The following is a 229796-nucleotide window of genomic DNA, read 5'->3' on the forward strand; positions in this document are numbered from 1 at the left end:
CTTGCTATTTAACTTGCCGTTGGCAAAAGCTTCTTAAGCTGGAGCCTGTGAATTTTTGCGCTGCTGAGCAAGCCAGTAAAGCGCAAGACCAGTAATCGCTACGGGAATCAGTGATCCCCAATTCAGAATGCTCCACCCATGAGAGGTGACGAGGGCGCCTGAACCAAAAGAGGTAAAAGCCATGGTGCCAAAGACAAAGAAGTTAATGGCTGCTTGAGCTTTGTCTCGTTCGTTAGGTTGATAGGCAGTCATTGCCAAAGAAGTGGCGCCAGTAAATAAAAAGTTCCAGCCAATACCTAGTAAAAATAAAGCAATAAAGAATTGATGCAGGTTAGTGCCGGTAAGCGCAATGGCGATACAGATGAAGTTCAGTAGCACGCCGACGCCCATAATTTTTAATGTCCCAAATCTTTGAATGAGGGATCCCGTAAAAAATCCAGGAGCAAACATGCCGATCACATGCCACTCCAAAACTAAAGCGGTGTCCGAGAATGGCAGGCCGCAGATTTGCATTGCTAAGGGCGTGGCCGCCATCAATAGATTCATCACCCCATAACCTAAAGCTGCACCAATGATGGCAACCACAAATACAGGCTGACGGAGAATCGCACTTAAGGGACGCCCATCAGAGAGTGAGTGTTGAGTCTTTGACTCTTGGGGGAAGTGAATGAACTGCATCACAAAGATGCCAATGAAGCCTGCGATGGAGAGGGTCAGGTAGGCGCCCAGAAAAGCAGTATCGAAGAGGTCTCGTGTCCATGAGGCAAGGTTAGGTCCGATAACAGCGCCAAGGATGCCACCGGCAAGCACCCAAGAAACGGCTTTGTCACGCTGCTTTAGGTCTGTCAGTTCTGCTGCAGCAAAGCGATAAAGTTGACCATTGGCGCTGTAGTAGCCGGCAATAAAGGTACCCATGACCAAAAGCCAAAAGTTTTTACTCACAGCAGCATAGGCGCATAAAAGTGCGGACAGCATTGCCACCAGCAGGCCCAGCTGAAAGGAAATCTTACGCCCAAAGTAGTTCTGAGATTTGGCTACGATGGAGGTGGAAAAGGCGCCCCCAACTACATAACCCATAACCGGCAGAGTAGCCATCCAGCTTACTGGGGCGAGACCAAGACCTACTAGCCCATTAATGGCAATAAAAGTGACGTTATTGGTTAGAAATAGCCCCTGACAAATGATCAGCAGTACCAGGTTTCTGTTGAGTAAGGGATGTTTGCTGGTCATGGCTTGCAGTTTACGGTGAATTTGCCTTAACAGTTGGCTCGGTGGATTCCCTTAAATTGGCCTTTATCGAGCATTTTCAGGGTCAAAACCACCATTTTTGCCAAGTCCAATGATTTAAAATGGAGGACTCGCTTCATTGGCAATAAGTGCGCTAAAAGCGACTTGCAAAATGGGGATTTGAGGGCGACAGGGTAAAAACCTGACTCTGTAATTTTTTCAAAATTGAGGAAACATTCATGGCTTCAGAGAAATCAAAGATTATTTATACGCTGACAGACGAGGCGCCACTTTTGGCGACTTGCGCATTTCTGCCAATTATTCGTACTTTTACGGCACCTGCTGGCGTAGAGATTGTGACGAGCGACATTTCTGTTGCTGCTCGTATCTTGGCTGAGTTTTCTGATTGCCTGACTCCTGAGCAACAAGTTCCTGATAACTTGGCCGCGCTCGGCAAAATGACTTTATTGCCTGACACGAACATCATTAAGTTGCCAAACATTAGTGCTTCAGTTCCTCAGTTGCTCGCAGCTATTAAAGAGTTGCAAGCAAAAGGCTACAAGATCCCTAATTTTCCTGAAGATCCAAAAACGGATGAAGAAAAATCTATCCGTACTCGCTATTCCAAATGTTTAGGTAGCTCAGTTAACCCAGTATTGCGCGAAGGTAACTCAGACCGCCGTGCGCCACCCGCAGTAAAACGCTACGCACGTAAAAACCCACATTCTATGGGTGAGTGGAGCCAAGCTTCCCGTACGCACGTCTCTCATATGCATGGCGGCGACTTCTACTCTAGCGAGAAGTCAATGACCATGACTAAAGCTTGCGATGTGAAGATGGACTTGGTGACCAAGAGCGGTAAGACAATCGTCCTCAAGCCAAAGGTCTCATTATTAGCTGGCGAAATCATCGACAGCATGTACATGAGCAAAAAAGCGCTATGTGAGTTCTACGAGAAAGAAATCGAAGACGCTTACAAGACCGGCATGATGTTGTCCTTGCACGTTAAGGCCACGATGATGAAGGTTTCACACCCGATCGTATTCGGTCACGCTGTGAAGATTTTCTACAAAGACGCCTTTACTAAACACGCTAAGTTGTTTGAAGAGTTGGGCGTGAATGCCAATAACGGCATGAGCAGCTTGTACGAAAAGATTAAAACTTTGCCAGAATCTAAGCGCGAAGAAATTATTCAAGACTTACACGCTTGCCACGAACATCGCCCAGCATTGGCGATGGTTGATTCTGCTAAAGGCATTACCAACTTGCATTCCCCAAGCGATGTGATCGTGGATGCTTCTATGCCTGCCATGATTCGTGTTGGCGGCAAGATGTGGGGCGCGGATGGTCGTTTGCATGACACCAAAGCGGTTATCCCAGAAAGTACCTTTGCCCGCATCTATCAAGAAATGATTAATTTCTGTAAGACACACGGTAACTTTGATCCAACTACCATGGGTACTGTTCCAAACGTGGGCTTGATGGCTCAACAAGCCGAAGAGTACGGTTCACATGACAAGACCTTTGAAATTCCAGAGGCTGGTATAGCTCGTATCGTTGCTGATGATGGCACTGTATTACTCGAGCAAACTGTAGAAGAGGGTGATATCTGGCGTATGTGTCAGGTTAAAGATGCCCCAATTCGTGACTGGGTCAAGTTGGCTGTTAATCGTGCACGTCTTTCTAATACTCCAGCAGTATTCTGGCTTGATGAGTACCGCCCACATGAAGCTGAGTTGATCAAGAAGGTAAATACTTACCTTAAAGATTACGATCTCACAGGCGTTGATATTCAGATCATGTCCCAGACTCGTGCAATGCGTTACACCTTAGAGCGTGTGATTCGTGGCAAGGACACTATTTCTGTGACAGGTAATATTTTGCGTGACTACCTCACGGACTTGTTCCCGATTATGGAATTGGGTACCAGCGCAAAGATGTTGTCTATCGTTCCTTTGATGGCCGGTGGCGGCTTGTTCGAAACTGGTGCAGGTGGTTCTGCTCCAAAGCACGTTCAACAGTTGGTAGAAGAAAATCATTTGCGTTGGGATTCACTTGGTGAGTTCTTGGCTCTAGCGGTATCTCTTGAAGATATCGGCGATAAGACAGGTAACAACAAAGTGAAAATTCTGGCACGTACATTAGATGAAGCCACTGGCAAATTGTTGGACAACAACAAGTCACCTTCACCACGTACTGGTGAGTTGGATAACCGTGGCAGTCAGTTCTACTTGGCAATGTACTGGGCTGAGGCTTTGGCCGCTCAAACTGAAGACAAAGAATTGCAAGCTTTCTTTGCGCCTCTGGCTAAATCATTGATTGAGAACGAGCAAAAGATTGCAGATGAGCTCAAGGCTGTTCAAGGCAAGCCAGTAGATATCGGTGGTTACTTTGTGGCGGATTCCGAGAAGTGCAAGGCTGTAATGCGCCCAAGTCCAACTTTCAATGCAGCCCTCAAGGCAGCAAGAGGTTAATAGGTAGAAGCGCTAAGTATCTATTTTTTCTCATTAGTTTTAATATTTAAAGGCAAACCTTCGGGTTTGCCTTTTTTATTTATAAATCCCCCATTTACTATTGTTGAGCGATGCCAAGACCAAAAGACCTGGTTGAATTGAGTTATCAGAGCGAAGCAGTCTCGGATATGTCTTTTCTTGGCTTAATGCGTTTGCTAGAGTCAGCTCGCGCTTTTAATCAGACAAATGGTATTTCTGGGATTCTCTTATATGACAACCAGCAGTTTGGTCAAATTATTGAAGGTGAGCGCGCAAGCGTGATGAAGGCCTGGAAGCGCATTCAGGAAGACAAGCGTCATCATCGGATTGAGCTTTTAGAAATTCGTGAAATTTCAGAGCGCAGTTACCCGGATTGGTTACTCCGCTTCTATGGTGGTGAAACGCTCACTCGAGACTATCCAGCTCTTGCTGAGATGGTCGGCGGCATGGATAAACACAGCCTTGCCTTAATGAATAAAATGCGCACCAGCCAGACTTAAGCAAGAAAAACCTATCGGTAGCAAAATAGGAGCATTACATTCCCAAGGGGTGCGTTATGCGTTTTATCGATAAGACTATTCTTGCGAGTGACATTACTCCACAGGCTGTTTTTGAAAACCGCAGAAATCTCATTAAGACAGCAGCCGCAGGCGGATTTGGAGTGGCCTTGGCTCCTTGGTTTTCAAGGCAGGCACTTGCAGCATCCCCAGATAAGTTAGCGGCAACACTGAACCCAGCGTTTGCTGAGAAAGAAGGTCTCACGCCATATAAGTTTGTCACTGGCTATAACAACTTTTATGAATTTGGTACGGACAAAGAAGATCCTGCAGCCCATGCTGGAAGTTTGCAAACTCGTCCTTGGACAGTATCAATTGAAGGCTTGGTAAAAAAGCCAATGACGCTCGATATTGATGCGCTGCTCAAGTTGGCGCCAATCGAAGAGCGTATTTATCGGATGCGCTGTGTCGAGGGTTGGTCTATGGTCATTCCTTGGGATGGTTATTCACTCTCTAAGTTGATCAATAAAGTGGAGCCCCTAGGGTCTGCAAAGTATGTGGAGTTTGTTTCTTTGGCTGATCGCAAGCAAATGCCGGGAGTTAAAAGCAACATTATTGAATGGCCTTACCGTGAAGGCTTGCGTATGGATGAGGCTATGAATCCCCTCACGCTTCTCACCTTGGGTTTATATGGTGAGGTTCTGCCAAAGCAAAACGGTGCTCCAGTCCGCATTGTGGTGCCCTGGAAGTACGGCTTTAAAAGCGCCAAGTCAATTGTCAAGATTCGTTTTACTGAAGAGATGCCCAAGACTAGCTGGAGTCAGTTTGATGCTAGAGAATACGGCTTCTACTCCAACGTCAATCCTCAAGTGGATCACCCACGCTGGAGCCAGGCAATGGAGCGTCGTATTGGCGATCCTAAGGGAATGTTTGCACCCAAGATTAAAACCCAAATGTTTAATGGCTATGGCGATCAGGTAGCCAGCATGTATACCGGTATGGATCTGAAGAAGTACTATTAGTAATGAACAAAATATATTCAGCATTATTTGGCGCTTGTATTTTCTTAACTAGCTTCTCTGCTTATAGTCAGACGTCTGATGTAGCGGTAAAGACAATTCCCTCTCTGGATGTCCCGCGTTATTTGGGTACTTGGTATGAGATTGCTAAATACCCTAATTGGTTTCAGAAGAAATGCGCCAGCAATACCAAAGCGGTTTATTCCGCTAGGGGCGACGGCACTATTAAAGTCTTGAATAGCTGCAAAACTGCTGAAGGTGATATGTCTGAGGCAGAAGGTACCGCTCGCCAAATAGGGTCAAAAGACTCACCTAAGTTGGAGGTGCGCTTTGCACCTGCTTGGTTGGCTTTTATACCTTTGGTGTGGGGTGATTATTGGGTAATTGATCTAGATCCTCAATATCAAGTGGCAGTAGTGAGTGATCCACGCCGTGAATACCTCTGGATTCTGTCGAGGACGCCGCAATTGGATAAAAAAGTCTATGACGAAACGTTGCAGCGCATACGGGATCAGCAGTTTGATGTACGTAAGCTAGAGCTTACAGTCCAAGCCACTCCTTTAAAGAATTAGAGTATGACAGCGCATTTATTGCCACCTGGTATTGAAGTTTTTGAAAGAGGGTGGCTCTCCGCGAATAATATTTTTCACTACGGCAAGGATGATGTCTCCTTGGTGGACTCGGGGTATTGCGCTCACCAAAAAATGACTTTGGATTTAGTGAGTGGTGCTCTTAAAAAACATGGCTTAAGCGCATTAAATAAGTTGGTGAATACGCATCTTCACTCTGACCATTGTGGTGGCAATGCTGCTTTAGCAGAAGTATTTCATTGCGAGGTTTATATTCCAGCGGCTGAAGAGGCGGCAGTCAAAAATTGGGATAGCGCTTTATTAAGTTATGACAACTTAGGGCAAGAATGCCCACAATTTTCTCATCATCATGTTTTGGTTCCTGGCGAGGAAATTGTATTGGGGAGATATCTCTGGAAGGTATTAGCTGCGCCAGGTCATGACCCCCATTCCATCATGCTTTATCAAGCAGATCATCGGATATTGATTTCAGCTGACGCTCTATGGGAAGAGGGCTTCGGGGTGATTTTCCCTGAGCTCTGGGGGGAGTCTGGATTTGAGGAAGTGGCGCAAACTTTAGACCTCATTGAGGCCCTACCGATTGATTTGGTAATTCCAGGTCATGGCGCGCCATTTTCCGATGTTGCTAAGTCTCTTGCTACAGCACGATCAAGATTAGATTATTTAGCATCTGACCCAGATCGTAATGCCCGTCACGGCGCTAAAGTCTTACTGAAATATCGTCTATTAGAGTGGCGTAGTCGTGAGATGCAGCAAGTGAATGATTGGATTGCTAATACGCCAGCGCTGATCAGCGCTGCAAAACTACTCAATATGAGTATGGATGAATTTACCCAATGGCTACCCAGGTCTTTGGTTAAATCGGGCGCGGCAAAATTAGAAGGTGAAACTTTGGTTGATCTTGCTTGATTGGTTTATTTAAAAAGTAAGAGAGACTTTTCCGTACACTGTCCAGTTGTAGAGCTGGTAGGTTTGAACCACTTGCTTTGCGCCGCCAATAGCAAATAAAAGATTTTTATTGATTCGTTGAGTGACCATGGCATCAATTGGCACAAACCAACCGCCACCCGCTGCGTTATAGACGGCGCCGTTTTCATCCCAAAAGCGAATTTGAGTGCTAGGCCCTAAGTTCACGCCAACCGTTGGATATAGTTCAAGACGGCTTGCTAAAGGCGGCGGGGAAAAGCCTGAGGGCGCCTTTGCATTAAATCCGATCATGTAGCGCGCTAATGGCGAGATATCTGCCAGAAGACTTTTGCTGCTGCCAGCAGGTGTGAACGAAGTGCTTACTTGAGGGCCAGCTAGCCATTGACCTACATCACTGAGCGGCGCCACTACTCGTGCCCCTACATTGCCAAACCAGCCTGCCTTGCCGCCCCATATCGTGACCATTGCATTGTTTGCAGAATACGTGCCAGTAGATTGCGCCGGCAATAGAGGGCCATAAGCAGCTGTATAAGCAGTATCAAGTCTCAGCGTGCCATGCCAATCGCCGATATTGAGAGGGTTGTAGTAACGTAACTTCAGTGTGTCGGCATAGTTTTGTAAGCCGTCGTATTCATGGTAGCCCCAGAATTCTAGGATACGGTTTTCAGATCTATCCTGAGACGCATTAACAAGACCCAGAATGGGCGTAGAAGTTTGCTCTGCTGCACACGCTAAAGCACTAGAAATACATAGCAACAAAAAAGTCAGTGTGCGCAGAAATATCATAAGGGTTTGCTTAAGGTCTAAGGCTTCCAGCGATAAAATTTGGGAAAGACGCGCATCACCACTGGGCCATTAAAGTCCCAGGATTTACAGGTACCCAAGTAGAGTGGCGGTTTTTCTCCGGTGGGATCGAAAAATGCTCCTGGTATAGATTGATAGGCTGCGGTGGCAAGACTGGTGAGTAGTTCTCGTAAATGGGTGCAGCCCTTAATGCCACCAAGATGTGTATCTATTGTCTTGCGCCAACCTTTACCTATCTGAGTACCAATGAGTGAGTCCATTGGTGGAATGACAGCAGTGCACTCTGCGTGTGGATGACCATCCATGACTACTTCAATATCTTGAATCACAAATTCTTTATTAAGTGTGACGCGTACCCACATGTCATGAAACGCCTCGCCAGGCTGCCAGACTTTTGCGCTGGTTTGAAAGGGATTGGTTTTGAAATCCTTAAGATGCCCTTCAATATCCCACAGCCCATCCTCTCGTGCATACCCCTGAAATGTGATTTCTCGGGTGTGTAATAAGGAGCGAGGTTTTGGGGTGGATAACATGAGTAATTGCCTTAGGTAATGGCGTGAATACCTAATGATAATGAATTGGCGAATGAATCGACGGACCCAATGCAGTCTTGCTCTGTAGTATCCTTTGCAGCATATGGCAAAACCTATTTCTCTCGAAAAGATTCTCTTTAGCCAAGGCTTTGGTACTCGTCGCTACTGTAGTGATTTGGTATATGCCGAGCTGGTGAAGGTGAATGGCGTATTGGCTGAAGACCCAGAAGAAAGAATTGCTACCGAGAATCTCATTCTCAATGTTGAGGGTAAGGATTGGGAGTATCACGAGAAGGCTTACTTAGCATTCAATAAGCCAGCTAATTATGAGTGTTCGCATAAAACGACCCATCATCCTAGTGTCTACAGCTTATTGCCTAGCCCCTTTGTTGAAAGAGGTTTGCAATGTGTGGGGCGCTTGGACTATGACACTACTGGCCTGCTCTTAATCTCCGATGATGGTCAATTTATCCACAAGATGACTACTCCGAAGAAAAATATTGGCAAGGTATATCAGATCACTACGCCAGAGCCCATTACACAGAAGCAAATCGATCACTTGTTAAATGGTGTTGTATTAGATGATGATCCAAAGCCCTGCTTTGCGACTGCTTGCAAACAAATCACAGAACATGTTTTAGCAATGACGATTGTTGAAGGACGCTACCACCAGGTGAAGCGCATGATGGCCGCGGTCGGCAATCACGTTGCTAAATTGCATCGCACTGAAATTGGCGCCTATCAAATGCCTGCTGATCTGGCGGAGGGTGAATGGCGTTGGCTATACCCGGAAGATTTAAAGCAGCTTTCACAAAGTGTTGCCAGTTAAAGGAGTCTACCTTGATCGTTGACGGCTTAAATATAGAAAACGAAATTCCTCTTTGGGTTCTAGAGGGCAAGACAATTCAGCGTGAGTTTGTCTTTAAAAATTTTAAGCAAGCGTTTGAATTTATGACTCTGTGTGCCGGGTACGCAGAAGAGATTGATCATCATCCTGATTGGTCAAATTCTTGGAATAAGGTATCGGTATCTCTATCAACTCATTCGGCTGGCGCACTGACCAAGTTAGATATTCAGTTGGCAAAAGCAATGGATGCTTTTGCCTCCCAAGTGAGTCCTAATTAATTAGTGCTCGTCGCCTTCATGCTCTTCCTCATTCATGCTCATGAGGATGGTTGCGAGTAAGCCATAGACCACTTCGGTGGAGATCATGCCATCTTCATCAAGCTCATCAATTAAGTCGTTTAGGCGATCCTCAGTGGGCTCGTTGAGCAAGGTCATTGCGCACTCGCACCCATAGTCAAAGTCTTCATCGTTCTGGGTTTGGTTCTCTTCGGTCATATTTATCCTTAATTGAACGCTCAGGATAGCAAATTACAGCCTAAATCGATAGACCTAAATAGTTTGTCATTATTCCATCCGTCATTGTTTCGCCTTCATGGCAAAAAGCATCTATCAGTTCTTCGCTTAGCTTGGTTTAAAGTGCTGTTTATGAAGTTATTAAAACCAGCCATTTTCATTTTCTGCTTGGTGCCGCTGGCCCGCCTGGTTTGGCTTGGTGTTTATGGCGATCTAGGCGCCAATCCCATTGAATTCATTACCCGCTCAACCGGTACCTGGGCGCTTGTATTTCTTTGTATTACGTTAGCAATGACACCCTTGCGCCTAATAACAGGCTGGACCATCTGGATTAAGCTGCGTCGGATGTTGGGATTATTTTGTTTCTTTTATGCCTGTATCCATTTTTCCATTTGGTTTTGGTTAGATCAGAATCTAGATATTCAATCGATGTGGAGCGATGTTGTAAAGCGTCCTTTTATTATGATGGGCTTTCTGACATTGGTATTACTAACTCCCTTAGCCATTACATCTAACCGGTGGTCGGTACGTCAGCTAGGAAAGCGCTGGTCTGCATTGCATAAGCTGGTCTACATCATTGCATGTACTGCAATTGCCCACTATTGGTGGCATAAGGCTGGTAAAAATGATTTGGATACTGTCTCAATCTACGGAGCAGTCATTTTGGCATTGCTTGCTTGTCGCTTGCCAATCGTAAAGAGCTTTCTGCAAAGGCTCAGAAATTAAGTGATCTGAGAGCTTAAAACTCAGTCGTATAGCGTATGGCAAGGCGCCGTGTTTCTACAAAACCATTTTTGATTTCTGTATCACGTCCATATTGCAGGCTAATTCTGCCAAAGGGGTAGTAAGCTAATGCGCTAAGCAAAAACCTCTGAGTGTTAACGACATTATTTTGGTAGGTATTGCCAATAGTCGTTGCGCCACCAGCTACATAGAAATAGGAGGCACCCAGTGTATAAGTTTGATTGAACTTGTAAATTGGGCCCAACTGAGTGGTGGTTAAAGGTTTCTGATTTAAGGAGGTGTTGCTTGCAGATAAACAGGCTGCAGCACATTGGCTATTGCCTCCAAACCACATGGTATCGACGGCAACCATCCCGTCTAAATTCCCAATAATAGGCTGCTGATAGCCCATCTGAATATCTGACCGATAACGGTTCTCACCAAGATTAAAAGCTTGTTGACTGTTATAGCTGCCGGTTGGCGCTGTTAGATATCCAGCAACGCCAAAGTACCTTCTTTTCTCCCTATCGGCATACGGCCAAATCGCTGTTGCAAATGTGAGGTCGCCAATGCCGGTGCTAGCAGGAGATGATGCCAGTGATCCAGCAGGCTTAATGGTGCCGTATGGTAGTTGTAGATAAGAGATGGCGGGTAAATTGGTAATGGAGTAGCTAGTACTTAGACGAGCAATCGCTGTTTGAATACCAATATCAGGGCTACCAAATGGTCTGCTTGAAACGGCTGAGCCATTTCTGTAGTAAGTGCCACTCTCTGAATTAACGTAGCTGATCATCGCATGACTTTTGCCTGGTAGTGGGGCAACAATATCGTTCGGCTGCAAATCAATCGCTAAGCAAATTGATGGCAGCATCAATATGGCTGTTGCGATGATGCGGTGTAAATTCATCGAGGTATTGTAATTAATATAAAAACAAGATGCATGTAGTTACCATACAATGGGCTGTATGAATATATACGCCCTTCGGCTAGTGCCTTGCATGATATTGATGAGTATTGTGGCCTGTACTCAAGCGCCTCCTCTGCCGCCTGGATCCACAACGAAATCCCCGTATACCCCACAGCAGATTAAAGAGTTTAATAGTCAGACACTTTCTCCGGTGGAGGGGCCTTTTGGTCCGGTAGATCCAAGAGCAGAAGATCTTCGCTTATCTAAAGAGCGTGCATTGGATTCAAAATTCTATAACCAGCCTCAGGGCGAACAGGAGGCTGAGGCTTTAGAAATGCAATCGGCTGACCCCTACCAGGCGACCAAACCCGTTTTAACTTTCTAGGCAATTACAAGCTCTGGGATTGACTCCAACTGAAGTAATGCTTGCGCTTCTTCTGGTGTGGCATTGAGCCATGCATTAAAAAGCACGGGACGTAACGGAACTACCGTACGTTTTTCATCTTCAGGCTTGTGCATGCGATTCATCACTGGATGATTATTAGCTTCAATCGTGAGCATGGAAAATGAGACTATGAGCTCTCCTGTTTCTGGCTCAGTCCAGGTATCCCAGATTGAGGCAATCGCCATCGGCTCATTATTTGCTTGTTTAATCGCGGTGCGCACCGCTTTGCCAGATTCATAGCAAGGCTCATAAAAAGCATCTGCTAAAGCTAATGCGTAATGCCGTTTTGTCCACGCATTCTTATAAGATGGTTTCTCAGCTACAGTTTCAGCCCGGGCGTTGTATGTCTTTCTTCCAAAGGTTTCCTCTTTGGCCCAGGATGGCAATAAGCCAAAGCGAGCTAAGCCAGTTGCAGTGCGTCCAGTGTTGTGACTTTTGAGGACGATGGCTCCTGGATAAGTTGGGAATACATCATGCGCTGGAGACACCGGTAAATCCAGGCCAAAGTGGGTTTTAACCCAATCTGTATTGACCGTAGTGAGGTATTGAACACACATGCCACTATTTTACTGTGGCTTATTGAGATTGAGCTCATGCCAGCTGGTAGTATTGAGGCTAAATTTTAGAAAGATCTCCCCCTTATGAACCCTTTTTCCTCTGCATTTAATCCAATAGTAGTGCGCTTTATTGCTGCCGGTATCTTAGCTAGTGCTTTTGTTGGTAGCGCGTTTGCGCAGCAGAGTGGTTTGCCAATTAATGTTGCAGCCTCTGTTAATGGCGCCCTAATTACTAATGATATGGTTGAGCAAGGAATCAGGGCCGCTATATCTCAGGGTCAAAAAGAATCACCCCAATTGCGTAGCGCTGTGATTGAGAAGTTTGTTGAGGTATTGCTGCTTTCTCAACAAGCTGAAAAAGATGGTTTAGCCAATTCAGAAAAGGCCAATACACAGCTAGCGATGATTCGCCAAAATTATTTAGCTGATCTTGAGCTATCTACTTATATGGCTCAAAACCCAATTACCGATGCGGATGTTCAGGCTGAATACAACCGTGAAATTGCATCCTTAGGCCCTCAAGGGATGATTGTGGAATATAAAGTCAGTGATATCGCTGTGGCGACTGAAGCTGATGCACAAGCTGCTTTGGCGCGTATCAAAAAGGGCGAGTCATTTGATAAGGTTGCCAAGAGTGTTTCCTTGGCTCCAAACAAAGTTCAAGGCGGAGCGGTAGGTTGGATCCAGCCTGGTCAGGTTGCTCCTCAGTTGGCATCTGTGCTTGTCACGCTCGCTAAAGGGCAAGTATCCCCTGTACCAATCCAGATGCAGCAAGGTTGGTACTTGATCAAATTGGAAGATAAAAAGTCGAGCAAGCCGCCTTCATTTGAACAAGCAAAGCCAGCTATTCGTGCTGGTATGACGCAAAGAAAGCAGTTTGAGTTTTTAAGTCAGCTCGCAAAAGATGCAAAGATTATTGTTCAGCAATAAGAATTTACGCTGAAATAAAAAGGACCCCACGGGGTCCTTTTTATTTGCGCTCCAAGGTAATGAAGCTAAAGGTGATATCACCTTCGGATCCAGGAGTTCGCTCTACCTCTTTCCAGTCGGATACATTAGGTACCTCAAAGAATGTGTCTCCACCTTCAATATCTAAGTCAATTTCAGTGATGTAAAGACGATCGGCCATATCAAATGCTTGGGTAAAAAGTTGTTCGCCGCCAATAACAAAGAGTCGGGGAAATTCGCTTAGACTCTTCAAGGCTTCATCCAGGGATCCAACTAATTCACCACCGGTTATTGGGTAGTTTGCATTGCGGCTCACTACGATATTGCGACGGCCAGGAAGCGGGCGACCAATGGACTCCCAGGTCTTGCGGCCCATGATGACAGGGTGACCCATCGTGACACGTTTGAAGAATTGCAAATCAGCAGAGATCTTCCAGGGCATTTGATTGTCGCGTCCAATCACGTGATTACGTGAGCGCGCAACAATCATAGAGATGGCGGGTTGAGTCATATACTTAATTCTTAAATAGCTACAGGAGCTTTAATGTGAGGGTGAGATTCATATCCTACGATTTCAAAGTCTTCGAACTCGTAATCAAAAATAGAATCAGGCTTGCGCAAAATATTGAGCTTAGGCAATGGGAAGAAATCTCTAGATAACTGAAGCTCTACCTGCTCTAAGTGGTTGCTGTATAGATGGCAATCACCACCAGTCCAAATAAAGTCACCCACCTCTAGATTGCATTGTTGCGCCATCATGTGGGTGAGCAAGGCGTAGCTGGCGATATTAAATGGCACACCCAAGAAAATATCCGCGCTGCGTTGGTAGAGTTGGCATGACAGCTTGCCATCTGCTACATAAAACTGAAAGAAGGCATGACAGGGCGCTAAAGCCATACGGGGAATATCAGCAACGTTCCATGCGGAAACAATAATGCGACGTGAGTCTGGATTCTTTTTGATGGTCTCCACTACTTCAGAGATTTGATCGATGTGCTGACCATTTGGTGCGGGCCATGAACGCCACTGATAACCATAGATTGGACCGAGATCACCATCGGGAGCTGCCCATTCATTCCAAATGGAAACGCCACGCTCCTTAAGCCAATTATTGTTTGTGCTTCCTTTGAGGAACCAGAGTAATTCATAAATAATGGATTTGAGATGCAGCTTCTTAGTGGTGACCATCGGAAAGCCATCTGCCAAATTAAAGCGCATTTGGTGTCCAAATACAGAGACTGTGCCAGTTCCGGTTCTATCGGACTTTTGAACCCCCTTGGCGAGGACTTCTTTCATGAGATCGTGATATTGGCGCATATGTATCAGCTAAATGTAGTTATATGTAGACGGATTAGGGATAGCTTACTCGAATGTGGGCGACTTCACTCCCAGGGCCTTATGTAGCTTAGGCGAAGTGGTCGTGTATTGGAGTGGAATCTGTTTTTCTGGGTTTAGGTACTCTGCGGCTGCAAAGGCAGCCAGAGCTGCTTCATGAAATCCAGACAAAATGAGTTTTTTCTTGCCCGGATAGACATTGATGTCGCCGACCGCATAAATGCCAGGGATACTGGTTTGGAATTTCTGGGTATCTACGCAAATTTGTTTGCGATCGATATTGAGACCCCAATCAGCGATGGGTCCTAATTTAGGGGAGAGGCCAAAAAATACCAAAAGATCGTCGAGTGGGATCTGCTTATTCTCGCCGTCAATATTGGTGAAGGTAATTTCTGCAAGTCGATCATCTTGTGCTTCGTAAGCGGTCACTTGTCCGATAAGCAATTGCATTTGGTTGCTCGCACAAAGTTCACGTATCTTTGCAATGGATTTGGGGGCCGCCTTAAAATCATCACGGCGATGAATTAATGTCACGCTGGCAGCAATTTCAGAAAAATGAATTGCCCAATCTAGTGCGGCATCACCACCTCCGCAAATCACAATTCTTTTGTTTGCAAACTGCTCAGGACTTTTAACGTGATAAAAAAGTTGCTTGCCTATAAAGCGATCTATGCCCTCTAGGTTCAAAGTACGGGGCTGGAAGGCGCCAACACCGGCAGCAATGAATACGGTCTTGCTGAGGAAGTGTTTGTCTTGCGAGGTGCTAATTAGAAAGCGACCATCAGTCTGCTGCTCTAGCTTGCTTACTTCTTGACCAAGATGAAACTGTGCATCAAATGGCTTAATTTGTTTGAGCAAATTATTCGTAAGCTCGCGTCCAGTACAAACTGGAATAGCGGGAATATCGTAGATGGGTTTGTCAGGGTAAAGCTCGATGCATTGACCGCCAACTTCTGGCAGCGAATCAATTACATGGGCTTTGATTTCTAGTAGGCCTAACTCAAAGACCTGAAAGAGACCCACAGGACCGGCGCCAATGATGACAGCATCGGTTTGTGTGGGTGAGTTTGACACGAATACTTTTGCTAGAAAATTACTTTACTAGCTGGTCGAGTTTGTTCTTAACGTCTTTCCACTCTTCAGCATCTGGAAGAGCAGCTTTGGACTTAGTGATGGATGTCCAAGAAGGGGAGAGTTCAGCATTGAGTTTGATGAATGCTTGTTGATCGCCAGGCACATCATCTTCAGCATAAATAGCGTTTACTGGGCACTCTGGAACACAAACCGCGCAATCGATGCACTCATCAGGATCAATCACTAAAAAATTAGGACCCTCGCGAAAGCAGTCAACTGGGCAAACATCAACGCAGTCGGTGTATTTGCAGCGGATACAGGATTCGGTAACAACGTAAGTCATGGCAGTTTTGTTTCGTGAGCCCCCAAAAGCCGGGTGCTAGGTTATAAAACCTCAATTTTAGCCGAAATAGCCTATTTTTCAGGCTAAAGGGTTAATTTACTTGAGGTAAAGTTCCCCTATGAATAAACAGCCCAATACCCAAGTAAACATGCAAAAACCCAAAATTTTGGTGGCAAGAGCCATTTTTCCTGAGGCTTTGGCCAAACTGGAAGAATCATTTGATGTGCGGTCCAACCAAGAGGATCGCATTTTTAGTCCAGAAGAGTTGCAAAAAGAACTCTCGGGAGTTGTAGGGGCTTTAGTAGCGGGCAGCGAAAGAATTGATGCAAATGCACTAGCGCATGCCAAAGATTTAAAGATCGTAGCTAACATTTCAGTGGGATATAACAATTTTGATGTTCCAGCAATTACTGCAGCAGGAGTGATGGCCACCAACACTCCCGATGTATTAACAGATACCACTGCTGACTTTGGGTTTGCATTGCTGATGGCAACTGCAAGACGCATTACTGAATCAGAGCGCTGGGTGCGTGCGGGGCATTGGGATAAGTGGTCGATTGTGAATAACCCCCTTGGCATGGATTTGCATCACAGCACCGTTGGCATTATTGGTATGGGTCGTATCGGTCAAGGTATTGCAAAGCGTGCGTTAGGTTTTGGAATGAATGTGATCTATCACAACCGCAGCCATCTATCCGATGCTAGTGAAAAAGCCTGCGGCGCTAAGTATGTTTCTAAGGAGGAATTGCTGCGCACTGCAGATCATGTTGTCTTGGTATTGCCCTATAGCGCCGAAAGTCACCACACAATTGGTGCCAAAGAAATCGCTCTCATGAAGCCGACTGCAACCTTGATAAACATTGCCCGCGGCGGTATTGTGGATGACGCAGCTCTTGCTCAAGCCCTCAAAGAAAAGCGCATTTTTGCAGCTGGTCTAGATGTGTTTGAGGGCGAGCCTAAAGTGCATCCGGAGTTACTCAAGTTGAGCAATGTTGTGTTGGCTCCGCACATTGCAAGTGCAACAGAAAAAACACGCAGAGCGATGGTTGATCTAGCGGTAGATAACTTGCGTGCCGCGCTTGATGGTAAAAAACCACCCAGCTTGATTAATGCGGAAGTTTATAAAATTTAGTTAAATTAGATTAACTAAGTAGTAAAACTAAGTAGTAAAAAATAAAGCCGAGTGAGAACTAGGCTTTATTGCTTGGAGTGTAAATCCGGATACTGACTCTTTTATTCTGCTTCGATTTCTTCTGGTAGCTCGCGCATTGCTAATTCAATACCACCGAACTTACCTGCAACCCAGTTGTAGACTTTGCATGCGATCCATAGCAAACCAAATCCCAATAAAGCATTGAGAATCAGCGCTGACAGCACAGTAAATCCAGGGATGGCGCCATCACGAATGAAGGCAACAAACAATGCCAATAAAACGATTGGAACGGAGAAGCAGAGGTAAACCAAAACTAAGGTTTTGGCGGTATGCATTGGGTCGAGGAAGACTAGTTCTTTTTTGGTGAGTTTCATGATGACGCAATCTTAAAGCAGTCCATCAAAAAGTGCTATATCTACCCAGTCTCCAGCGGCAACATTTCCCTGTTCGTGACCTAGGATGACAAAGCAATTTGCTTCACTCATGGAGCGTAAGATCCCCGCACCTTGGCTGCCAGTTAATCTGACTGTTGGCTTGCCATCAGCACTACGTCCCAAGATGGCGCGCTGAAACTCAGTGCGACCAGGCTTTTTCCGAATAGGGGCCTCGGCCATTGCCTGAGTCAATGGCGGCTGTGTTTGATTGGCGCCGTTGAGTTGCATGAGGGCAGCACGAACAAATTGATAAAAGGTCACCATGACTGCCACTGGGTTTCCGGGCAAGCCAAAGAAGAGTGTTTTGCGAGCGGGTGATTTTCCAGCAACTGGCTTGAGTACGCCAAATGCCATTGGTCGTCCTGGGCGCATGGCGATTTTCCAGAAGCCAACATCACCTAACTCTTGCATGATTTGTTTTGTGAAATCAGCTTCGCCAACTGAAACGCCACCAGAAGAAATTAAGACATCTGCTTTATTAGAAGCCTCAATAAATGCTTGTTTCAAAGAGGCGGGATCATCACGCACAATGCCGCAGTCAATGATTTCTAGATTTAATCGATTTAGTAAACCTGTGAGGCTATAGCGATTGCTGTCGTAAATGCTGCCAGCATCCAATGCCTGACCTAAAGATCGCAGCTCGTCTCCGGAAGATAGAATGGCAACCTTCAGTTTTCGTTTTACTTGGAGAGTTGGAATACCCAAAGAAGCTGCGAGACCTAAGTCAGATGGGCGGAGCAAGCGGCCCGTAGCAATAGCGGGTTTGCCTTTTTGCAGATCTTCGCCGCGTAAGCGTCTGTTCTCGCCAAGCTTTAATTGATCTTGCTTAAATTCAATGGTGAACTCATCTTTTGCAGTAGTGAACTCTTGTGGAATTACTGTATCGCAGCCGGCAGGCATCACCGCGCCAGTCATGATCTTGAGGCATTCGCCAGATCCAATTATGCCGTCATAAGGTTTGCCTGCAAAGGCAGTGCCCACAATCCGCAATGAAATTGTTGGGCTAGTTGTATCAAGGCACTTTCCATCAAATGCAAAGCCATCCATCGCTGAGTTATCTGCAGCAGGGACATCAATTGGCGAGAGTAGGTCGACTGCTAGGATGCGGTCAATGGCTTTGTCTAGAGCTACTGTTTCAATATCAGCAGGATCATTAATTGCTCTGGACTCTTGAATGAGGTCATCTACCAACGCCGCTATTGCTTTGCGAGCGTCATCAACATGCAGTGATGAAGTCAAAAGAATAGGTTGATTTGGGGAGTGACTCATGCAGACACTTCTTCAAGTTTTTTAAGTTCGTCAGGAGTATTGACGTTAGCAAATACTAGAGGGTCATCAAAAACCACCGTACTACTGCGCAACTCTTTAAACCAACGATCAATTTTGAGATCGCCTTTTTGTAGAAATTGGTCCAAGGAATCTTGTAAGTTGCTGCGCATCAAACAGAAAACGGGTTGTGCCCAGACTTTACCATCTGCCTCTTTGCTGGAGGCGTAAACCAATTGAAAGTCACCACGCCCCATCTCGACAGCTAATAGCTCAGCGAGATTATTGGGGAGTAACGGTGAGTCGCATGGTGATGTCAGTAGGTAAGGCGTCCTGCAGGCCTTCAAGCCTACTGAGAATCCAGCTAGGGGTCCTGAAAAATCAGGAGTCTCATCCATGACGACTGGGTAGCCATAAGTCGCGTACTTTGTGATGCTGCGGTTGGCATTAATCACAATGGTTTGTACCTGCGGCTTGAGCTTTGCGATAGCTGACTCGATCAGTGGTTTTCCATGAAATGGAATTAGACCTTTATCGATGCCACCCATGCGTTGTGCGCGACCGCCAGCAAGTATGAGTCCAGTAATATCTTTAGTTGAAATCATTAACCACCAATATAAGACATTTCAACCTTGCGATTGCCTGAGGCTAGTTTTGCGGTATTGGAACCTCTAATCTCAGAATAGTGGTCTTCACGTGCCGCCCAGGTATTCATGACAGCGTTGGCAATTTCTAAATCGGATTTGCCTGAGCGCAATAATGTTTTGAAATCAAAACCTTCATTAGCGAAGAGGCACAGATACATTTGTCCATCAGTGGAGATGCGCGCTCTAGAGCATTCATGACAGAAGGTCTGCGTGACGCTAGAGATCACTCCGATCTCGCCTGAGCCATCGACATAACGCCAGCGTTGTGCAACTTCGCCAGCATAGTTAGCCTCAATAGGCTCAAGTGGAAAGACTTCATTGATTCGGGCAATGACTTCTTTAGAGGGGAGTACTTGCTCCATATTCCAGCCATTAGAGCTACCCACATCCATAAATTCAATAAAGCGCAGAATGACGCCGCTGCCCTTGAAGTGTTTGGCCATCGCAACGATCTCATGATCATTGGTTCCTTTTTTAACCACCATGTTGACTTTGATGTTCTTAAAGCCAACCTCTTGGGCTGCGGCAATTCCATCGAGCACATCAGCCACTGGAAAATCGACATCATTCATTTTCTTGAAGATGGCGTCATCCAAGCCATCAAGGCTGACAGTTAATCTGTGCAGACCAGCTGCTTTTAAAGCTGCAGCTTTTTTCCGCAAGATACTGCCGTTAGTAGTGAGGGTAAGGTCTAGCGGCTTGCCATCGGAGGTCGGAATTTTTGCCAGCATCTCGATGAGCACTTCTAAGTTTTTACGAAGCAAAGGCTCGCCACCAGTAAGTCGAATTTTTTCAACACCTAATGTGGAAAAGATGGAAGTGAGTCTAGCGATTTCTTCGAAGCTCAGTAATTCTTTGTGAGCAAGATATGGATAGTTTTGATCAAAGACTTCCTTAGGCATGCAATAGGTGCAGCGGAAGTTACAACGATCGGTAACAGATATGCGTAGATCTCTTAAGGTGCGCCCACGAGTATCTTTGGTATGGCCATGAGGCGTGACAAGCTGTGCGCCAATAAATGGCGTCAGGCCTTTGCCTTCGTCAAGTCGGATGGGGATTACTTTTTCAACCATGTTCGCAATTATGGCTGTGAAACGGGGTTTCTGCCAAACCGCCAAATATCCTTTTGGGATAAATGGCGGTCTGGAGAAAAAGCTTTAGATGGCTTAAACCGTTTTTTCTTGGCCGCCGGTTTCAACTAAAACCATTGGGCCGTCAGGAAGCTGGGCAGCAGGCTTAGGCGCTCTGCCTAAGTTATGTACCACAGGCTCAGCCTGAATCTGATTTTGAGCTTCAGCGTGCTTTGATGAGTCTGTAGCAACCCAGATCATGCCGGCAGATTGCACAACGCTATGCAACGGAGTTTCCTCAAGAGGCTGGAAGGCAACCTTAGGAAGTGTTGGAGCAGGCTTGCTAATGACTTCTACAGCAGCGGCTGCTACTACCGCAACAGGCGCTGCTGCTTGGGTAGTAGGAGCTGAGGCAGGCGCAGTATTTTGTGCAGGGCGATTAGATTGACGTGGAGCACGTGGTGCGCGCTCTTGTCTTTCTTGTTTCTCCGCAGCAGGCTTTGCATTTCCAAAGCTATTAGCAAGGTTCTGAATCGGCATGCTTGCAGATGCGCCAGCCATTCCTGCTGGAGGGCCCGCAAAAGGACTTGCTGAAGTAGCTGTTGCTGGTGCAGCAACATCGTTAGCACCTTCAGTGCGTTCGCCACGTTCACGCTGACCACGACCACGACCACGACGATTACGACCACGACCACGACGCTCTTCACCATCTGCACCTGTAGTAGCTTCACTACCCGGAGCTGCTTCTGTTGCAGGTGTTACTGCTGCAGCATTGGCTTGATTGCGATTACCTTCTTGACGTTCTGGCTTAGGGCCGTTTTGATTGCGATTGCCGTTACGGTTGTTGCGTCCGCGATTGTTGTTACCACCTTCTGTTGGAGCACCCTCAGCTGCAGTCGCTGCTGGACGCTCAGTGCGTTCACCGCGACGGTTGCGACCGCGATTACGATCACCGCCATTGCTATTACGGCCTTGGTTGCGACCACGGTTATTGATTGGCGCAGGCTTTTCTTCAACCGCTGGAGATGAGCCAAAGAGACTCTTAATAAATCCAAAGAAACCACCAGAGCTTTCGGCTTTTACTGTTTCAGTACGAGCAGGGCGTGGTTGGCTAATTGGCGCTGGTTGTGTTGGTGTAATGCCTTTAACTGCAGCCTCAGGACGCACTTTGATATCAGCATCTTTCTTGCTAACGGTTGTGTCTGTCTCGAGTTCACGCGCAGCTTCTTCAGCCATGACATAACTTGCTTTTTGATCGTCAAGACGTGGATCGTCATGACGTAAACGCTCTAGTTTGTAATGCGGTGTTTCCAAATGCTTATTAGGAACCATCAAGACGTTCACTTTGAAGCGAGTCTCAATCTTGATCACTTCAGCACGTTTTTCATTCAAGAGGAATGCAGCCACTTCGACTGGTACCTGAGTATGAATCGCTGCTGTGTTTTCCTTCATTGCTTCTTCTTGGATGATGCGCAGAACTTGCAGTGCAGAAGATTCAGTGTCACGAATGTGGCCAGTGCCATTACAACGTGGGCAAGTTACATGGCTACCTTCAGATAGGGCTGGACGTAAGCGCTGACGTGACATTTCCATCAAGCCAAACTTGGAGATCTTGCCCATTTGAACGCGGGCACGGTCATGACGTAGAGCGTCGCGTAGGCGATTCTCTACATCCTTCTGAGCCTTGCTTGATTCCATATCAATGAAGTCAATGACGATTAAGCCACCCAAGTCACGTAAACGTGCTTGACGGGCGATTTCATCAGCAGCTTCTAAGTTGGTGCGGGTTGCAGTCTCTTCGATATCAGAGCCGCGAGTTGCACGTGCTGAGTTCACGTCCACTGAAACCAAAGCTTCAGTGTGGTCGATCACGATTGCGCCGCCTGATGGCAATGGCACAGTGCGTGAGTACGCAGTTTCAATTTGATGCTCAATTTGGAAACGCGAGAACAAAGGCACATCATCTTGATAGCGCTTTACGCGTGGCAAGTTGTCTGGCATTACAACAGACATAAATGCAGCAGCTTGTTCGTAGATGTCATCGGTATCGATGAGGATCTCGCCGATATCTGGTTGGAAGTAATCGCGAATTGCGCGAATCACCAAGCTAGATTCGAGGTAGATCAATAATGGTGCTGAGTTGCCTTTAGCGGCTTCATCAATCGCTTTCCACAACTGCATCAGGTAACTTAAGTCCCACTGCAATTCAGTAGCATCGCGACCAATACCTGCGGTACGAGCAATGATGCTCATGCCATCAGCTACCTCTAATTGAGACATGGCTTCACGGAGTTCTTGACGGTCTTCACCCTCAATACGGCGGGATACGCCACCTCCACGTGGGTTATTTGGCATCAAGACCAAATAACGGCCTGCCAAGGAGATGAAGGAAGTGAGGGCAGCGCCTTTTTGGCCGCGCTCTTCTTTTTCTACTTGAACAATGATTTCTTGACCTTCACGCAAGGCATCCTTAATGGAAGCATTGCGGACGTCGATACCCTCTTTAAAGTAACTACGGGCAACTTCCTTGAATGGCAAGAAGCCATGACGTTCTTCGCCGTAATTGACAAAGCAGGCCTCAAGGGAAGGTTCAATACGGGTAATGACACCTTTGTAGATATTGCCTTTGCGTTGTTCGCGGCCGGCAGCTTCGATATCGATATCAATGAGTTTTTGACCATCAACGATGGCAACTCGCAACTCTTCTTGTTGAGTTGCATTAAACAACATGCGTTTCATAACACTCTCCTATGGGGGAGGGTGACCTTGCGCGCTGCGTTAGGGGACAAGTTAAATACCACTTAGGACTGAGCCTAAGGCGGTTTATGAGTGTGGATCATGCAAATCTAAGCACTTTTTGCTTAGTTCACCCAGTTAACGGTTGGTTAAATCGGTGCCACACTTGACGATCGCCGCAGAGACCTCCTTTAGGTCATCAATGCAGGCGCGCGCCTGAAAACTGTCTTCTAATCGCGGGTCGCGGCATACGGCACACCAACCCTGCGCCTCATTACAACGGGGGAGGGGCAACCCCGGGAGTCTTTTAAAGGGCGACTCCAAGCTCCACGATTCAAACCTGACTTCAGGTTGGTCTCGGGCCAATAAATTGGCTAGAGCGTTGATTATACGGCACAAGTTGCGTGACAATGGGGTATTGTTGAGTCCCTTGTCGTCCCTCGCCGGGGTCACAAGAGAGATAAATCATGAAATCTGAACCCATTTCCATGCCTTCCAAGGTAAAAACCTCCGCTCCCGCAGCAGTTCATCTCCAGACTATTGGTCCGGAAGAGGCTGGCCAGCGCTTGGATAACTATTTGCTGCGTTGGGCTAAAGGGGTGCCAAAAAGCCACGTTTACCGAATTATTCGATCTGGCGAAGTCCGAGTTAATAAAAAGCGGGCTGAACCAACAACCCGACTGGTTGAGGGTGATGTGGTGCGCCTCCCCCCGGTTCGCATTGCCGAACCAGCCCAAATGGCCGCTGTTAACTCTGCCCAAACCAAGTCTCGGGCGCATGGCTATTCAGACAAAATGCCGATTCTGTTTGAGGATGAAGCACTCTTAATAGTGAACAAGCCAGCCGGTTTGGCTGTGCATGGAGGTTCAGGCATTGCTCTGGGTGTCATCGAAACCCTTCGTATTACTCGCCCCGAACTCAAATTTTTGGAATTAGTACATCGCTTAGACCGAGATACCTCAGGCGTTTTGCTTTTGGCTAAAAAGCGTAGTGCATTAGTTGAGCTGCATCGCCAAATTCGCGAAGGTCAAACGGATAAGCGCTATTACTTGCTTGCACATGGTGAAATTGTTCAGGGCGCGCAAACCATGCAGCTCAAGTATCCATTGCACAAATACCTACTCCCGAATGGCGAACGCCGTGTGAAAGTTGACCCAGATGGCTTGCCAAGTCACACCGCTTTGCGAGTAACCAAAGTTCTCAAGCGTGAAGGAGCAGATATTACGCTTGCAGAGGCTCAGCTCAAAACGGGACGCACTCACCAGATTCGTGTTCACTTGCAAAAATTAGGACATGCAATTTTGGGTGATGATAAGTATGGTTTTGAGGATTTAGATAAGCTGATTAAATCTAAGCGCCTTTATCTACATGCCCATCTAGCTGGATTTACACATCCCCGCACTGGTGAAAAGATGCGTATTGAATCACCATTGCCTCCAGAATTTACCGCCATGATGAATACCTTTGAGCAGTAAAAATAAAAATGCCTCAAACAAATAAATTGAATAGACCATATGACCTGATTGTTTGGGATTGGGATGGAACTATTATGGACTCCACTCCAACAATCGTGCATTGCATCCAGCAAGCTTGTCGTGATTTGGGCTTTAAGGAGCCAGATGACACCTTAGCTAGTTCAGTGATTGGCTTGGGAATTCAGGACTCATTGAGAAGAGCGGTTCCTTGGATTGAGCCGATTCATTTTCCAAAGTTAACTGAACGTTTTCGATATCACTATTTAGCAAAAGATCACGAGCTCGATTTATTTGTGGGCATTCGTGAGCTCTTGGAGGAGCTGCATGCTCAGCAATATTTATTGGGCGTAGCTACTGGCAAATCTCGCGTAGGTTTAGATCGCTCACTCAAGCATCATCAGATTGGTCATCTCTTTCATGAGACCCGTACAGCTGATGAGTCATTCTCTAAGCCCCACCCGGGAATGTTGCTGGAGTTGTCGGATGTAACCCAGGTACCCACGCGCCGCATGCTCATGATTGGCGATACCACGCATGACTTGGACATGGCTGCTAATGCTGGTGTAGATGCGGTAGCAGTGACTTATGGCGCCCATCCACCAAGTACTCTGAAAGAATCACCATCATTGGTTCATGTTGATGATGTTGCGCAACTTTCGCTTTGGCTTAAAAATAATCTGCAACACTAAGGAAGTAAAAAGATGGAAAACAATCCAAACCCAAATTGGGAGCGTCAGGCTCTCGAGCATCTCTTGTTGGAGAATTTAAAAGAGACTCGTAAAGCGCGTCGTTGGAAGGCCGTATTGCGAGTACTGACTTTGTTGGTGATCGTGGGCGTCTTGTTATCGATATTTGATTTTCATCTTCCGGGCAAAGGGATGGGGGTTGAAAAACATACCGCACTAGTAACTCTTGAAGGAGAAATCTCCTCTAGTTCAATGGCCAATGCAATGGATGTCAATTCATCTTTATTGGCGGCGTTTGAGAATGAAAGCAGTGCCGGTGTTGTATTGCGTATTAATAGCCCTGGCGGATCGCCGGTGCAGGCCGGCATGATTAATGACGAGATTCATCGTCTGCGTAAGCTTTACCCCAAAAAACCTTTTTATGTAGTTGTAGAAGATATTTGCGCATCTGGTGGTTACTACGTTGCCGTAGCAGCAGATCAAATCTTGGTAGATAAAGCGAGCTTGGTAGGTTCCATTGGCGTGATCATGGAAGGCTTTGGTTTTACAGGTTTAATGGATAAGTTGGGTGTGACTCGCCGCATGATTACCTCGGGCTCCAATAAAGGCATGCTGGATCCATTTAGCAAAGAGGATCCAAAGCAAGTAGAAATGGTTAGAACCATGATTGATGAAATTCATCAACAATTTATTGCGGTAGTTAAAGAGGGACGAGGCGATCGCTTAAAAGAGGTTCCGGATTTATTTTCTGGACGTATTTGGAATGGCGAGCAAGCAGTCAAGATTGGTTTAGTTGACGGTTATGGCACGGTTGATACCGTTGCGCGCGATGTCTTTAAGGCGCCCGATATTCTGGACTACACCATGAAAGAGAATTTTGCTGAACGTGTTGCTAAACGCTTTGGTGCAGAAGCTGGAGCCGCTGCTGGCAAAGCGTTGGTTAAGGCGCCTGATTTGAAATAAAAAAAGCAAAAACAAAAAGCAAAAACAAAACTAAAGCATTAAAGACTTAGGCCAATAGTAGAAATACTGTTGGCCGATTTTGTAATGAAGCACATGCAGCTTCATTCGGATAGCGTTTACGCCAGTCTGTAATTGATAGAGTGGTAATCATTTCTGATGGAAGACTCAGGTCTACACCAAGACACAACAAACTTTGCGGCGCTAGTGAACTGATACATGCCATCAACATCGCAGTATTGCGATAGGGTGTTTCAATCCAAATTTGGGTTTGTTGCAATTTGCGGGATTCAACTTCTAGCTGCTTCAGTTTTGCTGAACGCTCATGAGTGTCATGAGGCAAGTAACCCTGAAATGCAAAGCGCTGGCCATTGAGTCCACTAGCCATTAGTCCTAGCAAAATTGAGCTTGGTCCAACCAATGGCTTTACTTGTGCGCCTAACTTATGTGCTGCTAGAACTAATTCAGCGCCTGGATCGGCCACACCAGGCACTCCCGCTTCTGACATGAGGCCCATATCATTTCCAGCAAGCAGGGGCTTTAGTAGGTCGGCAGGTTTTACTGAATCACCATACTTTGCATTACGCGCTGCACCTCGCCATTCGCTCATCTGCATTTCTTGAATAGTGCAGATTAAGGGTGAAACAGAATCAATTGCTTTTAATAGGGCGCGTGCTGTTTTAGCGTCTTCCACAATCCAATGTTTGAGCTTGGCTGATTTCGCAATCGTTTCCGCAGGAAGCACCCTAGGTAGTTGATCAACGCGGCCGTCATCGCCCAAGGTGTTTGGAACCAAATACAGAGTGCCGAGTTTGCTCATAAATAACTTCTTTTATTTTTATTACTTAGTTTTTTTGATGGAATTACAAAGCCTGCATCGCGCAGTAGGCCTGTTAATGCAATAAGAGGTAGGCCAATGAGTGCAGTAGGATCATCACTCTTAATGGATTCCAGCAGACTAATACCAAGGCCTTCAGACTTGGCGCTACCAGCGCAATCATACGGTTCTTCCGCCAGCAGGTAGGCCTCTAAGACGTTATCTGGAAGTTTGCGAAAGGTGACTTCGGTAGGAACGCATAAAGTAGTTTGGGTATCGCCCTTCATTAGGCATAGAGCGGTTTGGAAAATGACTGTTTGACCGCGCATGAGTTGCAATTGCGCTAACGCTCGTTCGAAATTACCCGGCTTACCAATTGCTGCGCCACAAAGATCTGCAACTTGATCAGATCCAATCACCCAAGCATTAGGATGTTCTTTGGCAACTGCAGCCGCTTTTGCACGTGCGAGACGCATTGCTAAATCGAGAGTGCTCTCACCAGTGAGAGGTGTTTCATCTACCTTTGGTGAAATGACTTCAAAAGGAATCCGCAGACGCTCTAAAAGTTCGCGGCGATATTTGGAGGTAGACCCCAGAATCAAGGGTGGGTTTTGGAAACTGCTCATCGTATTCTGTGCTTTCTAGTGCTGCTTCATTTAGACTGATGCTATGAATCGTAATCAAGTTTTACCTCAAGTCGAACTATCTTCTGAGCCTAGCGCCTTAAAGAGGCTAGATTTTTGTGCCCCTCAATCTTATAAGGGTGCTGGTTTCTTAAGCATCCCAGATCTGCCAAGAGTGGCTGAGGAGGCTTCAACCATCAATCCGGGCGACGGGTTTGACTGGTCGGTCCAAACGCATTTTGAAGATTCACCCGGTAGTGAGCCGCATCAAATCCTCGAATTAGGCCTAAAAGGCCGTCTGCACCTAGTCTGCCAGCGCTGTTTGCAGGATTGTGCGGTGGATATGGAAGAAAAGCGGCGTTTTGTCCTTGTGGCCACTGACGAAGAGGCTGACGCCTATCCCTTGGAGGATGAAGAACAAGAGCCTTTGGTGGTAAATCAGCATTTCAACCTCTTGGAAACCATTGAGGATGAGGTTTTGCTGTCTTTGCCCCTGATTCCCAAGCATCCAGAAGGCTTTTGCGAGCCTCATGCCTCTACTTTCGGGGATGAGGGTGATGAAGAGACGTCAAATGAGCGTGAAAATCCCTTTAACATATTGAAAAATATGAAGAAAAACTGAAATCAGTAACTTTATTTCAGTTGTTGTTTTGAGTATGTTTTGTCAATGAATCAAGCATTTAGGTGCTTTTCCATGCTAGAATGTCGCCTTGCTTAGGAGTTCAATATGGCCGTTCAACAAAACAAAAAATCACCTTCCAAACGTGGCATGCATCGTGCGCACGACTTTTTGACCGCACCTGCTACGGCTGTTGAAGCCACAACTGGTGAGGCTCATTTGCGCCACCACATTTCACCTAACGGCTACTATCGTGGTCGTAAAGTTGTTAAAACTAAAAACGACTAATTTTTTAGTCTAAACAGATAGAAGCGGCTCCAGTAAAAGCCGCTTTTTTCTTGGATAAATCACTTGCAGCAATCAATGAGTTTATGAGCGTTACTCTTGCTATTGATGCCATGGGCGGAGATCATGGAGTCGTCGTGACGGTTCCAGCTGCCTGCGATTTTCTAGAAAAACATGCAGATGTGAAGATTGCCTTGGTAGGCGATCCCGATTTAATCAAGCAAGTCTTGAGTAAATCTCCTAAAGCTCCAATGGAGCGAATTCAAATTATTCCCGCTAGTGAAGTTGTCTTGATGGATGACCCCATTGAGGTTGCCTTGCGTCGCAAAAAAGATTCTTCAATGCGTGTTGCTATTGAGCAGGTTAAAGAGGGTGCTGCTGATGCAGTCATCTCTTCCGGTAATACGGGCGCGCTCATGGCGATTTCTCGTTACATCTTAAAAACTCTTGAGGGCGTTGATCGTCCTGCAATTGCTACTGCCATTCCTAATGAATTGGGGCGTGGCACGACCATGCTGGATTTGGGCGCGAATGCTGACTGTGAGCCAATGCACTTGGTTCAGTTCGCCCAAATGGCCAACGTGATGGTGCAAGTGGTCGATGGCAAACAAAACCCTTCGATTGGCCTTCTTAATATTGGTGAAGAAGTAATTAAGGGTAATGAAGTGGTTAAGCAAACCAGCGAGCTACTGCGTCAAACTTCCTTAAACTTTTATGGCAACGTAGAAGGCAATGACATCTTTAAGGGCACCACTGATATTGTGGTGTGCGATGGCTTTGTGGGTAACGTTGTATTAAAGGCTAGCGAAGGCTTGGCTAAGATGATGAGCGGAATGATTCGTGAAGAATTTAATCGTTCATTGTTGACTAAGTTAATGGCAATTTGTGCAATGGTTCCTTTGCTCAGAGTGCGTAAGCGCGTTGATCATCGTCGTTATAACGGTGCGGTATTGTTAGGGTTACGCGGCTGCGTGATTAAGAGTCATGGTTCCGCAGACAGTTATGCATTTGGCTTTGCCTTAGATCGCGCTTATGAAGCAGCAAAGAATCGCATGGTAGAGCGCATTGCCGCAGCCTTTGTGGTGGAGACAAAAGTATGAGTATCTTTGCAAGAGTAGCTGGCACTGGAAGCTATCTTCCTGAACTGCGTCTAACTAATCAGGACTTGGTAGAGCGCCTCGCCAAAACTGGCCTGGAGACAAGCGATGAATGGATTAAGACGCGTAGCGGAATTTCTGCGCGTCACTTTGCTGCTGAGAATGAGCTCACAAGTGATTTAGCGGTAAAGGCTGCAGAGGCCGCTCTCAGTAGCGCTGGGATTACCTCTGAAGATTTAGATCTCATTATTTTGGCTACTTCTACACCTGATCATTTGGGTGGCTTTCCAAGTACTGCTTGTGTAGTTCAAGATAAATTAGGTGCACATACTTCATGTGCAGCATTCGATGTGCAGGCGGTTTGTGCCGGCTTTACTTATGCGCTTGCAATTGCAGATGCTTTTATTCGTTCTGGTTCATGCAAAAAAGTTTTGGTGATTGGTGCTGAAACCTTCTCGCGTATTCTGAATTTCCAAGATCGCGGCACTTGTGTCTTGTTTGGCGATGGCGCTGGAGCGGTTGTGCTTGAGGCCTCCAAAGAGGCTGGCATTCTTTCTACGGCATTGCATGCTGATGGTAGTCAGCGCGATATCTTGTGTGTTCCTGGTCGCGCTGGTAATGGCGAAGTGCACGGTTCACCGTTTATGACGATGGATGGTCAAGCAGTATTCAAATTGGCTGTGAAAGTTTTAGAGCAAGTCGCTCATGAGGCGCTTGATAAAGCCAACCTCAAGCCTGAGCAAATTGACTGGCTAGTTCCGCATCAGGCAAATATTCGCATCATGGAAGGCACTGCCAAGAAGATGGGCATGTCTATGGATAAGGTGATTGTGACTGTGCATGAGCATGGCAATACTTCCGCCGCATCGATTCCGTTGGCATTAGATTCTGGTGTGCGTTCCGGACAAATTAAGCGTGGCCAACATCTTTTATTAGAAGGCGTTGGTGGTGGCTTTGCTTGGGGCGCGGTAGCTATTAAGTACTAAGAACAATTCACTTTTATTTATCTATATCTTTAATTTCTTTCATTAGCGAATTAATCACATGACATTTGCATTTGTATTCCCCGGTCAAGGTTCTCAATCTGTTGGCATGCTCAACTCCATTGCGAAGCGTCCAGAAGTACGTACAACATTGCAAGAGGCATCTGATGCCTTGAGTGAGGATGTCACAAAGCTTATTGCTGAAGGTCCTGCTGAAGCATTGTCTTTGACAACCAATACGCAGCCTGTGATGCTGACTGCTGGCGTTGCCTTTTATCGCGCCTGGTTAGCTTCCGGTGGCGCTGCCCCTAAGGTTATGGCGGGTCATAGTCTTGGTGAGTATTCTGCTTTGGTTGCGGCTGGCGTAATCGCATTTAAAGATGCTGTGCCTTTAGTGCGTTTTCGTGCTGAAGCTATGCAAAGCGCCGTTCCAGTCGGTACCGGTGGTATGGCTGCTATTTTGGGTTTAGATGATGCGACCGTGATTAAGGTTTGTGCTGAGGCCAGCGCCGCTTCTGGTGGCGTAGTTGAGGCAGTGAATTTTAATGCGCCTGGACAAGTCGTGATTGCTGGTGCAAGCGACGCTGTTACCAAAGCATGTGAGCTATTAAAAGCTGCTGGTGCTAAGCGCGCCTTACCGTTGCCGGTATCCGCACCATTCCACTCTTCTTTATTGCAGCCTGCCTCGGAAAAGCTCCAGGGCTACTTAGCGAATATCGAATTTAAAGCGCCAAGCATTCCTGTTATCAATAACGTGGATGTTGAAATCTTGAATGATCCGGTTGCCATTAAAGATGCTTTGGTGCGTCAAGCAGCTAAGCCTGTGCGTTGGCAAGAAACGATTCAGGCGATTGCTGGTCAAGGCATCACTCAGGTGGTCGAATGCGGTCCTGGCAAAGTATTGGCTGGCCTGACAAAGCGTATTAATGAACAAGTTACTGGCGTGCCAGTGTTTGATGAAGCTAGCTTGACTGAAGTTCTCGCAAGCCTTAAATAAAATCCAGATTACAGAAATAAGACAGCGGAAGACAAATATGAATCTCGACTTAAGCGGACAAATTGCATTAGTAACTGGTGCCTCACGCGGTATTGGTCAAGCAATTGCGGATGAGTTAGTAAAGTGCGGCGCCAAAGTCATTGGCACGGCTACTTCGGAAAGTGGTGCCAAAGCCATTGATGAGCGTCTGAAAGCTTCTGGTGGTGCGGGTAAGGTATTGAATGTCACCGCACCAAATGCTTGTGAAGAAATTATTGATTTGATCGTGAAAGAATATGGCGGCATCAATATCTTGGTAAACAACGCTGGCATTACGCGCGATAACTTGGCGATGCGCATGAAGTCCGATGAGTGGACCGATGTGATTGATACCAATTTAAGTTCTGTCTTCCGCCTTTCTCAAGCGGTGATGCGTCCGATGATGAAGGCTCGTGGAGGTCGCATTATCAACATCACTTCTATTGTTGGCCATATGGGAAATCCTGGTCAGGCAAATTACGCAGCTGCAAAAGCAGGTGTTTCTGGTATGACTCGTGCCCTAGCTCGCGAAATCGGTAGCCGTAACATCACCGTGAATTGCGTGGCTCCTGGATTTATTGATACCGATATGACCCGCGCTTTGAGCGAAGAACAGCAAAATGCCCTAAAAGTGAACATTCCTTTGGCTAGATTGGGTAGCCCTGAGGATGTAGCCCAGGCAGTGGCATTTTTGGCCTCTCCGGCGGCTGGTTACATTACGGGTAATACCCTACACGTCAATGGCGGACTATATTTAGCCTAACGGCAAAGCTAGGATTTGATCATTTTTAGGCGAATTTGCTAATTCGGCCCGCCGAACTGATAAAATCCTTTTCATCGTTTTTACAACCCCTGGGGAAATTAATGGACAACATCGAACAACGCGTTAAGAAAATCGTCGCTGAGCAATTAGGCGTCGCAGAAGGAGACATCAAGAATGAATCTTCTTTCGTGAACGACTTGGGCGCTGACTCTCTTGACACTGTTGAGCTGGTTATGGCTTTGGAAGATGAATTCGGCATCGAAATTCCTGATGAGGAAGCTGAGAAGATCACCACAGTTCAGCTCGCGATCGACTTCGCTAAATCAAAAGCTCAGGGTTAATTCCCTAGCCTAGGTATTACTGTGTCAGCATCAAATGGCCGACGCCGGGTAGTAGTCACCGGCCTTGGTCTCATCTCACCTGTTGGTAATTCAGTTGATGTAGCTTGGTCTAATTTGCTTGCGGGCAAATCAGGCATTGCTACCATCACCAAGTTTGACCACACTCCGCTTAGCGTTCATTTCGCTGGAGAGGTGAAAGATTTCAACGTTGAAGAATATGTTTCTGCCAAAGAGGCGCGCCATATGGATACCTTTATCCATTACGGTATCGCTGCTGGTACGCAAGCTCTTCGCGACAGTGGTTTAGAGATCACAGAACAAAACGCCGAGCGCGTAGGTGTGATGGTTGGCTCCGGTATCGGTGGCCTGCCAATGATTGAGGAAACAGGCGCTGAGCTTTTGGCTCGTGGCCCTCGTCGTATTTCACCTTTCTTTGTTCCAGGCTCAATCATCAATATGATTTCTGGGCATCTTAGTATTTTGTTTGGTCTTAAAGGCCCAAACGTTGCTGCAGTGACTGCCTGTACAACGGGTTTGCATAGCATTGGTTTGGCCGCACGTTTAATCCAGTACGGCGATGCTGATGTCATGGTGGCTGGTGGCGCTGAATCTACTATTTCTGCTTTGGGTGTTGGTGGTTTTGCTTCTGCAAGAGCGCTCTCGACACGCAATGATGATCCTGCAACCGCATCACGTCCTTGGGATAAAGACCGCGATGGTTTTGTTCTCGGCGAAGGCGCTGGCGTTGTGGTGCTCGAAGAATATGAACATGCTAAGGCACGTGGCGCAAAAATCTATTGCGAACTATTAGGCTTTGGCATGAGTGGTGATGCGTATCACATGACTGCTCCAAATATGGATGGCCCACGTCGTTGCATGGTCAATGCAATGCGCGATGCCAAGCTCAATCCAGATCAAATTCAATACTTAAATGCTCATGGAACTTCTACACCGCTAGGTGATAAGAATGAAACAGAGGCTATTAAGGCAGCTTTAGGCGATCATGCCAAAAAGGCTTTAATTAATTCCACTAAGTCGATGACTGGCCACCTTTTAGGCGGTGCTGGCGGCTTAGAGTCTGTATTTACGATCTTGGCCCTCCATAACCAGAAGTCGCCACCTACTATCAATATTTTTAATCAAGACCCTGAATGTGATTTGGACTACTGCGCCAATACAGCCAGGGATGTGAAGATAGACCATGCAGTCAAAAACAATTTTGGCTTTGGGGGTACTAACGGTACCTTGATTTTTGGCAAACTGACCTAATATTCTTAGTATCTCCACTGTTGGTCTTTACCAAGTAGGTCTATAGCATTATGAAAAAGTACTTAATTACGCTCATGACTATTTTTAGTCTTGGGCAGTTTGCATTTATTCAACCTGTCTCTGCACAAAATCCTCGGGTAACGATTCCTGATTTTGCTGATTTGGTTGAGCGTGCTAGTCCAGCGGTCGTGAATATTCGTACCACTGAAAAAGTGGTGGTTCAGCAAGCTCAAGGTGGCATACCTGGAATGTCTGAAGATCAAGCGGAATTCTTCCGCCGCTTCTTTGGTGTACCTATTCCTGGATTGCCGAATGGACCAAAACAAGCGCAACCAAATCCCGGTAAGCCGCAAGAAGCAGATCGTGGTGTGGGCTCTGGTTTCATTATTGAATCCAATGGATTAATTTTGACAAACGCGCACGTGGTTGAGGGTGCTACAACTATCTATGTGACCTTGACTGATAAGCGCGAGTTCAAAGCAAAGTTACTCGGCATGGATAAACGTACTGATGTTGCTGTTGTCAAAATTGATGCTCGTGATTTGCCTAAGTTGCCTTTGGGCGATTCCTCAAGAGTGCGTGTGGGTGAATGGGTTCTAGCGATTGGCTCCCCATTTGGTCTTGAGAATACGGTCACCGCAGGAATTGTGTCTGCTAAGAGTCGTGATACTGGCGACTACTTACCATTCATCCAGACGGACGTGGCGGTTAACCCAGGTAACTCTGGTGGCCCTTTATTAAATACCGCCGGTCAGGTAATTGGTATCAACTCACAAATCTTTAGTCGCTCTGGTGGCTACATGGGAATTTCATTTGCTATTCCGATTGATGAGGCGATGCGTGTTGCCGATCAATTGCGTACCAATGGCAAGATGACCCGCGGTCGTATTGGTGTTGCTTTGGGCGAGATGACCAAAGATGTTGCTGAGAGTTTAGGTTTGGGTAAGCCGCGTGGCGCATACGTTCGTAACGTTGAGCCAGGTGGACCAGCTGCTGCAGGTGGAATTGAATCTGGTGATGTGATTCTGAGTTTCAATGGGCGCGATATTGCTAAATCAACTGACTTACCAAGAGTGGTTGGTGAAACTAAGCCAGGTACTTCAGTGCCAGTGCAAGTTTGGCGAAAGGGCGGTACTCGTGATTTAACCGTGACCGTAACTGATGCCGAATCTACTCAGGCGGCAAATAAGAAGTCGGATGCTCCAGCTCCAAATAGCAATAGCGCAAATGCCCTTGGGGTTGCTGTAAGTGAGCTATCCGATAGCAAAAAGAAGGATTTGAATATCAAGGGTGGTGTTGAGGTTACCGGTTTGGGGGAGGGTCCCTTGGCCAGGGCTGGAATTCGACCTGGAGATGTCATTATTCGGGTTGCAGATGCCGATATTACGGGCGTTAAGCAGTTTGAGGCTCTAGTTAAGGGCCTGGATGCTAACAAGGCCGTCCCGGTCTTTATACGCCGTGCTGATAGCACTTTGGTAGTCCCCGTAAGACCTAAATAACCCTATTTTGGGCTTAGAAATGGGGTTTGGCGTCTTTTAGGCGCCACCCATTACAATCACTTTAAGACGACTTTTTGCAGCGCATCATTGTGGTGCGTTCTGACAAGGCGTTTTTTGAATGACCTATTAAGACGCTATGGATTTAATCCGCAATTTTTCTATCATCGCCCATATCGATCACGGCAAATCGACGCTTGCTGATCGCATTATTCAACTCTGTGGCGGTCTTTCTGATCGCGAAATGGAAGCCCAGGTTCTCGACTCAATGGATATTGAGCGTGAGCGTGGCATCACGATTAAGGCGCAAACCGCTGCTTTAAATTACAAAGCCAAAGATGGCAAGATTTACAACATTAACCTGATTGATACCCCAGGTCACGTCGACTTCTCCTATGAGGTTAGCCGCTCTTTATCTGCCTGTGAAGGTGCTTTATTAGTAGTTGATGCTAGCCAGGGTGTTGAAGCGCAAACAGTTGCTAACTGTTACATGGCTCTTGAGTTGGGCGTTGAGGTTGTTCCAGTTCTCAATAAGATTGATTTGCCGCAGGCTGATCCTGAGCGCGCTAAAAAAGAAATTGAAGATGTGATTGGTATAGATGCTTCAGAGGCTGTAACCTGTTCAGCCAAGACAGGTCTGGGTGTTCAGGATGTAATCGAAGAAATGATTGCTAGAGTGCCTCCGCCAAAAGGTAATGCAACAGATCCATTACAAGCCTTGATTATTGACTCTTGGTTTGATAACTATGTTGGTGTTGTCATGCTGGTGCGCGTTGTTAACGGCACTTTAAAGCCAAAAGAAAAAATTACTTTAATGGCTAACGGTTCAAGCCATTTAGTTGAGCACGTAGGCGTGTTTAGTCCGAAGTCTGTAGATCGTCCAGAGTTGTCTGCTGGTCAAGTAGGCTTTGTGATTGCTGGTATTAAAGAATTAAAGGCTGCTAAGGTTGGTGACACTGTCACGCATTCCCCTGGACAACAAGGTCGCGTTCCTGCGTCTGAGCCATTACCTGGATTTAAAGAAGTTAAACCCCAAGTGTTCGCGGGCTTATATCCTGTTGAATCGAGTGAATACGATCAGCTACGCGAGTCTTTAGAAAAGCTACAACTCAACGATGCTTCGCTCTTGTATGAGCCAGAGGTATCACAAGCGCTTGGATTTGGTTTCCGCTGCGGTTTCTTAGGTTTGTTGCACATGGAGATTGTGCAAGAACGTTTAGAGCGTCAGTACGGTATGAATCTCATCACCACCGCTCCAACGGTGGTCTACCAGGTAGAGCAGTCGGACGGTTCAATTATTTCTGTAGATAATCCATCGAAGATGCCTGAGGCTAGCAAGATCAATACGATTCTTGAGCCTATCGTGACAGTTAATTTATATATGCCCCAAGAGTACGTGGGTTCCATTATTACTTTGTGCGTTGGTAAGCGCGGTATACAGATGGATATGAATTACCTAGGCCGCCAGGTCAAGCTCACTTATGAACTACCAATGGCAGAGATTGTTTTAGACTTCTTTGATAAAATGAAGTCGATCTCACGTGGCTATGCCTCGATGGATTATGAGTTCAAAGAATATCGTCCAGCTGACGTAGTGAAAGTCGACATCTTGATTAATAGCGAACGCGTTGATGCTCTTTCTGTGATCGTTCACCGTAGTAATAGCCAACATCGCGGTCGTGAAGTTGTAGCGAAGATGCGAGGCATCATTCCCCGTCAAATGTTTGATGTGGCTATTCAGGCGGCGATCGGCAGCAATATTGTTGCTCGTGAAAACGTCAAAGCATTACGTAAGAACGTTCTGGCTAAGTGCTATGGCGGTGATATCTCCCGTAAGCGCAAGTTATTAGAGAAGCAAAAAGAAGGTAAGAAGCGTATGAAGCAGGTGGGTAATGTGGAGATTCCACAAGAGGCCTTCTTAGCTATTTTGCAGGTGGAAGATTAATGAACTTTGCTCTAGTCCTTTTTATCCTGGTGATTATTTCTGGTATCGCCTGGGTTGCTGATAAATTGCACTTTGCTCCGCAAAGACGCTTGGCAGGCAACGACCGCATGCCTTTATGGCTTGAATACACTGCAGGCTTCTTTCCGGTTATATGTGCGGTGTTTGTATTGCGTTCTTTCATTGCTGAGCCGTTCAAGATTCCATCCGGATCAATGATTCCGACTTTACAAATTGGCGATTTCATTTTGGTGAATAAATTTACCTATGGAATTCGTCTACCTGTGCTCAATCAAAAGGTAGTCGACCTAGGCACACCTAAGCGTGGTGATGTTGTTGTGTTTCGCTACCCACGCGATGAGTCAGTAGATTACATTAAGCGTGTAGTGGCCCTTCCGGGCGATGAAATCACTTATGAAAATAAACGCCTGACCATCAATGGCCAACCATTGCAATATAGTGGTGGCGAGCCTTATCTTGATCCAGAGAATATGCGCTATGCCAAACGTTTCACGGAAACTTTTCCTGCGGACTTAGGCGGCAATCGCCATGAGATCCTGAATGACCCAGATCGTCCGGCTGCTGTATTCCCCACTGAACGTTTTCCCGGTTCTGAATTCTGCCAATATCAACAATCAGGCATGACTTGTAAAGTACCGGCAGGTCATTACTTTGCGATGGGTGATAACCGCGATAACAGTGCAGACTCTCGTTATTGGGGCTTTGTGCCAGATAAAAACATTGTGGGTAAAGCCTTCTTTGTTTGGCTTAATCTCGGCAATCTTGGTCGCATAGGCGGATTCGAGTAAATATCATGAATGCGCGCGCCGTTATCGAAACTGGACCGCTGCAAGAGCGCCTTGGCTACACCTTCAAGAAGCCTGAGTTACTGAACCAAGCTTTAACTCATCGCAGTCATAGCAAGAAAAACAACGAGCGTTTAGAGTTTCTGGGCGACTCTATTCTCAATTGCGTAGTAGCAGAGATGCTATATGAACGTTATTCCGATTTAGATGAAGGTGATTTGTCTCGCGTGCGTGCTAATTTAGTAAAGCAGCAGGCCTTATATGAAATTGCTCAAACCCTATCTTTGTCAGATTACTTGCGTTTGGGTGAGGGCGAATTGAAGAGCGGCGGATTTCGTCGCCCATCAATCTTGGCTGATACCCTAGAGGCAGTTACTGGCGCCATCTTTATGGATGGTGGATTTGAAGCGGCCAAGGCAAGCTTGCGCAAGCTCTACTCCATCATCTTGGAGCATGTTGATCCAAAAACCTTGGGCAAAGACGACAAAACACTTTTGCAAGAATGTTTACAGAGCTATCAGCTGCCTTTGCCGGCTTATAACGTTACTGGCACTACTGGAGCTGCTCATAACCAGCAATTTGAGGTGGAGTGTCTAATCCCCAGTCATAAGGTGGCAGTCAAAGGTGAGGGTGCTTCACGTCGCGCTGCTGAGCAGGCTGCGGCTAAGTTGGCTTTGATTGCGATGTTAAAAGCTTTGCCGCAAGAGTCTCGTAAACCCAAGAAAACTCGGTCAGCGAAAAAGAAAGCAGCAAAAAAAGAAGTGACCGAAGAGCAGTTCAATCTTAAGCTGAAGGGCTAATCGTGTTTAGATGCGGCACTATCGCCATTGTTGGGCGTCCTAATATGGGTAAATCAACCTTGCTCAACGCCTTGGTTGGTCAAAAGATCAGCATTACTTCACGCAAGGCTCAAACTACGCGCCATCGTATTTTGGGAATCCAGAATCGCGAAGAGGCACAGTTCATATTTATTGATACGCCAGGTTTTCAGACGCGTTTGATGAATACCTTAAACAAAGCGCTTAATCGCACAGTAACCACTGCATTGCAGGATGTGAATGTGGCTTGCTTTGTGGTTGAGGCTGGCTACTTTGGTGAGGATGACAAAAAAGTTTTGAAATTGCTCCCGGATGATTTACCGGTGGTGCTGGTACTCAATAAATTGGATTTGTTTAATAGCCGTTTTCAGACGCCATCAGAGCGCGATCAGGCCTTGTTGAACTTCATTAAAGATATGGCTCGCCCTTGGTGTGAATTAGGTGGTCACGAAGACCAAAAATGCGAGTTTGCTGAAATTATTCCGATGAGTGCAAAGAGTCCAGGGGATATTGAGAGATTGTTAGACGTGCTTGAGGGCTATCTGCCCGAGGCTCCAGCCGTGTACGATGGCGATACCATCACCGATCGCAGTGAGCGATTCTTGGCTGCTGAGATTTTGCGTGAAAAAGTATTCCGCTTTACTGGCGAGGAGTTGCCATACACCAGCACGGTAGTGATCGACCAGTTCAAGATGGACGGTAAGATGCGCCGTATTGCAGCAACTATCCTGGTAGATCGCGATAGTCATAAGGCTATGATCATTGGTCAAAAAGGCGAGCGTCTGAAAAAGATTTCTACTGATGCCCGTATCGACATGGAAAAGCTCTTTGATGGAAAAGTTTTCCTAGAGACCTGGGTGAAAGTCAAACGTGGCTGGGCTGATGATCGCGCCGAATTGCGGGCGCAAGGGCTGGAATAAATTCAATGGCCTCGATTCGAGTTGCTGACGAACCTGCTTTTGTATTACACAGCATCCCTTATAAAGAGACGAGCTTAATTCTGGATGTATTTACACGGCAATATGGCCGTATGGCCTTAATTGCTAAAGGTGCTAAACGTCCGCATTCAACACTAAGACCTGTATTGCAGCGTTTTCAGCCATTGCTGGTTTCTTGGAGTGGTAAATCCGAGCTGCGTACCTTAACGAAGTCAGAGTGGGTAGGTGGCATGCCCTCTTTAGTTGGAGATGCCTTGCTTTGCGGCTTCTACTTGAACGAGTTGCTTGTGAAGTTTTTAGCGCGTGAAGATGATTACGAAAAGCTTTATGACCGCTATGCAGAAACGATTAATGCCTTATCAAATTTAGAGTTTGAGTCCAAGGGCTTAGAAGAAATCCTACGTCCTTTTGAGTTATCACTCTTGCAGGAGACTGGTTATGCCGCAGCATTAGATCGCTGCGTTGAAACTAATGAGGCACCTTTGGCTCATGAGCAGTATGTTTACCAGCCTGAGCGTGGTGTTCGTCCCGTCCAGGTCGATGATCCGGGGCACTGGCCAGTCCTGACTGGAAAATCCTTATTGGCGATTGCTGTTGGTGATTTTTCCGATTCAGAGACTCTCTCTGAAAGTAAGCAGTTAATGCGTTTTCTGTTGGGCTTACATTTGCAGGATCAAGTGCTCACTACGCGTCAAATTTTGATTGATCTGAAGAAAATCTAGTAATCTACAGAAATGAGCAGCCATCCAAGCCTTGAACTAGGCATCAATATTGATCACGTCGCCACCTTGCGTAATGCGCGTGGCACGATCTATCCTGATCCATTAAGGGCGGCTGCTTTGGCTGAAGAAGCAGGCGCAGATCTCATTACCCTTCATTTGCGTGAAGATCGTCGTCATATTAAGGATGCTGATTTACTGGCCTTACGACCACTGATTAAAACCCGCATGAATTTAGAGTGCGCAGTCACTCCTGAGATGATTGACATCGCCTGCCAAGTAAAGCCGCATGATGTCTGCTTGGTCCCGGAAAAGCGTGAAGAAGTGACAACTGAAGGCGGATTGGATGTCTTGGGTCATTTCGATGCAGTAAAAGTAGCCACAAAGAAATTGGTCGATGCCGGCATTCGGGTGTCATTATTTATTGATCCCGAAGAGAAGCAAATTCAGGCAGCTAAAGATGTGGGCGCGACTGTGGTTGAGTTGCATACTGGTCGTTACGCCGATTTATCGGGCGCCGATCAGGCGAAAGAATTGGAGCGTATTCGTAAGGCTGCAGTCTTTGGAAAAAGTATTGGCATGAGAGTCAATGCTGGTCATGGTTTGCATGAGGGCAATGTAAAGCCTATCGCAGCAATTGCGGAATTATCCGAGCTCAATATTGGCCACGCTATTGTTGCTGAGGCCCTGTTCAAAGGCTGGCAAAAGGCAATCATCGATATGAAAACCTTGATGGCTCAGGGTAGAGCGCTCGCTTAAGAATAATCAATAGCTACAAAATAAAAAAATGATCATCGGTATCGGTACAGACATTCTGCAGATTGAGCGCTTACAAGCGGCTTACGATCGCACGAATGGCCGCTTAGCTGAAAAAATTCTGGGTCCAGAAGAGATGCTGGTATTTCAGCATCGCCTCGCTAGAAATCATAAGCGTGGAATTGCCTTTTTAGCTACGCGTTTTGCGGCGAAAGAAGCCTTTTCAAAAGCAATCGGGCTTGGCATGAGAATGCCGATGACTTGGCGCTCGCTTCAAACTTTGAACGAGTCAAGTGGCAAGCCGGTAACGAGCTATTTAGGTGTGCTGGCGCAATTCATGCAAGAAAAAAATTGGGAAGCTCACGTAACGGTAAGTGATGAACAAGATATGGCAATTGCGCATGTAATTGTTACTCAAAAATAAGAGGAAAAGATGAGTAAGTCAAAGATGGCCCCAGGCCCAATCACTTTAGATGTAGTTGGTTTGGAACTAAATGCTGAAGATCGTCGACGCATTTTGCATCCACTGACTGGGGGCGTCATATTGTTTGGTCGTAACTTTGCCAATCGTCAGCAGCTCACAAAACTTACCGCCGCTATTAAAAAACTTCGTCCTGATGTCTTGATTTCGATTGATCATGAGGGCGGCAGAGTGCAGCGCGCTAGGACTGATGGCTTTACCCATCTTCCAGCAATGCGCAAATTGGGTGAATTATGGAGTGCTAAAAATAAATCGTCTCATGCTGCGGAGTCAGCTGCCATTGCGATGGCTGCAGCCACTGCCTGTGGTTATGTGTTGGCATCTGAATTACGGGCCTGTGGTGTAGATTTCAGTTTTACGCCGGTTTTGGATTTGGATTTTGGTAGAAGCGGTGTGATCGGTGATCGGTCTTTTAGTCGTGATCCACAAATTGTTTTTGCTCTAGCGAAAAGTTTGAATGAAGGTTTGCGCCTTGCTGGTATGGCTAACTGTGGCAAACACTTTCCAGGCCATGGTTGGGCTGAAGCTGATTCACATGTGGCAATTCCAGTGGATGAGCGCAGCTTGAAAGAGATCTTGAACGATGATGCCAAGCCTTATGAGTGGCTTGATCTCAGCTTGGCTTCAGTGATGCCGGCGCATGTGATTTATCCAAAGGTCGATAAGAACCCAGCTGGCTTCTCTAAAGTTTGGCTCCACTCTATCTTGCGCCAAGAATTGGGTTTTGAAGGAGTGATCTTTAGCGATGACCTTTCGATGGAAGGCGCGAGTGTTGCCGGGTCAGTAGTTAAGGGTGCGGAACTGGCGCTAGATGCTGGTTGTGATGCAGTGCTGATCTGTAATCGCCCGGATCTTGCTGATCAGTTATTAAGTAAGCTAAAGGTTTCAAAAGCCAAGCTGGAAGAGTCAAGAGGGCGATTGAATAAACTCATGCCAACAGCTCTTGCCCTAAATTGGCAGGAACTCCAAAGTGAGCCCCAGTATGAACATGCCAAGGGGTTGCTGGAACAGCTTAATTTAATTTAAGCGGACTTCTGGGTGCGTTTCCATTCTGAGACAACATAGCTTTTGACACTGTCTCCTTGCGGTCTTGCGCAAACAATTTCATCAACGTTAACCGTTTGATTAATTTTTTGCAGGCGCACTACATCGCCTTTACTTGAGTAGTTTGGCATCCAAGATCCCCAGAAAAAACCGCGCTTTTCTAGGTCTTCGAAAGCCCTAGACGCAGCCTCTTGCTGGATGGGTAGGTCTAGGTAAATAGAGGCAAGATTTAAATACTGAATACTCTTTAATTGGTTCTCTACCGCTTGAAGGAAATCGTTGCCTATCAGTTCTACAGAAATATTGGCAGTTTGAATACCGGAGTTAACAACTGTATTGATGATGGTTTGGCCTTTGCCGGCCTGATTTGAAACTAAGACCTTGCGATCTAGATTTAAGTCCTGCGCGAGCTCTTGAGTATGTGCCGTATGGTTGCTTGGGAGGTAGATGGTATGTGGCCGATCCTCAATAGATAGGTAAAAAGCGAGCAATGACATTCTGGTATCGGGGTGATTCTCCAATCCCTTCATGGCAATGGTCGATGGCATATCGCCAATAAAGAGACCGGTTTCTTTTGCATTAAATGCAATCATTTCGTGCTGGCTGTAGGGGTGATTGGTTACGCACTCAGTCCAAAACCCCGGAAGCGCTAGCGTGCGTGCAATTTCAATTCGTTTTTGAGCCATTTTTTCGGCAACTTGATGACCTCGGTAATTCGGGTCAACCATCATCTTCCCAGCTTCTGGCGAAGTATTTTGGGGGCCATCAAAGGTAAGGGCGCAGTGGCCAATGATTTCGCCGTTGGGGAGTTTTGCGATAACCGAATGCATCAATTTTGTATCAATTGCTTCCTTGAGCTTCGATGGGTCATACATCACTGGGTTAGGATAACTTTCCCCGTAGCACCGCCTTACGCAGTCAATTAGCGGCGTTATATCTGTCGGCCCTAAGGAAGCGATATCAAAGTTGATCTCATTGGTCATAGTCTGAGCATTATGACTTGTACTCGGAAAATAAAAAAGCCCGGCAAGCCGGGCTTTTAACATCGTAGCTAACTAGTTAAAAATTAGTTAGCGCGGCTACGGTATTCGCCTGTACGAGTATCGATTTCAATCTTGTCGCCAGTGTTGCAGAACAATGGAACTTGCAATTCATAGCCAGTTGCTAATTTTGCAGTCTTCAATACTTTGCCAGAGCTGGTATCGCCTTTAACTGCTGGCTCAGTGTAAATGATTTCACGAACCAATGAGTTTGGCATTGCTACTGAAAGAGCTTTACCTTCGTAGAACACCACTTCACATGGCATGCTTTCTTCGAGGTAATTCAATGCGTCACCCATGAACTCAGCTTCAACTTCGTATTGGTTGTAGTCGCCATCCATAAATACATACATTGGATCTGCGAAGTAAGAATATGTGCACTCTTTTTTGTCGAGAATCACAACATCAAATTTGTCATCAGCTTTGTAAACGCCTTCGTTCGGCGCGCCAGTTAACAAGTTTTTAAATTTCATTTTCACAACAGAGGAGTTACGGCCAGAGCGGCTATATTCGGCTTTTAAAACGACCTGGGCATCAGTGCCGATCATTACTACGTTACCAACGCGGAGTTCTTGTGCTGTTTTCATCTTGCTATTCCTGGGGGCAGAGCTATTTTTCTGCGGTTTTTATCAAAAACAAGATTGTAACCGCCCGCAAGCCTTTATTGCTTGGGATTAGGCGACAAAGCGGATTAAACGTGCTGGCAAGCCGCCATCCGCTTGTTTTTCGAGTAAATGGGTGCGCCAGTGCTTTGCATGCGTATCCCAGACTCCAAGCTTGCCAAACCATTCACTTGGCATTCCCCAGGTCATTGCGGCAATAGTGGTCAGCCTTAATTCTTGGCTAGCTTCCTCAAGATAGAGATCCAAAAAAGCAGCTAATTTCACTTCATGAGCGCGATCTTCCTGGGGATAGATGTGCCAAATAAATGGTTTCCCTGCCAGTTGTGTACGTACAAAAGAATCTTCTCCACGCACAATGTTGAAATCACACTGTGAAAGCACCCAGTCGTATTCATCCTGAGAAACGAACGGCATGGAGAGTAGTTGTAGGTTTTTTGGTAGCGATATAGGTTGTTCGCCATATAAGTTGAGCTGCTCCGCATGACCATGAGCTAGCAAGATATCAATCTCTTCACCAAGACCACCTAAGTTCTCTAGCCATTTTTTTAGCGGCGCCCCTGGGTAGCAAAAAACACTGATTCGCTTTGCTCCAGGCCGTAAGTTAGACCAGACAGTTTTGAGATCATTCGGAATATTGTTGTCGGTGAGATGACCTTCTGCTGGAATAGGATCTAGTAATAGCCCGCCAACTTCCTTTTGGAATCCAGGAAAGAAAAAATACTTGGGAATGCCGTGAGACTGGGGTGATGCTTTGCCGTGGAATTCTGTTATCCAGGGTTCAGCGCTGAGGTATTCCAGGTTAATGATGATGGGCTTGATGGAGGCTATAAACAGGCCGGCAAGATAGCGCTCAGGTAGTTCGCAGCCAAATGCTTCAATCACCACATCGGGCGTCTGTACTGGGTGTCTGGCATTGTTATGGCTGACATCCCATGGCTGCATATCAATTTTTTTCTTTATGGCGGGGTCCACACCCGAAGCGAGTAAATTAAGGGTTGGCAGATCATCGCAAAAAATACGCACCTCTTGCCCATGAATGCTTGCTAAGCTTCGGGCTAGACGCCAGCAAATACCGGCATCACCATAGTTATCGACGATTTGACAGAAAATATCCCAACGCATGAGCAATTCGCTTTTTGAAACCCTTCAGCAGGATGTTAAACGGCTACCCGGATTGCCGGGGGTATATCGCTTCTTTGATGAAGCGGGGCATATTCTGTATGTAGGCAAAGCTCGCAACCTTAAAAAGCGTGTCTCAAGTTATTTTCAGCGTACACAGTTATCACCACGTATTGAGCTGATGGTGGGCAAAATTGCCCGTTACGAGACAACGGTAACACGGACCGAAACTGAAGCTCTCATTCTAGAGAACAATCTCATTAAAGAGTTGGCACCTCCATTCAACATCTTGTTTCGTGATGATAAGTCCTACCCATATGTGATGCTAACGGGCCATCAGTTCCCAAGGTTAGCTTCATATCGCGGAAAAGTGGACAAGCGCAATCATTACTTTGGGCCATTTCCGAATAGTTGGGCAGTACGTAATAGCGTGCAGATTCTACAGAAGGTATTTCGCTTGAGGACTTGTGAGGATTCAGTATTTAAGAATCGTAGTCGCCCTTGTTTATTGCATCAGATTCATCGATGTAGCGCTCCGTGTGTGGGTCGGCTCAGTGTTGAGCAATACGGCCAAGATGTTGCTCAAGCAAGCCGTTTTTTAGAGGGCGATCACAGTCGTGTTTTATCTGAGCTTGAAAAAGAAATGCACAAGCATAGCGAGGCGATGGAATTTGAAATGGCTGCCGTCTTGCGTGATCGCATTTCAGATTTATCCAGTGTTTTGCAGCAACAATCTATGGATGTGGTGGCGGAGGGCGAAGGTGATGTAGACATCATCGCTGTTGCGCAAATGGAAGGTATGGTTTGTGTGAACCTTGCCATGGTTCGTGGTGGTCGTCATCTTGGTGACAGAGCATATTTCCCGAAGGGCCTGCGCACTACTTCTGGTGAGTTGCCGTCTCCCGCAGAGATATTGGAAGCCTTTATTACACAGCATTATTTAGAAGAGAATTCGAGCGAGACAACTAGCAATTTAATACCGCCGGTATTGGTTTTAAATCATGCTTTGCAATCAAAGGGGGATGACCTTGGTGAGTTAAATGAATCTCCACCCGAAGATTTACATGAGTTGCTCAATGCACAGGCAGGAAGAAAAATTACCTTCCTGCATCAACCTCAAGGTCAAAGACGTCATTGGCTTGCTATGGCTGAAGGCAATGCCAAGATCGCACTAACAAAACGTTTGGTTGAGACGGGTGGGCAGCTGGCAAGGGCACGTGCCTTGGCAGATATTCTCGGTCTTGAATTAGAAAGCCTTGAGCATTTACGTATCGAGTGTTTTGATATTAGCCACACATCAGGTGAAGCAACGCAAGCATCGTGCGTTGTCTATGCCAAGAATGCAATGCAGTCTAGTGAATACCGACGCTTCAATATCAATGACATTACGCCGGGCGATGATTACGCAGCAATGCGTCAAGTTCTGCAAAGACGCTATGCTAATTTTCAGGAGTTACCAGTAGAAAAAATTCCGCAAGTGATTTTGATTGATGGCGGCAAGGGGCAGGTAGAGATGGCGCGCCAAGTCTTGTCTGAGTTTGGTATGGACGTAGGTTTGATTGTCGGTGTCGCTAAGGGTGAGGGACGCAAGGTAGGACTTGAGGCGCTTATTTTTGCTGATGGACGTGAGCCTCTTGAGTTGGGTATTGATAGTGCAGCATTGTTATTGGTGGCGCAGATACGGGATGAGGCTCACCGCTTTGCTATTACTGGTATGCGTGCTAAGCGCGCAAAGGCTAGAACGATTTCTCGTCTTGAGGAGATCGAGGGTATTGGTGCCAAGCGCCGTCAAAAGCTGCTGGCACGTTTTGGTGGCCTTAAAGGGGTTGCTAATGCCAGTATTGAGGAGATAGCCAGCGTAGAGGGTGTTTCTATGACATTGGCCGAACAAATATATCGCCAGCTTCACTAGGGGCAACATCACTTGGTTTATGCTTAACAAATGCCCTTCAATTTACCAATAGCCCTAACCTGGTTGCGTGTTGCAGCAATCCCGCTGTTGGTGGCAATCTTTTACCTCCCCAATTCTTGGCTCACCCCATTTGAAAAGAATTTAATAGCGGCAATTATCTTTATCTCTGCTGCTATTACCGATTGGTTGGATGGTTTTTTAGCGCGTCGCTTAAAACAAGAATCTGCATTTGGGCAGTTTTTAGATCCAGTGGCAGATAAGTTAATTGTTGCTGCTGCACTATTGGTTCTGCTTAATATGGATCGCGTGCAAGTTTGGGTGGCCCTCATCATTATTGGCAGAGAAATCACAATTTCTGCGCTGAGAGAGTGGATGGCTTTGTTAGGCGCTGGAAAAAGTGTGGCAGTTCACATGGTTGGAAAGCTCAAAACGACCGCTCAACTCGTAGCTATTCCATTTTTATTGCTCAACGACACCTTATTTGGATGGCTCAATTGCGCACAATTGGGTACCTGGTTGATTTGGATTGCATCCTTTTTAACGCTTTGGTCGATGTTCTATTACATGAAAAAGGCGTTGCCTCAGTTGGTCGGAAAAATTGACTAATTCTTCAAAAGCCCAGCCAGTTAGGGCTTTGAAGGTAGTTTCAATCCTCTATTTTTTAGGCTTTACGAGGAATAATGCTTTCTTCGCGATTGTTTGTTAAACTATCGCCCTGTTATGCGGGAATAGCTCAGCTGGTAGAGCGATACCTTGCCAAGGTATAGGTCGGGAGTTCGAACCTCCTTTCCCGCTCCAAGTTCGATGGGAAGCCCTAAAAAGCTTCCCATTTTTGATTCAAGTGTTTGGCGCGTTGGCCGAGTGGTTAGGCAGGAGCCTGCAAAGCTTCGTACGGGGGTTCGATTCCCTCACGCGCCTCCAGTAATTTATCTTGACGTATTAGGTGCATCACCTAAAATACTTTTAACTAATGTAAGTAAAAAAGCGTCAACCACCTTAATCAAATAAAACACATGATCAAAATTCAAACTCTTAAAGTTAGCGCTCTAGCACTATTTTTAGCTGCGCTCTTAGGTGCCTGTGCAAGCTCTGGAGATTCTCCAACTGGTTCGGCAGAAGAGATTCAAGAAATTCAGAGTCAGCTTTTAGGTGATATGCCTTTGCCTCAGGGTGCACGTCTATCTGGTGGCGACTCTATCATTATCGGTCGCGGCAATGAGTGGGTTGGTAGAGCGGTAGTGAATGCACTACAAGGTGCAACTGATGTTTACGCTTTCTTCCAGTCAGAGTATCCAAAAGGTGGTTGGACAACTGTTACTGCTGTGAAAGCAAAAACCAGCATTTTGGTTTTCACTAAAGGCGATAGAACTGCTACTGTTGAAATCGTTGATGGATCCCTTGGTGGTCCTAAGTCGGTCATCATCGTGACCTCTTCACCGAAGAATGCTAACGTGGTTGCTCCAACACGAAAGTAACTTCAGCAAACAATTTGATTGCTTAATCGAATTCAATAAAAAAGGCCTCTAACAAGAGGCCTTTTGCTTTAAGGGGTTTAGCTTACAGCCCTTCAGCCCTAATCAAGCCAACGGCCTGACCTTCAACTGCAAAGTTAGGTTGACGATCGTCTACTAAAATGTTTTTGAAGTCAGGATTTTCTGCTTGAAGTTCAATCACCATGCCATTGGCAGTTTTCTTTTGTTGCCAACGTTTTACCGTCACTTCATCATCAAGTCGAGCAACTACGATATCGCCATTGCGTACTTCAGTTGTTTTTCTAACGGCTAAATAATCGCCATCTAAAATTCCAGCATCGCGCATGCTCATGCCTTTTACTTTTAACAAGTAATCAGCACCCTTACTGAACAAACTTGGATCAATCGGAACATGTTTCTCAATATGCTCAACAGCCATGATTGGTGATCCAGCAGCAACTCGTCCAATTAATGGCAATGTAAGTTGCTGTAATGCACCTGATGGTAAAGAGAGCTGGCGATATTTATTGCTATTGTGTGTTTGATTAAATCGCTGTGGAATACGAATGCCACGTGAAGTCCCCGGCGTTAATTCGATATAACCTTTTTTGGCTAGTGCACGAAGATGTTCTTCCGCCGCATTGGCAGAAGCAAATCCCAGTTGCGTAGCAATCTCTGCGCGAGTCGGCGGAAGACCGCTTTCATCGATTGCCTTAGTAATTAACTCCAAAATCTCATTCTGACGTGGAGTGAGCTTGGGGAGGGCAGTCAGCTCCTCGGGAAAATCGACTGTGTTTATGTCCATACTGGGATTGTATACAGCAGTTTTTGATAGATCAAGCGATTTAGAGGGGATAATGGGGGTATGAGCACAATTGAAAATCATTCAGAAAATTCATCTCACATCCTAGTTTTGGGTATGGGCGGCACAATTGCTGGTTTGGCGTCCAATCCTGCCGATAAGCCCCTGCAATATGAGGCGGGCCAAGTGGAGGTAGCTTCTTTGCTGGCTCATGTTCGATCTGCTATCCCCGAAGGCATTAGCCTGGTTTCAAAGCAGGTTGCCAATATTAATAGCCGTAACCTCACAGAGTCTTTATTGACGCTTTTGGGTGAGGCTGTGAGAGAGGCCCTTGCTAATTCCTTGGTTCAAGGCGTAGTAGTCACTCACGGAACAGACACAATTGAAGAAACAGGCGTCTTTTTACAGATGACTTGTGGCAAATATGCTCAAAATTTAGGCAAAAGAGTTATCCTGACTGGCGCTATGCTGCCGTCAAATGCGCCCAAGGCTGATGGCCCATCAAACCTTTTGGATGCGATTCGTTGGGCTTCCACCCCAATTGATAACTGCCCAGGCGGGATTTATGCCGTAATGGATGGCAGGGGCTGTTTGGCTATGGATTTGGCTAAGCGGCATGGTAGCGCCATCAATGCACCCATTCAGACCTCCCCTAGTAGCTCGGTTGGACTCATCAATCCCTCTTGGCTTTCAGGCGTAAAGGCGGTTCAAGAGCTCTGGACTGAGGATTTGCCGATTCCTAAGGAGAATGAATGGCCTTGGGTGGAGATATTGACTAGTCATGCAGGAGCGCGCTCAGAAACAATTACCCATTGGCTGAACTCCAAAGTGAAGGGTTTAGTCCTTGCCGGCACTGGTATGGGTGGATTTCATGATGCTTGGCGCGATTCCTTGGTGGCTGCGGTAAAACATGGCATTGCCTTGGTTAGAACCACTAGAACAGGGGCTGGGGAAACCTTGACCGATCTTCCTGAAAAGGACATTAGCGGATGCTTGGCCTCAGGGAGTCTTTCTGCGCCTAGGGCCAGAATTGCTCTTCAGTTGTCCCTAAATGCCGAGAAACAAGCTCAGGCAGCTGGTAAATCCCTGACTTGGCAGGATTTTTTTGCTAGAATAGCAGTCTTGCCTGTAATTCGGTAAGCGCTGAAAAGCGGCTGTAAAAGTGTTGTAAGCAGTACCTACAATTTGTTACTACCTTGTCACACTGGCGCTGAGTTCACAACCATCAGAACTTAGCAAGACGCCCAGGTGACTTAATCCTTAAGGAGTGTTTGATGCGTCATTATGAAATCGTCTTTATCGTCCATCCGGACCAAAGCGAGCAAGTGCCAGCGATGATCGATCGTTACAAAGCTACATTAGCAGCTGCGGGCGGCAAAATTCATCGTATGGAAGACTGGGGTCGTCGTCAGATGGCTTACATGATCGACAAGCTTGCTAAAGCCCATTACGTTTGCATGAACATTGAGTGCGACCAGAAAACTCTGGAAGAGCTCGAGCATGCGTTCAAATTTAACGATGCAGTTTTGCGTCACCTCATCATCAAGACTAAGAAAGCTGAAACAGAGCCTTCAATCATGATGAAAGAAGTGCAGCGTGAAGAGGCGCGTAAATCTGCTCAATCTGACGCTCCTGTAGCGGCAGCCTAAGTTAGAAATTTGAAGAGGAATACACAGACTAGAAAACGTATCAGAGAAGCGGAGCGGCGTTGAATCATTTCATCCTCACTGCGATCTTGGTATCTAAAGACGCGATTCGATTTACACCTGCAGGAATACCGGTGATGCATTGCCAGCTAGAACATAGTGGCCAAGCTAACGAGGTAGGAGTGGCAAGGAAAATTCAGATGAACGTTGAAGCCATCACAATCGGTCCGATACAAAAGGATCTAGAGCGAATGGATTTAGGAGCCGAGGCAGTGTTTGAAGGATTCTTAGCACCCAAGACTCTACGTAATCAAAGACTTGTTTTCCATATTACCCATATTCAATTGAAAAATTAAAGAGGAAATCATCATGGCGTTTGGAAAGAAACCCGATTTCAAAAAGAAACCAGCTCAGAACCCATTGTTCAAGCGTAAGCGTTATTGCCGTTTCACTGTTGCTGGCGTAGAACAGATTGACTACAAAGATGTAGATACATTGAAGGACTTTATTGGCGAAAACGCCAAGATTACTCCTGCTCGTTTGACAGGCACAAAAGCTAAATATCAGCGTCAGTTAGACACTGCTATCAAGCGTGCTCGTTACTTGGCTTTATTGCCATTCTCTGATCAACATAAGAAATAATTGGGAGCCCTCAATGCAAATCATTCTTTTAGAAAAAGTAACAAACCTGGGCAACCTCGGCGACATCGTTCGCGTTAAAGACGGTTTTGCTCGTAACTTCTTAATCCCGCAGCGTAAAGCTCGTCGTGCAACTGAAGCAGCGATTGCTGACTTTGCAGTTCGTCGTGCTGAGTTGGAAAAATTAGCTGCTGAGAAATTGGCTGCTGCTGAAGCTGTTGGCATCAAGCTTAAGGACATGGTTCTCGAAATCGGTCAAAAAGCGGGTGTTGACGGTCGTTTGTTTGGTTCTGTAACCAATCACGACATCGCTGATGCTTTGAAAGCTAAAGGTTTCACTATTGAGAAGTCTTCGGTTCGCATGCCTACTGGCCCATTGAAAATGGTTGGTGATCACCCTGTAGCGGTTGCTGTTCATACCGACGTAGTTGCAGAAATCACTATTCGTGTAGTTGGCGAGCAAGCTTAAGTTTTAACTCTGTAAACTAGCCTCATGGCTGAATCCCGTTCACGTTCCGTTACGCTGAATCCCGGCATGATGGGTTCTGGGGATGCAGTCGTGCAGGCTTTAAAAGTCCCGCCGCATTCAGTAGAAGCCGAGCAATCACTGCTCGGCGGTCTACTTATCGATAACTCCTCTTGGGATAACCTTGGTGGAGTATTAAACGATAAAGATTTCTATCGCCCTGAACACGCTTTGATCTACAAAGTCATTGCACGTTTGGTTGGTGACAATCATCCTGCTGACGTGATCACTGTCTATGATGCAGTGAAGTCTGAACAGGGTGGTGACCTAGTCAGCATTGACTATCTCAATTCATTAGCGCAAAACACACCAAGTGCAGCGAACATTAAAGGCTACGCCGATATTGTTCGTGACCGCAGTATTCTGCGTCGCTTGATTGAAGTCTCAGACAGCATTGTGAATTCCGCATTTGTTCCAGAGGGGCGTACTGTTAGAACGCTTTTGGATGAAGCAGAATCACGCATTTTGCAAATTGGCGAAGAGGGTAGCCGCAAAGCGGATTACCTCGAGATTGAGCCTTTACTCAAGGCTGTTGTAGCCCGCATTGATGAGCTTTATAACCGCCAAGGCGGTAGTGATATTACTGGCATTGCAACTGGCTTCTTAGATTTAGATAAGCAAACTAGTGGCCTACAAAAAGGCGACTTAGTTATTGTTGCCGGCAGACCCTCGATGGGAAAAACCGCGTTCGCATTGAATATTGCTGAGAATGTTGCTCTTGCTGAAGGATTGCCAGTTGTCGTGTTCTCAATGGAGATGTCAGGTGAGCAGTTAGCAGCACGTTTACTTGGATCAGTTGGGCGCGTTGACCAAGGTCGTATGCGTACTGGCAAGTTGCAAGACGATGAGTGGCCACGCGTTACTGATGCAATTGCGCGTTTAAGTAACACCCAAATTTTGATTGATGAAACTGGTTCTTTATCAAGTCTAGAGTTGCGCGCACGTGCACGTCGTATCGCCAGAAACTTTGGTGGCACTCTTGGATTGGTGGTGATCGACTACTTGCAGTTGATGAGTGGTTCTGGATCGGAAAACCGTGCAACTGAAATATCTGAAATTTCTCGCTCACTCAAATCTCTTGCAAAAGAATTGCAGTGCCCAGTAGTGGCGCTCTCCCAATTAAATCGTGGCCTTGAGCAGCGTCCTAACAAGCGTCCGATCATGTCTGATTTGCGTGAGTCAGGCGCTATTGAGCAGGATGCCGACTTAATTATGTTCATCTATCGTGATGAGGTTTATCACCCAGATACTACGACAGATAAAGGTATTGCAGAGATCATTATTGGTAAGCAACGTAACGGCCCAATCGGTACAGTGCGCTTAAGCTGGCAAGGTCCGTATACCAAGTTTGACAATTTGGCGATGGGCTCTATCGGTTACTCTTCTGGTGGTTACGAGCCGTTCTAGGTAAAGAAAAAATAAACTGAAACATAAACAGATAAAAAAAGCCTCACAGTGTGAGGCTTTTTTAATGGATCAAAAATTAGATCGTAATAGGTAATCTTATTTACCACCCATGCATTTCTTAATAGAGGCATCTTTAGCTGCGCCATACAGTGGCTTACCATCTTTGCTTACTGCCTTAGCTTCGCAATCATTCGGCTTGGCATCACCCATGCATTTCTTAATAGAGGCATCTTTAGCTGCGCCATACAGTGGCTTGCCATCTTTACTTACGGCCTTAGCTTCGCAAGCGGCTTGATCTGCAAATGCATAAGTAGGGATTGCAAAACTCAGTGCAATACTTAAAGCGACGATGATATTTTTCATGACATCTCCTGTGAGGGTATTCAGTTAATGGATTGCTCGATAAATTACTGTAATCAAAATTAAGAATTTAGGAAATATAGGGAAAGCGCTATTAACCCTTAAGAATCTCGCTATCAGGGTGTTATACGACGGGCTTCAGTAAACTTCGCCGCCCAATACGGCGAGGTAATGTAATCGAGGCGTACGGTTCCACCTGCGCTTGGGGCATGAACAAACCTTCCTTGTCCCACGTAGATGCCTGCATGGGAATATTTTTCACCAGTGGTGTTAAAGAAAACTAGATCACCTGGAGCAGGTGGTTGACCTTCAATACTCCTTCCTTTGGTACTCATCAGCTGAATCGTGCGAGGCAATTTGATTCCCGCTGCTTTGTTATAGACATAAACAATCAGGCCGCTGCAATCAAAACCACCTTTTGGCGTATTGCCGCCATAACGGTAAGGTATATCCACTAAGCCTACTGCTGCAATCGAGATATCTTCAGTGCCAACACTAGTGTCTTGCTTGAATTGAGCAACCTTGGAGGATGAGCTAGATTTGCCGCTAAATGTGCTGCACCCACTTAGGATGAGTAAGCTACAAATAAAAATGCCGCACCCAATTAGAGTGCGGCATGAGAAGGCTTGATTAGAGTGCGTCAGCAGCATGATCCGCAAGACGGGAGCGCTCACCGCGGGCTAAAGTCACATGACCGCCGTGACGCCAACCCTTGAAGCGATCAACTACATAGGTTAAGCCAGAGGAGCCCTCAGTTAAGTATGGAGTGTCGATCTGAGCGATATTGCCAAGGCAAACAATTTTGGTTCCTGGTCCCGCGCGCGTAACCAGGGTTTTCATTTGCTTTGGTGTGAGGTTTTGAGCTTCATCAATGATGACGAACTTGCTGACAAATGTCCTGCCGCGCATAAAGTTCATGCTCTTTACTTTGATGCGTGAACGAATCAATTCCTGAGTGGCAGCACGACCCCACTCACCAGCACCATCATCATTACGTTGCAAGACTTCGAGGTTGTCATCAAATGCGCCCATCCAGGGTTGCATCTTTTCTTCTTCGGTACCTGGGAGGAAGCCAATATCTTCGCCAACTGGTACTGTGGCGCGTGTGATGATGATCTCGTTGTAACGCTTACTATCAAGAACCTGTTCAAGACCAGCAGCCAATGCTAGCAAGGTCTTGCCGGTTCCTGCTTGGCCTAGCAAAGTCACAAAGTCCACATCTGGGTTCATGAGCAAGTTCATGGCAAAGTTTTGCTCACGATTACGTGCTGTCACACTCCACACATTATTTTTCTGGTGAGAGAAGTCTCTCAATGTCTGAAGGAGGGCAGTCTTGCCATTAATTTCTTTAACTTGAGCATAGAACGGTGTTGAGCCATCTGGATTTTCTTGATACACAAATTGGTTTACCAGCATGCTATTAACAGAGGGGCCCGTCACTCTGTAGAACATCGTGCCAGATTTGGAGTCTGCCCAGCTCTCCATGTCTTTGCCATGCTTAGGCCAAAAATCTGCTGGCAATGTCATCACGCCGGCATACATCAAGTCGCGATCTTCTAAAACCTGGTCATTGAAATAATCTTCAGCAGGCAATCCCAATGCGCGGGCTTTGATGCGCATATTGATATCTTTGGATACCAACACTACTTCTTGACCCTTGCGTGTCTTTTGCAGTTCGCTAACTACCGCCAAAATTAAGTTATCACCCTTGCCTTCAGGAAGCCCCTCTGGCAATGCTTGTGTTGTTAATTTGGTTTGAAAGAATAGACGGCCTGTGACATCTTGATTCCCAAGTTTATTGAGAGGGATGCCATCATCCAAGGTACCACTCGTACCGGCAATAAGCTGATCCAGGGATCTGCTGACGGTACGCGCATTGCGTGCTACCTCGGTCATTCCCTTCTTGTGGTTATCCAGCTCTTCTAGAGTGGTCATTGGCAGATACAGATCATGCTCTGAGAAGCGGAATAGGGAGCTTGGATCGTGCATTAAGACGTTGGTATCTAAAACAAACAAACTTGGAGGTCCAGTACGTATTACGCGTTTTGGTTTTGCAGGCGTAGGCGCTTTAGTTTCGCTGCGAACTGGGCTGCGATCTAATTTAATTTTCTCGAGGGCTACTTCAGCCTCAGTTAAATCTTCTTCTACATCATTGGTCCAATCAACCGCTTCTACTACCACTGGTTTTGCTGGAGCAGGGCGCTTCTTTAAGTCGGGAGTATCTTTGCGACTGAGCTTCACTTGATCAGCAATTTGAGTGGGGATTGGGGGCAGTGGCATGGACTCTCCTAAAAGAAAAAACCGCCAAGCGGAGTGCATTGACGGTTTATTACGAAACTGATTGCATTGAGACTTAAAAAACGGCGGGGGTTGCTCTCCAAACCTGATCTGAGATATTCAGGTTTCTGATTCAAACGGATTGTCAGACTTTCCCGTCGTTTACGGTGCATATGAATCACTTTACCCCAAATTTTGGGGTTTGCAAGCACCCTAGAACAAATTGTTGTAAAAATTATTTGGTGGCTTGGGCTGCTTGTAACACCTCTGTCACATGGCCTGGAACCTTAAGGCCGCGCCACTCTTTAACCAGGTTTCCGGAGGAGTCAAATAAGAAGGTGCTGCGCTCTACGCCACGGACTTGTTTGCCGTACATATTCTTCATCTTCATGACGCCAAAGATCTGGCAAAGCTTTTCTTCGGTATCGGCAACCAGCTCAAAAGGAAGCTCCAGTTTACTGCGGAAGTTATCGTGAGATTTGAGGCTATCTCGGGAAACCCCTACCACCAGAGTATTAGCCTTAGTGAATGCTTCAATGTTGTCTCTAAATTCACCGGACTCAGCTGTGCAGCCAGGAGTCATGTCTTTAGGGTAAAAATAAAGAACCAGTTTTTTGCCTTTTGCGGATGCAGGTGAGAATGTCAATCCAGAGGTTGCTGGAATTGCGCACTGCGGCATAGGTTTACCGATAGCTACTGTCATGATGATCCTTCGTTAGTTGTCTCTACTGCTTATTGAATTATTAGTTATTTTGAATGATTAATTCACCACTGCGATTAGGTATTTCACCCCAGGTCAGCGGCAATACAGCTATTTTATCGAGTTGTTTAGTGGCTTCCCAGGATTTATGAAGCTCGCCCATTGTCACAAGATCGTGACCTTGATTTAGCCATCCAGCCAATAGCTGCTCAAATGCAGGTAACAGCTTTTGCCCCTCTAGCTCTGCGTGTAGCGTGAAGACTTGATCATTAGGGTTGCTTTGAGTGATCTCTAAAAGCTTTTTGACTGCACCAAACTCATCGGCACCATCGATGCCAATCAGTTCGTCAAATGTTGGGAGTGTTGTTGGATATTGAACATGCTTAGCTTTACCAGAAGGTAGTTCAAGGCGATAGGGTATGAGGTTAGGTTCGGCCCTACCATCAGATGAGTAATTAATCCCCCATTGATCGAGCTGTTCAAAAGCTGCTGAATTCATTTGCCATCCAGCAGCGCCATAAGTAACTGGCGCATGACCAAATATCTCAACAAATCTATCCCAGCTCTTTTGCATCATGGACTTTGTCCATTGCGCATCTTGAGTACGTACTGCATCTTGCCAGGCAACGTGATCCCAGGTGTGAATGCCAGTCTCATGACCTGCTTGATCGATAGCGCGCATTTCTGCTGCAGCCTTCTTGCCAATGTCTGGTCCTGGGAGCAGAACACCGTAGAGCAATGTCTTAATGCCGTAGTGCTCTACAACGGAAGTGCGACTCACTTTTTTCAGAAAGCCTGGTCGAAAAACGCGCTTTAAAGCCCAGCCGGTGTGATCCGGTCCAAGGCTAAAGAGAAAGGTCGCCTTAAGTCCAAAGCGCTCAAGCGTGCGAGCTAAATTAGGTACGCCTTCTTTGGTGCCGCGTAAGGTATCAACATCAACCTTGAGAGCAATCTTAGCCATGAACCTTTGGGTTTGCTTTCTTTTATTCTTTGTCGACCAAGGTGCGTGCTTTTTCTACATCTTCGCGATAGGCTTCAAAAATATTCTTGAGCGCATCGGACATCGTAGTGGTTGGCTTCCAACCTAGTTCGCTCATTGTGTTATCAATTGCTGGCACACGATTTTGAACGTCTTGATAACCTTCACCGTAGTAAGCGCCAGAAGTAGTTTCTACAATCTTCACTTCATTAGCAGTCTTCGCATATTCAGGAATGCTGCGAGCAATTTCTAGCATCTGATTTGCGAGTTCACGAATAGAGTGATTATTTTTTGGATTGCCGATGTTGTAGATCTTGCCGTTAGCAACACCATCTTTGTTGTCGATGATGCGCATTAAGGCATCGATACCATCGTCAACATAAGTAAAGGCGCGCTTCTGGGCCCCACCATCAACAACGTTAATAGATTCGCCACGAACAATATGACCCAAGAACTGAGTCACAACGCGGGAAGAGCCTTCTTTTGGTGTGTAGATGCTGTCTAAGCCTGGGCCAATCCAGTTAAATGGGCGGAAGAGGGTAAAGCGTAAGCCTTCCATGCCGTAACCCCAAATCACACGATCCATCAGCTGTTTAGAGCAAGCATAGATCCAGCGTGGCTTATTGATTGGACCGTAAACCATATTGGACTTAGCGGGATCGAACTCACTATCCTCACACATTCCATATACTTCAGATGTGGATGGGAATACCAAATGCTTTTTGTATTTCACTGCAGAGCGCACGATTGGTAGATTGGCTTCGAAATCGAGCTCAAACACTTTGAGTGGCTGCTGAACATAAGTTGCTGGTGTGGCAATAGCAACCAAAGGCAAGATGACATCGCACTTACGGATGTGATACTCAACCCATTCTTTATTGATGGTGATGTCACCTTCAAAGAAGTGCATGCGCGGATGATTTACTAAGTCACCAAGACGATCGTTTTGCATATCCATGCCATAGACATGCCAATCGGTTGTCTCAAGAATGCGCTTGGAAAGGTGGTGACCAATAAAACCGTTAACACCAAGAATGAGTACTTTTTTCATCTTTACTGCCTCGTTTTAATCTAATTTATTTGCTTGCTGGAAACCATTCCAAGATTTCTACTACTTGGCGGTCGCCGCAAATGCCGAATACCCGATTATCAACCACTTGGATGCCGCAAACCCCAAGATCGAGATTGGCTGGAAATGGCCCATTTAGGCTAGTGCGGCCAACAATCATGGTCTTACCGTCATAGTCTGCAAAGGCGCCTGGATAGGGCGGTGCAACGGCTCTGACAAGGTCATGAACCTGTTTGGCAGTCTGATTCCAATGAATTTGGCCATCCGCGGGCTTTCGACCCCCAAAATAGCTCCCTTTTTCGAGCTCATTAGGCTTACGGGGAATATTTCCTTGAATCAAGCTAGGCAAGACCTGCTTAATGACGGTCACAGCGGCCTGGCTTACTTTGCCAAATACATCGGTAGCGGTTTCATTTGGGCCAATACTGACGGCTGCTTGCCCAACAATATCTCCTGCATCCGGCTTTGCTTCCATGACATGCAAGGTAGCACCGGTTTCTGTTTCGCCATGCAGGATGGCCCAATTCACTGGCGCACGTCCGCGATATTTTGGTAGAAGTGAGCCATGCATATTGAGAGCAGCAATTTTTGCGCACTTCAGTATCTGCTCCGGAATCATGAAGCGATAGTAGAAGGAAAAGATGTAATCCGGCGCAAGCGCTTGAAGCTTCGGAATGAGGTCTACCAATTCATTTGCATTAGGTGTGATGTACGGAATATTTTTCTCAGCACACAGTTTGGCCACACTCCCAAACCAAACATTTTCATTGGGATCATCTTGATGGGTGACCACGAGATCAATTTGTATGCCAGCGCTGAGAAGTGCCTTCAGGCAATTAACACCTACATCGTGATAAGCAAAGACGACTGCGTGCAATTATTTTTTCTCTAAAACAGTTTGCACAACATAACGAGGACGTTTGCGAATTTGCTGATAGATACGACCAATATATTCACCTAAAAGACCAAGCCCAAAGAGCATGACACCAATCAGGAAGAAGGTCAGCGCGAAGAGTGTAAATACTCCCTCAACCTCAGCACCTAGAACGAAGCGACGCACTAGTAGGTAGGCGAAAAGGCTGCCAGCAGCAAGGGATAAGAGCATGCCGAGAATCGAAAAGATCTGCAGTGGCATGATTGAAAACCCGGTAACCAAGTCAAAGTTCAAGCGAATGAGTTGATATAGGGTGTATTTAGATTCACCAGCAAATCGCTCCTCATGCTTAACTGAGATCTCAACTGGGTTAGCGGAGAAGGTGTAAGCCAGCGCTGGAATAAAAGTGTTGCTCTCATCGCATTGGCGAACAAGGTCAATAATGCGACGGCTATAGCCACGTAACATACAACCTTGATCAGTCATCGTGATGCGTGTAATGTTTTCACGCAAACGATTCATGGCGCGTGAAGCGAATTTTCTAAAGAAGCTATCTTGACGGTCTGCGCGAATGGTGCCGACATAGTCGTGACCTTTTAGAAGTTGCTCGGTAAGCGCATCAATCTCTTCTGGTGGATTTTGTAAGTCCGCATCCAGGGTAATAATGTATTCGCCCTTGGCGTATTCAAAGCCAGCCATGATCGCCATATGTTGACCAAAGTTGCTATGAAATAAAACAGCGCGAGTGACGTCAGGGCGTAATTCCACCTGCTTAGAAAGAATGCCGGCGGAGCGATCTTTGCTACCGTCGTTGACGAAAACGATTTCGTAAGTAATTTTGCGTTTAGCGGCAAGCGTATCAAGCGCCGGGTAGAGGCGATCAAAGAGAGCTTGGAGACCATCTTCCTCGTTATAGACGGGAATAACAATACTGAGTGTTGGGTTGGCAACTAAATTGGCAGTCATGCAGCAATTTTGCCTGATTCTCAGGGCTCAACCCCAATAACGCTAGTTTTTGCGGTATTTCTGCAAAATTCCGATCAATCCCTTGGCTATACGGCCAATATCCTCATCTGCCATTGCGGGGAATAGAGGAAGTGTGAGGATGGATTTACCGATTCGTTCTGCAATCGGTGTGTCGGAGCTTTTATAGCCTTCGTTTTTATACAGCGTAAAGCCTGTAATAGCGGGGTAATGAACGCCAGTGCCAATACCCAAATCTTTTAACTCAGTCATGACTTGGGCGCGATCTGTATTTAACTGATCAAGCGGTAAAACCACTTGGAACATGTGCCAGTTACTTTCAGTAAAGTTTTCAACTGGAAGTTCTAACTTCAAATTCTCTAATGCAGCAGCTTTTAATTCAGCGCGAATGACATCAAAGTATTGGCGCGCTAAAGCAGCGCGACGTGCTTGATATGCAGGCAGCTGTTTGAGTTGTTCAAGACCAATTGCCGCATTCACATCGGTCAAATTATCTTTGCCACCCAATACATCGACGTCCATACCGTCCATGCCTTGACGGGTTAATCCCTGCAGGCGGAATTTCTCAGCAAGCTTTGCTTCATCTGCGTTGTTGAGCACAAGGCAACCACCTTCAATGGTGGTGAGATTCTTGTTTGCTTGAAAACTAAAGCTGACTAAGTCACCAAAGCTACCAATCCTCTTGCCTTTCCATTGGGATCCAAAAGCTTGTGCTGCATCCTCAATGACACGAAGATTGTGTTGCTTTGCCAATGCATAGAGTTGATCCATATCAACAGGTAGGCCGGCCAAATAGACCGGCATGATTGCTCGCGTCTTTGGCGTGATTGCAGCAGATATTTTATTGAGGTCAATATTGCGCGTGACCGAATCGATATCTACAAACACCGGTTTAGCACCTACACTCAAAATGACATTCGATGTTGCCACCCAAGAGATTGGAGTAGTAATCACTTCGTCACCAGCACCAATACCTGCAACTTGTAAGGCAATCTTCATCGTTGCAGTGCCGTTAGCAAAACAGCGGACGGTGCGACCGCCAAAGTAAGTGCTTAAGCTCGCTTCAAACTCTGCCAGCTTTGGACCTGATGTTACCCAACCAGAACGCAATACTTCCGAAACGGCGTCAATCGTTTCTTGATTGAAGCTAGGACGTGTGAAGGGAATGAATGGTTGGCTGGAGTCTGACATGATGTCTTATATTACTTTAATGCGTTACTGCATCACATTCGATGCATCTGGATGTTTCACAATGACTCTACGAGAATCGCGATCAACTTCTTGCATTGGAAAATTTTGCGCCTGAAGTGCATCAAACTGTTCTGGAACCATGATCGCGTAGGCCGTTTGGTCTTCTTTCCAGCGGGCGATAAATGCATCTAAGGTCGGCATCCAGAGGTCAGGCTCTTGGTTGACGCCAAACTCTAGCTCATCGGGGGATTCAACCATGATCATCGTTCTACCTAAATAGAAGGGCACGGTGTGATCTAAAAGACGAACAGAATAGAAATTTACTTTTTCAGGAATGGATGCTTTCACTCGTCCTACGAGATCAATACCCGAGACGGTACGACCTAATGTCTCATGACCTGTTCCCGCAATGATGGCGCACAGAAAAAATCCGCAAGCAAAACTCACGATACTTTGAATGCCATTGCGTTTACTTTGCCATGCGGCATAAGCGCTAAAAATAATTAGCGCTATCAATGCAGCAATCACCCAGTAAGTGTATTGCGCATACGCATTAATCTCATCAGGTCTTGCTTGTTTGCCGATGGCATCCAAAAAGAAAAATCCAATGCATCCCAAAATGGAGAAACCTATTGTTTGTAATTTCCAAGGCAATGCCATCGTATTCGTATGACCAAGCAAGCGATCTAATCGATTGCCAATGAGTAGGGCAAGCGCAGGAAATACTGGGATGATGTAGCCGGGTAATTTGGAGCGCGAGATGCTGAAGAACGCAAAAATAACTACAAACCAGCAGACTAATAACCATCCAGCAGAAAACTCACGGCGGCGCTCGCTCCAGGCTTGTGCAATTGATCCTGGGATCTGTAGAAACCAGGGAAGCAGCCCAATTAGTAGCAGTGGCACAAAGTAATAAATAGGACCTGTTCTGCTGTGAGCATCCTGTGTGAAACGTTGTAGATGCTCATGAATGAAGAAGAATTCTAAAAACTCAGGATTGCGCTGTGCCACCAAAATAAACCAAGGCGCAGTGATTGCTAAGAACAAAATAGTTCCACTAAATAAACGAAGCCGAGTCCAAATTTTCCAATCCCAAGTGCTAATGGAATAAGCAATAAAAACCATTGCAGGAATTGCGGCGCCAATAACACCTTTAGATAAAGTTGCTAGTGCCATGAAAGCCCAACATGCCCACATCCAATTTCTACAACTGTTTTTATTTTGAGAAGTTTGTGCCAGCAATAGACTGCAAAGTGCAGCGACTAAAAAAGCAGACAAGCCCATGTCGAGCGAATTGAAGTGACCGCTGATAACCCACATCGGACTTGAGGCCAATACAACGGCGGCTAACCATCCTGCTCGAGCGTTATAAATTCGAGCGCCAGTAAATCCAACTAAGAAAATGGTGAGAAATCCAGTAAGTGCAGTCCAAAGGCGTGCTTGCCAATCGCCAATACCAAACGCTTGAAATGCTGCTGCAGTAGCCCACGCTTGCAATGGTGGTTTTTCAAAATACTTGTAGCCGTTGTATCTAGGCGTAACCCAATCACCGGTTACGAGCATTTCTCGGGCGATCTCGGCGTAGCGTCCTTCATCGGATGGGATGAGATGGCGGTAGTTCAATGTGCCAAACCACAGCAAGCCATAAATAATGACCAGCAACAAAATTTTGCCCGGATGCAGGGCTGATGACTGCCGAATTTGGCCAAATTGCATTAAACGGGCTCCACAATCAGAGCTAGCAGGACCTGACGTCCTTCGCCCACCAGGATGTTGTATGTCCGGCAGGCGGCCTGAGAATCCATGATTTCAAAGCCAATTTTGGCGGAAATCAGGGCTTTAAGGAGTTCTGGCTTAGGAAAGCGCTGGCGTTTGCCAGTCCCAATAAGGATTAATTCTGGTTTTAAATCAACGAGTTGCGAGAAGTGATGGGCTTCCAAGTCGTCAAATGACTGGGCTGACCACTCTGAGATGGCGCCATCCGAGCTCAGGACAACAGCATGGGCGTAAGGAGTCTTATTGATCTCTACGTAACCATCGCCGTAGCCAGTGATCGTATTCGCTCCGGAATGGGGGTCAGATTGAAGCTTCAAGTGGACTCTCTGTCATAATTATGTGGATTATAGCTAGCTGTTTTTTCTCATATTTCAAGAACTTACCCATTAATTTATTGTGAAACCAATCCGAAAGTCCCAAAAGCTCGATAACGTCTGTTATGACATACGTGGGCCGGTGCTCGAGCTTGCTCAGCGCATGGAGGAAGAGGGTCACAAAATCATCAAATTAAACATCGGAAACGTAGGGGTTTTCGGTTTTGATCCTCCTGAAGAGATTCAGTTGGACATGATTCGCAACTTAAGCAACGCCTCAGCATATTCGGATTCCAAAGGAATCTTTTCGGCTCGTAAGGCAATCATGCAGTACTGCCAAGAAAAAGGTATTCAAGGTGTAGCCTTGGATGACGTTTACACAGGTAATGGAGTTTCTGAACTCATCGTGCTGTCGATGAATGCGCTCTTAAATGATGGCGATGAAGTCTTGGTGCCAACGCCTGACTATCCACTGTGGACGGCTGCAGTGAGTTTGTCGAGTGGTACGCCTGTGCACTATCTTTGCGATGAATCCAAAGATTGGGCTCCAGACTTAAATGATCTGCGCAAAAAAATTACGCCGCGCACTAAAGCAATTGTGGTGATTAATCCAAACAATCCTACTGGCGCAATTTATTCCAAAGAAGTTTTGCTCGAGTTAACAAACATTGCTCGCGAACACGGTTTGATTTTGTTTGCCGATGAGATTTACGACAAGATGTTGTATGACGGCGAGAAGCATATTTCTCTTGCATCTTTGTCAACTGATGTAGTCACTATTACCTTCAATGGTCTTTCTAAGAATTACCGTTCATGCGGCTATCGCGCAGGCTGGATGATTGTCTCGGGTGATAAAGAGATGGTGCGCGATTACATCGAAGGCTTAAACATGCTGGCCTCAATGCGCCTTTGCGCAAATGTGCCAGGCCAATATGCAATTCAAACTGCATTGGGCGGCTATCAAAGCATTAATGACTTAGTGGGCGATGGCGGTCGTCTTGCAAAGCAACGTGACCTTGCCTGGAAACTGATTACCGATATTCCAGGTGTCACTTGCGTGAAGCCTAAGTCAGCTTTGTATTTATTTCCAAGGTTAGACCCAGAGGTTTACCCAATTGAAGATGATCAACAATTTGTTGCTGATCTTCTAAAAGAAGAAAAAGTATTGTTAGTGCAGGGCTCCGGTTTTAACTGGGGTAAACCTGATCACTTCCGCGTAGTGTTCTTGCCTCACGAAGATGTGTTGAAGGAGGCTATTGGTCGCCTTGCACGTTTTCTGGAGCGTTATCGTAATAAGCACAGCCGTAAGGCTTCTTCAACTGCAGCAAAGGCATCATGAAACCGATTCAAGTAGGTCTTTTAGGTATTGGCACTGTTGGTGGTGGCGTATTCACTGTTCTCGAACGTAACCAAGATGAGATTACCCGTCGCGCTGGGCGTAGCATTCGTATTAATACGGTTGCTGATTTAAATGTAGAGCGTGCCAAAGAATTGGTTAAGGATCGTGCGCAAGTGGTGAGCGATGCACGCACCGTGATTAATAACCCAGAGATTGATATTGTTGTTGAGTTGATTGGTGGTTATGGAATTGCCAAGGACTTGGTTCTAGAGGCGATTGCTGCTGGTAAGCACGTAGTGACAGCCAATAAGGCTTTGATCGCTGTACACGGCAATGAGATTTTTAAAGCTGCGCATGACAAAGGCGTCATGGTTGCTTTTGAGGCAGCAGTAGCAGGCGGTATTCCAATTATTAAAGCTTTGCGTGAAGGCTTAACTGCCAACCGTATTGAGTGGATCGCCGGCATCATTAATGGCACAACCAATTTCATCTTGTCAGAGATGCGCGACAAAGGTTTGGATTTCCAGACAGTACTCAAAGAAGCGCAACGCTTGGGTTACGCAGAGGCAGATCCAACTTTCGATATTGAAGGCGTAGACGCAGCGCATAAAGCGACCATCATGAGTGCGATTGCATTTGGTATTCCAATGCAGTTTGAAAAAGCACACATTGAAGGCATCACTAAGTTAGACGCAATTGATATTAAATACGCCGAGCAATTAGGCTATCGGATTAAGTTGCTAGGTATTGCCAAGAAAACACCAACTGGTGTTGAGTTGCGCGTACACCCAACACTCATTCCATCGAAGCGTTTGATTGCAAACGTTGAAGGCGCTATGAATGCCGTGCAAGTGTTTGGCGATGCTGTTGGCACTACCTTGTATTACGGCAAGGGCGCAGGCTCTGAGCCAACCGCTTCCGCTGTGATCGCAGACTTGGTAGACATTACCCGCTTATTAAATGCCGATCCTGAGCATCGCGTTCCATATTTGGCCTTCCAGGCGGATGCCGTTCATGACACACCAGTGCTGCCAATTGGCGAGATCACCACTAGCTACTACTTGCGCTTGCGTGTAGCTGATCAAGCTGGCGTATTGGCAGATATCACCAAAATTTTGGCTTCACATGGCGTTTCAATCGATGCGCTCTTGCAGAAAGAGGCTGATGAAGGTGAGAGTCAAACTGATTTGGTTGCCTTGACTCACGAAACCAAAGAAAAGAACATGCTTGCCGCGATTAAAGAGATTCAAGCTCTTAAAACTGTTGCCGGTGAAGTCGTGAAGATCCGTTTAGAAAATCTGTCTTAAGTAAAACTCAGCAAAATACATGCGTTACCAGTCCACTCGCGGCAATAGTCCGCAACAATCCTTCTTAGAAATTTTGTTAGGCGGATTGGCGCCTGATGGCGGCCTGTATTTGCCCGTTCAATATCCAAAGGTCACTGCAGCACAGTTGGATTCTTGGCGCGGTTTGTCTTATGCTGATTTGGCTTACGAAGTTTTAAGTCTGTATGCCGACGATATTCCTGAGGCTGATTTGCGCGCACTCTTGCGTAAAACATATACCGAGCAGGTTTACTGTAATGGACGTCCACAGGACAACGCAAAAGACATTACCCCGATACATTGGTTGGGTGAAGAGCACGGAACTCGTATTGGTCTATTAAGTCTCTCAAATGGACCTACTTTGGCCTTCAAAGACATGGCTATGCAGTTGCTCGGCAATCTCTTTGAATACGCTCTTAAGAAAAAAGGTCAGCATCTCAATATTTTGGGCGCAACTTCTGGCGACACTGGTAGTGCTGCTGAGTATGCAATGCGTGGCAAAGAGGGCGTGAAAGTATTTATGCTTTCACCTCGCGGCAAGATGAGCGCCTTTCAATCTGCGCAAATGTATTCCCTGCAAGACCCAAATATTTTTAACTTAGCAGTGGCTGGCGTCTTTGATGACTGCCAAGATATTGTGAAGGCAGTGAGTAACGATCATGCTTTCAAAGCAAAGAATCATATTGGTACAGTGAACTCCATTAACTGGGGGCGTGTAGTGGCTCAGGTGGTCTACTATTTTCAAGGGTATCTTCTGGCAACAAAGTCTAGCGCTGAAAAAGTGTCATTCACAGTACCATCTGGAAACTTTGGTAATGTTTGTGCCGGTCATATTGCGCGCATGATGGGATTGCCGATTGAGCATCTGATTGTGGCGACCAACGAGAATGATGTCCTGGACGAGTTCTTCCGCACTGGCATCTATCGGGCGCGCAAGTCCGCTGAGACACTGCATACATCCAGCCCATCCATGGATATCTCTAAAGCCAGTAATTTTGAGCGTTTTGTATTTGATTTCATGGGTCAAGACGGCAAAGCTACAGCAGGCATGTTTAAGCAAGTAGATGAAACTGGTGGCTTTGATATCTCTAAAGATGATGTTTTCAAAGATCTGGGCAAGTATGGTTTTCAATCAGGTCGTAGCACTCATGAGAATCGCTTAGAGACTATTCGCGACATTGATCAGCGCTATGGCGTCATGATCGACACGCATACTGCTGATGGCGTGAAAGTGGCTCGGGAACACCTGCAGGCTGGTATTCCAATGATTGTGCTGGAGACAGCGCTACCGATTAAGTTTGAGGAAACCATTGAGATTGCTTTGGGTCGACCTGCTGAATGCCCGCCTGCATTCAAAGATATTAAATCTAAGCCACAGCGTGTAGAAAATATCGATGCCGATGTAAATCAAGTTAAAGCTTTCATTACAACGCATCTTGGTTAATCGACTTAACCCAAAACTTTAAGCAACAAGCAATCATCCTATGACAAAGCCACCAATGTTGACTGCGCAGCAGGCCTTAGACCATTTGCTGTCAAATGCAGTGACGGTCAATGAGAGCGAAATGGTAAACACGCAAGCGGCATTGGGCAGAGTTCTGGCCGAAGATGTAAAGAGTTTGGTAGATGTACCACCATTGGATAACACCTCAATGGATGGTTATGCGGTTCGCTGTGCTGATATAGCGACACCTGGACAAATATTAAAAATTGCTCAACGTATTCCAGCTGGCTCTATCGGAAAGCAATTAGAGCCTGGTACTGCCGCCAGAATTTTCACTGGCGCTCCTGTTCCCCCTGGTGCCGATGCCGTTGTAATGCAAGAAGATTGCACGGTTGAGGGTGGATCTGATCAAGTGACTATTAATGTTGCACCCTCATCGGGTCAATGGATTCGTCGTAGTGGTGAAGATTTAACAACTGGCAAGACTTGCTTGACTGCGGGCACATTCTTGCGCCCTCAAGAGTTAGGTGTTGCCGCTTCTGCCGGCTTAACGCATCTCAAAGTAAAACGTCGCGTGAAAGTTGCGGCATTCTTTACGGGTGATGAGTTAGCGCTTCCGGGTGAACCATTAAAACCTGGCGGTATCTATAACTCCAATCGCGATACCTTATTGGCTTGCCTGAAGTCTTTGGGTTGTGATGCTACGGATTTAGGTATTGTTCCCGATCGCTTGGATGCAACACGCGAAGCATTGCGAAAAGCCAGCAAAGATCATGACTTAATAATTACCTCTGGCGGCGTATCAGTTGGCGAAGAAGATCATATTAAGCCTGCAGTTACTGCTGAGGGAAGATTAGATCTTTGGCAAATTGCCATCAAACCGGGTAAGCCACTAGCATTTGGTGCGGTACGTAAATCAAGCGAGCCTAAAGACGGTGAAGCTTGGTTTGTTGGATTACCTGGGAACCCAGTTTCTAGCTTTGTCACTTTCTTATTGTTTGTTCGTCCATTTATTTTGAGGCTCCAAGGACGCGAAGCAAAGCTTCCCCAATCGTATTTAATGCGTGCGGACTTTGATTGGCTAAAGGCCGATCGTCGCAATGAGTTCTTGCGCGTTAAGATTAATGATCAAGGCGGTCTTGATTTGTACCCAAATCAAAGTTCAGGTGTACTTACTAGCGCCTCTTGGGGTGATGGCCTAGTTGATTGCCCGCCAAATCAGCCAATCAAGTCTGGTGAGTTGGTGAAATACATCCCATTTGATGCACTCCTCAAATAATCGGTTTACGATTAGCTCATGAAACTCGAATTACGATTCTTCGCCTCATTGCGTGAGGCTCTTGGTGTCTCGCAAGAGAGTGTTTCTGTTCCGGCAACAGTTAAAACGATTGCTGAACTCAGGACACATCTTATCGAGCGCGGCAACCCCTGGTCTGAAGTGTTAGCAGAAGGCAAAGTATTGCGCTGCGCCCTTAATCAACACATGGTTGATGCCAATACCGCTCTTCAAGACGGGGCTGAAGTAGCTTTCTTTCCTCCGGTAACCGGTGGCTAGTATGTCCAATTCATCTATTCGTGTTCAAGAAAGTGATTTTGATCTTAGCGCTGAAATAGCGGCACTACGCAAGGGTGATCCACGGGTTGGCGCGGTAGTTTCTTTCTTGGGCACTGTCCGGGATATGAATGACGGTAGTGAAGTAAGGGGTATGACGCTTGAGCATTACCCCGGCATGACCGAAAAGGCATTACAAGAAATTCTGGATCAAGCCAAGGCACGTTGGGACATCTACCAAACTCTGGTGATTCATCGGGTGGGGCCGCTCTTGCCAGAGGATCAAATTGTTCTTGTTGCAGTTACCAGCGCTCACAGGGGAGAGGCTTTTGCTGCCTGCGAGTTCATCATGGACTACCTTAAAACGGCAGCTCCATTTTGGAAGAAAGAAGATACGCCTGAAGGTGCTCGTTGGGTGGACTCCCGCGTGACTGACGAGGCTGCAATGGCCCGATGGAATAAAACCTAAGCCGTATTTCGTATTTCGCAAGAGAGATTCAAATGAAAAAATTAGTTGCCTTGCTATTGACTGCTATTGCTATTGGTGTATGTGCTGCAGAGAGGCCTGTTGTTAAGATTGAAACAGGCAGCTTGCAAGGTGTGATTGAGTACAACATGCAGGCGTTTAAAAATATTCCCTACGCCGCCCCTCCTGTGGGTGACTTGCGCTGGCGCCCTCCGCAACCAGCGCTTGCTTGGAATGGAACACGTGATGCTAGTAAGTTTGGCGGAGCTTGTCCGCAGCAATATATTAAAAATCTTAACGATGGTCTTGGACTGCCGGGTAGCGAGGATTGTTTAAAGCTCAACGTCTTTACACCCTCTAAACCTAATAAGAATTTGCCAGTCATGGTTTGGTTCCATGGCGGCGGTTTAATCGTAGATGGCGCTAAAGATCCACAGTTCACCCCAATCAATTTGGTGAAGAATGGTGTCATCGTTGTTACGGTTGACTATCGTCTTGGATCATTGGGCTTCTTTGCTTCAAAAGAGTTGATTGAGGAAGCAAAAGCTAAGGGTGAGCCAGTAGGCAATTACGGCACTATGGATCAAATTGCCTCTTTAAAGTGGGTTAAAAAGAATATTGAGGTATTTGGGGGAGACCCCAATAACGTAACAATCTTTGGTCAATCAGCTGGTGGTAGAAGTGTTACTTGGTTAATGGTTTCTGATGCAGCTAAGGGGTTGTTCCACAAGGCGATTGCTCAAAGCGCGCAACAAAGTCCTTTAAGGGGGATGACTGAAAAGCGTTTTGGCTTAACACCAGAGGTGGATATAGGCGCTAAATTTATGGCTGCTCTTGGCGCAAAATCATTAGCTGAATTAAGAAAATTACCAGTTCAAAAACTAGTACTTGATGGCAATTCTTACTATGCTGGTGAGTTTGGCGGTCCTTTTGTGGATGGTCAGATTTTGAAGGGCGACCCCATTCCTTTATTTGCCGCTGGTAAGCAGGCGAAAGTGCCTTTCATGATCGGCACAAACTCATTTGATAGTGACTTCATGTTGCCTGGCGAGCCTGCCTTGGATGTCTTTTTGAAGAATGTGCACGAAGACCCAAAAATTATTGAGCAGCTTTATGCCAATGTAAAAGATAAATGTATTTTGAATTCTTTTGTAATTCAGGATCTGATGTATCGCGCCAGTACCAAATTATTGGCAAATAGCATGAATGGTATTGCCCCCGGCTACGCCTATTACTTTGATTACTTAACTCAAAATATTCGAGCCGCTTTACCGGGTGCGCCTCATACATACGAGATACCTTATGTCTTTGGTAGTTTGGGATTGGTAACCCAAGCTCCTAAGCAGGCTCTAACTGGCGTGAATCAATGCGATCGAATTGAAAAAGATATTGCTGGGTTCAAGAAAACGCATGTCTGGCCAAAAGACTGGTTTCCGATTGTGGATAAAAATAACCCTCAGGATCAAGCAATGTCAGAGAGGTTATCTGCTAGTTGGGCAGCATTTGCCAAAACCGGTAATCCAAATGTGAGTGGTCAGGCAAACTGGCCCATGTACAACCTGAATGCAGATGTTATGAGAAATTTTTCACCTGGCTCAGAAACGATTACAGGATTATTTAAAGATCGGGTGGCTTATCAAGCTCTGCATTTAAGAGAAATCTATGCGATCGAGCGTGTAAAAGACGCCTTCTAAAATTCAAGTAAATAGCAGATCAACCACCCTTAAGGGTGGTTTTTGTTTTTAAAGAATGCTAGCTTTTCAGAGCGGGGAAGTTGCTTTAATTTGATCTCTGCCTTTGAGGCCTCAGATCGATCGGGGTGCTCTTGTGTAGCTAAAAGAACAACTGGTCTGCGAGCTCTTGTATAGCGAGCGCCTTGCCCTGAGTTGTGAGCTTCTAGGCGATGCTCTAGACGGTTTGTAATGCCGGCATAGTACGTGCCGTCAGAGCATTCTAGAAGGTAAACAAGCCAGGTCAAAATGGGTCAAATTAGGGTTAAAAAGGGCTCAAAAACCCTTGAAATTGGCGATATTGCCCTTATATTCTATAGATAGATATATGGAGTGCATAAATGAGAATAGATAAATTAACAACTAAGTTTCAAGAGGCCCTAAGTGAGGCCCAAAGTATCGCTTTAGCCAAAGACAACCAATATATTGAGCCGGCCCATGTGTTGCTGGCAATGTTGCGTGATTCTGATGGTGGCGCAAAGAGCTTGCTAACAAGAGCAGGCGCCAATGTCGCTGGCCTTGAAAAAGGTGTGGAAAAGATTATCAGCAACCTTCCCGAAGTGCAGGGCACTAGCGGGGAAGTTCAGGTTGGCCGTGATCTCAGTAATTGGTTGAACTTATGTGAAAAAGAAGCCAATAAACGCAATGATCAATTCATTGCGGGTGAACTGTTTTTATTAGTTGTAGCAGACGACAAAGGCGAGCTAGGCAAGGTTGCTCGTGAGAATGGCTTAAATCGTAAATCGTTAGAAGCGGCTATTGATTTAGTGCGCGGAGGAGAATCAGTGAATAGTGCAGATGCTGAAGGTCAACGTGAGGCCTTAAAGAAATACACCGTGGATTTAACTGAGCGCGCTCGCATGGGCAAGCTTGATCCAGTAATTGGGCGTGATGATGAGATTCGTCGCACCATTCAGATATTGCAGCGCCGCGGTAAGAATAACCCCGTGCTGATTGGTGAGCCGGGTGTAGGTAAGACTGCGATCGTTGAAGGCTTAGCCCAGCGCATTGTGAATGGTGAGGTTCCTGAAACACTGAAGAACAAACGTGTCTTAGTGTTGGATATGGCTTTGCTATTGGCTGGCGCCAAATACCGTGGTGAATTCGAGGAGCGTTTAAAGGCGGTTCTCAGTGACGTTGCTAAAGATGAGGGTCAAACCATTATCTTTATCGATGAGATTCATACGATGGTTGGTGCTGGCAAAGGTGATGGCGCAATGGATGCTGGCAATATGCTCAAGCCTGCCTTGGCACGCGGTGAGTTGCATTGCATCGGCGCAACAACCTTAGATGAATATCGCAAATATATCGAAAAAGATCCTGCGCTAGAGCGCCGCTTCCAAAAAGTGATGGTTGAAGAACCAAGTGTTGAGGCAACGATTGCAATCTTACGTGGCTTGCAAGAGCGCTATGAGCTTCATCACGGCATTGAGATTACTGACCCAGCAATTGTGGCTGCTGCCGAGTTGTCACACCGCTACATTACCGATCGTTTTTTACCAGATAAGGCTATCGACTTGATTGACGAGGCCGGTTCACGTATTCGTATGGAGATTGACTCCAAGCCTGAGGTAATGGACAAGCTTGAGCGTCGCCTCATTCAGCTCAAGATTGAGCGCGAAGCAGTTAAAAAAGAAAAAGATGAAGCATCACAAAAGCGTCTTGGTCTTATTGAAGAAGAGATCAAGCGTCTTGGTGCCGAGTATGCTGATTTGGAAGAAATCTGGAAAGCAGAGAAGGGTGCCGTACTTGGTGCTGCCAATCTGAAGGAAGAGATTGAAAAGGTTAAGGCTGATATCGCCAAGTTACAGCGTGATGGCAAGTTAGAGCAAGTTGCTGAGTTGCAATATGGCAAGCTGCCTGAGCTCGAAGCTAAGCTTAAATCTGCTGCGGCTGCTGAAGCGAAGGGCGACAAAGATGGCGTAGTGAAGAATAAATTACTACGAACTCAAGTGGGCGCAGAAGAAATTGCTGAAGTAGTTTCTCGTGCGACAGGTATTCCAGTTTCTAAGATGATGCAGGGCGAGCGCGATAAATTGCTCAAGATGGAAGAGCTCTTACATAAGCGTGTCGTTGGTCAAGAGGAAGCTATTCGCGCAGTGTCTGATGCGATCCGTCGCTCACGTGCTGGCTTGGCAGAAGAGAATCGTCCTTATGGTTCATTCTTATTCCTTGGGCCTACTGGCGTTGGTAAGACGGAGCTTTGCAAGGCATTGGCTGGTTTCTTGTTTGATAGTGAAGACCACCTCATTCGTATTGATATGAGTGAGTTCATGGAAAAGCATAGTGTTGCGCGTTTAATTGGTGCGCCTCCAGGCTACGTTGGCTACGAAGAGGGTGGTTATTTAACCGAGCAAGTTCGTCGCCATCCATACAGCGTGATTTTGTTCGATGAGATTGAGAAAGCACATCCAGATGTCTTTAACGTTCTCTTGCAAGTACTAGATGATGGCCGCTTAACTGATGGTCAAGGCCGTACAGTAGACTTTAAGAATACGGTGATTGTGATGACCAGTAATATTGGATCTCATTTGATTCAATCAATGGCCGATAAGAAGCAATCTGAAATCAAGGAAGCGGTTTTTGAGGAATTGAAAAATCATTTTCGTCCTGAGTTCTTGAACCGTATCGATGAGATCGTCGTATTCCACGGCTTAGACAAAGGCAATATCGCTAATATCGCGAAGATACTGCTCAAAAACTTGTCGGATCGATTGGCAAAAGTGGATATGCAGCTTGATGTTAGCGATGCAGCCCTCAATAAGATTGCGGAGGTGGGTTTTGATCCTGTCTTTGGAGCAAGACCGCTGAAGCGGGCTATCCAGCAGCACATTGAGAACCCTGTTTCCAAGATGATTCTGGAAGGCAAGTTCGGCCCTAAGGATGTAGTCCCTGTAGATGTTGATAAGGCCGGCGAATTTAGCTTTAGCCGTCAGGTTCACTAAGTAGTAGTTTCATTATTTCAGCAGGAATATCCCTGCGCCAGTAAACTCGGTACATGACTGTTGCGCTTAGTAGGCGTGCCAGTGATGTCCGGGTTATTGGTCTCATTAGCCTAGCTCACGGCAGCTCTCATTTCTTTCATTTAGTGCTTCCTCCCATGTTTCCATGGTTGAAGGATGCTTTTGCATTGAGTTATGCCGAGCTCGGTTTACTCATGTCAGTTTTCTTTGTGGTGTCTTGCATTGCTCAAGCCGCCTCAGGATTTTTAGTGGATCGCATTGGCGCAAGGCCAGTTCTGTTTAGTGGTATTAGCTTACTGATTCTTGCGGCCTTGGTGTATACACAAAGCAATGGTTATGCCATGCTCTTAATGGGGGCGGTTATCGCAGGTTGCGGTAACGGTATTTTTCATCCTGTTGATTACACACTCATTAATCACAAGGTGTCACCTCCTAATCTACCGTACGCCTATTCAATGCATGGAGTCACGGGCTACCTAGGTTGGGCGGCAGCGCCTGCCTTCATGGTTGCCATTGCCCAATTCAGCGATTGGCGTATTGCATTCTTAAGCGCAGCCCTGCTGGAGGCTTGTATCTTGGCGGTTCTATGGGTCAATCGAAGCTATCTTCTAGATAACGTCAAAGAGCGCCATGATGATACTCAAGCAAGCAACCAAGCCGCTAATCCTGGGGTTGTGCAGGAAAGTGCATTTGCATTTTTGAAGTTAACTGCCGTATGGTTATGTTGGATTTTCTTTTTCTTCAGCATGGCTTCTACTTCAAGTCTGCAATCCTTTGCACCAAGTGCATTGTTTTCCATCTATCAAGTCCCATTAGATGTGGGAAGTTATTACATTACCTTATTAGCGCTTGGTAGTGCTGGCGGTGTTTTGTTCGGTGGATATTTAGCTGCAAAGTTGAAAGCGCCTGAACGTATCGTGACATCCTGTTTATCTGTAACGATAGTGATGTGTTTGTTACTAGGCACTGGATTTATTCCAGCCGGTCTTATTCCGATCTTATTTTTTGGCTTAGGCTTTGGCTACGGTGTTGTTGCTCCTTCACGAGATCTTTTGGTGAAAACGGTAACTCCGAAAGGTGTTGCTGGACGCGTTTATGGAATCGTTTATTCAGGAATTGATTTGGGTGCTGCAGTAGGGCCTTTTATCTTTGGCTTCTTTATGGATGCCGGACTTCCAAATGCATTATTCCTAGGTATTGTTGCCTTCCAGCTCATGATTATTCCAACGGTATTTAAGGTGTCTGCCGGTATTGCGCCAAAAACCGCTTAGTTAAGCTCTAATAATTTCATAATATGAAATGTCATTACGCTGCGTAAAATGCGGCGCAATTAGTAGCCTCTCAATTTATTCCAGACCGTGGGCATTCATTCCACATAGTAAAAATATAACTTTAAGTTATTGAATTTAAATAACTAAATATTTTTAAAAATATCCCATATTTCGCTTGCTTGCTTTTTTGAACTGTCTAAACTCTTATATAAGACATAAGACTTGAACTGGTCTTAAGAGTCCTCAAATTTTGAAGTACTTGTTTAACTTAGGGAGAAAAACATGGCAGATCGCAAAGCAGAAATCGCAGCACTACAAAAGGACTGGGATACCAATCCACGCTGGAAAGGTATTACACGTGGCTATACAGCTGAGGACGTTGTACGTCTTCGTGGCTCATTGAAGATTGAGCACACATTAGCTAAGCATGGCGCAGAGCGTCTTTGGGATTTGGTAAATAATGAAGCTTACGTTAACTGTTTAGGCGCTTTGACTGGTGGCCAAGCAATGCAACAGGTTAAGGCTGGCGTTCAGGCAATTTACTTGTCAGGTTGGCAAGTTGCTGCTGACGGCAATTCATATGCAGCTATGTACCCAGATCAATCTTTGTATCCAGTTGATTCAGTACCAAAGATGGTTGAGCGTATCAATAACTCATTCCAACGCGCTGACGAAATTCAAACAGCTAAAGGCATCAATAAAGGTGATCCAGGTTATATCGAGTATTTCGCACCAATCGTTGCCGATGCTGAAGCCGGTTTCGGTGGTGTATTGAATGCATTCGAATTAAGCAAAGCATTGATCAAGCAAGGTGCTGCTGGTGTTCACTTCGAAGACCAATTATCTTCTGTTAAGAAGTGCGGTCACTTGGGTGGCAAGGTATTGTTGCCAACTACAGAATCTGTACAAAAATTGATCTCTGCACGTTTAGCTGCTGACGTAATGGGTGTTCCAACTATCATTTTGGCTCGTACCGATGCTGAAGCTGCTGACTTGTTGACATCTGACTACGATGCAAATGACAAGCCATTCTTGACAGGCGAGCGCACAGCTGAAGGCTTCTATAAGACACGTAAAGGCTTGGATCAAGCGATCTCACGTGGTTTGGCATACGCTGCTTACGCTGATATGGTTTGGTGTGAAACAGGTACTCCTGACCTCGAGTTTGCTCGTCAGTTTGCCGAAGCAATTCGTGCGAAGTTCCCAGGCAAGATGTTGGCTTACAACTGCTCACCATCTTTCAACTGGAAGAAAAACTTGGACGACGCAACCATTGCTAAATTCCAACGTGAATTAGGTGCAATGGGTTACAAGTACCAGTTCATCACATTGGCTGGTATCCACTCTATGTGGTACAACATGTTCGACTTGGCACAAGACTACATGCAGCGCGGTATGACTGCATACATCGAAAAAGTGCAAGAGCCAGAATTTGCTGCTCGTGATCGTGGTTACACATTCGTTTCACATCAGCAAGAAGTTGGTACTGGTTACTTCGATGACGTAACTACTGTTATTCAAGGTGGTAAGTCTTCTGTAACTGCATTGACTGGTTCTACTGAAGAAGAGCAGTTCCACTAAGAAATCCCTAAGTAGTACGTAGTAAGCAGTAACACACCAATACTGCCGCGGCATCTAAATTACCCCACAAGGGTGACTTAGATGCCGTTTTCGTTTACATTCTTTCCATGACTAATTGCGTACTCTGTAAAGACGAACTCAAGCCCGAAGAGGGGCAACTTATTTGGCGCGGTGATGACTGTCGAGTCATCATGGTGAATGATCCCGATCTGCCTGGTTTCTGTAGAGTAATCTGGAATCGCCATGTGGCCGAGATGACTGATCTGAGTTATGGAGAGCGCGATCACCTTATGACTTTAGTTTTTGCTGTCGAAGAGGCTGTGCGTCACGTAATGCATCCTGATAAAGTCAACATTGCTGCCTTAGGCAATATGGTTCCCCATATTCATTGGCATGTTATTCCCAGATTTAAAGATGATGCTTTTTTTCCTGGATCCGCTTGGTCTAAGAAGACTCAAGAAACGAAAGCATCTACATTGGAAGCCAGAAGAAAAAAATCTCAAGAATTGCCGGCAGCTATTAAGTCTGTCATTGCCAATCTTTCTTAAGCTAGTTTTTTAAGAGCCTCAAGATAATTTTCTGGGCTCAGCGGCTGTCCTTCACGCTGCGCTTCCCACATAACTTGTCCTAGACATTCCATCATGACGTGTTGTGCTTCATGCATAGAGCCAAGCTTTTGCGATAACTTATCAGCAATCTCTTTGATGCCAGGGGGCTGATTAATTGAGATCTGCTCGCTAATGGACAGATGCATCGATAAATGCAAGAAGGGATTAGTTTCACCGCGTTCAGGCGTGTAATCCTGATCTAAGGCGCCTTCAGGATCAGCAAGGAGGTCGTGATATTCAGGGTGTTCAACCATCCAATCGCTGGCAAGCGTTTCCATCGGATCAAGAATCTGATTCTCAGTCTTCTTCTTCCAGGTGTCACAGAAAAAGCGACGCACTTCTTCACGAGTTGGGTTAAATATCGCCACGAACTTTTCCTTTGCCAGTTTTTTGTTTGAAGCCGCATAGTGGCTCAACTATGCATTGTGCGCAATCTGGGTTGCGCGCCTTGCAGGTATATCTACCGTGCAGAATAAGCCAATGATGGGCATCTAATAAGTATTCTTTAGGTACACGTTTGAGTAATTGCTCTTCTACTTTCACAACATCTTTGCCAGGTGCTAGACCTGTTCGGTTGGATACTCTAAAAATGTGAGTATCGACAGCGATGGTGGGCTGTCCAAAAGCGGTATTCAGAATAACGTTCGCAGTTTTTCTACCGACGCCAGGTAGCGCCTCTAGTTCTTCGCGAGTCTGAGGAACTTCGCCCCCATGTTTTTCCAAGAGTAGTCGGCAAGTTTCTTGAATATGTTTGCCTTTGGAATTAAACAAACCAATATGCTGGATATAAGGTCTAACGCCTTCCTCACCAAGATCTAAGAGGGCCTGCGGAGTATTGGCAACCTTATAGAGCTCGCGCGTCCCCTTGTTCACCGATACATCAGTCGCTTGAGCAGATAGCAGTACCGCAATTAATAGTTCAAATGGCGAGCTATATTCCAGCTCAGTTTCTGGTTTGGGATTATTCGCTTTGAGCTGCTCAAAAAAAGCACGACGCTTTTCTAGATTCATCATTTCTTTTCTTGTGCACGTGCGATAGCGGCAGCAATGATGGCGCGTTTGCGTTCCTGCTCTTTAAATTCTTCTTCAGATTGGGGTGATTCGCTGTTAACAGACTGCAATTTAGCCGCAGCCTTTTTGGCGAGTCGATCATCATTATCTTTTTGCTCTCGATCTAATCGTATGTCACGTTCGTGATAGCGCTTGCGAGCGATATCAGCAAGATCGGGTGACCAAGCATCCCAGCCAGTTTTATCTCCAGTGACATTAATCATGCTGATGCAATCAACAGGACATGGTGGAATGCAGAGGTCGCAGCCTGTACACCATTCAGTCAGCACAACGTGCATTTGTTTAGAGGCACCAACAATCGCATCAACAGGGCATGCCTGAATACATAGCGTGCAGCCAATACATTTCTGTGGATCGATAAACGCTACTGGACGGGGGCGTTCTACGCCGCATTCTGGATCAATGGTGGGGTGAAGTTCAAATGCATCTTGTGGGTATATAAGTATCAGAACCTTGCTTAGGCGTTCAATGCCCTCTATGCCGCCGGGAGGGCAGCGATTTGGTAGGGCTTCGCCACTCGCCATGGCCTCTGCGTAACCACGGCAATCTGGGTAGCCGCACTTAGTGCATTGCGTTTGCGGAAGAATATCCTCAAGTTGATCAACGAGTTTATTGGCTTGGCTCATGGAAATTGCTTGCGGGGTTCTTATTAAAATTAAAGGCTCCGAAGAGCCCTTAATTTATGCAGACTTGGTAGTCCGAGTAGCAGTTTTCTTCGTGTTCTGATGTTCACGAATGAACGTCTTAATCTTTGGATAAACCTTCTCGCGCCAACGACGTCCAGCAAAGATGCCGTAGTGTCCTGCACCAGCAACTTCATAGTGGTCTTTATTCTCTTTTGGGATGCCCGCACATAAAGCATGGGCTGAACGTGTTTGGCCGCTTCCAGAGATGTCATCCAACTCACCTTCAACAGTCAAAAGCGCAGTCTTTTTAATGTCCTGTGGTTTCACGAGTTCGCCAGCAACTTTCCATGTGCCATTTGGCAATGAATAGTCTTGGAAAACAGTCTTGATGGTGTCTAAGTAGAACTTGGAGTCCAAATCTAATACAGCGTTGTACTCATCATAGAAACGAATATGTGCTTCAGCATCCTGTTCGTCGCCGCGTACTAAGTTTTGGAAGTAATCCCAATGGGACTGCAAATGATTTTGCGGGTTCATGGCGATAAAGCCTGTGTGCTGCAAGAAGCCTGGGTATACACGACGGCCAGCGCCTGGATAGTTGGGCGGAACGTTATAAATCACGTGACTTTCAAACCATTCGTAAGATTTTTGGTCTGCCAAGTTATTTACTGCAGTTGGTGATTTGCGTGCATCAATTGGACCACCCATCATGATCATCGAAGCTGGAGTTGCTTCACCAGCTGATGCCATTAATGAGATTGCGCCTAGAGTGGGAACTGTTGGTTGGCAAACGGAAATCACATGTAAATCTTTTGCGCCAATGGTGCGAATGAATTCTTGTACGTAGTGGACGTAGTCATCAAGACCAAATTCACCATCTTCAACTGGAACCAAGCGTGCATCAATCCAATCGGTGATGTAAACCTTGTGATCTTGCAGGAGTGTGCGCACAGTGTCACGCAACAATGTGGAGTGATGTCCAGATAACGGGGCAACAATTAATACAACTGGATCTTCTTTAAGTTTCTTAATGACTTCGACATCATCAGAGAAGCGCTTGAAGCGTACTAAGTTACAAAATGGTTTTGCAACTGCAGTTCTTTCATGGATGGCAACTTCTTTGCCATGCGCCATTACAGAGCGAATACCAAATTCTGGCTTCTTGTAATCTTTGCCTAAGCGGTAGAGGAGTTCATAGCTAGCTGCTAAACGGTCAGATCCTGGAACTTTAGAAGCAGGATTAGAAGCATTAATAAAAGCTTCTGAAGCAGCTCTTGCCCATGAACTAACTGGTTGAAGTAGGGCTTTTTGAAATTCGTGTAACTGATATAGCATGGTGCCTCCGGTAATTCAGGATATCCGCTTGTTACGCTAAGACGCGGGCGATTGCTTTAGCCACTTTATCAATATTTTTAGTATTGAGGGCTGCCACACAAATGCGTCCAGTAGAGAGGGCATAAATGCCATCTTCTTTCTGTAAGCGCTCAACTTGCTCGGCCGTTAAGCCTGAGTAAGAAAACATTCCACGCTGCTTCTCGATAAAAGCAAAATCTTGCTTCACACCTGCAGCAGCGAGTTTTTCAACGAGACCGTGACGCATCGCTTTAATGCGATCACGCATTTCTGCCAACTCATCTTCCCAGAGCTTGCGCAGTTCTGGGGAATTCAAAACAGCAGCAGCAATTGCGGCGCCATGAGTTGGTGGATTGGAGTAGTTGGTACGAATCACGCGTTTCAATTGTGAAAGTACGCGAGTAGATTCATCTTTACTTTGTGTCACGATAGACAATGCTCCAACACGCTCACCATAGAGTGAGAATGACTTGGAGAAAGAGCTCGATACAAAGAAAGACATGCCTGATTCAGCGAAGAGACGAACTGCAACACCGTCTTGCTCAATCCCAGCCGCAAAGCCTTGGTAAGCCATATCCAAGAAAGGAATCAAGCTTTTGTTTTTGCATATATCGATTACTTGGCGCCATTGCGCTTCAGTAATGTCTGCGCCAGTTGGGTTGTGGCAGCAAGCGTGTAACAACACGGTGGTGTTCTTTGGGAAAGACTCTAAGGACTTCACCATGCCGTCAAAATCAACACCACGAGTTTTGCCATCGAAGTAGGTGTATTCAACCACTTCAAATCCAGCAGATTCAAAAATGCCGCGATGGTTTTCCCAAGTAGGATTGCTAATCGCGCAAGGTGCATTTAAGTTGAGACGTTTAATAAAGTCAGCGCCAACGCGTAAGGCGCCAGTGCCACCCAAACATTCGGCGGTTACAACACGTCCATCTTTGATGAGTGATGAGTCAGCGCCAAACAATAAGTTTTGCACTGCACTGTTGTATGGGTTTGGTCCCTCAATAGGGATGTAACTGCGAGGTGAGTGCTTTGCAACAATTGCCTCTTCAGCTTTAATTACTGCCTTTAAAAGTGGAACCTTGCCTTCGTCTGTGTAATACACGCCAACGCCTAAGTTCACCTTGTCGGCGCGTTGGTCTGCAACGTAGGCTTCTGTGAGGCCAAAAATAGGATCTTTAGGGGCTAATTGAACTGAGGCAAACAGGGTCATTTGGGCTTGAAATTGAGGGTTATAGGGTGGTTTTGTTCGTAATTGACGTTAAATTCAGTTTAATTGTCGGTTTTTGAGGCCAGAATCAACTATTTCCTAAGAAAAACGGCAAAATCAATGTTTGTACAAAATTCGCTGTGAAGAAATCTCACAGGTGAAATGATAGCCGAGATGCCCCCTAAGTTGCCTAAAGTTGCTCCAAATTCCGAAGTAAAAACGGTAAATAAAAACCCTGCGGCAGATCCCTTGGGTGAGGTCGGTCACGACCTGGATCCAGCGAAGTTTGTGACCTTCCCGGACTCCCCTTATCAGCTCTATCAGCCATTTGCACCTGCTGGAGACCAGCCCCAGGCAATTGATGCCCTGGTGGAGGGTGTAGAGGATGGATTGACCTTTCAGACGCTTTTAGGGGTTACTGGGTCCGGAAAGACCTTCACGATGGCAAATGTGATCGCCAGAACAGGTCGACCAGCCATCATTTTTGCCCCAAATAAGACCCTAGCCGCCCAGCTCTACAGTGAATTTAGGGAGTTTTTCCCCAAAAACGCGGTTGAGTACTTTGTAAGTTATTACGACTATTACCAGCCTGAGGCCTACGTACCTCAGCGCGATCTCTTCATAGAAAAAGACTCTTCAATTAATGAACACATCGAGCAGATGCGTTTGTCGGCAACCAAGAGTCTTTTAGAGCGTCGTGACGTCATCATCGTTGCCACTGTTTCTGCAATCTACGGTATCGGTAATCCGGGCGACTATCACAGCATGGTGATGACATTGCGCCCTGGTGACAAGATGAGTCAGCGCGATATTTTGATGCGACTCATTGCTATGCAGTACGACCGTAATGAATTAGATTTCAAGCGCGGTGTATTTAGAGTGCGCGGCGACACGATTGATATTTTCCCTGCTGAACATAATGAGTTGGCGGTGCGCGTTGAGTTGTTTGATGACGTTATCGAAAGTTTGCAATTCTTCGATCCTCTCACTGGAAAAATTCGTCAGAAGATCCCACGCTTTACGGTTTACCCAAGTTCCCACTACGTTACTCCGCGCGACACTGTTCTGAAAGCGATCGAAACAATCAAAACAGAATTGCGCACTCGCTTGGATGAATTTGTTAAAGACGGTAAGTTAGTTGAAGCGCAACGTCTTGAGCAACGCACCCGCTTTGATTTAGAAATGCTCAATGAATTGGGTTTTTGCAAAGGGATCGAGAACTACTCGCGCCACCTCTCTGGCGCCGCTCCTGGCGAAGCTCCGCCTACGCTGGTTGACTACCTACCTAATGATGCTTTGATGTTCCTTGATGAAAGCCACGTCTTAATTGGACAGCTTAATGCGATGTATAACGGCGATAAATCGCGTAAACATACTTTGGTAGAGTTTGGTTTCCGTTTACCTTCTGCGATGGATAACCGTCCACTCAAATTTACCGAGTTTGAAACGAAGATGCGTCAAACCATTTTTGTTTCTGCAACGCCAGCAGATTATGAAAATACGCATCAAGGTCAAGTTGTTGAACAAGTAGCTAGACCTACTGGATTAGTCGATCCAGAAATTGAAGTCTTGCCAGCAAGCACGCAGGTAGATGATTTATTGGATCAAATTCATGCGCGCGTCAAAGTAGGTGAGCGCGTATTGGTTACTGTATTGACCAAGCGTATGGCGGAACAATTAACTGACTACCTATCCGATAACGGCATAAAGGTGCGATACGTACACTCGGATATTGATACGGTCGAGCGCGTAGAAATTTTGCGTGACTTGCGTTTAGGTGTCTTCGATGTGTTGGTTGGTATTAACTTATTGCGCGAAGGTTTGGATATTCCAGAGGTCTCCTTGGTCGCAATTTTGGATGCCGATAAAGAAGGTTTCTTGCGTTCAGAGCGCAGCTTGATCCAGACGATTGGCCGAGCTGCTCGAAACGTCCGAGGCAAAGCGATCTTGTACGCCGATAAGATTACGGACTCCATGCGCAGGGCAATGGAGGAGACCGAAAGGCGCCGTACCAAGCAGATTGCCTTCAATAAGTTGCATGGCATTGAGCCCAAGGGGGTTCAAAAGCGCATTAAAGACATTATTGATGGGGTTTATGACGTCAAAGAGAAGCGTCAGGAGATGCAGGTTGAGCAGGAGCGGGCTCGCTATGAGGATATGGGCGAGAAGGACCTAGCGGCTGAGATTAAGCGCCTAGAGAAGCAAATGAACGCTGAAGCCAAGAATTTAGAGTTTGAGAAGGCTGCCAGCACTCGAGATAGGCTCACTAAGGTCAAAGAAATGGCCTTTGGAGCTAGATCCAGGGACTCAGTCTGAGGGTTGCACCTTAATTCCTGGCTTGTAAGAGGGATTTTTGGGATAATTCCCGAGCAGATTGCTAGGGATTATGTTAAAGTTGAGTGGAATGGTCGGGTATTACCCGCCCGACTGTGAGCTGTCCATAACAATCCATTACCAAGGTGACATATGAGACTTACAACTAAAGGTCGTTTTGCAGTAACCGCAATGATTGATTTAGCCCTGCGTGAAACGCATGGACCTGTAACTTTGGCCGGAATTAGCCAAAGACAAAAAATATCCCTTTCTTACCTCGAACAATTGTTCGGCAAATTACGCCGTTTCAATATCGTGGAAAGTACTCGCGGACCTGGCGGTGGTTACACCCTAGCACGACCATCTTCCGAGGTGAGTGTTGCAGATATTATTGTTGCTGTTGATGAACCTCTCGATGCCACTCAATGCGGCGGCAAAGGCAATTGTCATAGCGATGAAGAAAATCATGGTCGTTGCATGACTCATGATCTTTGGAGCAATCTCAATTCCAAGATGGTTGAGTACCTCAGTTCAGTGAGCCTAAAAGATTTAGTCCAGCAACAAGAAGGCCGCGGCGTCGTGATTCAAGATATGCGCCAAAAGAAAATCAAAGTTGAAAGTGCTAAAGCAGATAAGCCGACTCCAGCACTTGCAGCCAAAAAAGATGTTGCTCCTAAATTACCGCTGGTGAATTCCGTATTCAACTTGGCGCGACAAAGTTAATAACAGCATTACCTATAGATAAATAAACCATGAACGCACCAAAAGACCTTCCAAAACAACCGGTTCCTATGTTTAGCCCTAAACACTTCCCTGTGTATATGGACTATTCAGCTACTACGCCGATTGATCCAGTAGTGGTCGACAAAATGTTGCCATATCTGCGCGAGCAGTTTGGTAATGCTGCTTCACGCAGTCATGCTTATGGCTGGGCTGCAGAAGAGGCAGTTGAGTGGGCGCGTTCAGAGGTTGCTCTCTTAGTTCATGCTGATCCAAGAGAAATTGTGTTTACCAGTGGTGCCACCGAGAGTATTAATTTGGCATTAAAAGGTGCAGCGCATTTCTACAAAGATCGTGGTAACCACATCATTACAGTTAAGACTGAGCACAAGGCAACTTTAGATACTTGTCGCGAATTAGAGCGCGAAGGTTTTGAAGTGACATACTTAGATGTATTGCCGAATGGCTTGATTGATTTTGCGCAGCTTGAAGCGGCGATGAAGCCTGGAACAATTTTGGCTTCAGTTATGTACGTCAACAATGAAATTGGAGTGGTACAAGATATTCCTGCGATTGGTGAATTGTGCCGTTCACGTGGCGTTATTTTTCATGTGGACGCAGCGCAAGCAACCGGCAAAGTAGAAATTGATTTAGAAAAGACCAAAGTAGATCTAATGAGTTTTTCTGCTCATAAGACTTATGGCCCCAAGGGTATCGGCGCTTTGTTTGTCCGCCGTAAACCCCGTATTCGTATTGAGGCCCAGATTCATGGTGGTGGTCATGAGCGCGGTATGCGTTCTGGTACTTTGGCAGTTCACCAGATTGTCGGTATGGGCGAGGCATTCCGCATTGCTCGTATCGATATGGCCTCAGAAAATAAGCGTATTCGCGCCTTACGCGATCGCTTGTTAAATGGCTTGAAGGATATTGAAGAGGTTTATGTCAATGGTGACATGGACAATCGAGTGCCTCACAACCTGAACATTAGCTTTAACTATGTTGAGGGTGAGTCTATGTTGATGGCCCTGAAAGATTTGGCTATTTCCTCTGGATCAGCATGTACTTCAGCATCTTTAGAGCCTTCTTATGTATTAAGGGCTCTTGGCCGTAATGATGAATTGGCACACAGCTCAATTCGCTTTACCTTGGGCCGCTTTACTACTGAAGAAGAAGTGGATTTCACTATCAAGTTGGTGAAAGAAAAAATTGCCAAGTTACGTGAGCTATCACCACTGTGGGAAATGTACAAAGATGGAATCGATCTGAGCACGATTCAATGGGCTGCACACTAAAGAAATAGATAAAGAAATTAAAGAGGAAATACCATGGCATATAGCGAAAAGGTCATTGACCATTATGAAAATCCCCGTAACGTTGGCTCCTTTGAAAAAGGGGATGACAGCGTAGGTACCGGAATGGTTGGCGCACCCGCATGTGGTGACGTGATGAAGCTACAGATTCGCGTAAATGATCAGGGTGTGATTGAAGATGCCAAGTTCAAGACTTACGGCTGTGGCTCTGCGATCGCTTCTTCTTCATTGGTAACCGAATGGGTTAAAGGTAAGACTTTGGATCAAGCGCTTGAGATCAAGAACTCCTTGATCGCCGAAGAGTTGGCATTGCCTCCAGTGAAAATTCACTGCTCAATTCTGGCTGAAGATGCTATCAAGGCGGCAGTAGCCGATTACAAAGAAAAGCATCCAGCGAAATAAGTAGGCATAACTATGGCAATCACCTTAACCGACAAAGCAGCTGCACACGTTAACCGCAATTTAGAAAAGCGCGGTAAAGGTTGCGGCTTGCGCTTGGGCGTTCGTACAACTGGTTGTTCTGGCTTGGCATATCAGCTCGAGTATGTTGATGAGCCCGCTGCTGAGGACCAGGTATTTGAGTCCAATGGTATTAAGGTGTTTGTAGATCCAAAAAGTCTGGCTTACTTAGATGGTACGGAGTTAGATTTTGTGCGTGAGGGTTTGAACGAAGGCTTTAAGTTTCAAAATCCAAACGTAAAAGATGAGTGTGGTTGTGGCGAATCCTTCCGCGTCTGACGATTACTTTCGCTTCTTTGGGTTAAATCAGCAATTCAACATCGATTTGCCTGCTCTTGATCAGGCATACCTGGCGATACAGAAGGAAGTACATCCTGATCGCCATGCTCGCGGTAGCGACTCGGAGCAGCGTATTGCTATGCAAATGGCAACCTTGGCTAATACCGCCTTTCAGACCCTTAAGAATCCCATTCAACGCGGCTTATATATTTGCCAGCTTCATGGGGTTGATGCCAAGCTAGAAACCAATACCGCCATGCCTGCCGCTTTTCTCATGAAGCAAATGGAGTGGCGAGAGAGTTTGGATGAGCAAGAAGAAGATTTACCTGCGCTTGAAGCCTTGATGGCAGAAGTCGAGGAATCTAAAGCTGAGACCCTTGTTGAAATTACCCAGGCAATCGACGGTGCTAAGAATTATCAGCGCGCAGCAGAGCTACTTCGAGGCCTGCTCTTCATTGATAAGTTCGCGGTTGAGCTTGATGACACTATTGCGGCCTTAATCTAGGCGCATACCAGCTACACTCTATCTTCTATGGCCTTATTACAAATCTCAGAACCCGGTAAATCGCTAGCGCCACATCAGCGCCGTATTGCTGTTGGTATTGATTTGGGGACCACCAATTCTTTGGTGGCAATTGTGCGCGATGCTTTGCCAAAGGTGTTGCCAGATTCCCAGGGACGCGAGCTGCTTCCATCTGTTATTCGTTACCTGCCCAATGGTAGGACTCAAGCTGGATTTGAGGCGCTTGAAAGTGTTGTGCTTGATCCAAAGAATACGATTGTTTCGGTGAAACGTTTTATGGGCAGAGGCTTGCTCGATGTGGAGCATATTGAAAGTGCTCCATATGATTTCGTTGATCAACCTGGAATGCTCAAGTTAAGAACAGTAGCTGGCGATAAAAGCCCTATTGAAGTCTCTGCAGAAATCTTGGCGCGCTTGCGTCAGTTGGCGGAAGACTCCGTTAATGATGAAATCGTCGGTGCCGTCATTACAGTCCCTGCATACTTTGATGATGCACAGCGTCAGGCAACGAAAGATGCTGCGAAATTAGCTGGCATTGAAGTTCTCCGTTTATTGAACGAGCCAACTGCTGCTGCAATTGCCTATGGCTTAGACAATGCCTCGGAAGGCGTATACGCCGTCTACGATTTAGGTGGTGGCACCTTTGATATTTCCATACTACGTATGAGTAGAGGTGTCTTCGAAGTTCTTTCTACTGGGGGTGACTCTGCTCTAGGCGGTGATGACTTTGATCATCGCTTGTATTGCTGGGTCATTGAGCAATCTAAGCTTCCGCCACTATCAATACATGATCATCGTACGCTCTTGCAGGCCTGTAAGCATGCTAAAGAACAACTCAGTCATAATCCCTTAGCGCGTGTGCATGAGACACTTGCCGATGGTACGGTGGTAAATGTCGGTATTAGCCAGGCCCAATTTTTTGAGATTACTCAGAATTTAGTTACTAAGACTTTGATGGCTTGTAAAAAAGCACTGCGTGATGCTGGACTCAAAGCTGAGGATGTTAAGGGCGTGGTGATGGTGGGCGGCTCCACTCGTATGCCAAATGTGCAACGCGCTGTTGGTGAGCTATTTGGCACGCAGCCATTAAATAATTTAAATCCTGATCAAGTAGTTGCATTGGGCGCAGCGATGCAGGCAGACCTGCTGGCTGGCAATCAGAGCAAAGATGATGAGTGGCTTTTATTGGATGTCATTCCACTTTCCCTTGGTGTTGAAACCATGGGTGGCTTGGTAGAAAAGATTATTCCTCGCAATACACCGATCCCGGTTGCTAGAGCCCAAGATTTCACGACCTTTAAAGATGGTCAGACTGCTTTGGCTATTCAGGTGGTACAGGGCGAGCGTGAGTTGGCCCAGGATTGCCGCTCTTTAGGTAAATTTGAGTTGCGTGGTATCCCAGCAATGGCAGCAGGCGCAGCGCGTATTCGAGTTACCTTTCAGGTAGATGCTGATGGTCTTCTATCTGTCAGCGCAACTGAGCAAGGTTCTGGCGTTAAGGCATCGATTGATATTAAGCCCTCTTACGGCTTAACTGATGCAGAGATTACGCGCATGCTGCAAGATGGTTTTGCATCAGCAAAAGAGGATTTGCTCTCAAGGTCCTTACGTGAAGAGCAAGTGAATGCTCAGCGCTTGCTTGATGCAGTGCAAACAGCTCTTGATAGTGATCGCAGCCTTCTCAATGCTGAAGAGCAGGAAGCTATTGATAATGAAATGACTGCATTGCAAAAGATTTTGAATGAAGAGACAGACAGTGCAGTAGTTCGCAAAGCGGTAGATCATGCCGCTAAGGCAACAGATGACTTCGCACAAAAGCGTATGAATGCCAGCATTCAAAAGGCTCTCTCTGGCAAGAATGTTGCAGAAATTTAAATAAGTAATTCCCAATAAAATATAAGCAGAACAGAATCATGACCCAAATCGTTGTCCTACCCCATAGCGAGTATTGCCCTGAAGGCGCAGTTGTTGAGGTTGCTCCAGGCACTTCGATTTGTGAGGCATTGCTAGAGAATGACATTCCGATTGAGCATGCCTGCGATATGGTGTGTGCTTGCACCACCTGCCATGTAATCGTGAAAGAAGGTTTTCAAAGCTTGAATCCTCCCGATGAAAATGAAGAAGATATGCTGGACCGGGCTTGGGGCTTGAATCCTCAATCACGTTTGTCTTGCCAGGCCATTGTGGCAAAACAGGATTTAGTGATTGAAATCCCTAAATACTCAATAAATCACGCCAAAGAAAATCATTAAGATTTCATCATGAGATTGGTGAAATTCTCGTTGACCCTACTTGCTTTAGTTTTTGCTTCAGTCATTCCAGCTCACGCAGACGAGAGTCATCCTGGGATAGTAACGGAGTTGGTAGTGCGCAGTGGCAATGATTGGACCGGTAGCCCATTGCCTTCTTATTTGACGAGTGCTCCGGAAGTTGCTGTAATGCGATTTACTATTCCACCACAAACCGCCTTGCCGATTCATAAGCATCCCGCAATCAATGTTGCCTATGTAATGGATGGCGAACTTACGGTATTTCAAGAAGGCGGTATACAGCGCAACTTTAAAAAGGGCGAAGTTGTGATCGAGATGGTTGAAAAGTGGCATCACGGCATCAATCAAGGCTATGTACCAGTGGAATTGGTCGTGTTCTATGCCACCACCAAGGGTTTGCCATTGGCAATTAAGAAGTCAAACCCCTAAAAACGAGGGATAAATGCACCAAATTGAGGCATCTATTCCCGTAATTATGCAAAAGATAGATCAGAACAATTCTTAGATTATTAATATGAACTTGTAGTTCATTCTTTAGGTAGTACCTCCAAAAAATCTTTCAAGCCATCCTTCGGGGTGGCTTTTTCTTTTGCCTAGCTGTAAATATTATGCTAAATTACATAATGTAAATATACATATTGTTAGTGAATGTCATTTCCAGCACCATTCAAAAGGAGAAGCAAATGAAATGTAACGTTGGTGGTATCGATCGCGTTCTACGCATCGCAGTAGGTTTGGTATTAGTTGGCTTGGCTGCAAGCAATATTGTTGGTGCTTGGGGTTGGATTGGTATCGTGCCTTTGGCAACAGGCCTATTTAGATTCTGTCCACTCTATCCACTTCTTGGAATTAATTCATGTGGGACTGGTTCTGATTGTGGTGGCGGTGGTTGCTGCAAGTAACTTACTCTGATTGGGTGCCAATAAAGTAAGGCGCAAAAAGTAAAAGCCTCGCATTGCGAGGCTTTTTAATAAGTTAAATGGGTTGAGATTAGAGCGATTTTATTGGGTTGGAATATTCCGCGCCTTAATTACCTTTTCCCAGTTTGCAGACTCGGCCTGTATTTTGGCATCTACATCTTTACTCTTCATCATCATCGGTGTTAGGCCGTTGGTATCAAGATTAGCAAGTAGGGATGGGGCTTTGAAAGATTTTTCAGTGGCTATATAAATCTTATCGATGATTGACTGTGGTGTGCCCATTGGAACTGCTAAAGCGAACCAGCCAGTATTTTCAAATCCAGGAATCGCTGATTCGGAAACGGTGGGAACATTTGGCAACTGTTTTAATCTCTTGCTACTGGTAACGGCTAGCGCTTTTACTTGGCCAGCTTTAGCGAATCCACCGGTTGCTGGGAAGTTGCCTGCCATGAAATCAATTTGCCCAGCTATCAGATCATTCAAAGCAGGGTTCTCGCCCTTATAAGGTACGTGTGTTGCCTGAATTCCAGCTGCATAAATAAAGCTTTCATTGGCCATGTGTATTTGGCTGCCGATACCTGCGGATCCAAAATTCAGTTCTTTAGTTTTTGCTAATGCGATCAGCTCTGGGAGTGTATTTACTGGAAGCTTTGGATTTACAGCAATGACCATCGGCACTGTTGCAATGGTGGTGATGTAAGTTAAGTCTTTTGCATAGTTAATAGATGCCTTTTTATAGATAAAGGGATTTACGGTCATCATGCTGCCGGAGGCCAGGAGAATGGTGTAGCCATCCGCTGGAGATTTGGCTACTAGTTCAGCCCCAATATTGCCGCCTGCTCCCCCGCGATTTTCAACAATCACGTTTTGTCCAAGATTCTTGCTAAGCTCCTGGGAAAGGATTCTGCCTAAAATATCTGCGCTTCCACCTGCAGCAAATGGAACAATCATCTTGATAGGCTTATCGGGCCATGATTGTGCGGCTAGATTGGTGGATCCCAATATGCCGAGTGCATAACAAAGCACGGCAACCCATTTTTTCTGCTTAATAAAAGTACTCTTGAAAAGTGACATAGTATTTTTCTCCGATTGCTTTGTTATAGGTATTTTTTGTTTGTAAAAGATGATGCTTTGAATTCACTCGCCCAGTTTTTTAAGGTGCTGGCAATATTATTAGGATCCTCATCCCAGCTAAGGCGGTGCTGAAAGGCTGGACGCAGATCAGAACCAATGCCACAGCCCCATAACTGAAGATTGGGTTGTTGCTCGCACCAAGCAATAGCTTGCAGAAGGTGATTCTTTAGAAATTCCTCACCATTTGCCTCAATGGTTGCTCGATCCATTGGGCAGCCATCAGAAAATAAAATCAAGGTATTGTTGCCGTCTCGATTGTTGCTGCTATTTTGTAAACGTTCAGTCGCCCATATGAGTGCTTCACCATCAACACTCTCTGCGTAAATCTCAGGGCGCAATAGGGCGGCGATCCCTGCTCGAGATCTTCTCCAGTTAGTATCAAAGTCTTTAAAAATCCAGTGAGCTCGTTCATTGAGGCGGCCGGGATTTGGGGGTTGACCATTTTTACGCCATTCTTTAAAGGGTCTTCCTCCTTGCCATGAGCTAGTGCTGTAACCAAGAACCTCTGTTTTGATACCTGCTTGCTCCAGTATTCTTACTAAAGAGTCTACGCAGGCTGCAATTTTGACGCGCTGTTCCTTCATCGATCCAGAGCAATCAATCAGCAGCGTTGTTTTCGCATTTACCTTGCTGGTAGCTGCAAGCTGTTTATATAAGGCTGGCTGTAGCGGTGAAGTAGCGGCCCGTGTGAGGTAGCGACGATCTAGAAATTCTTCCGCCTCAGTGGTTTGCCAGCGCTTTGGTAATTGGCTGGAAAAGATTTGCTGATAGATTCGAATGAGCTTTGCCCAGGGAATGTTTTGTTTGGCAATTTCTTGATTTAGTTGGTCTTGGTAGGTGGATAATTGAGCAGACCGAATTTTTTTCTTAGCTTCGGATTCACTGTCATAGCTTGAGTTATATACGTGATATTTTTCGAGTGACTTTTTGAGTAAAAGACGCTGCTCGTTAGAGTTACTTACCGGACTCTTAAAATCAGCAGCAACTTTTCCCGCGTGAGGAGGAACCCATTCAATTTTGAGATGAGTGGCACTTTGATTTTTGCGTTTAGTACGAATGCTGGGGTTATTGCGATACTCATCAGCAATTAATCCTGAGACCAAGTTAATGACTTCGTGAGCTACTTGTCCATATGCCTCTTGGTTATAGCGACTTGCTTTTAGCTTGACTAACAGTGGACCCATGTCTTGAGCTATGCCTGCTCGGGTAGCCTCAACAATATCTTGCATGAGCTGTGGTATTGCTTGGCTATTGAGCTTCATCCACACGGTAGAAAAAATGGTAATTAGTAGCAAGCCAATACTGCCTTCAACACCACCGCTGGCAATAAATTGCTGCATCCAAGCGATAAATTGTGTTTGAGTATTCTTGCGGCATCCCTTGAGCTCATCTGGGCAGTTACTTTCAACCCGGATCTGCTCCAAGACCTCAAATATCAAAGATTCAATCATCCCCTCTGGAGCAAGTGAATCGTGCAAGGCTGCATCCGAATGGCGCAGGCGTAATGCGATGCCATCCAATACACCGCGTGGGTAAGCCCATGATGCTTTTAGATTTTCAAGACTGAGGTGCGGAGCAATTGACTCCAGTGGAACTGCATTATGAAAAAGTTGCCAGTCTCTAATTTGCGCACTTTTTTCCCTGGACAATGATCTAATCATTGCCCCATATTGTTGCTGTTGCTCGAAGTCTTGATGGGTTTGGGTTTGCAAGGTAGATGTAAATACGCCTGGTTTATTTGTTATCTAAATCTAGTTCGCTAGCGAAGCATCGTTGGTAATATTCCGCCACTAAGTTTTTTTCTTCTGACTCGCATTTATTTAAAAATGCCAGAGAAAATGCAATCTGTAAGTCTTTAAAGATGCGCCAGTTTTCGCCCCAGGTAATCAGTGTTCTGGTAGACATTAGTGTGGAAATATCACCCGCGGCAAAGCCACTTCTTGTAAGGTTAGCAAGGCTAATCATTGCCTTTGCTTGGGCATCCGATAGCTCTGGTACTTTGGCCATCAAAATCTTCTGCTCTTCCTTCGGCTCTAGATAGTTCAACGCTGCAACAATGTCCCAGCGATCCATCTGACCGTGATTTAGTAATTGAGTGCCTTGATATAAGCCATTCCAATTGCCAAGACCAACAGTATTGCTAGTAGCAAAGATTCGAAATGCAGCATTAGGGTTGATCACTCTATTTTGATCAAGCAAGGTGAGGCGACCTTCGCGCTCCAACATTCTTTGAATGACAAACATTACATCTGGTTGGCCTGCATCATACTCATCGAGGATGAGCGCAACAGGGCGCTGCAAACTCCAGGGAATTAAACCTTCCTGAAAGCGAGTAATTTGTTTGCCATCTTCTAGGCTAATGACGTCTTTGCCGATCAGATCCATGCGCGTAATTTGCCCATCTAGATTAATGCGCAGGCAAGGCCAATTTAACCTAGCGGCTACTTGCTCTATATGGGTGGATTTACCGGTGCCATGCATTCCTTGCAACATGACTCTACGATTGAAAGCGAAGCCCGCCAGAATGGCTAGTGTTGCCTCGGGGTTGAGTTGATAGCTTGGATCAACCGCAGGTACAAGCTCACTAGCTTGATTAAATGCAGGAATCTCAAAGTCTGCGAAGCCACGGCATTCTGGGAAGGCAGAGTGCATGGAAACCTGCTTTTCAGGCTGTAAACCCATTAAATCAATAGAAGAGGTGCTTTCAGCCATTTCCTTGCCTTTAAAAGTCTTAATATGTTGTCAAATATATTCCAGATTGGGGTTTATATGCTTGACTTTAGTAAAAATACGCTATTATTATTCATATTGTAGAACAAAATGTTCCGTTTAATTGAATACCTAGGAGAGCTTTATGTCTAAGTCTGGCGCTAATTTGCCTACCGGCCCACAAAAAATGACCCCTTCCGAAGCGTTTGTGGAGACCATGGTCGCCAATAAGGTGAAGGATATCTTTGGAATCATGGGTTCAGCCTTTATGGATGCGATGGATATTTTTGCTCCAGCAGGTATTCGTTTGATTCCGGTTGTTCATGAGCAGGGTGCCGCACATATGGCTGATGGCTATGCGCGTGTCAGTGGAAGTCATGGTGTTGTGATTGGACAGAATGGTCCTGGCATTAGTAACTGTGTCACAGCAATTGCTGCTGCTTACTGGGCACATAGCCCTGTCGTGATCATTACGCCTGAAACAGGAACAATGGGCATGGGCTTAGGTGGTTTCCAAGAAGCCAATCAATTGCCAATGTTCGAAGAGTTCACAAAGTATCAAGGACACGTGAACAATCCTAAGCGTATGGCTGAATTTACTGGCCGCTGCTTTGACCGCGCTCTATCAGAGATGGGTCCAACTCAGCTTAATATTCCACGTGATTATTTTTATGGCGAGATCGAAGTAGAAATTCCGCAGCCTAATCGTCTCGATCGCGGTCCTGGTGGCGAGAAGAGTTTGGATGAAGCGGCAGAGCTCTTGGCTAACGCTAAGTTCCCAGTCATTATTTCTGGCGGCGGCGTAGTGATGGGTGATGCAGTTGAGGAATGCAAGGCATTTGCTGAGCGCCTTGGTGCTCCAGTAGTTAATAGCTATTTACACAATGACTCCTTCCCAGCTAGCCATCCATTATGGTGTGGCCCCCTTGGATATCAAGGCTCCAAAGCTGCAATGAAGTTGATGGCGCAGGCTGACGTGGTGGTTGCATTGGGTTCACGCCTTGGACCATTCGGCACATTGCCACAGCATGGTATGGACTACTGGCCAAAAAATGCCAAAATCATTCAGATCGATGCAGACAATAAGATGCTTGGCTTGGTGAAGAAAATTTCCGTAGGTATTTGCGGTGATGCGAAAGCTGCCGCAGTTGCGTTGACTAAGCGTTTAGAAGGTAAGAAATTAGCTTGCGATGCGACTAAAGCAGATCGTGCCAAAATAATTGCCGCTGAAAAAGCCGCATGGGAAAAAGAGTTGGATGAGTGGACGCACGAAAAAGACCCATTCAGCTTGGATATGATTGAAGAGCAGAAAAAAGAAGTAACACCAACTGGCGGTCATTATTTGCATCCACGTCAAGTGCTGCGTGAGCTCGAGAAGGCTATGCCTGCTGACGTAATGGTGTCTACTGATATCGGCAACATCAATTCAGTTGCTAATAGTTATCTCCGCTTTGAAAAGCCACGTAGTTTCTTTGCCCCAATGAGTTTCGGTAACTGCGGTTATGCATTGCCAACGATTATCGGTGCCAAAGCAGCGGCGCCGAATCGTCCTGCTATTGCCTATGCTGGCGATGGTGCATGGGCAATGAGTATGGTCGAGATTTTGACTGCCGTTCGTCACGACATTCCTGTTACAGCGGTTGTGTTCCATAACCGTCAGTGGGGTGCTGAGAAAAAGAACCAAGTGGACTTCTATAACCGTCGCTTTGTGGCAGGCGAGCTTGAGAGCCCAAGTTTTGCCGGTATCGCCCAATCCATGGGTGCGGAAGGTATCGTGGTTGACCAGCTTGACCAAGTTGGACCAGCACTCAAGAAAGCCGTTGAAATGCAGATGAAAGAAGGTAAGACTTGTGTGATCGAGATTATGTGTACTCGTGAACTCGGTGATCCGTTCCGTCGCGACGCCTTATCTAAGCCAGTTCGCTTCTTGGATAAATATAAAGATTACGTATAAGCAAGTATTTGCGTCAAGAAAGAGTCCGGCTAAACTGGACTCTTTCTTTTGGTGATTGCAGATTGAAGCGAGCTTGAGATTTTGATCGCTTTTTCTTGAAACTCAGTCATTGCACTTGTAACAAACTTTGTTTTTCTCCAGCAAACAGCGGCAGTTCTAGTTAAAAAATCTCCTTTAATCGTTTTGGCCATTAATTTTTTATCATTAGCTAAAGCAATTGAGCTCCCTAGAGCTAGAATTTCTCCAGATTTTGCAATTTCCAGTAGATCTCCCATAGTTGAAACCTCCATACGTAAGTTCAGTGATACGCCCTCCATACGTGCCTGAGCATCTATCTTTTGACGCATTAAAAATTGACCGTTAAGTGCTGCTAAATCATATTTAGCAAGAGACTTGAGTGTGATATTGCGCGGTAATTCTTTGATAGTGTTCGGAGCCCCAATTACAGAGAATTGCTCGGTAATTAGTTCATGCCAATAGAGCTCTGAAAATTGGTAGTCTTGTGGAAGAATCGCAATATCAATTGCACCCTCTAAGAGCTCTCTTAATACTTTCTGTGCAGACAATTCTTGCAGCTCAATCTTGAGACTTGGATTTTCTCTAAGTAGCCCCATGCAAGTTGGAAGTGCAATAATTTTGGAGTAAGTGTTAGTAGCTCCTACACGCAGGGTGCCGGCGATATTTTGATCATCAATTGAACTTTGCAGGAGAGCTTCTTCAATCTGATCAAGTAGTGGATCAATTTTCTTAAGAAGTCCATGTCCAAAATTTGTCAATATTAACTGGCGTCCTTTTTTTTCAAAAATTGGCAGGTCAAGGTGGCTACTGAGTTCTTTCATCTGTTGGGATAGGGCTGATTGGGTAATACTTAAGACTTGAGAGGCCTTTACAAAGGTGCCGGCCCTAGCAACGGCGATGAAACTGCGTAAAAGTCTCAGGTCAATTTGGTTTATATTCATTAGGTATGCTTATATATTAATTAAATAAATATAAATATACATTAAATATTTCATGCGGTAGAGTGAAGTTTGTCCCAATCAATAGAGATCTAACGCTATGAATAGACCGACTATTAAAGCTTTCAAATATTTCTTGGCATGCTTTGGTTTGGTTGTTTTTTCAAACAATGTGCTAGCCCAGGCCTACCCGAGTAAGCCAATACGTTTAATCGTGCCATTTCCTCCAGGAGGTCCGACAGATATTGTCGCTAGACCGTTAGCGGTGCTATTAGGCGATCGCTTAAAAGAGCAAGTCGTTATTGAAAACAAGGGCGGAGCTGGGGGTTCAATTGGCGCTGATCTAGTTGCAAAGTCGGCCCCAGATGGATACACCTTATTCATGGGGACAGTTGGTACGAATGCAATAAATGGCAGTTTGTATAAGCAGTTGCCTTATGACATGACTAAAGATTTCACGCCGATCGCTTTAGTTGCCACGGCACCAGTTGTCATTGTGGTGAATTCAAGCGATCGCATTAAAACTCTTGCGGAGTTAATTGCAGAGGCTAAATCAAAGCCCGAAACAATTGCGTATGGGTCTGCAGGAAACGGAACTCCGGGACATTTGACTGCGGCCTTATTTGAATCAACTACACAAATTAAGCTAAAGCATATCCCTTATAAAGGTAGTGCACCTGCAGTAACCGATTTAATTGGAAATCAAATACCTTTGGTTTTTGATCCCATTCAGTCGGTCTTGCCCCATATCACTTCAGGAAAATTACGCGCTTTGGCTGTGACTAGTAAGACACGCTCACCGTTGCTACCGAATGTGCCAACAGTTGCAGAGTTGGGTTATCCACAATTTGAATCCACCGCTTGGTGGGCTTTGTTTGCTCCAGCTAAATTGCCTGAACCAATTACCAAAATACTAAGAATGGATACAGAGAAGGTGGCGCAATCAGCGGCCTTCAAGGAGCGCTTGGGTAACTTGGGAGTGCAGCCTAACACTGACTTTAGAGAAAGCTTAGCCAATTTTCAAACAAGTGAAATTGCTAAGTGGGCTAGGGTAGTCCGTGACTCTGGTGCTACTGTTGATTAATTGTTAATAAGAGAAAAAATGAAACTTAACGCAGAAGAAAAGGCAATGCTTGCTGGAGAGTTTGGGCCAGTTAGACAAATTGCAATTCAACATCAAATTAAGGTAGGTGAATTTTTTGGTGCTGAAGATTTAGTTCCTGTGTCTCAGGCGCACATTATGGCTGACACAGAGAGTCTTGGCGAGGCTGGTGTTGAATGGTTGGAAGGCCTAGCGAAAAACTCTGTATCAGACCGAATGGTTCGCATCCCAACAATCACTGACCCAAGGGGAACCGATTTCACAAAAGCAAAACAATTGGGTCAAACCGAAAAAATGCTTGAGCTAGAGAGACGTGCAATTGATGCTTTTGTAAAAATGGGGGTGTCAATGACAGACACCTGCATTAATTACCAAACGATTATGGCTCCCGTATATGGCGAGCATTTAGCGTTTGGTGATACGGGTGTCGTGATTTATTCAAACAGTGTTTGTGGCGCGCGCTCAAATTTTGAAGGCGGCCCTTCTGCTTTAGCAGCAGGTCTAACCGGTAGAACGCCGCGTTATGGCTATCACCTAGATGAGCATCGCAAACCAACTCATCGTTTTAAAACTTCATGGACTCCTCAGACATTGAATGAATGGGGCGCCTTAGGTGGATTAATCGGAAAGAAATCTGGTAACTATTGGTCTGTACCTGTACTTGAGGGCATTGTAGGTCATCCTGGCTCTGATGCCATGAAGCATTTTGGTGCAGCCATGGCTAGTTTTGGTTCTACCGCTTTATTTCATGTATTGGGTGTTACACCAGAAGCTTTGCATGCGAGAGATCTGGAGTATTTGCATCTCCCAGAGGTTCTGATTACTAAGGAAGAGGTAATGGGTTTGCAGAGCTCATACCGAGTTGCAGAGGAGATAGATGTCGTAGTATTTTCGGCTCCGCAATTAAGTTTGATGGAAATGAAGAGTATTGCTGAGTTGTGTAATGGTAAGAAATTTATCAAGCCTTTGCTAGCAATGACAAGTCCGCAAGTGAAGCCTGACTCTGATCGCATGGGCTATACAGAAATGATTGAGAGCGCTGGTGGAACGGTATTTTCTGGTATGTGCTTTTATCAATCGTATGCGAGAGAAATTGCCGAGGCAAATGGATGGAAGGTATTGGCAACGAATAGCGCAAAGATAGTAAATATTTTAGGCGGCTATGGCTACACGCCGATGTTGGCATCGATGGAAGACTGTGTTCAAGCTGCTGTAACGGGGAGACTAAAGTGAGTAAAAAAATTTATAAAGCGAAACACGCTCAAGGTGAAAGTATTGAAGGTGAGTGTCTCAGTGCATCAGACGGTTTCTCCGCTCGTTATGACTTAGATCGTCTTAAGGGGGTATTTTCAAGACCGGCACACAAGTTATTTGGCCAATCATATAAAGATAAAATTTTGGTGTTGGATGCCGCTAAGGGTGGCGTTGCAAGTGCTTGGATGCTGTACGAGATGAAGTCTAGGAATCTTTGCCCATCAGCCATTATTTTCAATGCTGTAAATCCAATTTTGGCTCAAGGCGCTGCACACGCTGGGATCCCTATGCTGAGTGGTTTTGATTGCGATATCACTCAAGCTATTGCCAGCGGGGCTAGATTGCGGATTGATACTCGGAACCAAACAGTAGAGGTTCTCTAGTTAGTTCTTAAAAAATGGAGTGGTATTCAGATAGGCTCGGCCGAATACGGCCGGGCTTATTTTTTAATACTGTGCCGATCGTAACAAAGCATATGGGCTCTTCGTCATCGGTGAGTTGAAATAGCGTTCTAATACGATCGCTTTGTAGCGCTCTACCGCTCGATAATCCTGAGCCAAAACCAAAGGCATAAGCACTTAAGAGAATATTTTGAATGGCGCAGCCAAGTGATATTAATTTTTCTTGCCTACTGATGTCTTCATTGCTGTCTTTGTAGTTCGATACCGCCAGCAATAGTAGCGGTCCGCGAGAGGCTTTATCAAGCGCTTCCTGCTGCTGTATTGAAGTAGCCTCTTGATCTCGATCTAACAGGCATTGGCGAAAAACTTCTCCGAGAGCGGGGCGACTACCTTCTTGAATCTCAATGAACCGCCATGGCACCATTCTGCCGTGATCTGGGGCAGCATTAGCTGCCAAGAGAATGGACTCTTTTTGAGTTTGACTGGGGCCTGGGTTACCCAGTCTTTTTGGTGATATATGAGTTCTGCCGTGGATAAGCTGTTCGGCGAATTGATCCATCGGCATCGGGTGTATTTAGGAAACTCGTTGGTAATACAAATTTTGTGGATGGTTGGCTTCTGCAAAAAACATCCATCTTTCAGCAAGTAAGCCTACATAGTTAATGAGTAATGCCAATGTAATCACCAGGAAATTAGGTGAAGTAATGGCATAGGCCATCAATATCATGGGGATCACATACGCGAAAAGCAAAATAATCTTACGTAAATTAGCTATCACTTTACCTGTTTGATGGTGAAAGAATTCTCTAGTATTAAAGCTTCCACCCATAAGACCCATGGAGGTTTGGCGAATATTGTTGCCTTTGATGCCAGTCGCAGTAGCTAGATTTGATTTTGGTTTTAGTTTGCGATTACGAGTCCAAATCCAGAGTTTCAGGTTGAATGACAAAAATAATAGCAAGAAAGCAATGATGGAGAGTGGTGCATCAATCATTTGCACCGAAGCATCACCCCAAACCGCAATTAATAGCTCTAACAAAATCCAGCCCGACGTCATCCCCAGCAGAATAAAGTTAGTTAGGGTGGAGGGATGTGACCACTCTTGAATAAAGCGAATGCACTGATAGATCTTTGCGGTGCATACCCAAAGTGCTATCGTAGTAAAAAGCAGGACAAGCCATAGCCACTGAGGTACTTGACTAAAGCGCGCATAAAGGTAAATGACTGCTGTGACAGCCATGACCGCTGGTAGAGCGATAACCTCTCTTGATAACCAGGAGGTTCTCCACATCATGGCAGCGCGCCATGCTCGCTCAGGGTGACCCAAGTGAAAGAATGATGCGACTAAGCCCAAAGCCAGTAGTACAAAAGCAACCGGAAGGGCAAGGCTTGTAAGGAATGCGCTTGGAGTAGCTTGGCTATGTAGGTTTGCTAACGCTATAAAAAACAGCAGACCCTGAGCCATTCCGGCTAAGGTAGTAAAGAAAATAATTGAAAATTGTGGGCGCATTATTTGTCATTCCTTGCTGCATCAATCGTTTCCATAATGGAGCGCGGTAAATAGTGATTGGCGGGTTGGGTTTCCCATTCAGGCATCAGTGCATAGCCTGAACGTTCTTCTATGGCTTTGCTAGCGTCAGACTCAGGATCATGGACATCACCAAAGATACGCGCACTGGTAGGGCAGGCAAGTACACATGCTGGCTTTTTCTCAGCCTCTGGCAAAGTCTCGCTATAAATACGATCTACACAGAGCGTGCACTTAGTCATCACCTGACGTTCTTGATCAAGCTCGCGTGCGCCGTAAGGACAGGCCCAAGAGCAATAGCTGCACCCAATGCATTTATCGTAATCTACAAGAACGATGCCATCTTCTTTGCGTTTATAGCTTGCGCCTGTAGGGCAAACAGGAACGCAGGGGGGCTCTTCGCAGTGTAAGCAAGATTTTGGAAAGTGAACCGTCTGCGTATTTGGGAATGTGCCCGCTTCAAAGGTTTGCACTCTATTAAAGAATGTACCGCTTGGGCTAGCCCCATAAGCATTGAGATCGGTCAGCGGACCTGCTGAGCCAGAGGTGTTCCACTCCTTACAAGAGGTAACACACGCATGGCAACCCACACATACATTCAAGTCAATAACGAGAGCTAGTTGTTTATTTTTTTTGCTCATTTTGTCTCCCCCGATTTTTTGAGGGCCATTCCAGGTACTTCAAATGCTTTTACTTGTGGCCAAGTTTCTTTTTGCTCATTTTCATCTGCAGGCGCCAATCGAACTCTGACGTCATACCAGCCAGCTTGCCCGGTAATCGGGTCGGAATTGCTAACGGTAAAACCACCCAGTGGAAGCTCTTCTGAGATGAGGTGGTTTAATAAGAATCCTTTTTTAGATTCATCCGCATCGTTTGTTAGGCTCCAAGCAGACTCTGCTTTCCCAATGGCATTCCAAGTCCATACCGTTCCAGGGTCAACCGCCTCCGAGTGCCTTGCCATGCAGCGGACTTTGCCCCATTGAGATTCAATCCACATCCAGGCGCCATCAGCGATGCCACTCTTGAGTGCAGTAGCGGTATTGACGTATAAATAGTTGTGGCTATGAATTTGTCTTAGCCAAGCATTCTGTGAGTCCCAAGAGTGGTACATCGCCATTGGGCGTTGGGTAATTGCATTCAATGTAAATTTGGTGAGATCAGTTGCTTCATCTTCCAGTGGCGGGTACCAGAAAGGTAATGGATCAAAGTATTTATAAATACGTGCTTTAAGGTGCTCTGGAGGTTGTGCGCCTGGACGCTTTCCAGTAGATGCCAATCTAAAGCGTTGCAAGATATCTGAGTAGATCGCAATCATGATTGGATCATTTTTCTGACGCAGAGCATTTTCTTTTGAGAAGTCTAAATAGCCCTTGTTCCAGTTGCGCATGTATTGATGCTCTGGAGGCATGTGATATTGATGTACGCAATTGTTCTCTGCATATTTTTGCCACTGATTTGGATTGGGTTCGCCACGCAAGGGCTTATCCCCATCTTTGCCACGCCAACCACTTAAGAATCCAATACCTGAGTCAGGAGTGGTTTGGAATCGGGTAATAAAGTCGGGGTAATCCTTGAACTTACGTTCGCCTTCTGGTGTGGTAAAGGCGGGGAATTTTAAGCGCGAGGCCAATTCAATCAATACTTCCTGGAACGGTTTGCATTCTCCTAAAGGCTCTAGAACAGGGATGCGGACAGAATCAACGGGACCATCAAATTCTGAAATTGGTCTATCAAGCATGCTCATTACATCGTGGCGCTCGAGATAGGTTGTATCGGGAAGTACTAAGTCTGCAAAGTCCACCATCTCTGATTGGAATGCGTCACACACCACTAAGAATGGAATCTTAAATTCACCATCATCATTTTTGGCATTGAGATGTTCACGTACTTCCATGGTATTCATGGTGGAGTTCCATGACATATTAGCCATGAAGATCATGAGCGTATCAATGGAGTAGGGGTCACCCTTCACTGCATTGGTGATGACGTTATGCATTAATCCATGTGCAGCTAACGGGTGCTCCCAGGAATAGGCTTTATCAATACGCAGTGGTTTGCCATCAGAATCTAGCGCCAAATCTTCTGGCTGTGTTGGCCATCCGAGTGGAGGTTTAGCTAGCGGAGTATTTGGCTTGATGTCATTTTCAGAAGAAGGGGGCTTTGCATTTGGCGGCACCTGTCTTGGATAGGGCGCTTTGTGTCTAAAACCACCTGGACGATCAATGGTGCCCAACAACGACATGAGGACAGCTAGGCCACGCGTTGTCTGAAACCCGTTGGAGTGGGCGGATAAGCCGCGCATGGCATGGAATGCAACTGGCCTACCAGTTACAGAGTCATGTTTCTCGCCCCAAGAGTCTGTCCATGGAATCGGTAATTTAAATTCTTGGCCGAATGCAGTGTCTGCCATTTCAAGAGCAAGCTTGCGAATGCGTTCTGCTGGAATGCTGGTGATAGCTGCAGCCCATTCTGGAGTCGTTTCACTAACTTGTCGTTTGAGAAGTTCAAATGAAGGAGCTACTTTCTTCCCTTGGTGTGGACCTGGACCCATCACATATTCACCAAGCAAGGCAGGCGATGTTCCTTGCGCAAAACAAGGTTTAGCACTTTGAGATTTTTCATCCCAGATATATTTGTTGTGCGGCAAATCGGTATTGAGTGGGTCAGAGTCAGGGTCATACAGGAATAAGCCTTCTTCCGGACCTGAATCCATACAAACTAATTGCGCTGAGTTGCTAAAGCGTTTGAGGAATGGGGCATCGTATTTTTCAAGGCGAATGAGTTCATGCATCAAGGCCATAAACAGCGCACCATCGGTTCCAGGCTTAATCGGAATCCACTCATCAGCAATAGCCGAGTAGCCGGTCCTTACTGGGTTGATGGAGATGAAGCGGCCGCCAGCCCGTTTAAATTTGGACAAAGCAATCTTCATTGGATTGCTATGGTGATCTTCCGCTGTGCCAATCATGACAAATAATTTCGCTTGATCCAAATCCGGACCGCCAAATTCCCAGAAGCTTCCACCAATGGTATAGATCATGCCTGCAGCCATATTTACCGAGCAAAAGCCGCCGTGCGCTGCATAGTTAGGTGTACCAAACTGCCTTGCAAATAAACCAGTCAAGGCCTGCATTTGGTCGCGACCAGTAAAGAGAGCAAACTTCTTTGGATCAGTGGCGCGAATTTTCGCAAGACGCTCAGTCAGAATGTCAAAAGCTTTTTCCCAGCTAATAGGCTCAAACTCACCATTTCCTCTTTCGCTTCCTGCCTTACGCAGCAGCGGCTGCGTGATGCGCGCAGGAGAGTTTTGCTTCATGATTCCTGAAGAGCCTTTGGCACAGATGACGCCTTGGTTTAAAGGGTGCTCAGGATTACCGTCGATATAAACTAATTTTCCATCGCGTAGATGTGCTCGAATGCCGCAACGACAGGCGCACATGTAGCAGGTAGTTTTTTTGATTTCCGTTGCAGGTGCTTGCTTGTTTATTGGGTCATGCACGGGATCATTAGAAAATATTTTGAACATAGTCTTCTCAATTATTGAGGGTTTTTGGCAAGTAGAATGGCCATCGCTGTAGATGCCACTCTAGAAAAAACAGAATCAGATCTGGAAGTCAGAGTGATTGGAACTTGTGCGCCCAGAATGGTGCCTGCACATTCAGCACCCGCCATATAGACAAAGGACTTGTAAAGAATATTGCCGACTTGCAAATCAGGCATTAATAGCAGATCGGGATCGCCCGCCACCTTTGAGTAAATCCCTTTTGTTCTGGCTGACTGTGCGGAAATCGCATTATCAAATCCAAAAGGACCTTCGATAATCGTATCTGGAAAAATTGGATGAGCAATATGTTCATCAACAATCTCTTTTGCATCTGTGGTGGAAGGCATTGCAGGGTTAATCACCTCAGTAGCAGCAATGATTGCTACTTTGACGTTGCTAATACTTAATCTCTTTAAGGCATCCAAGCTGTTGGCTAGGATTTCTCTTTTGAGTTGAGCATTTGGTGCAATATTCACAACTGCATCAGTAACGCCAAGTAGTTTATGGTAGCGCGCAAGTTCAAATAAGAAGAGATGACTGACGCGTTTATCAGTGCGCAATCCATCTCGATGCACAATCGGCCCCATGAGGTCTTCGGTGTGCAAAGATCCCTTCATTAAAACTGCTAGCTTGCCTTCTTTCACCATCTCAACGGCTTTCTTGGTTGCCAAGATAGGATCCTTAGGTGTGTCGACAATCTGTATGCCGTCTAAACAAAGTTCCTCGATTGCCGCAAGCTCTTCAATTTCTTTTTTAGGGCCTATCAAAATCGGAGTGCATAACTGTCTTTTAATGAGGTCGAAAACAGTTTCTAGTGCTGGAGCGCTGAGGGGGTAGACCACCCCAAGAGGTAGATCGCTCTTAGCCTCCTCAATCATTTTTTCTAAGAGTGGATATTTCACGTTTAGATTTGTCCCGAGGTGGCTTTGATGCTGTGCTAATTAGGAAAGAGTTTGAGAGATGCGCTCAGACGCTTCTTTTAGCTTAGGAATATGTTCCATCGCTTGATTTAGAGGGAGTCTTGCTGTTGCTGCATGAACGGCAATCGCTGCTACTACCTCGCCTAGCGAGTCTTTGACGGGCACTGCCACGCAAGAAACTCCCAATACATATTCTTCGTTATCTACTGCATAGCCAGTGCTCACGATTCTTTCCATCTCTGATTCCAATAGATAGGGATCAGTAATAGTTCTATGAGTGAATTGCTGTAACGGAAGACTTTCTAAAATCTTGGTGCGCTCATCTACGGGTTTGTAAGCGAGAAGTAATTTACCGCTGGCACTGCAATGTGGGGGCAGCACTGTACCGGGCGGTAGGTGAAGGCGTAAAGCCCAGTCAGCTTCAACTCGATCCAGATAAAACAGCTCGCCGCGCCTAAGTACAGCAAGGTTACAGGTCTCACCTAGATCAGCGACTAAGCCACGTAGGATAGTATGGCGAATAGCTGAAACACTATCGTGTGTCATCGTGGACATTGCTAGATGAGAAAGTCGCTCACCAGGGGCATAGGTTCTTCCGCCCGGCTCTCTTGCCACCAAACCTGCCTCTTCAAAAATGGCTAAAGTTCTATGTAGGGACGCCTTTGGCATTCCGGTAATTTGCATAAGTTGGGCTAGGGTGGCGGGCTGCTGCAATGCTGCCAAAGCCTCCAAGATCACTACGCCTTTAAGCATGGATGAGTTCTCGCTGGAACTATCTCTTTTGGCGGTATCAGGTTGTTCTATGGTGTCTAATTCAAGCATGGGCGCTAAATCTCATGAAATGTGTCATTTTGTTCATTCTAATAGAACAAGGTTGTAAATTCTAGGGAAAATGTTAGTATTTTTACTTATACGAAACAACTTGTTCCGTTGAATAAGATCATTTATGCTTACTAAAACAGTAAATAAGGGCTAAGATAAGCCTCAAAGTAGTACTAAATAGGAGATTGGTCATGCGTAGAAGCAATCTATTAGCCGCTGTACTGTCAACAATTCTCGCTTTGATGGGCTCTCTTGGCTGGGCGCAGTTTGCTCAAGCGCAGGCTTGGCCAACTAAGCCAATTAAATTCATAGTTCCTTACCCACCGGGCGGTGGTACCGATGTGATTGCGCGTATCGTGCAAGAGCCATTAAGCCAAGCGCTTGGTCAACAAGTCATTATTGATAACCGTGGCGGCGCTGGCGGTTCGATTGGTACCGATATTGCAGCTAAGGCTCCATCTGATGGCTATACCGTTTTATTTACGCTTTCATCACACACTATCAATCCGGCAATTTATCCAAAGCTTGCTTTTGATACTGAAAAAGATTTTTTGCCAGTTTCTTTAGTAGCTTCATTACCGCAAATCTTGGTTGCTAATCCAGATTTCCCAGCTAAGTCTGTCAAAGAAGTGATTGATATGGCGAAGGCAAAACCAGATGCAGTTTCATATGCCTCAGTGGGTAATGGTTCGCCTGGCCACTTAGCCGGCGCCATGATGGCGGGCTCTGCCGGTGTTTCAATGATGCATATCCCATACCGTGGAGGTGGCCCTGCGATTACTGATGTGTTGGCTGGCCAAGTGCCGCTGCTTTGGGTTTCAATTCCTGCTGCAGCCAACTACGTTAAGGCTGGAAAGCTACGTGCTTTAGCGGTATCTACCGTAAAGCGCTCACCAGTTTTCCCGGACGTACCAACTATGGCTGAGTTAGGTTTCAAAGATTACGAAGTGGATTCTTGGTACGCCATGTTTGTTCCTGCTAAAACTCCACAGCCTATTATCGATGCTCTATACAAGGCTACGGTTAAGGTGTTGGCTGAGCCAGCAGTAAAAGAAAAGTTGCTTGCACAAGGCGCCGAGGCAGTTGGTAGTACGCCCGCTCAATTGGGGGCAATTGTTAAAACTGAATTGGTTAAGTGGAAAAAAGTAACTAAGGATGCTGCAATTAAAGCTGAGTAAGAGCTCACCTTAAAGATGTACAGTAAATAAAAAAGATAAGAATATTAATGATGACGCCTGTTGAAGCAATTATTGAACGTGGACGCGTAGCCCAGAAGATATATGAGGGCTACACGCAAGCTGAAGTGAACTTAGTAGTTGAGGCTGTAGCCTGGGCGATTCTTGAGCCAAAACGAAATCAAGAGTTGGCAGAGCTTGCCGTTCAAGATACTGGCTTAGGGGATGTAGCTGATAAGTTCAAAAAGAATTTCAGAAAAACTTTGGGCTTAGTGCGCGACTTAAGTTATGCAAAAACAGTTGGCATTATTTCCGAGGACTTAAAGACAGGTCTGACAGAATATGCACGCCCTGTTGGGGTGGTTGCTGCTATTACGCCGTCAACAAATCCTGGCGCCACCCCCATTAATAAAATCTTAAATGCTTTGAAGTGCCGCAATGCAGTAGTGGTAGCACCATCGCCAAAAGGCTATTCGACATGTGCTCGTTTACTCGAGTTCGTGCATCAACAATTGGATTTGGTAAAAGCGCCTAGAGATTTAGTGCAGATGCTGCCATTCCCGATCACCAAAGATTCAACCAACGAATTAATGCGCTTGGCTGACTTGGTTGTGGCAACTGGATCACAGGCAAATATTCGTGCTGCATATACCTGTGGCACTCCTGCCTTTGGTGTTGGAGCTGGCAATGTGCTGGTCATTATTGATGAGCATGCTGATCTTGCTGGTGCAGCTAATAAAATACTGCAATCCAAAACATTTGATAACGCTACCAGTTGTTCTAGTGAGAATGGTGTAGTGATTTGCTCTCAGGTTTATGACAAGGCAATTAATGCACTTGAAGCAGCTGGCGGCTTGATGTTAGATACCGCTGATAAGAAGCGACTGGAAGCTGTCATGTTTCAAAATGGCAAACTTACTTCAACATTGACTGCTCAGAATCCAGCGGTGATTGCTGTGCGTGCACAACTGCAAAATCCAAAAGCAAAGTCAGCCAAATTCTTTATGGTTGAAGAGCAGGGCTTTGGACCTTCAGTTCCTTTTTCCGGTGAAAAATTAAGCCCCGTCTTGACTGTGTGGAAGGCCACAGATTTTGAAGCTGCCAAAGAGTTAATCTCCAATGTATATGCTTATCAAGGAGCGGGGCATTCTGTTGGCTTGCATACTGCACAAAGTGGTGAGACTTTAGAGTCTCGGGCTGCCGCTCTTGCACAACAATTACCTGTTGCCAGAATCATTGTTAATCAGGCGCATGCGATTGCTACTGGTGGTAGTTTTGAGAATGGTTTACCGTTTTCTTTATCTATGGGTTGCGGAACATGGGGTAAGAATAATTTCTCAGAGAACATGAACTATCGCCACTACCTCAATATTACGAGGGTAGTGAGACCTATCCCTGAGCATGTTCCCAAGGTTGAAGATTTACTGAAAGAGTATTTCAGTCGCTATCCTCAGGCGTAATTCGATGATGACTGCTTCATGCAAGAGTTTGGGTGAGGTGCTTTCGTATTGGGAGAAGGTTCAGCCTGAAAAATCATTTCTATTTGCTCCTGAAATTAACGCCGCCCTGACTTATGGGCAGCTCGCCAAGGAAGCGCGTCACTTTGCAACTTGGTTGGAGCAGGAGAGTATTAGTGAAAAGGGCCATGTAGGTCTCTTTATGCAAAATGGGCGCCAAACCAGTACAGTTTTTTTGGCAACCATGGCCTGTGGGAGAGTGATTACCCCTTTAAATCTATTGGCACCCACCGATCAATTAGCTTGGGTGTTAGATCACAGCGATATTGAGGTGCTGTTTTATTCACCCGATAAGAAGCAAGGATTATTTTTAGCTCTTGAGAAGACTAAAAGAAAATTCAAGGTCATTGAGCTTGATCCAGATGCGGCAGAAGGCTCCTTTATGCAATGCGCACCTGGAATATTGCCATCGGTTGAGTCTACACAACCAGCTCTCTTGATGTATACCTCCGGTACAACCGGAACGCCTAAGGGAGTCTTGCTTACTCACGCTAATTTATTGCATGCTGCGCGCTCTATGGCTGCGTGGCACTCATTAACTCAGTCAGATGTTGTGTTGAGCTCACTGCCGATTTACCACATTAACGGACAGGTCATCTCAACAATCACACCATTTGTATCAGGTGGATCTGTAGTAGCTCCGCATGCTTTTTCTGTTTCAAATTGGTGGAGTTTAGCGATTCAGTATCGCTGCACTTGGATCAATATGGTGCCAACTATCATTGCGTATTTGATTAATGCCGCTAAGAGTGGTGGTGCATTACCAAGTCGCGAGGACTTGAAGTCGATTCGATTTGGTCGATCTGCTTCTGCTCCTCTGCCGCCCGAGCATCATCGTGAATTTGAGGCCCTCTTTGGAATCACTGTCATCGAGGGAATGGGCATGACAGAGTCGGCCTCAATGGTCTTTTGTAATCCCCATGACGAAAGCAGACGCTACGGAAGTCCTGGCCAGCCTTGTGGCGTTGAGGCTAAGGTTATTGATCCCGATGGCAACCTGCTTGGTAATAATGCCGTGGGTGAAATTTGTCTACGTGGTGGAAATGTGCTCAATGCTTATTACAAAGCAGAGGCAGAGACGGCTAAAGCCTTTGATAGCGAGGGTTGGCTGAAGACCGGCGATCTGGGTATGCGTGATGATGATGGTTTTTATTTCATCACTGGGCGCTTGAAAGAGTTGATCATCAAGGGTGGTGAAAATATTGCCCCTCGTGAAATCGATGAGGCAGTCTTAAAGCATCCCGCAGTATTGGATGCCGCCGCAGTCGGCATTCCTGATAGCAACTACGGGCAAGAAATTATGGTCTGTATTGTTCTCAAGCCAGATGCAAAATGTACTGAAGACGAAATGCGCACATTTTGCATAAAAGAGTTGGGTAAATTTAGAACGCCCAAAATCATTCTTTTCATGGAAGATCTGCCGCGTGGGCCATCTGGCAAAGTGCAGCGCTTAAAGCTGTTAGATCTGCAAAAAGCCCACTAATTATTTAAGTCTTTGTAGTCAAGCGTCTGATCATTATTGAACTGATGATTCCGGCAAGTATTGCCCACTCTAGCGGAATAGTAATGGTGCCAATACCGGTAATTAACATGGGAATCCATTCTTTTATCCCCATGTGAAATTCATGACGGATCTGCTTTATATCAATTAAGTTCCAGGCCACCACCAGTAATAGCGATGCAATAACTACGTAGGGGATATGTTTTGCTAGTGGCGAGACAAAGGCAAGCAGGATAAAAAGAAAAACTGCAGCGCAAATCGCTGAGAGAGGTGTTTTTGCTCCGGAGGCAAGGTTTACGCCAGTGCGATTGAATGAGCCGCTAGCAGGATAGGCGGAGAAAAATGATCCGCACACATTGGCCAATCCTTGCCCAATGAATTCTTGATTTGCATTGAACTGATCTTTCGTTTTTAATGCAATCGCACGAGCAATAGCCATTGCTTCGGTCGATGCCAGCAGTGTCATGATGAGAGCTGCGCTAAACAACTTTTGCAAAGTTTCACCGCTTAAGTCTGGGTTAGAGATTGGCGGGAATGCACCTGGTATTTCTTGAACTTTTTTGAAGGTAACCACGCCAGGTAGTAGTGATTCAATTAAAGCCGCTGCAATGCTTCCAAGTACAACAGCTACCAGCATGGCAGGTAGAAAGCGATTCAGTGGCTTCCAGAGTCGAATGGCAATTAAGGTGAAGAGTACTACTGCTGGGGCTGCCATTTGCCATTGATTATTCATCAGTGCGGAGGTTACGGCACTGATTGTTTCTGGAACACCTTTTCCCCTTGGGATATTAATACCAAGAAGAGTACCCAGCTGGCTATTGATAATCAGAATTGCTGCGCCAACAGTGAAGCCGACAATGACGGAGTGTGGAATCTTTTCTACCCATTTACCAGCTTTAGCCAATCCTAAGACGAGTTGTAATGCACCCACTAAAAAGCTCAGTGTTAAAACATAACCAACATATTGATCCGACTCTGGAAGCGCGAGCGGGGAAATCAGTGCCATCGTTGTGAGAGAAATGGCGTTGGCTGGACCTGTAACCATTAAGCGGCTTGAGCCAAATAGCGCTGCAATCAGACAGGGGATCATGGCTGCATATAGGCCATAGTGAGGCGGCATGCCTGCTAATAATGCAAAAGCAATACCCTGAGGCATAACAACAATGGCTCCAGTAAGCCCGGCAAAAATATCTGCGCGTATTGTTCCTGGCGTTCGATATTCAGGAAGCCACTTACTAAAAGGTAATTGCCAGCGCATTGAGATTAAATGCGACCCAAGATTAAATCAGCGGCTCTCTCTGCAAGCATTACCGCAGGCCAGTTGGTATTGCCCGAAGGTAAGGTTGGCATCGCCGAACAATCAACAACTCTAAGGCTTTGTATGCCCCTTACTCTTAGCGAAGAATCTAGCACTGCCATCGGATCAGTATCTGGACCCATTTGACAGGTACCGGTTGGATGAAAAATCGTTGCGCCATTATTGCGGCAAAACTCTAAAATTTCTTCATCGGATTGCGGGTTATTCGGTTTTACCTCTCGAGTAATCAGAGAGCGAAGTGGTTCAGTTTGCGCGATTTTCCTGGCGTATTTAACGGCGGCAATGCTGATATCGCGGTCATATGATGTCGACATATAATTGGCAAACATCTTGGGAGGTACAAGGGGATCTGCTGATTGAATGCGGACATGACCTCTTGATTCTGGTCTGAGTTGGCATACCGACATGGTGAATCCGGAGAAAGGGTGAACCTTGCCACCGGCCATCTCTGCAGAAAGTGTTGCTAAGTGAAACTGGATATCAGGTGTTTTGGAGTCTTTCATCACGCGTGTAAAGAGGCCGCCTTGATTAATGCCGATTGAAAGTGGTCCGCCGCGAAAGAATAACCAATCTAAACCCATCTTGAGTTGTCCAAACCATGAAGAGAGTTGGTCATTAGTCGAGATGGGTTGATTTAATTCATAAATCAGGCGGTGCTGTAGATGGTCTTGTAGATTTTCGCCAACCCCTGGTAAATCCTGTACCACGGGGATATTGAATTCTTGTAACAGTTTGGCTGGGCCAACCCCTGAGAGTTGTAAAATTTGCGGACTCTGAATTGCACCCGCACTCAGAATGACTTCTTTATTAGCGCGCACTATGCTTTTTTTACCGTTACGGAATATTTCAATGCCCACGGCTTTTTTATTCTCAAAAATAACCCTGCAAGCCTGACTATCTGTCAGGATTTCTAGATTCTTGCGATGCTTGGCGGGTTTTAAATAAGCAACTGCAGTACTGCAGCGAAAACCTTTGTGAGTGGTGAGTTGGTAGTAGCCAACCCCCTCTTGCGTTAAGTTATTGAAATCATCTGTCTCAGGCACCCCTAAAGCATTAGCAGTCTTTTTAAATGCTTCAACCAATGGATGTTTCTTTGGAATAGACGATGCCTTCAAAGGGCCTTTTTGCGAATGGAGTGGCTCGCTTAAGCGATCATTTCCTTCTGCCTTTTTAAAGTAAGGTAGTACGTCATCCCAGCCCCAGCCAGGATTCCCTAGGTCGCGCCAAGTGTCGTAATCTTCTTTCTGTCCGCGAATAAATATGAGGCCATTAATTGAGCTGGAGCCGCCTAGCGTCTTACCTCTTGGCCAATAAATCTGTCGATTATTTACGCCAGGATCAGGCTCGGTCTGAAATTTCCAGTTCAGCTTTGGATCCCACATTGTCTTTGCATATCCAATTGGCAAATGAATCCAGGGAGAGCGATCTTTGGGGCCTGCCTCAATCAGGCAAACAGAATTCTTGGAATCCTCAGAGAGGCGACTAGCCAAGACACAACCAGATGAGCCACCACCTATAACAATGTAATCAAAAGATGTATTGGACATATTAATTAATGCTTTCTTAATCCCAAAATTTCACGAGCTTGCGCCGGGGTTGCTACTGTTCGGTTGTAAGTAGGCGCCATCTGAGCAAGACGTGCAACGAGCTCTGCATTGTCTTTAGCGGCTCGAGTTTTATCAAAGCGCGTATTGTCTTCAAGACCAGTTCTGACATGACCGCCTAATTCAAGTGTCCATTCATTAACTGGTAATTGATGGCGCGCAATACCAGCTGCAGTCCAAGTCGCATCCGGCATCACTGCCTTTAATTCTGAAATGAGAAATTCTAGAATCGAGCGTCGTGCCGGCATGGCGTTAGGAATTCCCATGACAAATTGCACATGTGCTGGTGCTTTGAGGAGTCCACGCTCAATCAAATTTGCTGCGTTATAGAGCATGGCAAGATCAAAAATCTCGATTTCTGGCTTGATCTCATACTTCAGCATCTCGCTTGCAAGGCCGTCCACAAACTCAGGAGGATTTTCATAAATTCCATTAGGGAAATTCACGGAACCTGTTGCGAGCGAGGCCATATCAGGTCGATGGAACAACATTCCACCGCGAGCTGCTTGATCCCGACCGCGACCGCCAGTAGAAAACTGAATAATCATTCCCGGACAATATTTCTGTATGCCCTCTTGAACAGTCGCATATAAATCAGGGTCTGAGCTAGGAGTTTCATCTGCATTGCGTACATGAATATGTGCAAGGGATGCTCCAGCTTCAAACGCTTTATGTGTTTCTTCAATCTGTTCGCTAGTAGTCACTGGCAAACCTGGGCAGTCTTTTTTGCGGGGTATTGCGCCTGTCATTGCTACTGTGATGATTACGGGAGTGGTCATATTATTTCCAAGAAATTAATTGCTGGTATCAGATAAGCTGCTTTGAATATCATTTGCTGCACGCTTTAAAGGTTTGACATAAAAATCAATCGATTTTTCTTGCATGCGTGGCGCTGGGCCATGAGCTGTAATCGTGGCAAAAGTTTTATATTTTGAATTGATAACGGGCACGGCAATGCCAATAAATCCCTCTAGGAAGGCCGATTCATCAAGGGCATAGCCATCATTGCGAATTTTTTCAAGTTCAACAAATAATTTATCGTAAGTGGTTATTGTGCTTGGCGTGTAGGTTTCGAAAGGCTCATTACCTAACGATCGTCGAACCTGCAACTCAGTCATGCCTGAGAGAAATAATTTTCCACTCGCGGTGCAATGCAGGGGTACACGCATGCCGAGGTCTACGTGAAGACGAATAGGTGCGCTTGTCTCGACGCGGTCGAGATACATCACCTTATTGCCATCTAAGATATTGAAGTTGCAGGTTTCACCAATTTCTTCAACAAGACGTTTCATTACCGCTACGCGTTGTGACCGAATGGAGTCCACAGAAAGAATATTCATCCCCATGATTCTGAGTTTTGCGCTTGGCTGAAAACGTCTGCCATTGGGATCGCGCTCAATAAAACCTTGGGCGACCAATGTATTCAGTAATCTAAATGCCGTAGGTTTGGCTAAGCCAGTTCCTGTAGAGATGGTCTCGAGAGTGAGGGGGAATTCAGATTGGGCAATGGTTTCCAGAATGAGCAATACCTTTTCCGCCATGCTGGATTTGGCAGATTCTTCCAATATTTCGGCTGGAGGGGTGATGCGGGAGAGCTTTTGTGGCATTTATTGAGGATTTTTTGAAGATATTTGCGTTTTTAAGTGTTTACCCTTAAAGCATTTCATCTGATGATACTTTAAATTTCATTAGAGAAAATATTAACTAAAAATACGAGACAGTGCAAACAAAAAAGAAAGTCACCTCAAAAGCGAAAGCAAAGACAAAGCCTTCTAAAAAAGTTCCAGTCAAAAAAGCTGCAACGAAGGTTAAGTTGCCACCTGAGTTCACGATGAAGCAGGTGAAGGAAATTGTTGCCCTCATTAAAGATGCGGGCACATTCACTACCTTCGGCTATAAGACAGAGGAATTTGAGATTGAGATTTCAGTAGGGCCGCAAATCGCGTCAGCACCAAGCGCTTATGTTGTACCGCAAGTGGCCACGCCTACAGCTGTTAATGTTGCCGCTCCCACTACTCCTTCATCCTCCTTAAATCTTTCGCCATCCGAGAGGGCTATTACAAGCCCGATGATCGGTACTTTTTATCGTAGACCAAGCCCAAGCTCTGCCCCATTCGTAGAAGTGGGCGATAGCGTTTCACCAACCACAGATGTATGCATCGTCGAGGTCATGAAGTTACTCAATACCATTCCCGCTGAATGTACCGGTAAGGTATCTCGCATCTTGGTGGAAGATGGTGCAACGATTGAGGTTGGACAACCACTCATGGTGATTGAGCTTACTTAATGGCAACTAAAAAACCATTCGAAATGATTGATGTCACTCTGCGCGATGCGCATCAGTGCCTTTGGTCTACTCGCATGACTACACCCCATATGTATCCGGCTCTAGCTGATATAGACCAAGCTGGCTATGGTTATATCAACATTTTGGGTGGCGCAGTATTTGATGTGATGGTGCGTTTCTTGCGCGAAGATCCCTGGAAGCGCATGGCGTTTTTAAGTGAGCAACTCAGTACTCCAACAGATGCATTAACGCGTGGTCAAAGTATTTATACATTTGAATTATTTCCAGACGATGTTGTGGAGCTCAATGTTGAGCTGTTGGCTCAATCCGGTGTCAGAGTGTTGACTGTTTATGATGCTCTGAACGATAACCGCAATATCGAATCTTCTGTAAAAGCAGGCAAGAAACACGGCATGCTAATTAATGCCATGTTGACTTATGCTTTAAGTCCTGTGCATGACGATGCTTACTTTATTGCCCGTACACGCGAGTTGGTGAAGTTAGGTGCTGACTTTATTTCTGTAAAAGATCCAACTGGCCTGCTTACCCCAGAGCGAGCCGCCACTCTTTTCCCTGCTGTAGTTTCTGCAGCTGCAGGCATCCCCATTAAATTACATTCGCATTGCCAATCTGGTTTAGCGCCATTGGTATATGAGGAAGCTATTAAGGCTGGATTTGCTTACGGCTATGTGGCAACTGATTGCCTGGCAAATGGCGCTTCCCTCCCTTCGGTGTTGGATGTGTATGCTAGCGCTCAAAAACTCGGTCGAGCTCCCAAGATGAATCATTCGGCCTTAGAGAAGGTGGATGAATACTTTGATTGGATTTGCGCTCGAGACAATTTTGCTCGTGGAGAGAAGGCGACCTATGACCCAGCTCTATATGAGCATCAAATCCCCGGTGGAATGATCTCTAATCTACGCGCTCAATTAGCTACGATGGGTATCTCAAACAGGGAGGCAGAGATTCTGGAGGAGACGGCTAGGGTCCGTGAAGATTTGGGTTATCCCATTTTAGTGAGCCCATTTGCTCAATACATTGTTACTCAAGCGGTTCTAAATGTGATGCAGGGCGAACGCTATAAAACAATCCCGGATGAGATAAAGCTATATCTCAAGGGTCACTATGGAAGATTAGCTGGTAAGCCTAGCGCCCTGGTGATGGGTCGCGCAAATGTAGATTACGACGCCACGCGCAGGCCTGGTGAATTAATTGAGCCTGCGTTACCTGGCTTAAGGAAAAAATGGGGTCGCTCAATTAACAAGGAGCAGTTGAGTCTTCATGCCTTCTATCCCGAGCATCTTGCCATGGGATTAAGGGATGGTGCCCAAGAGGCATTGAAGCAGGGGCCTGCTTTACAGCCATTTACTGAGTTGGTGAAGTATTTAGTTATGAAAAAAGAATATAGAAAAATTAGAACTAAGTTAGGTGGTATAGAGTTAAGCTTCAGCAGTTAGTTTTTTGGCCTTTGCTTTTTGTATTTGGTGCAAGAAATTTTAAATTTAAGGAGATCGTAATGAAACAATTTAGCGCATCACGCCGTATCTTTTCAGTACTCGCTGTCGCCATGCTATCGGGCGCTCCAATGCTGTCAATGGCTCAAAACGCCACTAAGTTCAATGATTATGGGTGGCCAGAAGGGGCTGAGGAGAAAGTGTCAGCCAAGTCTGTAGCTTGGCTCAAAGAAAAAGGCTGGTGGCCTGTGCAAATTGCGTTTCAGCCGCCATGGTCCGGTCAAAACACAGTCAACTTGGTAATGGATAAGAAAGGTCTCCTATCTAAGCGTGGTATCGAGGCTAAATTACAAGCCTTCCCATCGGGGCCGGCAATTAATGAAGTCATCATCTCTGGTCGATTCCAGTTCGGTAATGGTGGCAACTTCCCATTCACCTCTTTGATCGATAAAAACATTCCAGTGAAGACGATCGCCGTGATTAATACCAACTTGATGCACGCTGTTTTGGTGCCACTGGATTCCAAGATTAAATCCTTCAAAGACTTCAAAGGCTCCAATCCGCCAGCAACGATTGGTATCGTGACTGGTTCCTCGGCTGAGTTTTACATCCAAGCAGCAGCTAAGGCTAATGGTATTGAGATTGGCAAAGATATCATCCTAAAGAATATGCCTCCAGGTGAGCAAATGGCGATGCCAAAAGGTATTGATGCAGTGGTTCCCTGGGATCCAACCCCAACCATCATGTCCAAAGAGCGCAAGAACGCCAGAATTATTAGCGATAGCTATCCCTACAACATTTATGCCGGTACTTTCTACGTGCGTCAAGAAGTGATTGATAACGCGCCTGACGTAGTACAAGCATTTACAGATGCTATTGCTGAGGCAACACTTTGGATTAGAAAGAATCCAGATGCTGCGGTTGATGTCATGCAAGAAGATCCTAACTTGAAGAACTACTCAAAAGAAATCTTGCGTCAACAGATTACTGCTTATAACTTACTCTATAAGCCTAATTACATTTACCCAATTCCAGTATTCTGGGGTCGTGCAAATGAGCCTATTTACACATGGCTTTATGAGAACAAGCGTATTCAGAATAAGTTAACCGGTATTGATTTTGCACGCGCGGTGGATACACGCTTTATGGATAAAACGTTCGAGAAGTTGGGTTGGGCAACCACTACAAGGCCACCATTCTTACCAGCAAACTGGTCAGCGCCAATGGATAAAACACCGTATCCAACTTATATGAATCCATTGAATACCACTACACCACAGCCTTTCCCAGAAAAGGGTGATCTCGTTAGAGATTGGTCCTTCGACGGTAAGACTTATAAGAAATAAGAGCTATGCCAATAATTAACTTTTTCAAGCAATTTCGTCGTCTAGCTTTATTGATTATTTTGCTTGCCGCCTGGGAGTATGCCAGTCGGTTTATTCTGGATAAAACAGAATCTACCTTGTTGCCACCTCCTTCGGGAGTGGCACGAGGTGGTTTTGAATTAATGCAGTCTGGAGAGATCTGGAAGCATTTATTCGATAGCTTATCTAGAGAATTTGTGGCGTTTTGTTATGCCTCTGTCGCTATTCCTTTGGGGATAGTGATGGGGTGTTTTAAATGGTGTGAACGAGCAGGTGGATCCAATTGTAGAAATTTTGCGACCTATTCCTCCAATCGCCTGGATCCCGCTAAGTATTTTGTGGTTTGGTGTTGGTAACACACAAAACCAATTCATTATTTTCTTGGGAATCTTCTTCCCAATTTTGCTGAACACGATTGATGCTGTAAAAAACGTGGAGCCGAACCTAATCCGTGCGGCTCGCTGTTTGGGCGCCGGTTCTTGGGGTGTGATTACTCGTGTAGTTCTGCGTGCGGCCCTTCCTCAGATAGTGACCGGTATTCGTATTGGCTTGGGAGTAGGTTGGATGGCTTTGGTGGCAGCTGAATTGGTTGGCGCTAACTCTGGTCTCGGATTCTTAATTAATGACGCACGTACTGTTTTGCGTACGGACTATATTTTGGTCGGCATGTTAGCCATTGGCGTAATCGGCTTATGCCTCGATAGGCTAATTAGATACACGGCTCAGAAACTCATGCCGTGGTCAAGAGCGCTTAATGCTTAACAGTTTGTTAATCGACTAATCATTTAAATGAATAATTCAATGCCAGCACTTAAAGTAGAACACGTAAGAAAAATTTATCCTTCAATGCATGCCAAGGGTCAAGAGGTCTTGGCTATTGATGATATTTCGTTAGAAGTTCGTAAGAATGAATTTTGCTCAATCCTGGGTCATAGCGGCTGTGGAAAGACAACACTTCTCAATTTGATTGCTGGATTTGAGACACCTACGGCTGGTCATATAGAATGTGCTGGCAAATTAGTGAACGGCCCTGGCGCAGATCGCTCGATGGTATTTCAGGACTATGCGCTTTTCCCATGGTTAACCGTGTACGACAACATTGCTTTTGGATTAAAAATCAAAGGTATTAATGCGGACGAGATTAAACAGATCGTGACGCGCTTTGCTTCGCTGGTAGGCTTGAGTCAATTTACTAATCACTATCCTCACCAGCTCTCGGGTGGTATGCGTCAACGAGTATCCATTGCTAGGGCCCTGGTTGTTGATCCTACCGTCCTATTAATGGATGAGCCATTTGCCGCTTTGGATGCACAAAATCGCGCCATGATGCAAGCTGAAATGATTCGTATTTTGAATGAGGAAAGTAAGACGGTTGTTTTGGTTACTCATAGCATTGAAGAGGCTATCAACCTGTCAGACGTCATCGTCGTGATGACACGTCGTCCTGGAAGAGTAAAAGAAATTATTCGTGTTCCAGAGCCGCGCAGAATGGTTGAGGATACCCCTGCCTATCTAGAGATCCGCCGTCAGATCCGCGATCTCATCGCCGGCGAGCACGATGTTAGCGAGGCTGTTTGATTTTTGAAAACCTAGCCGCCATTTGTTTATTAACATTTGCGGCAATTTTTGGTGGTTTCATTCGAAGGTTAAGCGGTTTCGGTGGGGCGCTCATTATGACGCCCATTCTCATGTGGATATTTCCAATCCCATTTTTGATTCCAATTGTGATGTGCTCAGAAGTATTCGGCGGCGTCTTACTTTCTCGACATTGGAAGTTGCATCAAGAGGATCGACCCCGTCTTTGGTTTATGTTATTTTTTTCGGTAATATTTCTACCTTTGGGTATTTGGTTGGGCGGAAAAATACCACTCTCAATATTGAAAACTGCTACGAGCGCAGTTATTTTATTTTTTGCTAGCTACTTACTTCTCAAGCCGCATGTGCGATTAACGGCTTCGAGTCTTTTGGACGGGGCGGCAGGAAGTCTTTCGGGCTTGTTGTTGGGTTCTTGTGGAATAGGTGGGCCACCTGCTGCGCTGTATCTCAATTCCACCAATCAAGCATTCGATAGAACGCGGGCCCTGTTATCTCAATTTGTATCAGGCATATCAATATTTGCGATTGTTGCAGCAAGCCTGATGGGGGGCGGAATTGATTGGCTCGCCTACCTTGCGGTGGCTATTCCAGCTTATTGGCTGGGAATGAGGATTGCCAAAGAGGTTTTAGAGGTTCACGCAGTATCGGATGGCTTGCTAAAAAGGCTCTGCCTGTTGCTGCTCATGGCGAATGCAGCCATGAATTTGCTGTTTTTGTTTATATTGAAACAAGTATAAGCAAATGAAATATATATTCTTTTCAGATATATAAAAAAACTCTATTCTCTAAGTTCATTAGATGCATATGCCAGCTTAGATTAAAAGAAGGAGTTCAAAATGGGTTACACAACAGATAATAAGCAAGATGCTGTGGTTGAATCAGTTTTGCTAACCACAGAAAAAACATTTATCGCCTCAAAGGGTGTTGATCACTCTGATAGCAGTCAGGCCAGCGAAGTGGTTTACTTTCAAATAGAAGATTAATCTTTTTAAAAATATACACTCTTCTTGGATGTAGACCAGGAAAGATAAAAACCGCCACTGAGGCGGTTTTTTTATATCTACTTTTAAATCAAGACATCATGAGAAAGAGGTTTCAAATTCCTCAGTTTTAATGGCGTTCATTAAAAAAAGAATTTGTCTTTGAAAGCTTTTTCTCTCATCAACCTTGTCGTGAGGCAAGCGATCATGCTCGCGTAGCAAGTTAATAATGGCTGGGTTGTAATGATCTCTGACCGGGGACATCTTGGCTCCTTGAAACCGCATTCGTTAGAAACACTGTAACAAGGACGCTATATATTGACAAGTAATATATAGCGATAACTAAACTACTTTTGTGTATATAAAGCCTAGCACTTACTTCTCTACGAAGGCGCGTTCAAATACGTAGTCGCCAAGCTGGCCAAGGCTTGGGGAGACCTTAAAGCCTTTGGCATCCAGCATTTCAGCGGTTTCTTTCAGCATGGAGGGACTACCGCAAATCATGGCTCTATCTACTGCTGGGTCTAATGGAGGAAGGCCAATATCTTTAAATAGCTGACCAGATTCAATGGCGGTAGTGAGGCGGCCAGTATGTTTAAATGCTTCTCTAGTTACTGTTGGGTAGTAGATCAGTTTTTCGCGAATGATTTCCCCAATATATTCATCTTGAGTGAGTTCATTCTTGATGTAATCGCCATAAGCTAGTTCGCTAACAAGCCGTACCCCATGGATTAGCACGACCTTCTCAAACTTCTCATAGGTATCTGGGTCGCGAATAATGCTCATGAAAGGCGCAAGACCTGTTCCCGTGCTAAAGAGGTAAAGATGTTTGCCTGGGTTTAAATCGTCAATAACCAATGTGCCAACGGATTTTTCGCTGACGAGAATGGGATCTCCCACTTGAATCTTTTGTAGGCGTGAGGTGAGCGGCCCATCTTGAACCTTAATGCTTAAAAATTCGAGGTGCTCTTCATAGTTTGGGCTGGCAACACTGTAGGCCCTCACCAAAGGTTTACCTTCTACCTCCAGACCGATCATCAAAAAATGACCGCTCCGAAAGCGTAGACCTTTATTGCGGGTAGTGGTGAAGCTAAAGAGCGTGTCGTTCCAGTGGTGAACGGTCAGGACGGTTTCAGTGTTGTAGGCTGCCATAAAAGCTTAATTTTGATTGTCTAAAACCCTAATTATCCTCAATCTTGAAGTGATTCAGGGGGTATCGTGGCTCTAAAGACCAATTAACTTCTCATAAGTTATCTACTTTTGCTTATAAGAACTCTGGTTTGGGCCTCAAGGAGGGGTAACTCGCTATCATCTAGGGATGAGTCGCACCCAATATCTATCGATTGCTATATTCAGCCTGACTTTGGTGGTTTTTGCCGTTTTACTTCAACAAGCGGGTTATAAGAACGTTAGTTTTTTACCTTGCCCCCTATGCGTCTTGCAGAGAATTGGCTACCTTGGCATTGCGACCAGTTGTTTTCTGGCTGCTGGTCTTGCCCCTTTAAAAAAGCCATTTCATTTGATCGCACTGTTATCGGCAGTTTTTGGGATGGCGGTTGCGGGCAAACAGGTTTGGCTGCTGTCACACCCAGAAGTCTCCTGTGGAATTGATCCTTTGGAAGTATGGATAAATCAATTTCAGTTGGTGCAGAGTTTGCCTTGGTTATTTAAAGCCGATGGACTTTGCTCTGCAAAGTTGCCTGCTATTTTTGGATTGCAGGTTCCCGAGTGGTCATTACTTTGGTTTTGTGTCTTATTACTTATTCTCACATTTACATTTTTCAAAAAGGCCAAGACTAAAGTTTGAGTTTTATTCGACTTTCATTCATTGACCTTATAAAAATAACTTTTCCATCTATACACCCATGGCAATTCTGACTGTTAATGCAGGTTCTTCATCTCTCAAGTTTTCAATCTATCCAACTAAGCAAGGATCGGTGCTGCCATCCATCCTCTCTGGTAGTTTTGAGGGGCTAGAGCCGGGCGGAAAAACAGAACTTCGCTACGCCTATCAGGGGGTAGAGCATGCTGAGCATTTTGACGATGCGGGTCAGGATCCATTTATTGCAGCTTTAATGCACCTCAAAGAGTTATTGCTTGACATCAAAGGATTGCCGCCAATTAGAGCGGTCTCCCATCGAATTGTTCATGGAGGCTCAGAGTTTTTTCGACCGACTGTCTCTACTGATGCGATTCTGGAAAAATTATCTGCCATGAGTGCGCTAGCGCCATTGCATCAACCTCATAGCTTGGATGGCGTGAAAGCTTTTTCTCAAGTATTTCCTGGTATTCCTCAAGTGCTTTGTTTCGATACGGCCTTTCACAAAACAATGAGTCATCTTGAAACTTCTTTGGCTCTTCCCAAAGAGATTACGGACCAAGGTGTAAGGCGCTATGGTTTTCATGGCATTTCTTATCAGTACATTATTGGCGAGTTAAATGAGAACTCCAATAGAGCAAAAGATAAAGTGCTTATGGCCCACCTAGGTAACGGCGCTAGTTTATGTGCCGCGATTGATGGAAAAAGTGTTGCCACAACCATGGGCTTCTCCGCCTTAGATGGCTTGATGATGGGTACTCGTAGCGGTTCGTTAGATGCTGGTGTGTTGATGTATCTAGTGGAGCGTGGCTATACCCATGATCAGTTGCAAGATCTGCTCTATAGAAAAAGTGGTCTGCTTGGGGTATCCACTATTTCAGCGGATATGCGTAAATTGAGAAGTGATTCCAATCCTTTAGCTAAAGGAGCGATTGAACTTTTTATCTACAAAATTATGCGTGAGGGCGGCGCTATGATTGCTTGCCTTGGTGGCCTTGATTTGATTTCATTTAGCGGCGGAATTGGTGAGCATGATCCTGCTTTGAGGTCTGCGGTATGCAAAAAATTTGCTTGGCTTGGCATTGAGTTGGATGAAAAGTTGAACCAAGAAGCCATCAAAGGATTAACTCTAAAAATTAGCACGCCGCAAAGTCGTGTCGAGGTTTGGGTTGTTCCAACTGACGAAGGGGTAATGACTGCGCAAGAGGCTCTTAATTTACTGCGCTCTTAGTGCTGAAGCCATGCTCTTTGGCTACCAGGGGCTGAGTGAGTAAATAAAAAAGCGGGGTAATAACCCCGCTTTTTTATTTGTGGAAGAATTTACTCTTCTTCGCGACGTAAATGCGGAAACAGAATCACATCACGAATATTTGGCGCATCAGTTAGCAGCATCACCAAGCGATCAATGCCAATACCGCAACCGCCGGTTGGAGGCATGCCGTACTCTAGGGCGCGGATGAAGTCATGGTCAAAGTACATTGCCTCTTCGTCCCCCGCTTCTTTTTGCTCTACTTGTTTGCGAAAGCGATTGGCTTGATCTTCTGCATCATTTAACTCAGAGAAGCCGTTGGCAATTTCGCGACCAGTAATAAAGAGCTCGAAACGCTCAGTAATGCCTGGGCGTGTATCGGATTCTCTGGCGAGCGGACTTACTTCAATTGGGTAATCAATGATGTAAGTTGGCTCCCAGAGGTGCTCTTCAGCAACCAATTCAAAAAGAGCCAATTGGAGTGCGCCAATGCCTGCATTCTTGAGAGTAGGGGCATCTGGATTCTCGCCACCCTTTTTCAATTCTGCGCGAATAAAGTTGATGTCTTCAAGCTGGGCCGCTTCATAGCTCTTGCCTGATTGACCGCAGTACTTGAGGATGGCTTCAGTAATGGTTAGACGTTGGAATGGCTTGCTTAGATCAAGCTCGCGACCTTGATGGGTCAGCACAGCAGTACCTTGTGCATCAATGGCAGCAGCGCGAATCAATCCCTCAGTGAAGTCCATGAGCCAACGGTAATCTGTGTAGGCTGCATAGAATTCCATCATTGTGAACTCTGGGTTATGACGTGGGCTAACACCTTCATTACGGAAGTTGCGGTTGATTTCAAAGACACGCTCAAAACCGCCAACTACTAAACGCTTGAGGTAAAGCTCGGGAGCAATACGCAAGAACATCTGCATATCTAAAGCATTGTGGTGCGTAATAAATGGTTTGGCTGCTGCGCCACCTGGAATAGGATGAAGCATTGGCGTTTCTACTTCCATAAAGTCTGCATCTAACATGTGGCGACGTAATGAAGCAATTGCGTTACTACGTGCTTTAAATGTATTGCGGCTTTCTGGATTAACAATCAAGTCTACATAGCGTTGACGATATTTAGTCTCTAGGTTTGAGAGTCCATGGAACTTATCAGGCAATGGACGCAATGACTTGCTGAGAAGACGTAAATTGCTGCACTCAACTGAGAGTTCACCCTTATTGGTCTTAAAGAGATTGCCTTCAGCTGAGATAAAGTCACCCATATCCCAATGTTTGAAGGCGCCATGAACATCAGCACCGCTGAGCTCATCATTAATATAGAACTGAATTTGTCCACTGCGATCTTGAATAGTGGCAAAGCTCGCTTTACCCATCACACGCTTGAGAACCATGCGTCCAGCAACTTTGACATGAACCTTCTTAGCCGCCAACTCTTCTTTAGTCAGGCTGTCATAGTGCGCATGCAAGTCAGACGCCAAGTGGGTAGGAACAAAGTCATTTGGGAATGCAACGCCGCCTGCGCGAAGCTTGGCGAGCTTTTCACGGCGCTCGGCAATGATGTGATTCTCATCAACTACTTCGGTAGCTGCGGCATTGTCTAAATTGGTTTTATCGTTCATGTTTATCGCGGTGCAGTAGTAATGTGTGTGAGGTTATTACACGCCTTGTTTCAGGCTGGCTTCAATAAAGGCATCGAGATCGCCATCCAATACTTTCTGGGTATTCGAAATCTCAACGTTGGTACGTAAATCTTTGATGCGGCTTTGATCTAGGACGTAAGAGCGGATTTGATGACCCCAGCCAACATCGGTCTTAGTAGCTTCTAACATGTCTTGTTCGGCACGACGCTTTTGCATCTCATGCTCATAGAGGCGAGACTTCAGCATGGTCATAGCCTCAGCGCGGTTGCGGTGCTGACTTCGGTCATTCTGACACTGCACCACAATACCAGTCGGAATATGGGTTAAGCGTACCGCTGAGTCAGTTTTATTGATGTGCTGACCACCCGCACCAGAAGCGCGATAGGTGTCTGTGCGAATATCAGCAGGATTAACTTCAATCTCAATCGAATCATCAATTTCTGGGTACACATAGATAGAGGCAAATGATGTGTGACGACCATTGGATGAATCGAATGGTGATTTGCGCACTAGGCGATGTACACCAGTTTCTGAGCGGAGATGACCATAAGCATATTCACCATCGACTTTGATGGTTGCGCTTTTAATGCCTGCAACATCGCCATCAGACTCTTCAAGGATTTCAGTTTTGTAGCCTTTGCGTTCGCAATACTTGAGATATTGGCGATAGAGCATGCTAGCCCAGTCACAAGCTTCGGTACCGCCAGCGCCAGCTTGAATATCGATAAAGCAATTGCAAGAATCCATCTCATTGTGGAACATGCGACGGAACTCAAGGTCGCCAATAATCTTGCTATAGCTCTCAACATCTTTCTCAATGGCAGCGATCGTTTCAAAATCGCTTTCCTCTTTAGCCATATCAAATAGCTCAAGAGCGCTAGTGATATTGGTATTGAGATCGGTAAGAGTGGCAACTACGCCATCGAGCAATTTCTTTTCTTTGCCCAGCGCTTGTGCTTTCTTTTGATCATCCCAAATGGTGGGATCTTCTAGAATTGAATTAACTTCGGTAAGGCGACGTGACTTTACGTCGAAGTCAAAGATACCCCCGAAGAGCTTGCTCACGGGTGAGCAGATCGGACAAGGTATTCGAAATAATGTTTAGTTGTTCAGCTTCCATCCCCTAATTATAAGGGGGTTATTGCACTGGACCCTTAGGTGTTGGCCGCCTCGTCATGGGCTTCAATCATCAGCTGTACGCGGGCTTGGCCTTGATAGCGGTCGGTGACCAAGCGATAAGCTAACCTGGCTTTGGCAGGCAGGCTTTGCGTGCGGTTAAACCAAACTGCTGTTAATGGTTTGGAGCTTGCTCCAGCCCCCAGAGGCTTCACCATTAAGCGAAGATGTTTTTCTTTCATGAGGCTTTGCTGGGAAATCTCAAATTCCCCGAAGAAAACGGGTTGAGGGAAGCCTTGGCCCCAGATCTCCTCAGCCAAAAGATCCCCAATTTCAGGGGTAAATTCAGAAGGATCTAAACCACCATCATGTGCATGGCGGCGCTCGAGTAATTCATCTGTGAGTAGTTCTGATGCAACCTGCTGAAAGCAGGTATCGAATTTCTCAAAATCATCTTTGCGAATAGTTAATCCGGCAGCCATTGCATGACCACCAAATTTCAAAATCAGCCCAGGCTCGCGTTTCGAAACTAAATCTAGAGCATCTCTTAAATGAAATCCTGTCAGCGAACGACCCGATCCTCGTAATTCTTCTCCGGTATTGCCATCAGCTGGTGCAAACACAATTGCAGGACGATTAAAACGTTCTTTCAGGCGTGAAGCAACAATGCCTACAACGCCTTGATGCCATTCTTGATTCCACAGGCAAATACTATTGCGCTCAGACATAGTTCCAGAAAGCTGATCTTCGGCTAGATGGGAGAGTGCAGTTTCTTGCATGCCTGATTCAATCACGCGGCGTTCGCGATTGATGCGATCAAGCTCGTGCGCTAGCGTCATTGCTTCATCATCGTTATCGGTGAGAAGCAAGCGGATGCCTAAGGTCATGTCCGCCAGACGACCAGCCGCATTGAGTCTTGGGCCGATGGCAAAGCCTAGGTCAAAGGTATTAGCCTTGCGTGGATCACGAGTAGCCGCCTGAAATAGTGCTTGAATTCCTGGCTGTGATATTCCTGCACGAATGCGTTTCAAGCCATTAGAAACCAGCACGCGATTGTTGCGATCGAGTTGCGCAACGTCTGCGACTGTTCCTAAAGCAACTAGGTCTAAAAGATTCTCTACCTTAGGTTGGGTTTCATTTGTAAATTTTCCACGCTTACGAAGTTCAGCACGAAGGGCAACTAATAAATAAAACATCACACCAACACCGGCGAGCGCTTTACTTGGAAAAGTGCAGTCCGGTTGGTTAGGATTGACGATTGCCAGTGCTTTGGGTAAATGATCTCCAGGTAGGTGGTGATCAGTCACAATTACTTCCATTCCAAGTTCGCGAGCGCGATCAACTCCTGCTTCACTAGCAATACCGTTATCTACAGTAATGAGATATTTGGGTTTAGGGGTTTGCTGCGCGGCTAATTCCACCACTTCAGGGGTTAAGCCGTATCCCATCGTAAAGCGATTGGGCACCAGAAATTGAATTGGAGTATCTGGTCCACCTAGCATGCGTAAGCCTCGGAGACCAACAGCACAGGCGGTAGCACCATCGCAGTCGTAATCAGCAACGATGAGCATTGGCTCTTTTTTCTGGAGGATATCGGCTAGTAAGCATGCTGTATTAATACAGTTCTTCAGCTCTACTGGTGAAATCAACTGCTTTAAGTCCAGCGAGAGCTCTTCAGGAGACTGCAGACCGCGTGCAGCATAGAGTCTAGCTAGCAATGGATGCAAGCCACTCTGCGCCAACCAGGTTGCAGTACGTTCTGAAAATGGGCGTTGAGAGAATAGACTCATACAAAACTCATGCGTTAATCATCACTGAGTGATTTCTTTCCAAGTCAGAGGTTCTGACTTTTTCCAGAAGGCCCAAGATTTTTTATAAAGATCTTTGACTGTAAGAATGCGCTCACGAACTTTTCCTTTTGGAAAGTCAATCAGAGCAACTTCATCGATTTGTTTTTTTATTAGTGCAGCACTGATTTGTGGCCATGCCAATTGAGGTTGCTCAAGCCAAGCAAAGGCGCCAGCTATATTATTTTCATTCAAAGTCAATTCGTATGGAAGGCCGAAAAGCCTTGCCAAGCCAGCCAGTATGGGGTGCTGACCAATCAAACACTGTGATTGTTTTAGTGCTTCTGGCGCTCGAACATCATTCAGTTTGCCAATGCCACTAATCCAGAGCGAGTTAATGCTGGGCATGCCGCGTTGTTCGCGTTCTTCGTTTACTGGACCAATATGCCAGATCATTTGAATTTCATTTTGGAGTTTGCGCCAACGCTTAGCGATACCTTCTTCGTGGGTATCTCGTGGCATCCACCAATCAATATTGCGGCCATGCGCTTGATCAACGCTATAGCTAGCAAGACTAGAAAAGGGTCCTGCAGGAATAAACCAATAGTGCTGGTTTTGGAAAAGGACAGAGTTCTGAAAATCCTCTTCCATAAATGGGAGCGCAGCATTGAGTAGTTGGGCGGATTCTTCTACAGTGAGATCAATCTGGTTTTGCCCCATCAAAATGAGATGGTCTCTTGTGGCGTGAAGATGAACTGGTTGTAGGCAGGCAATGACTTCGGTTGGATTGACTGTCCGATCAGATTGTCCAAGAAGTAATACCGGAGCAATCGGTACCGCTTCCCCAAGCAAAAAACGTTCATGGGGTAGGCCTTGCCTTGGGCCATCCTTGCTTTCGGGCTCGTCCAAGACGTCTTCCCCTGAAAGTAACAGGGTAAAACGGCGAAGTTGGCCTAGGGTGGGGGTGGAATTAGCAGTCATTCCCCTGATTTTAGGTGGCATTTGAGTATTCCATCGGTTTGCCCGCGCGATTCACTAAACTGTGGCTATGTTGAGACTTCCTATAGAGCTAGAAATTGGCCTGCGCTACACCCGATCTAAGCGTCGTAAGACGGTGGGAAAGCGTGATGGCTTCCTATCCTTTATCTCCGGAATCTCTACTGCAGGTATCGCTTTAGGGGTTGCTTCTCTGATCGTAGTTCTCTCTGTCATGAATGGCTTTCAGAAAGAAGTGCGTGATCGCATGTTGTCAGTTCTCTCTCATGTGGAAATTACCGCACCTGATGGCTTGGCAAACTGGGAGCCGCTAGCACTTAAAGTGGCGGCTCAACCACATGTAGTTGGTGTAGCGCCCATGGTAAGCTCTCAAGGGCTTCTTAGTCGTGAGAGCATGATGCGCGGTGTAGCGATTCGGGGGATCTTGCCAAGCGAAGAAGGCAAAGTATCTGATTTACCAAAGCAATTTGTTGCTGGCAGCATTGATGATTTAAAGCCAGGAAGTTTCGGTGTTGCTTTAGGCGCACAGCTGGCAGCAATTGTTGGCGCACACGTTGGTGATCGTATCAATTTAATTGTTCCTGAGAGTGATTTAACTCCAGCCGGTGCTATGCCTCGTATGCGCACACTTCAGGTGGTGGGCATTGTGGATAGTGGTCATTATGAATATGACAGCTCCTTAGCCATCATGCATTGGAAGGATGCTGCTGCCTTATTACGGCTTCGTGACCCATCCGGCTTGCGTGTCAAACTCGATGATATGCAGCGTGCGCCAGAGGTTGCTAATGAGTTGGCAGCTATCGTGCCCCAAGCTCTCTGGGTGACTGATTGGTCAAGATCAAATCGCAACTGGTTTGCCGCAGTTCAAACCGAAAAGAAAATGATGTTCATTATCCTAACGTTGATTATTGCTGTTGCGGCGTTTAATTTGGTATCTACCTTGGTGATGACGGTGAACGAGAAGCAGGCTGACATTGCCATTCTGAGAACAATGGGCGCTAGCCCTGGACTTATTCAGAGAATATTTTTAATTCAAGGTTTATCGATTGGTTTGTTGGGATCTTTAGCCGGGGTTGGTTTAGGTTTGCTAATTGCACTCAATATTGATGTCATCGTTCCAGTCATTGAGACAATCTTCCGAGTGCAATTTTTGCCACGTGAGGTGTACTTCATTAGCGAGCTACCTTCTGATGTTAGAGCTAGTGATGTACTAACGGTTGGCTTGATGGCTTTTGGACTATCTGTATTGGCAACTTTATATCCAAGCCGTAGAGCTGCTAAGGTTCAGCCAGCGGAGGCTCTGCGTTATGAGTAATTTAGAGAACTTAATACTCAAAGCCAGAGGTCTGGCTAAGACTTACGGCCAAGGACCTACTGCAGTTGAGGTTCTTAAAGCAATCGATTTGGATGTCGCACCTTCAGAAAAGCTTGCTATTGTTGGATCCTCGGGCTCTGGCAAGAGCACTTTGTTACATCTTCTCGGCGGTTTAGATACTCCAAGCTCCGGTTCAGTCATTTTGGCTGGCTCTAATCTGAATAATTTATCAGTGAAGAAATTGGATCAGCTGCGTAATCACAGTTTGGGCTTCATTTACCAGTTCCATCACCTCTTAGACGAATTTAGCGCTGCTGAGAACGTTGCATTACCGCTGCGTATCCGCGGCTTGAGTAATGATGAGTCAATGGATCGCGCTAGCAAAATGCTCAAAGCGGTTGGCTTATCAGCTCGTGAGCTTCATACCCCAGGTGAGCTATCGGGTGGAGAGCGTCAGCGTGTTGCCGTAGCTCGCGCCTTAGTTGGTAATCCTGTTTGTGTTCTGGCAGATGAGCCTACCGGTAACCTAGATACTGAGACTGCCGATGGCGTATTTGATTTGATGTTAAATATTGCTCGCGACCAAGGCACTGCCTTTGTGATCGTGACTCATGACCCTATACGCGCTAAACGTTGCGATCGGATTTTGCATTTAGAGCGTGGAGTATTAAAGCCATTCTCGGTGTGAGTAGGCATCCCATGTGGATCGATACCCATTGCCATCTAGATGCTCCCGAGTTTACGGACTCATTGCTTGCAGTTGTCCATGCTGCCCAAGAAAAAAAAGTTAAAGCAATACTTCTGCCTGCTGTGAAGGTAGCCGACTGCGCCCACGTAAAAGAATTGGCACATCAATATAGCGAAGAGATTCCTGGGTTGGTTTACACCCTTGGAATTCATCCTTTGTATACGAATCAAGCGCAAGAGATTGATATCGCTACGCTTGAGAAGCATATTGTTGAATCACTTTCTGATCCCCGTTTTGTGGGTGTAGGTGAAATTGGTTTGGATTATTTTGTCGAGGATCTGGATCCTCATAAGCAGGAATTCTTTTTCAATGCGCAGTTGGATTTAGCGCAGAAGTATCAGTTGCCTGTCATCCTGCATGTGCGTCGCTCACAGGATGCAATCCTAAAAGCTTTGCGTCGTCGCAATATCTCTGGTGGTATTGCCCATGCTTTTAATGGCAGCTTCCAGCAGGCCGAACAATTTATTGAGCTTGGATTTAAGTTGGGCTTTGGTGGTGCGGCTACCTATGAGCGTGCCCTACAAATTCGAAGACTCTTAAAAGAGTTACCGCTAAATAGCATCGTGACTGAAACCGATTCCCCTGACATTCCGCCCGCGTGGCTCAGAGAAGAAGGCATTGCCTTTAATGAACCGGCTTTTGTTGAGAGAATTGCAAAGGAATTGGCATCGATTCGAGATATTAATGATGCTGAGTTTGCTTCTGCGGTTTGGAGTAATGCGATGCAGGTATTGCCGCGCTGGTCAGCTCTCTGTGCTGATCAACCCAATCTCAATCTAGCCTCTTAATTCATTGCGTTTAGCTATTACGGCGTTTATCGCCGGGGGATCGCTCCTTCTCTTTTTACCGAAAGTTCCGGAATATTGGGCGTTCGCCTGCATCGCATTCAGTGCTCTATGTTTGTTAGTAATGTGCTTTACCCATCAAGCCACACTAACTAAAAAGCTTGCAATCATTGGTTTGCTATTTGTAATGGGGTTTGCGTGGAATGCTCAATATGCTGAAAACCGTTTGGAAAATATTCTGGCAACAGAGTTGGAGGGTAAGGAGTTAACTCTTGAGGGCAGAGTAGCGGCATTGCCGCAAAGTAATTCGTCGGGGGCAAAGTTTGCTTTTGAAGTTGACAGGGCTAGTTTGGGCAAAGAACTTCTTGAGCAATTTCCAAGAAGAATCTACTTAAGTTGGCAGCCCGCTTGGAGAAATCCTCAGGAAATTCCGGACATCATTCCTGGGCAGCGCTGGAAGTTCAAGTCTAAGTTAAAGCGTCCTTATGGTTCTCTTAATCCCTATACCTTTGATTTTGAGCGCTGGTCCTTTCATCAAGACTTTGGCGCAAGTGGCTCAGTGAGGGCGGGAGAGTTATCACTAGATAAAGACATCGCTTGGACTGAGATTGAGTTGCGTATGGAGCTGATGCGTTGGCACTTGCGTAAAAAGATACGTTCTATGCTTCCGGATGATGCAAGGTATGCAGGTGTACTCATTGCTTTAGTGATGGGCGATCAAAATGCAATTAATCAGGATGACTGGCAAGTGTTCAATGCAACTGGTATTGGGCATCTCATTTCCATATCAGGATTACATGTCACGATGTTGGCTGGCGTTGGCGCCTCTTTTGCGGCCTTCGTTTGGCGTCGACGTACTTGGCCCCTGATTGCGCCGGTCAGCAAGGTTGCAGCAATCTCTGGATTTATCACGGCATTTGTTTATGCATGGTTAGCTGGCTTTCAGATACCGGCGCAAAGAACGATGTATATGGTTGGTGTTGTAGCGTTTGCTTTATGGACCGGCAGAAATCCTCGATCGTTTGATATCTGGTGGTGGGCCTTGGCTTTTGTGCTGCTTATTGATCCTATGGCTCCTTATACCCCAGGCTTTTGGCTATCTTTTGGTGCGGTAGCAGCCATCTTGTATGCGATGGGTGATTCGTCTGGTTTGCTGGGTATTCCAACAGGGAAGGAGTCGCAAGTTCATTGGACTCTTCGTGTGGCTCAAGCATTGCGTGAAGCATGTCGTGTACAGACTGTTGTCACTCTGGCACTGTTGCCATTTACTTTGTATTGGTTTTATCAAGTTTCCGTTGTTTCGCCGCTAGCAAATGCTTTTGCCATACCCTTGGTGAGCTACATCGTGACGCCATTAGCAATTATCGGAGCATTACTCCCGGAGTTCATTGGGCGCTGGTTAATGTGGCCAGCCCATGCAGCTATGGAATATTTAGCAATTGCTCTTGAGTGGATGGCGAATTGGAGTTGGTCTGTAGTTTGGTCAAGACAACCAGAGTGGTGGCTGTTGCTAGCGGCCGGAGTGGGTATTGTTTATGCTATTCGTCCTGGCGAGATTGCGGATACATGGAGGCGAAGATTGTTAGGCATTGCTTTTTCCGTGCCGTTATTTATTTCGCCTTTACAACTATTGAGCACATCTCGAATTTCTCAAGGAGAATTTAGAGCAAGCGTTTTAGACATCGGCCAGGGTACTGCAGTACTCATTGAAACTAAGAATAGAAGGCTGCTGTACGACACCGGACCCATTCAAGGCAAAAAAGATGATGCGGGGCAGAGAATTATCTTGCCGTATTTGCGTGGCAGGGGAGTAGATCATATTGATCGCATGGTGATTAGTCATAGCGATAGCGATCATGTGGGTGGTGCTGCAACACTACTAAAACATATTCAGTTTGATTCCATGATGGGATCATTGCCTAGCAACAATCCCTTGCTGCAAAATTTGCAGCAGAGAAGGATTCCCAGTATCCCTTGTCGTTATGGACAGCGCTGGATATGGGATGGTATTGAATTCGTCATCTGGCACCCCCATGAAACAACGGTATTTTCCAATCAACATCCTGGTAAGCCCAATGAGATGAGCTGTGTACTCGAAGTGCGCAATACGCAAAGCTCGCTTTGGTTAACGGGTGATGTTGAAAGGCAGGGTGAAGCAGAAATTACAGAGCGGCTAGATGCAGAAATGCTTAAGGAAATTGGCGCAAGGGAGTTGATATTTATGGCGCCCCATCATGGCAGCAAAACATCTTCTTCATTGGCGCTTCTAAAACGATTAGACCCCGATCAAGCATTTACGCAAAATGGTTATCGAAATCGATATGGGCATCCACATCCGGATGTGACAGCGCGTTACAGGAGTTTAAATATTCCTTTTTATCAAACTCCAGAAACAGGATTTCAGACTTGGTTATTTAAAAATAATGCTAAGTCTTCGACACATTTTTGGAGGCATGATATAAAACGACTATGGCATCGCTAGATGTGGAATTGAATAAAGGATTTGCATATGAACAAGCTACTCGCCTTATCTTCTTTAGTTGTTGCTGTAACAGTTGGCTGTGCCGGCGCAAATGTGCGCCCACTAGTGGATATGAAGGGCGTCAATGAGGCGGCATATGAAAAGGATTTAAGTGAATGCCAGGCTTATGCGCAACAACAGTCTGGTATGGGCGAGACTGCTGCTAAGGGTGCTGGTGCTGGCGCTGTTGTGGGCGGCCTATTAGGTCTTGTGACAGGTGGCAACAAGACTGGCATTGTTCAGGCAGCTGGTGCTGGCGCAGTAATCGGGGGTGCAGGCGGCGCCTTTACCGGTAATCAAGCACAAGAAGCTGTAGTTAAGAGATGTTTAAGTGGGCGCGGTTACAAGGTTTTGAACTAAACCTAGCCCTATAAATAGTCCAAAAGCCTGAGGAATCGGGCTTTTTTTGTTGCCCAGAAAAGCAAAAAGCCCTTAATAATTAAGGGCTTAGAACGTAAATCTTGGTTGCGGGGGCAGGATTTGAACCTACGACCTTCGGGTTATGAGCCCGACGAGCTGCCAGACTGCTCCACCCCGCGTCTGAAGCTGAAATTCTACCATTTTTTGGGGGTCACTGTCGAGGTATTCCTGTAAATAAGGCATAAATAAGCGGTTTTTGAGTGCAAATTCTGGATTTAACGCATCTCTAGAAGGAGTAACATATTGCCACGCAACATCACCTTAAGGTTATGAGATGTCAATTAGTAATCCAGAGTTCTCAAGCTCAACACTTCTAAATCCAGTAGAGGTAAGTGGACCTGAGGGCGAGCATAAAAAAAGTCTTGGCGTAATGATGCTTGCGGCTATCGGTGTTGTGTTTGGTGACATTGGAACTAGCCCCCTATACGCACTTAAAGAATGTTTTGATCCACATCACGGCATTGCTTACACACCAGAAGCGCTGTTTGGCGTGATCTCCATGATGATCTGGGCGTTGATCTTGGTTGTGACAGTAAAGTATGTCTTGTTTGTGATGCGTGCGGATAACAAGGGTGAGGGTGGCGTTCTCTCATTGATGGCGCTAGCTTTGCGTTCATTTGATAGCAAGTCCAAAAGCTACTTCTTTTTTATGATCATGGGCATGCTTGGCGCATGCATGCTTCTCGGTGAGTCTGTGATTACCCCTGCAATTTCTGTTTTATCAGCAGTTGAGGGTATTGAGATCGCAACACCAGGCTTGCATAAATTCATCATTCCCATTTCATTGATTATTTTGGTGGCCTTGTTCCTGATTCAGAAATATGGAACCGCTGCAGTAGGTAAATTATTTGGCCCCATCACCTTAGCTTGGTTTCTGACATTGGCTGCTTTAGGCGCCTGGAACATTGGCGATGCGCCGCAAATCATCGCCGCTATTAATCCTTTATACGCCGTTAATTTTGTGATGTTGCACCCTACGACTGCTTACATCGTGATGGGCGCGGTGGTATTGGTTGTGACGGGTGTTGAAGCCCTCTACTTAGATATGGGTCATTTCGGACGCTCTCCTGTTAGATATGCGTGGCTGCTAGTTGTATTGCCTAGTTTGTTGATTAATTATCTTGGGCAAGGTGCATTGGTTCTCTCTGATCCTGAAGCAATTAAAAATCCGTTCTACTTAATGGTTCCAGAGTGGGCTCTTTGGCCTGTGGTTGGCTTGGCAACAGCTGCTACTGTAATTGCATCTCAGGCAGTGATTTCAGGGGCATATTCATTGGTGAGCCAAGCTATTTTGTTGGGCTTTATGCCGCGCATGAATATTCAGCACACCTCTGATTCCGAGCAGGGGCAGATCTATATTCCCCTAGTAAATTGGGCTTTGTTATTTATGGTGGTCGTTACCATCATCGAGTTTAGAGAGTCTGTAAATTTAGCTGCTGCATATGGTATTTCAGTCACCTCTACCATGTTGATCACCACGATATTGTTGGCTGTTGTGATGTTCCGTGAATGGAAAATGAATTTCATATTAGTAGCCCTCATCACCGCTGCATTCTTCGTTGTTGATTTTGCTTTCTGGACTGCTAATCTCATTAAGCTAAAAGATGGCGGTTGGTATCCTTTAGCCTTGGGCTTGCTCTGCTTCACCTGTTTGATTACTTGGTATCGTGGACGTCAAATATTGCGTAAGCGTGCCATGGAAGAGGGTATCCAATTAAGTAGCTTTATCGGAGCCTTGTTGCAACACCCTCCGCACCGTGTTGAAGGTACAGCAGTCTTCCTAACTGCCCACGTAGACTATTTGCCAGTCTCTTTCTTGCATAACCTGAAGCACAACCATGTGCTACATGAAAGAGTGTTTTTCTTGAAAGTGAGTATTTGGGACGTGCCTTACGTAAACGATAAGGATCGCATTACCTTGAAGGATCTCGGTGGAAATATTTTTGTTGTACGAGCTATTTACGGCTTTAAAGAAACGCCAGATATGGGAACTATCATTCAGTTGATTGAAACTCATTTCGACATGAAGTTTGATATGATGAACACCTCATTCTTCCTGTCTCGCGATACTATTGTTCCATCGGCAATTCCGGGTATGGCAATGTGGCGCGAGAAGTTGTTCTGCTGGATGTATCAAAATGCAGGACGTCAATCGAACTTCTTTAAGATTCCTGCAAACCGTTTGGTTGAGTTGGGTGCAAAGGTCGAGATTTGAGAAAAAATCTCTTGCTCCAATCAAAGATATTTATTTCAATATTTTTGTTGTCTACTGCATTGAGCGGTGTTGTATTAGCCACCCCTGCAGAAGAGGCTGAGCTCGAGCAGTTGGATAGAATTGAGCAAGAGCTGGAGCTCCAGCGCGAGTGGGCAAAGTATCGCTGGGGCAAAGCTTCATCTGAGTGCTATCAAAACTACTGGGTTAACTCTTGTTTAAAAGATGCTCGAGCTCTATATCGAAAAGAGATTGACCCCATTCGCCAGCAAGAAGTAGCTTTGCATGAAGTCCAGCGCAAGTTGCGCGAAAGCATTAAGAATCAGGAGGACATAAAGCGTGCTGCTGAGAGGGCATCTCCAGAAAAAGCCGCTGAGCGCGCTGCTAACCAAGCCGAATTCGAGCAAAAGCAAAAAGATGCTGCCGCTCGAGCGGCTGATTTAGAGCAACGTCGTAAAGACGCACCTAAGCGTGCGCAAGAAAATAAAGCGGGCACTCAGCTCGATTAATGTTTTACTAAATTCAATTTCATTAGGTAACTCTTGGCTAAAGTCAAAACGGTTTATATCTGTCAGTCTTGTGGTGGCACTTCTGCCAAGTGGCAAGGTCAGTGCCCATCTTGTCAGGCCTGGAATACCTTGGAAGAAGGTCTTCCAGAAACCACCTCTAATGCTCGATTTCAGGGTTTGGCGCAATCCTTGCCAAGACAAAAGCTCTCTGCCATTACTGCTGAAGACTTACCAAGATTTAGCACGGGTGTGGAAGAGTTTGATCGTGTGCTGGGTGGCGGCTTAGTTCCAGGCGGCGTTGTGCTCTTGGGTGGTGATCCTGGTATCGGTAAATCAACTTTGCTATTGCAAGCGCTTGCAGAGATGAGCGCTGCTGGTATGAATGTGCTCTATAGCAGCGGCGAAGAATCAGCTGCCCAGATTGCTTTACGTGCAAAACGTATTGCGTTAGATGCCCCACAGTTGGAAGTCTTGGCTGAAATTCAGTTGGAGAAACTGATTTCCATTATGGATACCGTGAAGCCACAAGTATTAGTGGTGGATTCCATTCAGACTTTGTACTCTGAGGTTTTGAGTTCAGCTCCTGGTTCTGTTGCGCAAGTTCGTGAGTGTGCGGCGCAACTCACTCGAGCTGCAAAATCGAGTGGTATCTGTGTCTTAATGGTCGGACACGTCACCAAGGATGGTCATCTGGCTGGTCCTAGAGTTCTAGAACACATCGTTGATACCGTTTTGTATTTCGAGGGTGATACCCATTCCTCTTTCCGTTTAGTGCGATCCATTAAGAACCGCTTTGGCGCTGTCAATGAGTTGGGCGTATTTGCTATGACTGAAAAGGGTTTGCGTGGTGTAACCAATCCTTCGGCGATCTTTTTGTCACAGCATGAGCAAATGGTTCCTGGTGCTTGCGTGTTAGTGACGCAAGAAGGTAGTAGACCCTTATTGGTGGAGATCCAGGCCTTAGTTGATACGGCGCATGTACCTAATCCCCGCCGATTAGCTGTTGGCTTAGAGCAAGCTCGCTTAGCGATGCTGCTGGCGGTATTGCATCGTCACGCTGGTGTAGCCTGCTTTGATCAAGACGTTTTCTTAAATGCGGTGGGTGGCGTCAAGATCTCTGAGCCTGCCGCAGACTTAGCTGTTCTGCTTGCCATTCAATCATCGATTCGTAACCGCGCATTACCAAAAGAATTGATTGTCTTCGGTGAAGTTGGTTTGGCGGGTGAGATTCGCCCATGTCCTCGTGGTCAAGAGCGTTTGAAAGAAGCTGCTAAGTTAGGCTTCACTGTAGCCATCATTCCAAAGGCCAATATGCCTAAGACAAAGATTCCAGGGCTGAAGGTAATTCCAGTTGAGCGAATTGATCAGGCAATCGCAGCGGCAGCAGAGTTGAGTTAACTCTGCTGTCTTAACGTAAGTCTTCTGCTTGAATCAATAAGACTTGCTCTTCACCTGCTGATACTTCCATCCAGATTGCCGGAATTTGCGGGAAAGCCTTTTTGAAGTTCTCGTACTCATTGCCAATTTCAAGCAAGATGGCGCCACGCTCTGATAAATAATCTGGTGCTGAAGCAAGAATGCGTCTAATGATGTCCATGCCATCATCGCCACCGGCTAGAGCGAGCTCTGGCTCAGCATGATATTCAGCTGGAAGCGCATTCATAGAGGCTGCATTCACATAGGGTGGATTGCAAATAATGAGATCGAAGAGATTGTCTTCATTGGGCTCAGGCAACGCATCCCACAAGTCACCATTTAATAGCTCCACTTGGGAGTTCAGACTATGGCGATCAACGTTACGCGCCGCAACTGAGAGTGCGGGCATGCTGATATCGCAGGCGCTTACATGTATATCTGGACAAGATAAAGCCAAGAGGATTGCGAGTGAGCCATTACCGGTGCAAAGGTCTAGCGCTTTGCCATCAGCTGGCAACCAAGGCTCTAGTGAACCATCGACGATGAGCTCAGCAATCCAGGAGCGCGGCACTATGCTTTGCTCGCTACAAAAGAATGGCACACCCATGAGCCATGCTTCGCCTAGGATGTAGGCCAATGGCTTGCGTGTAGAAATTCTGGTATCAGCAACAGCGGATGCTTTTTGCTGTTGATCTTCAGAGATAGCGTCATCTAAATGATCAAGCGCCTCTGCTGGACTCAGATCAAGTTGTTTGCTCACAATCCACAAGGCTTCGCTTTGTGCATCGATAGCGCCATGGCCGTAATGCAATTTACCTGCTTCGAGTTTTTGTGCAATCTGATTGATGCACTGGTTCACAGTAAGGTGTTGCTGAGACTCAGGGTCCATGATGGAAGGTTCTTTGGGAGAAAAGGGGTGCGCAGTTAAGCGATCAAGCGATAAGCTGTTCGAGTGTCTTGCGATAGATGTTTTTGAGTGGTACTACGTCATCCACAATCACACACTCATCGATCTTGTGGCTTGTAGCATTCAGAGGTCCGAATTCCACAACTTCTTTACAGATCTTGGCGATAAAACGACCATCACTTGTGCCGCCTGTAGTTGAAAGTTCTGTTTCAACATTAGTTTCTTCTTTGATGGCTTTGCGTAATGCACCAGCCAAGTCGCCATCATCAGTAATGAATGGGCTACCACCTAATACCCAATCTATTTCAAACTCAAGGCCTGCGTCTTTTAGGATCTTCTCTAGGCGCTCACGCAATTGCTCTGGCTTACTTTCAGTAGAGAAGCGGAAGTTAAAGTCGATAACAAGTTCACCGGGGATGACATTGTTTGCGCCAGTACCAGCATGTACATTGGAGATCTGAAAGCTCGTAGGCTGGAAGTATTTATTACCTTTGTCCCACTCGGTTTCCACTAATGCAGAAATTGCGGGCGCAGAAAGGTGAATAGGGTTCTTGCCCAAATGAGGATAAGCAATATGCGCTTGAATACCTTTTACCTTGAGCTTGCCTGATAGAGAGCCGCGACGACCATTCTTAATCATGTCGCCGAGCTGATCGACTGAGGTGGGTTCGCCAATTACGCAGTAGTCCAAACGTTGACCATGTTTTTGTAAACGTTCGCACATGATGACGGTGCCATCATTGGCGGGCCCTTCTTCATCGCTGGTGATTAAGAAGGCGATAGAGCCTTGATGGTCGGGATGCGAAATAACAAATTCCTCAGTAGCCACTACAAAACCAGCGAGAGAGGTTTTCATATCTGCCGCCCCACGCCCGTAGAGCATGCCGTCACGAATCGTTGGCGTAAATGGGTCGCTTGTCCACTTCTCTAGTGGACCTGTAGGTACTACATCAGTGTGACCAGCAAACATCAAGACTTTGCCTTGATCTCCAGCTTTACCTTTTTTGATCGCCCACAGATTCGTTACTTGAAAATTTTCAGGACCACTCACCACGCTCTCAGTGTGAAAGCCGATGGCTTGAAGACGCTTTGCAATTAAATCTTGGCAGCCACCATCAGCCGGTGTTACGGAGTGGCAGGCGATGAGAGCTTCGGTGAGCTCTAGTGTGGCGCTCATATATTCGACTTAATCGCGAAGTAATTCGTTGATGGCTGTCTTAGCTCGCGTCTGAGCATCAACCTTCTTCACAATGATGGCTGCATACAGGCTGTATTTGCCACATGCGGATGGGAGGGAGCCTGGAACTACGACTGAACCTGCTGGTACGCGACCGTAGTGCACTTCACCAGTTTCGCGGTCATAGATTTTGGTGCTTTGACCGATATAGACGCCCATAGATAAAACGGCGTTTTCTTCGATCACAACGCCTTCAACAACTTCGGAGCGGGCGCCGATAAAGCAGTTATCTTCAATAATCACTGGGCCAGCTTGAATTGGCTCGAGAACGCCGCCAATACCAACACCGCCAGAAAGGTGAACGTTTTTACCGATTTGGGCGCAAGAACCTACGGTCGCCCAGGTATCAACCATGGTGCCTTCACCTACATAAGCGCCAATATTGACGTAAGAGGGCATTAAAACCGCGTTTTTGCCGATAAATGAGCCACGGCGGGCCACGGCAGGGGGTACCACTCGGAAGCCACCAGCTGCAAAGTCAGCTGCTGTGTAGTTTTCAAACTTGCTTGGAACCTTGTCATAGAACTGGGTAAAGCCGCCAGCACTCATGGGTTTGTTGTCTTCTAGGCGGAAAGAGAGCAAAACAGCCTTCTTAACCCACTGGTTAACTTCCCATTTGCCTACGTCACGGCGCTCAGCCACACGAATGGTGCCGGCATTTAGGCCTTCTAGGACCGCATTTACGGCATTACGGACATCCCCAGGGGCGCTATCTGGAGACAGGTTTGCACGGTTTTCCCAGGCTTGTTCAATGATGTTTTGTGGTGATTGGCTCATGCTTTTTAGTTAACTATCAGATTGTTAAGGGATTTTGTCCCTGAGGGTAGATTTACCATTATATAGATGGGGCAAAAACGCGTCTAAGCACCCTCAAGCTTGCTATCATCTTCCCACTTTAGCTTTAATTTTTACCCCTTTATTTGAACCTCTTTTTTCCCTGCAAAGTACGCCGTGCAACTGAAATCCATCAAACTTTCCGGCTTTAAGTCTTTCGTAGACCCAACCCATTTTGAAATGCCTGGCCAATTGATTGGCGTTGTTGGTCCTAACGGTTGCGGAAAGTCGAACATTATTGACGCCGTTCGCTGGGTTTTAGGCGAATCCCGCGCTAGCGAATTGCGTGGTGAGTCCATGCAAGACGTTATTTTTAATGGTTCTGGTTTGCGTAAACCATCTGGTCGTGCCAGCGTCGAACTCATTTTTGATAACACCGAAGGGCGCGCTCAAGGTCAGTGGAGTGCCTTTACAGAATTAGGTATCAAACGTGTTTTAACGCGCGATGGAAATTCAAGTTATTACGTCAATAACCAGGTAGTTCGTCGTAAAGATATTCAGGATATTTTCTTGGGCACCGGTATGGGTCCAAGAGGTTACGCGATCATTGGTCAAGGCACAATCAACAGAATTTTAGAGGCGAAGCCAGAAGAGTTGCGTGTGTTCTTGGAAGAGGCTGCTGGCGTTTCTAAATATAAAGAGCGTCGCAAAGAAACCGCATCCCGTTTAGAAGACACTGTAGAAAATTTAACTCGCGTCGAAGATATCTTGCGCGAGCTCGATCAACAACTCACTCGTTTGGAAAAACAAGCGACTGTTGCTGAGCGTCACGCCGAGCTTTCTACACAGATGAAATCACAGCAGCAGCTGTTGTGGTTTGTGCGTCAGACCGAGGCTGGTAAAGAGCAGGAGCGTCATGCCAACGGTATCCGCGATACGCAAGTTGGCCTAGAAGAACAGACCGCCAAGCTACGCCACGTCGAAGCTGAGCTAGAGACAATGCGTACACAACAGTACGCATTACAAGACAAAGTTTCTCAAGCACAAGGCGATTTGTATCAAACCAATTCTGACGTGAGTCAGGTTGAGTCACAGATTCTTTATGTACAAGAAGCACGTCAACGCTTGCAACAGCAAACTCAAGATTTGCAGGCGCAATTAAAGCGTTGGACTGTGCAAGAGACTGATGCAGCGCAAGCTCAGCGCACTACTGAGCATGAGCTTTCTTTAGCTGCTGAAAAAGAGCAAACACTCTTGGCAGATTTAAATGGCTTGCAAGAGCAAATGCCAAGTCGTGAAGAGGCTTATCAAAATGCCTCACGCGAGCTAAATAGTGCACGTGATGCATTAGCTTCAATTGAGCAACGCTTGGCAAGTTTGGGCGAACGACTTCGCTCTATGTCTGCTCAGTCAGATGAATTGAAAGGGCGCGAAACTCGCCTTGTTGGTGAATTCGATGGCCTACGTCGTCCAGATGCTGAAGCTTTACAGATGGCAATTGATCGTCAAACAATGGCTGCTCGCAAAGTGGAAGAAGCCAAGCATCGCGCTGTTGAAACTCAGCAACGCGTACCTGCTGCTGATGAAGCGCGTAACGCTGCCCAGCAAAAAATTCAGGAAGCAAATCAGGATTTAGCTCAAACGGAAGCTAAATTAACAGCATTAACTGCTTTGCAGGCTAGCGTTCAGGCGCAAGGCAAGATTGGACCTTGGCTGGAAAGCAAGGGCCTCAAAGAAAGCAAGCGTCTTTGGCAAGAGCTCAAAGTTGAGAGTGGCTGGGAAGCTGCACTTGAGTCAGTATTGCGTGAGCGTTTGGCTGCGGTTACTGCAAAGAGCGTCCAAGAAACATTGGCTTTGGCCAATGATGCGCCTCCAAGTCGCTTGGCGATTTTGCTCACGGAAGAAATTACCCCGGCGCATACATCCGCCCCTGCTGACTTCACGCCGTTGTTGAGCCGAGTGCAAAGCGCAGGCGCAGCAAGACTCACTTCTGTATTGCAAGAGTGGTTGGACAATATTTACATTGCCAGCAGCCTCGAAGATGCTTTGCATCGTCGCGAAAAATTACCTGCTGGTGGCGCATTTGTTACTCAACAAGGCCATTTGGTAAGTCGTGTTGGTGTGCAACTTTATGCGGCAGACTCTGAACAAGCTGGTATGTTGGCTCGTGCTCAAGAGATGGAAAGTCTCGAGAAACAATTACGTGCGCAACAGTTGATGCAAAGCGAACTCAAAGGCGAATTGGATCAGTGTGTAGCGAACTATCAGGCGGCCCATCAAGCGGCTGAGCAAGCTCGTGAAAATGCGGAACATGCTGTCCAAGAATCGCATGGCTTTGAAGTAGAAAGAATGCAGTTGACCCAAGCTGAAGAACAGTACAGTCAACGTGCGGCGCAGATTCAGGGTGAGTTAAGTGAATTGCGTCAGCAGATGGAGCAAGTGAGCCAGACTCAAGAGCAGTCTGCTGCCGAATTGCTCGAGTCAGAAGAGTCCAAGCAAGGCTTGCAAGAGGCTTTACAAGTAGCTCAAGAAAAATTAGAGCGCTCTACTGAAGAGCGTGATCGTTTGCGTGAATCGCTCCGTGCTGCTGAAATGGCTGCACAAGAGGCGGCATTTGCTACTCGTTCATTGCAGCAGCGTATAGCCGACTTGCAACGTGATCAAAGTACTGCGCGTACACAGATCATGGAGATTCAAGATAAGCATGATGCAGCCGCTCAAGAGTTAGAAACATTGAGTGATGAAGAAGCGCAAGATAAATTACAGGGCTTATTGCTAGCACGCAGCGCACGCGAGGCAGCTTTGGCAAATGCTCGTACTGAGCAAGATGCTTTATTGCATCAACTGCGTGAAGCTGATGAGTCTCGCATGCAATTAGAGCGTAGCCTGCAACCTATGCGTGACAAGGTTGTTGATTTGCAATTGCGTGAACAGGCTGCACGTTTGAACTTTGAGCAATTTGCTACTTTATTATCGGATGCTGAGGCTGACCTCACTGCGCTTGAAGCAAGCTTCAGCCCTGATCTGAAGGTTGGCGCATTGCAGAGTGAAGTGAATCGCTTGAATACTGAAATTCAATCTCTAGGCCCAGTCAATATGGCTGCGCTAGATGAATTATCCAGTTCCCGTGAGCGTAAGCAGTTCTTGGATGCTCAATCTGCTGACTTGAATGAAGCGATGCAGACCTTGACAGATGCGATTGCCAAGATCGATGCAGAGACCCGTGATTTATTGCAAGGCACCTTCGATCAGGTTAATGGCCACTTTGGAAAGCTATTCCCCGAATTGTTCGGTGGCGGTCATGCAGAGCTGGTGATGACAGGTGAAGAGATCTTGGATTCCGGTGTTCAGGTGATGGCGCAGCCTCCTGGCAAGAAAAACAGCTCCATTTACCTGCTCTCTGGTGGTGAAAAGGCTTTGACTGCAATTGCCTTAGTGTTCTCACTCTTCCTTTTGAATCCAGCTCCATTTTGTTTGCTGGATGAGGTTGATGCACCATTGGATGATGCAAATACCTTGCGTTATGCAAATCTAGTTGCCAAAATGTCAGATAAGACACAGTTTTTATTTATCTCACATAACAAGATCACTATGGAAATCGCTCATCAATTGATTGGTGTCACGATGCAAGAGCAGGGCGTATCCCGCATTGTTGCTGTGGATATCTCTTCTGCGGTATCAATGGTAGAGGCTGCCTAAATGTATGTAGAACAAATCATGACGATGTTGGGTTTGTCTGATTTGCAATTGGCGCTGGCCGTTATTGGTCTTCTAATTCTGATAGCGGTAGCTGTTCTGAACATTAAGTACTCTCGTGCTCGCCGTAAGGCAAAAGAGCAATGCGAATATGCTTTAGATGATCGCTTTGCGCGTGAGCCAAGCTTTACGCAGGGTTTTGCGGATGGCGATACATCTGGTCGAGCAGAGCCTGGTTTTGGCGAGGCCTTAACAACAATCTCCGCCCCAGAAAAGTTCGCGATTGATCCGCGCATCGATTGCGTTATTACCTTGCGCTTTGATGAAGCTATAAGCGGCGCAGAAATTCTGGCAGAAATTAACGCTTGGACTGATCTTGAAGCTCAATCTACAGCGCGTTGGATGTGTGAAGGTTTAAATGCGGATGTCGATGCTGCTGAAGACTGGGAAGAATTGAAGTCTGAAGGATCATACTCAGAGTTACAGCTGGCCATTCAGTTGGCTAGTCGCAAAGGTCCGATTGGTGTTTTGGAGCTTTCTGATTTCTGCTCTCGTGCCCAGTCCCTTGCTGAAACTTTGGGCTCGCAGATTGATATGCCTAGCGTCAGTACCATGTTGGAAAGCGCTAAAGAATTAGATGTGATGGCTGCTGAGAGTGATATCCAGCTGAGCATCAATGTGTTATTCGATGAACCATGTCCTTGGGGTAACTTTGATGCCCTCATGCGCCAACGCGGCTTCAAGTTATCTCGTAACGGACGCCAATATGAATACCTCAGCAAAGGCTTAGTACTTTTCAATAGCGCTGAATTGGATCCGAATAAGTCCGTAACTCAAGTCACTTTACTGCTGGAAGTGCCTTTAGTTACGCAAGAAGAGCGCGCATTTGAAAGAATGCTCTCTGAAGGTGTGGAGATTGCACAAGCTGCTCATGGCCGCTTGGTAGATGACAATGGTATTAACTTAAGTGAAGCTGCAGTCATTAGTATTCGTCAGCACCTTGATGTTCTTTATGCCAATCTTGAGAAATCCGGTATTCCTGCTGGATCTTCTACAGCCAGCAGACTCTTTAGCTAGGAAATTACTTTGTCGTCCAATAATCCGACAAATTTAGCGGAGCGTTACGCATTCTTGCAAGCCGAGCTTGCGCGCCTAGAGCATGCTTACTACGTTCTAGATAATCCACTATTGCCTGATATTGAGTATGACCGCCTCTATCGCGAGTTATTGGATATTGAGGCCGCCCATCCAGAGTGGATCACCCCCGAGTCCTTATCTCAGCGTGTAGGTGGGGCAGCATTAAAAGAGTTTGATTCGGTTACCCATGCGGTGCCAATGCTTTCTTTGAATAATGCCTTTGAAGATGCCGAGCTGATTGCTTTTGATCGTCGTTGCCGTGAGGCACTCCATACAGATCATGTGACATATGCTGGTGAACTCAAGTTCGATGGTCTTGCAATCTCGCTCCGTTATGAAAACGGTTCATTAGTAACCGCTGCCACTCGTGGTGATGGAGCTAGCGGTGAAGATGTCACGGCTAACATCAAAACAATTCGCGCTATTCCGCTCAAACTCACTGGAAAAAACATTCCACAAGTCTTAGAGGTTCGTGGCGAGGTCTTTATGTATCTCAAAGATTTTGAGAAGATGAATCGACAGGCAGCAGAGTTGGGTGAGAAAGAATTTGCTAATCCTCGCAATGCAGCAGCAGGTAGTCTGCGTCAATTAGATTCGAAGATCACCGCTAAAAGGCCATTGTCTTTCTTTGCCTATGGCTTAGGTGCCCTAGAGCCTCAGTCATGGCTGCCTAAAACTCACGAAGAATTACTTAATGCTTACGCTGAACTAGGCTTGCCTGTTTGCTCAGAGCGTAAGGTATTGCATTCCTTAGAAGAGATCTTGGCCTTCTATAACGAGATTGGTGCCAAAAGAGATTCATTGCCATATGACATTGATGGCGTTGTCTATAAGGTGAACTCATTCGCCGAGCAATCTAAGTTGGGATTTGTATCAAGAGCCCCTAGATTTGCGCTCGCTCACAAGTATCCAGCACAAGAGGCTCTAACTACCGTTTTAGGTATTGATGTGCAAGTAGGTCGTACAGGTGCAATCACTCCAGTAGCAAGACTTGCTCCTGTAGAAGTAGGTGGCGTCACAGTCACTAATGCAACCTTACACAACGAAGACGAAGTCAAACGTAAAGATGTGCGAATTGGCGATACCGTTTCAGTGCGTAGAGCAGGCGATGTAATTCCTGAGGTGGTTTCGGTAATTAAGGATCGCCGCCCAGCAGATGCAAAAGAATTTGTAATGCCAATAAATTGCCCGGTATGTGACTCTCATATCGAGCGTTTAGCAGATGAAGCAGTAGCGCGCTGTAGTGGCGGACTATTCTGTGGGGCTCAGCGCAAACAGGCTTTAATTCACTTTGCTCATAGAAGAGCGCTTGATATCGAAGGCCTAGGTGAGAAGATTGTGGACCAGTTGGTAGATCACAACCTTGTTAGAACTCCTGCAGATCTGTATCGTTTGGGATTTACGGCCCTCGCAAACCTGGAGCGTATGGGAGAGAAGTCAGCGGATAACCTCATTCAAGCAATTAACCAATCCAGAAACACAACCTTAGCTAGATTTATCTTTGCATTGGGTATTCGCCATGTGGGTGAGACCACTGCCAAGGATTTAGCGAATCACTATCAGTCCATGCATGCCTTAATGGACGCTAGCATGGAAGATCTATTAACAGTAAAAGATGTTGGCCCTGTAGTTGCCGACTCCATCACGAGCTTTATGCAAGAGGCACACAATCGTGAAGTGATTGAGCAACTGCTTGCATCCGGAATGCAGCTCGCCGTAGAAGAAAAAGTGATTAGTGCCGCAGTAGCGGGTAAAACATTTGTTCTGACAGGTACATTCCCAACGATGACAAGGGATGCGGCAAAGGATCTTCTTGAAAAATCTGGTGCTAAGGTTGCTGGATCAGTTTCTAAGAAGACTGACTATGTAGTAGCTGGTACAGATGCTGGCAGCAAACTCACGAAAGCAGAGGAATTAGGTGTACCAGTGATTGATGAAGCTGCAATGCTCGAGCTTCTTAAGTAATAACTTTTTGTGCATGAATATTATTTCTCAAATTGCCGTTCAGGCACGTAACACTATTCATGAGGCACAGTGCAATGCGATTCTGGAATCATCAAACCCATTTTCTCGCGCAACAATCCAGGGTCATATTACAGCTAGCGGTTTAGTGGTTAAGGACGGTAAGGCTTTATTAATTTTTCATCCTTATATCAAGCGCTGGTTCCAGCCTGGTGGCCATATTGATGAAGGTGACTCTCCGATTGCGGCTGCAATTAGAGAGGTTTACGAAGAAACTGGATACGTCTGTGAACTAGACTCTGATAGTCAAGATCCAATTGATATTGATATTCACGAGATCCCTGAAAATCCTAAAAAAGGCGAGGGCGCTCATTTGCATATTGATTTGCTTTATTGCTTGCGAGTCGTGCGACATGAGCAATCAGCGGAAGATATTGAATGTAAGTGGTTTGCTTTTGGTGATATCGAAAGTATTCGAATCCAGCGCGCCTTGGCTAAATTGGATTAAGCCCCTAACGCTTCAAGCAATTCCGTCTCCAATTGAATCTGTAACTTTGGATTCTTACCCAAGTTAGCGGCATCAAGAAGCAAAACGTCTTCCACTCGCTCGCCAAGAGTATTAATGCGTGCTGTGTGGATTGATACCTGATGTTTAGCCAATACTCGAGATATGGTGTAGAGCAAACCAGTACGGTCGCTTGCTGATAGTGCGAGTGTGTAATATCTGCCTCGCTCATCTGGAACCATATGCACACGGGGCTGTATTGGGAAGGTGCGTGACTGCCTTGATAGACGACCCATACTTGGGGTTGGTAATGGCTCGCTATTGGTAAGTGCAGCAGTAAGTTCAAACTCTACTAGCTGAATAATGTCGCGATAACTGCCGCCTTCATCCACCAAGTTACTGCCTGAAATTTGGAAGCTATCTAAGGCGTAGCCATGACGCGTCGTATGAATACGAGCATCCCAAATGGAGAAACCGTGTCTCTCGAAGTACGCACAGATTCTGGCAAATAGATCTTCTTGGTCTTTTACATAGACAGCTACTTGCAGTCCTTCGCCAATGGGGGATAGTCTGGCCCTGACAATCGGCTGCTCACTATTTACTTTGTTAAATAGATGGCGTGTAAGCCAGGCAATATCAGAGGAATCTTGTCTTAAAAAGAAGGCAACATCCAATTGCTTCCACAGGTCTTCATAAGCATCATCGTTAATGCCATAGAGGCGCAACTTTGCTTTAGATTCTTCTTGGTGTTGAGCCAATTCTGAGGAGGCATCCGGCTTAGCGCCACCTAATACTCTTAGCGTTGCGCGATACAGGTCTTCAAGGAGTTTGCCTTTCCAGGCATTCCAGACTTTAGGGCTAGTACCTCGAACATCAGCAACGGTGAGCAAGTAGAGTGCAGTGAGATGACGCTCATCACCCATCTTCTTGGCAAAAGCTTTAACGACATCGGGATCAGTGATGTCTTGCTTCTGAGCTGTTTGGCTCATATTGAGATGTTCAGCTACTAACCATACTAAAAGCTCAGTATCTTTTTTATCCAGACCATGCTCTTTGGCGAACTTGCGCATGTCAGCTTTACCGAGTTGCGAATGGTCGCCTCCACGCCCTTTGGCAATATCATGAAAGAGGGCCGCAATGACGAGCAACCAAGGTTTCTCAAAGTGAGCAATGAGACTGCTGCAGAAAGGGAACTCATGAGTGTGTTCAACCACCATGAAGCGGCGCACATTGTGTAGCACCATCAGGATGTGTTGATCGACTGTGTATATATGGAACAGGTCATGCTGCATCTGCCCAACAATCTTTCTGAAAGCTGGAAGGTAGCGTCCTAGTACGCTACTGCGATTCATTAGGTGGAAAGCGCGGCTTACACCTTCGGGTTGCTTCAAGATCTCCATAAAAAGCGCACGATTAATTGGGTCTTTGCGCCATTTGCTATCCATCTTAGTTCTAGCGTTATAGAGCGCTCTGAAGATAGTTGCCGATAAGCTCTTTACATTAGATGTTTGGGCAAACACTAAGAAGGTTCTCAGAATTTGCTCTGGATGTTTTTGAAAGAGCTGCGGGTCGGTAATATCCAATACACCTTGGCGCTCAATAAAGTATTCATTACCTTCACCTGGAATAGGGTGAGTGGTTTTAGATTCCTGCGGGAAGAGTATGGCCTCAATGTTCTGCAATAGAACATCGTTCAATTGGGTTACCGCTTTAGCTGCCCAATAGTAGCGGCGCATGATTGCTTCACTAGCAACCCTTGAGGATTCTTCTTTTATTCCCATAGACGCTGCTAAGGGCGCCTGTAAATCAAAAGCCAGAACATCTTGCCTACGTTTTGCTAGGAGGTGGAGGTTGGCGCGTAAGGTTTCTAAAAATCGTTGATTGCGGTTGAGTTCAGTCAGTTCGCGTTGCGTGACAAGGCCAGCCTCGTGGAGATCCTTAAAGGTATCACCCAATAGTGCAGCCTTACTGACCCATGAGATCACCTGTAAATCACGTAATCCACCAGGGCTCTCTTTGCAGTTAGGCTCTAATGAGTAAGGGGTGTTCTGATATTTGTAGTGACGCTGAATTTGTTCTGCTTGCTTGGCCTGAAAAAATGCCTTGGGATCCATGGCTGCTTCAAATGCTTTAGCAAAGTCTTTGAATAAAGCCTTCTTGCCGCAAAGGAAGCGCGCTTCCAAAAGTGAGGTACGTACTGTGACATCTTGATCGGATTCTGAGATGCATTCAGCGATATTGCGAACCGACGAGCCTATCTCTAAACCCACATCCCAGCAACTAGCAATAAATTGTTCAACTTGCTTTGATAGGGCAATGGCCTGCTTTTCATCTTCCGGCAAAAGGATGAGGATATCGATGTCAGAGGATGGGAATAAAGCATTTCTTCCATAGCCACCAACAGCTACTAAAGCAGCTTCATTTTTTATGCCGCTATTACTCCAAAGATGGGCGAGTATTTGATCGCTCATCTTGGTAAGTTGTTTGGTTAACTTACCTACCGCTTGTGTTTTTCTAAACTCGTCGTAAGCAACTTCACGAGCAGCACGCAGGCTAGCTGCATCAATGATATTGCTGGCTGCCTGGAGCTTGCTCATGAATTTATGCGCTTGCTAGAGCAGGTCTAAAAGACAAGCCTTTAACGCAATCAGGTGGTGGGTTGCTACCTTCTGACCATGTCAATACTTCAACACCAGTCTGAGTTACCAGTAAGGTATGTTCCCATTGCGCTGACAGGCTGCGATCTTTTGTTTTAACAGTCCACTGGTCAGGCATGGTGCGAATGTCTCTTTTGCCAGCATTAATCATCGGCTCAATTGTGAAAGTCATGCCAGCCTCTAACTTTTCACCAGTGCCAGGCTTGCCATAGTGAAGAATTTGTGGGTCTTGATGAAATACTTTGCCAATGCCGTGGCCGCAGTATTCACGAACGACTGAGTAGCCAGCTTTCTCAGCATGAGTTTGAATGACGTGCCCAATATCACCTAAAGAGGCGCCAGGTTTTACCTGAGCAATACCAAGCCACATGCATTCAAAAGTAATTTGAGTGAGACGCTTTGCCATGACAGAAACTTCACCCACCATGAACATGCGGCTGGTATCGCCGTAATAACCATCAGGGGTAATAACGGTGATATCAAGGTTTACTACGTCACCAGCTTTCAAAACTTTATCGCCAGGAATGCCGTGGCAGATCACATCGTTTACTGAGGTGCAGATGGATGCCGGGAAAGGAGGGTATCCAGGCGGCTGATAGTTCAGCGGGGCGGGAATAGTCTTTTGGACGTCGCGCATGTACTCATGGCAAATACGATCCAGCTCTCCAGTGGTCACCCCTGCTTTGACGTGGGGCGCCACATGATCCAGAACTTCGCTGGCTAAGCGGCCAGCTTCGCGCATCCCTTGGATGTCTTTTTCTGCGGTAAATACACTATTCATGCCTTGATTATCAACGACTTGGAGGGTTTTGGTTTGTTCTATTTGCCTAAAAATTAGGCAAATATCCCATTTTTAGGGGGTCCGGAGGCTATTTGGAGGGCAAGCCTCATATTCTGCCTAGGGGTGAAGGTGGCTAGAGCATTGATATTTAAGCTATAATTTTGGTCTCAGGTCTATTTTGGACTTGAAATCGCGAGTTGAGCCTTCCAGGGTGGCGTTTTTTAGCGCAGCTAGGACTCAACTTTAGAACCAACCCTTAGGAGAAGTTATGTCAGTAACTATGCGTCAAATGCTGGAAGCCGGTTGCCATTTTGGTCACCAAACTCGCTTCTGGTCCCCAAAGATGGCCCCATTTATTTTCGGTCATCGCAACAAAATCCACATCATCAACTTGGAAAAAACATTGCCAATGTTTCAGGACGCCCTGAAATTTGCAAAACAAGTTGCTGCTAACCGTGGCACGATTTTATTTGTTGGTACTAAGCGTCAATCACGCGAGATTATTGCTGAAGAAGCTGCTCGCGCTGGTATGCCTTACATCGACAGCCGTTGGTTGGGCGGTACGCTCACTAACTTCAAAACTGTTAAAGGTTCCCTCAAGCGTTTGAAAGACATGGAAGTTGCTAAAGAAGCTGGCGACTGGGAAAAGCTTTCTAAGAAAGAGGCTTTGACTAACGACCGTGATCTCGATAAATTACAAAAAGCTCTTGGCGGTATCAAAGATTTGAACGGCGTTCCTGATGCGATTTTCGTAGTGGACGTTGGCTATCACAAGATTGCTATTACTGAAGCTAACAAGCTTGGTATTCCAGTAATCGCTGTTGTGGATACCAACCACTCACCAGAAGGTGTTGATTACATCATCCCTGGTAACGATGACTCAAGCAAAGCAGTAACCCTCTATGCACGTGGCATTGCTGACGCAATCCTCGAAGGTAAAGCTAACTCTGTTCAAGAAATCTTGACAGCAGTTAAAGAAGGTGAAGAAGAGTTTGTTGAAGAAGGGAACGCTGAATAATGGCCGCTATTACCGCTGCGATGGTTGGCGAGTTACGCGCCAAAACTGATGCTCCAATGATGGAGTGCAAAAAAGCTTTGACTGAGGCTGATGGTGATATGGCTCGTGCAGAAGAAATTCTGCGTGTAAAGCTTGGTAGCAAAGCTGGCAAAGCAGCTTCTCGTGTTACTGCTGAAGGTATCGTTGCTGCTTCTATCAATGGCACCACTGGTGCATTGTTAGAAGTGAACTGCGAAACAGATTTCGTTTCTAAGAACGATGACTTCTTGGCATTCACAGATGCGTGCGTGAAGTTGGTTGCTGAAAAGAACCCAGCTGACGTTGCTGCTTTGTTGGCATTGCCAATGAATGGTCAAACTGTTGATGAAGTTCGTAGCGCATTGATCGGTAAGATCGGCGAGAACATCATGCCGCGTCGCTTCAAGCGTTTCGCTGGTAGCAACAAGTTAGTTTCTTACCTCCACGGTACACGTATTGGTGTAGTGGTTGAGTTCGAAGGTGACGACACTGCTGCTAAAGACGTTGCGATGCATATTGCTGCAATGAAGCCAGTGGCTTTGTCTATGGCTGACGTTCCTGCCGAAGCAATTGCCGTTGAGCGTAGCGTTGCTGTTCAAAAGGCTGCTGAATCTGGCAAACCACCAGAAATCGTTGAAAAGATGGTTGAAGGTTCTATTCAGAAATACCTCAAAGAGGTTTCTTTGTTGAACCAGACTTTCGTTAAAAACGACAAGCAAACTGTTGAGCAAATGCTCAAGGCTGCAAATACAACAATCAAGGGTTTCACCATGTTTGTTGTAGGCGAGGGCATTGAGAAGCGTCAAGACGACTTTGCAGCTGAGGTTGCTGCACAAGTAGCCGCCGCCTCTAAAGCAACTGCTTAATTAGCTGGTTTGGGGCTTGCCCCAGCCGGTCGGTAATACCCAAAAGGGCATAGAAACCTTAGTTTCTGTGCCCTTTTCTTTGATCACTCTCAAGCCCTTTATAATTTGGCGAAGATATTAAAAAGTGCTTAAAGATCAATAAGCTAAGTAAGTTAATTACTTGGCAAATTACGGAAAATTAAAAACATGCCAGCCTACAAAAGAGTCCTCCTAAAACTATCTGGTGAAGCCCTTATGGGTGACGATGCTTTCGGCATCAATCCAGTCACCATAGATTCCATGGTCAAGGAAATCGCCGAGGTTGTGAATAGCGGTGTACAGCTAGCGATTGTCATTGGCGGCGGCAACATTTTCCGCGGTGTTGCTGGCGGTGCTGCAGGCATGGATCGCGCAACTGCCGATTACATGGGTATGTTGGCAACCATGATGAATTCATTAGCGCTGCAAGATGCCTTGCGTCAAAAAGGGGTTGAAGCACGTGTGCAATCCGCTCTTCGTATGGATCAGGTAGTAGAGCCATACATTCGTCCTCGCGCAATTCGTGCAATGGGCGAGGGCAAGGTTGTGATCTTCGCGGCAGGTACAGGCAACCCATTCTTTACCACTGACACAGCTGCCGCTCTTCGTGGGGCTGAGATGGGTGTTGAGGTTATGCTCAAGGCCACTAAGGTAGATGGCATCTACAGCGCAGATCCAGTAAAAGATCCAACAGCGACTTTATATAAAACGATTACGTTTGATGAAGCATTAATTAAGAATCTACAAGTGATGGATGCAACTGCATTTGCGTTGTGTCGCGATCGTAAATTACCAATCAAAGTATTTTCAATTCTCAAGCCGGGCGCGTTAATGCGTGTAGTGCAAGGTGAGCCCGAAGGTACTTTGGTGCACGTTTAATAGGAGGCCTGATGTCTGCAGCAGAAATTAAAACCACTACCAATCAAAAGATGGAAAAGTCCCTTGAGGCTTTGAAAACCAATTTAGCCAAGATTCGCTCTGGTCGCGCTAATCCAGGAATTCTGGAGCATATTCATGTAGATTACTACGGCAATCCAACACCATTAAGTCAGGTTGCTAGCTTGGGCCTGGCTGATGCCCGCACAATCAACGTTCAGCCATTTGAAAAGACGATGGTTGCAGCAATCGAGAAGGCAATTCGTGATTCTGATTTAGGCCTCAATCCAGCATCTCAGGGCACTGTAATTCGTGTACCAATGCCTGCTTTGACTGAAGAACGTCGTCGTGAGTTAACAAAGGTTGTGAAGAGCGAAGGCGAAGATACGAAGATTGCTGTACGCAATTTACGTCGTGATGCGAATGAGCATCTCAAGCGTTTAACTAAAGACAAAGAAATTTCTGAGGATGACGAGCGTCGCGCTACTGATGATATTCAGAAGATGACAGATAAAGCAGTGGTTGATATTGACAAGATCATTGCCGAAAAAGAAAAAGAGATCATGACGGTTTAATAACCTGATTGAACTTCAGCTTCTAATGACTCAACACTCCAGTTCAACCCTATCTATTCCAGAGGTCAGCGCTGTACCTCGCCATGTTGCAATCATCATGGATGGTAATGGACGCTGGGCCAGCAAGCGTATGATGCCGCGTGTTGCAGGACACTCCGAGGGTTTGAGTGCTGTTCGCAGAATTGTTCAAGAGTGTCGCAAGCTTGGAGTTGAGTATCTAACCGTATTTGCGTTCAGCTCTGAGAACTGGCGCCGCCCACCGGAAGAGGTGGGCTTCTTGATGAAGCTATTTTTGAAGTCTCTCAAGGGTGAGGTGTCTCGCCTTGCTGAAAATGATATTGCTCTGCGATTAATTGGTGACTTGAGTCGTTTTGATACCGCCATTCAAGAGATGGTGGATTTTTCTGAGAAAAAGACTGCTGGTTGCAAGGGCCTCACTTTTACGATTGCCGCAAACTACGGTGGTCGTTGGGATATTTTGCAGGCAATGCGTCAATGTCTTGCGGCAAACCCCAATTTGAAACCAGAGCAAGTCACAGAAGAATTGCTTCAACCTCATTTATCGATGGCTTACGCTCCAGAGCCGGATTTATTCATTCGTACTGGTGGCGAACAACGTGTCAGTAATTTCTTGTTATGGCAACTAGCTTATACCGAGTTGTATTTCACGGATATCTTGTGGCCTGATTTTGATGAGAAAGAATTGCATAAAGCGTTTGATTGGTTTAGTCAACGCGAGCGCCGTTTTGGTCGTACCAGTGCTCAGCTTGCATCGCAAGCGATGAGTGATGCAGTTTGATGTAGTTCGTTACTAAGCTCAATCCCATGTTAAAAACCAGAGTTATTACCGCCCTTGTCTTATTGGCGGTACTTCTGCCGATCTTGTTTCTACTGCCTCCAATTTATATTGGCGGCTTCTTTTTGGTGGCTTTGTTGGCTGCTGCCTGGGAGTGGAGTCGCTTGCTTGCTCCTGAGGCGGGGCGTGCAGCTTGGCTGTATGCTTTATTTTGCTTGGTCATTATTCTGTTTTTACTCGGTATGCAAAATGCCTCTTGGCAGTTTGCTTTATTGCTACTAGCGGTTCTATTTTGGTTCTTTGTTGCGCCATTTATATTGGCCAAAGGAATGAATCTTTCTTTGCCAAAGTTACGACCCTTTTATGTTGTGCTTGGACTCATATTGCTACCGGCCACTTGGTTTGCATTAGTGTTTTTGCGAGAACTTGGCCTCATCTTTATGCTCAGCACGATGGCTTTGGTTTGGGTTGCGGATATTGGTGCCTACTTTGTGGGCAAAGCCTTTGGTAAGCGTAAGCTTGCGGTACAAATTAGCCCAGGCAAATCAATTGAGGGTGCGATTGGTGGCTTAATACTTTGTTATGTTTACGCATTTACATGCGTCTACTATTTATCTTTTGAATCCACTTTATTTGGTGCCTGGGCAATTCGCTTTGGTTGGATTCCAATGTTCTTGATGGTGACGGTATTAACGGCCTTCAGTATTTTTGGCGATTTATTTGAGTCTCAACTCAAACGTTTGGCAGGGGTTAAGGATTCCAGTCATTTATTGCCCGGTCATGGTGGGGTGTTGGATCGCGTAGATGCCTTGATACCAACGATGCCGATCGCAGCGCTCTTAGCAGGATTTATCTGATGTCAGTAAAGCAGGTTGCCATCCTAGGTTCAACGGGATCTATCGGCGTCAATACGCTCGATGTGATCCGAACGCATCCAGATCGTTTTAATGTGGTTGCGCTTACTGCAGCCAAGCAAGTCGATTTGCTTGCTCAGCAATGCGCAGAATTCAAGCCGGCTATTGCAGTTGTATCTGACGCTGATGGTGCTGCTCGTTTGAGCAAGCTTTTGCTTGAGAACAAAATCAATACTCAAGTTTTGTATGGGCCAGAAGCACTAGTGAATGCTGTTACCGATTCTCATTGCGATACCGTGATGGCTGCGATTGTGGGTGCTGCCGGATTGGTTCCTGCGTTAGCCGCAGCAAAGGCTGGCAAAAGAGTGCTGCTGGCAAATAAAGAAGCTCTGGTGATGTCTGGCGATTTGTTTATGCACGCCATGAAAGAGGGTGGCGGTGAACTGCTGCCAATTGATAGTGAGCACAATGCCATCTTTCAGTGTTTGCCAGAACAATTCTCTAAAGAGCCAAATCCTCGTCATGGGGTTGAGGAACTGTGGCTCACAGCTTCAGGTGGGCCATTTAGAAATACACCACTGGATCAGCTCGCTAGCATTTCTCCTGAGCAAGCATGTGCGCACCCAAACTGGGTGATGGGTAGAAAAATTTCCGTTGATTCTGCAACGATGATGAATAAAGGTCTCGAAGTCATCGAGGCGTTTTGGCTATTTGGTTTGCCATTAGAAAAGATCAAAGTATTGATTCATCCGCAAAGCGTAGTGCATTCAATGGTTCGTTATCGTGATGGTTCCGTGTTAGCTCAATTAGGTCAGCCAGATATGCGCACTCCTATTGCTTATGGCTTGGCATGGCCGGAGCGTATTGATGCAGGTGTAGCGCCGCTGAGTTTGACGCAGCTGTCATCCTTGAATTTTGCTGAGCCCGAATTAGCGCGCTTTCCTTGCCTTTCATTAGCATTTGCCGCTGCTAAAGCAGGCGGTACTGCTCCAGCTGTTCTCAATGCTGCCAATGAAATTGCAGTAGCTGCTTTTTTAGATGAAGGATTGCCGTATTTGCAAATTCCAAGTGTAGTTGAGGAAGTGTTAAATGCTATCCCTGCATCCAGTGCGAGCTCTCTTGAGTTGATCTTAAGTATTGATGCGCGAGCACGTGAAGCAGCAAAAGCAGTGGTGAAGGATATTCTTTGCAAGCATTGATTACTCTCGCCGCTTTTTTGCTAACGCTGGGCGTACTGGTTAGCTTTCACGAGTTTGGACATTTTTTAGCGGCTCGCTGTTGTGGTGTTCGAGTACTTCGCTTTGCGATTGGTTTTGGTAAGCCGATTTACACCTATCATGCAAAAAATAAAACCGAGTGGGTGTTGGCCTCGATTCCATTAGGTGGTTATGTGAAATTACTGGACGGAAGGGATAGTCAGCAAGTGATTTCCCCAGCGGATGAGTGCCAGGCTTTTGATAAAAAACCCCTTTGGCAACGTTCTTTGGTGGTAGCTGCCGGTCCCTTCGCCAATTTTTTCTTGGCGATCATTTTATTTGCCTGTATTTATTTAGCTGGCGCACCGCAATTACCGGCTGTACTGCAGACTCCCCCCGAAAGCTCCGTGGCAGCCAAGCTGGGAGTTGCTGAGGGCGATCGGGTGATTGGCTGGCAGGATTTGGGCTCCCAAGCTGATAGCGTGCCCCTTTTTGGTGAATTTGAGCCTGTTCCCAGCTGGAATGCTTTGCGCTGGAATCTGATGGATGCCATTACTGGGGAGGATGGTTTTGCGCTTGAGTTCCAAACTGCTTCAGGCGCTCGCCATGTCAAAGCGTTTTATGCCGCAGATTTGCCGAAAATCAGTCCTGAAAAGGATCCAATGATGGCTCTAGGCCTACTGCCTGCGCCCAGCCCATTAGAAAAGTGGCAGGAGCTCAGATTAGGCCCTCTAGATGCCGTCATATTTGCTTCTCAAAGGGTGTGGGTCATCACCAAGGTCTCCGCAAGGTTAATGGCTGGTTTATTTACTGGTAGCACCTCCTTAAAGCAACTAGGTGGGCCTCTCAGTATTGCGGATATGGCAGGCAAGACAGCTCAGGTAGGGTGGCAACCATTTTTAGCCTTTTTAGCACTTATGAGTATTAGCATTGGCTTGCTAAATTTGCTCCCTTTTCCGATGCTTGATGGGGGTCAGCTACTGTATGATGCATGGGAGTTGGTCGCCGGTAAGCGGATTTCGATATCAAGGCAGGAGCAGTTTCAAAAACTGGGCTTTATTTTGCTGATTTCTATGTCATTACTGGCATTGTTTAACGATTTACAACGCTATATTTCGCCTTGAATTCTCTGACATTATCTTTCCGTATTTTTGCCCGTTTCATTACTCGCGTCTTGGTCCTTTCTGCGCTCGGGTTGAGTTTGAATGTTTCGGCAGCTGATTCTTTTGTTGTGAAAGATATTCGAGTTGAAGGTCTCCAGCGTGTAGAGCCTGGCACGGTATTTAGTTATTTGCCCGTTCAAGTTGGCGATACCTTTACAGAAGAAAAGGGCGCTGAATCAATCAAAGCTCTTTATGGCACCGGATTTTTTAGGGATGTGCAGATCCAAGCGCAAGGTAGTGTTCTGATTGTCATTGTTGAGGAGCGCCCAACAATTTCTCGCATTGAATTTACGGGAATGAAAGAGTTTGATCCTGAGAACGTTCGTAAATCGCTTAAAACAGTAGGTGTGGCCGAAGCGCGCTTTTATGACAAGGCTCTGATCGATAAAGCAGAGCAAGAGCTTAAGCGCCAATATGTTGGCAAAGGTCTGTACGCAGCCGAGATTGTTGCTACAGTCACTCCGGTTGAGCGTAATCAAGTTGCGATTTACTTCAACGTTGACGAAGGTCCTGTTGCCAAAATACAAGAAATTAATATTATCGGCAATGAAGTGTTTAGTGAAGGCACTTTAAAAAGCGAGATGCAGTTAAAAACAGGTGGTTGGTTATCTTGGTATAGCAAAGACAATCTTTATTCCAAGCAAAAATTAACTGCTGACTTAGAGACTATTCGTTCTTACTATCTCAATAGGGGTTACCTCGAGTTTGTGATTGAATCCACTCAGGTGTCGATTACTCCTGATAAGAAGGGTGTCTACCTCACTATCAGTATTCGTGAGGGTAAAAAATTCACCGTTAAAGATGTTCGCTTAGCTGGAGAAACTCTGGGCAAAGAAGCTGAGTTAATGCAGTTAATTGTTTTGAAGCCGGGCGACACTTTCTCGTCTGCAAAGCTTACTGAGAGTACCAAAGCAATTGCCGAAATCCTAGGCTCCTATGGTTATGCCTTTGCAACGATTAATCCGCAGCCAGATATTAGGCGAGATGTTGCTGAAGTGGATCTCACCTTGGTAGTAGATCCTGGACGTCGCATCTATGTTCGTCAAGTAGCAATCACTGGTAATGCTAAAACTCGCGATTTAGTTATTCGTCGCGAGATGCGTCAGTTTGAAAGCTCTTGGTTTGATAGCGAAAAGATTGATTTATCCAAAAAACGCTTAGGTCGTTTAGGTTACTTTACGGAAACAGATATCACCACGGAAGATGTGCCTGGATCCCCGGACCAAGTTGACGTTAATGTGAAGGTTACAGAAAAGCCAACTGGCGCGGTCACAATTGGTGCCGGTTTCTCCTCAACAGAAAAGCTCATCTTGTCTGCTGGTGTGAATCAAGATAACGCATTTGGAACGGGTACTGCGATTGGCTTAAATGCCTCCTTGGGTAAGATCACGCAAAACTTAACGCTATCCAACTACGATCCATACTTCACTGAAGATGGTATCAGTCGATATACCGATTTGTACTATCGCTCATCCAAGCCTTTGTACTATGCAGGCGACCCTGATTATCAAATTAAATCCGTTGGTTCAAACATTAAGTTTGGCGTTCCCTACACTGAAGTAGATCGCGTATTCTTTGGAACGGGTATCGAGGTATTTAGTATTTACGCCACCACCAATACGCCAATTCCTTACCAAAACTATGTCACCAGTTACGGTGGAACTGTTCCAGGACGTCTGCAAACTTACAACGTTCCATTGACCGTAGGTTGGGCGCGCGATGGTCGTGATAGCACCTTAATTCCATCCGAGGGTTCATTGCAGCAACTCTCAGCTGAAGTGGGAACTCCAGTTGGGGATCTCACCTTCTACCGTCTTTTTGGTCAGTACCAGAAGTACCATTCATTCTCCAAAGGGAATATTTTGTCCTTTAATGGTGAAGTTGGGTATGGTGAGGCATACGGCAATAAAGAATTCCCTATTACTAAAAACTACTTTGTTGGCGGTATTGGCTCGGTTCGTGGTTATGCTCCTGGATCCTTGGGGCCTCAGTACTACAACACCATCGTTGGCGCCTACCAGCCAACCGGCGGTCAGTCCAAGATTGTGAGTAATGTGGAGTACACCTTCCCAGTCCCAGGTTCTGGTGTGGATAAAACCCTGCGACTCTTTACCTTCGTGGACGGCGGTAATGCTTTTGGGGAAAACATCAATTTAGTTCTGAGATACTCCTATGGATTGGGTTTATCATGGATATCACCGCTAGGGCCTTTGAAGTTTAGCTACGGTATTCCGTATAAGTCGCAACCAACGGATAATATCCAGCGTCTACAGTTCCAAGTGGGCACAGCGTTTTAATTGTTTAAGGAAAGTTTTATGAAGTTCTATCAATCTTCAAAATGGATTCAAGTTGGCATTATTGCTGTTGTAACAGCAATTTCTGCCCCTCAAGTGTTTGCTCAAGACGCAGGTACGCGTGTTGCAGTTGTGAACTCTGAGAAAGTATTTAACGAGTCTAATCTTGCTAAAGCAATGCAGACTCGTTTGCAGAATGAGTTTACAAAGCGTCAGAATGATTTGCGTGACAGCGCTCAAAAGATTAAGTCTGCTGCTGAAAAGCTAGACCGTGATGCTGCTGTGATGAATGAATCAGAGCGTATTCGTCGTCAACGCGAGTTGGCTGACCAGGATCGCGAATTGCAGCGTAAGCAACGTGAGTTCACTGAAGATCTTAATCAGCGCACTTTCGAAGAGCGCGCCAAGATTGCAGAAAAAGCAAATGCAGTCTTAAAGCAAATTGCTGAACAAAGAAAAATTGATGTCATTGTTCAAGAAGCAGCTTATGTCAGTCCAAAGGCTGATGTGACCGATGATGTTATCAAGGCTTTAAATAGCCAGAAGTAAGCTTTATGCCGACCGCCATTGAGCTGGCCGAACAGTTTCAAGCAAGCTTGGTGGGGGAGGCTTCCCACGGATTTACGGGCCTCGCTCCTTTGGAGCGAGCGCAGTTCGACCAAATATCCTTTTTATCGAATCCGCTCTATCGCCAACAGGCTAGTGAAAGCTCTGCCGGAGCGTTGATTGTTAGTCAATCAGACTTCGAATTTTTGCAGGCAAATCCTAGTGCCAACTCAGCGAAGCGTGTGTATTTTGTTGCCAAAAATCCATACGCTACTTTTGCAAGAATGGCGCAACACTTTGCTAAAGCTAGTAGCCCAAAATACGAGCCTGGAGTTCATCCTAGCGCAGCAATTGATCCAAGCGCTATAGTCCCGTCTTCATGCCATATTGGACCATTTGTACAAATAGCTGCAGGCGTAAAACTTGGTGAGCGCGTTTCTATACTTGGTAACACTAGTGTTGCTAAAGATAGCGTTATTGCAAGCGATACATTGATCTACCCATCCGTATCAATTTATTACGGCACTCAAATTGGCGAGCGCTGCATTATTCATAGTGGTGCAGTGATTGGTGCTGATGGTTTTGGTTTTGCTCCTGATTTTTCTGCCAAGGGCGGAGAGTGGGTCAAGATCCCTCAGACAGGACGTGTTGTCATTGGCAATGACGTAGAGATCGGCGCATCAACCACGATTGATCGTGGTGCAATGAGTGATACGGTAATTGGCGCTGGCACCAAGATAGACAACCAGGTGCAAATTGCGCATAACGTCATCGTGGGCGCATGTTGCGTAATAGCGGGTTGTGCGGCAATCTCTGGAAGTACCAAGATAGGTAATTTCTGCATCATTGGTGGCGCCGCTAACTTTGCAGGTCATTTGACGATTGCAGATAGAACAACGGTTTCTGGCAATACTTCGATTATTCGCTCCATTACAGAGCCTGGCCAGCATTTCACTGGTGTGTATCCTTCAATGCTCCACGGTGCGTGGGAGAAAAATGCCGCTATTTTGCGTGGTCTAGATAAAATTCGTCAGCGCTTGCGCTTACTGGATAAAAACAAATCTTCAGAGTCTTGAGATTCTATATATCTAAAATTAATATTTACTTTTCAGCGGGTCATTTATGAGCACACCAATCGCAATCGACATTAACAAGATTCTTAAATTGCTTCCGCATCGCTATCCATTTTTATTGGTAGATCGTGTACTAGAAATTTCCCCGCGCGAAAGCATTACTGCATTAAAAAATGTCACCATGAATGAGCCTTTTTTCCAAGGTCATTTCCCTGATTTTCCGGTCATGCCTGGAGTATTGATTATTGAAGCCTTGGCCCAAACTGCAGCCTTACTAACCTTCTCTGAAGAGCGTGCTGAGGATGCTATTTATTACTTTGCAGGTATTGATGGGGCTCGCTTCAAAAAGCCGGTATTACCTGGTGACCAACTGATTATGACCGCCACATTAGAGCGGGGTCGCGCTGGTATTTATAAGTTTGCTGTTAAGGCAACTGTAGATGGCGAGATTGCTGCAGAAGCAAATATCACTTGTGCGGTACGTACGAAAGGCGCGTAATGACTCGGATTCATGCATCTGCCGTAGTGGACAGCAAGGCTGAGCTGGCCAGCGATGTTGAAGTTGGTCCTTATTCCGTAATCGGACCTAACGTCAAGATTGGTGCTGGAACCAAGATTGGCTCTCATACCGTGATTGAGGGCTACACAACCATTGGCAAAGAAAATAACTTTGCACACTTTGCTGCTATTGGCGGCCCTCCACAGGATATGAAGTACCGTGGCGAGCCAACCCAACTCATTATTGGTGATCGCAATACTGTTCGTGAGTTCACGACGATTCATACCGGCACATCTCAAGATGAGGGTATAACCCGCATTGGCAACGACAACTGGATCATGGCTTATGTGCATATTGCCCATGATTGTCAGGTTGGTAATCACACAATCTTCTCAAGTAATGCCCAAGTCGCTGGCCATGTGCAAGTAAATGACTGGGCAATTATGGGTGGCATGTCTGGCGTGCATCAATTTGTTCGTATTGGCCAACATGCTATGCTGGGTGGTGCATCCGCTTTAGTGCAAGATATTCCTCCGTTTGTGATTGCTGCAGGGGATAAAGCTTCCCCCCATGGGATTAACGTAGAAGGCTTAAAGCGTCGTGGATTCTCGAGCGAAACAATTTCTGCATTGCGCCAAGCTTATAAGGTTCTCTATAAGGATGGCCTGAGTTTTGAAGAGGCTAAAGTAGAAATTCAGAAGATGGTAGTTGCTTCTGCAGGTGATCCTGCAACTGCCGAGAAGCTTGCTCAGTTCCACGATTTCATTGCCGCCTCTACTCGCGGCATTATTCGGTAACGGAATTGCTTTGCCAAAGTTAGCTTGTGTAGCCGGCGAACCTTCTGGCGATCTATTAGCAGCGCCAGTTCTTAGTGCGCTAAATCAAATACCGGATATGTCCGGTCTTGAGGTTTATGGCATTGGTGGCCCTCGCATGCAGGCTGAAGGCATGCGCTCTGATTGGCCTATGGAAACTTTGAGTGTGCGCGGCTATGTTGAGGCTATCAAACAACTTCCGGCTATTCTGAGGTTGCGCAAAGAACTCATTCAAAATCTTCTGCATGAAGGGCGCCCTGATGTTTTTTTAGGAATAGATGCTCCCGACTTCAACTTAGGCGTTGAATTGCAGTTGCGCAAGGCAGGCATTCCGACTTTGCATTTAGTTTCACCTTCGATTTGGGCATGGCGAGCAGGGCGTATTAAGAAGATTTCACAAGCTGTTGAGCGCATGCTCTGCATCTTCCCATTCGAGACCGAAATCTATGACAAGGCAGGTGTAGCCTCGACTTATGTAGGGCATCCATTGGCTAGCGAGATTCCGCTTGAGCCCAATATCCAGCAAGCAAGAGAAAAAATCTGTCATCACTTGAAACTTCAAAAATCTTCTCTTGAAGGCTTAGTCATTGCAGTGCTCCCTGGAAGTCGTGGTTCTGAGATTGAACTTATTGCCCCTGTTTTTTTTGAAACTATGCAGTTATTGACCGAGAGATTAAAGGGTCAAAAACTTCACTTTTTAATTCCGGTGGCAACGCCACGCTTGCGTGAGCCTCTCGAGCAACTTTTGCTTAAAACTAAAAACACTACTCCTGATATTCAGATTCATTTGCTAGATGGTATGGCTGATGAAGTATTAGAAGCTTCTGACGTAGTGTTAATTGCAAGTGGTACAGCGACATTACAAGCAGCCTTATGGAAAAAGCCGATGGTGATTTCTTATAAGGTGCCCTGGCTAACTGCACAGATCATGAAGCGTCAGGGTTATTTGCCTTACGTAGGCTTACCAAATATCCTTTGTGGAGAGTTTGTTGTTCCCGAGTTCTTGCAAGATGATGCCACCCCAGAGAAGTTGGCTAATGCCCTACAGGAGTGGCTGGAGCATCCGGTAAAAGTGGCTGAACTAAAAGAGCGCTTTGCAAAGATGCATGAAACCCTACGTCGACCCACAGGCCTATTGGTTGCGCAAGCAGTGGCGCAAACGATTGCCAATAATCGCAATAAGCAAGTAAGCGCATGAGTCTGATTTGGGTCTGTGGTGTTGATGAGGCCGGGCGTGGACCATTAGTAGGTGCAGTAGTGGCTGGCGCTGTAGTGCTCGATCCCAATAATCCGATTGATGGATTAAAAGATTCCAAGAAATTAACTGCTGCTCGTCGTGAATATCTCTATGAGCAAATTATGGAAAAGGCAAAGGCCTGGGGTGTTGGTGAGGCCAGCCCGCTAGAGATTGATCAGATCAATATTCTGCAAGCTACTATGTTGGCAATGCGCAGGGCGATTGAAGACCTCACCACCCGCTTAGGGACCTGGCCCGATAAAGCATTGATCGATGGAAATCGTTGCCCAGAGTTGCCAATTGCTGCAGAGGCAATTGTGAAGGGTGATGCTAAAGAGCCAGCAATATCTGCTGCATCGATTGTGGCAAAAGTAACGCGTGATCGTCAGATGATGTCTCTACATGAACGTCACCCAGAATATGGCTTTGCACAACATATGGGGTATCCAACAGAAGCTCATTTTGCAGCCCTCAAGCAATATGGCGCATGCGATCAACATAGAAGAAGTTTTTCGCCGGTACGTAAAGCGCTTGAATCGATTGAAAACTAAGTTATAAATAAGTTATGAACTTTGATCTCATCACCTCCAAAGAGAATCCTTTATTTAAGGAGGTTCGCAACCTGCAAGCCACGGGCTCCAAGGGTCAAAAGGCTAGGCTAGCAAGTGGCCAAGCTTTATTAGAAGGCATCCATCTTGTGCAAACCTGGGTAGGTGACCCAGCGTTAAAGACTTTGCTTACTTCAGAAATTGGCCTAAAGAATATTGAAATCTCTCAAGCCGTCTACGAACATCTCGAGATTTGTCCTGAGACCAAAGTATTTCAGTTGGATAGTGCACTCTGGGACTTGCTCTCGGATTTAGTGAATGCGCCGCATATTGCCGGTCTATTAAACCTTCCTAAATCAACGATTACTTCACCACAGTCAATTGCAACATTAGAAGGTGATGTAGTGATATTGGATCGCGTGCAGGATGCCGGAAACGTAGGATCAATTTTGCGTACTGCCGCTGCAGCTGGATTTACACAAGTGATTGCATTGTCTGGTTGTGCCCATCTATGGTCTACCAAGGTATTACGTGCCGGAATGGGCGCTCACAAATTGCTAGATTTGTATGAAGGCTGGTCTAACCAGCAAATATTGAGTGCCGTGACCGCGCAATTATTGGCTACTACAGCAGATGCAGAGCAAGATCTCTACTCTCTAAAGAAAGATCTACTGCATCCAGTTGCTTGGGTGATGGGTAGCGAGGGCCAAGGAGTATCTGAGGATATTCTTGCTCAGGCTAGAGGTGTATCAATCCCTATTGACCCCAGAGTAGAGTCACTCAACGTTTCAACGGCAGCGGCCGTGTGTTTGTTTGAGACTCTTCGAGTTAGACGAAGCTAGTTTTACCTAACAATGATCAACCCAAGATCGTTTTATCGGACTTAATTGCTTGTAAAACGGTGGTCGCAATTTCCTCAATGGATTTGCTAGTTGTAAGCACCCATGGAATAGACTGTTTTTTCATCATTGCCGTTGCTTCATTAATTTCATAACGACAGTTTTCAAGCTTGGCGTAATTACTACCAGGTCTACGTTCATTACGAATCTCAGATAAGCGCTCTGCATCAATCATGAGTCCAAAGATCTTCTGGCGGTAAGGTACTAGATCCTTCGGCAGTTGCCCACGTTCAAAGTCTTCTGGAATAAGAGGGTAGTTTGCTGCCTTGAGACCGTATTGCATTGCCAGGTACAAACTTGTGGGGGTTTTTCCAACCCTAGAGATGCCAATCAGGATGACATCGGCTTCAGCCAAGTTTTGATTGGATTGGCCATCATCATGGGCTAAGGAGTAGTTAATCGCCTCTATACGGTTCTTATAAGCCTCGGTGTCCGCATTGTGGTGGAGTCGGTTCATGGCATGGGTAGATTTCATGCCGAGGGCTTCCTCCAGAGGTGCTACGAAAGTCTGGAACATATCTAGGATGAGGCCGTTTGCCTTCCCTACAATGGCGTTGAGCTCAGAATTCACCAAAGTGGTGAAAACAATGGGTTGAACGCCATATTTACTGGCCGCCTGATTGATGCTGCTGACGGCATCATGGGCTTTGTCAACGCTATCCACGAATGGCACTCGAATATGCTTAAAAGTGGCCTCAAATTGAGCCAAAATCGACTGGCTGAAGTTCTCGGCGGTAATGCCGGTACCGTCAGAAACGATAAAAACAATGCGGGTTTCGTTAGACATAGATTTAGCTTAAAAGTCGGGGTCAGCACTACAATAGAATCATATTAAAGCATGCCCCATATAAGGTGGCCGCTACACCAATTTCCTTATCTTTAGAGAGTATTTTATGTCCAACCAACAGCAACAAAATAGCAGTATGGCTGATGCCTATGTTTTGCCTTTTGAGCAACTTCGCATGACGGATGTTGAATCCGTCGGCGGTAAGAATGCCTCACTAGGGGAGATGATTTCTCAGCTTGCTTCTACTGGGGTTCGTGTTCCAACAGGTTTTGCTACCACTGCATTGGCATTCCGTGATTTTCTAAAACATAACAATCTGACTGAGCGCATTCAGCAGCGCTTAGAAGGTTTGAATATTGATGATGTGCGCGCATTGGCACAAGCTGGTGCAGAGATTCGTAACTGGATCGAAACAGCGCCATTTCAACCAAAATTAGACGAAGAGATTCGCAAGGCATTTGCTGTGTTGGATGACTCTGGCAAGGGCTCATTCGCAGTGCGTTCGTCAGCTACTGCTGAAGACTTGCCTGATGCTTCTTTTGCAGGTCAGCAAGAAACTTTCTTGAACGTCGAGGGTATTGATGATGTTCTCAAGAAGATTCGTGAAGTATTTGCCTCACTTTATAACGATCGTGCGATCTCCTACCGCGTTCATAAGGGCTTTGCCCACGCTGAAGTAGCCTTATCTGCCGGTATTCAGCGCATGGTGCGCTCTGACCTAGGGGCTGCAGGGGTGATGTTCACATTAGATACTGAATCTGGATTTGAAGATGTGGTTTTCATTACCTCAAGCTATGGCTTAGGGGAAACAGTGGTTCAGGGCGCAGTTAATCCTGATGAGTTTTATGTATTCAAAACTACTTTAGCCAAAGACAAGAAAGCAATCATTCGTCGTTCTTTAGGTTCTAAGTTGATTCAAATGCAATTTGCACCTAAGGGCTCTGCAGAAAAAGTGCAGACAGTAGATGTAGCTCCTGAGAAGCGTAATCGTTTCTCATTGGAAGATGCGGACATCACTGAGTTGGCCAAGTATGCGGTGATCATTGAGAAGCACTACGGTCGTCCGATGGACATCGAGTGGGGTAAAGATGGTCAAGATGGCCGCATTTACATTTTGCAAGCTCGTCCTGAGACAGTGAAGAGTCAGGCTGCAGGCCAAGTAGAGATGCGCTATAAGTTAAAAGGTAGCTCAAAGGTATTAGCAAAAGGCCGTGCGATCGGTCAAAAGATTGGTGCTGGTCCAGTCCGCATCATTCGTGACCCAAGCGAGATGGATCGTGTCCAGCCTGGTGACGTATTGGTTGCCGACATGACTGATCCAAACTGGGAGCCAGTCATGAAGCGTGCTTCAGCGATTGTGACTAACCGCGGTGGTCGCACCTGTCACGCTGCGATTATTGCTCGTGAATTAGGTGTACCTGCGGTAGTTGGTTGCGGTGATGCGACCGAGCATTTGCAAGACGGCATGATGGTGACAGTTTCTTGTGCTGAAGGTGATGAAGGCCATATCTATGATGGCTTGATCGAAACCGAAGTTACTGAAGTTTCTCGCGGTGTATTGCCTGAGATTCCAGTGAAGATCACAATGAATATTGGTAACCCTCAATTGGCATTTGATTTCTGTCAAATTCCGAATGCTGGTGTTGGCTTAGCTCGCCTAGAGTTCATTATTAATAACTACATTGGTGTACATCCACGTGCAGTATTGGAGTACCCAAACATTGACCCAGATCTCAAGCGTGCAGTTGAGAGTGTGGCCCGCGGTTACGCTAGCCCACGTCAGTTCTACGAAGACAAGTTGGTTGAAGGTGTGGCAACTATTGCTGCTGCTTTCTATCCAAAGCCAGTAATCGTACGTTTGTCAGACTTCAAATCTAACGAGTACAAGAAGTTGATTGGTGGATCACGTTACGAGCCGGATGAAGAAAATCCAATGTTAGGCTTCCGCGGTGCATCACGTTATGTATCAGAGGATTTCGGTGAGGCTTTTGCTCTCGAGTGCGCGGCTATGAAGCGCGTTCGTGAAGATATGGGTCTGGATAATGTCGAGATCATGGTTCCATTTGTGCGCACTATTAATCAGGCTAAGCGCGTGATCGATATGATGGAGAAGTTCGGCCTCAAGCGTGGCGTCAATGGTTTACGCCTCATCATGATGTGCGAGATTCCTTCCAATGCAATTTTGGCTGATCAGTTCCTCGAATACTTTGATGGCTTCTCTATCGGTTCAAACGATATGACTCAATTAACTTTGGGTCTAGATCGTGACTCCGGCATGGAGTTGCTTGCAATAGACTTTGATGAACGTGATCCAGCAGTGGAGTTCATGATTGCCCGCTCTATTGATGCTTGCCGTAAGCAAAACAAGTACGTTGGCATTTGCGGTCAGGGTCCTTCAGATCACCCAGACTTTGCGCGCTGGTTGGTTGAGAAGGGCATTACTTCCATCTCATTAAATCCAGATAGCGTAGTTGCTACCTGGGAGATGTTGGGTAAGAACTTAAAAGCCTAATTGGCGAAGTCGTAAAAAGCAAAAGGCCTAGATTCTTCTAGGCCTTTTTGTTTGGTGAAGCAGAAGAGCGCTTTAGCTATTTATTTTGCTTTTGCCTTGACGCTGGATCTCTTAACTGACTTCTTGGCGGCTGGGGTTGCTACCTTTGCTTTTGATTTTGCAGGCTGGCGATTAACAGGAACTGCACCCATCTTTTTAGCCGGCGCTGAAATTGCACTCGACTTATTGGCGCCACTCCAGCTTGGTTCTGAAATCGAGTTAAACGCCGCACGCAGTTTTTCGCCCCAAAGCTGATGAATCATCTGGAAGTAGGGGTTGGACTCGTCCATCGTAACCAGCTTATTCGCTTTGAGGGAATTCTTTTCATATACAAGCAAATCGAGCGGCAGACCTACAGAAATATTACTGTTTAGCGTGGAGTCCATGGAGATCAAAGCGCACTTGGTTGCAAGATTCAATGAGGTGTTGAAGTTCAACACTCTATCTAGAATTGGCTTGCCATACTTAGATTCACCAATCTGGAAGTAGCAAGTCTCTGGCGTGGCTTCAATAAAGTTACCCGCTGAGTAGATGTTAAATAGGCGGGGTCTTTCACCTTTAACTTGTCCGCCAAAAATGAGATTGCAGTTAAAGTCGATTCCTGCTTTTTCCAATGCTCTATGGTCACGCTCATACACCTGTTTGATGGCATCGCCAATCACAACAGCGGCATCATGCGTATTTTCGGCGGTCCAAAGATTTTTGCCATTCAGTAACTGACCCTGCAAGAGAATTTCTTTAACAGCCTGAGTAATGGCAAGGTTGCCAGCACTCATCAAAGTGAAGAAACGATCCTTTTCTTGAAACAAGGTCATTTTTCTGAAGGTGCCGATTTGATCTACGCCTGCATTAGTGCGGGTATCCGACAAAAATACAAGACCATCTTTCAGGCAAAGCCCAACACAATACGTCATTCTCTAACCCTCTTCATTAATTCTGGTGATTATCTCTTAAAAACCAGATGGGCTAGCTTAGCTGTTGAATCGAAATATTGGCACTCAATTCTTCGCCTCCGCCTCCGGTACGCACCCCTTTTACAGGAGCTGCAGAGTAGTAGTCACGACCTACTGCTAGTCTGATGTGACGTGAATCAATAAGGCAGGCATGGGTGATATCAACGCTCGTCCAAATACCTTTTTCAATGTCACTGCAAAAGTCTATCCATGCATGGCTTGCAAGGTTTGGGGATTCTTCTGCAAAGAAATAGCCGCTGACATATCGCGCTGGTATTCCAGAGGCTCGACATAGGCTCAACATAATATGAGCATGATCTTGGCAGACACCAGATTTCATGGCAAAAGATTGCGCAGCGGTGGTAGCAAAGTTAGTCTGACCTGGAGTGTACACAATCAAACCCTGAACAGCCTCGGCGAGTTTAAGTACTTGATCAACAGAATTTTCCTTTGGAAGACTATATGAGAAATACTCCAACATGGCATCTGTTGGCTCGGTCAGATTAGTTTGCTGCAAAAGGTAATAAGGGGAAACTGCTTTAGCTTCATCGATGAACTCAAAAGCATCCTGTGTATGAACTTCGCCTTCGGCCTCAAGCATCATCGAGGTATAGGGAGTCTCTTGCACAAAGACACTGCATACGTTCCCGAAAGTATCTATGGAGTTAGATGCCTTAATCGGAGTGCTAATCTTCCACTTATCAATTTGCTGGCCTGCGATGGCTGGTGGAGTCAAGCGTAACTCCTGAATGGAGTAGCGCACAGGCGTTTCATAGCGATATTCAGTGCGGTGACGGATCTTTAGGTGCATATATTCTTTGGTGAAGTCTTAAGCGACTGCTAATGGGATGAGGTATGCATTACTAAATTCATCAGCAATGTGATTAATGCGCTCCAAGAAAGACTCAATATATTCTTCGAGGCCTTGCTCGAAAACCTCATCGATATCGGAGTAATCCATACTTGCTTTGAGTTTGCCGAGTAAGCGTTCAATTTCTTTAGATTGCTGATTCTTTACCTCTGAAATAAGGGGAATGAGTTCATTCACGCAGCACACCAGGGAGCGCGGCATTTGCTTATTAAAGATCAGTAGCTCTGCAACTTGTTTTGGCGTGACTTGATCTGAATAGATTTGACGGTAAATCTCAAATGCGGAGACTGAACGAAGCAATGCAGCCCAGTGATAGAAGTCAAAGAATTCCCCATCGGTTCCTTCATCCGATGATTTATTAGCCCCAAGTACCTTTAGCGTTGCTTGATCTTCATATTTGGTTTCTAAGATGCGGGCAGTGTTATCAGCACGCTCCAGAAGCGTTCCAACGCTAATGAAGTAGAAGGCCTCATTCTTAAGCATCGTGCCATAGAGAACGCCTCTAAAGAGGTGGCAGCGATGTTTAACCCACTCCAGAGGACGGCTGGGGTCGGCTTGATGTCTCGCCTCCAGGATGCGCTGTAGTTCAAGCCAGGTAGTGTTCTGGGTTTCCCAAACTTCGGACGTAATCTTGCCGCGAATGACGCGGGCATTTTCTCGGGCGGCATAAAGGCACGAGACGATGCTGGAGGGGTTGCTAGTTTCATAAATCATGAAATCCAACACATTCTCACGGTTGATCACATCATATTTACTGAGAAAAGCTTCTTCTAACTTAGAAATCGTCAGCAATTTTTTCCAGCTTTGCTCTAAAAACTCAGCAGGCTGTGGAAGCAGGGATGTCTGATGATTTACATCGAGCATGCGGGCAGTATTCTCTGCACGCTCGGTATAGCGAGCCATCCAATAAAGACAATCAGCAGTACGACTAAGCATGTTTACTCTTTCCTTATTTCTCTAGCACCCAGGTGTCTTTAGTTCCGCCACCCTGGGAGGAGTTCACTACTAAAGAGCCTTCTTTGAGCGCGACCCTAGTTAATCCACCTGGCACCATCTTGATGGTTTTGCCTGAGAGAACAAAAGGTCTTAAATCGATATGTCTTGGAGCAATGCCTGACTCTACAAAAGTAGGGCAAGTAGAAAGAGCCAAGGTAGGCTGAGCAATATATTTATCTGGATTGGCGATTAGATGCGTTCTAAATTCTTCAATCTCTGCTTTAGTAGAGGCTGGACCCACCAACATGCCGTAACCGCCAGCACCATGAGTAAGCTTTACTACCAGCTTCTCTAAGTTCGCTAAGGTATATGCCAGATCATCGGCCTTGCGACACTGGAAGGTTGGCACATTATTCAGAATGGGTTTTTCACCAAGATAGAACTCAATCATCTCGGGGACATATGGATAGATTGACTTGTCATCAGCGATACCAGTTCCAATCGCGTTGGCTAATGTCACATTACCAGCGCGATGCGCGGACAGTAGTCCCGCAACACCCAAGGTGGAGTCGGAGCGAAACGCTAATGGGTCTAAGAAGTCATCATCGACACGGCGGTAGATCACATCGACCCTTTCAGGACCTTGGGTAGTGCGCATAAAGACTTGTTCGTTCTTTACAAATAAGTCCTTGCCTTCAACTAACTCAACGCCCATCTGCTGTGCAAGATAGCTGTGCTCAAAGTAAGCAGAGTTATACATACCTGGCGTTAATACAACGACGTTTGGTTTTTTAACGTCATCAGGTTTTACAGACTTAAGACATTCCAATAAAAGATCGGGGTAGTGCTCAACTGGCGCAATGCGATATTTTTGGAAGAGGTCAGGGAAGAGTCGCATCATCATCTTGCGATCTTCAACCATATATGAAACGCCAGACGGAACACGTAAGTTATCTTCTAATACGTAGAACTCGCCTTCACCTGCGCGCACAATATCGATACCGGCAATTTGTGCGTAGATGTCGCGCGGTACGCTTACATTGCGCATCTCTGGCCGGTATTGCGCGTTGTTATAAATCTGTTCGGCAGGAACAATGCCCGCTTTGATGATTTCTTCATCGTGATAGACGTCATAGATGAAGCGATTGAGCGCTTTAACGCGTTGGCGTAAACCTGCTTCAAGTTGTTCCCACTCTTTAGCGGTAAAGATGCGAGGCACTTGATCAAAAGGAATGGTTCTTTCTGAGCCAAGGTCGTCACCGTAGACGGCAAAAGTAATACCTACTCGCCTAAAGATGAGGTCGGCTTCAGCACGCTTGAGACCCATAAGGGTGTCACTTTGCTGCTTTAACCAGTTGTGAAAGATTTGGTAGTGGGGACGCGCTTTGCCTGCGGCGTCGAGCATTTCGTCAAAAGGCAATTTCATAGTTATAAAACTAATGCCTTTATAAAAGCTGGAATAAATGATTTGAAGCGGCTTGGTGCCGTATTGCACCGAATTAGTGCATAAATGCTCAGATACTAGCCCTGAGGCCAGCATACCCCAGTTTTAGGCCTATTAAGCGTTTAAATCGCCTCTGGCAATACGTCCCTTTTGCACTTCCCACTCACGCTCTTTAGTGGCCGCACGTTTGTCATGCTGTTTTTTGCCTCTGGCTAGGCCAATTTCACACTTCACATTCCCTTTGGAAAAGTGCAGGTTGAGAGGGACGAGGGTATAGCCCTTTTGCTCCACTTTCCCGATGAGTTTGCGGATTTCAATGGCGTTGAGTAGTAGTTTTCTGGTGCGGGTGTTATCGGGCACGATATGGGTAGAGGCCGATAGGAGAGGGGTGATATGGCAGCCAATCAGGAATAGCTCCGCCTTGCGAATGACGACATACGCTTCCTTGATGTGCACGCGACCTGCGCGGATGGCTTTTACTTCCCAGCCTTCCAGCACAAGCCCTGCCTCAAAGCGCTCCTCGATAAAATAATCAAAGAAGGCTTTTTTGTTATCGACGATACTCATATTTATTTAGCTCTCAAGAACGATTATGGCAGACGTCTACAAGACCGTTTTAATTGGCCAATCAGCCGACCGCATGTATGGCTTGGTGACAGATGTTGCCCGCTATCCTGAGTTTCTGCCGTGGTGTGGCGGCGTGGAAATTTTTGAGCAGACCGAGACTGTGCTTGATGCCAAAATCAATATTCATTTCAAGGGTATTACCCAGTACTTTCATACGCGTAATGTGAACCATCGCCCGGAAACCATTGATATGGTCTTTGTGGACGGCCCGTTTAAGCATTTTTCGGGGCAATGGAACTTTATCCCTTTAAGAGATGATGCTTGCAAGGTTGAGTTCAAGCTGCACTGGGAGTTTAAGAGTGTCATTCTAGACAAGATTATTGGACCCGTCTTTGGTCATATAGCCGGCACCTTTGTGGATTGTTTTGTTAAGCGCGCTGAAGAGCTCTATGGCTGAGCGCGTAATTAACCTCATTCTCTGCGATGCTAGGCGGGGTGAGCCAGTGCTCAAGCCGTTTCAGCTGCTTTTGGAAGAAGGTCAGTCAGCAACAGTGGGATTGGCTTTAGTTAGGGCTGGAATTGCGGTTGGAGCTGATGACCCCGTTTTAGCCAGAAAGGGCTGCTTTGGGGTCTTTGGGAAGCGTAAAGACTGGGATAGCCCCATTTATAACGGCGATCGCCTAGAGCTTTACTCACCCTTATTAATAGACCCCAAGACGGTTCGGCGTAAAAAGGCCAACCAGAACCAAGATGCCAAATTCCAGGCTGCCGCAGCTAAAAGAAAGGCTAGGAGGCTATAATCGGTTTTTGCGACTAGGGGTTTTGCATGCGACTCATTCAAAAAGCACTCACTTTTGACGATGTGCTCCTCGTACCGGCCTATTCATCGGTACTTCCTCGAGATGCCAGCTTGGCAAGTAAGTTAACTCGAGAAATTTCACTCAATACACCATTGGTGTCCGCAGCTATGGATACCGTGACCGAAGGCCGCTTGGCAATTGCCATGGCCAGCGAAGGTGGTATTGGCATCATTCATAAAAACTTAAAGCCTGCTGAGCAAGCGCGTGAAGTAGCGAAAGTTAAGCGCTACGAATCTGGTGTGCTGCGTGATCCAATCACCATCAGTCCAGATGTCACCTTGCGTCAAGTTATTCAGCTTTCTCGTGAACATGGCTTCTCTGGTTTCCCAGTCCTCGTTGGCAAAGAAGTGGTTGGCATTATTACTAACCGCGATTTGCGTTTCGAAGAAGACTTGGATGCGCCAGTCAAAAGCAAGATGACTCCACGTGATCGTTTGGTGACTGTAAAAGAAGGTTGCTCACTGGACGAAGCAAAACGTTTAATGAGTCAGCATCGCTTGGAGCGCGTATTAGTTGTTAATGACAAGTTTGAGTTACGCGGTCTCATTACTGTAAAAGATATTCTAAAAGCTACCGAGCATCCAAATGCTTGTAAGGACGGCGAAGGCAAGCTGCGCGTGGGTGCGGCGGTAGGCGTTGGCCCTGATAATGACGAGCGTATTGAGTTGTTGGTGCGCGCTGGTGTCGACGTCATAGTGGTAGATACTGCACACGGTCATAGCCAGGGTGTTTTAGATCGCGTGAAGTGGGTTAAGAAAAACTATCCTCATGTGCAAGTAATCGGCGGCAATATTGCTACTGGTGATGCTGCTAAAGCATTAGCCGATCATGGCGCAGATGGTGTGAAAGTGGGTATTGGCCCAGGCTCTATTTGTACTACTCGTATTGTTGCTGGTGTTGGTGTTCCGCAAATTACAGCAATTGTGAATGTAGCGACTGCGCTTAAAGGTACAGGCATTCCATTGATCGCTGATGGTGGCGTACGTTACTCCGGTGACGTTGCAAAAGCATTAGCAGCTGGCGCTAGTTCTGTAATGATGGGTGGCATGTTTGCTGGTACGGAAGAAGCTCCTGGAGAAGTGTTCTTGTATCAAGGACGTTCTTATAAGAGTTATCGCGGTATGGGTTCTTTGGGCGCGATGGCTGATGGCTCTGCTGATCGTTATTTCCAAAGCGACATTGTTGCGAATGCAGAGAAGCTTGTGCCAGAGGGAATTGAAGGTCAAGTGCCGTATAAGGGCAGCGTATTAGCAATCTTGCATCAGCTTACTGGCGGTATTCGTTCTTCCATGGGTTACCTTGGATGCAAAACCATTGATGAGCTCCATGAGAAAGCCAATTTTGTAGAAATCACTTCAGCAGGTGTGCGTGAGTCGCACGTTCATGATGTGAAGATCACTAAAGAAGCGCCAAATTACCATATTGACTAACAATTAAAAAACGCTGAAATAAAGGCTGTTCCTTTCGTGCACGACAAAATACTGATTCTCGACTTTGGTTCACAAGTAACCCAACTTATTGCAAGACGTGTACGCGATGGACGAGTCTATTCTGAGATCCATCCCTACGATTGCGATCCTGAATTTATCCGCAAGTTCATTCAAGAGCAGGGCGGTAAAGGCATCATTCTTTCTGGCGGACCTAGCTCAGTAACTGAAGACGGCAGTCCACGTGCGCCACAAATTGTTTTTGAGCTTGGTGTTCCTGTGCTGGGTATTTGCTACGGCATGCAAACGATGGCCACTCAATTAGGCGGGGCTGTTGCATCCGCTGAATCTTTAGGTAAGGCTCGTGAGTTTGGTTACTCTGAAGTGCGTGCACATGGCCACACCAATTTGCTTAAAGGTATTCAGGATTTCTCCACTAGCGAAGGCCATGGGATTCTTAAGGTGTGGATGAGTCATGGAGATTCTGTTACTACATTACCTCCGTCATTCAAGTTGATGGCATCAACTGAGTCTTGCCCTATTGCGGGTATGGCTGATGAAGAGCGTCGTTTCTATGCATTCCAGTTTCATCCAGAAGTAACTCATACCATCCAAGGCACTGCAATCATTGAGCGCTTTGTACATGAGATTTGCAAGTGCAAGCCTGATTGGGTGATGGGCGATTACATTGCCGAAGCAGTTGAAAACATTCGCAAACAAGTGGGTGATGAAGAAGTCATCCTTGGTTTGTCTGGCGGAGTTGACTCTAGTGTTGCTGCTGCCTTAATTCATCGAGCGATTGGTGATCAGCTGACTTGTGTATTTGTTGACCATGGCTTACTTCGTCTCAATGAAGGCGATATGGTGATGGAAATGTTCGCACGCAATTTGGGCGTGAAGGTCATTCGTGTCGATGCCAAAGAAACCTTTATGGGTGAATTGGCTGGCGTTGCCGACCCAGAAGCAAAGCGTAAAATTATCGGCAAAGAATTCGTAGAAATTTTCCAAACTGAATCTGGAAAAATTCAGAATGCAAAGTGGCTTGCTCAAGGAACTATTTATCCAGACGTGATTGAATCTGCTGGTAAGGGCAAGAAGGGCGCGCACACGATCAAGAGTCACCATAATGTTGGTGGCTTACCTGAAGACATGCATCTTAAATTGCTCGAGCCATTACGCGAACTATTTAAAGATGAAGTGCGTGAACTTGGTGTGGCATTGGGTTTGCCTCGTGAGATGGTATATCGCCATCCTTTCCCAGGTCCTGGTCTTGGTGTCCGCATATTGGGTGAAGTGAAGGCTGAGTTCGCTAGTCTTTTGCAGCGTGCCGATGCTATCTTTATCGAAGAATTACGCAATACAATCGACGAAGCAAGTCAGAAGTCTTGGTATGACCTTACTAGCCAAGCATTTGCTGTCTTCTTGCCGGTGAAGTCTGTTGGTGTGATGGGTGATGGTAGAACATATGAATATGTTGTTGCTCTCCGTGCGGTTCAAACTCAAGACTTTATGACTGCACACTGGGCTCATCTGCCACATGAATTACTTGGTAAGGTTTCTAATCGCATCATTAATGAAGTGCGTGGCATCAATCGGGTTGTATACGATATCAGTGGAAAACCACCGGCAACGATTGAGTGGGAATAAGGGGCGGGCTAAATCAGCCTGCTAATTCCTATGTTTGAGTTACGAGCAACAGCACTCGCAATCCTAGCAAGCTCTGATGTGCAGACTAAAGTAAGTCAGTTGCTTGAGTTGTTTGATGAATATCATCAGCAACGAGTAACCCTTGATGTTTCTCGTAAGGTTGATTCTCAAGATCTCATTCTTCCTGGTCGCCCAGTAAAGCCGGAGCTCGTACTTCCTAAATTAGTTCCTAAAAGAAGAATGGATACGCCCGAAGGTAGGGCAGGCCTATTGCACTCCTTGGCTCATATTGAATTTAATGCCATGAATTTAGCTTTGGATGCGATCTGGCGTTTTCCGGATATGCCCAAGGAATACTATGAAGACTGGCTGAAAGTTGCCAAAGAAGAGGCCTATCACTTCAGCTTAGTTAACGATCATCTGCATTCGCTTGGATTTACCTATGGCGATTTTCCGGCTCACAATAGTTTGTGGGAGATGGTTGAGAGAACAACGGATTCAGTCATTGCCAGAATGGCGCTTGTTCCCAGAACGATGGAAGCAAGAGGGTTAGATGCGGTGCCTTCGATTCGAGATCGCTTTAAGCAAATTAAAGAGGCTCGTGCTGTAGAGATTCTAGAGATTATTCTCAATGATGAAATCGGTCACGTACTGATTGGTAATCGTTGGTTTAATTTCTTATGCTCTAAAGATAATCTATCTCCGATCGTCGCTTATCGAGAGTTAGCTGGAAAATATCGAGCACCTGTTCTTAAGGGGCCATTTAATATCGAGGCTCGCAAGCAAGCAGGCTTCACCTCTGAAGAGTTAAGTCTCCTTGGAGCATAGCCACATGAAGGTATTAAGCCTCATCCCTCCGATGACACAGCTCAATACCCCGTATCCCTCTACGGCTTACCTTACCGGGTTTTTACGATCGCGTGGTGTGGATGCTGTACAAGAGGATTTGGCATTAGCTCTGGTACTCAGTTTTTTTACACCCGAAGGTTTGAGGGAAATTCATGCTCAAGCTCTCAGCATGCCTGAAGAGAATCGTAGTGCAAGTGTCAACTTTTTTCTAGATTACTTTCCCACATATCAATCCACAATCTCGCCAGTAATTACTTTCTTGCAGGGGCGCGATAGCACTCTAAGCCATCGTATTAATAGTCGAACTTTTTTGCCTGAAGGACCGCGCTTTTCATCGCTTGATGCGTTTGATGAAGAAGGGGCTGGTGATTCTTTGTCTTGGGCATTTGGTGCTCTGGGATCGCAAGATCGAGCGCGTCATTTGGCAACCCTTTATCTCAATGATCTTTCTGATGTTTTGCGTGATGCCGTTGACGAACGTTTTGAATTCGTGCGCTATGCAGAGTCACTTGCAAGCAGTCAGCCTACTTTCACACCCTTAGCGGATGCACTCAATACAGAGCCAACGCTGATGGATATGCATTTGCAGGCGCTTGCCAACCAAGCAATTGAGCGTCATCAGCCGAACCTAGTGCTTTTATCAGTCCCATTTCCTGGCGCAATGTATGCAGCCTTACGCATTGCTCAAGTGATTAAAAGCGCTTATCCAGAAATTAAGATCGCATTGGGTGGTGGGTATGTCAATACAGAGTTGCGAGAGCTCTCTGAACCCCGCATATTTGATTTCGTTGATTTCATTACCTTGGATTCTGGGGAAAGACCACTATTAGCCTTGCTAGATCATCTTGCTGACAAGCGCTCTGTTGAGAGGTTGGTGCGTACCTTTATTCGTAATGCGAATAATCAAGTGCAATGTCTCAATTGGCAGGAGCCAGATATACCTTTTGAGGAAGTTGGAACTGCTACCTGGGATGGATTGCCTCTCGATTCTTATCTATCGCTTCTAGATATGCTCAATCCCATGCATCGCTTATGGAGCGATGGTCGCTGGAATAAGCTTACGGTTGCGCATGGGTGTTATTGGAAGAAATGTAGCTTCTGCGATGTATCGCTTGACTATATCTCTCGCTACGAAACTGCATCAGCGAGTTTGTTGGTAGATCGTATTGAACAAATTGTTGCCGAGACTGGGCAAACAGGCTTTCATTTTGTGGACGAAGCTGCGCCACCAAAAGTATTAAAGGCTTTGGCGGAGGAGCTGATTCGTCGTCAAGTTGTCATTTCTTGGTGGGGCAATATTCGTTTTGAAAAAACCTTCACACCAGAATTGGCTGAACTTCTAGCTCAGAGTGGTTGCATTGCTATGTCAGGTGGCCTTGAAGTGGCTTCTGATCGTTTGCTGAATCTCATGAAAAAAGGTGTATCAGTCGAGCAGGTTGCTCAAGTGACCAAAGGTTTCTCAGATGCAGGCATCTTGGTGCACGCATATCTGATGTATGGTTTCCCAACTCAAACCGTGCAAGAAACAGTAGATGCTTTGGAGTATGTAAGGCAGTTATTTGAGAACGGCTGCATCCAAAGCGGCTTCTTTCACCGATTTATCTGCACAGTTCATTCTCCGGTAGGACTTAATCCACAAGAGTATGGAATCGAATTAGTGCCCTTGCCTGAAATCACTTTTGCTAAGAATGATGTCTCCTTTATCGACCCTACTGGGGTGGATCACGACTTGTTGGGGCAGGGCTTGAGGAAGGCGCTTTATAACTATATGCATGGTGTGGGTTTTGATATCAAAGCACACTCCTGGTTTGATGGCTTGGGAATCACTATTCCAAAGGCAACTGTCCCTAAGAATTTCATAGAGAATGCTTTGTACCAATAGCCTGATCGCGGGATTCAGACTTAAAATAATTTCGTGAAGTAATGAGATTAATGCGGGAGAAGAAAATGAATTTATCGCGTCGTACTTTTATTGCATCAGCTGCCTTAGCCCCTGTCGCTTGTGGCGTGCCTTTGGCCTACCAGAGGGGTACTCCTGTTGCCCAACCAAAGCCAACTCCAAATGTGAGAGCACCTCAAGTTGGTCAGGAGTGGACATATGTCAAGCGCGATGTTTTTGATGGCAAGATCCGCGGAGTGATTACGGAAAGAGTCGCTAGTGTTGGCTCAACCATTGTGATAGAGCGTAGAGATGAGGATGGCAGTCAATTGCCAAGTGAGATACAGGGGCCATGGGGCGTAGTGCAATTAGATACATCATGGCCGCGTCTGATGAGCTTCAAGCCGCCGATTCCCCTGTGGCCTGAAGAGTTGACATCAAGCTGGAGTAAGCAATTAAATACCAAATATAGCTTAGGCGGATATTCTGAAAATGCTTATGGCTGGCAAGAATTTATGAGCGCACATGGTTGGGAGCAAATTACCGTTCCTGCTGGAACCTTTTTAACTTTGCGTTATCAAAATCTCATTAACTTCGAGAGTAATGATGACAATAAAGTTAATTGCATTCGCAAGCAAACCATTTGGTTTGCCCCAAGCATTGGTCGCTGGGTGGCCAAAGAATCATCCGGCTCATACATGATTCAGGGGCAATTGGGTATGCCTAATTTAGAGGATAGTTATCAATGGCAGCTGACTTCATACAAGTAAGTATCTTCCGCCGAATATTTTTGATGGCTCTACCAGCTTTGCTGGTGGGTTGTATTTCTTCCCAACCTGCTCCTAGAGGTCGACTTGAGGCCCAGCCTATGCCACCTCCCATGGTAAGAGCGCCAAAGATTGGTCAAGAATGGGTCTATCAAGTTCGCAATATTTTTAACCAAGAGATTGTGGACACCGTCACTGAGAGGGTCGTATCGGTGGGCGATCAGATTCGTATTAGTCGCTCCGGAGTTAAGGCGGGTCCACTTCCAGATGAAATCCAGTCGCCTTGGGGCTATGTCATTCAAGATCCACACTGGCAGCCTCCTCAGAAATTTACCAAAGCCATACCTTTGTGGCCCGAGCAATTACAAGTTGGTTGGAATAAATTCTTCACCACCCAATATGAGGCTCTTTCTTATCCTGGAGCTACTTATTACTGGGGTCTGAGTATGGCTGCAACCCAGTGGGAGCGCATTAAATCTCCTGCTGGTGAGTTTTCAGTATTACGAGTTCATAACGAAATACCGAATTTTGTCAGCAACGACCTCTTTAGGGTTGGTAATGTTCGAGATGAGGAGTTATGGTTTTCACCGGAGATTGGTCGGTGGGTGGTTCGCAGGAGCTCTGGACGCTACATTACCTCGGGCGTATATTGGGCTAATGCCTACTGGGAGGATTTCCTGGAGTGGGAGTTAATCTCCTGGAAGTAAGCAAAGCGCTTAAAATAGGTGCATTGCTATGTATACCGTAAAAGAACTATTTCCCACCCTCCAAGGCGAAGGTGCCCATGCTGGTAGGGCGGCAGTATTTTGCCGCTTTGCAGGATGTAATCTATGGAGCGGTCGCGAAGAAGATCGCGCTACTGCTATTTGCCAATTCTGCGATACCGATTTTGTTGGTAGTGATGGTTTTGGTGGTGGTAAGTTCGATACTGCAATTTCACTTGCGGATGCAATTGAGACTTCATGGCGCAGCACTTCTGCCGGACCTCAGCAACGTTATGTAGTTTTTACTGGTGGCGAACCACTCCTCCAGCTGGATGACGAATTAATCGCAGCGCTTCACCAAAAAGGTTTCGCAGTCGCCATTGAAACCAATGGCACGATGAAAGTTCCTAAGGGAGTAGATTGGGTTTGTGTAAGCCCTAAAGCAGGTTCCGATTTAATTGTTTTGCAAGCAGACGAGCTAAAGCTAGTAATTCCACAACAAGATCATGCGGATTTAGAAAAGATCATGGCTCGTTTTGAGAAAATGGACTATCGCAATCGCTTCTTGCAACCCATGGATGGGCCGAGTCTGAAAAGTAATACAGAATTGGCCGTCAGCTTATGTCAAAAACGCCCTTTATGGAGATTGAGTCTGCAGTCTCATAAACTGATTGGAATTCGGTAATCAAGCTAAGCAAAAATATATTAATAGAGCACTTAATGACAACTAAACAACCAGCTATCTCCATTACCCGCCGCCTTGAGTTCGACTCTGGTCACCGCATTCCGAATCATGATGGGCAATGTCGCCATCTTCATGGACATCGCTATGCAATAGAGGTTACGCTGACTGGTGAAGTTGCGGATCATCCTGGCAAAGCAGATGATGGAATGGTTTTGGATTTTGGCGACATCAAACGCTTAACAAATCAATACGTTGTTGAGTTGTGGGACCATGCATTTTTGGTGGCAAAAGAGGATGAGGGATTGGTTGCTTTCTTGGCGACATTGCCTAACCATAAGACCGTCATCATGGAGCATGTACCTACTGTAGAAAATCTTGCTAATGCAGCATTTGCGATATTGCAGCCTGTATTTAGTAAGGCTTTTAGTGGTCGCTTAGAGCTTTCGTCTATTCGTCTTTACGAGACGCCCAATTGTTGGGCTGATATTCATTCTGCCTAAATGACGCAAGCTGAGCTTGACCAGCAATATATGCGCATGGCAATTGAGCAAGCTCAATTGGCAGCGCAATCAGGTGAGGTTCCTGTAGGTGCTGTATTGGTCAAAGATGGCCAAGTTATTTCCAAAGCTTTTAATAAGCCAATTGCAAATCACGATCCTAGTGCACATGCTGAAATGCTGGCTCTGAGAGAGGCCGCTTTGGCTGAAGAAAATTACCGCATTCCAGGCAGCACTCTCTATGTCACTCTAGAGCCATGTGCAATGTGTTCTGGAGCTATGCTCCATGCTAGGATTGATCGTGTGGTCTATGGGGCGTCAGATCCTAAGACAGGCGCGGCAGGCAGTGTTTTAGATATCTTTGCCTCTAAGCAAATTAACCATCAGACTAGCGTAGAAGGTGGCATTATGAGTGAAGAGTGTGGTCAGTTGTTGCGCGATTTTTTTAAGGGACGACGTTGAAATCCATTCACCTGATTGCTCCATCTGGAGCAAGTTTAGATAGCAAAAGCCCTCTAGCTGGCATCAATTGGTTAGAGGGTCAAGGCATTGCTGTAGAAAACATAGATTGTGTGAATCGAGTTTATGAGCGATTTGCAGGGAGTGATGACGCGCGTCTTGCGGAGCTCAATCACTTATCCAAATTAGATCCACGTGCCTTAGTGATGGCAATGCGTGGCGGTTATGGTCTTCATCGCTTACTCCCAGGCATTGAGTGGAGCGCGATTGCAAAAGCGATTCAAAATGGTTTGCAAGTATGTGGCCATAGTGACTTCACAGTATTTCAGCTGGGTCTATTGGCAAAAACAGGTGCAATGACATTGGCTGGACCCATGCTTAATTATGACTTTGGGCGACTTGGCGATGATGGCGCTCCAGTAGCGCCAGATGCCTTCATGTGGCAGCATTTTCAAAATGCTGCTGAAGGCCGCAAGTTGGAATGTGAAGTATCAGCCCAGCAAGCTTTCTTAGGTAAAGCTAAGACTAGCTCCCTTACAGGTCTGCTATGGGGTGGAAACTTGACTGTTGTAGCGGGTTTGGTTGGGACACCTTACCTTCCTAGCAATAAGCAAACGCAAGGCGGCATCTTGTTCCTTGAGGATGTTAATGAGCACCCTTATCGGATTGAGAGAATGATGATGCAGCTTCTGGATGCGGGAATACTTGCAAATCAGGGCGCCATTCTGCTGGGTGGATTCTCCGCTTACCGTTTGTACGATAACGATAAAGGTTATTCGTTGGAGCGGGCTATAGAGGCGATTCGTAAGCGTTTGCCAGAAGAGACTCCAATCTTGACTGGTCTTCCATTTGGGCATCAGGCGAATAAATTAACTTTGCCTGTTGGTGTTTCAGCGAATATAAGCTTCAACCCAAATGGATTTGAGCTGAAGTCCCAGTGGTAGTCATTAGAAATCTTTTGAGGCACCCTTTTTTGAGGGGCGTTCTCACTCTCATTGCATTTACATTTACAGGGGCAGTCATGGCAACCGAAGAGCCAAAATACACTGTTCTTGAAAAAGAACCTCCTTTTGAAATCCGCGCCTATGCGCCAATGATTCTGGCCGAAGTTCAGGTTGAAGGGGATTTAGATGGGGCATCCAGCCAGGGCTTCCGTTTAATTGCTGCCTATATATTTGGTCAGAACCAAGTGAGTGAAAAAATAGTGATGACTGCACCGGTCACGGTAGTAGATCAATCAGTAAAGAATGCAAAGATTGCCATGACTGCCCCTGTGGGGATTGAGTCAAATGCTGGTAAATGGGTTGTGTCGTTTGTGATGCCGGCTGAGTACACCATGGAAACGATTCCCAAGCCACTAAATTCTCAAGTGCAATTGCGTCAAATTCCGGCAGTAAAAAAGGCTGTCATCAGCTTTAGCGGTTTTTATAACGACCAAAAAGTTACTGAGAAAACTCTCGAGCTTGAGCAGTGGATGAAGACCAAGAATCTCCAAAGCACTGGTACTCCCAATTTTGCGCGTTACAACCCGCCTTGGACTTTGCCATTTATGCGCCGCAACGAAGTCATGAATAACCTACGTGACTAATTTTTCGCTTCAAAGCTTTTTAGAAAAAACTGACCGCCACCATTAATTCCTAAAGCTTTCGTTAGGGTAGGTAAGGCTTGAGCCAAATGTTTTTCTAGGGTCCAAGGTGGATTAATGATAAACATGCCGCTTGACTGGAGGCGACGTTCACCAGGTGCATTTTCAACACGCAACTCCGTATGGAGCCAAGAGCGTTTATGTGTTGCGGCAATTTTCTTCAGGCGATCAGGCAGTGTGATCGATTCCCTTCTGGAAATAACGGGGTACCAGATTGCATAGCAGCCAGTGGCAAAGCGTTGCAATGCTTCTTCCATGGCGGTCTCAAGATAGCGATAGTCTTGCTTATCCTCGTAAGAGGGATCAATCAATACCAAGCCACGCCGACTGGGAGGGGGGAGCAATCCCTTCAGCCTGGAAAAGCTATCCTCAGCATAAATATCAATCTGTTTTGATTGCTTCAGCTCGCCAATATTGTGGCGAAGAATATCAATCTCTTTAGGATGTAGCTCAAATAACTTAAGACGATCTTGCGGGCGCAATAGACGCGCTAAAATGAAGGGAGAGCCAGGGTAGGTTGTGAGTTGCCCATCAACATTCTCTGCGTTGATGAATTTCAAATATTCCAAAATACTTTCTGGAATTGGCGTGTCAGCATGCTTGCAGGCTTCTACATATTGAGTGAGGCGAAAAATTCCGCCATTTGCTTCTTTGCTGACGGTTGAGAAGCCGTCTTGCAAGCTATAAATACCTGCACCAGCATGGGTGTCCACCATCGTGAGAGCGCCAGGCTTCTCTTGTAGGTACTGAACTAAATGAATCAGGGTGAGATGCTTAAGAATATCCGCATGACTGCCAGCATGGAACGCATGTCTGTAGCTAAACATATTAGATCGCGCTCATTTTGGAGGTGCTTGAGTAAATTGCGCTTTGCCATAAAGCACAAGCGTAATCACAATGATCGCGATCGAAGCGTATTGCAGTGGTTGATTTAATTCAAGATCCATTTTTTGGGTGAAGTGAGAGTAGGTTGCTACAACACCACCAAGTGCAATGATGTGAGCCCATATCTTTTTGGGGCCCAGTTGACTCTCCGGGAAAAGATTAGCTAACCAAGCTCCAATCATGCCGCACCAAATACCAAATCCTGCTCCCGCCAAAACATCGGTTAGCCAATGTGCTCCAACGGCATTACGGGAAAGTCCCACGAATGCAGCTACAACAAATAAAAGCAGCAGTGGCACCCTTTTTTCTTTAGATGCCGAGAAATAGAAAGCGCTGGCAATGGCAAATGCTGTAAGGGTGTGACCCGAAGGAAAGGCTCTATGAAGCAGTACTTCGCCGATGCGATAAAAACTTCCTTCAGTCAGAATGCCCGCGGGTCTTGGTAGATTGAATATGCCTTTTAATAACGAGCTTGTTACGGCTGCTATAGCGCCAGCAAATATGCCTGCAGTTAAGATTCTTGGTGCTAATAATAAAAGCGGAAAAGCTAAAGCAAAAAGGCCCCAGCCATTACCTAAGAAGGTGAGCCAAGCCCAAAGTGTGTCTGGTAGCTGCTGGGTAAATTGATTGATCAATAGAAAGCTGCTGCTCTGAAGATCGCCAAAGTAGATGATGGCTGCAAGTGCGAGCGGGACTAGCGGGATAAACCAAGCAAACCCAGGTATTGCATTTTTACTCATGCAGCTTAACGAGCCTTTGCCTGATCTGCATCTTGTAATTGCTTAATCACTTTATCTAGAACTTGTGGAACGGTAATGGCTTGCATGCAGACATTGTCATGGCAAGGTGTTTTACGGTGATTAGCGGCGCTCACGCAAGGAGAGCAAGCCAAGTTAGCGGTGATGGCGATGGAATTGCCAACAGAACCATACAGGGCTGGAGTTTCAGGGCCAAAGAGAACAACAGTTCTTAATGGAGTTACCGCTGAAAAATGGCCTGGGCCAGAGTCATTGGTCACCATCACATCAGATAAGGTGTAAAGGGGTGGTAATTCAGCAAAGCTGACCTGCCCAGCAAAGTTCAATGCATTTTTAACGTTTGCTACAGCACGAACTTTCTCTACATAGGCAAACTCAGCAGGCGATCCAGTAATGAGAATCAGATCATCTGGATATTTCTGATGGATGGCTTGAATCAACTCAGAAAAACGCTGCTGTGCCCAACGGCGTTGCGGCAATAGATCACTCGCATTTGGATTAATCAGAATAAGACGATTTTTCCTAGGCGCGTAATGGATGTCGGCTTCTTTAGCGAGCTTCTCAATTCGTTCGCCAACTTTTTCTAAGGCGCTTGGATTGATGATGGCCTGCTCTAGGCGAACCTCTGAATCTGGAATTTCAATCTTGCTAAAAGGAACTTCAATCTTCTGAGCAAAGGCTGCATGGATTAATGACAGAAAATTCTTTGTAATGTGAATGTGTGGGTTGTAATGGACCTTGCGGGTCAACATGAAGCCACGCCACAAGCCTTCGCCATGAAAGATGTGATAACCAACGCGACGGCGTGCGCCACACATGCCAGTTAGCAAAGCTGTGAAGCGTGAAAACAGTTCTAAATCAATAACGGTATCAATACGATGCTTGCGAGCAAGCAATAGAAAGAGCAGGGTGTCCTTAATTAAGCCACCCAAGCTTGATGAATCGATCGTGAAGATATTTTCTGGTTTAACAGTATTGAGCAAAGTGAGGCTGGCACGATTGCTTTTAAAGATGAGGAAAAATATCTCTGCTCCACGCGCCTGTGCATTGCGCATTGCTGGGTCAACTAAAATCGCGCTACCCATTTCTGAGAGTTCAATAAAGAGTAATTTTTTTGGAGTCTCTGGACCGCGATTAAATACATTCTTAATGCCATCAATCAAAGCAATAACAGGACTTACGATTGCACAAAGAGGTACGCCGACCCAATGATCAATGGCGCGCATAGTGTTGACGCTAATAGTCATAGTTTTGCTCTAAAAAATTATTTTCGTTTTAATAAAAAGTAGGCGCCGGGCAGGACTGACAAAACAGTAATTGCTCCATAGCTGATGGAGGCCAGCACTGTTAATGATGGATTCACACCCCATAAGGCCAAGACTGAAGAAAGAGTGGCTTCACGCAATCCCCAGCCAGAGATGCTAATTGGCAACATGAGCAGCAGGCTGAGGGCAGGCAAGCCAATCATGAGGCCTTCAATAGGCGCATCTACTCCATAAGCCTTTAGACAAAATAGCAAGGTCAAAATGGTGAGGAAGTGGATGCCAATTGCTAAGCCTGCTTGCGCAATATTTTTGGGCCATGAAAATGCCAGCTGGATTCCAGGCATCGCATGATTCATATTGAAGCGATTCAGAAATTTTTGTAGTAACTGCTTGCTTGGCCCCCAAGCCAAGATAAGCGCAATTGCTACGCCCACTAATAGCATTACCGCCATGACTGCATAGCCTAAGTCTTGTCCCCATGCTGCAAGAGTAGCGCCACCTAATATCAAGCCAATAGCACCAAGTAAGTTATTACCTGCTAAACCTAAAAGGCGATCGACTAAAACCATTGCAAAACTCAAGCGCAACTTCGGTGTGGCGTGCTCAAGGTCTACTGAATGATGGAGCTCTTCTTCTAACTCTTTAGTTTCAGATAGGTTGCCAGTGTTGGTTAGGTGCGTTGCGGTAATTGCGCGATAGCTATCGCCGCCTAATGTGCTTGGTAATCCTTGATTAATGAGACCACCTGCAAAGTAGAGGCCGATATAGGAGCGGATGCGGCGTGGAAACCCTACTGCCTGCATGAATAATCCCCAGCGATAGCCGCCACAAATAAATGCGCTCATCATGCTGGCTAGCGCAGCTAAAAACCAAAGTGGCTGCATCTGAATTTGGGTGTCAAACAGTGAATGCCAGTCAATTCCACTAGTAGCCTTCCAAAGCAAAGCAATGGACAGAACAACTCGAATGGTTGGCCAAGCTCGCTTGAGAATGGATTTCCACCCCGATTGGGTTTTGAGGGTGGGATTGGCTTGTGAACTCATAAGCGTAAGGATAATGCCTTGGGCGCCTAAGGTCTTGAATTTGAGGGAATTACTCTGAAGTGCCTGGCCCCCGCCAGTTGCTACAAAGGCTAAAGTCAAATTTGGACAAAATTCGACCAAATCGCTCAATTTCAAGACTATCAAGGGGCTGGCATGCCTCAAAGGCGGACTTATTGCCTACCGGCAGAGGGTAGATCATGCTAGACCAGCTAATAAGAAGGATATTTGCGCCAATCGGAATCTCGCCAAACCAGAGGTCAAATTGATCTTGTCTCTGATCTAAAACAAATACCGGGGTAGGTGATGCATACCAAGCAGCGCGACTACCTAGGGTCCAGTTTTGAACAGCGATGCCATTTGCTTTAGTGGCTTTAGAAAGCTCCGCTGCTTTCTGGCCGGCAATTTTCCATCCATATAAATCTGCAATTGGATTGGATTTAATCGAGGCTGTATTGATGCCTCCCGATAAGACATAAGCAAAGCCGATACAACACATTGCAATTTGGATGAAAAACAAAATGCGAATCCAATGGCGATGTTGCATTGCCCATGCTTTTGCTAAACCAATTCCGGCAAAAGGAGCGAGACAGAACCATGCGGGCGAGGTCCAGTGAGGAAGGCCGCCTCCACCCGCTAAGCTGGTAAAAATTACAAAAGGAATAAAAAAGAATCCTAAAAGTGCAACTAGAGAAAGCTTCGCCCCATGCATGCAGTCTTTTATAAAGATTACGCAACCTAATATGAAGAGTGGGCCAAAGACGAGAATCTGAATACCAAGATACGCAGCCAGTCGACGCCAAAGCCATTCGCCGCCGCCCCCATGAGCAAGTTGGTATTTAAATGAAATCCAGTCATTAACCCAATTCCAATAAAGCACGGGTGAGATGAGCAATAGGGCTGTCAATGCTGCTAGCCAGAAACCTACTTTAGTGAACCAAGATTTTCTGGGTGAACTGAGGAATACAAACAACAATGCAAACGCTGTAAATGCGGCGGTGTATTTGCTAAGGCCCGCGAGGCCGAGCAAGATACCAGTCACAATCCAATCACCAATACTGAATTGATCTTTCCTTAGCCAACGAAGTGCCATTAGCATCAGACCAAGGCTTAACGGTGCCAGCAGGGTATCTGGCAATAAACCAATTGCTAGTACATGCAGCATCGGTGCGGCAGTAATAATTAACACTGCTAATAGACCGCATAAATTTGCTGATGGTAGTGCGCTGGTGAGGTAGCCAGCATTACGTCCTTGAATCAGGCGATGAAGCTCAATGGTGACTTGATAAGTCAAATAACAAGAAATGATCCACAATAATTCTGGGATAAAGCGAATAACACCCTCTGAAGATGTCAGGGAAACCAAAGGCCACTGAATCCAACCTACTAAAGGAGGGTGATCGAAATAGCTCCAAGCCAGGTGTTGGGCATACAAAGCGTAGTGAGCCTCATCGACTGAGAACTCAATAGAAAAACCCAGGGCCAAATGCACTACCGCGGCAATAAAGACGCAGATAACGGCCCAGCTTGAGGGTGATTGATGGCGCATGAGATGATTTTAGACTCACATCGAGCAATCTTTGGGACAATTAAGGCATGTGGAAGCGAGCTCCTTTATTTTTTATTCTCAGCACGATCCTTATTTTGGTCGGCTGCGCTGGCTTAGGTGGTGATTCGGTGCAAAACGAAGCCGGTCAACCATTTAATGCTGAACAGCTGCCGGCCCAAGAGGAGCTACCTAAATTCTCTGCCGAGACAGCTCGAAACGGCATGCCAAACGGGTGGAATTTTTATCGCATAGCGCCCTTTAAAAAGAATACGGTGTATCGCCTTGAGAGTTACCAAGGAAAAACAGTGCTGAGTGCAAACTCAAAAACCTCTGCTTCTGGATTAGCTGTAAAGTTGCGTCCTCGTCAGGCATCAAACCTACTACTGCAATGGGAGTGGAAGGCGCTGAACCCAATCGTTAATGCTGACAATGCCGATGGTTATGCTGACGATGCGCCGCTGCGTATTTTGGTTGCATTTGATGGCAATAAGTCCAAGCTACCCTTAAAAGAAAAAATGACTTTTGAGATGGCCAATCTTATTAGCGGTCAAGAGATGCCGTATGCCACGCTGATGTATATCTGGTCTGGAAAATCACCTGTCGATACCATCATTACAAATGCACATACCTCTCGTATCAAAATGATTGTGGTGGATTCTGGTTGGGATAATTTAGGGCAGTGGCATAAGCACCAGCGTGATTTAGCTGCTGACTACAAGCGTGCGTATGGCGAAGCGCCTGGTGAAGTCATTGGCATTGCCTTGCTGACGGATACTGATAACACCAAGTCAGAGACACGAGCGTTTTATGGCGATATTGAATTGATTCGCAAGAATACAAAATAAGTAAAACGTACTAAATGATATTTTTAGTAGTGAGTAGGGCGCCAGCGCTTGAGTAAAAGCGCGTTGCTCAGAACGCAAAAGCTAGACAGTGCCATGGCGCTTCCGGCCAACATCGGCGAGAGATAGCCCAGCGCAGCCAAGGGGATGCCGGTGGCGTTAAAGATAAAGGCCCAGAATAAATTTTGCTGAATTTTTTGCCAGGTTCGCTTGGAGATATCAATCGCATTTGCAACTAATGTGGGGTCGCCTCGCATTAAGGTGATGCCAGCAGCCTGCATTGCAACATCAGTGCCAGTAGACATGGCCATACCAACATCTGCGGTAGCTAAGGCGGGCGCATCGTTGACACCATCGCCTACCATTGCAACAAATTGGCGATGACCATCTTTAGATTGAAGTTTATGAATAATCTCCGCTTTATCGCCTGGCATAATTTGCGCAAATACTTCTTGAATGCCAATATTTCTTGCAACACGATTTGCAGCAGCGATGTTGTCACCAGAAAGCATTACAGCGCGAATATTGAGGTGGCGTAACGAGGTAATTGCCTCTTGAGCATTCTCTTTCAGCTCGTCCCCAAATGAGAATATGGCAATTGGCGAAGGGGTTACTTCATCGCTCATCAAGATTGAAACAGTCTGACCGGCCTCAAAACAAGCCTGAGCCTTTCTTAGTATTTCGGCATGATGGTGGTTGCTCTCTAGGGATGCAATGCTTTGTATAGTAAGGCTCTGCCCAGCAAGAGCGCCAGCGCTAGGTTTACCGCTAATACCAATACCCGGCAATGCTTTGCTATCGGTTGGCGTTATCGGGGTCAAACCATTTTGTTTGGCGGCGTCTAGGAGTGCTTTTGCAAGAGGGTGCTCGCTACCAAGTTGAAGACCTGCAGCTGTTGCCAGAATGTCATTCTCAGAAAATGATCCGCTAAAAGAAATGACTTTCAGTAGTCTTGGTTTGCCAACGGTGAGTGTTCCCGTTTTATCAAACGCAACCACGTTCAAGCGATGCGCCAACTCTAAAACTTGTGGGTCTTTAATTAAAATTCCAAAACGCGCAGCTACCCCGGTTCCTGCCATGATGGCTGCTGGCGTTGCAAGTCCTAGTGCACATGGACAGGCAATCACGAGTACCGATACTGCTCTCAATATAGCAATGGATGCTGAGTCTAAATAAAACCAGTTCGCCAATCCTGTAATGATTGCAATCACGATCACGCTAGGAACAAAAATAGCACTCACCTGATCTACCAATTTTTGTATTGGTGCCTTTTGGGTTTGCGCATCTTCAACCAGGGAGATAATTTTAGAAAGTACGCTCTCAACGCCCACCGCTTGAGCCTCAATGACTAAGACACCTTCGCCATTGAGTGAGCCGCCGATAACTTTTTCTCCAATACGTTTTTTGACTGAATCACTTTCTCCAGTGAGCAGTGATTCATCAATGTGGCTATTGCCAAGTAGAATGATGCCGTCCACCGGAATGCGCTCGCCAGGCATAACCAAGATACGGTCTTTCGGAAATACCTGATCTAAAGGCAGATCACGAAATTGATCTAATGCAGAGGTCTCTGCAATGACAATATCGCATTCAATGACTTTGGCATGCTCTGGCCACAACTTTTGTAATGCACGAATTGCTTCGCTAGTTTGTTGCTTAGCTCTGGCCTCTAGCCATTTGCCTAGTAAAACCATGCAGATAATGACCGCAGATCCTTCAAAGTACAGTTCGTGACTCGCATGTGGTGATGCAATCATTTGGTAAATACTGAGGCCGTATGCTGCGCTTGTGCCGAGTGCCACCAACAAATCCATATTGCCCACACCGGACATGAGAGATTTGAGGCCTGCTCTATAAAAGCGCCAACCTAAGAAAAATTGTACGGGGGTAGCAAGCAGAAGTTGCCACTTTGGAGAAAGTGCCCAATGAATGCCAAAAGGCATGAGGAGCATCGGGAGAAAAAGTGGGGTGGAGAGGGCGAACCCTAGCAATACGCGCCCCAAACCATCTGCACCCCAAAACAGCTTAGAGGGTGCTGTTACTGAAATTTGATGAGGGCTGCTGATTTTTGCTTCATAGCCTGTTTTTTGGACTGTGGCGATAAGGTCGTCCACATTGAGCCCAGAATCTGCTTTTAACCGCACTTTGGCCTGTTCCGTTGCCAAATTCACGCTGGCAGCCTCTACGCCGGGCATTTTATCCAAAGCCTTCTCAACCCTGCCCACACAGGAGGCGCAAGTCATCCCGCCGATATCCAGAGTAAATAGCTCTGATTTAGTGTCTATTTGTGGGTTCATATAGAAGATAATCTACTGCATGCAAGCCGTAATTACATCAAAAAGGCCTATATGTTGACTTTAAAAGTATCTGGGATGACTTGTGGAGGCTGTATTAATGCGGTCACGAGAGCAATTCAGGCTCAGGACCCTCAAGCTAAAGTTCAGGTCGACTTGGCAAGCCAGACTGTCAAACTAGAAACGACATTATCTGAAGCGCAGGCCGGTCAGCTTATAACAGACGCTGGCTTTCCAGTTGCTAAATAGCAATTGTTTAGAATGTCATCAAACCTAACAAAACCCGCAGTTTTTGTTCCTAAAGGATCGTGATTTATGTTCTTCAGTAAGTTAATGCCTCACGATGGTAATTTCTTCGAGCTTTTTAATGAGCACGCTAACAATATCGTCTCCGCCTCCGAATCTTTCTTGAAGTTCGTCGAGCACTACAACGATGAAGTCCTGCGTGCTAAATACACACAAGATGTTGATAAAGCAGAGCATGCTTGCGATGACGTAGTAAAAGAAGTGCATCGTCGTTTGCACAAAACGTTTATTACCCCGATCGACCGCGATCAAATTTTTTCACTCATCAATACGATGGATGACGTAGCCGATTTATTGCAAAACGGTACTGAGGCAATGCATTTATATGATGTAAAGCAAATGACCCCAGAAATGGTGCAAATGGCAGAGCTGTGTAATCAGTGCTGCATCAGTATGAAGAACGCGGTTGCTACGTTAAAAGATATCTCTGATCCAGAGGTCGCCAAAGCCGCTTTGAAGACTTGTGACGAGATAGATCATTTGGAGTCAGGGGCTGATCGCCTTTTATCTACTGCGATTACTCGCTTATTTCGCGAAGATATCGAAGTGCGCGAACTCATTAAGTGCCAGCGTATTTATGAGCTGCTCGAGGAAGTTACCGACAAATGTGAAGACGTTGCCAATTTGGTTGAAGGCATCGTTCTTGAAAACTCTTAAGGCGAATTAAGTTGCCAGCGATAGAAGTAGCTTTTTGGGTTGTAGCGCTTTTAGTAGCGTTAGCGCTTGCATTCGATTTCATGAATGGTTTTCATGATGCCGCCAACTCTATTGCCACTGTAGTTTCCACTGGAGTTTTGAAGCCGCAGCAAGCAGTGGTATTTGCAGCATTCTTTAACTTTCTAGCCATCTTCATTTTTCATTTAAGTGTTGCTGCAACTGTAGGTAAGGGAATTGTTCATCCTGCAGCTGTTGATTTACATGTGATCTTTGGCGCCTTGGTGGGCGCGATTATTTGGAACGTGATTACTTGGTATTACGGTATTCCTTCAAGCTCCTCTCATGCTTTGATCGGTGGTCTAGTTGGCGCTGCATTACCAAAAGCGGGCACAGATGGCTTGGTTTGGTCAGGAATCATTAAAACCGTTTCCTTCATCTTCATTTCACCGTTTGTTGGCTTCTTGCTCGGCTCTTTAATGATGTTGATCGTTGCGTGGATTTGCCGAAATGCAAACTTAGCCAAAACAGATCGCTGGTTCCGTCGTTTGCAATTAGTTTCAGCAAGTGCCTATAGCTTAGGTCACGGTGGTAATGATGCTCAAAAGACTATCGGCATTATTTGGCTTTTACTCATCATCACTGGTTACGCTGAAGCTAGTGCAAAGATGCCACCTACATGGACAATTATTTCTTGTTATATCGCTATTGCAGCGGGCACGATGTTTGGTGGCTGGCGCATTGTTAAAACTATGGGGCAGAAGCTCACTAAGCTTAAGCCAGTGGGTGGTTTCTGTGCCGAAACTGGTGGCGCAATTACTTTATTTGCCGCAACGGCAATTGGCATTCCCGTTTCCACTACCCATACGATTACTGGGGCTATTGTGGGTGTTGGCTCAACTCAAAGGGCTAGTGCAGTTCGCTGGGGGGTTGCCGGAAACATCGTTTGGGCGTGGATCTTCACCATTCCAGCAACTGCGCTCATGTCCATGGCGGTCTATTATCTGAGTCTGCTCATTTTCTAAAGCGCTTTATTGCGGGTGGCTGAGGATTCTTTCAGCAAATATTTGCGGCTACGAGTAAGCTAGCGCTAATTAAGAAAAATACCAAAACCTAGAATCCCATTCTAGGTTTATTCATATTAGGAGAAGGTTGTGTCGGTTACACCAGAGTTAGTCCAGGCAGCACTCAAAGGCTTAGTTGATCCTAATACTAAGATTGATTTCGTTACTGCAAAAAATGTAAAGAATCTCCGCGTAGAAGATGGCGATATTTCTTTAGACATCGTACTAGGCTATCCAGCCAAAAGTCAGTTTGATTCGATTCGCAAATCAGTTATTAACGTCCTACGAGAATTGTCTGGTGTTAAAAATGTCAGCGTCAATATTTCCAGTCAAATTGTTGCGCATGCAGTGCAACGTGGCGTGAAGCTATTGCCGGGTGTAAAAAATATTATTGCAGTTGCTAGCGGTAAGGGCGGCGTTGGAAAATCCACAACAGCAGTTAACTTGGCTTTAGCTCTAGCGGCCGAGGGTGCGCAGGTTGGCATTTTGGACGCAGATATTTACGGCCCAAGTCAGCCAATGATGTTAGGTATTACTGGTAGACCAGACTCTCTTGAAGAGAATACGATTGAGCCAATGGAGGCTTATGGCTTGCAGGCAAGTTCAATTGGCTTTTTGATTGATGATGATGCCCCAATGGTCTGGCGTGGTCCGATGGTAACTTCCGCTCTCGAGCAGTTGCTTCGTCAAACCCGTTGGCGTGATTTGGACTATTTAATTGTGGATATGCCACCAGGTACTGGTGATATTCAATTAACGCTGGCGCAAAAAGTTCCTGTTACCGGCTCAGTGATTGTTACTACACCTCAAGACGTTGCGTTGTTAGATGCTCGCAAAGGTCTGAAGATGTTTGAAAAGGTAGGCGTGCCTATCATTGGCATCATTGAAAATATGAGCACCTATGTTTGTACAAAATGCGGACACGAAGAGCATGTATTCGGTACGGGTGGCGGTCAAAAGATGTGCAAAGAATATGGAGTGGATTTCTTGGGTGATCTACCTTTGAATCTATCTATACGAGAGCAGGCAGACGCAGGGCGTCCTACAGTGGTTGCAGACCCTGATGGTGCAATTAGCGCGATTTATAAAGGCATTGCTAGACAGGTTGCTATCCGTGTTGCTACTCTATCCAAAGATATGAGCAGTAAATTTCCGAACATTGTTGTTCAAAACACTTAAGGCCCTGAACATTTATGCGCTTTGCTGTATTAATGCGTAAACAAAATATAGATAACCCATGGGTTTCTTACCGCTGGGCGCCTCAAGAAGTGGTGCCTGATTTAGGGCAATTTAATAGTAAACAAAGCAATGCTATTTCTGGTCAGTTTCTTGGGCGCGATGCCGAGGGAGAGTCTTGGTTATTTACTGGCTACGAACTTGATCTTTTCCCTGATGAGGCTGAGGGTTACTACCTCAACGTTTCTGCCACGACCCCAAGCTGGTTTGTAATGTGGCGTCTTGAGGAAGATATTGAGCGCTATGTTGACGAGCAATCACTTGAATTAGCAAAGGCGGAATCATCATTCGCAGTTCCACATCGTATTTGCGTTAGTTATAACGAAGCCGCTCGCTTGCTTGATGGTGGAGAGTCAGTTGATACGGTTCCCATGAGTGAGCAACATGCATCTTGGTTACAAGAGTATGTAAATGAAAAATATCATCCAGAGCCTAAAAAGCGTCATAAGCCTGCATCATTTAAGGGTGCACAACGCCCTGCGGAGGAATAATGGCTGATGGGTTTCTCGGTCGTTGGTCTAAGCGCAAGGCGGGTTTAGAGGCGGATCCTGTAGAGAACAAAACTGAGGCGCCCAAAGAGGCGACTCCAGTGGCTTCTGTTGAGCAAGCTGCAGAGGAGACCCCGCCGTTACCTACGTTAGACGATGTTGCAAAGATCGATCGCTTTGACCCCGATTTTTCTGCCTTTATGAAGCCGGATGTCGATCCTACTGTTCAACAGGCTGCTTTAAAGAAAATGTTCACAGACCCCCATTTCAACATCATGGATGGGCTGGATATCTACATTGACGATTACAGCAAGCCAGACCCTCTGCCGCCAGGAATGCTTGAAAGAATGGTGCAGAGCGATATGCTGAATCTTTTCAGCAAGACTGCTGATGACTCTGCTAAAGAGGTAACCACAGATTCTCGACAAACCGAGATTCAGGCCTCTAATCCTGAGTTGGAGGCTGGCGCTTTGGATGCACAAAAGCAAAGTGATTTAACATCCAAACAACCAAATCTCTCCGCCCAGTTGGACGAGGTCCCTAAAGATGCTTCGACTGAGCCTGAACAGAAAAAAACTTAAGAAGATAGCGCATGAGTCAAAAATTAGTCTGTAACTGTAATAGCACCATGCCTTTGGATGCAAAAGCACTCGGCGTGCCGATGCACACTTCTTTGTGTAGGCAAGAGGTCGGATCCTTTTTGAAGGCTCTGGAGGGCTCAGATTCTGTAGTGGTGGCGTGTACACAAGAGGCTGCGCTATTTGGTGAGTTAGCGGATCAGGCTGAGAAACCTCTCGTTGCCCCATTACGTTTTGTAAATATCCGTGAAGTTGCAGGATGGACGCAAGAAGCAAAAACATCGGGACCCAAGATTGCTGCGCTGCTAGCTTTAGCTGATATGCCTGAGGCTGATCCAGTTCCAGTGGTGAATTATGAAAGCCAGGGCAGGTTGTTGATTATTGGTGCAGGATCTCAAGCAATTCCATGGGCAGAAAAATTAAGCTCTGCTTTGGATGTATCCGTTCTATGTACTGAGCCTGGCGATTTGCCACTCAATAGAAGCTACCCGATCTACACCGGCGCTGTTACAAAGCTGGACGGATATCTCGGTAACTTTTCGGTGGACTGGGATCTGCAAAATCCAATTGATCCAGAGATGTGTACCCGCTGTGGTGCTTGCGTTGAGGTTTGTCCTGAGGGCGCTATTGACCTCTCCTTCCAGATTAATTTGAACAAATGTAAATCTCATCGCGACTGCGTTACTGCCTGTGCTGGTATTGGCGCTATCTCATTTGATCGAAAAGAACGCGGACGCAATTCTGAATTCGATTTGATTTTGGATTTACGTACTGATCCAAAAATGCGTATGAGTCAGACTCCGCAGGGTTATTTTGCTCCCGGCAATGATCCTCTCGATCAAGCGCTCGCAGTTAATCAATTAACCGAGATGGTGGGTGAGTTTGAAAAGCCCAAATACTTTACTTATAACGAAAAGATTTGCGCGCATGGTCGCAACGGCAAAGTCGGTTGTAGTGCTTGTATTGATGTTTGCTCAACCGGCGCTATTGGTTCCATCTTTAAAAATGGTCAGGGTTCTGTAGAGGTAAATCCAAATCTATGTATGGGCTGTGGCGCTTGTGCTACCTCCTGCCCATCTGGTGCCATGAGCTACAACTATCCAAGCGTTGCTCACCAGGGTAAAGAGTTAAAAACAGTAGCGAATGTATTTACAGCTGAAGCTAAAAAGATCAACCAAGCTATGGCACCTAGTTTGCTATTGCACACTCTAAAAGCTGGTACTCAAATGATTGATGGCTTGGGTAGATCCTCGCACATCATGCCAAAGCAGTTTGAAGGCCTTCCAGCATTTGTTATCCCTTATGGTATTGAGCACATTGCCTCGACTGGTTTGGACTTGTGGCTAGGTGCGTTGTCCTATGGTTTTGCTGAAGTCATTTTGTTGCTAAGCGGGGATGAAGATCCGGCATACCGAGCTACTCTCGAAGAGCAGGCAGGATTAGCGAATAGTATTCTCAAAGCATATGGATTTGATGAGCGAATTCATTTGATATTGGCAAGCTCCACCGATGATTTATCAACGGTATCGAAGGCAATGGGTGCATTGCGTCAACGCGGCTCACTAAATTCAATTTGCACTCCCACAAGCATGGGCTTGTCGAATCAGAAGCGAGAAACGCTCGAAGCAGTTCTGGAGCACTTACAAAAGCAAGCTAAAACACCTTTGCCTGAAGTGGGTGTTGCACTTCCATCATCCTCATTGTTAGGCGGACTGACGATCAACAAAGATGCTTGTACCTTGTGTATGTCTTGCGTAAGCAGTTGCCCTGAAGGCGTACTTTTAGATAATCCTGATGAGCCCATCCTTTCCTTTATTGAAAAGCAGTGCGTTCAATGCGGAATTTGTGCGCAAACCTGCCCAGAGCATGCATTAACTCTTGCCCCTCGTTTGCGGACTGTAGAGCAGCGTAAGCAAAAGGTAACTCTGAATGAAACTCAACCCTTTCATTGCATTAGTTGCGGCAAAGTTTTCGGAACGCTCAAGATGGTTGATTTGATGCTGACAAAGTTAGGTACACACGGGGCATTTGCTGGAGCGGCAATGGATCGATTAAAGATGTGTAGTGATTGTCGAGTGGTAGATATGGTGAAAAAAGAACATGAGTGAAACAGCTAAAGAAGCAGTAAAAGAAAATATGACGGCTGAGGTAGGGGATGTTGGTTTACCGGAGGATCTGGCAAGAGCAGATTTGTATGGCTTGATTGCCCGCCTGTTTCAGTTGCCGCCAGATCAAGAGCTCTTAGATCAAATCGCTGCTACGGCTGATCAACATGACGCTACTGACGAGGCTCCATTGGCAAAGGTTTGGATGGATGTTGTTGAGGTTGCCAAAAACAATCCTGCTAAAGCTTGGCACGAGGAGTTCGACTTGAATTTCATTAGCATTGGCAAGCCTAATGTGGTCTTGAACGGCTCTTTTTATATGGCTGGCCACTTAAATGAGAAGCCTTTGGTCAACATCCGCAGGGCTTTGCAGGAGTTTGGGCTGGAAGCTGCGGAAGAAATTACCGAAACAGAAGACCATATTTCAGCTCTTTGCGAAGTCATGCGATACCTCATAGCCGGGGATGATGTGGAAATCTCCAACCTTACAAATCAAAGGGTTTTTTTCAATGAACATATTCGCCCCTGGTATGACGAGTTATGCGATGCAATAGAGGGCATTCCGGAGATGCATTTGTACCGCCCAGTTGCCGCGCTGACCAGAGAATTCCTGGCTATTGAGGGACAAAGTTTTGACATGATTTAATGCTGCACCGCAATACAGGGTAAGCCTTATACGTATTTCGATATGACGATATGCGAAAAATGCAATTACCAATTACACTTGATCAAAATCAATAAAAACTAATTAGGAGCAAGCCATGAGCACTAAAACAAATGTTGCTTTAAGCGAAGAAAACAAACCATCACGCCGTAAATTTTTTATTGGCGCAGGTGCCACTGTTGGCGCTGTTGCGGTGGCTTCTCAAACTTCAGTTGGTAAAGCGGTGATGCAAGAAATTGGCAGCACAGTGAAGCCAAATCATGATGGGCAGCAAATTACTGCGCATATGCGTAAGTACTACGAAACTACAAAGCTTTAAGTATTAGATCTTGTTGGTTATTCAATAAATAAAAAAACTTTCTCAGGGACACCATATGAGTCTGACTCGTAAATCAAATACCCCACAAAGCAGCCGCTCTTCATCTCATTTGATAGGCAGCCTATCTCGCGGATTGAAAGCAGCGGTTCCAACAATGGACCGTCGAACTTTCTTGAAGCGCTCAGGCGTTGGCGTTGGGGCTGGTATCGCCGCTAGCCAATTGAGCTTTGTGCAAAAAGCATCTGCAGAGCAAAATAAAGCAATGCTCGACGGCAAAGGTAAAATTGAAGTGAAGCGCACCATTTGCACTCACTGTTCAGTAGGTTGCGCTACAGACGCTACAGTTGAGAATGGTGTGTGGGTTCGTCAGGACTCCGTATTTGATTCACCAATCAATATGGGCGCTTATTGCGCCAAAGGTGCTTCATTGCGCGAGCATGGTCATGGTGACTATCGTTTGCGTTATCCAATGAAGTTGGTTGACGGTAAGTACCAACGCATTTCTTGGGATCAAGCTCTAACCGAAATTACTGCTCAGATGAAGAACATTCGTGAGAAATATTCTCCGGATGCAATGTTCTTTATCGGTTCATCAAAGCACAACAACGAACAGGCCTACTTACTCCGTAAGTGGGTCTCTTTCTTTGGCACAAACAATACAGACCATCAGGCTCGTATCTGTCACTCCACAACAGTTGCCGGTGTTGCAAACACCTGGGGCTATGGTGCGATGACAAATAGCTACAACGACATGATGAATGCCAAAGCTGCTTTGTACATTGGTTCAAATGCTGCTGAGGCGCACCCAGTTTCTATGTTGAGCTTGTTGCACGCAAAAGAGAATGGTTGCAAAGTGATCGTGGTTGATCCGCGTTACACCCGTACAGCGGCGAAGTCAGATCAATACATCCGTATTCGCTCTGGTACAGACATTCCATTCTTGTTTGGTCTTCTGTATCACATCTTCAAAAACGGCTGGGAAGATAAGAAGTACATCAATGACCGTGTTTATGGCATGGATGAGATCCGTAAAGAAGTTATGGAGAAGTGGACTCCAGCTGCTGTTGAAGAGGCTTGCGGCGTACCTGAAGCCCAAATGTACAAAGCTGCTGAAACTATGGCTAAGAATCGTCCAAGCACCGTTGTATGGTGTATGGGTCAAACACAGCACACCATTGGTAATTCGATGGTTCGCGCATCCTGCATCTTGCAGTTGGCATTAGGTAACGTTGGTAAATCTGGTGGCGGTACAAATATTTTCCGCGGTCACGATAACGTTCAAGGTGCAACTGACGTAGGTCCTAACCCAGACTCATTGCCTGGCTACTATGGCTTGGCGGCTGGTTCATGGAAACACTACGCAACAGTTTGGGGTGTTGACTACGAATGGATCAAAGGTCGTTATGCACCGGACATGATGGAGAAGTCTGGCACTACCGTTTCTCGTTGGGTTGATGCCGTTCTAGAAAATAACGACATGATCGATCAGCAGACTAACGTTAAAGGTTTGTTCTTCTGGGGTCATGCACCTAACTCACAAACACGCGGCTTAGATATGAAGCGCGCGATGAATAAGTTAGATTTATTGGTTGTAGTTGATCCATACCCAAGTGCGACTGCGGCGATGGCAGCAATGCCTCCAGCAGAAGGTGATGTTGTTAATAAAAACCGTAATGTGTATTTATTGCCAGCCACGACTCAGTTCGAAACCTGCGGTAGCGCGACAGCTTCTAATCGTTCCTTACAGTGGCGCGAAAAAGTTATAGACCCATTGTTCGAGTCAGTTCCAGATCACGTGATCATGCAAGCATTTGCTGATCGCCTTGGCTTTGGTCAAGAGTTATCTAAGAACTACAAAATGCTCAACTCTAAATTTGCTGGTAAGCAATGGAAAGAGCCGCAGATCGAAGATATCTTGCGTGAAATCAATCGTTCCGTTTGGACTATTGGTTACACAGGCCAAACTCCTGAGCGTCTCAAAGCGCATATGAGAATGGTTGCAACGTTTGATCCAAAGACTCTGAAATCACGTGGTGGTGTAGACCCAGTAACTGGTTACGACACTACTGGTGATTACTATGGCTTGCCTTGGCCTTGCTACGGCACTGCTGCAATTAAACACCCAGGTTCACCAAATCTTTATGACACCAGTAAGAGTGTGATGGAAGGTGGCGGCAACTTCCGAGCCAACTTCGGTGTTGAGCGTGAGGGTGTGAGCTTGTTGGCTGGCGATGGCTCCTGTTCTAAGGGTTCTGCGATTACTACTGGCTACCCAGAGTTTGATCACGTGTTCGTGAAGAAACTTGGTTGGTGGGATCAGTTAACTGAAGAAGAGAAAAAGCTTGCTGAAGGTAAGAACTGGAAGACTGACTTGTCTGGCGGTATTCAGCGTGTTGTGATGAAAAACGGTTGCCATCCATTTGGTAATGCAAAAGCACGTGCAGTAGTTTGGAACTTCCCGGATGCAATTCCAATTCACCGCGAAGCGCTCTACAGCACTAACGAGAAGATGATGCGCAAGTATCCAACTTCTGCAGATAAGAAGAATTTCTGGCGCTTGCCAACTCTCTATAAGACTGTTCAAGATCAAAACTTGAATCAGAAGTTATACGAGAAGTTCCCAATCATTCTGACTTCTGGTCGTTTGGTTGAGTACGAGGGCGGTGGTGATGAGACTCGTTCAAACCCATGGTTGGCTGAACTTCAACAAGAAAACTTTGTGGAGATCAATCCTAAGGCTGCAGCAGATCGCGGCATTAAAAACTGGGATTACGTATGGGTTAAGTCTCCAACGGGTGCCAAGATCAAGGTTCGCGCATTAGTTACTGAGCGCGTTGATCAAGGAACTGCATTCGTGCCATTCCACTTTGCTGGTTGGTGGCAGGGCAATGACCTGCGTAAGTACTACCCAGAAGGCGCAGCTCCAGTGGTTCTTGGTGAGGCGGTCAATACTGCAACAACCTATGGTTACGACCAGGTGACGATGATGCAAGAGACCAAAACCACTATGTGCCAAATCGAAAAATTTGCCTAAGTTAAAAAATAAAGTCAGGAGAACACAATGGCAAGAATGAAATTTATTTGCGACACAGAACGATGCATTGAATGCAACGGTTGTGTCACAGCCTGTAAAAATGATAACGAAGTGCCTTGGGGTGTTAATCGTCGCCGCGTTGTAACGGTGAACGACGGCATCATTGGCCAAGAAAAATCAGTCTCAGTTGCATGTATGCACTGTAGCGATGCACCTTGCATGGCGGTATGTCCAGTAGATTGCTTCTACCGCACTGACGAAGGTGTTGTGTTGCACGATAAAGATATCTGTATCGGTTGCGGCTACTGCTCTTTTGCATGCCCATTTGGCGCACCACAATTCTTGAGCAAAGGCGCCTTCGGTACTCGTAGCAAGATGGATAAGTGCACATTCTGTAGCGGTGGTCCAGAAGAAAACGGCAGCGTTGCTGAGTTTGAGAAGTATGGACGTAATCGTTTGGCAGAAGGTAAGTTGCCACTATGCGCTGAGATGTGTTCAACCAAGGCATTGATTGGTGGCGATAGCGACATTATTTCTAGCATCTTTAATAATCGCGTTGCGATGCGTGAGAAGAATGGTAAGTACCCAGGGTCCAAAGCATTTGGTTGGACCACTGCCTACGGTGGTCCCGATACACCAGCGCCAACACCAACGCCTGCTGCAAAAATTCCAGGAGCTAAATAATGAAAGTTAATTTCAAAACTTTCGGATTGTGTTTTGTGGCAGCAACGTTGTTGGCTGCTTGCTCTGAGCCTCCAGAAATTGCTGCTAAGGCTGCTAAACGTCCAGACGTAGCTCCTTACATGGGTGCTAATAATGGCTTTATGACTAAGAACTGGACGCCAGGTAATCAGGCTAGTTGGACTGAGTCTGTTGACAAGCGTACCCAAGGTCAAAACGAATACAGTCGCGTTAAGTGATCAACTAAATAACTATAAATAAAACGAAAACGTTTAAGGACATGTGTATGAAACGATCATTTTCAAAAGTTCTACGCGCTTTAGTAGTGACCGCAGGTTTGTCGCTGACTTTGGCAAGCGGGATGAGTTTTGCGGAGCGCGCACCGATGGCGCCTCTACCATCCCCTAGTGGAGTAGATATTCCGCCATTGTCTGTACCGGCTAATCCAAATGCTTTAGCCAATGGAACGCAAGCACAGGCACAGCCAGCGAACCCATCTATCTTCACTTCCGCCAATAGCGATCCATACAACTATGTCAGCATTCCAGACAAAGAAGCTAGCGTATTGATTCAGCGCTCTGGTCAACAATGGCGCGTGATTCGTAACGGTGTTATTACCGTATACGGTGGTTGGTTGCTTGCGCTTGCCTTTTTTGGCGTGGTTGCAATGTACACAATCAAGGGTTCAATCAAGCTGCATGAGCCAATGTCAGGTGTGAAAATCAAACGCTTCAGCGCCTTTGATCGCTTGGTGCACTGGTTGATGGCATTCAGCTTTTTAGCCTTGGCATTTACTGGCTTGCTAATTCTTTACGGGAAATACTTTGCAATGCCTTTGATGGGTGGAGCAGCTTATGGTTCTTTCCTAGACGTTTGCAAGAATATTCATAACTTCACTGGACCATTGTTTACGATCTGTATCGTGATCTTCTTCTTGCTCTTCGTAAGTAAGAATATTCCAGGCAAAGGGGATATGAATTGGATCATGAACTTCGGTGGAATTTTGAATGGCAAACATATCCCAGCTGGTTTCTTTAACTTCGGTGAGAAATTCTGGTTCTGGTTTGGCATGACATTCTTGGGTCTCCTCATTTCAGCCTCAGGTTTTGTGCTCGATATGATTGTGCCGTTCATGACTATTGAATACACACGTGGCACCATGCAAATTGCCAACATTATTCATAGCAGTGCTGCGATCTTGATGAGTGCACTAGCGATGGGACATATCTATATCGGTACTATTGGTATGCAGGGTTCAATCGACGGTATGAAAACTGGTTATGTTGATGCTACTTGGGCTAAAGAGCACCATGAGCTCTGGTATGACGAACTCAATAAAAAGGGATAAGCCATGAAAAAAATCATTGCTTTCACATTCTGTGCTTTTGCTGGTACTGCAGTATTTGCTGCGTTACCTCCATTGACTCCTGAACAGGCAGAAGCGGCGGCCTTGGCTAAAGCTAAAACTGCTTATGGCGATAGAGTGGGTGCCTATAAATTGTGTTTGGCGCAAAACAAGGTTGCAGATCAATATAGAGTCCCTGGAACGCCAGCTCCAGGAGCTTGTACTGCGCCTCCACCATTTACTCCGCCGGTAGCTGCAGCTGCTGCTCCAGCGGCCCCAGCTACGCCTGCGGCACCTGCTGCTAAGTAATTAGTCGGATAGCAATTCTTGATGTAAGTAGCGTTTAGCTGCTTTTGTCTGAGGATTGTTAAAGAAGGGGCCTACGGGTCCCTTTTCTTTTATCTCGCCTTGATCAATAAAGATGATGTGCTGAGCTAGTCTTTGAACTTGCGCCAGTTGGTGGGACGAAAAAATAACATCTGCACCGTGCTGATCAAATTTTCGAATGAGGTCTTCAACCTGTTCGGTAGTGTTGGGATCAAGATTTGCGGTGGGTTCATCTAATAAAACTAAATTCGGCTTAAGAAGAATGGCTCTTGCAAGGCATAGCTTTTGTCTTTCGCCGGCAGATAATTGATGTGCTGGACTATTGGCTAAGTTGCTGAGACCAACTTCCTCCATGACCTTTTGGATATCCATTTTCGTGATGCTTGAATCGACATCTTGAACGATCCCAATGTTAGCGGCTGTAGAAGCTTTTATCATCGGGGTGTGATGCAGTACTAATGAGGTCTTAGTTTTGAAGGAGTAGGTGACAGTGCCGCTATCCGGTTTGATAAGGCCATCAAGCACCTTGAGAAAAGTCGTTTTGCCAGCACCATTCGGCCCAATACAAGCAGTAATTCTGTCTGCAGGAATGATGGCATGTGGAATATTGAGAATTGTTCTGCCATTACTCTTGACGATGATGTCTTTGAGTTCAATACACTTCTCAAAATTTTCAACTGCATTAACCATAGCGGTGCTCCGCAATTTGGCGTACTGCAAACGTAAATAAATTAGCCAGCAGAACAATCATCAGCAGGACCATTCCAAGGGCAAGGGCCAAAGGCAGATCCCCTTTGCTCGTCTCTAGTGCAATGGCTGTGGTCATAGTTCTAGTGGAGCGATCAATATTTCCACCCACAATCATGACTGCTCCCACCTCAGAGATTGCCCTGGCTAAACCAGCAAGGACGGCAATGGTCAGGGAAAACCGGCAATCCCATAAAAGCCACTTGAAACGTGAGAGTGGGGGTAGTTTTAGGCTCAGAAAGGAGTCTCTATGAACTCTCCAAGAATCCTCGAGGATTTGTCGGCTTAGGGCCGCAATTAGAGGGGTCGTGAGCAGGGTCTGAGCCACAACCATACCCTTGATCGTAAATAGCCAGCCCCAAGCCCCCAGGGGGCCTGTGCGGGATAGCATGAGATATACCAGGACCCCAACTATCACTGTAGGTACGCCCATCAAGGTATTGAGGGTCACAATGATTGTCTTTTTACCGGTAAATTGCTCGGTTGCCAGAAGGGCGCCAATAGGCAGACCTAAAAGTGTGCCAATCAAGAGGGCGCTCAGGCTTACCTGTAGGGAGACCAGGACGATACCCAAAACTGCGCCATCTAGCTGGACGAGTAAAGAAAGGGCATCTTGGAAAGCTTTCAACATGCGCTAGATTCTATCAAGGCAATGGCAAAATGACTGTAATGCGATTGATTTCCCTATTTTCGACTTATGGCTGAAGTGATTTGCCTCTGCAATGAGGTCCTCGACGTGGATTTGCGTGAGTATTTGGATGCTCACCCGATCGACTCTATTGATGAGCTGCGGGAGCAGGCTTCAATATGTAATAAATGTATGCAGTGCCAAGAATTGGTCGAAGGTGAAATCTATTTGGCACGCGTTCGTCGTCAACGCGCTGCAGGGCAGTTTTAATGAGCCCAGTTAACTCTCCCCGTTTTACAGTTTTAAGTATGAATGTTCATAAGGGTTTGTCGCCCTTACATCGTCATGCCACGATTTATCAGTTGCGCCAGAAAATGCGCAGTCATTATCCAGACCTCCTTTTTTTGCAAGAATTGCAGCAGGAGCATCGAGGAAGATTAAGGCGCTTTGAGCAATGGCCGCTGACAGAATTAACTCACTTTCTCTCCGAGGATTTTTGGCAGCATTGGCATTATGGAAAGAATGTGGAATATCGTGATGGGCATCATGGCAATGCGATTCTTTCTAGACATCCACAGCAAAAAGGAAATAACTACGATATCTCAGCATATCGCTTTGAGGGTCGTGGGTTGTTGCACAGCATTACTAGGTTAGAAGGTATCGATAAGCCTATTCATTGCTTTTGTGTGCATCTGGCGCTCTTTGAACGCGGCAGGGAGCGACAGCTGGAGACGATCATTCGACATATTCAAGATTTGACGCAAGATGGACCCACGATCGTTGCAGGAGACTTCAACGATTGGCGCAATCGCGTGAGCGCACCCATGAAAGCCGCTGGTTTTGATGAGGTATTTGAAGTGCTCACCGGCTCGCCGGCGAAAACTTTTCCGAGTGTGAAGCCATTACTTCCTATGGATAGGATTTATGTGCGTGGATTAAAAATTCATTCTGCAAAAATTTTGCATGAATGGCTAAAGCTATCAGATCATCTAGGCATTACTGCTGAATTGGAACTTCTATGAATATTATTGCTTTTATTTTTGGATCCGTTTTTGGATTCTCTCTAATATGGGTTCCAATCGTACATGCCTTTATTGTGCTTTTGTTTGGTATTCATTTAGTCTCAGTTAGAAGACCAGTAGGTGTAGCATTCGCATGGTTTCTAATCGTAATATTAGTACCTATTTTAGGAATCGCTTTGTATGTTCTGATAGGTGAAAGACCTGTAGGCCGAAAGCTTACCCGCAAGATTGTTCGTATGAATCGCGAGTATGAAAAAATTACCGAGACAATGCGCCAGCAGTTTGCGGCTGATAGGCAGAAGTTGCCGGTTGAGGGAAGAGCCCTTAGTCTTTTGGCTGAGTCCAAAAATGGCTCACCAGTGGTAGCTGGGAACAAAATCGAATTGCATACCAATTCACTCAAAATATTACAAAATTTTATTGATGAGATTAATAACGCCAAAAAAAGCTTACACCTAGAGTTTTATATATGGGCTTTAGGCGGCGATGCCGATAGAGTTTGTGAAGCCTTGATTGCGGCATCTCAGCGCGGCGTTGCCTGTCGTGTATTGCTGGATTCTCTGGGTAGCAAAGATTGGTTTAAGTCTTCATGGCCGGCACGTTTTCGTAAGGCTGGGATTGAGGTAACCGAGGCGTTGCCGATTCAGATTGGTCGTTTTCAGTTCCGTCGTGCCGATTTGCGTCTACATCGCAAGATATTCGTTATTGATGGCGCCGTAGTGTGGACGGGTAGCATGAATTTAGTTGATCCACGCACATTCAAGCAGGATTCAGGCGTAGGTGAGTGGGTGGATGCGATGGTTCGCATTGAGGGTCCTGTGGCCTCTCAGTTCGAGCTGACCTTTGCATTTGATTGGAGTGTTGATAACCCCAACATTACTAACTTTAAAGATCGCGAGCCGCCAGCATCACCTCATGAAGGTGCGGCTTTAGCTCAAGAGTTCTCTTCGGGTCCTGTTTACCGTGACGATATTCTTTATCAAGTCTTGCTGTCAGCCATCTTGGATGCCCGTGAGGAGTTGACTATTACTACGCCTTATTTTGGTCCGGATGATGGTTTAATCCAGGCGCTGATGGCTGCGGCAGCCAGAGGTGTCAAGGTTACCTTAATCGTTCCTAAGCTCAATGATTCCACTCTAGTGGCTTGGAGTAGCAAGAGCTTCTATGAGGATTTGATGAACTCTGGAGTCATTATTGCGGAGTTCCATGGCGGCTTGTTGCATACCAAGAGCTTATTAATTGATAAGCGCATTGCCATTTTTGGCTCTGTAAATTTTGATCAACGCAGCCTACGTCTTAATTTTGAAATCAGCCTCATTGTTTACAACGTTGATTTCTGTGCCAAATTAGAGAAGTTAATTGAATCTTATTTGGCGCAATCAGATTATGTTGATCCAAAAGCCTGGGCAAAACGACCAACCTGGCGCCGTTACCTGGAGAATGCCGCACACCTTACTTCACCCCTGCTTTAAATTGCTCCGCTAACTCGCATAGACGCTATTTCAGACTCTGACATTCCGAGCTCCTTAAGGATGGCGTCAGTATGCTGTCCTACAGCAGGTATAGGATCCATGCGATAGTCGTAACTGTCATTGAGGCCTGGGGGTAAAAGGGCGGCTATCGAGCCATTCGGCGTGTCAACCTCAGTCCAACGATTGCGAGCTTTCAGTTGTTCATGCTTCCAAAGGCCCGCCATGTCATTGAGATGGGCATTTGCAATTTGTGCTTTTTCTAATCGAGCGATTAGTTGCTCTGAGCTGAGTTTGCTAAAGCAAGCATTAATGATTTCTAGGAGCTCAGAACGTTTTTCGTTACGTTTGAAGTTGCGGTCAAAGCGTTCATCTTGAGCTAGCGCGGGATTCTCTAAAACTGTCTCGCAAAACTGCGCCCATTCACGTTCGTTTTGAAGTCCCAGCATGACAGTCTTGCCGTCGCCTGCTTTGAAGGGGCCATATGGGTAGATAGTTGCGTGTGACGCACCATTTCTTGGTGGTGGCTCCGCACCTTTATAGGCGTAATACATTGGGAAGCTCATCCATTCACTTAGCGACTCCAACATCGAGATGTCAATCACCGAGCCTTTGCCAGTTTTTCCTCTTTGCAGTAGGGCGGCCAAAATATTAGTGTAAGCATACATGCCAGCTGCAATATCAGCGATTGAGTTGCCGGCCTTGCTTGGGCTTTCTGGGGTGCCCGTAACCGATAAGAAGCCAGCCTCACTCTGAATCAATAGATCGTATGCTTTTTTATCGCGATAGGGACCATCATTACCGTAGCCCGAGATGTCACACAGAATGAGTCGGGGATTTTCTTTTTGCAAAACCTCTGCAGTAAGTCCCATACGGGCTGCAGCTCCCGGAGCTAAGTTTTGCACTAAGACATCCGCTGTCTTAAGCAGTTTCTTGAGTGTGGCGATTGCTGCCGGCTGCTTTAGATCTAAAGCCAAACTTTCTTTAGAGCGATTCACCCAAACAAAGTGAGAGCTAAGTCCATCCACTTGGGTGTCATATCCTCTAGCAAAATCACCACCTCCAGGCCTTTCAACTTTAATCACGCGCGCTCCTAAATCAGCGAGTTGGCGAGTGCAAAAGGGCGCTGCAATAGCGTGCTCCAAAGAAACAACGGTAATGCCATCTAGTGGGCGAATGCTCATATGGGTGATTTCTTAGAAAGATCTTGGTAGACCAAGAACGTGTTCGGCAATATGGGAATAAATCAAATTGGTTGAAATTGGCGCCACTTGATAGAGGCGAGTTTCTCTAAACTTACGTTCAACATCATATTCATTGGCAAAGCCAAAACCACCATGGGTTTGTAGGCATACGTTAGCAGCCTCCCAAGACGCTTTGGCCGCAAGGTATTTAGCCATATTGGCTTCTGGGCCGCAAGGTTGGTGATCATCAAATAGCTCGCAAGCTTTAAAGCGCATAAGATTGGCTGCCTCAGTTTCAATATAGCTATCTGCGATCGGAAATTGAATACCTTGGTTTTTGCCAATAGGCCGATCAAATACGACTCGGTCATTGGCGTAACGACGGGCGCGATCAATAAACCAGTAAGCATCACCTATGCATTCTGCAGCGATTAATACGCGTTCTGCATTTAATCCATCTAAAATATATTTAAAGCCCTGACCCTCGGTACCAATGAGGTTCTCAGCAGGAATTTCAAGATTGTCAAAGAACACTTCATTGGTTTCATGATTGACCATGTTGGCAATTGGCCGAACTTCCATACCTTTGCCAATAGCATCAGCAAGATTCACGATAAAGATCGACATACCTTCTGATTTACGCTGTACTTCACTGATGGGGGTAGTGCGAGCCAGTAGGATCATCAGATCAGAGTGTTGAATGCGGGAAATCCAAACCTTTTGGCCATTCACCACATACTTATCACCCTTTTTAACTGCGGTGGTTTTTAATTTAGTTGTATCAGTCCCCGTTGTCGGCTCAGTTACAGCCATGCTTTGCAAGCGTAACTCTCCTGATGCAATTTTGGGGAGATACATTTTTTTCTGGGCTTCTGATCCGTGGCGCAACAAGGTGCCCATGTTGTACATCTGCCCGTGGCATGAGCCTGAATTGCCGCCAGAAAAATTAATCTCTTCCATGATGACGGAAGCTTCGGCAAGGCCTAAGCCTGATCCACCATATTCTTCTGGAATGAGGGCGGCTAACCATCCAGCTTTGGTCATCGCATCCACAAAAGCTTCTGGATAGCCTCTTTCGTGATCAATTTTTTGCCAGTAAGCGGAGTCAAAAGAGCCGCAGAGGTCGCGTAATGCTTCGCGCATTTCTTGATATTGGTCAGGCTTTGGAATGGGGTAACTCATGGAAGTCTCAATTTATAAGTTTTATGGTTTAACTGCTCGTACAGACGTTAGTTTAAGCAAGATTTAGAAATCTTGGATCCTAACCAAAACAAGGCAAAATAGACTCTATGAGAGCAAACGAAGGCACCATAATTGCCAGCAACCTAAGCCAGTGGATTGTGCCCATCTGCTTGTGCCCCTATGCCATGGAGGCTTGGTCTTAATGGAGCATATGTTCGAGCATTTCTTTGCCTGGTTTGGGATGCCATCTGTAGGATTGCCGGCGGTATTCATTAGCGCATTTATTTCCGCCACATTAATACCAGCAGGTTCCGAGCCTATCTTGTTTGGCTACATCACTCTGAATCCCCACTTATTCTGGCTTGCGATTATGGTTGCTACGGTTGGCAATACATTGGGTGGAATGGTGGATTGGTGGCTTGGAGTGGTCGCTCGTAATAGCTTTAAATCAATGGATGAGCCTAGCAATAGTCGTCTCAAGCGTTGGTTAGAAGGTTGGGGCCCCAAGTTGTTATTGCTCTCTTGGCTTCCTGGTCTTGGCGACCCCTTATGTTTAGCAGCGGGATGGCTAAAGCTTCCCTGGAAGCCATGCTTGATCTATATGTTTATAGGCAAGCTATTGCGCTTCGTTATCTTTACCTGGCTTCTGACTTTGGTACCAGATAGTTATTGGCATCAATTAGGCCGTTGGTTACACTTGATTTAAACCGCGCAATACTTTTGCTGAATCTCGTCGTTGTTTAAGAGATTCTGAGCGGTATCGTGGAACACAATCTCGCCTTGATCCAGAATGTAAGCACGATCAGAAATTTTTAGAGCCTGCTGAACGTTTTGCTCCACTAAAAGAATCGTTAGACCCTCTTGCTTTAGTTTGGCAAATAACTCAAACATTTCATCAACCAAAACCGGCATGATGCCCTCTGAAGGCTCATCTAGCAAAATCACTTTAGGCTTGCCAATCATGGCTCTAGCGATCGCTAGCATCTGCTGCTCGCCGCCTGACATAGAGGTGCCGTCCTGATGAAGGCGCTCTTTTAGTCTAGGAAAAGTTTCAGCGATTTCATCAACTAGTGCAGCCATGTCGCCAGAATTCTTTTTAGCAATCACGCCAAGCTCTAAGTTTTCTTTTACGGTGAGGCCAGGAACAATACGGCGATCTTCTGGAACATACGCTAAACCAAGGTGAAAGCGTTCATGTGCCGGTAGATCTAAAAATGAAGTGCCATCAATTTCAGCTTTACCTTGACGCTTGGAAAGCAAGCCCATTAATGAGCGTAAGGTAGTGGTTTTACCAGCACCATTACGACCCATCAGAGTGACAATTTCACCTTTATTAACTTGGAGTGACACACCTTGCAAGACGTGACTGCGGTCGTACCAGGCGTTTAAATTCTCTACACGCAACATAATTTGCTCTCTATTTAACCTTGACCTAGATACACGCGACGTACCTCGGCATTATTTTGAATTTCTTCCGGCGTACCTTCTGCCAAGAATTCACCATGGTGCAAAACGATGATGCGTTTACATAAACCCATAATGAGTTTCATTTTGTGCTCAACCAAGATGACTGTGCGCTCACTAGCAAGTGTGCGAATCAATTCCATCATGACTAAGGTCTCTTCTGGAGACATACCTGCTGTAGGCTCATCCAGCAAGAGCAGGCTTGGGTTGCAGGCCAAAGCCATCGCAATCTCGAGCGCGCGTTGTTGGCCATGAGCTAAATCGCCAGTTTTCTTATTGCGCAAATGCTTAAGATTGACGCGGCGAAGTAGTTCATCAGCGATCTCAATGGGCTTTGGATAACTCTGCGCATTACTTAAAAAGTTATAGCGTGATGTTTCCATTTGAGCTGCTACGCGGACATTTTCATGGACGCTTAATTGCTTAAAGACATTCGTAATCTGAAAGCTCTTAGAAATTCCAATACGAGCAAACTCATGTTGCTGCATGCCGGTAATGTCTTTGCCATTAAATAAGATTTGACCGCTTGTTGGAGGGAATGCACCACTCAGAACATTGAAAAATGTACTTTTGCCAGCGCCATTAGGTCCGATGATTGCAGTTAGCGTTCCAGGCATAAAGCTGGTCGATACATTTTGCAAAGCCTTGAACTTACCAAAGCTCTTGCTAACGTCACGCGCTTCAAGAATAGGGGTTGTAGTTGCGCTATTCATTATTTCGAATCCTGATTAATTTGTAGCTTGCTCAGAATGGTTCCCCAGATTCCTTTGGGGAAGAACAGCACAAAGAACATGAAAATCAAGCCAATGACGGCCATCCAATGTTTGGTGAAGGTGGTGACAACATCTTCTAGGTAAAGCATAACTGCTGCACCAACGAAGGGGCCAAAAAATGTTCCCATGCCGCCTAAGATACTCATCATCACCGCTTGACCCGATTGCAGATAATGCAAGGAATCAATTGGTACGATGGATAGGTGGAGTGCGCGCAATGAACCTGCTAAACCACAGATTGCTGCCGATAAGACGAATACCAATAATTTGGTACGAGCAACGTCGAATCCGCAAGCGGCAGCGCGTTTCTCATTCTCGCGAATTGCTTCCATCACCGCTCCCAAAGGTGAGCTCAGAATGCGAGAGATCAGCCATATGGCGATTACTACAAAGAAAAGAATGATGTAGTACTTTGTGAGTGGGTTTAAGAAATCCACTGGGATCCCAAAAATATTGAATTGATCGACTCGAACGCCACGTAAACCATTTTCACCGCCGGTAAGGCTCTCTGCCTTATAGAAGATGTAATAAATGATTTGACCTAACGCCAAGGTCACCATGGAGAAGTAAATGCCGCGAGTACGAATGGCTAGGTAACCCATGATGAGTCCACCAATCGCTGCGCCAATAATGCCAACCAAGATGGCTGCGCCCCAAGGCATGCCATAGTGAACAATACCAATGCCGGTGAGGTAGCTACCAATTCCTAAGAAGGCGGCATGACCAAATGAGAGAAGCCCCATATAGCCAAATAGCAAGTTAAAGCCCATAGCGAACAATCCAAAAATCAGGATATTGATCGCCAAGGCCTCATACGGCATGATGAATGGGAAGATTGCCAAAAATAACGTACTAGCTAGTACGCGATGACGTGCAATGAGTTGGAAGAATGAATTCATAAATATACGGAGCCTTAGCCCATCGCTCCTGCTTTACCAAATAAACCTTGCGGGCGAATTAATAGCACTACAGCCATTAATACAAAAATTGATAGCTCTGCTAAGTCTGGGAAGAAAAGAGATGTCATGCTGTAGACCACGCCTACTAATAGGCCGGCAACCACTGCGCCCACTGGCGAGCCCATGCCGCCGACAACGGTCACCACAAAAGACTCTGCCAAAATAGGAATGCCCATTTCAGGATTTACAGAGCGTGTTGGCGAGGCCAAAATACCTGATAAGCCTGCAATTGCACAACCTAATCCAAAGACTAAAAACCACACCTTTGCAATGTCAACACCCAATACTTTGACGATCTCTTGATCAGCTGCGCCAGCTTTAATGATGAGGCCATAGCGAGTTTTTTGGATAAGAAACCACACACCCAAAATAATGACTGCGGTGGCGGCAATTAAGAAGAGGCGATATTTAGGGAAGTAACCAATTCCCACATTCATTGACCCAGTAAGTCCTTCAGGGGTTACTGAAGGGAGGCCTTCAATGCCGAAGGTTACTCGCATAACTTCGATCAGTACATAAGAGAGGCCAAAGGTAAGTAGCAGAGGATAGTCAAGTCCGCGACCGTATAGCGGTCTCACCAAAAATCGTTCAGTGATCAAGCCAATAGCACCTGTAACCAAAGGAGTTAACACTAGGCTAAACCAAAAGCTTCCAGTGACGCCCAAGAAGTACACACCCAAAAATGCGCCGACCATAAAGAAGGCGCCATGAGCGAAGTTCACTACGTTAAGCATGCCGAAAATAAGGCATAAGCCAAGCGCAAGAAGTGCATAAATACTGCCTAAGGCAATGCCTGTTAGCAGCTGCATGCAAAGAAGTTCAAAAGTAAGACCGGTCATAAATGTACTCAGAAAAAACTCCCCTTCACCAGGTGGTGCAGGGGAATGGATCAGGGTGAACGATTAATCCACCCTGAAATTTTTGGATTAGGCTTTGTGGCCTAGCTCTGCGCAAGAGCGCATGTTTTTCTCAGTAGTAGGCTCAATCGTCAAAATATTGAAGACGTCATACTTATCTTTCATATTCTTAGATTTTGACTCTACGATGATGACTGTTTGAACTGCTTGATGATCACATTTACGGTAATACTCTGGACCTTTGTAAAAGTCGTACTTCAAGTTTTCCAGTGCAGTGACCACCTTCATTGTGTCGGTGGATTTTGCGTTCTTCACTGCTGCGAGAACAGTTTTTACACCGGCATAGCCTAGTGCGCCGTAGTCGGATGGTACGGAACCGTTATACATCTTGCGGAATGCATCATTAAATGCCTTGGCTGTTGGAATGCGATCTTCCAGGCCCCAGTAATAAGAAGTGCCGCCGATAATGCCTTCAAAAGCATCTGGGCCACCAGCAAGACGTGCAGTGTAGAGAAGTACTGGTGTCACGATCTTGATGTTATTTTTGAGGCCAAAGTCAGTACATTGCTTAGCTGAATTCACCAAGTCGCGACCAAAGTTACAGAGCACCAAGATATCTGGATTTAATGCTTTGATACGTGGCAAGAAAGCGGAGTAGTCAGAGGTGCCCAATGGGTGACGAATATCAGCCAAAGTGGTTGCGCCCATTTCTTTTCCAGCACGCTCAAAAGCACGCACCATTTCATGGCCGTAAGCGTAGTCTGCTGTCAGGAAAACAATTTTTTTGCCGAAGCGAGGAATAGAGTAACGCGCTACAGCACCTGCAGTCATGGTTGGGTTAAGCGCTTCATGGAATGTATACACACTCCAGTCTTTAGCTTCGTTAATCGCATCAGATTGGCTGATGGAATTAAAGAGTACCTTACGTTCTTTGCAAACCGCATTGATTGAAAGTTGTGTTGCTGCAGAGAGTGAGCCAACAACGTAATTTACCTTGTCTTTTTCAATCAACTCCAGAGTACGGGTTGCAGCTTCACCTGGGTTAAGTTTGTCATCTCGAACTAAAAGTTCTGCTTTGCGGCCATTAAAACCACCAGCATCGTTGAATTCTTTAATAGCCAATTCAGCAGCTCTAACTTGGTCTTGCGCCTCAGCAGAGAATGGACCAGTCAATGGGGTTGGAAAGCCGATCTTAATGGTGTCAGCTTGAGCATTTGCAACGTTTAACCAAAGTGGTGTGCTTGCAGCAGCAACTCCACCAATCAGCATCTGTCGTCTTGTTTGATTCGTTACTTTTTGTTTCATGGTTGTCTCCTCCATATAAAACTTTGTTAAATAAGAATACTTTTGTTTTTTTTAAATCTTAACTGAATGCGCCTTTTAATGTGCAGATTCAGGTACTGCTTTCCCTTTTGCTAATAGTTCGCTGATATCGATAGCAGTTTCTGCCATGACAGTATCCGCATTTCTTTTGAGCTTCTCGTTATCCCTATTGCCTTTACTACCCTGGGCTTGCATATAGCGTCCTAAATATTGCGCCCTAGCTACTACCTGTTGTCCTACCTTGAGTCGCTCATCGCTATATGCGTTCAGTGCTGCTGGAGTGGCTCCAAGTGTTGCAATATGCTTAGCAATTACTATGGCCTCATCTCCTGCTTTAGTTACTCCCATTCCCACATGAGGCCTGCCTACAAAAGCAGCGTCTCCCATTAATGCGATTCTGCCAAAGACAATTTGCTCCGAGCGCACGTCATAGATTGCTTGCAAAAAGGGTGCTGCTGTTTTTTCAAGAATCTCAGCATACTGGGGCGCCAGAATTTCTTGCGCCACTTTGCGCATATGAGCAATATGTTTCCAGGAGACCTTCAGCGGTGGAATGCCGGTAGGGTAATGATGTCCATCATCATCTGTCAGTAGGCTTACTAGCTCTTCATGCTCCGAGGCAGGGCGATACCAAACAAAGTTATAGCGACGCTTTCCGGGGCGAGTGTCATTGCCAGAGCCGGCTACAGGATAGCCTAGCATTTGCTCGCCATTGGGCAGACAAAACCCAAAACGATTAAATAGCGTATCGAGGGTGTACTTTGATAAGCAAGCCTCATCGCAGACGCCGCGCCAAGCGATGTAGCCTGCGTATTTAGGCTGAATCTGTGGAGCAACTTGAGCTCTTACTGCAGAGCGGATGCCATCGGATGCAATGAGTAGTTCAGCATCATGTTTGCTGCCATCCTCGCACAGCACATGAACGGCATTCTCGTCTTGCGTAACCGTCTTAACAGTTTTTCCTTGAAGGTAGCGTTCGCTCGGAAAGCTTTCCTTGAGCATGTGATAGAGGCGACTCCAGGAGGTCAGTACCTGAGGTAATTCCATCTCGCCGAGACTTTGGCCATCGGCACCTAAAGTCACACGCTTAGTAACGGGAACGCCTAATGTTTCGTCAACTGTGACTCCGGCCGCTCTTAATGCTTCAGCAAGAGCATCATGCGTCACAATGCCAGCGCCGCGACCATCTAAAGAGCCAACAGTTTTTTCTAGTAATGTGACGTCATGGCCCTGGCGCAGCAGAATATTTGCTGCGAACAGACCGCCAAGAGAGCCTCCAACGACTAGAATTTTTGCCATTAGTTACCCCTGTGCTGCTTTCGCATCGAGAGCGGTTTTTTCTGCTGCTGGATAGTTCAATTCAATAACAATCCCATTTGGGTCATCCAAAAATATTTGATGAAGTCCTATTACCGGCACTGTTCTCTCGCGATAGGCAATATTTAATTTTTTGAGGAGCGCAATTTTGTCTTCCAGGCCATTTGCAAAAAAAGCGATGTGATCAACTGCGCCAGATCCATGTAAGGAGCTAGGGTCGCGCTCACCTAAATATTTTTTTAGTCCGTTTGGATCATTCTTATCAATCGCAATAAGGTGCAGGACTGCATTAGCCCAACTACTCTCATCACCGTTGTAGAGCCATACCCCAGGAAACGGAAACTCTGGTCTTGGGCCAACTGTTAAGCCGAGTAGCTTGCTGTAGAACTCAGTGGTTTTTTCGATCTCAAGACTGCGAATGGAAAAGTGATTAAGACTTAAGTTAGACATGGTGACCTTTTGAGTTATGCAAACAAAGATTTAGCGGAATGAAGGTAAGCCTGAACGCGATCTCGAATAATTTCTTGTTCGGTGTCAGGGCTCTCGGCGGCATAGATGGCTTGCCCGTAGATCCAGCGGCGCATGCCGATATAGAAGACGCCGCCATGCAGGCCCATTAGGAATTCAAGCTCGCGTTGGGTTGGTTTTGAGGTATTGGGTCTACCGCAATACTTGCGGGTTTCTCGAATAAGTCGCGGTAGTAAGCGTGAGCGCAAAAGTTCAAAGAATTTATCACTAATGGAATGATCGCTTAAGCCAGAGAATATCAAGATGCGCACAAAGTCGTAGGTTAGTACGGTATTTGAATAATCGAGATAAAAAGCATTCAACTTTTCTTCTGGAGTGAGCGAGTCATCGTCCAGTAACTCTTCCCATTCAGGCTTCCAGCGAGATTCAAAAACCTCTTTGTAAACCTCTTGAATCAACGCATCTTTAGTGGGGAAGTAGTGATAGAGCAGGGTGTGTGTAACACCCAATTCTTTTGTTAAATTTCTTAATTGACCGTCAATGCCATGCTTGGCGAAGAACTGAATGGCGCTATCTAATATTTGGCGTTTGCGTTCAGCCGTACCCATTCGCTTTCTGGTTGGCGTTGCTACCCCCGCTGAAATTTCAGCATTATTTGGGCTGGAAACGCTATCTTCAGTAAAACGCATGGGTTCTCAGGGTTTATCCGAATTTGGACTTATTGACCAAAAGTTAAATAATGGTACATTGTTGAACAATTGGTAGATAAGACTCTATTCGTACAAACCCCAAGGAGATCAAATGGAATTAAATGGCGAGCAACTGATATCGGCTCCAATCCCTGATGTGTGGAAGGGTTTGAACGATATTGACGTTCTGGCCAAGTCCATCCCTGGTTGCGAGGAGATCAGTCGAATCTCCCCAGAAGAGATTCATGCCAAGGTAATGTTCAAAATTGGGCCTGTTAGAGCCCGATTTGCCGGGAAATTGCTCCTGAGTGACATTGTTCCTGACCAATCTTGTTCTATGGCCTTTGAGGGATCGGGTGGGGCGGCAGGGTTTGCCAAAGGAAAGTCACGCGTAGAGCTGAAGCAGGCTGAAGGAGGGACTTTGGTCTCATACACAACCGAAGCTTCGATTGGTGGCAAGTTGGGTCAAATTGGCGGTCGCTTGATTAGCGCATCAGCAAAAAAGATTGCAGACGACTTTTTTCAGAGGTTCGCAAAAGAATTAGGCGGGGAGACGGTGGCGTTGGAGTCAGACGCTGGCAGTAAATAAAGGAGCAAACATAAAGCTCCATAAAACTACATAAAGCAGTTGCAGTAAAAACTGAAGAAGTAAAAAACTAAAGCAGTACAAAAAATAAAAAGCTAAAAAGCAAATTACATTGGTGGTGGAGGAGACGTAATGAAAGCTGCAGCATTTGACTATGTGAAGCCTAAGGCCTTAAATGAGGCCCTATCTTTGCTTGAAGAAGCTGGCGAAGATGCTCGCTTAATTGCGGGCGGACAAACTTTGTTAGCCACGCTCAATATGCGCTTGTCTGAGCCAAGCGTATTGATTGACATTACTGATGTCGATGAACTCAAAGGCATTTCTGTTGTGGGAAATAACTTGCGCATTGGTGCACTTGTTACTCATACAGAAATTGAAGATTCTGAGTTAGTGGCAAAGCATGCACCGCTTTTGAAAGCAGCAGCACCGCATATTGCACACAGAGCAATTCGCAATCTGGGTACTTGGGGTGGCTCTTTGGCGTATGGCGATCCTGCGGCTGAGTGGCCTGCCTGTAGCTTGACTCTGGGTGCCACGATGATTATTCATGGCCCATCCGGCGAGCGCCGTGTTTCCGCAAAAGATTTCTTCATTGATTTGTATACAACCTCTTTAGAGCCTGATGAAATTTTAGTTGCAACAGAAATTCCTCTTGCAAGCAAGCAAGAGGTTTTTTACTTTCATGAGCTTGCTAGACGTCATGGCGACTATGCTGTTGCTGGTCTTGCAGCGGTAGCGCAAAAGCAAGGTGATATATTAACTAATTGTGCTTTTACTTTCTTCTCGGTTGGGGCTACACCGGTGATGGCAACAGCTGCTCAAGATCTAGTTGACGGCAAAAAGCTCAATGACGAATTGATTGCTCAAGCGGTTGCTGCAGCACGTAATGAAATTGAAGCTATTGCTGACATCACCAATAGTGCGGAAGCCAAACAACATTTAATTGGTGTTTTGCTTGAGCGTGGGCTCAAGCACATGGCTGCATAAGCCAAAACAGCAAAACATCAGTAGAAGAATTTGGAGATCAAAATGACTTTGAAGAAAAAAATTTCAATGACCGTAAACGGTCAACTTGTAAATGCAGAGGTAGAGCCGCGTAAACATCTGGTGGATTTTTTACGTGAAGATCTTTACCTCAAGGGGCCTCATTTAGGTTGCGAGCAGGGCGCTTGTGGTGCCTGTACCGTGAAGGTCGATGGGCAAATTATTCGTGGCTGCCTGTTTTTGGCGGTTCAAGCTGATGGTAGCGTAGTTGAGACTGTTGAAGGGCTGACTAAAAACGGCGTTTTGACTGATCTTCAAGAGTCTTTCATGCGACATAACGCAATGCAGTGCGGCTTTTGCTCCTCAGGCATGTTGCTAGCTGCTGCAGAGTTAATTGAGAAGCAACCAAAGGCAACGCGCGAACAAGTGCGTGAATGGATCTCTGGTAATTACTGTCGTTGCACTGGCTATCACTCGATTGTAGATGCCATTGTTGACGTATTGGTTGCTCGCGCTAAGGGTCAAAAAATTAAACCTGTCCTTGCTAACGCTTAAGGTATTGAGGGAAACGCATTATGAATAAGCCAAGTGATTTGAAGGGAATGGTTCTTGATCCCGTAACAAACGATCAGCGTTACATTGGTCATAGCGAACCAAGACATGGCGCCCGTCGCCTGCTAGAAGGTCAAGGAACTTATATTGACGATATTCAACTGCCACGCATGGGGCACGTTGTGTATTGGCGATCTCCAGTAGCGCATATGAAGATTGGAAAAATTCATACTGAGCAGGCGAGCAAGATGCCTGGCGTTCTAGCGGTTGTAGATGGCGTGCAAATGGCAAAACTGTGTAAGCCATGGGTTGCAACCTTGGGCCACTTGGCTGGCATGAAGTCTGCCCCTCAACATGCGTTAGCTATTGATCGCGCTTGCTGGCAAGGTGAGCCAGTGGTGGCGGTAGTTGCAGAAACTAGAGCGCAAGCTGAAGACGCTTTGCAGCACATTGATGTTGAGTGGGAAGAGTTGCCTGCAGTAGTTTCTATGGAAACTGCCCTTGATGCGGATACTCCATTGATTCATCCAGAGCTTGGCGACAATTTATGTTTTACCCGTAGTTTAGATGTTGGTAATGTGGATGAGGTATTCGCAACAGCCGATGTGGTTGCCGAAGCTACTTTTGGATTTGGTCGTCATACTGGTGTTACGCTTGAGCCGCGCTGTCAGATTGCAGATTACAACCCAGGTGATCGTCGCTTGACCGTGTATCACTCGCAACAAGCACCGCATATGATGCAAGACTTATATTGCCGTCAATTTGGACTTTCCGAGTCTGATGTTCATGTGATCTGTAAAGATGTTGGCGGTTCTTTTGGTATCAAGGTGCACGCTTATCCAGATGACTTTGCTACTGTCGGTCTTTCTATGATGCTTCAGCGTCCTGTGAAGTTTGTTGCTGATCGTCTGGAATCATTTACAAGCGACATTCATGCGCGTGAGCATCGCATTAAAGGCCGTATCGCCGCCAACAAGGCAGGCGACATCTTGGCTTTTGAGATTGATGACTTAACGGCAATTGGCCCCTACTCTATGTTCCCAAGAACGAGTGCTATTGAGGGTAACCAGGTTGTCAATTTAGTGGGCGGCCCATACAAGCATCAAAACTATCGCGCTCGTTTAAATGTGGTCTTCCAAAATAAAACTCCAACTTGCCAATATCGCGGTGTCGGGCATCCGATTGCTTGTGCAGTGACTGAAGGTTTGGTTGACTTGGCTGCTCAAAAATTACAAATGGATCCGCTTGAGTTCCGAAAGCGCAATGTGATTCCGGATGACGCATATCCATGTTCTGGAATCTCTGGAATCAAGTTAGAAGTACTTTCGCATGAGCAGTGCTTGCGTGCAATTGAAAAAATGATGGATTACCCAGCCTTGCGCAAGGAGCAGGCAGAACTCCGCAAGAAGGGTATCTATCGCGGCATTGGATTTGCAACCTTAATTGAATTAACTAATCCGAGTCCTGCTTTCTATGGGGTGGGCGGAGCTCGAATTGCCTCTCAGGATGGAGCTACTGTCCGTATGGATCCTAGCGGTGTAGTTTCCGTTTTGATCGGTGTTGGTGAGCAAGGTCAAGGAACCGAAGGTATCTACACTCAAATTGCTGCTGATGCGGTGGGTGTATCAATTGATCAAGTACGGGTCATCACTGGCGATACTGATGTCACTCCATATGGAGGGGGCACCTGGGCTTCTCGCGGTGCAGGCGTTGGTGGCGAAGCAGTTCTGTTGGCTGCCCAAGCCTTGCAAGAAAACATTCTAAAGCTGGCTGGTGCGATTTTGAATCGACCAGTTGCAGAGCTGATTGCTCGTCGTGGTTATATTTTGGACAAGGCGACTGGCGAGCAGTTGCTGCCATTTAGTGAAGTTGGTCGAGTTGGTTATTTCCGAACCGATACTTTGCCGGTAGGTTTTTCCGCTGATCTCATGGTGACGCGTCATTACACCCAGAAAGACTACCCAT

Annotated in this window: 230 protein-coding genes and 3 tRNA genes (2 of these 233 cut by a window edge); 145 read left to right on the forward strand and 88 right to left on the reverse strand. The window is 46.0% G+C overall.

The genetic code is table 11. The features are described 5' to 3' along the window. Positions 1–37, forward strand: partial view of a DUF6352 family protein gene (locus tag QMF28_RS02160; protein ID WP_281743004.1) — the 3' portion only. Its footprint begins 980 nt before the window's first position; 37 of the gene's 1017 nt are visible here — the last part of the coding sequence; its start codon lies beyond the left edge, outside the window; the stop codon is at positions 35–37. Here QMF28_RS02160 and QMF28_RS02165 read toward each other — a convergent pair. Then, positions 34–1230, reverse strand: coding sequence for an MFS transporter (locus QMF28_RS02165; RefSeq protein ID WP_281743006.1), 1197 nt, complete (start codon positions 1228–1230; stop codon positions 34–36). The two genes, QMF28_RS02160 and QMF28_RS02165, sit on opposite strands and share 4 nt — an antisense overlap. A gap of 236 nt (positions 1231–1466) precedes the next feature. Between QMF28_RS02165 and QMF28_RS02170 the strand changes: the two genes are divergently transcribed. The 5 genes from QMF28_RS02170 to QMF28_RS02190 all read left to right on the forward strand — a co-directional run bounded on the left by QMF28_RS02170 (position 1467) and on the right by QMF28_RS02190 (position 6734). Next, positions 1467–3701, forward strand: coding sequence for an NADP-dependent isocitrate dehydrogenase (locus QMF28_RS02170; protein WP_281743008.1), 2235 nt, complete (start codon positions 1467–1469; stop codon positions 3699–3701). A gap of 110 nt (positions 3702–3811) precedes the next feature. Further along, positions 3812–4219, forward strand: coding sequence for a BLUF domain-containing protein (locus tag QMF28_RS02175; RefSeq protein WP_281743010.1), 408 nt, complete (start codon positions 3812–3814; stop codon positions 4217–4219). 56 nt (positions 4220–4275) lie between these two features. After that, positions 4276–5238 (forward strand): protein-methionine-sulfoxide reductase catalytic subunit MsrP, encoded by a 963-nt coding sequence (gene msrP, locus QMF28_RS02180; protein ID WP_281743012.1) that lies wholly within the window; start codon positions 4276–4278, stop codon positions 5236–5238. 2 nt (positions 5239–5240) lie between these two features. After that, entirely contained in the window at positions 5241–5807 is a 567-nt protein-coding gene (locus tag QMF28_RS02185; protein ID WP_281743014.1) for a lipocalin family protein, read from the forward strand. 3 nt (positions 5808–5810) lie between these two features. Next, positions 5811–6734: an MBL fold metallo-hydrolase gene (locus QMF28_RS02190; protein WP_281743015.1), complete on the forward strand. Its 924-nt coding sequence runs from the start codon at positions 5811–5813 to the stop codon at positions 6732–6734. A gap of 9 nt (positions 6735–6743) precedes the next feature. On the opposite strand, the gene QMF28_RS02195 is transcribed toward QMF28_RS02190, so the two are convergent. Together QMF28_RS02195 and QMF28_RS02200 are read right to left on the reverse strand one after the other, a co-directional pair. Continuing rightward, entirely contained in the window at positions 6744–7538 is a 795-nt protein-coding gene (locus QMF28_RS02195) for a hypothetical protein (RefSeq protein ID WP_281743016.1), read from the reverse strand. A 17-nt stretch (positions 7539–7555) separates the two neighbouring features. Further along, complete coding sequence (locus QMF28_RS02200) at positions 7556–8089, reverse strand: DUF2889 domain-containing protein (protein WP_281743017.1); 534 nt, start codon at positions 8087–8089, stop codon at positions 7556–7558. Between the two features lie 103 nt (positions 8090–8192). Between QMF28_RS02200 and QMF28_RS02205 the strand changes: the two genes are divergently transcribed. Together QMF28_RS02205 and QMF28_RS02210 are read left to right on the forward strand one after the other, a co-directional pair. Continuing rightward, positions 8193–8918, forward strand: coding sequence for a pseudouridine synthase (locus QMF28_RS02205; protein WP_281743018.1), 726 nt, complete (start codon positions 8193–8195; stop codon positions 8916–8918). An 11-nt stretch (positions 8919–8929) separates the two neighbouring features. After that, the gene (locus tag QMF28_RS02210) at positions 8930–9214 is read left to right on the forward strand and encodes a 4a-hydroxytetrahydrobiopterin dehydratase (RefSeq protein WP_281743020.1); all 285 of its coding nucleotides are present in this window, start codon (positions 8930–8932) and stop codon (positions 9212–9214) included. Here QMF28_RS02210 and QMF28_RS02215 read toward each other — a convergent pair whose 3' ends face one another. After that, positions 9215–9430 carry a hypothetical protein gene (locus tag QMF28_RS02215; protein WP_068322043.1) on the reverse strand — a complete coding sequence of 72 codons (216 nt, stop codon included), beginning with the start codon at positions 9428–9430 and terminating at the stop codon, positions 9215–9217. Positions 9431–9580: 150 nt separating this feature from the next. Here QMF28_RS02215 and QMF28_RS02220 point away from each other — a divergent pair, with 150 nt between their 5' ends. Further along, the gene (locus QMF28_RS02220; RefSeq protein ID WP_281743021.1) at positions 9581–10174 is read left to right on the forward strand and encodes a protein-methionine-sulfoxide reductase heme-binding subunit MsrQ; all 594 of its coding nucleotides are present in this window, start codon (positions 9581–9583) and stop codon (positions 10172–10174) included. Positions 10175–10187: 13 nt separating this feature from the next. Here the strand turns inward: QMF28_RS02220 and QMF28_RS02225 are convergent, their stop codons facing one another. Next, on the reverse strand, positions 10188–11078 hold the full coding sequence (locus tag QMF28_RS02225; protein WP_281743022.1) for a transporter: 891 nt from the start codon (positions 11076–11078) through the stop codon (positions 10188–10190). Positions 11079–11136: 58 nt separating this feature from the next. Between QMF28_RS02225 and QMF28_RS02230 the strand changes: the two genes are divergently transcribed. After that, positions 11137–11463, forward strand: coding sequence for a hypothetical protein (locus QMF28_RS02230; protein WP_281743024.1), 327 nt, complete (start codon positions 11137–11139; stop codon positions 11461–11463). On the opposite strand, the gene QMF28_RS02235 is transcribed toward QMF28_RS02230, so the two are convergent. Beyond that, entirely contained in the window at positions 11460–12080 is a 621-nt protein-coding gene (locus tag QMF28_RS02235) for an SOS response-associated peptidase (protein ID WP_281743025.1), read from the reverse strand. The two genes, QMF28_RS02230 and QMF28_RS02235, sit on opposite strands and share 4 nt — an antisense overlap. An 84-nt stretch (positions 12081–12164) precedes the next feature. Here QMF28_RS02235 and QMF28_RS02240 point away from each other — a divergent pair, with 84 nt between their 5' ends. Beyond that, a complete protein-coding gene (locus QMF28_RS02240; protein ID WP_281743027.1) occupies positions 12165–13010 on the forward strand; it encodes a peptidylprolyl isomerase in 846 nt (281 codons plus the stop codon). A 40-nt stretch (positions 13011–13050) separates the two neighbouring features. On the opposite strand, the gene QMF28_RS02245 is transcribed toward QMF28_RS02240, so the two are convergent. The 4 genes from QMF28_RS02245 to fdxA are packed head-to-tail and all read right to left on the reverse strand — an operon-like array spanning position 13051 to position 15780. Beyond that, positions 13051–13539, reverse strand: coding sequence for a dihydrofolate reductase (locus tag QMF28_RS02245; protein ID WP_281743029.1), 489 nt, complete (start codon positions 13537–13539; stop codon positions 13051–13053). Positions 13540–13550: 11 nt separating this feature from the next. Beyond that, positions 13551–14345, reverse strand: coding sequence for a thymidylate synthase (locus QMF28_RS02250; protein WP_068322059.1), 795 nt, complete (start codon positions 14343–14345; stop codon positions 13551–13553). A gap of 45 nt (positions 14346–14390) precedes the next feature. Beyond that, on the reverse strand, positions 14391–15437 hold the full coding sequence (locus QMF28_RS02255) for an NAD(P)/FAD-dependent oxidoreductase (protein ID WP_281743031.1): 1047 nt from the start codon (positions 15435–15437) through the stop codon (positions 14391–14393). 19 nt (positions 15438–15456) lie between these two features. Next, positions 15457–15780, reverse strand: a complete 324-nt coding sequence (fdxA, locus tag QMF28_RS02260) for a ferredoxin FdxA (RefSeq protein ID WP_068322070.1) — start codon at positions 15778–15780, stop codon at positions 15457–15459. 148 nt (positions 15781–15928) lie between these two features. On the opposite strand from fdxA, the gene QMF28_RS02265 reads away from it, so the two are divergent. Further along, positions 15929–16912 (forward strand): 2-hydroxyacid dehydrogenase, encoded by a 984-nt coding sequence (locus QMF28_RS02265; RefSeq protein WP_281743593.1) that lies wholly within the window; start codon positions 15929–15931, stop codon positions 16910–16912. Positions 16913–17013: 101 nt separating this feature from the next. On the opposite strand, the gene QMF28_RS02270 is transcribed toward QMF28_RS02265, so the two are convergent. The 5 genes from QMF28_RS02270 to QMF28_RS02290 form a co-directional block, all read right to left on the reverse strand. Then, a complete protein-coding gene (locus QMF28_RS02270) occupies positions 17014–17307 on the reverse strand; it encodes a hypothetical protein (RefSeq protein ID WP_068322073.1) in 294 nt (97 codons plus the stop codon). A 12-nt stretch (positions 17308–17319) separates the two neighbouring features. Next, a complete protein-coding gene (moeA, locus tag QMF28_RS02275) occupies positions 17320–18636 on the reverse strand; it encodes a molybdopterin molybdotransferase MoeA (RefSeq protein WP_281743035.1) in 1317 nt (438 codons plus the stop codon). After that, positions 18633–19238, reverse strand: coding sequence for a molybdenum cofactor guanylyltransferase MobA (gene mobA / locus QMF28_RS02280; RefSeq protein ID WP_281743037.1), 606 nt, complete (start codon positions 19236–19238; stop codon positions 18633–18635). The genes moeA and mobA overlap by 4 nt, the downstream gene beginning before the upstream one ends. Next, positions 19238–20353: a GTP 3',8-cyclase MoaA gene (gene moaA, locus QMF28_RS02285; RefSeq protein WP_281743039.1), complete on the reverse strand. Its 1116-nt coding sequence runs from the start codon at positions 20351–20353 to the stop codon at positions 19238–19240. The genes mobA and moaA overlap by 1 nt, the downstream gene beginning before the upstream one ends. A gap of 93 nt (positions 20354–20446) precedes the next feature. Then, the gene (locus QMF28_RS02290; protein WP_281743040.1) at positions 20447–23089 is read right to left on the reverse strand and encodes a ribonuclease E/G; all 2643 of its coding nucleotides are present in this window, start codon (positions 23087–23089) and stop codon (positions 20447–20449) included. Between the two features lie 464 nt (positions 23090–23553). Between QMF28_RS02290 and QMF28_RS02295 the strand changes: the two genes are divergently transcribed. The 3 genes from QMF28_RS02295 to sppA are packed head-to-tail and all read left to right on the forward strand — an operon-like array spanning position 23554 to position 26210. Beyond that, positions 23554–24561, forward strand: coding sequence for an RluA family pseudouridine synthase (locus tag QMF28_RS02295; RefSeq protein WP_281743042.1), 1008 nt, complete (start codon positions 23554–23556; stop codon positions 24559–24561). A gap of 8 nt (positions 24562–24569) precedes the next feature. Next, positions 24570–25250 (forward strand): HAD-IA family hydrolase, encoded by a 681-nt coding sequence (locus QMF28_RS02300; RefSeq protein WP_425594902.1) that lies wholly within the window; start codon positions 24570–24572, stop codon positions 25248–25250. A 12-nt stretch (positions 25251–25262) separates the two neighbouring features. Continuing rightward, entirely contained in the window at positions 25263–26210 is a 948-nt protein-coding gene (sppA, locus tag QMF28_RS02305) for a signal peptide peptidase SppA (protein ID WP_281743046.1), read from the forward strand. Between the two features lie 46 nt (positions 26211–26256). Here sppA and QMF28_RS02310 read toward each other — a convergent pair whose 3' ends face one another. Beyond that, complete coding sequence (locus tag QMF28_RS02310; RefSeq protein WP_281743048.1) at positions 26257–27027, reverse strand: SAM-dependent methyltransferase; 771 nt, start codon at positions 27025–27027, stop codon at positions 26257–26259. Then, the gene (locus QMF28_RS02315; RefSeq protein ID WP_281743050.1) at positions 27024–27650 is read right to left on the reverse strand and encodes a Maf family nucleotide pyrophosphatase; all 627 of its coding nucleotides are present in this window, start codon (positions 27648–27650) and stop codon (positions 27024–27026) included. Before QMF28_RS02315 ends, QMF28_RS02310 begins: the two co-directional genes overlap by 4 nt. Before the next feature lie 43 nt (positions 27651–27693). Here QMF28_RS02315 and QMF28_RS02320 point away from each other — a divergent pair, with 43 nt between their 5' ends. The 17 genes from QMF28_RS02320 (at position 27694) to nagZ (ending at position 43001) form a co-directional block, all read left to right on the forward strand. Beyond that, positions 27694–28269 carry a YceD family protein gene (locus QMF28_RS02320; protein WP_281743051.1) on the forward strand — a complete coding sequence of 192 codons (576 nt, stop codon included), beginning with the start codon at positions 27694–27696 and terminating at the stop codon, positions 28267–28269. Between the two features lie 105 nt (positions 28270–28374). Beyond that, positions 28375–28554, forward strand: coding sequence for a 50S ribosomal protein L32 (rpmF, locus tag QMF28_RS02325; protein WP_011902241.1), 180 nt, complete (start codon positions 28375–28377; stop codon positions 28552–28554). An 83-nt stretch (positions 28555–28637) separates the two neighbouring features. Beyond that, a complete protein-coding gene (gene plsX / locus QMF28_RS02330; RefSeq protein ID WP_068322108.1) occupies positions 28638–29651 on the forward strand; it encodes a phosphate acyltransferase PlsX in 1014 nt (337 codons plus the stop codon). Further along, positions 29648–30634, forward strand: a complete 987-nt coding sequence (locus tag QMF28_RS02335; RefSeq protein ID WP_281743055.1) for a beta-ketoacyl-ACP synthase III — start codon at positions 29648–29650, stop codon at positions 30632–30634. The genes plsX and QMF28_RS02335 overlap by 4 nt, the downstream gene beginning before the upstream one ends. Positions 30635–30692: 58 nt before the next feature. Further along, entirely contained in the window at positions 30693–31628 is a 936-nt protein-coding gene (gene fabD, locus QMF28_RS02340) for an ACP S-malonyltransferase (RefSeq protein WP_281743057.1), read from the forward strand. A 37-nt stretch (positions 31629–31665) separates the two neighbouring features. After that, entirely contained in the window at positions 31666–32409 is a 744-nt protein-coding gene (gene fabG / locus QMF28_RS02345; RefSeq protein ID WP_068322118.1) for a 3-oxoacyl-ACP reductase FabG, read from the forward strand. Between the two features lie 101 nt (positions 32410–32510). Continuing rightward, a complete protein-coding gene (gene acpP / locus QMF28_RS02350; RefSeq protein ID WP_028819177.1) occupies positions 32511–32750 on the forward strand; it encodes an acyl carrier protein in 240 nt (79 codons plus the stop codon). A 21-nt stretch (positions 32751–32771) separates the two neighbouring features. Then, positions 32772–34019 carry a beta-ketoacyl-ACP synthase II gene (gene fabF / locus QMF28_RS02355; RefSeq protein WP_068322121.1) on the forward strand — a complete coding sequence of 416 codons (1248 nt, stop codon included), beginning with the start codon at positions 32772–32774 and terminating at the stop codon, positions 34017–34019. A 50-nt stretch (positions 34020–34069) separates the two neighbouring features. Beyond that, complete coding sequence (locus QMF28_RS02360; RefSeq protein ID WP_281743059.1) at positions 34070–35518, forward strand: DegQ family serine endoprotease; 1449 nt, start codon at positions 34070–34072, stop codon at positions 35516–35518. 136 nt (positions 35519–35654) lie between these two features. Continuing rightward, positions 35655–37460, forward strand: a complete 1806-nt coding sequence (gene lepA, locus QMF28_RS02365; RefSeq protein WP_281743061.1) for a translation elongation factor 4 — start codon at positions 35655–35657, stop codon at positions 37458–37460. Then, positions 37460–38266 carry a signal peptidase I gene (lepB, locus tag QMF28_RS02370; RefSeq protein ID WP_281743063.1) on the forward strand — a complete coding sequence of 269 codons (807 nt, stop codon included), beginning with the start codon at positions 37460–37462 and terminating at the stop codon, positions 38264–38266. Before lepA ends, lepB begins: the two co-directional genes overlap by 1 nt. Before the next feature lie 5 nt (positions 38267–38271). Beyond that, positions 38272–39063 (forward strand): ribonuclease III, encoded by a 792-nt coding sequence (gene rnc, locus QMF28_RS02375; protein ID WP_068322137.1) that lies wholly within the window; start codon positions 38272–38274, stop codon positions 39061–39063. A 44-nt stretch (positions 39064–39107) separates the two neighbouring features. Beyond that, a complete protein-coding gene (era, locus tag QMF28_RS02380) occupies positions 39108–40001 on the forward strand; it encodes a GTPase Era (protein WP_240480906.1) in 894 nt (297 codons plus the stop codon). A 5-nt stretch (positions 40002–40006) separates the two neighbouring features. After that, positions 40007–40741: a DNA repair protein RecO gene (gene recO / locus QMF28_RS02385; protein WP_068322142.1), complete on the forward strand. Its 735-nt coding sequence runs from the start codon at positions 40007–40009 to the stop codon at positions 40739–40741. A gap of 12 nt (positions 40742–40753) precedes the next feature. Continuing rightward, on the forward strand, positions 40754–41497 hold the full coding sequence (gene pdxJ / locus QMF28_RS02390; protein WP_281743067.1) for a pyridoxine 5'-phosphate synthase: 744 nt from the start codon (positions 40754–40756) through the stop codon (positions 41495–41497). Positions 41498–41525: 28 nt separating this feature from the next. Further along, positions 41526–41918 (forward strand): holo-ACP synthase, encoded by a 393-nt coding sequence (gene acpS, locus QMF28_RS02395; RefSeq protein WP_281743068.1) that lies wholly within the window; start codon positions 41526–41528, stop codon positions 41916–41918. 9 nt (positions 41919–41927) lie between these two features. Beyond that, a complete protein-coding gene (gene nagZ / locus QMF28_RS02400) occupies positions 41928–43001 on the forward strand; it encodes a beta-N-acetylhexosaminidase (protein WP_281743070.1) in 1074 nt (357 codons plus the stop codon). Here the strand turns inward: nagZ and QMF28_RS02405 are convergent. From QMF28_RS02405 to earP, 3 genes are all read right to left on the reverse strand, one after another. Next, positions 42998–44002 (reverse strand): GNAT family N-acetyltransferase, encoded by a 1005-nt coding sequence (locus QMF28_RS02405; RefSeq protein WP_281743072.1) that lies wholly within the window; start codon positions 44000–44002, stop codon positions 42998–43000. The two genes, nagZ and QMF28_RS02405, sit on opposite strands and share 4 nt — an antisense overlap. Before the next feature lie 83 nt (positions 44003–44085). Then, entirely contained in the window at positions 44086–44646 is a 561-nt protein-coding gene (gene efp, locus QMF28_RS02410; RefSeq protein WP_068322160.1) for an elongation factor P, read from the reverse strand. A gap of 87 nt (positions 44647–44733) precedes the next feature. Beyond that, entirely contained in the window at positions 44734–45804 is a 1071-nt protein-coding gene (gene earP / locus QMF28_RS02415) for an elongation factor P maturation arginine rhamnosyltransferase EarP (protein WP_281743075.1), read from the reverse strand. On the opposite strand from earP, the gene uvrC reads away from it, so the two are divergent. The 5 genes from uvrC (at position 45803) to QMF28_RS02440 (ending at position 49188) form a co-directional block, all read left to right on the forward strand. Next, entirely contained in the window at positions 45803–47713 is a 1911-nt protein-coding gene (gene uvrC / locus QMF28_RS02420) for an excinuclease ABC subunit UvrC (protein ID WP_281743076.1), read from the forward strand. The two genes, earP and uvrC, sit on opposite strands and share 2 nt — an antisense overlap. Positions 47714–47743: 30 nt before the next feature. Further along, the gene (gene pgsA / locus QMF28_RS02425; RefSeq protein ID WP_281743078.1) at positions 47744–48319 is read left to right on the forward strand and encodes a CDP-diacylglycerol--glycerol-3-phosphate 3-phosphatidyltransferase; all 576 of its coding nucleotides are present in this window, start codon (positions 47744–47746) and stop codon (positions 48317–48319) included. A 116-nt stretch (positions 48320–48435) separates the two neighbouring features. Continuing rightward, positions 48436–48511: transfer RNA gene (locus QMF28_RS02430), tRNA-Gly, on the forward strand. A 49-nt stretch (positions 48512–48560) separates the two neighbouring features. After that, a tRNA-Cys gene (locus QMF28_RS02435) sits at positions 48561–48634 on the forward strand. Between the two features lie 92 nt (positions 48635–48726). After that, positions 48727–49188, forward strand: coding sequence for a hypothetical protein (locus QMF28_RS02440; RefSeq protein WP_216214022.1), 462 nt, complete (start codon positions 48727–48729; stop codon positions 49186–49188). Positions 49189–49270: 82 nt separating this feature from the next. Here QMF28_RS02440 and lexA read toward each other — a convergent pair whose 3' ends face one another. Then, complete coding sequence (lexA, locus tag QMF28_RS02445; protein WP_068322174.1) at positions 49271–49990, reverse strand: transcriptional repressor LexA; 720 nt, start codon at positions 49988–49990, stop codon at positions 49271–49273. Positions 49991–50050: 60 nt separating this feature from the next. Between lexA and QMF28_RS02450 the strand changes: the two genes are divergently transcribed. The 6 genes from QMF28_RS02450 to dnaB all read left to right on the forward strand — a co-directional run bounded on the left by QMF28_RS02450 (position 50051) and on the right by dnaB (position 54205). Next, the gene (locus QMF28_RS02450; protein WP_281743080.1) at positions 50051–51127 is read left to right on the forward strand and encodes an asparaginase; all 1077 of its coding nucleotides are present in this window, start codon (positions 50051–50053) and stop codon (positions 51125–51127) included. Between the two features lie 134 nt (positions 51128–51261). After that, positions 51262–51636: a 30S ribosomal protein S6 gene (gene rpsF / locus QMF28_RS02455; protein WP_068322189.1), complete on the forward strand. Its 375-nt coding sequence runs from the start codon at positions 51262–51264 to the stop codon at positions 51634–51636. 59 nt (positions 51637–51695) lie between these two features. Continuing rightward, complete coding sequence (priB, locus tag QMF28_RS02460) at positions 51696–51989, forward strand: primosomal replication protein N (protein ID WP_281743081.1); 294 nt, start codon at positions 51696–51698, stop codon at positions 51987–51989. Positions 51990–52002: 13 nt separating this feature from the next. Continuing rightward, positions 52003–52275: a 30S ribosomal protein S18 gene (rpsR, locus tag QMF28_RS02465; protein WP_011902267.1), complete on the forward strand. Its 273-nt coding sequence runs from the start codon at positions 52003–52005 to the stop codon at positions 52273–52275. 13 nt (positions 52276–52288) lie between these two features. Continuing rightward, entirely contained in the window at positions 52289–52741 is a 453-nt protein-coding gene (rplI, locus tag QMF28_RS02470; RefSeq protein ID WP_281743082.1) for a 50S ribosomal protein L9, read from the forward strand. A 66-nt stretch (positions 52742–52807) separates the two neighbouring features. Further along, complete coding sequence (dnaB, locus tag QMF28_RS02475; RefSeq protein WP_281743595.1) at positions 52808–54205, forward strand: replicative DNA helicase; 1398 nt, start codon at positions 52808–52810, stop codon at positions 54203–54205. A 96-nt stretch (positions 54206–54301) separates the two neighbouring features. On the opposite strand, the gene QMF28_RS02480 is transcribed toward dnaB, so the two are convergent. The 11 genes from QMF28_RS02480 to QMF28_RS02530 all read right to left on the reverse strand — a co-directional run bounded on the left by QMF28_RS02480 (position 54302) and on the right by QMF28_RS02530 (position 64732). Beyond that, positions 54302–54568: a hypothetical protein gene (locus QMF28_RS02480; RefSeq protein ID WP_281743083.1), complete on the reverse strand. Its 267-nt coding sequence runs from the start codon at positions 54566–54568 to the stop codon at positions 54302–54304. 113 nt (positions 54569–54681) lie between these two features. Beyond that, positions 54682–55215 carry a C40 family peptidase gene (locus tag QMF28_RS02485; RefSeq protein WP_425594903.1) on the reverse strand — a complete coding sequence of 178 codons (534 nt, stop codon included), beginning with the start codon at positions 55213–55215 and terminating at the stop codon, positions 54682–54684. Next, positions 55196–56845 (reverse strand): PhoH family protein, encoded by a 1650-nt coding sequence (locus QMF28_RS02490; protein WP_281743084.1) that lies wholly within the window; start codon positions 56843–56845, stop codon positions 55196–55198. The genes QMF28_RS02485 and QMF28_RS02490 overlap by 20 nt, the downstream gene beginning before the upstream one ends. A 232-nt stretch (positions 56846–57077) precedes the next feature. Continuing rightward, on the reverse strand, positions 57078–57545 hold the full coding sequence (locus tag QMF28_RS02495; RefSeq protein WP_216245461.1) for a peroxiredoxin: 468 nt from the start codon (positions 57543–57545) through the stop codon (positions 57078–57080). A 40-nt stretch (positions 57546–57585) separates the two neighbouring features. Continuing rightward, the gene (locus tag QMF28_RS02500) at positions 57586–58503 is read right to left on the reverse strand and encodes a polysaccharide deacetylase family protein (RefSeq protein WP_281743085.1); all 918 of its coding nucleotides are present in this window, start codon (positions 58501–58503) and stop codon (positions 57586–57588) included. Between the two features lie 22 nt (positions 58504–58525). Beyond that, a complete protein-coding gene (locus QMF28_RS02505) occupies positions 58526–59572 on the reverse strand; it encodes a bifunctional UDP-4-keto-pentose/UDP-xylose synthase (protein WP_068322225.1) in 1047 nt (348 codons plus the stop codon). Between the two features lie 25 nt (positions 59573–59597). After that, positions 59598–60467: a formyltransferase gene (locus tag QMF28_RS02510; protein WP_281743086.1), complete on the reverse strand. Its 870-nt coding sequence runs from the start codon at positions 60465–60467 to the stop codon at positions 59598–59600. Continuing rightward, positions 60468–61430 carry a glycosyltransferase gene (locus tag QMF28_RS02515; protein ID WP_281743087.1) on the reverse strand — a complete coding sequence of 321 codons (963 nt, stop codon included), beginning with the start codon at positions 61428–61430 and terminating at the stop codon, positions 60468–60470. Positions 61431–61472: 42 nt separating this feature from the next. Continuing rightward, positions 61473–62639, reverse strand: a complete 1167-nt coding sequence (locus QMF28_RS02520; protein WP_281743089.1) for a DegT/DnrJ/EryC1/StrS family aminotransferase — start codon at positions 62637–62639, stop codon at positions 61473–61475. A 24-nt stretch (positions 62640–62663) separates the two neighbouring features. After that, positions 62664–64355, reverse strand: a complete 1692-nt coding sequence (locus tag QMF28_RS02525; RefSeq protein WP_281743091.1) for an ArnT family glycosyltransferase — start codon at positions 64353–64355, stop codon at positions 62664–62666. Continuing rightward, entirely contained in the window at positions 64355–64732 is a 378-nt protein-coding gene (locus QMF28_RS02530; protein WP_281743092.1) for an Mth938-like domain-containing protein, read from the reverse strand. Before QMF28_RS02530 ends, QMF28_RS02525 begins: the two co-directional genes overlap by 1 nt. Before the next feature lie 79 nt (positions 64733–64811). Here QMF28_RS02530 and QMF28_RS02535 point away from each other — a divergent pair, with 79 nt between their 5' ends. The 7 genes from QMF28_RS02535 to QMF28_RS02565 are packed head-to-tail and all read left to right on the forward strand — an operon-like array spanning position 64812 to position 72549. After that, complete coding sequence (locus tag QMF28_RS02535) at positions 64812–66068, forward strand: pyridoxal phosphate-dependent aminotransferase (protein ID WP_068322243.1); 1257 nt, start codon at positions 64812–64814, stop codon at positions 66066–66068. After that, positions 66065–67375 carry a homoserine dehydrogenase gene (locus QMF28_RS02540; protein WP_281743093.1) on the forward strand — a complete coding sequence of 437 codons (1311 nt, stop codon included), beginning with the start codon at positions 66065–66067 and terminating at the stop codon, positions 67373–67375. Before QMF28_RS02535 ends, QMF28_RS02540 begins: the two co-directional genes overlap by 4 nt. Positions 67376–67394: 19 nt before the next feature. Beyond that, entirely contained in the window at positions 67395–68837 is a 1443-nt protein-coding gene (gene thrC / locus QMF28_RS02545) for a threonine synthase (RefSeq protein ID WP_281743095.1), read from the forward strand. 55 nt (positions 68838–68892) lie between these two features. Then, positions 68893–70116 carry a molybdopterin molybdotransferase MoeA gene (locus QMF28_RS02550; protein ID WP_281743597.1) on the forward strand — a complete coding sequence of 408 codons (1224 nt, stop codon included), beginning with the start codon at positions 68893–68895 and terminating at the stop codon, positions 70114–70116. Positions 70117–70134: 18 nt separating this feature from the next. Beyond that, a complete protein-coding gene (moaD, locus tag QMF28_RS02555; RefSeq protein WP_068322255.1) occupies positions 70135–70392 on the forward strand; it encodes a molybdopterin converting factor subunit 1 in 258 nt (85 codons plus the stop codon). 1 nt (position 70393) lies between these two features. Beyond that, positions 70394–70858 carry a molybdopterin synthase catalytic subunit MoaE gene (gene moaE / locus QMF28_RS02560; RefSeq protein ID WP_281743096.1) on the forward strand — a complete coding sequence of 155 codons (465 nt, stop codon included), beginning with the start codon at positions 70394–70396 and terminating at the stop codon, positions 70856–70858. A gap of 32 nt (positions 70859–70890) precedes the next feature. Next, on the forward strand, positions 70891–72549 hold the full coding sequence (locus QMF28_RS02565) for a carboxylesterase/lipase family protein (RefSeq protein WP_281743097.1): 1659 nt from the start codon (positions 70891–70893) through the stop codon (positions 72547–72549). Positions 72550–72578: 29 nt separating this feature from the next. Here the strand turns inward: QMF28_RS02565 and QMF28_RS02570 are convergent, their stop codons facing one another. Beyond that, positions 72579–72833: a GIY-YIG nuclease family protein gene (locus tag QMF28_RS02570; RefSeq protein WP_068322262.1), complete on the reverse strand. Its 255-nt coding sequence runs from the start codon at positions 72831–72833 to the stop codon at positions 72579–72581. A 93-nt stretch (positions 72834–72926) separates the two neighbouring features. Between QMF28_RS02570 and clpB the strand changes: the two genes are divergently transcribed. The 4 genes from clpB (at position 72927) to QMF28_RS02590 (ending at position 78948) form a co-directional block, all read left to right on the forward strand. After that, positions 72927–75530, forward strand: coding sequence for an ATP-dependent chaperone ClpB (gene clpB / locus QMF28_RS02575; protein WP_281743098.1), 2604 nt, complete (start codon positions 72927–72929; stop codon positions 75528–75530). Positions 75531–75583: 53 nt separating this feature from the next. Then, the gene (locus QMF28_RS02580; protein ID WP_281743099.1) at positions 75584–76819 is read left to right on the forward strand and encodes an MFS transporter; all 1236 of its coding nucleotides are present in this window, start codon (positions 75584–75586) and stop codon (positions 76817–76819) included. Between the two features lie 282 nt (positions 76820–77101). Then, positions 77102–78400 carry an isocitrate lyase gene (aceA, locus tag QMF28_RS02585; RefSeq protein ID WP_068322277.1) on the forward strand — a complete coding sequence of 433 codons (1299 nt, stop codon included), beginning with the start codon at positions 77102–77104 and terminating at the stop codon, positions 78398–78400. 107 nt (positions 78401–78507) lie between these two features. Then, a complete protein-coding gene (locus QMF28_RS02590; protein WP_281743101.1) occupies positions 78508–78948 on the forward strand; it encodes an HIT family protein in 441 nt (146 codons plus the stop codon). Here the strand turns inward: QMF28_RS02590 and QMF28_RS02595 are convergent. The 5 genes from QMF28_RS02595 to QMF28_RS02615 are packed head-to-tail and all read right to left on the reverse strand — an operon-like array spanning position 78945 to position 83271. Further along, on the reverse strand, positions 78945–79370 hold the full coding sequence (locus QMF28_RS02595; RefSeq protein ID WP_068322552.1) for a DUF1841 family protein: 426 nt from the start codon (positions 79368–79370) through the stop codon (positions 78945–78947). The genes QMF28_RS02590 and QMF28_RS02595 overlap by 4 nt on opposite strands. Continuing rightward, the gene (gene nth / locus QMF28_RS02600) at positions 79363–80019 is read right to left on the reverse strand and encodes an endonuclease III (RefSeq protein WP_281743599.1); all 657 of its coding nucleotides are present in this window, start codon (positions 80017–80019) and stop codon (positions 79363–79365) included. Before nth ends, QMF28_RS02595 begins: the two co-directional genes overlap by 8 nt. Further along, on the reverse strand, positions 80019–80705 hold the full coding sequence (gene rsxB / locus QMF28_RS02605) for an electron transport complex subunit RsxB (protein ID WP_281743103.1): 687 nt from the start codon (positions 80703–80705) through the stop codon (positions 80019–80021). Before rsxB ends, nth begins: the two co-directional genes overlap by 1 nt. 54 nt (positions 80706–80759) lie before the next feature. Further along, positions 80760–82040 (reverse strand): polyhydroxyalkanoate depolymerase, encoded by a 1281-nt coding sequence (locus tag QMF28_RS02610; protein WP_068322295.1) that lies wholly within the window; start codon positions 82038–82040, stop codon positions 80760–80762. 31 nt (positions 82041–82071) lie between these two features. Beyond that, a complete protein-coding gene (locus QMF28_RS02615; protein WP_068322299.1) occupies positions 82072–83271 on the reverse strand; it encodes an amino acid aminotransferase in 1200 nt (399 codons plus the stop codon). Between the two features lie 159 nt (positions 83272–83430). On the opposite strand from QMF28_RS02615, the gene uvrB reads away from it, so the two are divergent. The 10 genes from uvrB (at position 83431) to QMF28_RS02665 (ending at position 92044) form a co-directional block, all read left to right on the forward strand. Further along, positions 83431–85584, forward strand: a complete 2154-nt coding sequence (uvrB, locus tag QMF28_RS02620; RefSeq protein WP_281743107.1) for an excinuclease ABC subunit UvrB — start codon at positions 83431–83433, stop codon at positions 85582–85584. Positions 85585–85734: 150 nt separating this feature from the next. Continuing rightward, entirely contained in the window at positions 85735–86304 is a 570-nt protein-coding gene (locus QMF28_RS02625) for a Fe-S cluster assembly transcription factor (protein WP_216245416.1), read from the forward strand. Positions 86305–86333: 29 nt separating this feature from the next. Next, positions 86334–87593, forward strand: coding sequence for an IscS subfamily cysteine desulfurase (locus tag QMF28_RS02630; RefSeq protein ID WP_068322305.1), 1260 nt, complete (start codon positions 86334–86336; stop codon positions 87591–87593). 33 nt (positions 87594–87626) lie between these two features. After that, a complete protein-coding gene (gene iscU / locus QMF28_RS02635; protein WP_068322308.1) occupies positions 87627–88013 on the forward strand; it encodes a Fe-S cluster assembly scaffold IscU in 387 nt (128 codons plus the stop codon). Between the two features lie 12 nt (positions 88014–88025). After that, positions 88026–88349: an iron-sulfur cluster assembly protein IscA gene (gene iscA / locus QMF28_RS02640; RefSeq protein WP_012357505.1), complete on the forward strand. Its 324-nt coding sequence runs from the start codon at positions 88026–88028 to the stop codon at positions 88347–88349. After that, a complete protein-coding gene (hscB, locus tag QMF28_RS02645) occupies positions 88327–88854 on the forward strand; it encodes a Fe-S protein assembly co-chaperone HscB (RefSeq protein ID WP_345739969.1) in 528 nt (175 codons plus the stop codon). Before iscA ends, hscB begins: the two co-directional genes overlap by 23 nt. Positions 88855–88881: 27 nt before the next feature. Further along, the gene (gene hscA, locus QMF28_RS02650; RefSeq protein WP_281743113.1) at positions 88882–90747 is read left to right on the forward strand and encodes a Fe-S protein assembly chaperone HscA; all 1866 of its coding nucleotides are present in this window, start codon (positions 88882–88884) and stop codon (positions 90745–90747) included. A gap of 38 nt (positions 90748–90785) precedes the next feature. Beyond that, the gene (fdx, locus tag QMF28_RS02655; RefSeq protein ID WP_215348652.1) at positions 90786–91124 is read left to right on the forward strand and encodes an ISC system 2Fe-2S type ferredoxin; all 339 of its coding nucleotides are present in this window, start codon (positions 90786–90788) and stop codon (positions 91122–91124) included. A 9-nt stretch (positions 91125–91133) separates the two neighbouring features. Continuing rightward, the gene (locus tag QMF28_RS02660) at positions 91134–91571 is read left to right on the forward strand and encodes a cupin domain-containing protein (protein ID WP_281743114.1); all 438 of its coding nucleotides are present in this window, start codon (positions 91134–91136) and stop codon (positions 91569–91571) included. 254 nt (positions 91572–91825) lie between these two features. Continuing rightward, positions 91826–92044, forward strand: a complete 219-nt coding sequence (locus QMF28_RS02665) for a YgaP family membrane protein (RefSeq protein ID WP_281743116.1) — start codon at positions 91826–91828, stop codon at positions 92042–92044. Positions 92045–92143: 99 nt separating this feature from the next. On the opposite strand, the gene QMF28_RS02670 is transcribed toward QMF28_RS02665, so the two are convergent. From QMF28_RS02670 to QMF28_RS02680, 3 genes are read right to left on the reverse strand one after another with little or no spacing between them, the layout of a single operon-like run. Then, a complete protein-coding gene (locus QMF28_RS02670; RefSeq protein ID WP_281743117.1) occupies positions 92144–93136 on the reverse strand; it encodes a Bug family tripartite tricarboxylate transporter substrate binding protein in 993 nt (330 codons plus the stop codon). A 23-nt stretch (positions 93137–93159) separates the two neighbouring features. Then, positions 93160–94908, reverse strand: a complete 1749-nt coding sequence (locus QMF28_RS02675; RefSeq protein WP_281743118.1) for a cobaltochelatase CobT-related protein — start codon at positions 94906–94908, stop codon at positions 93160–93162. 22 nt (positions 94909–94930) lie between these two features. After that, positions 94931–95848: an AAA family ATPase gene (locus QMF28_RS02680; RefSeq protein WP_281743602.1), complete on the reverse strand. Its 918-nt coding sequence runs from the start codon at positions 95846–95848 to the stop codon at positions 94931–94933. A 202-nt stretch (positions 95849–96050) separates the two neighbouring features. On the opposite strand from QMF28_RS02680, the gene xsc reads away from it, so the two are divergent. Then, positions 96051–97859 (forward strand): sulfoacetaldehyde acetyltransferase, encoded by a 1809-nt coding sequence (gene xsc, locus QMF28_RS02685; protein WP_281743119.1) that lies wholly within the window; start codon positions 96051–96053, stop codon positions 97857–97859. Positions 97860–97888: 29 nt separating this feature from the next. Here the strand turns inward: xsc and QMF28_RS02690 are convergent, their stop codons facing one another. Continuing rightward, a complete protein-coding gene (locus QMF28_RS02690; RefSeq protein WP_281743120.1) occupies positions 97889–98818 on the reverse strand; it encodes a LysR family transcriptional regulator in 930 nt (309 codons plus the stop codon). A gap of 97 nt (positions 98819–98915) precedes the next feature. Between QMF28_RS02690 and QMF28_RS02695 the strand changes: the two genes are divergently transcribed. Genes QMF28_RS02695 through QMF28_RS02705 form a run of 3 tightly spaced genes read left to right on the forward strand, consistent with a single transcriptional unit; the run spans position 98916 to position 101554 of the window. Then, positions 98916–99899, forward strand: a complete 984-nt coding sequence (locus tag QMF28_RS02695) for a Bug family tripartite tricarboxylate transporter substrate binding protein (RefSeq protein ID WP_281743121.1) — start codon at positions 98916–98918, stop codon at positions 99897–99899. A gap of 18 nt (positions 99900–99917) precedes the next feature. After that, complete coding sequence (locus QMF28_RS02700; RefSeq protein WP_281743122.1) at positions 99918–101150, forward strand: aconitase X catalytic domain-containing protein; 1233 nt, start codon at positions 99918–99920, stop codon at positions 101148–101150. Next, positions 101147–101554: an aconitase X swivel domain-containing protein gene (locus QMF28_RS02705; protein WP_281743123.1), complete on the forward strand. Its 408-nt coding sequence runs from the start codon at positions 101147–101149 to the stop codon at positions 101552–101554. Before QMF28_RS02700 ends, QMF28_RS02705 begins: the two co-directional genes overlap by 4 nt. A 7-nt stretch (positions 101555–101561) precedes the next feature. Here QMF28_RS02705 and QMF28_RS02710 read toward each other — a convergent pair whose 3' ends face one another. From QMF28_RS02710 to QMF28_RS02735, 6 genes are read right to left on the reverse strand one after another with little or no spacing between them, the layout of a single operon-like run. Then, a complete protein-coding gene (locus QMF28_RS02710) occupies positions 101562–102137 on the reverse strand; it encodes a nitroreductase family protein (protein ID WP_281743124.1) in 576 nt (191 codons plus the stop codon). 9 nt (positions 102138–102146) lie between these two features. Next, positions 102147–103082, reverse strand: a complete 936-nt coding sequence (locus QMF28_RS02715; RefSeq protein ID WP_281743126.1) for a dimethyl sulfoxide reductase anchor subunit family protein — start codon at positions 103080–103082, stop codon at positions 102147–102149. Then, the gene (locus QMF28_RS02720; protein WP_216231445.1) at positions 103082–103741 is read right to left on the reverse strand and encodes a 4Fe-4S dicluster domain-containing protein; all 660 of its coding nucleotides are present in this window, start codon (positions 103739–103741) and stop codon (positions 103082–103084) included. Before QMF28_RS02720 ends, QMF28_RS02715 begins: the two co-directional genes overlap by 1 nt. Further along, complete coding sequence (locus tag QMF28_RS02725) at positions 103738–106626, reverse strand: molybdopterin oxidoreductase family protein (RefSeq protein ID WP_281743127.1); 2889 nt, start codon at positions 106624–106626, stop codon at positions 103738–103740. The genes QMF28_RS02720 and QMF28_RS02725 overlap by 4 nt, the downstream gene beginning before the upstream one ends. Before the next feature lie 11 nt (positions 106627–106637). After that, the gene (locus QMF28_RS02730; RefSeq protein WP_281743129.1) at positions 106638–107546 is read right to left on the reverse strand and encodes a bifunctional enoyl-CoA hydratase/phosphate acetyltransferase; all 909 of its coding nucleotides are present in this window, start codon (positions 107544–107546) and stop codon (positions 106638–106640) included. Between the two features lie 39 nt (positions 107547–107585). Beyond that, positions 107586–108386: an IclR family transcriptional regulator gene (locus QMF28_RS02735; RefSeq protein WP_281743131.1), complete on the reverse strand. Its 801-nt coding sequence runs from the start codon at positions 108384–108386 to the stop codon at positions 107586–107588. 191 nt (positions 108387–108577) lie between these two features. Here QMF28_RS02735 and QMF28_RS02740 point away from each other — a divergent pair, with 191 nt between their 5' ends. From QMF28_RS02740 to QMF28_RS02750, 3 genes are read left to right on the forward strand one after another with little or no spacing between them, the layout of a single operon-like run. Next, complete coding sequence (locus QMF28_RS02740) at positions 108578–109564, forward strand: tripartite tricarboxylate transporter substrate binding protein (protein WP_345739971.1); 987 nt, start codon at positions 108578–108580, stop codon at positions 109562–109564. Positions 109565–109611: 47 nt separating this feature from the next. Further along, positions 109612–111021 carry an acylating sulfoacetaldehyde dehydrogenase gene (sauS, locus tag QMF28_RS02745; RefSeq protein WP_281743132.1) on the forward strand — a complete coding sequence of 470 codons (1410 nt, stop codon included), beginning with the start codon at positions 109612–109614 and terminating at the stop codon, positions 111019–111021. A 4-nt stretch (positions 111022–111025) separates the two neighbouring features. Next, positions 111026–112561 carry a class I adenylate-forming enzyme family protein gene (locus tag QMF28_RS02750; RefSeq protein WP_281743133.1) on the forward strand — a complete coding sequence of 512 codons (1536 nt, stop codon included), beginning with the start codon at positions 111026–111028 and terminating at the stop codon, positions 112559–112561. A 4-nt stretch (positions 112562–112565) separates the two neighbouring features. On the opposite strand, the gene QMF28_RS02755 is transcribed toward QMF28_RS02750, so the two are convergent. From QMF28_RS02755 to QMF28_RS02770, 4 genes are read right to left on the reverse strand one after another with little or no spacing between them, the layout of a single operon-like run. Continuing rightward, positions 112566–113837 (reverse strand): SulP family inorganic anion transporter, encoded by a 1272-nt coding sequence (locus QMF28_RS02755; RefSeq protein WP_068322415.1) that lies wholly within the window; start codon positions 113835–113837, stop codon positions 112566–112568. A gap of 5 nt (positions 113838–113842) precedes the next feature. Then, positions 113843–115444 (reverse strand): GMC family oxidoreductase, encoded by a 1602-nt coding sequence (locus tag QMF28_RS02760; RefSeq protein ID WP_281743135.1) that lies wholly within the window; start codon positions 115442–115444, stop codon positions 113843–113845. Positions 115445–115449: 5 nt separating this feature from the next. Next, positions 115450–116280: a 3-oxoadipate:acetyl-CoA acetyltransferase gene (locus QMF28_RS02765; RefSeq protein WP_281743137.1), complete on the reverse strand. Its 831-nt coding sequence runs from the start codon at positions 116278–116280 to the stop codon at positions 115450–115452. A gap of 15 nt (positions 116281–116295) precedes the next feature. Beyond that, complete coding sequence (locus QMF28_RS02770) at positions 116296–117108, reverse strand: IclR family transcriptional regulator (protein WP_281743139.1); 813 nt, start codon at positions 117106–117108, stop codon at positions 116296–116298. 113 nt (positions 117109–117221) lie between these two features. Here QMF28_RS02770 and accB point away from each other — a divergent pair, with 113 nt between their 5' ends. From accB to QMF28_RS02805, 7 genes are all read left to right on the forward strand, one after another. Continuing rightward, the gene (accB, locus tag QMF28_RS02775; protein WP_281743141.1) at positions 117222–117788 is read left to right on the forward strand and encodes an acetyl-CoA carboxylase biotin carboxyl carrier protein; all 567 of its coding nucleotides are present in this window, start codon (positions 117222–117224) and stop codon (positions 117786–117788) included. Next, positions 117788–119245 (forward strand): pyruvate carboxylase subunit B, encoded by a 1458-nt coding sequence (locus tag QMF28_RS02780; RefSeq protein WP_281743142.1) that lies wholly within the window; start codon positions 117788–117790, stop codon positions 119243–119245. Before accB ends, QMF28_RS02780 begins: the two co-directional genes overlap by 1 nt. A gap of 59 nt (positions 119246–119304) precedes the next feature. After that, positions 119305–120588, forward strand: a complete 1284-nt coding sequence (locus tag QMF28_RS02785) for an ABC transporter substrate-binding protein (RefSeq protein WP_281743144.1) — start codon at positions 119305–119307, stop codon at positions 120586–120588. A 291-nt stretch (positions 120589–120879) separates the two neighbouring features. Further along, positions 120880–121368 carry an ABC transporter permease gene (locus tag QMF28_RS02790; protein WP_281743146.1) on the forward strand — a complete coding sequence of 163 codons (489 nt, stop codon included), beginning with the start codon at positions 120880–120882 and terminating at the stop codon, positions 121366–121368. Positions 121369–121395: 27 nt separating this feature from the next. After that, positions 121396–122184 carry an ABC transporter ATP-binding protein gene (locus QMF28_RS02795; protein WP_281743148.1) on the forward strand — a complete coding sequence of 263 codons (789 nt, stop codon included), beginning with the start codon at positions 121396–121398 and terminating at the stop codon, positions 122182–122184. Further along, positions 122181–122939: a sulfite exporter TauE/SafE family protein gene (locus QMF28_RS02800; RefSeq protein WP_281743150.1), complete on the forward strand. Its 759-nt coding sequence runs from the start codon at positions 122181–122183 to the stop codon at positions 122937–122939. Before QMF28_RS02795 ends, QMF28_RS02800 begins: the two co-directional genes overlap by 4 nt. Before the next feature lie 99 nt (positions 122940–123038). Beyond that, a complete protein-coding gene (locus tag QMF28_RS02805) occupies positions 123039–123185 on the forward strand; it encodes a hypothetical protein (protein WP_281743152.1) in 147 nt (48 codons plus the stop codon). Positions 123186–123281: 96 nt separating this feature from the next. Here the strand turns inward: QMF28_RS02805 and QMF28_RS02810 are convergent, their stop codons facing one another. Then, on the reverse strand, positions 123282–123446 hold the full coding sequence (locus QMF28_RS02810) for a hypothetical protein (protein WP_281743154.1): 165 nt from the start codon (positions 123444–123446) through the stop codon (positions 123282–123284). Between the two features lie 111 nt (positions 123447–123557). Further along, entirely contained in the window at positions 123558–124334 is a 777-nt protein-coding gene (locus QMF28_RS02815; protein WP_216180507.1) for a ferredoxin--NADP reductase, read from the reverse strand. Positions 124335–124500: 166 nt separating this feature from the next. Here QMF28_RS02815 and QMF28_RS02820 point away from each other — a divergent pair, with 166 nt between their 5' ends. Together QMF28_RS02820 and QMF28_RS02825 are read left to right on the forward strand one after the other, a co-directional pair. After that, positions 124501–124989, forward strand: a complete 489-nt coding sequence (locus QMF28_RS02820) for a disulfide bond formation protein B (RefSeq protein ID WP_281743156.1) — start codon at positions 124501–124503, stop codon at positions 124987–124989. Between the two features lie 58 nt (positions 124990–125047). Further along, a complete protein-coding gene (locus QMF28_RS02825) occupies positions 125048–126232 on the forward strand; it encodes an acetate/propionate family kinase (protein ID WP_281743158.1) in 1185 nt (394 codons plus the stop codon). A gap of 89 nt (positions 126233–126321) precedes the next feature. On the opposite strand, the gene lysS is transcribed toward QMF28_RS02825, so the two are convergent. From lysS to QMF28_RS02845, 4 genes are all read right to left on the reverse strand, one after another. Continuing rightward, complete coding sequence (gene lysS, locus QMF28_RS02830) at positions 126322–127872, reverse strand: lysine--tRNA ligase (RefSeq protein ID WP_281743159.1); 1551 nt, start codon at positions 127870–127872, stop codon at positions 126322–126324. Between the two features lie 36 nt (positions 127873–127908). After that, positions 127909–129013, reverse strand: a protein-coding gene (gene prfB, locus QMF28_RS02835; protein ID WP_281743161.1) for a peptide chain release factor 2 whose coding sequence is annotated in 2 segments (ribosomal slippage) — positions 127909–128931 and positions 128933–129013 — 1104 coding nt in all. Because the reading frame shifts where the segments join, the coding sequence is not laid out codon by codon here. Between the two features lie 34 nt (positions 129014–129047). Further along, positions 129048–130799 (reverse strand): single-stranded-DNA-specific exonuclease RecJ, encoded by a 1752-nt coding sequence (gene recJ / locus QMF28_RS02840; protein WP_281743164.1) that lies wholly within the window; start codon positions 130797–130799, stop codon positions 129048–129050. Positions 130800–130820: 21 nt separating this feature from the next. Further along, positions 130821–131777, reverse strand: coding sequence for a hypothetical protein (locus QMF28_RS02845; RefSeq protein ID WP_281743166.1), 957 nt, complete (start codon positions 131775–131777; stop codon positions 130821–130823). A gap of 67 nt (positions 131778–131844) precedes the next feature. On the opposite strand from QMF28_RS02845, the gene QMF28_RS02850 reads away from it, so the two are divergent. The 5 genes from QMF28_RS02850 (at position 131845) to QMF28_RS02870 (ending at position 137521) form a co-directional block, all read left to right on the forward strand. Beyond that, positions 131845–133107, forward strand: a complete 1263-nt coding sequence (locus QMF28_RS02850) for a lipoprotein-releasing ABC transporter permease subunit (protein ID WP_281743168.1) — start codon at positions 131845–131847, stop codon at positions 133105–133107. Next, positions 133100–133795 (forward strand): ABC transporter ATP-binding protein, encoded by a 696-nt coding sequence (locus QMF28_RS02855; protein ID WP_281743169.1) that lies wholly within the window; start codon positions 133100–133102, stop codon positions 133793–133795. The genes QMF28_RS02850 and QMF28_RS02855 overlap by 8 nt, the downstream gene beginning before the upstream one ends. An 11-nt stretch (positions 133796–133806) precedes the next feature. Further along, on the forward strand, positions 133807–134643 hold the full coding sequence (locus QMF28_RS02860) for a TatD family hydrolase (protein WP_281743170.1): 837 nt from the start codon (positions 133807–133809) through the stop codon (positions 134641–134643). A 121-nt stretch (positions 134644–134764) separates the two neighbouring features. Then, positions 134765–137122 carry a DNA internalization-related competence protein ComEC/Rec2 gene (locus QMF28_RS02865; RefSeq protein WP_425594904.1) on the forward strand — a complete coding sequence of 786 codons (2358 nt, stop codon included), beginning with the start codon at positions 134765–134767 and terminating at the stop codon, positions 137120–137122. Between the two features lie 27 nt (positions 137123–137149). Then, positions 137150–137521, forward strand: coding sequence for a glycine zipper family protein (locus QMF28_RS02870; protein ID WP_281743173.1), 372 nt, complete (start codon positions 137150–137152; stop codon positions 137519–137521). A gap of 102 nt (positions 137522–137623) precedes the next feature. On the opposite strand, the gene QMF28_RS02875 is transcribed toward QMF28_RS02870, so the two are convergent. Then, positions 137624–137700, reverse strand: a tRNA-Met gene (locus QMF28_RS02875). Positions 137701–137951: 251 nt separating this feature from the next. Here QMF28_RS02875 and QMF28_RS02880 point away from each other — a divergent pair. The 3 genes from QMF28_RS02880 to radA are packed head-to-tail and all read left to right on the forward strand — an operon-like array spanning position 137952 to position 141700. Continuing rightward, on the forward strand, positions 137952–139796 hold the full coding sequence (locus QMF28_RS02880; protein ID WP_425594908.1) for a potassium transporter Kup: 1845 nt from the start codon (positions 137952–137954) through the stop codon (positions 139794–139796). Beyond that, positions 139793–140302, forward strand: coding sequence for a hypothetical protein (locus QMF28_RS02885; protein ID WP_281743174.1), 510 nt, complete (start codon positions 139793–139795; stop codon positions 140300–140302). The genes QMF28_RS02880 and QMF28_RS02885 overlap by 4 nt, the downstream gene beginning before the upstream one ends. 33 nt (positions 140303–140335) lie before the next feature. Beyond that, positions 140336–141700: a DNA repair protein RadA gene (gene radA, locus QMF28_RS02890; protein WP_068322465.1), complete on the forward strand. Its 1365-nt coding sequence runs from the start codon at positions 140336–140338 to the stop codon at positions 141698–141700. Between the two features lie 10 nt (positions 141701–141710). On the opposite strand, the gene prmB is transcribed toward radA, so the two are convergent. From prmB to dapD, 3 genes are read right to left on the reverse strand one after another with little or no spacing between them, the layout of a single operon-like run. After that, on the reverse strand, positions 141711–142607 hold the full coding sequence (prmB, locus tag QMF28_RS02895; protein ID WP_281743175.1) for a 50S ribosomal protein L3 N(5)-glutamine methyltransferase: 897 nt from the start codon (positions 142605–142607) through the stop codon (positions 141711–141713). Between the two features lie 43 nt (positions 142608–142650). Further along, entirely contained in the window at positions 142651–143802 is a 1152-nt protein-coding gene (gene dapE, locus QMF28_RS02900; RefSeq protein WP_068322471.1) for a succinyl-diaminopimelate desuccinylase, read from the reverse strand. Positions 143803–143811: 9 nt separating this feature from the next. Beyond that, positions 143812–144639 carry a 2,3,4,5-tetrahydropyridine-2,6-dicarboxylate N-succinyltransferase gene (gene dapD, locus QMF28_RS02905; RefSeq protein WP_068322474.1) on the reverse strand — a complete coding sequence of 276 codons (828 nt, stop codon included), beginning with the start codon at positions 144637–144639 and terminating at the stop codon, positions 143812–143814. 174 nt (positions 144640–144813) lie between these two features. On the opposite strand from dapD, the gene smc reads away from it, so the two are divergent. Genes smc through QMF28_RS02925 form a run of 4 tightly spaced genes read left to right on the forward strand, consistent with a single transcriptional unit; the run spans position 144814 to position 151939 of the window. Continuing rightward, a complete protein-coding gene (gene smc, locus QMF28_RS02910; RefSeq protein ID WP_281743176.1) occupies positions 144814–148335 on the forward strand; it encodes a chromosome segregation protein SMC in 3522 nt (1173 codons plus the stop codon). Further along, complete coding sequence (locus tag QMF28_RS02915) at positions 148336–149409, forward strand: cell division protein ZipA C-terminal FtsZ-binding domain-containing protein (RefSeq protein ID WP_281743179.1); 1074 nt, start codon at positions 148336–148338, stop codon at positions 149407–149409. It abuts the gene before it with no gap. A gap of 9 nt (positions 149410–149418) precedes the next feature. After that, a complete protein-coding gene (ligA, locus tag QMF28_RS02920) occupies positions 149419–151434 on the forward strand; it encodes an NAD-dependent DNA ligase LigA (protein ID WP_281743180.1) in 2016 nt (671 codons plus the stop codon). Between the two features lie 13 nt (positions 151435–151447). Further along, positions 151448–151939, forward strand: coding sequence for an NUDIX hydrolase (locus tag QMF28_RS02925; RefSeq protein WP_281743182.1), 492 nt, complete (start codon positions 151448–151450; stop codon positions 151937–151939). Here the strand turns inward: QMF28_RS02925 and QMF28_RS02930 are convergent. Both QMF28_RS02930 and map read right to left on the reverse strand, forming a co-directional pair. Next, a complete protein-coding gene (locus QMF28_RS02930) occupies positions 151936–154533 on the reverse strand; it encodes a [protein-PII] uridylyltransferase (RefSeq protein WP_281743184.1) in 2598 nt (865 codons plus the stop codon). The genes QMF28_RS02925 and QMF28_RS02930 overlap by 4 nt on opposite strands. A gap of 4 nt (positions 154534–154537) precedes the next feature. Then, a complete protein-coding gene (gene map / locus QMF28_RS02935; RefSeq protein WP_345739977.1) occupies positions 154538–155416 on the reverse strand; it encodes a type I methionyl aminopeptidase in 879 nt (292 codons plus the stop codon). 226 nt (positions 155417–155642) lie between these two features. Between map and rpsB the strand changes: the two genes are divergently transcribed. From rpsB to QMF28_RS03015, 16 genes are all read left to right on the forward strand, one after another. Then, positions 155643–156392 carry a 30S ribosomal protein S2 gene (gene rpsB, locus QMF28_RS02940; protein WP_068322489.1) on the forward strand — a complete coding sequence of 250 codons (750 nt, stop codon included), beginning with the start codon at positions 155643–155645 and terminating at the stop codon, positions 156390–156392. Beyond that, a complete protein-coding gene (gene tsf, locus QMF28_RS02945; protein WP_216214177.1) occupies positions 156392–157276 on the forward strand; it encodes a translation elongation factor Ts in 885 nt (294 codons plus the stop codon). Before rpsB ends, tsf begins: the two co-directional genes overlap by 1 nt. Before the next feature lie 186 nt (positions 157277–157462). Further along, positions 157463–158173: a UMP kinase gene (gene pyrH / locus QMF28_RS02950; protein WP_068322494.1), complete on the forward strand. Its 711-nt coding sequence runs from the start codon at positions 157463–157465 to the stop codon at positions 158171–158173. A gap of 11 nt (positions 158174–158184) precedes the next feature. Next, complete coding sequence (gene frr / locus QMF28_RS02955) at positions 158185–158745, forward strand: ribosome recycling factor (protein ID WP_216187785.1); 561 nt, start codon at positions 158185–158187, stop codon at positions 158743–158745. Between the two features lie 25 nt (positions 158746–158770). Then, a complete protein-coding gene (uppS, locus tag QMF28_RS02960) occupies positions 158771–159544 on the forward strand; it encodes an undecaprenyl pyrophosphate synthase (protein WP_068322500.1) in 774 nt (257 codons plus the stop codon). Between the two features lie 26 nt (positions 159545–159570). Beyond that, positions 159571–160398 carry a phosphatidate cytidylyltransferase gene (locus tag QMF28_RS02965; protein WP_281743189.1) on the forward strand — a complete coding sequence of 276 codons (828 nt, stop codon included), beginning with the start codon at positions 159571–159573 and terminating at the stop codon, positions 160396–160398. After that, the gene (gene ispC, locus QMF28_RS02970; RefSeq protein ID WP_281743191.1) at positions 160398–161594 is read left to right on the forward strand and encodes a 1-deoxy-D-xylulose-5-phosphate reductoisomerase; all 1197 of its coding nucleotides are present in this window, start codon (positions 160398–160400) and stop codon (positions 161592–161594) included. The genes QMF28_RS02965 and ispC overlap by 1 nt, the downstream gene beginning before the upstream one ends. Continuing rightward, on the forward strand, positions 161582–162715 hold the full coding sequence (locus tag QMF28_RS02975) for a M50 family metallopeptidase (RefSeq protein WP_281743192.1): 1134 nt from the start codon (positions 161582–161584) through the stop codon (positions 162713–162715). The genes ispC and QMF28_RS02975 overlap by 13 nt, the downstream gene beginning before the upstream one ends. After that, positions 162712–165051 carry an outer membrane protein assembly factor BamA gene (gene bamA / locus QMF28_RS02980; protein ID WP_425594905.1) on the forward strand — a complete coding sequence of 780 codons (2340 nt, stop codon included), beginning with the start codon at positions 162712–162714 and terminating at the stop codon, positions 165049–165051. The genes QMF28_RS02975 and bamA overlap by 4 nt, the downstream gene beginning before the upstream one ends. An 18-nt stretch (positions 165052–165069) precedes the next feature. Continuing rightward, complete coding sequence (locus tag QMF28_RS02985; RefSeq protein WP_281743194.1) at positions 165070–165597, forward strand: OmpH/Skp family outer membrane protein; 528 nt, start codon at positions 165070–165072, stop codon at positions 165595–165597. 5 nt (positions 165598–165602) lie between these two features. Continuing rightward, entirely contained in the window at positions 165603–166670 is a 1068-nt protein-coding gene (gene lpxD / locus QMF28_RS02990) for a UDP-3-O-(3-hydroxymyristoyl)glucosamine N-acyltransferase (protein WP_281743196.1), read from the forward strand. Positions 166671–166716: 46 nt separating this feature from the next. Then, positions 166717–167166 carry a 3-hydroxyacyl-ACP dehydratase FabZ gene (fabZ, locus tag QMF28_RS02995; RefSeq protein ID WP_068322521.1) on the forward strand — a complete coding sequence of 150 codons (450 nt, stop codon included), beginning with the start codon at positions 166717–166719 and terminating at the stop codon, positions 167164–167166. Further along, on the forward strand, positions 167166–167963 hold the full coding sequence (gene lpxA / locus QMF28_RS03000) for an acyl-ACP--UDP-N-acetylglucosamine O-acyltransferase (RefSeq protein ID WP_281743198.1): 798 nt from the start codon (positions 167166–167168) through the stop codon (positions 167961–167963). The genes fabZ and lpxA overlap by 1 nt, the downstream gene beginning before the upstream one ends. Positions 167964–167973: 10 nt before the next feature. Beyond that, positions 167974–169179, forward strand: a complete 1206-nt coding sequence (gene lpxB / locus QMF28_RS03005) for a lipid-A-disaccharide synthase (RefSeq protein ID WP_281743606.1) — start codon at positions 167974–167976, stop codon at positions 169177–169179. Then, positions 169176–169769, forward strand: coding sequence for a ribonuclease HII (gene rnhB / locus QMF28_RS03010; RefSeq protein ID WP_281743199.1), 594 nt, complete (start codon positions 169176–169178; stop codon positions 169767–169769). The genes lpxB and rnhB overlap by 4 nt, the downstream gene beginning before the upstream one ends. Before the next feature lie 14 nt (positions 169770–169783). Further along, a complete protein-coding gene (locus QMF28_RS03015) occupies positions 169784–170608 on the forward strand; it encodes a TrmH family RNA methyltransferase (RefSeq protein ID WP_281743200.1) in 825 nt (274 codons plus the stop codon). Positions 170609–170624: 16 nt separating this feature from the next. On the opposite strand, the gene ppsR is transcribed toward QMF28_RS03015, so the two are convergent. Then, the gene (gene ppsR / locus QMF28_RS03020; protein WP_068322530.1) at positions 170625–171452 is read right to left on the reverse strand and encodes a posphoenolpyruvate synthetase regulatory kinase/phosphorylase PpsR; all 828 of its coding nucleotides are present in this window, start codon (positions 171450–171452) and stop codon (positions 170625–170627) included. Positions 171453–171558: 106 nt separating this feature from the next. On the opposite strand from ppsR, the gene ppsA reads away from it, so the two are divergent. Continuing rightward, positions 171559–173964 carry a phosphoenolpyruvate synthase gene (ppsA, locus tag QMF28_RS03025; protein WP_281743202.1) on the forward strand — a complete coding sequence of 802 codons (2406 nt, stop codon included), beginning with the start codon at positions 171559–171561 and terminating at the stop codon, positions 173962–173964. A gap of 80 nt (positions 173965–174044) precedes the next feature. Here ppsA and QMF28_RS03030 read toward each other — a convergent pair whose 3' ends face one another. The 5 genes from QMF28_RS03030 to smpB all read right to left on the reverse strand — a co-directional run bounded on the left by QMF28_RS03030 (position 174045) and on the right by smpB (position 178774). Beyond that, positions 174045–174917, reverse strand: coding sequence for a proteasome-type protease (locus QMF28_RS03030; RefSeq protein WP_281743203.1), 873 nt, complete (start codon positions 174915–174917; stop codon positions 174045–174047). Positions 174918–174969: 52 nt separating this feature from the next. Beyond that, positions 174970–175767, reverse strand: coding sequence for a transglutaminase family protein (locus QMF28_RS03035; protein ID WP_281743205.1), 798 nt, complete (start codon positions 175765–175767; stop codon positions 174970–174972). A gap of 18 nt (positions 175768–175785) precedes the next feature. Continuing rightward, entirely contained in the window at positions 175786–176763 is a 978-nt protein-coding gene (locus QMF28_RS03040; protein ID WP_281743207.1) for an alpha-E domain-containing protein, read from the reverse strand. A 13-nt stretch (positions 176764–176776) separates the two neighbouring features. Continuing rightward, positions 176777–178189: a circularly permuted type 2 ATP-grasp protein gene (locus tag QMF28_RS03045; protein WP_068321852.1), complete on the reverse strand. Its 1413-nt coding sequence runs from the start codon at positions 178187–178189 to the stop codon at positions 176777–176779. Between the two features lie 132 nt (positions 178190–178321). After that, positions 178322–178774: an SsrA-binding protein SmpB gene (gene smpB, locus QMF28_RS03050; RefSeq protein WP_068321829.1), complete on the reverse strand. Its 453-nt coding sequence runs from the start codon at positions 178772–178774 to the stop codon at positions 178322–178324. Between the two features lie 25 nt (positions 178775–178799). Here smpB and QMF28_RS03055 point away from each other — a divergent pair, with 25 nt between their 5' ends. From QMF28_RS03055 to QMF28_RS03115, 13 genes are all read left to right on the forward strand, one after another. After that, on the forward strand, positions 178800–179231 hold the full coding sequence (locus tag QMF28_RS03055; protein ID WP_068321826.1) for a type II toxin-antitoxin system RatA family toxin: 432 nt from the start codon (positions 178800–178802) through the stop codon (positions 179229–179231). Beyond that, positions 179224–179574, forward strand: coding sequence for an RnfH family protein (locus QMF28_RS03060; RefSeq protein ID WP_281743209.1), 351 nt, complete (start codon positions 179224–179226; stop codon positions 179572–179574). The genes QMF28_RS03055 and QMF28_RS03060 overlap by 8 nt, the downstream gene beginning before the upstream one ends. Before the next feature lie 26 nt (positions 179575–179600). Beyond that, the gene (guaB, locus tag QMF28_RS03065; protein WP_281743210.1) at positions 179601–181064 is read left to right on the forward strand and encodes an IMP dehydrogenase; all 1464 of its coding nucleotides are present in this window, start codon (positions 179601–179603) and stop codon (positions 181062–181064) included. A 36-nt stretch (positions 181065–181100) separates the two neighbouring features. Then, positions 181101–182708, forward strand: a complete 1608-nt coding sequence (gene guaA, locus QMF28_RS03070) for a glutamine-hydrolyzing GMP synthase (protein ID WP_068321816.1) — start codon at positions 181101–181103, stop codon at positions 182706–182708. A gap of 30 nt (positions 182709–182738) precedes the next feature. Next, positions 182739–183536 (forward strand): ferritin-like domain-containing protein, encoded by a 798-nt coding sequence (locus QMF28_RS03075; RefSeq protein ID WP_281743212.1) that lies wholly within the window; start codon positions 182739–182741, stop codon positions 183534–183536. Between the two features lie 4 nt (positions 183537–183540). Next, positions 183541–185439, forward strand: a complete 1899-nt coding sequence (locus QMF28_RS03080; protein ID WP_281743213.1) for a B12-binding domain-containing radical SAM protein — start codon at positions 183541–183543, stop codon at positions 185437–185439. Positions 185440–185504: 65 nt separating this feature from the next. Further along, positions 185505–186206: a hypothetical protein gene (locus QMF28_RS03085; RefSeq protein ID WP_281743215.1), complete on the forward strand. Its 702-nt coding sequence runs from the start codon at positions 185505–185507 to the stop codon at positions 186204–186206. Continuing rightward, positions 186182–186910 carry a hypothetical protein gene (locus QMF28_RS03090; protein ID WP_281743216.1) on the forward strand — a complete coding sequence of 243 codons (729 nt, stop codon included), beginning with the start codon at positions 186182–186184 and terminating at the stop codon, positions 186908–186910. The genes QMF28_RS03085 and QMF28_RS03090 overlap by 25 nt, the downstream gene beginning before the upstream one ends. A 28-nt stretch (positions 186911–186938) precedes the next feature. Then, positions 186939–187592, forward strand: a complete 654-nt coding sequence (gene queE, locus QMF28_RS03095; RefSeq protein ID WP_281743217.1) for a 7-carboxy-7-deazaguanine synthase — start codon at positions 186939–186941, stop codon at positions 187590–187592. 35 nt (positions 187593–187627) lie between these two features. Beyond that, positions 187628–188092 (forward strand): 6-carboxytetrahydropterin synthase QueD, encoded by a 465-nt coding sequence (queD, locus tag QMF28_RS03100; RefSeq protein ID WP_068321798.1) that lies wholly within the window; start codon positions 187628–187630, stop codon positions 188090–188092. Beyond that, complete coding sequence (gene tadA / locus QMF28_RS03105) at positions 188093–188551, forward strand: tRNA adenosine(34) deaminase TadA (RefSeq protein ID WP_068321795.1); 459 nt, start codon at positions 188093–188095, stop codon at positions 188549–188551. It abuts the gene before it with no gap. Then, entirely contained in the window at positions 188548–189492 is a 945-nt protein-coding gene (locus tag QMF28_RS03110; protein WP_281743220.1) for an LD-carboxypeptidase, read from the forward strand. The genes tadA and QMF28_RS03110 overlap by 4 nt, the downstream gene beginning before the upstream one ends. A 77-nt stretch (positions 189493–189569) precedes the next feature. Further along, positions 189570–190136, forward strand: a complete 567-nt coding sequence (locus QMF28_RS03115) for an SOUL family heme-binding protein (protein ID WP_281743221.1) — start codon at positions 189570–189572, stop codon at positions 190134–190136. On the opposite strand, the gene QMF28_RS03120 is transcribed toward QMF28_RS03115, so the two are convergent. The 5 genes from QMF28_RS03120 to QMF28_RS03140 are packed head-to-tail and all read right to left on the reverse strand — an operon-like array spanning position 190133 to position 195690. Beyond that, positions 190133–191020, reverse strand: coding sequence for a 23S rRNA (adenine(2030)-N(6))-methyltransferase RlmJ (locus QMF28_RS03120; protein ID WP_281743222.1), 888 nt, complete (start codon positions 191018–191020; stop codon positions 190133–190135). The genes QMF28_RS03115 and QMF28_RS03120 overlap by 4 nt on opposite strands. Before the next feature lie 12 nt (positions 191021–191032). Continuing rightward, a complete protein-coding gene (locus tag QMF28_RS03125) occupies positions 191033–191818 on the reverse strand; it encodes a phosphatase PAP2 family protein (RefSeq protein WP_281743223.1) in 786 nt (261 codons plus the stop codon). Between the two features lie 5 nt (positions 191819–191823). Next, positions 191824–193083: a glycosyltransferase family 9 protein gene (locus tag QMF28_RS03130; protein WP_281743224.1), complete on the reverse strand. Its 1260-nt coding sequence runs from the start codon at positions 193081–193083 to the stop codon at positions 191824–191826. A gap of 17 nt (positions 193084–193100) precedes the next feature. Beyond that, positions 193101–194144, reverse strand: a complete 1044-nt coding sequence (locus QMF28_RS03135) for a lysylphosphatidylglycerol synthase transmembrane domain-containing protein (protein ID WP_281743225.1) — start codon at positions 194142–194144, stop codon at positions 193101–193103. A 49-nt stretch (positions 194145–194193) separates the two neighbouring features. Continuing rightward, the gene (locus tag QMF28_RS03140; protein WP_281743226.1) at positions 194194–195690 is read right to left on the reverse strand and encodes a glycosyltransferase family 39 protein; all 1497 of its coding nucleotides are present in this window, start codon (positions 195688–195690) and stop codon (positions 194194–194196) included. A 47-nt stretch (positions 195691–195737) separates the two neighbouring features. Between QMF28_RS03140 and QMF28_RS03145 the strand changes: the two genes are divergently transcribed. Continuing rightward, positions 195738–196535: a DUF3047 domain-containing protein gene (locus QMF28_RS03145; RefSeq protein ID WP_281743227.1), complete on the forward strand. Its 798-nt coding sequence runs from the start codon at positions 195738–195740 to the stop codon at positions 196533–196535. A 23-nt stretch (positions 196536–196558) separates the two neighbouring features. Here the strand turns inward: QMF28_RS03145 and QMF28_RS03150 are convergent, their stop codons facing one another. Beyond that, a complete protein-coding gene (locus QMF28_RS03150; protein WP_281743228.1) occupies positions 196559–198829 on the reverse strand; it encodes a heavy metal translocating P-type ATPase in 2271 nt (756 codons plus the stop codon). Positions 198830–198880: 51 nt separating this feature from the next. Here QMF28_RS03150 and QMF28_RS03155 point away from each other — a divergent pair, with 51 nt between their 5' ends. The 14 genes from QMF28_RS03155 (at position 198881) to QMF28_RS03220 (ending at position 211609) form a co-directional block, all read left to right on the forward strand. Then, positions 198881–199075 carry a heavy-metal-associated domain-containing protein gene (locus QMF28_RS03155; protein WP_068321772.1) on the forward strand — a complete coding sequence of 65 codons (195 nt, stop codon included), beginning with the start codon at positions 198881–198883 and terminating at the stop codon, positions 199073–199075. 66 nt (positions 199076–199141) lie between these two features. Further along, positions 199142–199789 carry a DUF47 domain-containing protein gene (locus QMF28_RS03160; RefSeq protein WP_281743229.1) on the forward strand — a complete coding sequence of 216 codons (648 nt, stop codon included), beginning with the start codon at positions 199142–199144 and terminating at the stop codon, positions 199787–199789. 80 nt (positions 199790–199869) lie between these two features. Then, the gene (locus QMF28_RS03165; protein WP_420865687.1) at positions 199870–200811 is read left to right on the forward strand and encodes an inorganic phosphate transporter; all 942 of its coding nucleotides are present in this window, start codon (positions 199870–199872) and stop codon (positions 200809–200811) included. 129 nt (positions 200812–200940) lie between these two features. Continuing rightward, positions 200941–202029, forward strand: coding sequence for an iron-sulfur cluster carrier protein ApbC (gene apbC / locus QMF28_RS03170; RefSeq protein WP_281743230.1), 1089 nt, complete (start codon positions 200941–200943; stop codon positions 202027–202029). 32 nt (positions 202030–202061) lie between these two features. Continuing rightward, positions 202062–202577, forward strand: a complete 516-nt coding sequence (locus QMF28_RS03175; protein WP_240480894.1) for a DUF3305 domain-containing protein — start codon at positions 202062–202064, stop codon at positions 202575–202577. After that, positions 202577–203155, forward strand: coding sequence for a DUF3306 domain-containing protein (locus QMF28_RS03180; protein ID WP_281743231.1), 579 nt, complete (start codon positions 202577–202579; stop codon positions 203153–203155). Before QMF28_RS03175 ends, QMF28_RS03180 begins: the two co-directional genes overlap by 1 nt. 11 nt (positions 203156–203166) lie before the next feature. Further along, positions 203167–205260, forward strand: coding sequence for a 4Fe-4S binding protein (locus QMF28_RS03185; protein WP_281743232.1), 2094 nt, complete (start codon positions 203167–203169; stop codon positions 205258–205260). Further along, positions 205253–205903 (forward strand): TorD/DmsD family molecular chaperone, encoded by a 651-nt coding sequence (locus tag QMF28_RS03190; RefSeq protein WP_281743233.1) that lies wholly within the window; start codon positions 205253–205255, stop codon positions 205901–205903. The genes QMF28_RS03185 and QMF28_RS03190 overlap by 8 nt, the downstream gene beginning before the upstream one ends. A 115-nt stretch (positions 205904–206018) precedes the next feature. Beyond that, positions 206019–206240, forward strand: coding sequence for a hypothetical protein (locus QMF28_RS03195; RefSeq protein ID WP_068321747.1), 222 nt, complete (start codon positions 206019–206021; stop codon positions 206238–206240). 55 nt (positions 206241–206295) lie between these two features. After that, positions 206296–209274, forward strand: coding sequence for a formate dehydrogenase subunit alpha (locus QMF28_RS03200; RefSeq protein WP_281743234.1), 2979 nt, complete (start codon positions 206296–206298; stop codon positions 209272–209274). A 27-nt stretch (positions 209275–209301) separates the two neighbouring features. Further along, positions 209302–209958 carry a formate dehydrogenase FDH3 subunit beta gene (fdh3B, locus tag QMF28_RS03205; protein WP_068321742.1) on the forward strand — a complete coding sequence of 219 codons (657 nt, stop codon included), beginning with the start codon at positions 209302–209304 and terminating at the stop codon, positions 209956–209958. Then, the gene (locus QMF28_RS03210; protein ID WP_281743235.1) at positions 209958–210194 is read left to right on the forward strand and encodes a hypothetical protein; all 237 of its coding nucleotides are present in this window, start codon (positions 209958–209960) and stop codon (positions 210192–210194) included. The genes fdh3B and QMF28_RS03210 overlap by 1 nt, the downstream gene beginning before the upstream one ends. A gap of 47 nt (positions 210195–210241) precedes the next feature. Next, on the forward strand, positions 210242–211303 hold the full coding sequence (locus QMF28_RS03215) for a formate dehydrogenase subunit gamma (protein ID WP_068321736.1): 1062 nt from the start codon (positions 210242–210244) through the stop codon (positions 211301–211303). A 3-nt stretch (positions 211304–211306) separates the two neighbouring features. Then, positions 211307–211609: a hypothetical protein gene (locus QMF28_RS03220; protein ID WP_281743236.1), complete on the forward strand. Its 303-nt coding sequence runs from the start codon at positions 211307–211309 to the stop codon at positions 211607–211609. Here QMF28_RS03220 and QMF28_RS03225 read toward each other — a convergent pair whose 3' ends face one another. Beyond that, the gene (locus QMF28_RS03225) at positions 211610–212317 is read right to left on the reverse strand and encodes an ATP-binding cassette domain-containing protein (RefSeq protein WP_068321730.1); all 708 of its coding nucleotides are present in this window, start codon (positions 212315–212317) and stop codon (positions 211610–211612) included. Next, positions 212310–213005 carry an ABC transporter permease gene (locus QMF28_RS03230; protein ID WP_281743237.1) on the reverse strand — a complete coding sequence of 232 codons (696 nt, stop codon included), beginning with the start codon at positions 213003–213005 and terminating at the stop codon, positions 212310–212312. The genes QMF28_RS03225 and QMF28_RS03230 overlap by 8 nt, the downstream gene beginning before the upstream one ends. Positions 213006–213071: 66 nt before the next feature. Between QMF28_RS03230 and QMF28_RS03235 the strand changes: the two genes are divergently transcribed. Genes QMF28_RS03235 through cls form a run of 3 tightly spaced genes read left to right on the forward strand, consistent with a single transcriptional unit; the run spans position 213072 to position 215496 of the window. Beyond that, the gene (locus QMF28_RS03235; protein WP_281743238.1) at positions 213072–213272 is read left to right on the forward strand and encodes a hypothetical protein; all 201 of its coding nucleotides are present in this window, start codon (positions 213072–213074) and stop codon (positions 213270–213272) included. Further along, positions 213272–214024, forward strand: a complete 753-nt coding sequence (locus QMF28_RS03240; protein WP_281743239.1) for an endonuclease/exonuclease/phosphatase family protein — start codon at positions 213272–213274, stop codon at positions 214022–214024. Before QMF28_RS03235 ends, QMF28_RS03240 begins: the two co-directional genes overlap by 1 nt. Then, a complete protein-coding gene (gene cls / locus QMF28_RS03245; protein ID WP_281743240.1) occupies positions 214021–215496 on the forward strand; it encodes a cardiolipin synthase in 1476 nt (491 codons plus the stop codon). Before QMF28_RS03240 ends, cls begins: the two co-directional genes overlap by 4 nt. Here cls and QMF28_RS03250 read toward each other — a convergent pair. Continuing rightward, positions 215493–216677, reverse strand: coding sequence for a CaiB/BaiF CoA transferase family protein (locus tag QMF28_RS03250; protein WP_281743241.1), 1185 nt, complete (start codon positions 216675–216677; stop codon positions 215493–215495). The two genes, cls and QMF28_RS03250, sit on opposite strands and share 4 nt — an antisense overlap. A 12-nt stretch (positions 216678–216689) precedes the next feature. Further along, positions 216690–217859: an acyl-CoA dehydrogenase family protein gene (locus tag QMF28_RS03255; protein WP_281743242.1), complete on the reverse strand. Its 1170-nt coding sequence runs from the start codon at positions 217857–217859 to the stop codon at positions 216690–216692. Between the two features lie 202 nt (positions 217860–218061). On the opposite strand from QMF28_RS03255, the gene QMF28_RS03260 reads away from it, so the two are divergent. Further along, entirely contained in the window at positions 218062–218565 is a 504-nt protein-coding gene (locus tag QMF28_RS03260) for a YqaA family protein (protein ID WP_281743243.1), read from the forward strand. On the opposite strand, the gene QMF28_RS03265 is transcribed toward QMF28_RS03260, so the two are convergent. The 8 genes from QMF28_RS03265 to QMF28_RS03300 form a co-directional block, all read right to left on the reverse strand. Beyond that, complete coding sequence (locus QMF28_RS03265) at positions 218562–219266, reverse strand: ABC transporter ATP-binding protein (protein WP_068321702.1); 705 nt, start codon at positions 219264–219266, stop codon at positions 218562–218564. The genes QMF28_RS03260 and QMF28_RS03265 overlap by 4 nt on opposite strands. Positions 219267–219280: 14 nt before the next feature. Beyond that, positions 219281–220036, reverse strand: coding sequence for an ABC transporter ATP-binding protein (locus tag QMF28_RS03270; protein ID WP_281743244.1), 756 nt, complete (start codon positions 220034–220036; stop codon positions 219281–219283). Next, a complete protein-coding gene (locus QMF28_RS03275; protein WP_216245158.1) occupies positions 220036–220995 on the reverse strand; it encodes a branched-chain amino acid ABC transporter permease in 960 nt (319 codons plus the stop codon). The genes QMF28_RS03270 and QMF28_RS03275 overlap by 1 nt, the downstream gene beginning before the upstream one ends. A gap of 14 nt (positions 220996–221009) precedes the next feature. After that, a complete protein-coding gene (locus QMF28_RS03280) occupies positions 221010–221894 on the reverse strand; it encodes a branched-chain amino acid ABC transporter permease (RefSeq protein ID WP_068321694.1) in 885 nt (294 codons plus the stop codon). A gap of 87 nt (positions 221895–221981) precedes the next feature. Then, positions 221982–223217, reverse strand: coding sequence for an ABC transporter substrate-binding protein (locus QMF28_RS03285; protein WP_068321692.1), 1236 nt, complete (start codon positions 223215–223217; stop codon positions 221982–221984). Positions 223218–223292: 75 nt separating this feature from the next. Continuing rightward, positions 223293–224534, reverse strand: coding sequence for an FAD binding domain-containing protein (locus QMF28_RS03290; protein WP_068321687.1), 1242 nt, complete (start codon positions 224532–224534; stop codon positions 223293–223295). Positions 224535–224537: 3 nt separating this feature from the next. Continuing rightward, a complete protein-coding gene (locus tag QMF28_RS03295) occupies positions 224538–225002 on the reverse strand; it encodes a VOC family protein (protein ID WP_068321685.1) in 465 nt (154 codons plus the stop codon). 14 nt (positions 225003–225016) lie between these two features. Further along, on the reverse strand, positions 225017–225709 hold the full coding sequence (locus QMF28_RS03300) for a TetR/AcrR family transcriptional regulator (protein ID WP_068321682.1): 693 nt from the start codon (positions 225707–225709) through the stop codon (positions 225017–225019). A 112-nt stretch (positions 225710–225821) separates the two neighbouring features. On the opposite strand from QMF28_RS03300, the gene QMF28_RS03305 reads away from it, so the two are divergent. From QMF28_RS03305 to QMF28_RS03320, 4 genes are all read left to right on the forward strand, one after another. Next, entirely contained in the window at positions 225822–226298 is a 477-nt protein-coding gene (locus QMF28_RS03305) for an SRPBCC family protein (RefSeq protein WP_281743246.1), read from the forward strand. A gap of 129 nt (positions 226299–226427) precedes the next feature. Further along, positions 226428–227282, forward strand: a complete 855-nt coding sequence (locus QMF28_RS03310) for an FAD binding domain-containing protein (RefSeq protein ID WP_281743247.1) — start codon at positions 226428–226430, stop codon at positions 227280–227282. A gap of 42 nt (positions 227283–227324) precedes the next feature. Then, positions 227325–227834, forward strand: a complete 510-nt coding sequence (locus QMF28_RS03315) for a (2Fe-2S)-binding protein (protein ID WP_281743248.1) — start codon at positions 227325–227327, stop codon at positions 227832–227834. Positions 227835–227854: 20 nt separating this feature from the next. Continuing rightward, on the forward strand, positions 227855–229796 hold the 5' portion of the coding sequence (locus QMF28_RS03320) for a xanthine dehydrogenase family protein molybdopterin-binding subunit (protein ID WP_281743249.1). It continues 455 nt past the right edge of the window; the window shows 1942 of its 2397 coding nt (coding positions 1–1942); its start codon is at positions 227855–227857; its stop codon lies off the right edge, out of view.

Origin of the sequence: Polynucleobacter yangtzensis (assembly GCF_027924165.1) — a bacterium.
In the GTDB taxonomy this organism is placed as follows: Bacteria; Pseudomonadota; Gammaproteobacteria; order Burkholderiales; family Burkholderiaceae; genus Polynucleobacter; species Polynucleobacter yangtzensis.

Bases quoted from the DNA above. Each gene is read 5' to 3' on its own strand.
- QMF28_RS02165 (WP_281743006.1), bottom strand. From the start codon at position 1,230: ATGACCAGCAAACATCCCTTACTCAACAGAAACCTGGTACTGCTGATC.
- QMF28_RS02170 (WP_281743008.1), top strand. From the start codon at position 1,467: ATGGCTTCAGAGAAATCAAAGATTATTTATACGCTGACAGACGAGGCG.
- QMF28_RS02175 (WP_281743010.1), top strand. From the start codon at position 3,812: ATGCCAAGACCAAAAGACCTGGTTGAATTGAGTTATCAGAGCGAAGCA.
- msrP (WP_281743012.1), top strand. From the start codon at position 4,276: ATGCGTTTTATCGATAAGACTATTCTTGCGAGTGACATTACTCCACAG.
- QMF28_RS02185 (WP_281743014.1), top strand. From the start codon at position 5,241: ATGAACAAAATATATTCAGCATTATTTGGCGCTTGTATTTTCTTAACT.
- QMF28_RS02190 (WP_281743015.1), top strand. From the start codon at position 5,811: ATGACAGCGCATTTATTGCCACCTGGTATTGAAGTTTTTGAAAGAGGG.
- QMF28_RS02195 (WP_281743016.1), bottom strand. From the start codon at position 7,538: ATGATATTTCTGCGCACACTGACTTTTTTGTTGCTATGTATTTCTAGT.
- QMF28_RS02200 (WP_281743017.1), bottom strand. From the start codon at position 8,089: ATGTTATCCACCCCAAAACCTCGCTCCTTATTACACACCCGAGAAATC.
- QMF28_RS02205 (WP_281743018.1), top strand. From the start codon at position 8,193: ATGGCAAAACCTATTTCTCTCGAAAAGATTCTCTTTAGCCAAGGCTTT.
- QMF28_RS02215 (WP_068322043.1), bottom strand. From the start codon at position 9,430: ATGACCGAAGAGAACCAAACCCAGAACGATGAAGACTTTGACTATGGG.
- QMF28_RS02220 (WP_281743021.1), top strand. From the start codon at position 9,581: ATGAAGTTATTAAAACCAGCCATTTTCATTTTCTGCTTGGTGCCGCTG.
- QMF28_RS02225 (WP_281743022.1), bottom strand. From the start codon at position 11,078: ATGAATTTACACCGCATCATCGCAACAGCCATATTGATGCTGCCATCA.
- QMF28_RS02230 (WP_281743024.1), top strand. From the start codon at position 11,137: ATGAATATATACGCCCTTCGGCTAGTGCCTTGCATGATATTGATGAGT.
- QMF28_RS02235 (WP_281743025.1), bottom strand. From the start codon at position 12,080: ATGTGTGTTCAATACCTCACTACGGTCAATACAGATTGGGTTAAAACC.
- QMF28_RS02240 (WP_281743027.1), top strand. From the start codon at position 12,165: ATGAACCCTTTTTCCTCTGCATTTAATCCAATAGTAGTGCGCTTTATT.
- QMF28_RS02245 (WP_281743029.1), bottom strand. From the start codon at position 13,539: ATGACTCAACCCGCCATCTCTATGATTGTTGCGCGCTCACGTAATCAC.
- QMF28_RS02250 (WP_068322059.1), bottom strand. From the start codon at position 14,345: ATGCGCCAATATCACGATCTCATGAAAGAAGTCCTCGCCAAGGGGGTT.
- fdxA (WP_068322070.1), bottom strand. From the start codon at position 15,780: ATGACTTACGTTGTTACCGAATCCTGTATCCGCTGCAAATACACCGAC.
- QMF28_RS02265 (WP_281743593.1), top strand. From the start codon at position 15,929: ATGCAAAAACCCAAAATTTTGGTGGCAAGAGCCATTTTTCCTGAGGCT.
- QMF28_RS02270 (WP_068322073.1), bottom strand. From the start codon at position 17,307: ATGAAACTCACCAAAAAAGAACTAGTCTTCCTCGACCCAATGCATACC.
- moeA (WP_281743035.1), bottom strand. From the start codon at position 18,636: ATGAGTCACTCCCCAAATCAACCTATTCTTTTGACTTCATCACTGCAT.
- mobA (WP_281743037.1), bottom strand. From the start codon at position 19,238: ATGATTTCAACTAAAGATATTACTGGACTCATACTTGCTGGCGGTCGC.
- moaA (WP_281743039.1), bottom strand. From the start codon at position 20,353: ATGGTTGAAAAAGTAATCCCCATCCGACTTGACGAAGGCAAAGGCCTG.
- QMF28_RS02290 (WP_281743040.1), bottom strand. From the start codon at position 23,089: ATGAAACGCATGTTGTTTAATGCAACTCAACAAGAAGAGTTGCGAGTT.
- QMF28_RS02295 (WP_281743042.1), top strand. From the start codon at position 23,554: ATGAAATCTGAACCCATTTCCATGCCTTCCAAGGTAAAAACCTCCGCT.
- QMF28_RS02300 (WP_425594902.1), top strand. From the start codon at position 24,570: ATGCCTCAAACAAATAAATTGAATAGACCATATGACCTGATTGTTTGG.
- sppA (WP_281743046.1), top strand. From the start codon at position 25,263: ATGGAAAACAATCCAAACCCAAATTGGGAGCGTCAGGCTCTCGAGCAT.
- QMF28_RS02310 (WP_281743048.1), bottom strand. From the start codon at position 27,027: ATGAGCAAACTCGGCACTCTGTATTTGGTTCCAAACACCTTGGGCGAT.
- QMF28_RS02315 (WP_281743050.1), bottom strand. From the start codon at position 27,650: ATGAGCAGTTTCCAAAACCCACCCTTGATTCTGGGGTCTACCTCCAAA.
- QMF28_RS02320 (WP_281743051.1), top strand. From the start codon at position 27,694: ATGAATCGTAATCAAGTTTTACCTCAAGTCGAACTATCTTCTGAGCCT.
- rpmF (WP_011902241.1), top strand. From the start codon at position 28,375: ATGGCCGTTCAACAAAACAAAAAATCACCTTCCAAACGTGGCATGCAT.
- plsX (WP_068322108.1), top strand. From the start codon at position 28,638: ATGAGCGTTACTCTTGCTATTGATGCCATGGGCGGAGATCATGGAGTC.
- QMF28_RS02335 (WP_281743055.1), top strand. From the start codon at position 29,648: ATGAGTATCTTTGCAAGAGTAGCTGGCACTGGAAGCTATCTTCCTGAA.
- fabD (WP_281743057.1), top strand. From the start codon at position 30,693: ATGACATTTGCATTTGTATTCCCCGGTCAAGGTTCTCAATCTGTTGGC.
- fabG (WP_068322118.1), top strand. From the start codon at position 31,666: ATGAATCTCGACTTAAGCGGACAAATTGCATTAGTAACTGGTGCCTCA.
- acpP (WP_028819177.1), top strand. From the start codon at position 32,511: ATGGACAACATCGAACAACGCGTTAAGAAAATCGTCGCTGAGCAATTA.
- QMF28_RS02360 (WP_281743059.1), top strand. From the start codon at position 34,070: ATGAAAAAGTACTTAATTACGCTCATGACTATTTTTAGTCTTGGGCAG.
- lepA (WP_281743061.1), top strand. From the start codon at position 35,655: ATGGATTTAATCCGCAATTTTTCTATCATCGCCCATATCGATCACGGC.
- lepB (WP_281743063.1), top strand. From the start codon at position 37,460: ATGAACTTTGCTCTAGTCCTTTTTATCCTGGTGATTATTTCTGGTATC.
- rnc (WP_068322137.1), top strand. From the start codon at position 38,272: ATGAATGCGCGCGCCGTTATCGAAACTGGACCGCTGCAAGAGCGCCTT.
- era (WP_240480906.1), top strand. From the start codon at position 39,108: ATGGGTAAATCAACCTTGCTCAACGCCTTGGTTGGTCAAAAGATCAGC.
- recO (WP_068322142.1), top strand. From the start codon at position 40,007: ATGGCCTCGATTCGAGTTGCTGACGAACCTGCTTTTGTATTACACAGC.
- pdxJ (WP_281743067.1), top strand. From the start codon at position 40,754: ATGAGCAGCCATCCAAGCCTTGAACTAGGCATCAATATTGATCACGTC.
- acpS (WP_281743068.1), top strand. From the start codon at position 41,526: ATGATCATCGGTATCGGTACAGACATTCTGCAGATTGAGCGCTTACAA.
- nagZ (WP_281743070.1), top strand. From the start codon at position 41,928: ATGAGTAAGTCAAAGATGGCCCCAGGCCCAATCACTTTAGATGTAGTT.
- QMF28_RS02405 (WP_281743072.1), bottom strand. From the start codon at position 44,002: ATGACCAATGAGATCAACTTTGATATCGCTTCCTTAGGGCCGACAGAT.
- efp (WP_068322160.1), bottom strand. From the start codon at position 44,646: ATGAAAACAGCACAAGAACTCCGCGTTGGTAACGTAGTAATGATCGGC.
- uvrC (WP_281743076.1), top strand. From the start codon at position 45,803: ATGAGCAATTCGCTTTTTGAAACCCTTCAGCAGGATGTTAAACGGCTA.
- earP (WP_281743075.1), bottom strand. From the start codon at position 45,804: ATGCGTTGGGATATTTTCTGTCAAATCGTCGATAACTATGGTGATGCC.
- pgsA (WP_281743078.1), top strand. From the start codon at position 47,744: ATGCCCTTCAATTTACCAATAGCCCTAACCTGGTTGCGTGTTGCAGCA.
- QMF28_RS02440 (WP_216214022.1), top strand. From the start codon at position 48,727: ATGATCAAAATTCAAACTCTTAAAGTTAGCGCTCTAGCACTATTTTTA.
- lexA (WP_068322174.1), bottom strand. From the start codon at position 49,990: ATGGACATAAACACAGTCGATTTTCCCGAGGAGCTGACTGCCCTCCCC.
- QMF28_RS02450 (WP_281743080.1), top strand. From the start codon at position 50,051: ATGAGCACAATTGAAAATCATTCAGAAAATTCATCTCACATCCTAGTT.
- rpsF (WP_068322189.1), top strand. From the start codon at position 51,262: ATGCGTCATTATGAAATCGTCTTTATCGTCCATCCGGACCAAAGCGAG.
- rpsR (WP_011902267.1), top strand. From the start codon at position 52,003: ATGGCGTTTGGAAAGAAACCCGATTTCAAAAAGAAACCAGCTCAGAAC.
- rplI (WP_281743082.1), top strand. From the start codon at position 52,289: ATGCAAATCATTCTTTTAGAAAAAGTAACAAACCTGGGCAACCTCGGC.
- dnaB (WP_281743595.1), top strand. From the start codon at position 52,808: ATGATGGGTTCTGGGGATGCAGTCGTGCAGGCTTTAAAAGTCCCGCCG.
- QMF28_RS02480 (WP_281743083.1), bottom strand. From the start codon at position 54,568: ATGAAAAATATCATCGTCGCTTTAAGTATTGCACTGAGTTTTGCAATC.
- QMF28_RS02485 (WP_425594903.1), bottom strand. From the start codon at position 55,215: ATGCTGCTGACGCACTCTAATCAAGCCTTCTCATGCCGCACTCTAATT.
- QMF28_RS02490 (WP_281743084.1), bottom strand. From the start codon at position 56,845: ATGCCACTGCCCCCAATCCCCACTCAAATTGCTGATCAAGTGAAGCTC.
- QMF28_RS02495 (WP_216245461.1), bottom strand. From the start codon at position 57,545: ATGACAGTAGCTATCGGTAAACCTATGCCGCAGTGCGCAATTCCAGCA.
- QMF28_RS02500 (WP_281743085.1), bottom strand. From the start codon at position 58,503: ATGGCTAAGATTGCTCTCAAGGTTGATGTTGATACCTTACGCGGCACC.
- QMF28_RS02505 (WP_068322225.1), bottom strand. From the start codon at position 59,572: ATGAAAAAAGTACTCATTCTTGGTGTTAACGGTTTTATTGGTCACCAC.
- QMF28_RS02515 (WP_281743087.1), bottom strand. From the start codon at position 61,430: ATGACTGCCAATTTAGTTGCCAACCCAACACTCAGTATTGTTATTCCC.
- QMF28_RS02520 (WP_281743089.1), bottom strand. From the start codon at position 62,639: ATGTCAGACTCCAGCCAACCATTCATTCCCTTCACACGTCCTAGCTTC.
- QMF28_RS02525 (WP_281743091.1), bottom strand. From the start codon at position 64,355: ATGCAATTTGGCCAAATTCGGCAGTCATCAGCCCTGCATCCGGGCAAA.
- QMF28_RS02540 (WP_281743093.1), top strand. From the start codon at position 66,065: ATGAAACCGATTCAAGTAGGTCTTTTAGGTATTGGCACTGTTGGTGGT.
- thrC (WP_281743095.1), top strand. From the start codon at position 67,395: ATGCGTTACCAGTCCACTCGCGGCAATAGTCCGCAACAATCCTTCTTA.
- QMF28_RS02550 (WP_281743597.1), top strand. From the start codon at position 68,893: ATGTTGACTGCGCAGCAGGCCTTAGACCATTTGCTGTCAAATGCAGTG.
- moaD (WP_068322255.1), top strand. From the start codon at position 70,135: ATGAAACTCGAATTACGATTCTTCGCCTCATTGCGTGAGGCTCTTGGT.
- moaE (WP_281743096.1), top strand. From the start codon at position 70,394: ATGTCCAATTCATCTATTCGTGTTCAAGAAAGTGATTTTGATCTTAGC.
- QMF28_RS02565 (WP_281743097.1), top strand. From the start codon at position 70,891: ATGAAAAAATTAGTTGCCTTGCTATTGACTGCTATTGCTATTGGTGTA.
- clpB (WP_281743098.1), top strand. From the start codon at position 72,927: ATGAGAATAGATAAATTAACAACTAAGTTTCAAGAGGCCCTAAGTGAG.
- QMF28_RS02580 (WP_281743099.1), top strand. From the start codon at position 75,584: ATGACTGTTGCGCTTAGTAGGCGTGCCAGTGATGTCCGGGTTATTGGT.
- aceA (WP_068322277.1), top strand. From the start codon at position 77,102: ATGGCAGATCGCAAAGCAGAAATCGCAGCACTACAAAAGGACTGGGAT.
- QMF28_RS02590 (WP_281743101.1), top strand. From the start codon at position 78,508: ATGACTAATTGCGTACTCTGTAAAGACGAACTCAAGCCCGAAGAGGGG.
- nth (WP_281743599.1), bottom strand. From the start codon at position 80,019: ATGAATCTAGAAAAGCGTCGTGCTTTTTTTGAGCAGCTCAAAGCGAAT.
- rsxB (WP_281743103.1), bottom strand. From the start codon at position 80,705: ATGAGCCAAGCCAATAAACTCGTTGATCAACTTGAGGATATTCTTCCG.
- QMF28_RS02610 (WP_068322295.1), bottom strand. From the start codon at position 82,040: ATGCTATATCAGTTACACGAATTTCAAAAAGCCCTACTTCAACCAGTT.
- QMF28_RS02615 (WP_068322299.1), bottom strand. From the start codon at position 83,271: ATGACCCTGTTTGCCTCAGTTCAATTAGCCCCTAAAGATCCTATTTTT.
- uvrB (WP_281743107.1), top strand. From the start codon at position 83,431: ATGATAGCCGAGATGCCCCCTAAGTTGCCTAAAGTTGCTCCAAATTCC.
- QMF28_RS02625 (WP_216245416.1), top strand. From the start codon at position 85,735: ATGAGACTTACAACTAAAGGTCGTTTTGCAGTAACCGCAATGATTGAT.
- QMF28_RS02630 (WP_068322305.1), top strand. From the start codon at position 86,334: ATGAACGCACCAAAAGACCTTCCAAAACAACCGGTTCCTATGTTTAGC.
- iscU (WP_068322308.1), top strand. From the start codon at position 87,627: ATGGCATATAGCGAAAAGGTCATTGACCATTATGAAAATCCCCGTAAC.
- iscA (WP_012357505.1), top strand. From the start codon at position 88,026: ATGGCAATCACCTTAACCGACAAAGCAGCTGCACACGTTAACCGCAAT.
- hscA (WP_281743113.1), top strand. From the start codon at position 88,882: ATGGCCTTATTACAAATCTCAGAACCCGGTAAATCGCTAGCGCCACAT.
- fdx (WP_215348652.1), top strand. From the start codon at position 90,786: ATGACCCAAATCGTTGTCCTACCCCATAGCGAGTATTGCCCTGAAGGC.
- QMF28_RS02660 (WP_281743114.1), top strand. From the start codon at position 91,134: ATGAGATTGGTGAAATTCTCGTTGACCCTACTTGCTTTAGTTTTTGCT.
- QMF28_RS02665 (WP_281743116.1), top strand. From the start codon at position 91,826: ATGAAATGTAACGTTGGTGGTATCGATCGCGTTCTACGCATCGCAGTA.
- QMF28_RS02670 (WP_281743117.1), bottom strand. From the start codon at position 93,136: ATGTCACTTTTCAAGAGTACTTTTATTAAGCAGAAAAAATGGGTTGCC.
- QMF28_RS02680 (WP_281743602.1), bottom strand. From the start codon at position 95,848: ATGCACTCTGCCTTCCCAGAATGCCGTGGCTTCGCAGACTTTGAGATT.
- xsc (WP_281743119.1), top strand. From the start codon at position 96,051: ATGTCTAAGTCTGGCGCTAATTTGCCTACCGGCCCACAAAAAATGACC.
- QMF28_RS02690 (WP_281743120.1), bottom strand. From the start codon at position 98,818: ATGAATATAAACCAAATTGACCTGAGACTTTTACGCAGTTTCATCGCC.
- QMF28_RS02695 (WP_281743121.1), top strand. From the start codon at position 98,916: ATGAATAGACCGACTATTAAAGCTTTCAAATATTTCTTGGCATGCTTT.
- QMF28_RS02700 (WP_281743122.1), top strand. From the start codon at position 99,918: ATGAAACTTAACGCAGAAGAAAAGGCAATGCTTGCTGGAGAGTTTGGG.
- QMF28_RS02710 (WP_281743124.1), bottom strand. From the start codon at position 102,137: ATGCCGATGGATCAATTCGCCGAACAGCTTATCCACGGCAGAACTCAT.
- QMF28_RS02715 (WP_281743126.1), bottom strand. From the start codon at position 103,082: ATGCGCCCACAATTTTCAATTATTTTCTTTACTACCTTAGCCGGAATG.
- QMF28_RS02720 (WP_216231445.1), bottom strand. From the start codon at position 103,741: ATGAGCAAAAAAAATAAACAACTAGCTCTCGTTATTGACTTGAATGTA.
- QMF28_RS02725 (WP_281743127.1), bottom strand. From the start codon at position 106,626: ATGTTCAAAATATTTTCTAATGATCCCGTGCATGACCCAATAAACAAG.
- QMF28_RS02735 (WP_281743131.1), bottom strand. From the start codon at position 108,386: ATGCTTGAATTAGACACCATAGAACAACCTGATACCGCCAAAAGAGAT.
- QMF28_RS02740 (WP_345739971.1), top strand. From the start codon at position 108,578: ATGCGTAGAAGCAATCTATTAGCCGCTGTACTGTCAACAATTCTCGCT.
- sauS (WP_281743132.1), top strand. From the start codon at position 109,612: ATGATGACGCCTGTTGAAGCAATTATTGAACGTGGACGCGTAGCCCAG.
- QMF28_RS02750 (WP_281743133.1), top strand. From the start codon at position 111,026: ATGATGACTGCTTCATGCAAGAGTTTGGGTGAGGTGCTTTCGTATTGG.
- QMF28_RS02755 (WP_068322415.1), bottom strand. From the start codon at position 113,837: ATGCGCTGGCAATTACCTTTTAGTAAGTGGCTTCCTGAATATCGAACG.
- QMF28_RS02760 (WP_281743135.1), bottom strand. From the start codon at position 115,444: ATGTCCAATACATCTTTTGATTACATTGTTATAGGTGGTGGCTCATCT.
- QMF28_RS02765 (WP_281743137.1), bottom strand. From the start codon at position 116,280: ATGACCACTCCCGTAATCATCACAGTAGCAATGACAGGCGCAATACCC.
- QMF28_RS02770 (WP_281743139.1), bottom strand. From the start codon at position 117,108: ATGCCACAAAAGCTCTCCCGCATCACCCCTCCAGCCGAAATATTGGAA.
- QMF28_RS02780 (WP_281743142.1), top strand. From the start codon at position 117,788: ATGGCAACTAAAAAACCATTCGAAATGATTGATGTCACTCTGCGCGAT.
- QMF28_RS02785 (WP_281743144.1), top strand. From the start codon at position 119,305: ATGAAACAATTTAGCGCATCACGCCGTATCTTTTCAGTACTCGCTGTC.
- QMF28_RS02795 (WP_281743148.1), top strand. From the start codon at position 121,396: ATGAATAATTCAATGCCAGCACTTAAAGTAGAACACGTAAGAAAAATT.
- QMF28_RS02805 (WP_281743152.1), top strand. From the start codon at position 123,039: ATGGGTTACACAACAGATAATAAGCAAGATGCTGTGGTTGAATCAGTT.
- QMF28_RS02810 (WP_281743154.1), bottom strand. From the start codon at position 123,446: ATGTCCCCGGTCAGAGATCATTACAACCCAGCCATTATTAACTTGCTA.
- QMF28_RS02815 (WP_216180507.1), bottom strand. From the start codon at position 124,334: ATGGCAGCCTACAACACTGAAACCGTCCTGACCGTTCACCACTGGAAC.
- QMF28_RS02820 (WP_281743156.1), top strand. From the start codon at position 124,501: ATGAGTCGCACCCAATATCTATCGATTGCTATATTCAGCCTGACTTTG.
- QMF28_RS02825 (WP_281743158.1), top strand. From the start codon at position 125,048: ATGGCAATTCTGACTGTTAATGCAGGTTCTTCATCTCTCAAGTTTTCA.
- lysS (WP_281743159.1), bottom strand. From the start codon at position 127,872: ATGAACGATAAAACCAATTTAGACAATGCCGCAGCTACCGAAGTAGTT.
- recJ (WP_281743164.1), bottom strand. From the start codon at position 130,799: ATGAGTCTATTCTCTCAACGCCCATTTTCAGAACGTACTGCAACCTGG.
- QMF28_RS02845 (WP_281743166.1), bottom strand. From the start codon at position 131,777: ATGACTGCTAATTCCACCCCCACCCTAGGCCAACTTCGCCGTTTTACC.
- QMF28_RS02850 (WP_281743168.1), top strand. From the start codon at position 131,845: ATGTTGAGACTTCCTATAGAGCTAGAAATTGGCCTGCGCTACACCCGA.
- QMF28_RS02855 (WP_281743169.1), top strand. From the start codon at position 133,100: ATGAGTAATTTAGAGAACTTAATACTCAAAGCCAGAGGTCTGGCTAAG.
- QMF28_RS02860 (WP_281743170.1), top strand. From the start codon at position 133,807: ATGTGGATCGATACCCATTGCCATCTAGATGCTCCCGAGTTTACGGAC.
- QMF28_RS02865 (WP_425594904.1), top strand. From the start codon at position 134,765: ATGTGCTTTACCCATCAAGCCACACTAACTAAAAAGCTTGCAATCATT.
- QMF28_RS02870 (WP_281743173.1), top strand. From the start codon at position 137,150: ATGAACAAGCTACTCGCCTTATCTTCTTTAGTTGTTGCTGTAACAGTT.
- QMF28_RS02880 (WP_425594908.1), top strand. From the start codon at position 137,952: ATGATGCTTGCGGCTATCGGTGTTGTGTTTGGTGACATTGGAACTAGC.
- prmB (WP_281743175.1), bottom strand. From the start codon at position 142,607: ATGGACCCTGAGTCTCAGCAACACCTTACTGTGAACCAGTGCATCAAT.
- dapE (WP_068322471.1), bottom strand. From the start codon at position 143,802: ATGAGCGCCACACTAGAGCTCACCGAAGCTCTCATCGCCTGCCACTCC.
- dapD (WP_068322474.1), bottom strand. From the start codon at position 144,639: ATGAGCCAATCACCACAAAACATCATTGAACAAGCCTGGGAAAACCGT.
- QMF28_RS02915 (WP_281743179.1), top strand. From the start codon at position 148,336: ATGTATGTAGAACAAATCATGACGATGTTGGGTTTGTCTGATTTGCAA.
- QMF28_RS02925 (WP_281743182.1), top strand. From the start codon at position 151,448: ATGAATATTATTTCTCAAATTGCCGTTCAGGCACGTAACACTATTCAT.
- QMF28_RS02930 (WP_281743184.1), bottom strand. From the start codon at position 154,533: ATGAGCAAGCTCCAGGCAGCCAGCAATATCATTGATGCAGCTAGCCTG.
- rpsB (WP_068322489.1), top strand. From the start codon at position 155,643: ATGTCAGTAACTATGCGTCAAATGCTGGAAGCCGGTTGCCATTTTGGT.
- tsf (WP_216214177.1), top strand. From the start codon at position 156,392: ATGGCCGCTATTACCGCTGCGATGGTTGGCGAGTTACGCGCCAAAACT.
- pyrH (WP_068322494.1), top strand. From the start codon at position 157,463: ATGCCAGCCTACAAAAGAGTCCTCCTAAAACTATCTGGTGAAGCCCTT.
- frr (WP_216187785.1), top strand. From the start codon at position 158,185: ATGTCTGCAGCAGAAATTAAAACCACTACCAATCAAAAGATGGAAAAG.
- uppS (WP_068322500.1), top strand. From the start codon at position 158,771: ATGACTCAACACTCCAGTTCAACCCTATCTATTCCAGAGGTCAGCGCT.
- QMF28_RS02965 (WP_281743189.1), top strand. From the start codon at position 159,571: ATGTTAAAAACCAGAGTTATTACCGCCCTTGTCTTATTGGCGGTACTT.
- ispC (WP_281743191.1), top strand. From the start codon at position 160,398: ATGTCAGTAAAGCAGGTTGCCATCCTAGGTTCAACGGGATCTATCGGC.
- QMF28_RS02985 (WP_281743194.1), top strand. From the start codon at position 165,070: ATGAAGTTCTATCAATCTTCAAAATGGATTCAAGTTGGCATTATTGCT.
- lpxD (WP_281743196.1), top strand. From the start codon at position 165,603: ATGCCGACCGCCATTGAGCTGGCCGAACAGTTTCAAGCAAGCTTGGTG.
- fabZ (WP_068322521.1), top strand. From the start codon at position 166,717: ATGAGCACACCAATCGCAATCGACATTAACAAGATTCTTAAATTGCTT.
- lpxA (WP_281743198.1), top strand. From the start codon at position 167,166: ATGACTCGGATTCATGCATCTGCCGTAGTGGACAGCAAGGCTGAGCTG.
- rnhB (WP_281743199.1), top strand. From the start codon at position 169,176: ATGAGTCTGATTTGGGTCTGTGGTGTTGATGAGGCCGGGCGTGGACCA.
- QMF28_RS03015 (WP_281743200.1), top strand. From the start codon at position 169,784: ATGAACTTTGATCTCATCACCTCCAAAGAGAATCCTTTATTTAAGGAG.
- ppsR (WP_068322530.1), bottom strand. From the start codon at position 171,452: ATGTCTAACGAAACCCGCATTGTTTTTATCGTTTCTGACGGTACCGGC.
- ppsA (WP_281743202.1), top strand. From the start codon at position 171,559: ATGTCCAACCAACAGCAACAAAATAGCAGTATGGCTGATGCCTATGTT.
- QMF28_RS03030 (WP_281743203.1), bottom strand. From the start codon at position 174,917: ATGACGTATTGTGTTGGGCTTTGCCTGAAAGATGGTCTTGTATTTTTG.
- QMF28_RS03035 (WP_281743205.1), bottom strand. From the start codon at position 175,767: ATGCACCTAAAGATCCGTCACCGCACTGAATATCGCTATGAAACGCCT.
- QMF28_RS03040 (WP_281743207.1), bottom strand. From the start codon at position 176,763: ATGCTTAGTCGTACTGCTGATTGTCTTTATTGGATGGCTCGCTATACC.
- QMF28_RS03045 (WP_068321852.1), bottom strand. From the start codon at position 178,189: ATGAAATTGCCTTTTGACGAAATGCTCGACGCCGCAGGCAAAGCGCGT.
- smpB (WP_068321829.1), bottom strand. From the start codon at position 178,774: ATGAGTATCGTCGATAACAAAAAAGCCTTCTTTGATTATTTTATCGAG.
- QMF28_RS03055 (WP_068321826.1), top strand. From the start codon at position 178,800: ATGGCAGACGTCTACAAGACCGTTTTAATTGGCCAATCAGCCGACCGC.
- QMF28_RS03060 (WP_281743209.1), top strand. From the start codon at position 179,224: ATGGCTGAGCGCGTAATTAACCTCATTCTCTGCGATGCTAGGCGGGGT.
- guaB (WP_281743210.1), top strand. From the start codon at position 179,601: ATGCGACTCATTCAAAAAGCACTCACTTTTGACGATGTGCTCCTCGTA.
- QMF28_RS03075 (WP_281743212.1), top strand. From the start codon at position 182,739: ATGTTTGAGTTACGAGCAACAGCACTCGCAATCCTAGCAAGCTCTGAT.
- QMF28_RS03080 (WP_281743213.1), top strand. From the start codon at position 183,541: ATGAAGGTATTAAGCCTCATCCCTCCGATGACACAGCTCAATACCCCG.
- QMF28_RS03085 (WP_281743215.1), top strand. From the start codon at position 185,505: ATGAATTTATCGCGTCGTACTTTTATTGCATCAGCTGCCTTAGCCCCT.
- QMF28_RS03090 (WP_281743216.1), top strand. From the start codon at position 186,182: ATGGCAGCTGACTTCATACAAGTAAGTATCTTCCGCCGAATATTTTTG.
- queE (WP_281743217.1), top strand. From the start codon at position 186,939: ATGTATACCGTAAAAGAACTATTTCCCACCCTCCAAGGCGAAGGTGCC.
- queD (WP_068321798.1), top strand. From the start codon at position 187,628: ATGACAACTAAACAACCAGCTATCTCCATTACCCGCCGCCTTGAGTTC.
- tadA (WP_068321795.1), top strand. From the start codon at position 188,093: ATGACGCAAGCTGAGCTTGACCAGCAATATATGCGCATGGCAATTGAG.
- QMF28_RS03115 (WP_281743221.1), top strand. From the start codon at position 189,570: ATGGCAACCGAAGAGCCAAAATACACTGTTCTTGAAAAAGAACCTCCT.
- QMF28_RS03120 (WP_281743222.1), bottom strand. From the start codon at position 191,020: ATGTTTAGCTACAGACATGCGTTCCATGCTGGCAGTCATGCGGATATT.
- QMF28_RS03125 (WP_281743223.1), bottom strand. From the start codon at position 191,818: ATGAGTAAAAATGCAATACCTGGGTTTGCTTGGTTTATCCCGCTAGTC.
- QMF28_RS03130 (WP_281743224.1), bottom strand. From the start codon at position 193,083: ATGACTATTAGCGTCAACACTATGCGCGCCATTGATCATTGGGTCGGC.
- QMF28_RS03135 (WP_281743225.1), bottom strand. From the start codon at position 194,144: ATGAGTTCACAAGCCAATCCCACCCTCAAAACCCAATCGGGGTGGAAA.
- QMF28_RS03140 (WP_281743226.1), bottom strand. From the start codon at position 195,690: ATGCGCCATCAATCACCCTCAAGCTGGGCCGTTATCTGCGTCTTTATT.
- QMF28_RS03145 (WP_281743227.1), top strand. From the start codon at position 195,738: ATGTGGAAGCGAGCTCCTTTATTTTTTATTCTCAGCACGATCCTTATT.
- QMF28_RS03150 (WP_281743228.1), bottom strand. From the start codon at position 198,829: ATGAACCCACAAATAGACACTAAATCAGAGCTATTTACTCTGGATATC.
- QMF28_RS03155 (WP_068321772.1), top strand. From the start codon at position 198,881: ATGTTGACTTTAAAAGTATCTGGGATGACTTGTGGAGGCTGTATTAAT.
- QMF28_RS03160 (WP_281743229.1), top strand. From the start codon at position 199,142: ATGTTCTTCAGTAAGTTAATGCCTCACGATGGTAATTTCTTCGAGCTT.
- QMF28_RS03165 (WP_420865687.1), top strand. From the start codon at position 199,870: ATGAATGGTTTTCATGATGCCGCCAACTCTATTGCCACTGTAGTTTCC.
- QMF28_RS03175 (WP_240480894.1), top strand. From the start codon at position 202,062: ATGCGTAAACAAAATATAGATAACCCATGGGTTTCTTACCGCTGGGCG.
- QMF28_RS03180 (WP_281743231.1), top strand. From the start codon at position 202,577: ATGGCTGATGGGTTTCTCGGTCGTTGGTCTAAGCGCAAGGCGGGTTTA.
- QMF28_RS03185 (WP_281743232.1), top strand. From the start codon at position 203,167: ATGAGTCAAAAATTAGTCTGTAACTGTAATAGCACCATGCCTTTGGAT.
- QMF28_RS03190 (WP_281743233.1), top strand. From the start codon at position 205,253: ATGAGTGAAACAGCTAAAGAAGCAGTAAAAGAAAATATGACGGCTGAG.
- QMF28_RS03195 (WP_068321747.1), top strand. From the start codon at position 206,019: ATGAGCACTAAAACAAATGTTGCTTTAAGCGAAGAAAACAAACCATCA.
- QMF28_RS03200 (WP_281743234.1), top strand. From the start codon at position 206,296: ATGAGTCTGACTCGTAAATCAAATACCCCACAAAGCAGCCGCTCTTCA.
- fdh3B (WP_068321742.1), top strand. From the start codon at position 209,302: ATGGCAAGAATGAAATTTATTTGCGACACAGAACGATGCATTGAATGC.
- QMF28_RS03210 (WP_281743235.1), top strand. From the start codon at position 209,958: ATGAAAGTTAATTTCAAAACTTTCGGATTGTGTTTTGTGGCAGCAACG.
- QMF28_RS03215 (WP_068321736.1), top strand. From the start codon at position 210,242: ATGAAACGATCATTTTCAAAAGTTCTACGCGCTTTAGTAGTGACCGCA.
- QMF28_RS03220 (WP_281743236.1), top strand. From the start codon at position 211,307: ATGAAAAAAATCATTGCTTTCACATTCTGTGCTTTTGCTGGTACTGCA.
- QMF28_RS03225 (WP_068321730.1), bottom strand. From the start codon at position 212,317: ATGGTTAATGCAGTTGAAAATTTTGAGAAGTGTATTGAACTCAAAGAC.
- QMF28_RS03230 (WP_281743237.1), bottom strand. From the start codon at position 213,005: ATGTTGAAAGCTTTCCAAGATGCCCTTTCTTTACTCGTCCAGCTAGAT.
- QMF28_RS03235 (WP_281743238.1), top strand. From the start codon at position 213,072: ATGGCTGAAGTGATTTGCCTCTGCAATGAGGTCCTCGACGTGGATTTG.
- QMF28_RS03240 (WP_281743239.1), top strand. From the start codon at position 213,272: ATGAGCCCAGTTAACTCTCCCCGTTTTACAGTTTTAAGTATGAATGTT.
- cls (WP_281743240.1), top strand. From the start codon at position 214,021: ATGAATATTATTGCTTTTATTTTTGGATCCGTTTTTGGATTCTCTCTA.
- QMF28_RS03250 (WP_281743241.1), bottom strand. From the start codon at position 216,677: ATGAGCATTCGCCCACTAGATGGCATTACCGTTGTTTCTTTGGAGCAC.
- QMF28_RS03255 (WP_281743242.1), bottom strand. From the start codon at position 217,859: ATGAGTTACCCCATTCCAAAGCCTGACCAATATCAAGAAATGCGCGAA.
- QMF28_RS03260 (WP_281743243.1), top strand. From the start codon at position 218,062: ATGGAGCATATGTTCGAGCATTTCTTTGCCTGGTTTGGGATGCCATCT.
- QMF28_RS03265 (WP_068321702.1), bottom strand. From the start codon at position 219,266: ATGTTGCGTGTAGAGAATTTAAACGCCTGGTACGACCGCAGTCACGTC.
- QMF28_RS03270 (WP_281743244.1), bottom strand. From the start codon at position 220,036: ATGAATAGCGCAACTACAACCCCTATTCTTGAAGCGCGTGACGTTAGC.
- QMF28_RS03275 (WP_216245158.1), bottom strand. From the start codon at position 220,995: ATGAATTCATTCTTCCAACTCATTGCACGTCATCGCGTACTAGCTAGT.
- QMF28_RS03280 (WP_068321694.1), bottom strand. From the start codon at position 221,894: ATGACCGGTCTTACTTTTGAACTTCTTTGCATGCAGCTGCTAACAGGC.
- QMF28_RS03285 (WP_068321692.1), bottom strand. From the start codon at position 223,217: ATGAAACAAAAAGTAACGAATCAAACAAGACGACAGATGCTGATTGGT.
- QMF28_RS03290 (WP_068321687.1), bottom strand. From the start codon at position 224,534: ATGGCAAAAATTCTAGTCGTTGGAGGCTCTCTTGGCGGTCTGTTCGCA.
- QMF28_RS03295 (WP_068321685.1), bottom strand. From the start codon at position 225,002: ATGTCTAACTTAAGTCTTAATCACTTTTCCATTCGCAGTCTTGAGATC.
- QMF28_RS03300 (WP_068321682.1), bottom strand. From the start codon at position 225,709: ATGCGTTTTACTGAAGATAGCGTTTCCAGCCCAAATAATGCTGAAATT.
- QMF28_RS03305 (WP_281743246.1), top strand. From the start codon at position 225,822: ATGGAATTAAATGGCGAGCAACTGATATCGGCTCCAATCCCTGATGTG.
- QMF28_RS03310 (WP_281743247.1), top strand. From the start codon at position 226,428: ATGAAAGCTGCAGCATTTGACTATGTGAAGCCTAAGGCCTTAAATGAG.
- QMF28_RS03315 (WP_281743248.1), top strand. From the start codon at position 227,325: ATGACTTTGAAGAAAAAAATTTCAATGACCGTAAACGGTCAACTTGTA.